Genomic DNA, 230686 nt, shown 5'->3' with positions numbered 1-230686 from the left:
GTAGCCTTTTTTCCAGCAGATCCAGAAACAGGATTACAGGTAGAAGTACCCAATCCGGAGATACAATCAAAACAACAACTAACAAAAAGACAAGCTTTGCCAGAAAAATTTGATTTTAATGATGGAGGTTTTGGAACGCCTGTAAGGAATCAGGGGAATGTTGAACTATGTTGGGCCTATTCAGGAGCTGATATATTAACCATTTCATTGAAAAAAAACTTCGGAGTGGATTATATTGTTTCTCCAAACTATTTTAATTATTATTATGCAACGGATGCGTTTACGGACAAAATCAATCCATTCGCACAGGGCAGACGATTGAATGGTAGTGGAAACACAGAGCTATTATTAGAGCAAGCAGCATTAGACAACATGGGAGTGACAGAAGATGTATTGAAAACACCGCAATTCGATTTTCAGATGAAACCTATGTTAAGTCAAAAATTTTTAGCAATAAAAGAGCAACAAATTCCAATGTATGCAGACAAAATATCCGTGCTTCGAGGCGTAAGTTATAGTAAAGGAACAGAAGAAGAGCGTAGGAAGAAAGTAAATGATATAAAATCAATGATTTATGAATATGGTGCAACAACTTTTCATTACGATACCAATTACTCACATAGTTCTGATTATTATAATCAACAAACACATGCTTCATATGTACCGATGGAAGACATCAAACAAGGGTTGGTTCCAAATCGTGGTGGAGAATGGGCAACATCAAATCATAACATTGTGATTGTTGGTTGGGATGATAATTATTCGAAAGAAAACTTTACAAAAAAACCACAAAATAATGGTGCATTTAAGATGAAAGGTTCTTGGGGACCATACAGTCATCTTAAAGGGTATTTCTATATGAGTTATGAGGATGTTTATCTGCAGTCTTCGGTTAATGTAGCTGTCAATACAGAGAAAAAAGAATATGATTTTAATCATAAATATGTGAATGGGCATCAAGGCGATATACTGAATTATTATTTACATTCTAAAGAACTATTTTTGGGTAATGTATTTCAAACTAAAAAAAGTGAAGAAGAGTTAAAAGCAATTTCGTTATACACAAGTCAGAATAATATTAAGTATGAATTATATTATTTGAATCGAGATATAAAGCATGATGAGAAAATTTTTAATTACAAAGATATGACCAAAATAGGCGAAGGTACTAAAGAGTTTGAAGGAGTTGAAACAGTAAAAGTACCGACTCAAAAAATTGCTCCCAATCAAGAATATACAATTATTGTTAAATATATATATCCAGATGATGTTCCTTATTTTCAATTAAGAATGCAGAGAATTAAAGAATCCAATCAAGATGAAACGCCACATTTAGAAAAGGGACGTTCATTTGTTAGCACAGATGGTATGAAGGACGAAATGTACTGGAAGGATATGTCTGGAGGAGATGCAACGGATAATCCTGCCAATGTATGGTTAAATGCCTACACAACCGAGAAAAAAATAGCAATAGAAACTATTCAACTTGACCTGACAGATATAACATTGAATGTAGGTGAAGAAACAACAGTAAACGCAACTATTTCACCAGAAAATGCAACAAATTCCAAAATTATCTGGAAAAGTTCCGATGATTCAATTGCTAGCGTTTCTGATACTGGCGTTATAAAAGCTAAAAAAGCCGGAAATATAACTATTACAGCTGTTTCAGAAGAGGGGCAGAAAACAGCGGAGTGTCAAGTTCGTGTTGGGGATGGAAAAGGAACTTTCGGGACTGTTCCGTGGACATGGAATGATGTAACGCAGACTGTAGAATTCGGTGAAGGTGAATTTCCAGAATCACATTTTAATCATAGTATCCGAACACATATTGAATCTCAAAAGCGGTTGGACGGAAAGAAGATTAAGAAAATAGTGTTCACTAAGCCTGTAAAATTGGGAAAGAACGCCAGCTATCTATTTTCAGAGTTATCTAAATTGGAAAGTATTGAAGGAGGTAACTATCTAAATACAGTGCAAACAACAAATATGAATTCTATGTTTTACAAAGCACAAGAGCTAACTAAGGTAGACGTATCAAATTGGAATACAAGTCAAGTGACCACAATGTCAACTATGTTTTGGGCTACTTATAAATTGAATGAGTTGAATGTATCAAAATGGAATACAAGTCAAGTGCTTACAATGGCTTCTATGTTTGCATTCACTAACGAATTAGAGGTGTTAGACACCTCATCTTGGGATACAGGCAAAGTAACAAGTATGAAATCAATGTTTCATTATGCAAAACAACTAAAGAGTATTGATACATCCGGTTGGAATACAAGTAGTGTAACAGACATGTCAGATATGTTTGAAAAAACAGAGCAATTGAAGAATATAGATGTGTCCAAGTGGGACACAAGCAAAGTGAAAACAATGAGTAGAATGTTTGATTCTTCTGGTATAACTGAAATAGATGTGTCAGAGTGGAATACAAGCAAAGTAACAAATATGTACAGGCTATTTGGAGATACATCGCTTAAAAAATTAGATTTATCCAGTTGGGAAATGGCTGCAGTAAGAGATACAGATAGAATATTTCCAAAGTATCTTGAAGAATTAACTTTAGCGAAAGAATTTCGCTTTAAAGGCGACACAGGATTGACTGAAAATACCAAAGCACCATATTCAGGACGTTGGATTCACAAAAATGAGGGTACGAGTCCCGCTGTAATCCAATCAACAACAAAAGAATTTACTCAAAACTATGATGGTTCATATAGTGGTACTTATATACGTGAAAAAGACAGTGCGACTTTTTGGACTGTGCCATGGACATGGGATGATGTAACGCAGACTGTAGAATTTGGTTCAGGAGAGTTTCCAGAAACAAATGCTAAGTATAACATCCGAACACATATTGAATCTCAAAAGCGGTTGGATGGAAAAAAAATTAAGAAAATAGTGTTCACCAAGCCTGTAAAATTGGGAAAGAACGCCAGCTATCTATTTTCAGAGTTATCTAAATTGGAAAGTATTGAAGGAGGTAACTATCTAAATACAGTGCAAACAACAAATATGAATTCTATGTTTTACAAAGCACAAGAGCTAACTAAGGTAAACGTATCAAATTGGAATACAAGTCAAGTGACCACAATGTCAACTATGTTTTGGGCTACTTATAAATTGAATGAGTTGAATGTATCAAAATGGAATACAAGTCAAGTGCTTACAATGGCTTCTATGTTTGCATTCACTAACGAATTAGAGGTGTTAGACACCTCATCTTGGGATACAGGCAAAGTAACGAGTATGAAATCAATGTTTCATTATGCAAAACAACTAAAGAGTATTGATACATCCGGTTGGAATACAAGTAGTGTAACAGACATGTCAGATATGTTTGAAAAAACAGAGCAATTGAAGAATATAGATGTGTCCAAGTGGGACACAAGCAAAGTGAAAACAATGAGTAGAATGTTTGATTCTTCTGGTATAACTGAAATAGATGTGTCAGAGTGGAATACAAGCAAAGTAACAAATATGTACAGGCTATTTGGAGATACATCGCTTAAAAAATTAGATTTATCCAGTTGGGAAATGGCTGCAGTAAGAGATACAGATAGAATATTTCCAAAGTATCTTGAAGAATTAACTTTAGCGAAAGAGTTTCGCTTTAAAGGTGATACAGGATTGACTGAAAATACCAAAGCACCATACTCTGGACGTTGGATTCAACCAAACGAAGGAACAACTCCTGTTATAACCTATGCCACAACAGCAGAATTTACCCAAAACTACGATGGCTCACAACCTGGAACATACGTTAGAGAACAAACCAAGTAATATCTTAACTAAAATTGATTAGTAATTATTGACTAAGAAACAACTTTCCTGTAAAGTATACCTGTATGGAATCATACCGTCTTTTACTTGGTTGTGCGAATCACCAACGCATTACTCAGTAAGAAGATGACTATTAAAGAAGAGGTGAAAAACATGGCAATGTCAAAAGAAAAGAAAAACGAAATCATTAGCGAATACGCTCGTCATGAAGGAGATACTGGTTCACCAGAAGTACAGATCGCTGTATTAACTGCTGATATCAATCACTTGAATGAGCACGCTCGCGTTCACAAAAAAGATCACCATTCTTACCGTGGACTAATGAAAAAAATTGGACACCGTCGTAACTTGTTAGCTTACTTACGTAAAACTGACATCCAACGTTACCGCGAATTGATCCAACGTTTAGGATTACGTCGTTAATCAAACAAGGAAAAGCGAGATTCTTCACGAACCTCGCTTTTTAGCTTATTTAAAAGCGGAGGTTCAGTATCCTTAAAATACTAAAAATAACCCTCTTTGGAAAGTTTGAATGAATCTACTAACCAAATAAAAGGACTCAATTCGTTTGAATCTTTTCATTTGTTTAGTAGCAAGTCTAACTTCTCCAAAGAATCAAAGGAGAAACAAGTAGATGACAGAGAAAAAAGTGTTTAAAACAACTTGGGGCGGACGCCCTTTACAAGTTGAAATCGGCCAATTGGCTAAACAAGCAAATGGTGCAGTATTAGTACGTTATGGCGATACAGTAGTACTAAGTGCGGCAGTTGCATCAAAAGATGCGAGAGACTTTGACTTCTTTCCATTAACAGTGAACTATGAAGAAAAAATGTACTCTGTAGGGAAGATTCCAGGCGGATTTATTAAACGTGAAGGTCGCCCAAGCGAACGTGCAACCTTAACTGCTCGTTTAATCGACCGTCCAATCCGTCCAATGTTTGCGGAAGGATTCCGTAATGAAGTGCAAATCACAAATACAGTAATGAGTGTTGAACAAGATTGTACTCCAGAAATGGCGGCAATGTTTGGTTCATCTCTAGCATTAGCAATTTCAGATATTCCGTTTGACGGACCGATCGCAGGTGTTGATGTTGGTCGTGTTGATGGTGAATACGTATTGAACCCAACTGTGGAACAAGCTGAAAAAACAGATATCGAATTAACTGTTGCTGGAACGAAAAAAGCAATCAACATGGTTGAAAGTGGTGCCAAAGAAGTATCAGAAGAAGATATGCTTGGTGCGTTACTTTTCGGTTTTGATGCTATCAAAGAATTAGTTGCTTTCCAAGAAGAAATCGTTGCCGCTGTAGGTAAAGAAAAAATGGAAATCAAATTATTGCAAGTCGATGCTGATTTGAAAAAAGAAATCTTCGCAGCGTACTATGCTTCAATGAAAGAAGCCGTTATGACCGAAGAAAAACTTGCTCGTGAAGTGAACATCGATGCCATTAAAGATCAATTAAAAGAAGCCTATGCTGAAAAATTTGCTGGTCATGAAGACGAAGCGCAAGTAGCAAAAGAAGTAAAACAAATTGCTGAAGACTTAGAAAAAGACGTGGTTCGTGAATTGATCACGATCGATAAAATCCGCCCTGATGGCCGTAAATTAGACGAAATCCGTCCATTGGCATCAGAAGTTGGTATTTTACCACGCGTTCATGGTTCTGGTTTATTCACTCGCGGACAAACACAAGCATTATCAGTTGTGACTTTGGCACCGCTTGGCGAACACCAAATCATTGATGGACTAGGCGTTGAAGATAGCAAACGTTTCATTCATCATTATAACTTCCCGCAATTCTCTGTTGGTTCAACAGGTCGTGCAGGCTCTCCTGGTCGTCGTGAAATCGGTCATGGTGCCTTAGGTGAACGTGCAATGGCACAAGTTATTCCAAGTGAAGCGGATTTCCCTTACATGATCCGTGTAGTATCAGAAGTTTTAGAATCAAATGGTTCTTCTTCACAAGCAAGTATCTGTGCGGGTATCTTAGCATTGATGGATGCTGGTGTACCAATCAAATCACCAGTTGCCGGAATTGCGATGGGACTTGTCAGTGATGGCGAAAACTACACGATTTTAACAGATATTCAAGGGTTAGAAGATCACCTAGGCGACATGGACTTTAAAGTCGCTGGGACAAAAGACGGTATCACAGCACTACAAATGGATATCAAAATCCAAGGGATCACAGAACAAATCCTGACAGAAGCATTGACTCAAGCGAAAAAAGCTCGTATGGAAATTCTTGCGGAATTAACATCAACATTGGCTGAACCTCGCACAGAGTTGAGCAAATACGCACCTAAGATCGAAATGATCCAAATCGCTCCTGCTAAAATCAAAGATGTTATTGGTAAAGGTGGAGAAACCATCAATGGCATTATCGATGAAACAGGCGTGAAGATTGATATCGACCAAGACGGTAACGTAAGTATTGCTTCTGCTGATGCAGATATGATCAAAAAAGCCATCAAGATCATCGAAGAGTTAACAAAAGAAGTTGAAGTTGGGCAAGTTTACCTTGGTAAAGTTGTACGTATCGAAAAATTCGGCGCATTCGTTAACTTGATCAAAGGGAAAGACGGTCTAGTTCATATTTCTCAATTAGCGAATGAACGTGTAAATAACGTTGAAGATGTTGTGAAACTTGGCGATGAAGTACTTGTAAAAGTTATGGAAATCGACAAACAAGGTCGTGTGAACGTGTCTCGTAAAGCATTATTGACTGAAGAAAACAAAGAAAAATAAATAGATAGAATAAGGCAGAGCAAGGTGTTTAACCTACTCTGCTTTTTTTATGTTCAGGGTAGAGAATCGGTCAAAGCTTCCTCTGTAGAAAGAGACACCGTTTGATTCCAACTGACCTCATGTAGTTGTTTTTCAGCACTGGTTAGTAAAAGGTCGAACTCTTTGTTAAATGTCTGAAAAAGCTTTGAACAGGCATAGTATTGTTTGACGACCTGTTTTTTATTGATTGGTGTATTTGGATTGCTGAAATAGTTTTCCAATGTTGTTAACGGTTCTTGCCAAGAAGCTAGGCGTTCTAACGTGTCACGAAGGTCGATAATTTCTTGGTAGGGAACAGCTTTGATACAATGGGCGGAATTTTTCATAAGTAATTTCTCCTTTTTTCTAATAATTTTACTTGTTGATTTTTAAATGAGAAAAAGAAAAAACGATAGAGATTGCCGTCTCTATCGTAGCTCTGATCACAAGGCTGTAGCAGGATTCTTTCGTCCATTTAGAAAAATTTCAAAAACTGTCTAGAAATTCTTACAAAAATTAGGTACAATAAAGAAGCTAGTGCTACGGTTCTAGTAATTGGGCAACTTGGATAGATAGGTTGTGCTGTCTATTCAGGGCTTCATTCACAGGTTGGTGCCAGTGAATGAAGTGCCTATTTTTTTATTCTTTTTCTCAAATTTTATAGGATAACAATAAAAAAACGACTACAGTATCTACCTGTAATCGTCTACAATAGGTAAGACAAAAAAACATTATTTTTATTCTTTTCGTTCTTAATAGTGAAGCTCAGTAGTCTTCTAGTATACGAAAAAATCTAAAAATAAGAGGGTGTCTTACGCTATTGGCAAACTAATTAAACAGGTTGTGATGCTTAATCAAGGCTTCACTGGTTCGGTTGGTAGCCGTACCAAGAAGTGCCAATGTATTATTTATTTTCATGTTAATTATTTCTATCCTATGTCACTCATTATACCTAAAGAAACATCCGTTCGCAATAACAATTCTTACATTCCTCGATTAAATAACTTCAAAAACAGCTCCCTTATATATAAAGAAAAATAACAGAAAAAAATTTTGAACAACGCGGATTCCTTATTCTTAAAAATGACAATACTATACAAATGATCTATTTATTCTTGATTTTATAGAAAAACATAAGTCTATTTGTTATGATTATATTATCAAATGAATGTAATGAGGTATTTTATGGGAAAAGCTTCTGGAGAAATCAATAGTAATAAACAGGTTGCGTACCAGTATGCGACGGATATTTTTTTAGCGATGGATTTATTGAAAGATGCAAGTGCGGTTCAAGAGGATCATCAAACAACCGTTGCGGGTAATACAAATGCAAAAGAAGCCATTAAGCTGGCAAAAAGTACGGCAACAGATATCGCCAATGTAGTAGGACGAGCATCCAACAATTTGAAAAGCGTAGCGAATGAATTTGAAGCGGCAGATGCGACGATTCGGCAATTGATGCAGTCTTCAATGATTGCCAGTGCTGATAAAAATCGCAGCTCAAAACCAACCTTACCATTTACTGATGGCCCTTTTGGAGGGAAGTAAATGACTGAAATCGAATTAGAAATGACCACTAGAAATGTGCGTCAATTAGAAGAAAATCAACAAGAAAATGAAAATCAGCAACGCGGTATGGAACAAGCAATGGAGTTATATCATGAGCATTTTCAACGTTCCAATGATCTCTATAGTGGAATTAACGATACCTTTTACCGCAACGATTTCGCTCCAGTATTCCAACAAATGCAGGACGAAATCCATCATGAACGGCGCCAATTATTCGATCAGTTAGAAGATGAGCTGGAAGAATTAAAGCAAGAAAACCGAGCATTGGACGATCAGCTGTCAGAGGAACAATATAAACGGCAGCAATTGTTAAATAAAGCGGACGAGGAGGAAATCAACAATGAGCAGTATTGATATGTACCTCTCGTCGGCTAATTCCCAAGCAACAGGTGTTAGTGCTTTAAGCAACAAACACCATAACGGCTATAACCAGTTAGAAACAAGTCTCCAACAATTCGCTGGAGATTCGGTCTTAAAAAGTGATTCTTATGATTCAGCGAAAGCTTTTTACTCGGCCGTCTTGATTCCCTTAGCTCAAGGTGGGATACTGTTAACAGATGCAGTGGAAGAAGCCTGTAAAAAGTTTCCAGAACAATACACCTCAGAGGTTGATAGCAGCGATCTTAAATCTGAGGAATTAGAAAAGGAAATCGAAGAGCTAGAAAATAATATAACTCGGGTTCAAGACTTGCAGCGGGAGTTACTGCATTTCCCAGTCCCTCCACCAGTCAAACAACTGTTAATGAATCAAAATCGGCAATCCGTGACTCGAGACCAAGAAGCCAAACGAAAGCTAGAGGAGAAACTCCAAAAGCTACAAGCTTTTCACGCCAGTTCTCCAACCATTTTTTCTGAAATCAACGCTTTAAAAACAACGATCGACCAAGGAATAGCTCAAGCCGATCAATCATGGAATGCGAGTACAGGGCAATTTACGATACCAAGTGGAAAAAATATGGATTGGGCGAATACGATCAAGAACAGCTGGGCAACACGAGACAAACGATTGATGGAAAAACAGTTAAAAGAGTACCAAATCTATGCGGTGATTTATAGTGATAAAGATGGGAATCCTAAGATCATTTGGAAAGTAACGAAAGATGGAGAAGGTGTTAAAAATCCAAAAATCTATCAATATTTAAAGGCGAATGGCAAAGACTTACCAGCGGACTTGTTTGAATTTATGTCTCAGCATGATTGGGATGATAAGGTAAAGGCCGCCTTTCGCAAAGGAAAAGATTTACAAATCGGTGACAAGTACCATCCTGCTTTAGGAGCGCTAGTGGCATCAGGGCAATATCTTGAAGATGCTTATAAATTTTTAACAGAAGATGAGTTAGGACAGGCGTTGCAGATGTTAGGGTTTAACCTTGCTTCTTATCGGATAGCGACGGCTAAAGGGACGAAGACGGTTGAGAATAGGAATGGTAATGGGGCTAATATACCTAATCCAGATGTTGGAGTTGTACAGTCAAGAATTAATGTGGCAAATGGGAGAACTAGATTTACTCCAAAAAGACCTTCAACAGGGAAACCAGTATCAGCAGGATTTGAACATGTATATGATGGTCACTTTAATAGACCAATTGCAAATAGTCGTTCTATTTTTTCAATAACTACTGATAAATTAAAACAGATTTTGCAATCACCTAATGCTGTTAAGTCCACCGTGATTGATATGTCTGGAGGACAGTATAAGAGAATTGTGGATACAGGTGAAGTAATTGGAAATACCGCTTTAAAATTTGGTGGTAAACCTACTAGATGGATTGAAATAATTACTGACCGAGCTGGAAATTTAATAACTACTTATCCAGTTCCAAAACCTTAAAATTATTATTGTGGAGGCAATTATGAGAGAAGAGATAATTAGTGAAAATTTATTAAAAGATTACTATCAAATTTTTAGTAATCCTCAAACGTTAAAGGACTTTTTTAGCTATTATGAGGCATTAGTACGCTTTGTAAAAAAGCATCCTGTAGAATTTACTGACGAAGTAAAAGACGAATGGGGTTTGAATGAACTTCTGGATATCAATATAAATGAATATATAGTTGCTAACCCAGATATTTGCTTAGATATGGAAGCAAAGCGTTTAGTAAGAGACTATGAAAGTATAGATACTTTAGCAATGTCTATCAGAGACACTTTGTGGGATATGGTCACAATATATTCTGGAAAAGATTGCCCGATAACACCTAATGATGAGTTACGCTATATTAAGATAAAATATGCGGATGATTCAGAGCGACTGCTGCTAGAATGTGCTGGTTGTGGATGGACAGAAGATGTTGAAGGTAATGAATACGAAGGGCCTTTTGGTCGAGTGTTTCCAGTTAATAAAGATGACCTAGAAAAATATATTGATTTGTAGTATAAGATAAATAACGAGCACAGAGCATGACTGAAAATAGTTTTGTTCTATGCTCATTATTTATATAAAATTAGCTATTCATACCAATTTTTCAACAAGTATTTAAATGCGAATGGGCAAGACTTGTAAATAGGTGACAAGTACCACAAATGAAAGAAAAAATACTTTGGGGTCAAAGAAAGAATCCAAAGAAAAATGAAATAATTGGGGGGCATTCTCCAGATATTAATAATAGTCATCCTAATTATGCAACGGAAATTATTAAAAGAAACCCTGATGGTACCATGGATATAAAATATACTACCCAATTTCCTGATGGAAAACTTGCTAAAATAAAAAATAGCACAATTTTTCCAGAAGTATGGACGGATACAAAAATTTTAGATAGTATAAAAAATATTGGGAATTCTTCTTCAATAAGTGTTAGAGGTAGAGATGGTGCAACACTTCATAGACAAATTGTTGACGGTGTAGAAATAGATGTAATTAAGTTGGGAGATAATATTATTAGTGGTTATCCAACTGGGAAAGTAAATGCGCCATTACCAGGAGGTTTTTCTAAATAGAGGGGGAAAATGATGTATACAGAAGTAGATAAAATTTTGTCAGAAGATAGTTCAGATAATTATTTCTATGATGATGAATTTATGTATGTACAAGAATTAATAAGTAAATTTACAGAGGATGATTGGAAGTATCTAGTCCAAAATTTAAAGAATAAAGAAGATAAATACAAAATTAGGCTGGCCTATTGTATAGATGAAGACACGGGTATGAATGGCTTCAATTTATTATTAGAATTACTTGATGAAAATGATGAAGTGGCTGAATATGCTATAGATTCATTGCGCTCGTTTGATGAAGAGCCTTATAAAAAAATGATTGTATCTGATAAGGAAATAATTGATAAAGCAGAAAATTTATTAAAAAGCGCAAGTTTGCCAGTAAAACGGATTTTAGAAGCATTTTTACAACAAAATAAATAAAAAAGGTACTTCACTATCTGATTGGCGTCGGATAGTAAAGCCTTGACTAGTAAGAATGCACTCGATAATCAAGTTGCCAATAAATGAAACAGTATTAGTGAGATTTGCTTGCTGATGCTGTTTTTACATTTATTCTATCACAATCATTCTGTCTTTGTTCCTCAACAAATCTATGATGAGGCGATTCCTATGATTCAAGGAACTTCAAATGCATTTAAGTCTACAGATACTATGAAAAATGGTGCGAAATATGAATTTCAATTATCTGATGGTCAGAAAGCTATTATTAGATGGCATGAGCCAGATCCTGTTGCAGCAGCCAAGTTTCCAAATTCAGCATCAGGTTCAAGATGGACTGCTCAAATTAAGATAGGAAATAAACAAGTAACTGTTGAGGGACTATGGACAAAAAAACAAAACTTAAATGAAGTTCATGTTCCAGTTCAAGGGAGGTAATAGAATGGAAAAAGTCATGAAAAAAGAAGATTATTCTGAAATGCCATGGATGTCTGCAGATAAATTGTATTTATTATTTGAACAAGCTATCGTAGACTTTAAAAATAAAAAATTAACCAAGAAAGAATTTTTTGATATTTTAGACGAATTGATGATGAGACAAGGAGATACTTACGAAAATTTAAAAGAACCTTTAAGAAGTGAACTAGATAATGTTTTGTGTAGCTTATGGAATACTGAAAATTATGATGATGTAGATATAATAACATCATTACTAATAAATTTAGGATTGAAAAAGACTTATAATAAAATGAAAGAATCTATTAAAGACAATACAAATATATCTTCAGAAATACTTGAAGAAATAGAAGATACCATTGAAGAGGTAGGGGATAATATAGAAGACCCTTACCATGATTACATGAAAAAAACAACAGAACAAGACCCTGAATAATCAATGAAATAAAAAGGTACTTCACTATCTGATTGGCGTCGGATAGTAAAGCCTTGACTAGTAAGAATGCACTCGATAATCAAGTTGCCAATAAATGAAACAGTATTAGTGAGATTTGCTTGCTGATGCTGTTTTTAGTTTTATTTTACCATATTCGTTCCTTAACAAATCTATGATGAGGTATTCCTGTGATTCAGCGAAAGCTTTTTACTCGGCAGTCTTGATTCCCTTAGCTCAAGGTGGGATACTGTTAACAGATGCAATTGAAACAGGTTTTACAATCTTCTAATACTGTAAAGTCACCAGTTATAGAAATATCGGGTGGGCAATACAAAAGGTATGAAGGAACTGCAGGTCCTCAAATAATAAAGGATAGCCTTGGTAACAGAGTAGGTGCTTTACCTGCCGGGGGGAATCAAGTATACATTCCGGAGGTAGATAAAAGTTGGTTCGAAAAATAAATTGTGATTGCAGTGAGAGAACTGGAACAGAAATAACATCAATCGCTTATTTTAAGGAAATAAAATTATTTTTCTTAAAGCAAACTAAAAATAAAATATTTATATCAAAGAAAGTCACTCGTCCATATTACAGTGGGGTAGGACAAAATGAAGTTATAGAATGGTATGCTGATAAGTGGTATGTTTGTAATTGCTGTTGTACTCTGTGGGAAGTGAATTATCCAGATTTTCCTGCACAAGGTTTTGTTAGAAAATATTCTGATGGAAAATATTATGCGAAAGATGAGAATGAATTATGAATATAATGGTTGGAAATTTACCAATGAAGGAGATGGAATGGTATTTTATCATCCTGGAGACGGAATACATGGAGGTTCCTATTATGGCTTTTCAACAGGCGATACTGGTAAAGTGAAAATTGTTGGGGAAGATTATATAGATTTCTCAAACGATAAAGCAACAATCATAATATTGGGTGGTGAATGATATTTGAAGAAATTAACTTTAGGTGGAAAATTTTATTGGTTCATAGCTACTCTAGAGAAAAGCGGTATGTTTATTTTGGAATTATCTAATGAAGAAATAGAAACATTCATATTTGAAGATTTAATAGTTGGTGTTACCTCTTTTTTCAGTAAAAATAATTTAATTGAATTGAAAGAGAATGGACTAATTGATGAGGATGTTGAAAAAAAAGCTTATCTTCTTAGGGAAAAAGTGCTAAATCTTGATAATACAAATTTATGGAATATTAATAGTGTGAGACAAAGTTCTGAGTGGCTAGATATATTTAGATTATCTGATGAGTTGAAGAATAAGCTTCATGAAAGATGGTCAGATGAAGAAATAGAATACTTGAAAACAATATAAAACGGCACTTTATCATATGACTGGTAATTAAGTTGCTAATCATTGAAACAGTATTAGTGAGACGAAACAGTATTAGTGCGACTTGCTCACTGATGCTGTTTTTGTTTTAATTCACCATCTTCGTTCCTTACAAAAATTATGATGTAATGATCCCGACGTTTCAGCTGCCTTTCGAAATGGCAAAGACTTACAAATCGGTGACAAGTACCATCCCGCTCTAGGGGCGTTAGTGTCAGCAAGGCAGTATCTTGAAGATAGTTATAAATTTATGACAGAAGTTCAAGGGAGAGTGTGGCGTGAGGCAGATGTAGGCTTAATCGGAGATATGTCACGAGCGAAGTCACCTAGAACGTTTAAATGATGGTTTGATATATATCAACAAATCACTAAAAAACAATGCATTTTATTGGTAATATTAGAAATTGTAGGAGTGGAAATAATATGCGCGATTCGATAAAAAAGGAAGTTACGATAGATTTAAAAAAAGTAACAACAAAAAAAGAGTTACAAATTTTATTAAAAAAAAAGCTTGATTTTCCTGATTATTATGGAGAAAATTGGGATGCTTTTTGGGATACTATAACTGGTTTAGTTGAATTACCAGAGAAAATAATACTTGAACATTGGTTAGAGTTGGAAAATTTTATTCCAGACGAAGCAACTTTATTAAAAGAGATGCTTTATAACTTTAATAGAAAATACCCTATGATGAAAATTGAAATAGAGTATAAATAGTAAAGTGCTTGCTAAAAAGGCTCAAGGAACAAGTCGAAGTGCTAGCTATTTCTTGAATTTCTCGGGCACTCACAAAAGACAGTCTATTTTAAATTTGAAACGAAATAAGCACGTTTAACTACAACATGAATTGCTTATTCACACAGTGATTTCAACCATATAGAAACTTTATTTAATAAAATTAAGTAAAGACGTACCACAGCTCTTTTGTTTGCCTTTAATTAGTGGTAAAATTATTGCTATCAGTCTAAAGATTATTCGGGGTGTCGATGTGAAAAAATTTAATCCAAATAAAAATATAATTATCACGTTGGTCATAGTGATCATCGTAGTTACCATTATTAGTTTAACTGCGGCTCACAGAGCGAACGACGGGAAAACCAATCTAGGTCAATCGGCAGTCAATGATAGTGTAGGCTTTGTTGACAAGGTGATCTCATTTCCAGCTAGAATGATTGGGAGTGGCGTATCGTCAATCAGCTCTCTTTTCAATACCTACGATGAGAATGAACGATTAAAAGAAAGAATTGATGGGTATGGTGAATTATCCATCCAAAATGACAATTTGAAAAAAGAAAATGAAACATTGAAAAAAGAATTAGCGTTGAATGAAACGTTAGGCAATTATGAGAAAGTAACAGCAACAGTCGTTTCACGCTCGCCAGATATGTGGCAAGATTTATTGATTGTTGATCGTGGATCTAATGATGGGATCGAACCAAACATGGCTGTTTTAGCGCAAAAAGGGTTGATTGGTCGGGTTATCGAAGTGAATGCGACATCATCCAAAGTTGAACTATTAACATCTAAAAACCAAAATTCGAATCATTTCCCAGTTCAAATCAACTCTGAAAAAGGGGATTCATATGGACTTTTGAAGAATTATGATGACAAAGAAAATACGCTGATTGTGAGTCAATTGGTTGGTGATATGGATATCAAAGAGGGCGACATTGTTCAAACATCTGGGTTAGGACAAAATTCTCCAGCGAATTTACCTGTAGGGGTGGTTCAAAAAGTCAAACCAGATAGTTACGGGTTAGATCGAGAAGTTTATGTTAAACCGTATGCAGAAATGTATAATATACCTGTTGTGACAATCATCAAAAGATTAGCTGGAGCGGGGGAGTAAGATGCAAATAATCCGAAAAGAAAATGTAAAGTACTATGCGCCAGTAGTTTTCTTTTTATTAATGCTGATCGATGGTCAATTGACACAGGGAGCGTTAAATTTAACAGATAATGTTTATTTTGCAAATGCGCACTTTATGTTGTTAGCATTTTTGATGGCAGTCCCTACCCTGTCAAAACGTTATTTGTTGATTGCAGCAATAGTCTTGGGGCTGATTTGTGACAGTTACTATATTGGAATCATTGGAATTTATACCGTTGCTTTAACAGCAACGGTTATGATGATGTACCGATTTCAGCGAGTAGTTCACACCAATTTGCTTACTGCGTTTTTTGGAATGGTTATTTTTGTAACGACGTATGAATTGATTGCAGTGGGACTACAAATTATTTTTCACCTATCAAATGTGGCTCCTTTATTATTTATCACGAAGGTTTTAGGCCCAACATTGCTTTTTAATATGTTGATATTTGTTATTTTTTCTTATCCATTAAAAAGATTATTCGGCAATGAATAGTCTTTTTTTCTTTTTTAGCACCACGTAATACAGCCTGGTGTCATTATTTAAAAATAATCTTATTTAAATCTCTAAAAATCACTGGTGTTATTTAAATGGGATTCATGAAACAATTTTGTAATATCCTTTTTATCTGTATGTCATACTGCTATGTTACAATAATCACGTTGTTAATTTAGACTAAGACAGAAATGATACCTATAACTCATATATATAGTAAATGCTGGAGGATTAAAACGTGAAAAAAAGTATATTATCAGCATTAATGGTTTGTTCAATTACGCTCACTTCAGTTGCCTTGCCTATGGCTGCAGTTGCGGATGACTATGATACAAAGATTGAACAACAAGATGAAATCATTAATGGACTAAAAACAAAAGAATCAGAAGCGGCAACGAAATTAGCTGCAATCGAATCGGATATGCTGACTACAGCAACAAAAATCGATGAATTAACGGCTAAGAAAAAGACACTTAAAAACGAAATAACAAAATTATATAGTGAAATCTCTGACTTAAATGTTCGTATTCAAAAAAGAGAAGTTCAAATGCGTAATCAAGCGCGCGATGTTCAAGTCAGTGGAACAAGCACTAATTATTTAGATGTCATCGTTAACTCTGAATCGATCTCAGATGCAATCAGCCGAGTTCAAGGAATCACAACATTAGTGAATGCCAATAATGAACTATTAGAACAACAAACATCTGATAAAGAAGACGTAGAGAAAAAGTCTGAAACAGTAGAAACACAGATTTCAGTTTTAGAAACGTCTACCAAAGATTTAAAAAGTAAGCAAGATACTTTAAATAATTTAAAGCTTGAACAAGAAATTGCTAAAAATGATTTGGAAGCACAACGTTCAACAGAAGAAAGTAAAAAATCTGAATTTGTTGCACAAAAAGCTGCCGCTCAAAAGAAATTAGAACAAGAACAAGCAAAACAAGCGAAACAAGCAGAAGATCAAAGAAAAGCAGAAGCTGCAGCTGCAGTAAAATTAGCTGAAGCACAAGCTGCAAATCCTGGTCTAGCTCAAACAAATCTTGTAGAAGAAAACGGCACAACGAGCACAACACCGGAAGCGCCAAAAGCAGTAGAGACACCTAGTGGTAATAACACTAGCGGCGGTAGCAGTATCGGTACTGGTGGCGTTTCAGCTGCGAAGAAAAAGGCAGCACAAATTGCGTTGAATGCTGTCGGTCAAACAAACCCAACTGGTTGGGGTCAAAGTGGTGAATGTATTGTTGCTGTACAAAATTGGTTAAATGCAGCAGGAGTAAGATTTACACCAGGTGGACCTCATAGTGGATACACTCAGTCAGGCGCAGTACAAGTTTCTTGGTCTGATGTTCAAGTTGGCGATGTTGTCCAATACGAAAATGCACTTAGTCCAGATGCTTGGCTAGACGGAGTTCATACAGTCTTAGTTGTTGGTGTCAAAGGTAGTTCAGTTCAAATTGTTGAATCAAATAATCCGGCTGGTTCTGGATATGTTTCAACAACTACTGGTTGGACACCAAGTCCATATGCGGCAAACTTCAGAGCAGTTGTATGGCGTTTTCCAGGATAATCTAAGTTGAAAAATCAAATCCCTAACGGCAAAATCTCAATGAAATTGCTGTTAGGGATTGTTTGTACTATAGCAAATGTTGACGTATGGAGATAAAACTAGTACGAAGTTTAAATTTAGTTGATTTTCATAAAGGAAAAACCTGTGAAAAGACCGTTATATCAGCCGTCATACTTGTCTTTCAAAAATGAAATACTTCTGTAACATTTTCTTTATCTGTATGACATGTGACTATGATACAATGATTTCGTTGTTAATAAAAGAATGTAAATTACTCAAAAGATGAATATATTATAAGTGAAAAAACCGGAGGAATGAATAGTGAAGAAAAGTGTATTACCATTACTAATGATTTGCTCATTAGCCCTTACGTCTGTAGCATTACCAACAATGGCCTCAGCAGATGAAGTGGACTCAAAAATTCAACAAAAAGACCAAACAATTTCTGGATTGAAATCTCAAGAAGCGGACGCTCAAAGTCAAGTGGCTGCAGTACAAAGCCAAGTTGCTTCTATTAATGAAAAAGCTGAAACATTATTAGCTGAACAAAGTAAATTAAGATCAACATCTACTGATTTAGAAAAAGAAATCAAACAACTTAAAAAACGTATCGAAAAACGTGAAGTAGCGATTCAAAACCAAGCGCGTGACGTACAAGTTAATGGTAACAGCACAAGCTACATGGATGCATTATTGAATGCTAAATCAGTTTCAGATGCTATTACTCGTGTAACAGCAATGTCTACGATTGTAAATGCAAATAATGATTTAGTAAAACAACAACAAGAAGACAAAAAATCAGTTGAATCTAAAAAAGCTGAAAACGAAGAAAAATTAAAAGAATTACAAGATAATCAAGTAGAACTTGAAGCTCAAAAAGGTGATCTTGTTAAAGCAGAAGCTGATTTGAACGTATTACAAACAACATTAGCTGCTGAAAGAGCAACTGCTGAAGATCAAAAAGCTGGCTTAGTTAAAGAAAAAGAAGCGGCAATTGCTGAACAAGCTCGTATTGCTGAACAAGAAAAAGTAGTAGCTGCGAATGCTAAAAAAGCAGCTGAAGAAGCTGCAGCTGCTAAAGCTACAAAACCAAGCACTACACCTGCTTCATCTTCAACTACTGAAGAATCAACAACTGAAACTTCAACAAATAATAACAATAACACTGATAACAATAATACAGGTGTGACACCTCCAACGAACAATGAGGGTAGTGGAACAGTTGAGCCAACTCCTCAACCAGAACCAACACCACCTGCACCAGAACCAGAAACACCAGTTTTACCACCATCAACTGGCGGTTCTGCAATCTCTATTGCAGCAGCTCAAGTTGGTAAACCATATGTATGGGGTTCTAAAGGTCCAAACAGCTTTGACTGTTCAGGTTTAGTGTATTATGCATTTATGAACTCAACTGGCCGTAATGTCGGTGGATACACAGTAGCACAAGAAAGTGCTGGTACTCGTATCTCTGTAGCGGAAGCTCAAGCAGGAGATTTATATTTCTGGGGTAGCCCAGGTGCTTCTTACCACGTAGCGATTGCTACAGGTGGCGGCGGTTATATCCACGCTGGGAACGAAAGTACAGGCGTTGAATACAGCAATGTTGGTTCATTTACACCAAGTTTCGCTGTACGTATGTAATCAAATTTAGTTCAACTATTTAAGAATCAGACAATTGTCTGATTCTTTTTTTTTCGCAAAATAAAGAGCAGTTTCAACAAATTACTTGTTAAAACTGCACTAGATTAGTCAATATAAGCTTCGGTTAATTCCATAAATTCATTTACATCTTTGATTACTTGGTCAATTCCAGCTTGCCAAAAATCTGGTTTTGTTAAATCAACGCCAAGATGTTTTTGAGCCAAGTCTTCTGACGTCATTGAGGCAGTATCTCGAAGCAATGCAATGTATTGATCTTCAAAATCACTCCCTTGTTTATTCGCATATGCGTAAATTCCCATACTGAATAAATAGCCAAAGGTATAAGGGAAATTATAAAATGGAACATCATCAATAAAGAAATGTAATTTGCTCGCCCAAAAATGTGGATGATACGTTCCTAAGCTATCTTGGTAACTTTCTTTTTGAGCTTCAAGCATTAATTCTGTTATTTCATCCTCGCTTAACAAGCCGTTTTGACGTGCTTCATAAAAACTATTTTCAAAAATAAAACGGGAATGAATATTCATAAACATTGCAATTGCATTTTGCATCTTAGTATCTAACAGGTTGATTTTTTCTTCAGGCGTTTCTGCTTTTTTCAATGTTGCATCAGCTACGATCAGTTCTGCGAATGTACTTGCTGTTTCTGCGACATTCATTGCATATTCACGGTCAAGGGCAGGAAGATCCCACATCACACTACTATGGAAAGCATGACCTAATTCGTGCGCTAACGTTGCAACTTCGTTGATTGAATTGCCAAAAGTCATAAAAATTCTAGATTCTTTCGTTTCAGGAAGTTCGGTACAGTAGCCACCAGGCCGTTTATCAGGACGATCTTCCGCTTCAATCCAACTATTTTCGAAGGCACCTTTAGCGAAAGTTGCCATTTTAGGGCTGAATTTTTCAAAGTTTTCCAAAATAAATTCAGCTGCTTCATCAAAACTGTAGGATTTCTCTTGCAAATCGCCTAATATGATCGGAGCATCTTGATCTTGCCAATCCATCTTTTCTTTTCCAAATAACTGTGCTTTACGTGTTAGAAAATCGATGAAAGGTTGTTTGTTCTTTTGAATGGTCGCCCACATCACATCTAACGTTTCTTTTTTCATTCGGTTGTAATTTAACGGTTTTTCTAAGAAATCAGTGACACCATGTAGCTTGTATTCACTTAAACGGAAGCCATCTAAATGATTTAACGTATCTGCTAATAATGGTGCTTTTTCACTCCATGCTTTTTCCCATTCAGAGAATAGCGCCGCACGAATTTTCGGATCGGGGTCACTCATCATTCTGTTGAACGCTTGACCAGCAGATAAAAAGGTTGTCTGACCATCTTCGTTAAATGGAATTAAAATGCTGGCAACGATAGTGTCGTAATGACTACTCCAAGCATTTAGTCCATCTAAAGATAATGTATTGATAATATTTTCTTCTTTTTCAGATAGTAATTGCTGTCCATCACGACGAATCTCATTTAAACGAAAGGCTATGGATTCAAAAGCGGGTAATGTGGTTAGGGATTGCCAATGTGTATCAGAAATTTCTGTCAATTTTTTGGTGAAAATTGTTTCAGCTAACTGAATTGCTGGTAAGAGAGAAAATAAATCCCCAGATAAAATTTTAGCTTTTTTATCTTTCGTATCAGCAGAAGATAATGCAGTAATAAAGCTGCTACATTGAGAAAAACCATCTGAAATCGTTGCTTGTATGGCCAAAATTTGTTGTAATTCTTGATAATCAGTATCCTTTTCAGGTGACCATTGTTCAATCAGTTGATGATAGTTAGCGCTTTGTTCTTGTAATGTTGTTAATCGTTGTTCCAGTTCTACTGAATGGCTACCTCCAGGGAAGATGCTATCTAGATCCCAAATGAGTGAGTAAGTCATATATGATTCCTTCTTTCTTATATTCATTTCTTCTAGTATATCACAAGAAAAAAAGAATGAGTGATTGTTTATTTTGTCTAAAAAGGCTACTATAGTAAATGAAATGAGGTGACGAATTGAAGAAGCAATTAAAAAATAGTAATTTTTACATATTTTTGGCATTTTTGATCATGGCTATTTTATTTTATAGTTCTTCTCAAACATATGAACAACAATCCCAAGTGGGCTTATTAGATAACTTGCTGGGTAACCATCCATTTGAAGATCAACTAAAGGGAATTTCGTTCAATTACGCTGGAAGTGAAGTAAGTATTCAAGCGAAAGGATATGCGAAATTTATAGAATTTTTTATTCGCAAAGGGGCGCATTTTGGCACATACTTTTTATTAGGTGGTAGCTGGTTTATTGGACTGAATATGAAAGTTAAACAACCTTTGCTGATAGGTGTTGTTGCTTGGCTAGCTGCGACCGGTTATGCTGGATTGGATGAATACCATCAAATGCTGACTGGCGGTCGCACACCGCTGTTTCAGGACGTAATGCTTGATTCTATAGGAGCACTGACAGCGGTTTTGATCTGTCTGTTTGTGATCGGTATAAAAAAATTGAGAAAAAAATAGATCACAGTAGATTAGTTCCAATTACATCAAATGAGGTGAATAAAAACAAGACATGGAATATTTCTAGTCTTGTTTTTATTTTTTGCCCAAATATAGGTCTCAAGCTGGATGTAATATGTACAAGAAAAAACTACTATAGAAAAGTGGTATAAAAACGAGTGGAAGCGAAGTGGACCGAATGAAACATTTTTGCCAATCAATAGTAGGCGTACTAATTTTTGTGGCACTATGTGCTGTAGCGCTTAGAGTGTATACCTACAATAATACTTCCACCACAGCTGGTTTGATCGATCAACTAAATCCACTAGTAAAAACAGCAACACTTTATACAAAAACAACTGAAAAGTATGAATATAAGTTCCCTGATGCGACGAGTAAAATTGAGAATTTTGTTTACCTTCAAACGTGTTATACAGGCGATGGAAAAAAGCGGAAAATAGAATATATATCATTTGGCAAACAAATGAAGCCAGACAAATTTCTTAAACTAGAAACGAAAGGACAAAGCGTTTTAAAATGGGAAGAAATCGATAAAGAAGAATTACCGGAAAAGATTCGGCATTTATTGTAGTAAAATGAAAAAGCCCCCTATATAATGACAATAAGGGGTGGAAATAATGGAGTATTTGACGATTAAAAAAAGTAATACAAGAGATACTGCAACACTAGCAGGTTTAGGAATGTTAGCTTATCGCATTTTTCCGGATTCTGAATGTATTAACATTCAATTACTAAGTGGCGCACAAGAAGAAAGTACGATTCCATTTAAAGACGGAGAAAGATTCCGATTGCGAAATAGTGAACTTTGTTTGATTATTGTTGATTAAACAAAATAAGAACGTGGTTGAGACCGAAGTGGTTATTTTTTTAGGAGTTATTTTTTAACTTGATGCCTTAGGGGTGGGATGGACTCATGGAGTCATTTCCACCCTTATTCTCGTTTTCCTTTAATCAAGAGTAAAGCTTGCAACTATTTAGAAGCATAGTAAAATAGAAAGTAAGGAAACTTGACAGGCTGGTCTTTCGGAAGAAATAAAAATAAATTGAGGCAAAAAGTTGCCGCGTTTAATTTTTCCAATTCTTCTGACAAGGCTAAATAAGCGTGCTACGCTATTTAAAATAGGAGGAGAAATAATGGCAGGTCATAGTAAATGGAAAAATATTCAGGGTAGAAAAAATGCGCAAGATGCAAAACGCGGGAAAATATTTCAAAAGCTATCAAGAGAAATTTATATGGCAGCTAAAGCAGGTGGCGCAGATCCAGCAACAAATGCAGCATTAAGACTAGTTATGGATAAGGCAAAGGCAGCTAATATGCCAAATGACAATATTGATCGCGCAATCAAAAAGGCCAGTAGTGCAGGTGAAAATGAGCATTATGATGAGATTACTTATGAAGGATATGGCCCAGCTGGCGTTGCCATTTTAGTCTATGCATTAACGGATAATCGAAATCGAACAGGAACGAATGTCCGAGTAGCCTTTACTAGAAATGGTGGTTCTTTAGGTGAAACAGGGTCGGTTAGTTATATGTTTGATCGTAAAGGATATATCGCAATTGAGCGTTCAGGATTATCTGTAGATGAGGATACGATGTTTGAAAATGTACTTGAAGCAGGAGCGGAAGATCTCGAAACATCAGAAGAAGCATTTGAAATCTACACAGCACCAGAAGAGTTTACAACAGTTAGAGATGTGTTGGAAAAAGAGGGATATACTTTAGCGCAAGCGGAGTTAACAATGGTTCCTCAAACATTGGTAGAATTGGAACAAGACCAACAAGAACAGCTACAAATCTTGATCGACAAACTAGAAGAAGATGATGATGTATCAGAGGTTTTCACATCAGCAGATATGTGATTGTTTAAAAATATTGAAAATGATGACATAAAGATGCCATCATTTCTATGCTAATTTGTAGTCATTACTTAAAAGGGAGTCGAATAAAAGAAATGACAAATAAAAATGTGGCAATTACTTTTGAACGTTATCCTGAACGTTTTCAAAAGCCTTTATTGGAACTTAGAGCACTGATTTTTGAAACAGCTGCAAGTATAAGTGCAGTAGGAGAACTAGAAGAAAGTCTGAAATGGAGCCAACCTTCGTATGCTACAAAAGCTAGTAAGAGTGGTAGTCCAATCCGAATCGATCGTTTTGGTGATGAGAAGATTGCACTATACTTTCACTGCCAAACAACCTTAGTAGAAGAGTTTAGAGCATTATTTAGTGAGGTAGTTGAATTTTCTAAGAATCGAGCAATTGTACTCGATCCTGATAAAGAACTCCCCAAAAAAGAACTGGCTTTTTGTATTGAACAAGCCTTGACTTATCATAAAAGATAACAAAAAACTATGCCGTTCACAGAAATTTGTGTAGGGTATAGTTTTTTTGCTAAATCGTATTCTATTGGTAATTATTCTCGAACTTATTATATCGATGTAAAATGGTGTCAAATAAGACTTTCTATATCTTTAAGCACTTCTAACAGCATTATATCGACCGCAATATGTGGGGGATTTTTATTTTTATATTCACCAGGTTAAGTATCTTATGCTAGACAAACGAGAACTGACATCTGTACAACATATCTAGGTAATGATAACGAGATATTTAAAAACCGTGCATCTTAACAAGCATATATGACCAACATAATATTCTTACTCACTTCATCTTGTGGGCGGAAAATTTGAATCTGCTATCTTTGGTCATTATGACAGTCGGAAAATTTGCTGTTAAAAATTCTGATAGCTTTGTTCGTGAGTTCTTCCTAAAATGATTAAAATCCATTGCTAAAAATAATCTCCATCCGTCCCTATGTTTATTATCGGAATGTGGTTTTTATATGAATCAGATAATTATATTAGATAGTGATGCTGTAGGGATGGTTAGCGATATTGGATAGGCTCGTTGGGAGTTCGAGAGTTTAGAAAATACTGCAGATTTGTGTAAGATATTGGTTTATGTGCAGATATTGAGGATAGGATTGCAAGGTTAGTTGGATATAGTTTATAATAAGATAAATAAAAAGAACTAGAGGTGGAGCGAGTATGAGCTTTCATTTTTCTAAACAAATTCCCAAACTAAAAAAATTATTGTTTGAGATGAGACGGTTAGAAATCACTATAGGGAGCTTCGAACACAACTATAATAATATTGAATCGTCCGTTATATTTGATACGAGATCAACCGATTCTTGGAAATTAGTATTCATTAAAAAGATAAAAGGTACTATCTTAGATTTACCACTTGAGAAAGGATTCCGATTCACTATTAACAGTGATGAAAAATATTGGGAGTTTATCAATTATTTCAATGTTGGTGGACGACGTGGAGAATTTAGTTTAAACGATTTTATCACTGATTTATGCAGGCAAGTTCCACTAAAATATGTAATTACAGATAACTCCAGAAAAGTAATTTTAAAATATGATAATTTAGACAGTAAAAGTGAGGGGATTTATCCTATTCGTATTGTAAATTGGCCTAAAATTCATGCTAAGAACCCTGCCTTGCCAAGTGACAAATTCCATAGATCACCTGAAAATTTGGCAAAAACAAAAGAGCTCTATCCCGATATTTATAAAGCTACAAAGTCTTACGATATCACTATAGTGTATGGAAACGATCCTAATAACAAAACGAACAGTATCATTGCGGATCCTATCCATAGTTGTGATAGGGTTTTATAGCACAAAAATCCTGACCAGTTAGGATTAAAGTAGGTGCTAAATATGAGTCTAAACATCTCGTGAACATTCTCCCTAATTGCTTTCATAATTCTTTCATTTCAATTAAAAACTTTTGACTATAGTAATAAATTACGATATGATTAATTTAATCAAAGAATCCGGGTGCTTTGCGCCTTTATATCTCACTTATAAAGTGAGATTTTTCTTTATAATTTAGGAGTAAGATATGGAAGACAAACCGTTCAAAACACTCGACGATCAAATTCAACTTTTAAAGTCTAGAAATATGCGATTTCGAAATGAGGAAAATGCTAAATATGTTCTGATTAATAACTCGTATTACGGAGGGCAATTTTTCGAGGATATGCTAGCCATCTATGATTTTGATAAATCTCTTGCTTCCATTTTATATAAATACATTATGACGATCGAGACAACATTTAAAACATCTTTAAGTTATTATATATCCCATGATCTTGGGTCAATGCAAAATCAATATCTGGATAAGACTAAATATTCCAATGGTTATAGAATTTCTACTGGCAATTTTTCTGGATCCTTTTCAATTGAAAAGACCTTTTTTGAGATAAATCAAAAAATTAAGGATACTAATATCACCTCCATTAGGCACTACACAGAAAATCATAAGAATGTTCCACCATGGATCGTTATGCCAACGCTAAGTCTAGGTGTAATTTACGAGTGGTATAGGCTGGTTAGACCGCCAATAAAAACAAATGTAGCTAATACCTTCTTGTATTCAGATAGGGATGAAACCCTAAATAAAGAAATTTTTCAGCAATCATTAAAGACAATACATCTATATCGAAATATAGTTGCACATGGCTCTAGACTAATTATGCACGAAATGCCTATAGAAAAAAGATTACGACCGAATCTAATTAAACAATATGCTAAATCAAATATTATAAATAACGATATGTGTATGATCGATCATATAGAATTTTTGCTCTATTTTCAGCTGTGTGCATACTTCTTTCAAATCGATCAACAATTAAGAAAAACTTTATCAATGAGTTACGATATTTATTTGAACAACTAAAAAGAGAGAATGAACCATTATACGAGATTTTACTATTTCGCGTCTACCTCCCTAAAAATTTTATTGAGTTATTGCAACAATATTAAATTTAAGATGGACTCAGAAAATGAAAAAAATACAACTTTAGAAGCAAATGATAAAGAAATGATTAAAAAGTATCAAAAATTTTTTAATTGGAAAATGCTTAGAAAATGAAAGTCCAAGCGCAGATATAATTAAAGCTCTAAGCAAATTTAAATAATCAACAAGCCTCAAGTTAACTATCACTGCTTTATGTACAAGCCCACCTAGATAATAAGGAGGGCTATTTTTATTTACTTGCATTTCTATGACCTTTGAATAAAGGTATAAGGAATAACCATCGTTTTTTCTTGTTCTTCTAAAAGTAAGTGAAAGGCGGCTTCCCCGCACTGATCTAAATGATGGTCTATAGTTGAAAAACCAAGCAGTCGGCTAGACAATAAATTTTCTTCTCCAATGATTTTTACCTGATCTTGGTTAAGGGATTGTAAGATGCCAGCTGCCACGTCATCACCATTCGTTACAATTGTATCAAGTTCTTTTATGGTTGAAAAATGAAGACCAGCAGCGATTCCATCTTCAAAAGACCGACAATTTCTAACAAGCATTTTATCTGACAATCCACCAAGTATTCTTTGATAAGAATCGATAACCAAAGCAGTACTAGCACTAACCGTTTCAGCTCGCCCAACGGTCAAACCAATTTTTGAATAGCCTTGTTCTTTCAAACTAGTGAATAGATCGATATAGGATTCTTCACGTTTGATCGACACACAAGAGATTGGAAACTCACCAGTGTCTTCACAGCATACAATCGGTGCATACTTTAAGTAACGAGTAATCAATTCAAAAGAAACTTTCTTTGATGTGATGATCATGCCATCCCAAGCCTTCGCAGCGAGCCCATCCAAATATCTTTTTTCTACTTTAGGATCATAATTAGTCGGTAGTAATGTCACTTTATATCCGTCGTGAAAGGCAGCATTTAAAATGCCACTGACGATTTTTTCAGAATAAGGATGATTGGCATATGGAATCATGACGGCAATATGCTTTGATTTTCCACTGCTTAAATCACGTGCTTTCGCATTTGGTATATAGTCAAGTTCATGCATGATCTCTAGTATTTTAGCGCGTTTTTCTTCAGAGACATAAGGATGATTATTTAAAACACGAGAAACCGTTGCAACTGAGTAACCAGATAACTTGGCAATATCACGAATATTTGCCATAAATGGGCTCCTTCCAAAACTAGTGACTAACGCTGATAGGACGCAAAACATTACTTAAAAAAGGCATCAAGTGATTACCGTAGTCAATAAAATGATAATGATCTTCCTCGTAATCAAAACAGATAAACTCAAGCTCCCCTTCTTCTCCAAACGTTAATCCTGTTATTTCAGCCAATTCTACTGCTTTATCGATTGGTTTGCAATAGTTATTCAAACTTCGGATGATAAGGACTCCGCTTTCCGTTGATAAAGAAACAAAGTAATAATCAAGTCCTAAACAATCCGTTAATTCAAGCATACCGTTCATCATAAAGTGATTCCTCCTGTCTTTTTTTTACTATAAAGTATGAAACGCGTATCAGGTCAAGAGGAATTGATTCACTTACTATAAAGGGGTGACGATAATTCGTTGTTGGAGACTATCGATATCTGCTTGTTTCATTTCAGGGAACCAGTTTAGGACATTAGCTGTTGAATAGCTGATAGCTTTCTTCAATACATCGATATCTTTTAGTTGTCCTAATGTCAGGTATTTGACTAATCCACCTAAAAAGAAATCACCACAAGCAATTGGATTTTTTGCTTGAACAGGCGGGATGTAAAGATGATAAATCTGTTGGTTTAACTTAGCAATAACCCCTTTAGCACCAAGAGTGATGATAAAATAAGGGATCGGAGCAGCGAATTCTGACTTTAAAAAACACATATAATCTTCTAATCCATCAAACGTTTGATCCGGGACTAAATCGCTTAATTCCTCATCGTTGATTTTGATTACATCAGGATGTCCTTTATAGGCTTCCACCAAAGCAGTTCCACTAGTATCAACGAAAAAGTGGGTATTCTTCCCTTGTAATTGCGTTTGGATCTGCGCAATATAGTCATCAGGCATCCCCTTCATGAGAGAACCCGAAAAAACAACAGTATCATTTGGTTGAATAGCATGCACTAGTTGTTCTGTAAAAGTAGTTAATAATGAACGATCAAGAACGAAACCACTTTCGTAGATAGGATAAATCCCATTATTTTTTGTATCCACCAAAATTGTGCAAACGCGTGTGTTTACCGCTACCTGTGTGATGTGTAGTTTGATGGCTTTTTTTGCGGCTAACTCTTGTAAATAGTCACCATTTCTTCCACCTAAAATAGTGTGGATACAGTAATCTGGTGTAGTCTCTTCAAAATCTAAGGCATAGGCTACATTAAAACTTTTTCCTCCTGCGAATTCACGTAGATCATACGGTCGATTTGGGACAGGGGAAGAAAAATTTTCGAGTAAAAGTGTTCGATCGATTGCAGGATTTGGGCAAATCAAATGAATCATTTAGAACAGCTCCTTAAATTGAATTGATAGGGAAACATTAAGCGGTTTCATCTCTTTGTTGGGAAGTGACACATAAAAGAAACCAAAAACCTAGAGGTCAGGATGGTTCTAACATGTGCCAGTCATCACATTTTATAGGTTGAAAATTCTATTTTATAGTAGTCCCATTTTTTATAACTTTCGACATATTCTGCCACTGTTCCATCTTGTAACGTTGTCTTTTTCATCTGGAATACAACAGGTTCTGATTCGGTGCTAGATAAAAGTTTTGCTACCTTTTTTGGAGTCGGGAATAGAATTTCATTTGTTTCAGTTGCATGTTCATCATACATGTGAATACCAAATTCTGTTTTAAAACGCTCGTAAATAGAATCATAGTAGCTCAATTCTGTGACGTCATGATTGATGAATTGGTTAGGCATAAAAGTGAAATGCAAAATAAATGCAATAGCATCAACTTTACGAATTCGGGTGATTTTTCGGTATGTTTGATCAGGTTGTAAATTTAGTTCTTTTACTATTCTTGGATCAGATTCTTCTACAATGCTAATAACCTCAACGGTTTCGGTTTTACCAGCAAAAATCTCTATATCCGTAAATTCAACGAGTTTTCGTTTTCTTGAACGAGACACATATGTTCCTTTTCCTTGATAACGTACCAAGTAGCCTTCTGATGCCAATTCTTGAATGGCTCGAATCACAGTGATGGAGCTTGCATTATATAATTTGATCAGCTCATTTTCGCTATAAAAACGATCACCGTGTTCAAATTCACCAGATTTTATTTTATTTAATAAATCATTTTTAATTTGTTGATATTTTGGAATTTTCATCGTACACCTCCATTTTTCTCTTACTTAATATAATAAGTTAAATCAAGAAAAATAGCCATGATTTTTCCTGATACAGAATAAAAAAGATATTGATTGACAAAACATACGGAAAGAAGTTAATATGTTAATATATTAACTGAAAGCGTTTTAAAGGAGAGGTAGAAATGCATACGTTTGAAGTAAAAGAAGATTTTCTATTAGATGGTCACCCTTTTAAAATAATGTCAGGTGCCATTCATTATTTTAGAATCAGACCGCAAGAGTGGTATCACTCGCTTTATAATTTGAAAGCGTTAGGATTTAATACCGTCGAAACATATATCCCTTGGAATTTACACGAACAAGAAGAAGGGAAATTTGATTTTACAGCACAACTAGATATTCAAGAATTTGTACGTTTAGCACAAAAATTAGGCTTATTCGTTATTTTACGTCCCTCACCATATATTTGTGCAGAATGGGAATTTGGTGGAATGCCCGCCTGGTTATTGAATGATCGTGATATGAGGATTCGTTCTAGTGATCCACTATTTATTGAAAAAGTTGCTAATTATTATGAGGTACTATTTAAAGAAATTGGCCCATTGCAAATAGATCAAGGCGGACCTGTCATCATGATGCAGCTTGAAAACGAATATGGATCGTATGGTGAGGACAAAGACTATTTATTGGCTTTGCATGATTTGATGATAAAAAACCAAGTCAAAGTACCGCTGTTCACTTCTGATGGTGCCTGGGAAGAGGCGCAAAGAGCGGGAGCACTTTTAGAAAAAGACATTTTAAGTACAGGTAATTTTGGCTCAAAAGCAAAGCAGAATTTTAAGCAACTGAAAAATTTTCATCAGCAGCATGGAAAGAATTGGCCATTAATGTGTATGGAGTTTTGGGATGGGTGGTTCAATCGTTGGAACGAGGAAATTGTGAAACGAGATCCAGAAGAATTGGCAGAAGCTGTTGGTGAAGTTTTAGAAATTGGAAGTATCAACTTATATATGTTCCATGGTGGGACAAATTTTGGTTTCATGAATGGGTGTTCAGCAAGAGGGGACAAAGATTTACCTCAGATAACATCCTATGATTACGATGCTTTATTGGATGAACAAGGAAATCCCACAGAGAAGTTTTTCTCTGTTCAAAGAAAGGTTCATGACTTATTTCCTGATATAGAACAATCGGAACCGTTAAGAAAGTCTGTTTTGGAGCCAAAAGTTGCCGATTTAAAAGAAAAAGTCAGCTTGTTTTCTATTGTAGAATCAGTGTCACAGCACACCCCAAGCAAATATCCTGAAAATATGGAGAAACTAAATCAACATTATGGCTACTTACTTTACAGCACGAAAATTCCAAGCCATCCAGATGAAGAATTTATCAGAGTGATTGATGCAAGTGATCGTGTTCATGTTTTCTTGAATCAAACGAAAATAGCGACACAATATCGAGAAGAAATTGGAGAAAAGATCTTTTGTAAACCAAGTAAAGAGCAAAATCAGTTGGATATTCTCGTTGAGAATATGGGGCGGGTGAATTACGGTCATAAATTGTTAGCAGATACACAACGAAAAGGGATTCGTAGCGGCGTCATGTCGGATTTACATTTTATTTGTGAATGGGATCAATACAGTATCGATTTTTCCAAATTGGATCACATTGACTATAAGCAAGCATGGATTGAGGGAACACCTGCATTTTATCGCTATGAATTAGTTGTTGAAAAAACTGGAGATACATTTATCGATTTACAAAAATTTGGGAAAGGAGTGGTGATTGTCAATGGATTCAACTTAGGTAGATTCTGGAATTGTGGACCGACACAATCGTTGTATGTACCAGCCTCCATCTTAAACACTGGAATCAATGAAATTATCGTGTTTGAAACAGAAGGAGAATGGTCATCAGAACTAGCATTTGAGAAACAACCAAAATATAAAAAAATGTAGAAAGGATAGTGAAGAAAATGAGTATTATTGCAGTAAGAATTGACGGGAGATTGATTCATGGACAGGTAGCTAACCTTTGGACAACTAAATTGGATATCAGTCGTATTATGGTTGTGGATGATGAAGTCGCAGAAAATGCAATTGAAAAAAGTGGATTAAAATTGGCAACGCCAGCTGGTGTAAAATTAAGTGTTTTACCTGTAGAAAAAGCGGCAGCAAATATTTTAGCTGGAAAATATGATTCACAAAGAGTATTGATCATTGCGAGAAAACCAGATCGGTTATTGAAACTAGTGGCATTAGGTGTTCCAATCAAAGAAATAAATGTTGGGAATATGTCTCAAAGCGAACACTCAAAAGCAATTACGAAATCGATCAATGTACTAGAAGAAGACATTGAGGTTTTTAAACAATTAGATAGTGCAAATGTAAAATTAGTATCCCAAATGGTACCAAGTGATAAGGCTGAAGACTTTATGGGGCTATTAAAATAAAAAATCCGCGATACTTTAACATCATCTAACGTTTAAATTAGGAGGAATAACAATGGCAATTCAATGGTGGCAGATTCTATTATTAACGCTTTATGCAGGGTATCAAATCTTGGATGAATTACAGATTTATTCAGCATTTAGCCAACCAGTTTTTGCTGGTTTGGTGACAGGGTTCATTATGGGCGATGTAACAGCTGGTCTGATTATTGGTGGTAGTATGCAATTGACGATTTTAGGTGTAGGGACATTTGGTGGCGCTTCCAGAATCGATGCAAATTCAGGAACAGTATTAGCTACAGCTTTTTCGGTGGGGTTAGGAATGAATCCAGAGCAAGCCATTGCAGCGATTGCGGTACCAGTTGCTAGTTTGATGATTCAAATGGATATTCTTGGTCGTTTTACGAATACATTTTTTGCTCATAGAATCGATAGCAATATTGAAGCAATGAATTATAAAGGGATTGAGCGCAACTTCTTACTTGGTGCCTTACCTTGGGCGCTCTCAAGAGCATTGCCAGTCTTTTTCGCTCTTAGTTTTGGTGGTGGATTTGTCGATAATGTCGTAGGGTATTTGAATACAGATTTGAAATGGTTGGGTGATGGATTATCAGTTGCAGGAGCTGTTTTGCCTGCTGTCGGTTTTGCAATTTTATTAAGATATTTACCAGTAAAAAAACATTTAACGTATTTGATTTTAGGCTTTGTGCTTACGGCTTTATTGACCACTGTTTTTGGTAATATTCAATTATTAGGTGGGGCAGTTGCGGGTGTGGCAAAAGATTTTGCACCAATGTTTACTAATTTACCAATGCTTGCGATTGCCTTAATTGGTTTTGCCTTAGCGTTAAACGAATATAAACGGTCAGTTGCACTCCCTGTTGTTGTAAAAGATCATTCACAAGATACAAATGAAGGAGAGATCGAAGATGACGAAATCTGAGTATAAATTAACCAAAAAGGACTTTAATCAAATCAATAAAAGAAGTTTATTTACATTCCAATTAGGTTGGAACTATGAAAGAATGCAAGGATCTGGTTATCTATATACGATTTTACCTCAATTAAGAAAAATGTATGGTGATGATACACCTGAATTAAAAGAAATGATGCGGACACATGCACAATTTTTTAATACAAGTAACTTTTTAAATACGATCATTACAGGAATCGATTTGGCAATTGAAGAAAAAGAAGGGATTTCGGCAAAGGATTCCGTTGCTGGTATCAAAGTAGGCTTGATGGGACCATTTGCGGCAATCGGGGACTCGATTTTTGGGGCATTAGTACCAACGATTTTCGGTGCATTAGCGGCTAATATGGCAGTCAATGGTAATCCTATAGGAGCGTTTATTTGGATGGCAGCTCAGATTGCAATCATGATATTTAGATGGAAACAACTAGAGTTTGCTTATAAAGAGGGAATTTCGTTAGTAACGACCATGCAAAGTAGATTGACCGCAATGACAAATGCAGCCACATTGATGGGTGTATTCATGGTTGGAGCGCTTGTTGCGACGATGATCAATGTCCATTTTGCTTGGGCTCCTTCAATTGGAGATTTAACGATCAATGTACAAAATAACGTAGATATGATCATGCCGCGTTTATTGCCGGCTGCAATCGTTGGTGGCGTGTACTGGTTACTGGGCAAAAAAAATATCACGTCAACTAGAGCAATCTTTATCGTATTGATTATTTCAGTTGCGTTATCTGCTTTAGGTATTATTTCAAAATAGTTGGGAGGCGCTAGGTTTGGAAAATTTAGTATTAGTTAGTCATGGGCATTTTTGTACGGAATTAAAAAATAGTGCGGAGATGATTATGGGACCGCAAGACAATATTTACACAGTTCCTTTATTAGCTGAAGAAGGCGAAAAAGAATTTTTAGACAAATTTGAAACGATTACACATTCGTTGGACCATTTTATTGTCTTTTCAGACTTATTGGGTGGGACACCATGTAATATACTATCAAAAAAAATATTGAATGGTGAATCCTTTGAATTGTATGCAGGTATGAATTTGCCGATGGTTATTAGTTTTGTCAACGCCAATTTAATAGAAAGTCAAAGTGATTTCGTGACCGAAGCCAAAGAAAATACAGTCAAAGTCAATGAGCGATTGGCCAATGACGTCTTTGATGAAGAAGATGAATAGATAGGAGTTTGAACTATAATGGAATTATTTAAAGAAACACCAGAAGTACTCGAAAAAATAGGTGCTCGGATTACAACGCAGGAAATAAAACAACAGCCTAGTTTATGGCAAGAAGCCTTTGATAACTATAAAAACCAGCAACAAGCAATAACTCAGTTTATTGCATCGATCGTAGAAGCAGAAAAAGGTAAAAAAATTCGCGTGATCTTTACAGGAGCAGGCACATCGGCATATGTGGGTGATTCAATCATGCCCTATCTAAATCATAAAGGGAATCAAGCAAACTTTATTTTTGAAAGTATTGCAACGACGAGTATCGTTTCCAACCCATATGATTATTTACAAAAAGAAGTTCCTACACTTTTAGTGTCCTTTGCTCGAAGTGGCAATTCACCAGAATCAGTCGCAACGGTAAAATTAGCTAAACAGCTAGTAGATAACTTGTACCAAGTCACGATTACCTGTGCAAAAGATGGACAATTGGCGCAAGAAGCGGTGGACGATACAAGCAATTTATTACTGCTGATGCCTGAAAAATCGAATGATTTAGGCTTTGCTATGACGGGTAGTTTTACTTGTATGTTGTTAAGTGCACTGTTGATTTTTGATACAAGTAGTTTGGCAGAAAAAACCATAGTTGTCCAAAAAGCGGTTCAAATGGGGGAAGAGGCGATTGCAAGAGAGGCAGAAATACAAACTTTTCTTACTGGATCGCTAGAACGAATTGTGTATCTTGGTTCGGGGAGTTTAGCGGGTCTCACTAGAGAGGCGCAGTTAAAAGTTCTCGAATTAACTGCTGGAAAAATGGCCACTATTTTTGATTCGTCAGTAGGATTTAGACACGGGCCCAAATCGTTTATAAATGATAAAACACTGGTCGTTGTATTTGTTGCGAATGATCCGTATACACGAAAATATGATTTGGATATCGCAGAAGAAATCAACGCTGATCATATTGCAAAAGCAGTTGTTACGTTGGATGTTGAAGGGAAAGAGAATTTTAGTGGCACTCGTTTCACGTATTCTGGAGGGGATGATTTACCAGAAGCCTACCTAGTACTACCGTATATCTTATTTGCTCAAACGATAGCGATCCATAGCTCACTCAATGTTCATAACACACCAGATACACCGTCTGAAACTGGAACGGTCAATCGTGTTGTAAAAGGCATGAAAATTTACGACTATCAGGATCAAAAATAAACAAAAGAGGAGAAACAAATGTTAAAAATTACAGCTGCTAAAAAAGCTGCCATGGATCGCTTATCAACGAAAGATGGCTTCATTGAAGCTTTGGCAATCGATCAACGTGGCGCTTTAAGGAAAATGATCAAAGCATTAGGCACGGAACCAACTGAACAACACATCATTTCATTTAAAAGGATGGTTTCAAAAGAGCTGACACCATTTGCTTCTGCTATTTTATTAGATCCAGAATACGGTATTCCAGCAGCCGAAGTGAGAGATGGAGAGGCTGGTTTATTATTGGCTTATGAGAAAACAGGCTATGATGCTACAACACCAGGTCGATTACCAGATCTCTTAGCGGATTGGTCTGCTGTAGGGTTAAAAGAAAAAGGGGCAGATGCAGTTAAGTTTTTACTTTATTACGATGTAGATGAAGCACCAGAAATTAACCATTTAAAGCATGTGTTTGTTGAACGCCTAGGAAGCGAATGTTTTGGTGAGGATATCCCATTTTATTTAGAATTAGTTTCATATGATACGCAGCTGACAGACCCAATGTCTAGCGAATATGCCAAAATCAAACCAGAAAAAGTAATCAAGATGATGAAAGAATTTTCTAAACCTGAATATAAAGTGGATGTTTTAAAAGTAGAGGTGCCTGTAAATATGAACTATGTGGAAGGCTTTGGTACACAACAGGTGGTATATTCCAGAGCACAGGCGCTAGATTATTTTAAACAGCAAAGTGAAGCGACCCATCTGCCGTTTATATTTCTAAGTGCTGGCGTTACAGCCCAACTGTTTCAAGAGACCTTGGAATTTGCTAAAGAAGCAGGTTCTACGTTTAACGGCGTATTATGCGGACGTGCCACCTGGAAGGATGGGGTAGCACCTTTTGTTGAACATGGAGAAAAAGCAGGAAGTCAATGGTTACGTACGTACGGAAAAGAGCACATTCAACAATTAAATCAAGTAGTCGAACGAACGGCAAGCTCTTGGCATGATAAGGTGGAAGTTGTGACAGTAACAAGTATTCAGTAATTGAAAACGAAGGATGAAACGAGTTCCAAAGGTCAGAATAGACAGTGTCATAGAACATTTTATTTCTAAAAAAATGATAGCGCATTTAAAAAGAGATGGAGAGTGACAGTGGAATGAAGAAAAAGTGGACAACATCTATCAGTATGTTGGCATTAATGACGTGTGCGGTAATAGTCGTCCCGTTAACTGTTCAAGCTGAAACAGAAAATGGAAACAGTGGTCAAGAACAACTACAAGCTACAACAGAACCTACAGCGATGGACAACTATTGGCAGACAAGCTTTCAAGATGGACAGTTAGGCAATTGGCAAGATTTAGTTGGTGGAACAAACAGGACCTTGAAAAACAATGCATTGGATGTTTCTCGAAAAACAGAAGCGGGCAATAATGCGGTAGCTATCAATTTAGATTCACCACAAAAAGCAGATGGAGAAATAGAAACAGCATTCAAATTTAATTCAGGAGAAGGACGTACAGGTGTAATCATTAGAGGTGCATCAAAAGATAGTTGGGTTTTTGTAGGCTATAATGTCAATGGTAAATGGCTTGTTGAAAGTCCGATATCTTGGAACGACGGCATTTCAGGACCTAATTTGGCAGCTGATACGACTTATGTTTTGAAGGTTCGTTATGTTGGAACAAAGATCACGATTTGGCTAAATGGTACACAGTTTTATGACGGAGAACCAGTCTTGGCAAATGGGAGTAAAATACCGACAACATCAGGACGCATTGGTGTTAGAACTTGGTATGATCAAAAAACAGTCAGCTATCAATACTTTAAAAACGGCGACAAGGACACCTTACCAGAAATAATCCCCGAAATTATTGAGTTAGCACCAGTCAAAGTTTTTACAAAAATAGGTGTAACACCGTCACTCCCACCAACAGTCAAAGCTAGCTACAATACTGGTAATCAAAAAGAAGAGAAAGTGACATGGGATAGTATCCCACCTGCATCTTATGAAAAAGTCGGTAGCTTTGATGTTCTAGGCACCGTTGCTGGAACAACGCTAAAAGCAAAAGCAACAGTGACGGTTATAGATGATGGAAGTAATGAAGAGGGTGATGAAATTTCATCAACGGATATTACCGCTATCTTAGATCCAACTTTTCCAAGGGTGATTCGCTATGAAAATCCAAACGATAAAAAGAGTATGTTTAAAGGCCAACACGAAAAAATCAACCAAGTCTTGATTGATGGGAAATCGTATGAAGCAACTGCTGTGAAAGAGGCAACGGCGAAGAATAAAGCAACGTATCACGTGACAGTTCCAACAGTAGGCTTGACGTTTAACGTTCATTTCACTGTTTCTGATGGACAAGAAGTGTCTATGAAAATAGTAGATATTAAAGAGGGCATGACGAAAATCCATACCCTTGCAATAGCCAACCAAGGATTGCTTTCTGTAAATAGTACGGATGCTGGGGCTGCATTTGCAGGAGTAGTCATGAATACTGGCACTAATGCTAATAATGGCAATAAAAATGGCGACACTTTCCAGAACTTAATGACCACAAACGAAGTGGGCACTAAACAATATATGTACGGATTTTTAAATACAGATACCTACGCTGCTAGTTTTTGGACGAATGCCTACGGAGATAAAACAGTAGACAACAGCGATAATAACCGTATCTATAAGCAAACGAAAGAGACCGAATCAGGTTATGTTACATCATTATGGAGTGGGGCTTGGACCTATCGCCCATTCGACGCACCAGATACTTATTTGACAGGTGAAATACCAGAAGTAAAAATCAAATTTGCAAAAGACCTAAATGATGATGGAAAAGTCGATTGGCAAGATGCTGCAATCAATTATCGGGCAATCATGAATAATCCCGTTGGAGCAGAAAAAGTACCTGAACTAGTCAATCAACGAATTCCGTTCAATTTTGCTAGTCAGGCAACCAATCCATTTTCAGTAACGTTAGACGAATCAAAACGTGTTTACAATCTGACAGACGGTTTAGGTCAAATGAATCTATTAAAAGGGTATCAAAATGAAGGGCATGATTCAGCTCACCCAGATTACGGAGCTGTTGGTAAACGACAGGGTGGTGAGAAAGAACTGAATGAACTGATCGAGGAAGGGCATAAACTGAATGCTATATTCGGTGTACACGTTAATGATACTGAGTCTTATCCAGAAGCAAAATCATTTAGTGAAGACTTAGTCGACCCAACAAAACGAGGTTGGGACTGGCTCGATCCGTCATATTTCATTAAACAACGACCGGATACAATTAGTGGAAATCGCTTGGAACGTTTTAAAGAATTGAAGCAAAATGTACCGAATCTCGATTACATTTATGTAGACGTTTGGGGAAACCAAGGAGAAGCGGGTTGGCTAAGTCGCCAATTAAGCAAAGAAATCAGTGGACTAGGATGGATCACGGCGAATGAATTTCCTAATGCATTAGAATATGACTCCATTTGGAATCACTGGTCAGCTGAAAAAGCATACGGCGGAACATCGATGAAAGGGTTCAACAGTAATATCGTCCGTTTTATTCGCAACCATCAAAAAGATACATGGATCATTTCTGATAATCCATTATTAGGCGGAGCAGAGTTTGAAGCATATGAAGGTTGGGTTGGCAAAACCAATTTCAATTCATATATAGAAAAAACCTTTGCGATCAATGTTCCAACAAAATTTTTACAGCACTATCAAATCACGAACTGGGATACAACCACTGCGGGTGATGGTCAGCTATACGGTACCATCAAACTAGCAAAGGATACTGAAAAAGTAGTTGTAACGAAAACTAGTGCCGATGCTGAAAAACGTATAACCTTAAATGGCGTTGACGTATTAAAAGGCAGCACCTATTTATTACCATGGACAGTCAATGATCAACTTAAACTATATCATTGGAATGAAAGGGGAGGGACAACAACCTGGGTGGTGCCAGATACGCTACAAAAGAAAACAAACTTACATGTATACGAATTAACAGATCAAGGCAGAAAAGACAAAGGTGCAGCTAGTATTGCTGGAGACAAGGTCACGATTCAAGCAGAAGCCAAAACACCATATGTCATTGCCGAACCAACTACTACTGAACCAATTAAATTTGGTACGGGAACAGGAGTGAAAGATCCTGGCTTTAATGAAAAAGATACCTTAGCGAAAAACTGGCAAGTTATCGAGGGAGATGCAGCAGTCATCAAAGACCCGAATGGAGACTACGTTTTAAATGCAGGCAAACAAGCAATGACTATCAAACAAGAACTGACAGTACCAAAAACAGGCAAATACAGTCTTTACGTTAATACAGAAACCCATGATAGAAAAGCAAGCATTTTACTAGATGTCGACGGGAAAACCTATTCAAAAGAATACACAAATTCTGTTGTTCAAAACTACATTCAAGCCGATATTAATCATACAAGTAACAAGTATCCGCAGTACATGCAAAATGCCAGACTAGATTTTATGGTGCCTGAAAATGCTAAAAAAGTGACACTTACCTTAGCAACAGAAGCAGGGACGAACAAAACAAAATTTGATGATATCCGCATTATTGAACGCCAAACAGACGTTTCAAACCTAACAAATGACGTCATCATTAAACAAGATTTTGAAGATACCCAAGCATTAGGTCTATTCCCATTTGTTAAAGGACCAGCAGGTGGTGTGGAAGATCCAAGAGTCCACTTATCAGAGAAAAACGAGCCCTATACTCAATATGGGTGGAATGACAATAAAGTATCCGATGTACTATCAGGAAATTGGTCTTTAAAAGCGCATAAACAAGGAACAGGTTTGATGCTTCAAACAACTCCTCAAAATGTGAAATTTGAAGCAGGTAAAAAATATACCGTGCGTTTTGACTATCAAACAGACGGGAAAGACGTTTTCTCTGCTGGAGCAGTAACAGGTGAATTTAAATCACTTCCAGATCTTAAAAAAGCAGGGTCGATCGTACCAACATCAGCAGATGGAAAAACAAGGAAATACGAGGCTGAAATTATCGGTGATGCTTCAGGAAATACAACGTTTGGTATTTATACAACTGGAGGCGCATATGATTTAGTGATTGATAACTTTACAGTGACAGCGCAAAAGACAAAGTAAGAATAAAGGTCGATGAGCTTAGCAGATGAGTGAGGAATCCTCTCATCGCTAAGCTCTTTTTAAAAGGAGTATAGAAAGTCCTCTCTTTTGTCTTTATAAATGCCAGAGCGTATACTCAAAGTAAGAGAGGTTTTCCCTCAAAAAAGAGTAAAGGAGTCATCACTATGATCAAAATCAGTCAAGCAAAAATGGACGCCCTCAATCGCTTATCCAATGAAAAAGGGTTGATCGAAGCATTGGCAATCGACCAACGTGGATCATTGAAAAAGATGATCGCCACAGCTAGCACAATGGCTACAGGAGAAGAAATCGTTGATTTTAAGAAAGTTGCCTCAGAAGAATTAACCCCCTATGCATCAGCAATTTTACTTGATCCAGAATACGGATTGCCAGCAACGAAAGTACGTGACAAAAATTGTGGTTTATTGTTGGCATATGAAAAGACAGGCTATGATACCTCAACACCTGGTAGAATGCCAGATTTATTGGAGAAGTGGTCGGTAGCACGGTTGAAAGAAGCAGGAGCGGATGCTATCAAATTTTTACTTTATTATGATCCGGATGAACCAGCTGCGATCAATCAGTTGAAACATATCTTTGTGGAACGCTTAGGTAGTGAATGTTTAGGTGAAGATATACCGCTTTTTGTAGAGATCGTAACCTACGATACTGAAATTACAGATGCCAGCTCAGCCGCATTTGCTAGAGTTAAACCACATAAAGTGTTGGAATCAATGGTCGAGTTTTCTAAAGCACACTATCATATCGATGTATTAAAGATGGAAGTACCTGTCAATATGAATTATGTAGAAGGTTTTGCTGAAAATGAAGTAGTATATAGTAAAAAAGAAGCCTTAGGCTATTTTAAAAAACAAAGTGAATTAACAGAACTACCCTTTATTTTTCTTAGTGCAGGAGTTTCGACGAAGCTATTCCAAGAAACATTGGAATTTGCAAAAGAAGCAGGCTCTGAATTTAGTGGGGTTCTATGTGGTCGTGCAACATGGCGTGATGGCGTTAAACCGTTTGCTGCCAAAGGGGAAGCAGCAGGTCGTGATTGGTTTGCGACACAAGGAAAAGAAAATATTGACACCTTGAATGAAATCGTTGATCGTTGTGGGACATCATGGCGTTTAAAAGTTGAAGTTAAATAGAGAATAAAAAAACGTCTGGAATAAGTCGCATTATGATTTATTTTCAGGCGTTTTTAGTAAAAGAAGCATTAAAAAATAAAGAGAAAATAAAAATTTTTTCTATGTATTGCGGATGAACTTTCATTAAACTATAATCTAATGAGTGGCTTATTAGTAAAAAAATAAGCAATCCGTTAGAGAGGGTTCTGTACAATGAAAATAGGTATTCCAAAAGAAATAAAAAATGGTGAAAATCGTGTAGCATTACCAGCTGCGGGGGTTTTAGATCTTATTAAACACGGACACCAAGTCTTCGTTGAAACAAATGCTGGACTAGGCGCTTCGATCCATGATGAAGAATACATGGCAGTGGGGGCGACAATTGTAGCGACAGCTGAAGAAGCGTGGGCGCAAGAATTAGTATTAAAAGTAAAAGAGCCATTAAAAGAAGAGTATCCGTATTTACGGGAAGACTTGACGTTATTTACGTACTTACATTTGGCGGCAAACAAACCATTGGCTGAAGAACTAATGAAACGCAAAACGAATACCATTGCGTATGAAAGCGTTCAATTATCGAATGGAGAATTGCCATTATTAGCACCAATGAGCGAAATTGCTGGACGATTAGCAGCGCAGATTGGCGCTCAATTTTTAGAAAAAGTTCCTGAAGGAAAAGGGATTTTACTAGGCGGCGTGCCCGGTGTGAAAAAAGGCAAAGTAACGATCATCGGTGGTGGCATCTCTGGTTGTAATGCCGCTAAAATCGCACTAGGATTGGGTGCAGATGTGACGATTTTAGATGTGAACATCAAGAAATTACAAGAAATTGATAACCAGTTTAATGGTGCAGTAAAAACACTGGTTTCAAATCACTTCAATATTCAAGAAGAAGTAAGACATGCTGATTTAGTAATTGGCGCTGTGCTGATTCCAGGCCATAAGGCACCCGTTTTGGTAACAAAAGAGATGGTTGCGTCAATGCCAGAACATTCTGTGATCATTGATATTGCCATTGATCAAGGTGGAATCTTTGAAACCATCGATGTAGTGACGACACATGACCTTCCAACGTATATAAAACATGGTGTGATTCATTATGCCGTAGCAAATATGCCGGGAGCAGTGCCTCAAACAGCTACATTTGCGTTGGCCAATGCGACATTGCAGTATGTAGTGGAGTTAGCGAATAAAGGCTTTGAACAAGCAATAGAACAAAATCCAGCATTATTATCAGGGGTCAACACCTTGAATGGCGCGATGACCAATCAGGCTGTTGCGACTGATTTAGCTTTACCTTATTTTTCAGTTCAATCCGTTCTATAAATAGTTGAAATCAATAGGAGGCGACGCACACTTATGACGAAAAAAGAATCTTTACAGTTAATTGAACGTTTATCAAATGCATCTGGTGTTTCTGGATTTGAAGACGATGTTGTAGCGATTGCGAAAGAATTTTCAGAACCATTTGCCAAAGTCGATGAAGACCATATTCGTAACGTCTATATGAAAGTTGGGGAACACAAAGCAGACAAACCTACGATCGTATTTGATGCACACAGCGATGAAGTTGGATTTATTGTTCAAGCCATCAAACCCAATGGAACATTGCGTTTTTTACCATTAGGTGGCTGGGTGTCAAATACGGTACCTGCACATCGAGTACGAATCAAAACGGCGAATGGAAGTGAAATTCCTGGTATCATTGCGAGCAAACCACCACACTTCATGACAGATGCGGAACGTAAAGAAGTCCAAACCATCGATGATATGGTAATTGATGTAGGGTGCACAAGTGCAAAAGAGGTTGTTGAAAAACTGAATATTGCTATCGGCGATCCTGTCATTCCAGATGTTACTTTTGAGTATCTTGAAGCAACCGATGTGATGATGGGGAAAGCTTTTGACTGTCGTATCGGTTGTGCTTGTTTGCTGGAAACACTGAAAGAATTATCTGAAAAAGATTCAGAGTTCAATTTGATCGGTACAATGACGGCTCAAGAAGAGGTCGGAGAACGTGGTGCAACAGTGGCAATGAACAACCTTCAACCAGATCTTGCGATTGTATTTGAAGGTTGTCCAGCAGATGATACCTTTTCAGAAGAATATATGATCCAATCCGGATTGAAACGTGGACCAATGCTTAGAAACTTTGATGTTTCAATGATCACTAACCCGCGCTTCCAGCGCTTTGCTAAAGAAACGGCAGAAAAATATGGACTACCAATGCAAAGTTCAGTTCGAAAAGGTGGCGGAACAAACGGAGCAATCATTAATTTGACGAACAAAGGCGTACCTGCCATTGTAATCGGCGTTCCAGTTCGTTATGCACATACACATTATGGGTATGTTGCATATGAAGACTACCAGGCAGCGAAGAAATTAGCGGTGGCTATCGTGAGTGATTTAACAGTAGAGACAATCGAAAGCTTTTAAAGACAGAAAATTAGGGGGAACAAAAAAATGAACATGAAAAAATGGGCATTAACAACTGTTGCGGCAGGTTTATTAGTCGTATCACTTGCGGCATGTGGTTCAGGAAGTAAGAAAGATGAGACAAGTGGCGATAACAAGCAAGTGTTAACAGTTATTGAAAGTGCGGAACTTCCAACGATGGACATTGCACAAGCGACAGATGTGGTTAGTTTTTCAGCAATTAGCCAAGTAATGGAAGGCTTGTATGAATTTGCTGATGACAGTACTTCAGCACCAGCGATTGCAAAAGAAGTTGTAACACCTACAAATGATGGAAAAACATACACAATCAACTTACGTGACGATGCAAAATGGAGCAATGGCGATCCTGTAACAGCAAAAGATTTTGTTTACTCATGGAAACGTACAGTTGATCCGAAAACAGGTTCAGAATATGCGTATTTATTTGATGGCTTTGAAAACTACAAAGCGATTTCTAAAGGCGAAAAACCAGCAGCAGATTTAGGGGTCAAAGCAGTAGACGATTATACATTAGAAATCAACTTAGAATACCCAATTCCATATTTATCTTCGCTTTTAGCAAAACCAACATTTTATCCATTGAACGAAAAATTTGTTGAAGAAAAAGGCAAAGAATATGGAACAAACAGTGACAATATGATTTATAATGGCGCCTTCACTCTATCTGATTGGGATGGAACAAGTATTACATGGAAATATCTAAAAAATGACCACTATAGAGCAGCAGACAAAGTAAAATTAGACGAAGTCAATGTTCAAGTAAGTAAAGAAATCGGTACAAATGTGAATTTATTCAAAGCGGGTGATACAGATATCGCACCAATCAAAGGTGAATATGTGGATCAAGAATTAGACAATCCAGAATTAGTAAAACGTATCTATCCATCCACTTCATATTTACAATACAACACAGAAAATAAAGTATTTGCGAATAAAAACGCTCGAAATGCGATCACAAAACTGATCAATTCAGATCAAATCGCTAAAAATATTTTAAAAGATGGCTCAATGGCTATTGAAGCTTTTGTACCAAAAGGAATTGCGAATCAAGAAACAGGAAAAGATTTTGCTGAAGAAGCAGGCGCTTTGATGAAAACAGATATTGAAGGCGGGAAAAAACTATGGGAAGATGCCAAAAAAGAATTAGGGATCGACTCAGCTGAAGTGACATTATTAACATCAGATATTGATACAGCGAAAAAAATGGCAGAATATATCCAAGGATTATTAACTGAAAATCTAAAAGGTCTAAAAGTGACAATCTCAAGTGTGCCATTTAAAAACCGTTTAGACCAAATGAGCAAAGGTGACTTTGATGTTGTTTTAGCTGGTTGGGCAGCAACGTATGCTGATCCGTATGATTTCTTACAATTGTTTAGAACAAATGGCGAACAAAACTACGGTAAGTTCAGTAATGAAGAATTCGACAAATTGCTAACAGAATCAGCAACAACGTATGCTACAGAAAACGAAAAACGTTGGAATACATTATTAGATGCTCAAAAAGTATTGATGGATAATTCACCAGTTACACCACTTTATCAAGCATCAGAAGCATTCCTAGTGAATGATCGTGTAGAAGGTTTGGTTTACCGTGCAATTGGCGCTCCTTATTATAAGAATGTGTCTTTAAAATAAAGAAGTAGATAAATGTTGAAAAGCTAGCGTAAGGCTGCTTTTCAACATTTTTTTATTCGTACAGCAATTCAAACAAATCAAAATAAAAAGATGCATTCTCCGAAAGAAAGCTTTATACTAGGACATAATGATATATTTTCTGGAGGAGAAAGATGAATAACAACGATATATTGATTCGTTTGCGCTATGCATTAGATATTAAAGATACAGACATGATCAAAATTTTTAACTTAGGTGGTTTAGTCATCACAAGAGATGAGCTACGGGTGCTACTAACAAAGCAAAATGAAGAAGATGAACTTCCACGGGATGCAGTTTGTGATAATAAAACACTAGAATCTTTCTTAAATGGATTGATTACTTATAAGAGAGGCACACCGCCTTTAAAGAATGGTGTTGTACCGAAGCCAACCTTTTTGATTACGAGTCAAAGTAATGTTAATAATGTTTTATTGAAGAAAGTGAAAATTGCGTTAACTTTGACAAGTGATGATATGTTGGATGTATTGAGACTTGCTGGTGTGTATGCTTCTGACAGTGAATTGAGTGCGATTCTTCGAAAAGAAGGACACCGAAATTACAAAGAATGTGGCGATCGTTATGCAAGGAATTTCTTAAAGGGCCTAGCAATTAAGTATCGAGAGTAAGTACTTAAAAATCAAAGGGATAAGATTAGTGTGCTATATGCTAGTTTTATCTCTTTTTGCCTACTGTAGGGATGTTACTAAATAAAAATTGCTATAAGAGGAGACAAATATGAAAAAGATAGAACGAATCGTATCAATTATTGTCTTACTTTTAGACAATGAGATCATTTCAACAGCTGAATTAGCTGAACGATTTGAGGTAAATAAAAGAACCATTTTTAGGGATATTGAAACAATTGAATTAGCAGGGTTCCCAATCATTTCCCATCCAGGTAGAAAGGGTGGCTTTTCTATAATGAACACATTCAAATTACGAACGTATACCTATAGTGGTGAAGAAAAGCAAGATATTCTCAATGCTTTAAACGTAAAAGAAGGCTTATTTGGAATTATTGATCAACAAAATATAATCAAAGAAAAAATTCAGCAGATGCAATCAGGAACAGTCAAAGAGCAACAACCTAAAGCACGTTTTTCATTTGAATCCCCTACATTGCACCGACTAGAGATTGAAAAAGAGACCAAAGAGAAAATGAATGACATCAATCAAGCGTTAAAACAAAATAGAAAATTACAGATTAAGTACATTGATAATAAAGGCACGTATACGCAACGAGTGATTCATCCATATGAAATGATGTTAAAGAACGGTAGCTGGTATATTTATTCCTATTGTGAGTCTCGATCAGCGTATAGAGACTTTAAAGTGACTAGAATTCGTCAAATAATAATAAAAAAAGAGACATTCGTGGCTAAGGATCATTCTAAGCGAAGGGGTATTGAAACAAATACCGAGAAGATTCAACTGCGTTTTAGAAAAGAAGATTTAGGAAAACTATATGACTATTATACTGATAAAGAGATTCAAGTCACAGATTCCTATATAGAAGTCACCTGTTACGCAGATCTGCAAAAAAACATTCTGCCATTTTTAATGATGTTTGGTAATGGTGTGAGAGTCATTGTGCCAAAAAAATTAAAAGAAATGCATAAACAAGAGATCAGACAGCGGACAGAAACGTATAAATGAGTTACTGAATATAATTGAATTCAAAAAAAGGTTCTACAATTTTACTTCTAAAATTGTAGAACCTTTAGGCTTTTATTGTTTTATAAAAATACTGAATTTTTAGGAGTTATCTAAAAAACGAAAGGCAACGTTCAAATCATTTAAGGAATCGTTGCTAGAGTCCAAAGTAGTTCACTAGAAAACGAACCATTTAGCTTAACGGCATTTTCAGGAACTAATAAATGAACGCTACTTGAATCTGTCGTAGGTTCGTTGAAGTGAAACCGCCAAGTTCCGCCCCCTTCACCTTGTTTGGATGTTAAAACAGTTTCAACAGATCCTAGCTCGTGCTCATCAAAAGTTAACGTGAAATCCGAATTTATACCAGAAGGTACTTTTGTGCCATCGCTTATCATTTCTGGGGAAAGATTCGAGATAGAAAAGAGTGCTCCTTCTAAAACGGTATTGTTAGATGTTCTGAATTGCTGACTTTGTTGAACTTGTAAGACCCAATTTCCTGGATTTGCCCTAGTGTCAGTGACTTGAATATAATTGTTTGATTCAGATGAAGACTCAGCCGTAATGAACAGTTCTTTTCGAGAAATTGGATGGGTACCAAATTTAATAGACGGCACTACATCAAGGGACAATTTCCCTTCTTTGGTGTAAACATACTGAACAGATTGGTCGTCTACATTGAATTGCCCTCGGTCATTTATAGGAGATTCGGTTAAAGTGTAGCCTTCAATAGCTTTAGGTTCTGTTGTGTAAGCTTCGCCTATTTTGCCAGTTAAAACATCGGGTTCATAAATGGGGTTGTTCTGTTCATCTACGTAATGCACGATGACCTTGCCGACTAAATCATTAGGGTCTTCATATAGTTTTAAACCTTGATTTGTAACTAAAAAGGATTGAATAGGACCTGTGAATGTATCCTGTTTTTTGCCTTCAACAAAAGTAGTCAAGGCTTTTGTGATGTACAGTTTACTATCTGGATCTAACGAAATGGCCTCTTGATTGATTCTAGTATGTGCGATTTCTATAATATCGCCTACTTCTAGTTCAATAGTTTGATCGTTGACCATTTTTGTGAAGGCGTTAGCCCGTGTATTATTTTTTACTTCTATTTGCGTTGGTGTTTTCTCTTTATTGAAATAAGTGATTTTTAACGTGACTAAAGGCGTTGTCGAAGGGTCAGATCCATTCATTGTATACGGATCAGCTCCTTGTGCAATCAGTTTTTTCTTATCCTTATCGAAGGTCAAAATCGTACCATATCCTCCATGTCTTGGGATGACGATCGTATCTTCAAAATAGTAATTAAACGGAACCGTATACTCACCTACTGCGCCAAATAGAGTATTATTAGCCTGGATAGCGGCTGTTTGACTAAGATAACTGGATAACGTTTGACCTTGTTGAATACTTTCTGTGGGAACCGTTGCGCCAAAAGAAAAGGTGATCTCTCCATTGACAGGATTATCATAATTCTCGATAAAATCATCTGTTGTCAACGTTTTTGCGATGGGAAACTCTGTTGGCTTCCATTGGATAATAGGAGTAAAATCCAATTCCTTCCATCCGTCAGGAGTAATCAAGTAATAATAGGTATCTTTTGTTGTAGTGACCTTTTGACCGTTGATGTAACGAGAGACACGTTTGAAAGATTCACGATGATAGATTTCTACAATATCATTTTGAGCAACTTTAAGAGCATTTAATTTCGCTGCAAAACCAATTCCAGTATCACGACCATAAGCTTCAGCATAGAATTTTTTCTCTTTCATTTTTGCGCTATAAACGGTTACTTTAGGGTAAATAGTGTTCGGAATGTTTTGCAAGATCTGTTTGTGGTTTCCGATAGCGACAAGCTCTTGCGTGCTAGGGTCATAATCTATAGCAGCATAAGAACCGTTCTGCCCCGCCATCACATAAGTATTGTTCGGGACGATTTGGGTTGGCACATTAAACCTATTTTTGATCATCCGCTCATTTTCAAAATAAGCATATCCATCTTGTCTGGTAAAACTCGTCGGATCAGCAAGCTCACTTTTAAGATAGTGAACGGGCGAAACAAGCGGTTCTGAATGAAGATTAGAAAAATATTTTTCTAATGAAAAATGATTCACATCTTTAAAAGGGATTGTTACCAAAGGCGTTGTTGGATCTAAGTCAGCGTAAGGTAATGTGTAAGAGCTATCTGAAATACGATATGTGCCGTCTTGTTCTTCTTGTTCAGTTGCAAGAATATCTTTCCAAATTTCTTTTTCTAAGGCAGGCAAATTGAGATCCGCCAATGTCTGTTTTGTATCCTCATTAACTGGAAAATGCCAAAAATCAAAATAAGGCGTCAAATCTCGATTCGCTATTTTAGAAGCCATAATAATAAAAAATTGTTTTTTCTCATCACTGGTAATCGGCAGTTCGGAAGCAGGTGTAGCACGATATAACTTATTCAGCTCTGGATAAAACTCGTAGCCAAATGCTCTAGGCAAGGTAACGTACATTCCTAATGCGGCAAAATAAAAATCTGTTGGATATTTCGCTATTTCCGAATCCATATTCCATGATGGATCATTTTGCATATTGGTAAAATAGCGAGCAACTTTTGCCCGGTAATTATTGTTTTTGTTGTTCGGACTCATGATGGCATCATAGGGACTGTTGTTGCCAGAAAGATGAGATTGTACATAATCCGAATAAATATTAACAGTTACTTCACTCATATTATCCCAAGTATAAAAAGGGTTCTGATAAGAATGACCAATTTCATGAAATAAGCCCCAATTCGTCATATTCTCTCCAGAATTGAAGACATCTCTATCGCCTGTTGTCGCACTATGCATTCCTAAATAAAAATCAGTACAGTAAAACTTTCCGATCCCATCAGAAGGATTAGCGATATGAATACGTTGCAACGCCTTTTTTGTAATGCCAAGACCAGCAAAATCAAGTCCGGCGGCATTATTTTCAAGATGAATCGCTTGAGTCACATACGTCATAAAACGATCGACTTGTTCCCCTTGAAGAAAAATATCCTTTGCCCGATCCATTCGAATCGTTGCAATGGTATCCTCATTCACGAATTCCATAAACGGTACATCATTAAATGCTTCTAAAGATGCTTTAAAGTCCTCAACAGAAGTTTTTCCTTGGATGAAATAAGGAACATTAATGGTTTTAGATAAACGAACGTGAATAGTTTGTGTTGTGGATGAGTTGATGAAATAAACCATTCCCCCAGTTAAAGGATTGGTGAAGCGATTCTCTCCTTGCTTGAGTTTTACTTTTCCAGAATTGAACTGAAGCTTTCCATCCGTAAGTCCGGCAACATTCGTATAATTTCCCCATTGCCCAACGCGCAATTCCAGATTTTCTGGTGCTTCTTCTACATAAATAATGATTTCCTCGTCTTTTGGTAAAAAAATACCTGTAGATTCAAAAGAAGTATGAGCATTTCTCCGTTGCTCTTTTCCCTGTTCTGTTTTTGCATCTCCCCGAGGAATAATCGTCATCTCCAGTAACTCGGTAGAATCGGCGTAAACGATCGTTGAGAAAAAAACTATGTTAACAAAGAATGTTAGTGCAATTAACTCAAATAAGTGCAGTATTTTAATTTTCAATGAAATAAATCTCCTTACCGTTCTGATGAAAGTGTTACTTGTAATGAACGCTAATATGTATTTTTGGCAATAATACATTATATATTTTTTGATAAAAAATTTCTTTCAAATAAATTACTAAAGGAAGAAGAAAAAGAAAAATAGAATAAAAGAAATATTTAAGGAACAAAATGTTAGAGAAAAAGGTAGAATTCTTTAAAAAAATTCTTCTTTGAAAATTATTTTTTGTGTAAATCAAGAAGGAAATAAAGAGAATAAAAAACGTGCTACGCTCCTTTTTTATAAAATATATATAACTTTTTTCGGAAAAATAAGAATAAATTAAGAACTAAAAATAGCGAGGCCAATTAAAAAAAGAAGGAGTTGGAAATAGCTTCATTGTAGGGTTTGTATTGGTTTTTTTCAAACAAATAGTGATTTGGATAAAGAGGGATTCTTTTTTTTTGTCGAAAAAAAGGACTCAACAAAGTAAATTAGAAAAGAAAATTATTATATTATTAGTGAATGCTATTTCAAAAACTCCTCGATAGGAGGAATAAAAGGAAAAAAAGAAAAATGAGAAACAGTTATGATAATAACGATGTCGAAAATGTTGGAAAAAGAAATCAAAACGATAAAAAGAGGGTGAATAAATGTGCGTATTTTTTTGGACGATGTTTATGATAGACGAATAAGTGTTTTAAGTTATGTAGACAATCAAAGAAAGGAAGTGAGCTTAGCAGAAATTGGGAAAGCCACAAAACTTTCCAAAAAAACAGTCTCAATGATCATTAAACAGTTTGAGCAGGAATTAGATGTTCCAAAAGATCAATTTGAAGTTTATTACATGAATCAGACAACGCAAGGTGTATATGCAAATAATTTAGATATAGTCAGTATTAGTAACAAACATTTAAAACAATCCATTTTATATAAAATGATCAAACATCTATTTTTGATGGATAGAATCGATGCAATTACTTTTTGTGATATAGAATTTATAAGCCCGGCGACATTTTCTCGTCATCGAAGGAAACTTCAGAAAATATTGAATCGATGTGAATTGAGCCTAACTCGAACCAATGAGATAGAAGGGGACGAATTAAGGATCCGAAATTTCTTTTTTCTCTTTTTTTCAAATGCGTTGAATAGTTGGACTTTTGATAAAGAGAGCTATGTAGAGATCAATGATTATCTCAGTAGCAATATAAAAGAATGGGACAAGATGGACAGTATTAAAAAAAGAAAACTCTGTCTAGTGCTTTATATTTGTAACGTTCGTATTAGTCATAAAAAAAATATAGCAAAAAGTGTCTTGTCTACATTAGCAGAACAATTTCAAGAGAGTTTTTATACAAAAGTATTCTTTGACTATTTTCATCTACATAAGAGTAGAACAGAACAACAATCTTGGGATGAAACAAGTGCAGTCTTATTTTTGATTTATAAGGAACGTTTATCCCATGAAGAAGCATTTGATATTGATGAATACCCAAAATTTTTTAATGAAACGAATTTCAAGTTTATAAAGTACAGCAATTTATTAACGGATAGAATAATGACTACTTTTTTTCAAGGGAAGGCGAACGAGTTAGTTTATTGGGAGATACGAAAAGAAATAGACATGATGCACTTATTATTTGAGACTAGTTTTATCGATCCTAGAATGTTCTATTACATTTACGATGAAAAAAGTTTTTATCATGCCGATACAGCAGAGCAAAAAATCCAAATGAGCGTTCAAAATCTTATGACTGAGCTGATCGAAGAAACAGAATATGGGTTATTTTTTAAAACAATCAAAAAATCTGTCAACCAAGAAACAGTGACAGATTATGTATATCTAGTAGTCTATACGATTTTAACGAAATTTCTACAAATGGATTTTCCGAAAATCAAGATTCTGATTCAAAATTCTAAAATATTTGTAGAGCCTATTCTACGTCAGAAAATCAGTTTGATTTTTAGCGATAAAGTTGAATTTGTAGAAAGTCAACGTGAATCACCGGACATTATTGTGACAGATGTTCAACTGCACAAACTAGAGTCAGATGCAAAAGTAATCTTTATTTCATCTTTTTCAAACAGCTTTGATTTTGCTCTGTTACTAGAAGAAATAGAAGAAAAAATTCTAATGTTTTACCATGAACGAACAGTAGTAGTGTGCGATAAGGAAGCTACTACTGCTCTAACTTAGGATTATGAAGAGCATAGATTTTACCACTAATAAATAAAATCAAGGCTTTCCAACTTTCGGGGTCATGTGAATGTTCGAAATGAAAACTCCGGTCATTTGATTGCTCCAATTCAAATGAATCAGAAATAATGATATCTGCTTCATTTGCATCAAAGGTAAAATCTAATGTTGAATCACCAAAAATGATCAGCAAGTTATTCTTAACAAAATCATAGATAAAGTTGTTAGGCGAATGTTGAATAAAAATCAGTAACTTCGCTTCTTTTTCAGCACTTTTTAAAATGGAATGAAAAAATTTAGCCATTAATGAAATAAAACCTGGCTTCATATATTTTTTCAACAAAGGTTCTGTAACCAAAGACTCTTTGACGAATGACCGATAAGAATCTTCGTTTGGAGAAAACCATTTTGCCTTAGACTCAACAGAATCATTGACCAAAAATCGTCTAAAATCTACGCCAACATAACGAATATACAATAAGTTTATTATCAATAAATAATAATTTTTTAGATAATTATCACTTGTGAGTTTGACGTTATAGGCTAGTAATAACTTATTCAAAATCTTTGACGTTAATAACGCGATTGGAAGTTCAGAGTTGATAAAATGTTCCGCGATATTCTTTTTTTCTTCATCTGAATCGATATTGGCCACAAGGAATCTAGATAAAAAACCAAAGAAATACGATTCGCTTTTTACATCGATAGACTCAAAATCAATGTGGTCTAATTTTGAAAATAAAAAAGTAGGCGATTCTTGCTCAAAAAAGCGTAGGTAGTCCATAAATTCTTCTCGCAGAGACAAATGTTCTTTTCTATAGAGGATACGCCAAAACGTAACATTTTGAAAATATCGGATTCTATTTTTTTGTGAAAAAGAGAGTCGTTCATCCTCTACAGCTATTGGAAGCGTCTGATAGGTAAGTGGTGTTTTTTCAAACGGCCATTCCAAGCCTTTAAAAATGATCCAAAATAAGATAAACCCTAAGACGCGAATATTTTTTTCTTCCCCAATTATGTTTGTTTGATAAAGCGTGGGTGCAAAAGAAATCTTTAGATGAAATGGAGATAAAAGATTCTTTACCCGTTTTAAATTTGAATAAACGTGAGACGGACTTAATGAAAGATCTTGGGCCAAAGATTCAACAGAAACATAGTGTCTTCTTAAAAGTGCAGCTAAAATAGAGAATATCTGTGAATTTTTAATATAGTAGAGTCTCATTGAATCAATCACATAGCTAAAGGTTAAAGAATCTGCTAATTCAATCTTGTAAAAAAGTTTTGATTTTCGTATTTTTACTTGTCGCTGCAAAAAGACAGTATTCAAGTCGTCGTTGAGTTTTTGTTTGTAACGATAAAAAGTCTTGCTGGAAATAGTAAATTTTTTCATCATTTCTTTAGTAGTTACACCATTTTGTGCGTAGAGAAGTTCTTTTAGCAATTCAAAGCGAAGTGCTTCATTTTTCTTCATAAAAAGAGATTCCATCCGCCAACACCCCTTATACTAGTCATAGTATTGCTTAAATACATAGCTATAATAGCATAAAGTCTTTTAGGAAGCTTGTAGAGGTGATTAAAAAAACAAATAAAATTTCAATTATTTCTTAACCCTGTACCTGTATTGAAAACAATATAAAACGAAATGATTTATGATAAAACATATAAATAAAATATAAAGACCAACTAACCGGTTTGAAAAGGAGCGAATAGTTTAATGTATAACATAGGAATACTTTATCTAAAAGAGGCAAAAGATAATGTGATGAACCATGAAATTTTAAATCAAAAATATAACATAATTGAACTAACTGAAAATGTAAAAAAAATCGATGAATTGCATGCAGTGATTATTCGAGAGGAAGAGACTTCAGATTTAAGTGTTATTTGTGACTTAATCTTAAAGATAAGAAAGCAATCACAATGTTACATATGGATATCTACAGCGGCAGAATGTTCTGTAGGAAAACTAGTTTATCTCCAGTTAGGTGCAGACCAAGTATTTGAAGCGGATAGAGAATCCAAAGAGATAAGTTTGATCATAGAAAATGCTTTATTAAGAATAGAATATGAGAACAGTCAGCAGCAATCTATTGAAGAGTTTTCTGAGAACAACAATTTGTTCCGTTTGAATTCTAGTAATATCAGTGTTGTGATCGAGGGCGGAAACGAAGTTGTTTTGACCAAACTTGAATATAAAATTGCTGAGTTACTACTAAAGACACCCAATACAGCTGTTGACTACGACACCATTTATCAACAAATCTGGAATGATGACTCATTAGAAAACAAACAATACCGAGTAGCCAATGTTGTCTATCATCTAAGAAGAAAAGTTGAACCGAATATTAAAAAACCAAAATTTATTAAAACCGTTCGATCAAGAGGATATATGTTGAATATTTAGAATTGGGTTGTTATTACTTTTAAACGAAAGAGCATATGTTTAATGACTCTATTTTTTTGTGAAATGGAAAAAAATTAAAGAAATAAGAGGTCATTATATTTATATTTTTAACTACTTATTTATATAAAACATTTTTTCTATCTGCTTTATTTTTCTTTTTATCCATTAATTAAAAATGATTTTTTTGAAAAAGCTGAATCGAAGGGTACATTTTTATAGGTAGAAAATCGGTTGGGTGAAGTTGAAACAGCGATTGTGACAAGTAAATCAACGCTTTTTCTTTCGCTTACTTCTCTGAGCTCTGAAAAAGATGAAAGAACCAAAAAAAGAAATATTATATAATTACGTTGGTTGGTTTTCAAAAAGGATTTAAATAAATTGGAGAATATTGTTTGGTTTTCTTCTTTTTAATTAGTTAAAACATAATTAAAAGTTGAAATAATAAAAGAATAATTTCAGTTGTCTTTATTGAGTATGAATGAACATGACTGGGATGAACTGAAAGAAAGGAGGAAAGTGAATGAAAAAGAAGATTCTTGGTGGGAGTTTTATAATGATTCTCACGTTGGTAAGTTGGAGTTTATTTTCAAGTAATGATGTTATTAAAGCGACAGAAACACAAGAGGACGATAGTGTGGTGTCTACAAGAGGCTCTGAGCAGAAAGTGGAAAAAGAATCTCTTCTAAAACCAGGGGTAAGAGCTGAATGGGGGGCAAAACCAAGTGCACCACTTGCTACTTTTGGACCAACACGACCAGAGTTGTATAAATCTATGGTGCCTGGTGTGGCTGAGAGTTTTCCTAATATGTATTCTTTTCAGCCGAAAATAACTTCTTTAACACAGTTATATAGAAAATATCCAGGAAGAGATGAACAACTTATCAAGCCTGGATCTTGGCCACCATATGATTCTATATGGCAAGACCAGGTTGGATACTATTTGCTCGGTACCCATATGGGAATCAAAAATGGTCGTTGGATTGATCTTAAATTAGAATATGTAGATGTAGGACCTGTGAAATCCACAACGGAAAAAATTTCGGTAGGAACAAATAGGACTCTGACAGCAGGCTTAGGGACAGTCCATCTAGCGTTTGCTGTAGCTAGTTCAGAGAATACTGAGCCTATATTTAGGATGAGTTTTATTGATCACGAGACTGGAGAGCCAATTAAAATGGATTCTGGCCATGTGACCTTTAATGATATTGATTATACCGAATGGATGAAAGTGAAACCTACGGGTAGTGGAAAGTTTGATTATATTTCAGCAAGAAGTGATAATGGCATTTTAACAGACACAGCTAACTTCACTTCTGAACAGGTAACGATGATTTCACCAGAAAATTCAAATGTGTCTGACGATGATTTTACACGTTATTTCACCATAGGGTATAGCAATGTTGATTCTCTTGATATCCAATATTATACAGGTGGTACAGGGATTAATATATCGCAAGTAGAGGTTCCAGAAGCAATGTTTGAGTTAGAAGCGCCCAGTCTTGTTTCAGATGTGGATGGAAACTTAGAGGATGAAGTGATTACAACATCATTGATTCAACCAATACCGTATCGATCATCACTAGGAAACTTATTATCTCTTGCATTTGAAGGGACTATTGATGATAGTCTGACTTTTAGCAGTTCAGATATTCAGATTTATAATCGAGATGATCAGAATATTTCTACAAGTTTTATCACAGTAAAAGATTCTAAGAATCCGCAAAAATTTACAGTCGTAGCTAAGCCAGAGTATACAGCTACCCTAGTTGATAAAACGGAACAGTTACGTGTGGATGTTAAAACGACACTTAATAAAACGAGTAATGCATACAAGAAATATCAGAATAACGCAACTGGACAATTAACGATTCCTTTCCAGATGAAACTAAACTACAGCAATGCTGGCGGAGTTGAGTCTGGTGTAATGAAAGAAGTAACCTCAAATATTGCTTTTGGGCATATCAATTTGAAAAAAGCCACTATACACTACAAAAATGAATCTGGAAAAAGCTTACAAGTTACGCAAACCAAATTGGGATTTTTAAATGATCGTATCGACTTTAGTGCACCAAATATTGAAGGATATAAAGTAAAAAACTCTCCAATCAATGAATGGGTGATTCTATCTAACGCGGAACAGAATGTAGAATATATATACGAAAAAATAACGCCAGAAGTAACCCTTGAACAGACTGTAGATAAAGCTAAGGCACAACCTGGTGAAACGCTACATTATAAGCTTGATATCAATTCAGTTCAAGAATCGTCAAAAGATGTTAGTGAAAGTACAGTATCTGTTGAATATTGGGATGATCTAGGGTCCAAAATCAGGTCAGATAGCACCTATACAATGAAAAAGGGAGCCAATTATGATTTTAGTGAAATACCAGCTATTGAAGGATTTGATAATGCTCTAGCAACCGCCTCTTCTAATGCAAAAGGTACAGTAGCTGATGATAGTATTGTTATTAAAATAAGCGGCTTTAAAGCTACTTTGGACAATCTAGTTCAAAAGAAAGCTCGATATGTGGACGAAAATGATCAACCAATTACAGAAGATGTAACTTATTTAGGAAGAGATAAGTACATACCTAATTATTCAATCAAGGCAAAAGTAATTCCTGGTTATATATTAAGTGATGGACAAGAGAGTTACCCTGTTATCTTTAATTTAACATCACCAGAGGAATATGTATTTAGGTATCGATCATCTAAAAACTACAACTCATTAAAAATTACAGAACTATTAGATACGAAGCTGGAAAATCCAACCCATTTTACATGGAAAACAAAAGATGACGTAGAAATTTCCAATGAATCAATCACGTATGATGAAGCAAGTCGTACAATCACGGCAACTTCGCCAACAGAGGGAATTGCTTTTAATCACGACTCAACGATTGAATTCGATGCGACAGTCGTTTCTACAGCAACAGCAAATGATGTAATCTCGCAAACAGCTAATTTTAAAGCTGGCTATCTTGCAGATGGTGTCATAGACGTTTCGACAAAAATGCCAGCAGATACACTGGTAACACTGGACTCACAAGTCATTGTAAAGTTTATTGACGAGAATGCTGATGTACCAAATATTGCGGAAGAAATCACGTTCACGCAAGAAATTGGCACAACAATCGATTTATCAAAAGAACAATCGGTACAAGATGTGATTGATAGGTTGAAGCAAAAATACGAGCAAATTTTACCAGCCCCTAGTGTTGTTGAATTCAAGCCTGATACAACAACAGCAGAGTTTAAATTTAAAGGACGGTTAACGTATGTTTCTTCACCAGAAGTATTTGATTTTGGACTGAATATTGCTTCTTTCAAAAAACTACGAGTAGATGATCCAACTATCATAGGCATGCCACTTATTGTTTCAGATACTAGAGCTAAATCTCCAGGCTGGTCACTAAAAGTGAAATTGTCAGAAGAGTTGCTAAATGAGGACGGGAAAACCGTACTTAAAAATGCAATTCGCTACAAATCTGGTGAAACTGAGACAATTTTAAGTAACCAGGCATTAACAGTTGTTCAAAAGCTAAATCCTGGAGAATACGATGTTAGCAAGGATTGGAGTGCTGTAGGTGACGGACTTAAGCTAGAAATTGAACCTGGTTCAGTCCATGCTTTAGGGAAGTATAAAGGTGAAATTCTGTTTGAGTTAGGTGAAACACCATGATGATAAGGAAGGATGATAAAGATGAAACGAAATAGTTATAGTAAGGTTATCTTTTCCTTAGTTGTCATAAGTGTCTTTTTCTGGGGGATTCCTTCGATCGTGCAGGCTGAGGATGTCCAAACAAATGGAGAAATCGTCATTGAAAAAGACGAAACGACGCAGACAACAACTTCATCTACGACAGATTCTCCCAAGGTGAAAAAGCCAATAGGGCGACTGCCTTCGACAGGTGATTTAGTAAAAACTAGTTTGTCTATCAGCGGTATTGCCTTACTGGTTGTCATTTTTGTCAGCTACTTTTGGAAACGCAAAAAAAGTACAGCACAAAAAGGAGAGGAGTAAGAGGATGCAGATAAAAAAGAAAACATTAGCGTTACTATTTTTCTCTTTTTTTCTAGGAACACTTACGCCTTCGACTGTTTTAGCTGAAAGTGTAGACGGGGATGTCAATATGGAGTTCTCTGGACGTAAGGATGTAAAGACTGGAGTCAAAGATCCTGAAAATCCAGATAAAACAGTTGATCCAGGAATTGCCAATGGAACACAAGGTCCTTTGAGAATAGATTTTGTACCATACCTAGATTTTGGTAAAGGAAAAGTCGTAAATAAAAAGGTTGTTTTTCCAGTAAATGCGCAACAATTTAAAGGAAGTACAACTTCTAGAGGCCAATTTATACAAGTCTCTGATTATCGACCAAATCCAACTGGCTGGGCGTTACAAATACGTCAAGAAAATCAATTTAAAAGCGCTGAAAATCACATGTTAAAAGGAGCCGTTTTATCTTTCGATAATTCTTGGACTAATTCTAAAACGACTGCTGCACAAGCACCTGATGTTTCAAAAGAAGTCATTCACTTGAATAACATTGGGGAAACCTATGACTTGGCTAAAGCAGAGTTTGGAAAAGGTGGAGGAACTTGGAGCATTGTATTCGGTGCTTCTGGCGAAAATTCAAGTGGTCAAAAAGCCACGTTGGCTCCAAAACTAGACAATCAAGGGAAACCAGTGATTGATCAAAAACTTAAAAAAAATATTTATAGTAATAGTGCTGTAAAGTTAGCTATTCCAGAGGCTGAAGAAATAAAAGCTGGAACCTATTCAACGGTGTTAACTTGGATCATATCCGAGCTACCATAAATAAATTACAAAATATTAGGAGGAAACACAAATGAAATTAACACACAAATTATGCGGCGCTGTATTATTAGCAGCTGTAGGAGTAGCAGTAGCAGTACCAGGAATCACAAAAGCGGATGCAGAAGCGGACAAACAATTTGCCGGCGACATGGATATCCAATTCACTGCAAATAGTGATGACAATACTGACACGTCTAGACCAGACTTAACAGATCCCGATGGTAATAGCGATTCAGACATCATCTCTGGTACGATTACTAGACCACTTCGTCCTGTAATCTTCGGTATTCAAGACGTAACACCTCTAAGCTTTGGTAAACAAGCAATTGTTACTGACGGAAATGACCGTGTATTCTGGGCTAAAAACTATGAAGAACCAAATGGTGTAATGGCAAATAACGTTGCAATTAAAGATGTTCGTAATACATTAGATCACGGTTATACATTAACAGCTAAAATTACATCTCCATTAACAACAATGGTAAAAGATGGCGCTAAAGAAGTTGAACAAAATCTTGCTGGAGCAACATTATATTACAGAAACATTGGTGTTAAAACGAATGTTGCTGAAGCAATTGCCCTACCAGGTTCTGCAGTGGAGGAATTTGCTACAGTACAAGAAGGAACAGAAACAGTTTTTGTAGATAATAAGAAGCCTAAACCAGAAGATGAGGTTTATGAAAAAGGCCAAGGTCAATCATACATCCATTTTGGTAAATTGAATGCAACTGGTGAATTCGCATCAACAAAATCTGTCAGATTAACAATCGGTAAAGAAAAATCTATCTTCCAAGGTGATTACAAAGGCGTAGTTACTTGGGTTATGGCTGAAGCTAAATAAATCTATTGGATTTATAGCGGGTCAGTTAATGACATTGTAATTTAAAATAGAGGTCTACCAGCCCGCTTACTGTGGGTTGGTACCTTATTTTTCTAAAGCTAGGAATAGAAGGAGACATTATGAAATATTATTTTGAACGAAGTATTTTTTTTCTATTATTATACATAACCTGTTTTTTGCTGATTGCACCACAAACAGTACTAGCAGAGGACTCCACTAGTGGGATTGGCTACAGTTACAAGATTATTAAACCAGAAAATCAGGTAGGCAGTGCGGGGTATTTTGATTTGCGGATGAACCCCGGACAAAAGCAAACAGTAGAAGTTGAAATAACGAATATAACGAATAAAGATCTTGCTGTGGATATGGCTATAAACACTGCGAAAACGAATAGTAATGGAGTCATTGAGTATGGTCCTACAAAAATCGAAAATGACCCATCACTGAAACATAATATTAAAGATATTGTTAAAGTACCAAAAACGGTAACGCTCGCTCCAAATGCAACAGAAAAAGTTGCTGTGGAAATTGAGATGCCAGCTGAAAGATTTGAAGGATATGTTGCTGGAGGAATCTATTTACAAAGAGCCGAAACAGAAGCAGAAAAGAAGAAGAATGAAAAAGTAAAAGGTGTAGTAAATAAATATGCGTTTCTTATTGGGATGTTATTAAGTGAATCAGACGTCACGATGAAACCTGAGTTGTCATTTAATAAAATATCTGCTGGATTAACAAATTATCGAAATGCCTTTATGGTTAACTTTTCGAATATTAAAGCGGCTTATGTAGAAGGTATGACAGTAGATGTCCAAATTTTTAAAAAGGGTTCCGAGGAAGTATTGTATGATTCTAAAAAAGAAAACTTACGTATGGCACCAAATTCAATCATGGACTTCCCAGTGAGTTTAAATGGAGAATTACTTGTAGCTGGGGATTATACAGGTCATATTTTGATTACTTCAGGCGATCAAAAATGGGAATGGAATGAAGACTTTACCGTCACAAAAGAAGATGCCGATAAATACAATGCACAAGATGTTTCGCTGATTCAAGAGCGAGGAATAAATTGGAAATTAATTTCGATGATTGTTGGAGCAGTTCTAGCAATATTGTTAATTATTTATTTAGCAGTACGAACGATTTCGAAAAAGAAGAAGATTTCCAAAAAGAAAAAGAAGAGAAAAAAGCAGTAAAAATAACACTTAAGGAGTAGACCGAATATGACCGTTTTAGATTGGCTATTTGTAGGGGGATTGTCTACGGCCCTTCTTTGTCTCGTTATAGGTGTATTTTTTTTCATTTTAATTTTTGGGTTAATGAAACAGTATACAGAGTTAGGGAAAAAGAGACCAAAAAATAAGAAAAAAAAAAAACGTTGGCTGCGCACACGACGTAAACTGAAAAACAAAAAAAATAGTTACATGAAACGAAGCATTACATTACTAATTATCTCAGCGTCATTTGCTAGTGGTGCTGTTTATGCTCGCTATTACCAAATGACAAATTTATCATCTGCTGATGGGAATATAATTGTTCAAAGCTATTTCATTACAGATGAAGTGAAAAAAAGTCTAACGAGTTTACAAAACGGAGCAGACGTGGATAAAACAAGAGAAAAATTATTGGAGCTGTCTTCGTTGTTGGTTTCGTATGGAGGTACACTTCCTGAAAATGGTCTGTCCAAAAAAGGTCAGCAAATGATGAACCGCTATTATGTACAGATACGAGAGTATGGTGTGAACATCTATTCATTAAGTTCAGAACAATTAAGTGAGCCAGAAAGAATTACAGCGTATCTTGAAGACTTAAATCGCATCAAACAAACGCAAAAGAAGATTTTTAAACAATTCAGTGTAAATGAATCAGCATTGAAACAAAAAAAATAACATGCACAAAAGGAGTTTTTTACGTGAGTGTACAACAAACAAATAAGCGGCACTCAACTCCTAAAAATTCAAAAAATAAAGCTAAAAAACTGAAGTCGGCTGTCCATTCTTCTCATCCACCAAAAATGGATGAAAAAAAACGTGCATCGAAGAAACCGATACATCGTGATCAAAAAAGACGGCCGACTAAACAGAATAGCGGTAAAAAAAATACTAAACGTATTCCTAAGAAAAAAACGAATCCACGAATGGGACATTGGCATGATCGCATGAAGCGGACTTTAGTCGAGGTGGGTGTCAGTTTCGTTTTATTAGGAATAGTTTTGTATGCTCTATCTTTTTTTACATTCTCAATGGTTAAAGTTGAGGGCTATTCAATGGTGCCGACACTAAATAATGGTGAATGGATTCTTGTCAATAAACTAGCGAAAATCAGGCGACATAAATTGATTCTTTATAAAGACCCAGAAAGCAAAGAAATGTCTGTACGTCGAATCATTGGTTTACCTGGTGAACGAATATCATACAGAGACGATCAGCTGTATATTAATGATAAAGAGGTTTATGAACGTTATTTAGATGCGGAAGTGAAACGAGCAAAAGAAAGTAACAGTTTGTATACGGCAGATTGGTATTTAGAGACAGACTATATTCCCAAAGGAAAATACATAATTTTAGGTGATAATCGCCCCTATGCAACAGATAGTAGGGAATATGGTTATATTGATGAAAAAGAAATTGTAGGTATTGTAGAGATGAGAGTATTTCCTATACATCAAATCAAACAATTTTAATCTTAGTTGGTCAGAAGGAAGTAAATAATGTCAAAAATAAGAGCATATATACAGAACTACTTAACTAACCGGTCGAAAAAGAATCAAACGAACGAGAATAAAAAAGTCGAAATGAAAAAATCACGAAAGTTATCAAAAGAAATATTGTTTATTTTATGTATGATAATCGGGATATTTTTTCTGATTAAAATTAAAACACATATGGTTAGTGGAGAATCGATGTTGCCAACATTACAAACGAATGACCGCTTATTTATAGCAAAGGGAAAGAGCCCTAATCGTTATTCATTGATTACATTTCAGCCTAGAGAAGAAAAAGAAGAGTCGTATGTCAAAAGAGTAATGGGGATGCCAGGTGATCGCATTTGGTTGGACCACAATACGCTGTATTTGAACTACCAAATGAGTGATACCAATCCAACGCCGCAGAATAATTGGTATCTTTCAGGTGAAGAGTTACCAGATGGCACATTAAAAATACGTATAACTTGGGAAACGGCAGCTAAATTAGAAGGACTATCTTCAATTCCGGAAAATCAATTTTTTGTGTTAGGAGACAATCGGGCTAATTCGACAGATAGCCGACAGCTAGGATTGATCGATTTACAACAAATAGAAGGTGTTGTCCAATATAGGTACTACCCATTCAATCGACTGGGACCAATCGACTAAAATATATCAGGATGTGAATGTAGAAAATGCAGCAGTGGAAATTATTTGTAAAAAAGAATGGTTGGGCTATTGGGTTTAGCTTTTTTATACCGATTATAATTATGGCAGTGAGTTATTTTCGATTAGGAATTTACCCTACTAGTGATCGAACCATGTTGGCTAGTGATGGATTTGGACAGCTGCTTAATTTTTATTCAGGATTTAATAATGTATTACATGGAAAACAATCCTTTTTTTATACATGGACTGGTTCATTAGGACTAAATTTTGTCTCATTGATGAGTTACTACGTAAATAGTATTTTCAGTTTTTTGGTGTTTTTCTTCGATAACTTACATATGCCAGATGGGATGTATATGATCCTTTTAACAAAAATCGGAGCGATGGGTGTAACTTTTTGGGTATATGCTCATAATACGTACCGATTACCGCAATGGACTAAAATAGCTTTGAGTATTTGCTATGCCTTGATGGGCTTTACAATTGCTTATTCGATCATGTTGATGTGGATGGACGCTTTGATTTACTTGCCATTAGTTTTACTAGGAATTCAGCGAGTGATGGATAAGAAGCGCCCTACTCTATTATTTGTAAGTTACCTACTCTTATTTGTATCAAATTACTACATGGCATTTATGGTAGGACTTTTTAGCTTCTTATATTTTGTAATTTGTGTATTGACAGACTGGAAACGATATAAACATTCGATCATCCCATATTTTATTACTTCTTTACTGGCCGGTGGTGCCTCAATGGTGATTATTTTACCTTCAGTAATTGATTTAAAAATGAATGGAGAAAAAACCGATACGATTAGTACTTTTTTTACACACGATCTCGGTATTTGGGATTTTATTGTAAAAAGTATGCCAGGTGTTTATGATACGTCAAAGTATGGTAGTGCTCCCTTTATATATGTCGGACTATTTCCATTATTGTTCTGTATTTTTTATTTTGTTAGTAAGAAGATTCCGTTAAAAAATAAACTGCTCTGTGGTAGCTTACTTCTATTTATGATTGTAAGTGTTTATATTCAGCCATTAAATCTGTTTTGGCAAGGGCTACATTCGCCAAATATGTTTCTATTTCGTTTTAGTTTTCTTTATTCTGCACTTGTTCTTATTTTAGCCGGTAGTGGATTAGAAAAATTTGAGAAAAAAGATTTGAATACACTTGGAAATATTACGCTTACGCTTATAGGTATTTTCTTGTTGGTTGTGAATGTCTCGAACAAGAAAAGATATGGGTATATTACGCAAGAATCTTTGAATTTGACGCTTATTCTTTTAGTGGTTTATCTTTTGATATTTATAGTGAAAGATAAGTTTAAAACATTCGCCAAAATTATTCCAATAGTACTTCTTATTTTTATCGGTGGGGAAGCGTTTTTCAATACGAATCAAACGCTACGCGGAATCGATAAAGAATGGGGATATACGTATAGAGAACGCTACACAACATCCTATAAGGATATTGAAGCTTTGGTGAGTAAGACGAAGAACGATAATGATTCGTTTTATCGACTAGAGAATATGGATGCGATTAGTCGAACCGATAGTTTTAATTACGATTATTCAGGAGTCACCATGTTTTCATCGATTCGTAATCGACATTCATCACAGTATTTGGATCAGTTAGGCTATCGTTCACCAGGAACCAATCTGACTATTATGTACCCGAATAATACTATTTTAATGGATGATCTTATGGGGATTAAATATAATTTGGCTAAAAAAGATCCTAAGAAATATGGGTTTGAAAAAATTGCTACACATGGAGAATACTCACTGTATGAAAATAAAGCAGCGTTACCTCTAGGGATGTTAACAGATAAAGAGATTTATCAAGAAAAGAATAACAACAATCAAACGTCATTGATACAGCACCTTTCAGAAATAAAAGAGCCAATTTTTCAATTTACAGGTTTAAATGAAGTGTCTAGAAAAAATATGCATATTCGTGAATATGGGGATGCTACATATTTTTCAGAAGAAAGTAACAATGATGAAGCTCAAAGCATAACATGGGAAGTCAACATCCCAGAAAAGACTCAAGCTTATCTGAACTTAGATGTAGGATCTTCTCCTGGCGATATGGGTATGGTAGAAGTCAGCGTTCCAGGTCACAAAAGTAGAGGGAGATTGTCAGCAACAGGAGCATATTATAATCTCGGCTACTATGAAAAAGCAAAAAAAGTAAAAGTGACGGCAACCTTTACTGAGCAACCTGTGGTCAAAATGATTAGACCATCCGTATTGATCTTAAAAACAAATGTTTTAAATCAGGCGATACAAAAGATCAAGAATAAAGATGTTTCGTTTGAAGTTAAGGGAAATCACGTCCAAGCGGATATTTCTACAAAAAAAGAACAAGTTATCTTTACAACGATTCCGTATGATCAAGGTTGGCAAGCAAAAATTGACGGTAAAACGGTCAAAGTAGAAGCTGTACAGGAAGCGATGATTGCAATCAAGGTTCCAAAAGGAGATCACAAGGTTCAGTTGACGTACTATCCAAAAGGAATGAAATTAGGAGCAGTATTATTTGTGGTCTGTTTGTTACTGTTTAGTATATATGCCTACTACTGTCGAAAAAAGTATAACGTCAAAGAAAAGGAGAAAAGTGTATGAAAAAACTAAAAAAAATAGCATTATTTTTACCAGTAACTTTGTTTCTTTTAATGGGTTGTACAGGAACGTTAGAAAAGAAAGCGCAGAGTTTTGAAGATCGTGGTGTTTCGTATGAGATGCAGTTGCCAGCTGGCTGGAAAAAAGATAAGGAAGTAAACAGTGAGTATGGACTTCAAACAGCATTTAGTGCTGAGGATAGTAAAAGTAACTCGTACTTATTTATTACAACAACTCCTGTAGATGAAGTCGAACAAAAGGGATTCGGTGAAAAAACCAGAAAAAAAATAAAAGAACGCTATAAGTATAAAAAAGCGAAAGATGTCTACATGAAAGAATATAAAGTGGGCGATTATCCAGTGTGTAAATACACAGTGCACACACAATTTAAAGAAAAATCAGTATGGGCTCATTTTTATTATATATGGACGGAACATGGTTTTGTTCAAATGACCTTTTACTCTGCTGAGGACAATTCCTATAGAAAACGTTCTGAAAAAATAGATGCAGCTGTTGAAACATTTAAAGAAGTCAGTTTTGATGAGACCAAAGCGACAAAATCGCAAGAAGCATTAGAAAAAGAAGAAGGCGACTTAGTTACTATCGAAAATGAAGAGTTGAAAATGGAAATTACAGCAGTTCGGAAACTGGAGGGAGCGGATAAAAAGAACGTATTAGCTATTCGCTACACCTTTACAAATCTTGATGAAAAAGCTGTTAAACCTTCTGTTTGGAAAGAATTCGTGACAGCCAAACAAAACGATGAAGTTCTTTCAGTAGGAAAACTCGCACAAGATAATGCGTTTTTAGATGTTGAAGAACTAGCTGCAACACAGTCAGCATCTGTGGAGAAAGGAGAGAGTCTGGAATCTGTGGTACTGTATGAATTAGTTGATACAAGCACTGTTGAACTAACGTATTTACAAGAGGCCTTTCCTGGTAAAGAACCAACTAGAGTGGTGGTGCCAGAATGAGTAAAAATAAAAAAATCATAGGAATGATAGTCTGTAGTTGTGTACTTATAATTGCTCTTGCAGGTTGTACGAAACCAGAACGTTATGAACAGTTTTCGAAAACAGATCAATCATTGAGCTGGACTAACAAACGGGAAAGATCGTTTGGAGATTCTGATTATTCAAACTTAAAAACAGAAGATGAAGCCTTCGCTCTTTTAAAAGATAAATACCAACTAAGTATTCCAACTTATTATGAGGACACTAAAAAACTTGTGAATCAAATGATTCCAACGAAAAACATTAAAGCAGGAAAAAACAAGTATTCAGTTTTTGCTAGAAATAAAACATTAGAGTTTAAGACGGTATATCCTTTTTATAAAGAGAAAGAATTGGAAGTGTTTGCTGAAGTTAATTTGAACTATGCGTATTCAATTGATCAAAAACAAGCATATTTACAATCTCAAATTATTAAAATAACAATTTCCAAAGTAAAAGGGAAGTTACCTAAGGATAACCTAAGTGAATTAATTCAAGAATTAGGCAAAAATATGAAGCTCCCTGAAAAGACAATAGTAAGTGGCGTAGCAGGATATGAAAAAAGAGTAAATGAAGCGGTAGAGCCTATAACAGAAGACTATTTACCTGTGGTATCTAACTCATCTGGATTGAAAAAAAATGAAGAGTTTCTAAAGGAAATTGCTGTGGTTTATGATCAAGAAGGTACCGTCAGAGAAGTATATGCGGAAATTTCTGAACAAAGAGAATAAACGAAAGAGTTGGGCATAAATCTATCAATTGATAAAGTGAAACACTAGTGTTTTGAAACAGAATCACTAGTGGAGAATAGTATAGAGAATGGGGCAAAACTAGGTTTTAGTTTTACCCCATTTTCTTCAAAAAAGGAGAAAATAATGACTATAATTTTATATGGGCTGCTGTTGTTTTTTTTATTAGTAGGTGGGTACGTTATACAGAAAGAATCGGGAAAGGCGTTATTTGGAAAACATAATAGGTTTAATCAAGTGCTTTTCATTATACTGTGTGTAGGACTTTTGGTTAGGTATTTCAATATAGGGGAACTTCCAGGATTACAGATCGATGAAGCGATGTCTGGATATGACACATGGGCGTTGGCAAATTATGGAACAGATAGCGCCTTGAATTCATGGCCCATTTACCTGATAGGTTACGGTACGGGACCAAATGCATTATATTCGTATCTTTCATTACCTTTTGTAAAAATTATGGGATTAAATTTAATCAGTACACGATTAGCAATGCTTAGTCTGTCATCAATTACGTTATTAGTGGTTATGTGGACCTTACTTAAACTAAAAATTCCCCGTTACTTGTCACTGGCAATTTTTTTTGTTTTAACTATTAGCCCATGGCACATAATGATTAGTCGCTTTGGTTTAGATGCGAATGTTGCCCCTCATTTACTCTTGCTTGCTTTTTGTTTTATTCAACTCGGAATCGAAGCTTTAGGGAAAAGAAAGATGATTTTTTATAGTTTTTCAGTATTTTTATTAGGTTTGACTGCGTATGCTTATATTGCTACTTGGTATTTCTTACCAATTTTTCTAGTGTTGATTTTAATCTATTTTATGAAGAATCATTTAATTGATACAAAACAAATGATTCTATTGATGGCTATTTTAGTCGTAACAATCTTACCAATTTTACTATTTGCATTTATTCAATATTTTGGAGAAGAGAGTATCTCGATTTTTGGAATAACTTTTCCAAAGCTTATAGGAAGCCAAAATACAGGGCAAACAATTTTATTTCAAGAAGATTTTTTATCTGCATTAGTTGAAAATTTAAAACGAATAGTAGTGTTCATTATTTATGGTGGCGATGGATTGATTTTTAGTTCAATACCAGGATTTGGTTTTATTTATAATTTAGCAGGAGTGTTTCTAGTTGGTATTGGTTTAAGAAAAATAAATCAAGAAAACACACATTTTAGTAAGATTACTCTCCTTTGGTTCTGGTCATGTATTCCGTTGATTTTAATAGTAGTGCCAGTTGTTCATCATTGGAATGTGATACTTTTCCCAATGACGATTATTATGGGATACGGTTTATATGCGTTGTACTCTTTTGAAAAAGTAGAAGTATTTCAATCCTCTGTTAGTGTGCTAACAATTCTTTTTGTCCTGTTTTTGTTTAACTACACATCTAAATATAAAGAAGAGCAGCAAGACAGTACGTATATGGCACCAACTACTTTAGGTGACGTGCTAACAGTAGGGAATGAGAAAAAATTAGAAACAATTTACGTTGATAGATCTAGCTTCAAACAATTGAAGAATTGGACATTTATCTTCTTTCGTTTTTATGATCCTATTTCCCCAGAAGCATATCAGGCGACGCGTGATACGCCATACGACAGATTAGAGAATATGACCATTAAGCACTATGGTCGATATGTTTTTTTAGAAGATGGAGAGAAAATTGAGGATACTGAAGGTTCTGTAGGTTATCTAGGGCATAGTGGAACAGATTTAGATGAGTTAGAGGAATTAAAAGATTTTGAGACATATGAAAATAAAGATTTTGTTCTACTGTACAAAGAATGAAATTAGTGGGATTTAGGAGGTGAAAATGAGGATGAAAAGACTAACGATAGTGATTCCTTTTTTTAACGAAGAAATGGTTTTGGAACAGTTATATAACCGTCTTGAGAGATTAACGAAGCAATGTTCTAAGTATCGTTTTGATTTTCTATTTGTAAATGATGGAAGTCAAGATCAAAGTGTACCTATTGTTTTAAAGTTGAAAGAGAAAGATTCAAGAATTGCTCTTTTAGACTTGTCTAGAAATTATGGGAAAGAAACTGCGATGTTAGCAGGCATTGATTATGCCAAAGGAGATGCTTTGGTTATCATCGATGCAGATTTACAACAGCCACCAGAGATGATCAAAGAAATGATTAACTGGTGGGAACAAGGCTACTCAGATGTGTATGCTGTTCGAAAAGAAAGAAGAGGCGAATCTGCTTTAAAAAAATTAACTTCTTCTCTCTACTATAAAATTCTTCAAAAAGCCAGTAATATAAATATTTATCCTCATGCTGGTGATTTCCGACTGTTGGATCGTAAGATGATTAATGCTTTGAAACAGCTAAGAGAGCAAGAACGATATACAAAAGGTTTATATGGCTGGGTTGGATTTAAGAAAAAGGAACTCTTTTATGATGCGGATGAACGGGCCGGTGGTACAACTAAATGGCGAGCCACTACTTTAATGAACTTAGCGATGAATGGGATCACATCCTATACAACTCTTCCTTTAAGAATATCAGCGATGATAGGAGTTGTGGTTTCTTTCGTTGCCTTTATCTATATGATGATCGTTTTGATTCAAACCTTGTTGCTGGGGGCAAGTGTTTCAGGATATCCCTCATTAATGATTGGTATTCTTTTTTTAGGTGGGCTTCAATTGATTTCTTTAGGAATTATTGGAGAATATTTAGGTCGAGTATTTAACGAAACCAAAAATAGACCATTATATTTTGTAAATGAATATTACCAAGGGAATAGTAGCATGAAAGAGGGAGTTGTAAAGAGTTGAAAAGGCATTTTGGAATAGATTTACTTCGAATAGTTTCAATGTTTATGGTCGTCATCCTTCATATATTGGGTATCGAAGGGATATTAGAAAATGTGGAATATGGTAGCGTTAATTATGTTGTTTTTTGGGGACTCGAGACACTCTGCTTTGTAGGAGTAAACTGTTTTGCCTTGATTTCTGGTTATCTTATGATAACAGCTAAATGGCGATTGAAAAAATTAATCTATTTATGGTTTCAAGTCTTGTTTTATTCAGTTTTATTAAGTGTGGGAGCTGAATTGATAATAGGAGTAGAACCGGTAGTACCAATCAATGCACTATTTCCTGTCGCTACCAAAAGTTATTGGTTTTTTACAGCTTATGTAGGTCTATTTTTATTTATTCCACTATTAAACAAAGGGATTCATCAATTAAGCAAGGCAGAGTTAAGGTATGGGGTAGGGATTATTTTTTTGCTAGGCACTATTTCAATTTTCTCAAATAGTGATCCTTTTAACTTGTATAAAGGATATAGTATGATTTGGTTGATTTTTATGTACGTTATTGGTGCGTATATAAAACTCCATGTACAGATTGAAGAATTATCAGCAAAGAAAATAATGCGTCGTTATCTTGGAGTCAATGCATTGTCGATATTACTAATAATAGTGAGTACTTTTAATCCTATTTTAAATGAAAGTAAAGGAGAAAATTGGTTTATTGATTACGTATCACCCTTAATTTTAAGTAGTTCTATTTGCTTATTTCTTCTCTTTCTTAAAATGGAAACAAGCAATAAATTGATATCAAAAGGTGTTTTTTCTTTATCACCCTTTTCATTTGGTGTGTATCTAATTCATACGCATCCAATAGTATTTTATTTCATTTTAAAAAATTATTTTGTTGATTTAGCAGATACTGTTCTAATTGTCGCTCTGATGAAAGTATTTGGTTATGGTATTTTTATTTACTTGGTTTGTACAGCAATTGACTTTTTACGTTCAACGCTATTTAGTTGCGTAAAGCTGGATGTTTTAGTATCTTTTATAGAAAAGAAGATTCAAAGTGCTATTGAAAATCGGTTGAAAACAAAATAGGAGTTAACACATGCAAATCGACAACCTACTACCCATCACAACTAGACAAGAACTACGTGACTGGCTGAAAATGAACAGCACAACTGAAAAATATTGTTGGATCATTGTCAGTGTAAAACCAGAACCCAATAAAATCCAATATTTAGATGCAGTAGAAGAAGCCTTGTGCTTTGGCTGGATCGATGGTATCAAAAAGAAAGTTTCAGAAACACAAACAGCACAACGACTTTCACCAAGAGCGAAAAAAAGCCAGTGGACAGAATTGAATAAAGAACGTGTGCGTCGGCTTGAAAAGTTAGGTTTGATGACAGAACAAGGTAGGAAAGTGTTGCCGAATATGACAGCCGCTTCTTTTAAAATTGACACAATCATCCTAGAACGATTGAAAGAAGAGATGGAAACCTATGAGATTTTCTTAACCTTTCCAGAATTATATCGACGCATTCGTATCGACACAATTCAAAACTACAAGCAGCAACCCAAATTGTTCGAAAAACGGTTAGATAAATTTATTGAGAATACAAAAGCAAATAAAATGTACGGTGCCTGGCATGATGAGGGTCGCCTACTTGAATAAGTACTACGTGTAGCTGAACTAAAAAGTTCAGCTTTTTTGCTTGCCTTGGAGTCCACTCCATGGTTTATGATGAATAGAACGAATGGAAATGAGGATGAGGAAATGACCAAAACATTGTATTTGATGAGACACGGTGAAACACTATTCAATCAACAAAAGAAAATTCAGGGCTGGTGTGACTCTCCGCTTACAGAGAAAGGGATCGGACAAGCTCAGATTGCTGGAAAGTATTTTAAGGATCAGGCCATCGAGTTTGATAATGCTTATGCGTCAACATCTGAACGCGCTAGCGATACCTTAGAGCAGGTAACAGACATGGCGTATGAAAGAGTAAAAGGCTTGAAAGAATGGAATTTTGGTCGCTGTGAGTCTGAAAGTGAGGCATTAAATCCACCATTGCCTTATGGTGATTTCTTTGCAGGATATGGCGGCGAAGAAGAATTTCAATTTAGAGAACGAGTATCTGATACCCTAATGGAAATCATGAAAGAAGCAGGGGAAACAGTTCTAGCGGTATCTCATGGGGCAGCTTGTCGACAATTTATGCGAAACTGGGGACACACAAGTGAAGTCGATCAAAAAGATCGATTGGGAAATTGCTGCATTTTGAAATTTGAATTTGAGCGTGATACATTTAAATTAGTAGAAATCATCAATCACGATTTTTCAAGCTTAGATTGAGTGATTAAAGGAGGCAATTTGAGTGAATAGCAAAGAAGCAGCAGAAATGTTTGGTTTAACAACTGATACGGTTCGTTACTATGAACGTGTGGGGGTTATTCCACCGATTGAGCGAGACAAAAATGGTTATCGGATATATACGACAAGAGATCTTAATTGGATTTATTTGGCAAAAAGTCTGCGTCATGCTGGAGTATCAATAGAATCATTGATTGAATTTGCTACACTTGCTCAACTGGGTGGAGAGGTTCAAAAAGCGCAAAAACAAATTTTGCAGGATCAATTACAAGAGATTGACGAAAAGCTAGCGGAGATGACGAAGACTCGTGAGTTACTCCGCTATAAAATCGACACGTATGACGAACATATTGCCAAGTTTAAATCGGGGGAAGTAACAGCAGAAAATATCGAAGAGTTGTGGAAGATAAATTACAAAAATTGAGAGAAAGCACTTGCTATGAAGTCAACTTCATAGGTTATTGTAATCTTGTCATGAAATAAGAAGGAGGAAATAAACATGCAAACAGTCACATTGAACAATGGAATAAAAATCCCGATTTTAGGTTTTGGTACGTATCAAATCACAGATCCAAAAGAAGCAGAACAAGCGGTGATCGATGCTATCAAAGCAGGATACCGTCATATTGATACAGCGCAATCATATATGAATGAAGAAGCAGTTGGACGTGGCATTGCGGCTTCGGGTGTGCGTCGTGAAGAATTGTTTATTACAACAAAAATTTGGGTGGAAAATGTTTCTTATGACGGTGTCAAAGCCTCGTTTCAACGTTCGCTTGATCGCTTAGGTCTAGAATATGTGGATTTACTTTTGTTACATCAACCATATAATGATGTTTATGGTGCTTGGCGTGCAATGGAAGAATTACAAGAAGTAGGAAAAATACGTGCAATCGGCGTCTCTAATTTTGCCGTGGATCGAGCTGTTGATTTAGCAGAATTTAATAAAGTGATTCCACAGGTCGATCAAATCGAGATCAATCCGTTCAATCAGCAAACAAAAAATATCGAAGCACTAAAGGCAGAAGGAATCACGCCAGAAGCTTGGGCGCCGTTTGCAGAAGGGAAAAATGGGATTTTTACAAATGAAATCCTAAGTAATATTGGTAAAAAGTATAATAAATCAGTAGCGCAAGTTATTGTACGCTGGTTGATTGAACAGGAGGTCATTGTTCTTGCAAAATCAGTAAAACCAGAGCGGATGGCTGAAAATTTAGCTGTGTTTGATTTTGACTTATCTGCAGAAGACAAAGCAGCGATTGCTACTTTAAATGAAGGCGAAAGCCAATTTTTCTCTCATGCTGATCCTGAAATGATTCGCTGGATGGCTAGTAGAAAAATGAATGTATAAACAAACTATATAGCATGTTTGATAGACTGGAACGTCCAAAAAAATTTGTAGATTTTACAAGTTTTTGGACGTTTTTTTTCTTTTAAAAAGCAATAATGGATGAATTCATTTGTTATAATAATGAAGTACAATCTCTTGGAAAGACTGTTAAATCAACGTGATACGTATAGTATCAAGGTAGATTTCTAGTGTGATACAAAAAATAGCTACCGTTTACGATAAGTTATTAAGATAATAAAAAAGAAGGAGGTGATACCATGAATATTGGCGATAAAATCAAAGAACAACGATTAAAAAAAGAACTCACGCAAGCACAATTAAGTGAACTATTAAACGTTTCTCGTTCTACGGTTTCTAGTTGGGAGGTGGGCAGGAATTATCCGGATTTAGAAACGATCATAGCCATTAGTGACCTGTTTGGTATCTCTCTTGATAACTTATTACGGGAGGACACGGAAATGACAAAAGATTTATCCAAAAAAATGAAATGGAATATGTATTACAAGCGCATTTTGATTATTATAGGAATTGTTGTTTTGGTTTATAGCGGATTTAATGGCAAATTAAGATTGGATGAACAGCACTATCTGAAGAATCTAAAGGAACATTCATGGAAGCAAGATGATTACAGAGACTCAGCAAGTTATAGCATAAAAGAAGAAGGGGTATTATATGCAACGTACATCATAAAAAACGGATTTAACCCAATTCCTTTACCAGAGCATGATCCTTGGGTGATTGCTAGAAAAGAAAATCTCGTAGTGAAAGTCAATAAACGGGACAAAAAAACAGTGTATATACTAAAAGACAATGATCCAAAAGTAGAGTATGATGCAGCAGTTGAGGTAGACAGTGATGGCAATATAATAAAGAGTGAATTAAACTGGTCAGATGAAAAAGAGGAATTTTTGAAAGAGTATTTAAAGAAGTATCAAAAGGAATACGTAGAATTGTTAAAACGAACGACAGCCAAAAGGCAAGAAGTTGTGGGTTAAAAAATAGTGATCCTAAAGAAAAAGCCGCACCCGTTGATAGGGATGTGGCTTTTTCTTTAGGATCTGGTTAAACAAACTATTGTTTAGTATTGCGATAAAGAATATCTTCCGTATCTCCACTAGACCAAATTTTGCCAGAAGTTGCATCAAAATCTTCGTTTCCTAATTGAATGCAACGGATACGTTGATTATTGTAGGTTTTATAATAATAATTTAGCGAGTTATTCACCATGACTGTTGTGTATTGGGTATAGTCATAGGCTTGGGTCGTCTTTACGACACCTTTTGGAATATCCACATTTGCAAGAACGTGAAATAAAGACGTGACACCATCTAATTCAGTTTTAATATCTTGCAAGCAATTTTTTAAGAATGTTGCTCTGACAAATCTTGATGGTGGTGTAAAGTCACCAGGAAGGCCAAAAGCGCCAGCACCTTCACCAAAAGGTTTCATAACCATATCTTTTAAGTGAACTTCTGTTTTTTGACTTGGTTGAAGTCCGATGTAATTTCTTAAATTGGTTGTGTGCCATTTATAATCTGGACTGTTGGTCATCACACCAATTGAATTTTCATGAATGTGTAGCGTTTGATCTGTGTACTCAACGACAATACTTTTCCCCGTTGTATCTGTAATGACCCAATGAAGGGGTAACACAATTCCCAAGAAGTCCAAGGCTGTATTTTCAACTTGGGCATTTTTCATTGTACGAACAACCTCTTCAGTTGTTGAGCAGGTAGAAAGTAAAAACGGCACAACATCATGGGGAGCTAAGGTATACTTTTTATCCTCATCTTGACTATTGTAATCAGCATAGCCGGAAAAATAAAGAGCTGCACAAGAGAGGCCTTTTTCATTTAACCCATCTGCAAAAACAAAGTGTTCTTGATCTACTTGTCGAGCCATCCCGACAAAAGCGTAGTCATTTTTGCGATCATAGGCTTCATCATTAACGAATACAAATTTATTTCTTGGAATAAAGGTTGGTTCGCCATCAAGAACAACTGCAAAATCCATTGTTCTAGCTAATAATACATTTTGATCTTTTGTTGTCATCGTAATACTTGTACACATGGACCATCGCTCCCTCATTTTATACAATAAATATTTTGATTAAAAATTATAGATTAGTTTTAATAAAGTGAACTTTATAAAAGTTTAACGTAGTTTAAAATTATAATCAAATAAATCGTATAGGATTTTACATAAGTAAGTTTATAAAAAAGTGTATCAGTCAGGATTGTTTCTCTAAGATAGAAAACTGTATGGTATGGTTTTTGTTCATGTTTTATTAGGCAACATCAATCAACCATATGGATACAACTAGATAAATAGGATGATTTTCTGATGAATTTCTTCGTTGAATAATTTATTAAATATTTTTTTATTTATTCATTTTCCGATAGGGGAAAGAGGGGAGATTATATTTATTTAAACAAAAAAATGTTGAAATCTTATGGATTCGCTATTTTTCTGAAAATTAATATTTTTATTAAAAAAATATTTAATGAAAATATTATAAAATTATTTTTGTATTTTTGTTAGAAAAATGTGTTTAAATATTATTTATATTTGTTATAATATTTAATATATATCCAAAAACTTAATTTTTAAACATGAGTAGTTGGTTATATCTAATTAATTAAAGGAAAGGGGTTTAGGAGTAGATGTTGGTGAACAAAGTTCGTGAATTTGTATTTTGACGGGGTAAATTGTAGAGGACAAGCAACAATTAGTGTTACACCGTTATCGGAAAAAAGAGCGAATAAAGAGTAGTAGTCATATTTAAAACGATGAAGTAGGGCTGTAATTCAGCAATAACAAGGAGTATATATGACTATAGATGGGAGAAGGAAGATGAAAAAAGAAAAAATTTTTAATGTAATAGGTTTAAGTATTTTAAGTTATCTTGTATGTTTTACAGGATTTTTACAAGCAGAGGCCGTACCGGTCAATCCCAACTTAGGGAAAATGACGATAGAGCAACCAGATGGTCAGACGTTTGAAGGGGAACTCAAAGGTGATGAGTATCTAAATTATGTTGTTGCAAATGAAACAGAAGATGTGGTGGTACAAGGATCCGATGGTTATTGGCAGTACGCCCAAATGAAGAAAACGAGAACGGGAATACAAACAAGTGGTCAAAAGTATCTGATTGATAAAAAGCCAAAAGATGCCTTGACTGAAGAAGAGCTAGTGAACTTTGAAGTTCCGCAGCAAAAAGAAAATAGACAACTAAAAACAGGACCACTATCATTAAGCAAAGATCAAAATTTATTAGTGGTTGTCGTTGAGTTTAATAACCAAAAATTGAATCACTCCAGCTATTCTTGGGGAATGAGAGAAGAATCGAGTGTGCAAGATTGGAGCGAAAAAATATTTGGAGACGGAGCTGAAGCAAAAACATTAAAAAATTATTATGCTGAAGCGACACAGAATAGAATCAATCTTTTACCCGCTCAAACGACACAATATGAAGATGCTCCGGGAATAGTTAAAGTTTCTTTTGATGGAGATCATCCCAACACAGATGGCGAAAATAAAATGCCAAGAACTGTAGTTATGGAAAAAATTCTGTATGAAGCGGAAAAATATATTGATATATCTCTTTATGATAAAAACGGAGATGGAAAAATTGATAAAAATGAGTTACATGTAATGTTCATTGTCGCTGGATTTGAAATGTCGAATAGCCTTGCAACGAAGAATGCCATTTGGGGACACAAAAGGCATGGTAACCTCTCTACAAAAGATAACTTAGTTTTTAATAATGGTTATTTTGCAATAGGAGAAAAAATGTTGGTTGGACATGAAGAAAACTATGGTGGTTCAACAATGTTAACTAAAAGAGATGTTGCAATTTCTATAGGGATTATGGCACATGAATTCGGTCATGATTTAGGGTTGCCAGACTTGTATGGAACTCAAACCGAACTTACAGGAGCTGGACTGGGATATCATAGTGTTATGGCAAGTGGATCGTGGGGAGGAAACGGCCGGTGGTATTCAAAAAAACCAATAGATGATTCAGGAGCATTGCCTACTCATTTTGATGCGTATTCTAAAATGCAGTTAGGTTTTCCTGTCGAAACAATCGAAAAAGAGCAAGATGTTGCCACAGTAGACGCGCAAAATGACGCTTTTAAAGTATATAAATTACCTATTTACAAGGATAATATAAAAAATGAAAAAGAGTATTATTTAATTGAAAATAGACAAATTTTTGGGTTTGACGAAGGACGTAGAAAGACCAATGGAAGTGAAGGGATTTCTGTCTACCATATTAATGAAAATTACCGTAATAATTTGAGTATACCAAAATACGGCGAACAACTGGTTACGTTAAAAGAAGCCGATGAATCGATTGTAGGTTACCCTATATTAAGTAAAGGTAGAGGCGAGAAATATAGTTCAAAGAGTTATTTAACAAAGGAAAATGAATTATCGCTATTTAATGTAGAGACAGTTCCTACAAGTAAGACAACAGATGGCGCTAGCCCTAAACTTGATTTATCTGTTGAAGAGAAGAAAGATAACACAGTCAAAATTAGTTTTAAAAACGCTAAAGTAATCTCAGTGACAGGAATTACATTAGAACCAAAAACAGTTGAATTGGAAGAAAAAGGTAGTAAACAATTAACTACAACCGTTACACCAACCGATGCGACAAACAAAACAGTAACATGGAGTAGTAGTAATGAAGCTGTTGCAACAGTAACCGCAGAAGGTAAAGTGGAAGCGATCAAAGCAGGGAAAGCAACGATCACCGCAACAACAGAAGATGGCAAGAAAACTGCGACAAGTGAAGTGACCGTTATTCCAGCTGTAATCGAGGTAACAGGAGTAAGTGTGAATCCAGCTGCTCTTGAACTAGAAGAGAAGACAAGTGGTCAATTAACTGCAACAATTACACCTGCCAATGCGACAAACAAAACAGTAAAATGGGCGAGTTCGGATGAAACAATTGCCAAAGTAACCGCAGAAGGTAAAGTGGAAGCGATCAAAGCAGGGAAAGCAACAATCACCGCAACAACAGAAGATGGCAAGAAAACAGCAACAAGTGAAGTGACAGTTATTCCAGCCGTAATCAAGGTAACAGGAGTAAGTGTGAATCCAGCTGCTCTTGAACTAGAAGAGAAGACAAGTAAAGAATTAACCGCAACAATTACACCTGCCAATGCGACAAACAAAACAGTAAAATGGGCGAGTTCAGATGAAACAATTGCCAAAGTAACCGCAGAAGGTAAAGTAGAAGCAATCAAAGCAGGGAAAGCAACAATCACCGCAACAACAGAAGATGGCAAGAAAACTGCAGCTAGTGAAGTGACCGTTATTCCAGCCGTAATCAAGGTAACAGGAGTAAGTGTGAATCCAGCTGCTCTTGAACTAGAAGAGAAGACAAGTGGTCAATTAACAGCGACAGTCACACCAACCGATGCGACAAACAAAACAGTAACATGGAGTAGCAGTAATGAAGCTGTTGCAACAGTGACTACAGCAGGAAAAGTTGAAGCAATCAAAGCAGGTAAAGCAACAATCACCGCAACAACAGAAGATGGCAAGAAAACAGCGGTAACTGAACTAACAGTTAAAGCAGCCTTTATCGATGTGACGAACGTTACTCTCGATAAAGAACTATTCCTTGAGGTAGATCAACAAACAGAAGCTAAAGCAACCATCACGCCAAGCAATGCGACGAATCAAAATGTTAAGTGGGGAAGTTTGGACACTAGCGTAGCGACTGTAGATCAACAAGGGAAAATTACTGCTAAAACAGTTGGAACAGCCACTATCTTTGTCATAACAGAAGATAGCAATCGCACGGCATTTATGAAAGTCATTGTTGGTGAAAAGGGAAGTAGACCTGAAAGTGCATTACTAATACCAGATTATGGGATGAGCGCTGGGAAAATCAATCAAGTGTCAGAAAAAAAATACCATAAATTTGTGGCAAGCCGTACAGGGAACTATCAAGTAATCGCTGTTCCAGCAAACAGTAATTGGTTCTGTTGGTTAACTGTGACAGATGAGTCTGGAGAAGTACTTCATAATGATTTAGGGGTGCAAAAGAATCAATTGGCTTTAGAGAAAGGCAAGACATACTATATCGAAATTAAATCGTTATTAGGTCAAGGAGAATACCGAATCATCATTCTTTAAAGACTTGTTTTCAAAAATGTAGAAGGTTAATAAAAATAAGTGAGTAGAACATCGCTATAAGCATTATTGTACGAAACTATAAAACAGGCTTGTCTATTACTATGTGTAATTAGTCAAGTTTTAACTAGAACACTTTAGCTGATACAGGCTAGAGTGTTCTTTCTCCGTTATGGGGTGTTCGAATAAATAACAGTCTCCAAAATCTCTTTCTATAAATAACCATCATTATAATTTAATCTAAAATGTATATGATTTGACAGAGAATTAATTATTGTTTAACATCAAAAAAGTTGCCGTTCAAAATGGCGGTAATAGAGAGCTATTGGTCTATATCAATCTCTAGGACAAGGAAGGAACGATAGATAAAAGATGTTAAAAAAATTATCATGGTGTTTAGTAATGCTTGTAGGTTTCTTGGGATTCGTTGGCTTTAGCGAACAGTCATTGGCGGCAGAGTTAAGTAGTGGAGGATTTGTTGATTCGATCCACTTTGATAAAACAGAATTGTCAGCGGGTGAACTTACTTCTATTCGAGTAAACTTCAGTGAAAAATCGGATACAAAGTTAAAAGCTGGCGATACATTAACGTTAACATTGCCAAAAGAACTTGAAGGTCTTGTGGAATCTGAAAGCGTCCCACGTGAAATTAATTTAAATGGGCTGGGAACAGTCCGTGTTTATAAAGAGGAAGTAGTTGCTACGTTTAACGAGAAAGTGAATCAATTGGATCATGTACGTGGTGAATTTACTTTTGGTATACGTGTAACAAATGTTGAGGAAAATAGAGTGAAAGAACTACCAGCCAATCTAGGGACGTCGATCGTCATACCGAATATTGTAGTGAAAGGACATACAGGTGGTGGCGTAGAAGGAAAGAAACCTTTTTTCTATAAGACAGGAGACCTATTAGGGAAGTCAGGTCAAATCCGTTGGTTTTTAAATGCAAATTTGAATAAAAGTGAATTAGGCAATGATATCATTTTGACAGATAAATCAGGTGGAGGCCAGGTGTTAAACAAAGATAGTTTTACCTTTACTATTGATAATTATTTAGGTCGATCAACATTAAGCTTGGAAGAATTTGAAAAGCAACGATACGGTACAGTGGAATTTGGAGCAGATAATGCTTTTGTAATCCGGCTTTATCGTGAAAAGGCACGATTGGCTTCTTTTTCAATCATGTACACAGCGACCATAACAGAAGCAGGGAAAAAGCAAGCCAACTTTACCAATGATTGTCAAATCAACTACCAGCTTTATTATGAACAATCGACAAATGAAACGACATCTTATAAAGTGAAGAATATCTTTTTAGATGGCGATGCCACAGGTGATGAAAATCAACCGATTCATGAGGCAAACGAACAAGAAGAAATAGTTGAAGATGAATCGAATGAAGTAGAAGAAATCGAACCGATCGAACAAGAGCAAGCAAATGAAAGCCAAGAGGAAGAACTAGAAAAGGCAACAGAAGAACAGCCCGAAATCCATGTTGGCGAAGAAACAGAAGTGATTGAAGATGAATCAAACGAAGTAGAAGAAATCGAACCAATCGAACAAGAGCAAGCAAATGAAAGCCAAGAGGAAGCACTAAATAGCGCGAAAGAAGAACAACCTGAAATCCATGTTGGCGAACAAACAGAAGTGATTGAAGATGAATCAAATGAAGTAGAAGAAATCGAACCAATCGAACAAGAGCAAGCAAATGAAAGCCAAGAGGAAGCACTAAATAGAGGGAAAGAAGAACAGCCTGAAATCCATGTTGGCGAAAAAATAGAAGTTATTGAAGATGAATCAAATGAAGTAGAAGAAATCAACCCAATTCAACCAGAGAATCTGGAAGAAACGGAAGTCCCACCGCTAGAACCTGCAATTAATGGTGAAAAAGTTGAAATACATCAAGACCGTCCTGTAAAAGAGGATATTATACCAAGTGGACATGCAGAAGGTGAGAAAACATTGGTAAAAACAGAAAAAAATCAGTCAAAAGCAGATAAAACCCTTTTAAATACGTCCAAACATAATGTTACTCCATCAAAAGGACAGCTGCCTAAAGCAGGTAGTAAAAATAATAATGTCTTTATAGTTGTGGGTTTAGCAGTAATCGGTTTAGCTGTAGGTATTTATGCACTGAATCGTAAAAAAAATAATGACTAAAAAAATAAGATCAACCAATCAATTCGTTTCCATTGATTGGTTGGTCCTATTTTTACGTCGTTCTTTAATGAAGAATAATCAAATTTTTTCATTGAATTTTAGCCGTTGTACATTTAGAAAATGCTGGCCATTGATCGCTGTACAGCCATATAAAGTGGCTTTATCTTCTAGAGGGCTATTACAAATCATAATATCTTTTGAAAAATAACCGTTCATATGAACTTTGACTAGCTCCACCATCTCAGGAATTGCTCGGTAGATCGAGCTGTTGATAATGACGATTTCTGGGTCATAAAGGGTGACAACATTATTGATCCCAATACTTAATAAATAAGTGTTTTTTTCAATCAATATCATTGTTTCAGTATCTTTTTTCAGATAATAGTCACGAATGATTTGAGTATTGACATGTGTTAAGCCTTTTAACTTAGCAAATTCATCATACAATACTTTATTAGAAGCATATTGTTCCAAGCAACCTTGATTTCCACAAGGGCAAGTAGTTCCGCTTGGATAGAGAATCGAATGGCCGATTTCGCCAGCTTTTCCATGCTTTCCAATCTGGAGTTTACCATCTTCCACAATGCCAGCGCCAATACCGCTATGAATACTCAAACTGATTAAACTATCAAAAGTAGAAGAAAAAGTATACTCGCCTAGTGCAGTCAGATTAGCCTCGTTTTCGATATAAACGGGATAAGGGAAAATACTTGAGATTTCTTCATACAAATCCATTGTATCTAAATCATAATACGGCGTGAAAACAACTTTATTTTGATGAATAACACCATGGATGGCGAGTGTAATACCGATAATGCCATGTTTTGTCTCAGGTGCAACTTTTTCAAAGTCTGATACAATCGTGCGAATCAGTCCTACTACATTGGTTGAATCAATTTTCAGTTTTCTTTTTGATTCTGACTTTATTTCATCGCCATCTAAAAATGAAAAAAGTCCTTCAATATAATCGTAGCCAATATCAAATGAAATCGAAAGAGCTGATTTTCCATTAAATTTTAGTAATATTGGTTTGCGACCGCCACTATTTCCAGCATCACCAATTCCTGTTTCAGTGACAAGTTCATCTTCAATCAATTTTTTTGTGATAGAAGAGACTGAGGCTTTGTTTAACCCTGTAACGACAGAGAGTTCAGCTCTTGAAATTGTATGTGATTCAATAATTTTTTCAGAATGATAGCCTCATTTTGTTCCCGAATTGAATATTTACTTGTAATCATATCTTCCCTCCAAATAAGTGTACAATGTTCCTTTGTATGAGTATAATATCGAATCGCTCTCTCTTTTATGTTGAAGCACTAGAAGTCCAAAGTAGTGAAAACAGTTTTAAATCGACGTAATAGACTTCACTATAAGTTAGTTACTTATACGAATCAACTTATGAAATAAGTTGATTTTTTTTGAAAGCGCTCGACATCAGAAAAAGAATGTTTTATTATATTTGTATTTAGTTTAGTGTGCAAACGAATTGAATGCTAGGAGGAAGCACAAATGAACTATTTATTTAAATTTAAAGAGAGGAACAAAACGAAAATTCTGTTTTGTTCCTCTCTTTTTTATTTATAATAGAATTTATTTAAGCAAGAGTCTCACCGTTTGATTCAATCACTTGTTTATACCAATAGAATGATTTTTTTCGGCTTCTTGCTAAAGAGCCATTACCTTCATCGTCACGATCAACGTAAATAAAGCCATAACGCTTACTCATTTCACCTGTCCCAGCACTAATTAAATCAATACAGCCCCAAGGTGTATAGCCAATCAAATCAACACCGTCATCAATGGCTTTTTCCATTTCGATAATATGACGTTTAAAATAATCGATTCGGTAGTCATCGTTGATTGAGCCATCGGTTTCCACTTCATCAAAGGCTCCAAGACCATTTTCTACGACCATCAATGGGACTTCATAACGAGAATAAATTTGATTTAAGGTGTAGCGTAATCCAACTGGGTCGATTTGCCAACCCCAATCACTTGTTTCAAGATACTCGTTTGAGACACCGCCAAATAAGTTTCCGCCTGTTTTATCGTCTCGTTTTTCTAAGTCATCTGTAATACAAGTAGTCATATAGTAGCTAAAAGTATAATAATCTACCGTTCCAGCTTGTAATATTGCTTGATCTTCATCTGTGATGTTTACTTGGATATTATTTTTTTCAAAATAGCGTTTCATAAAATAAGGATACTTGCCTTTTACTTGAACATCTCCGCAGAAAAAGTTGAATTTCTCGTTGATTTGCTGCGTTTTTAAAACATCCTCTGGTCGGCATGTTTTTGGATACATGGTGATATATGCTAACATACATCCGATTTGAAAGTCTGGATTGATTTTGTGACCTGCAATAACGGCACGTGCAGAAGCTAGAAAAACATTGTGTAAGGCCTGATATTGCTCTGTTTCGGTATAGTCTCGATTAAATAAACCACTGATTCGTTTGCCGTGCTCCATTGTTCCAAAATTGATTTCATTGAATGTTAGCCAGTATTTGACTTTATTTTTGTAGCGTTCAAATAGGGTTGTTGCATAATTTTCATAAAAACCGATTGTCCGTTTATCTAAAAAGCCATCATATTTTTTTCCTAAATGAAAAGGCATTTCAAAGTGAGAAATTGTAACAAGTGGTTCGATTCCATATTTCGCTAACTCATCAAAAACATCGTCATAAAATTGTAAACCCGCTTCATTTGGCGCTGTTTCATCTCCATTTGGAAAAATACGAGACCATGCAATCGACATCCGATAGACCTTGAAGCCCATCTCAGCGAACAACGCAATATCTTCTTTATAGTGATGATAGGAATCAATTGCTGTGTGGCTAGGATAGTAATAGTGTTCTGTATCGATCTCTAAATCAAATGTGCGATGAGTATTGGATGTACGACTGCCTGCACGATTGTGATCGCAAATGGAGTCCCCTTTGCCATCTTGATCCCAGGCTCCCTCACACTGATTGGCGGCAGTTGCGCCGCCCCATAAAAAATTCTTTGGAAAACTCATAGATGTATACTCCTTCATAGATAAAATTGATATTGAATAACATGGGTTAGTTCGAGATGATAGCAGTGATAAACGTATCCCCACGCTTGACGGATGTTTCAGAAGTCGGAATCACATCAGCATAATCTGGTGTGTTTGTAATGATGATTGGAACTTGTGTGCTGTAACCCGCTTCTTCGATTGCTTTAATATCAAACGTAACCAGTTTGTCACCCTTTTTGACTTTGGCATTTTGCTCAACGAAAGATTCAAATCCTTCTCCTTCTAATTGGACAGTGTCGATACCAATATGAATCAATAGTTCTGTTCCATTGTCTGAAATCAAGCCAATAGCATGTTTCGTTGGGAAAAGTGTCATAACAGTTCCGTCAAATGGCGCTACGATTTCGCCGTTGGTAGGTTCGACCACAACGCCTTTACCCATGATTCCTTCAGAAAATGCAGCATCTCTTGCTTCGCTTAAAGGCAATACTTTTCCTTCTACAGGAGAGAAAACTTCATCTTTTGTTAGTTTCTTTTTTTGTCCAGTTGCTGCTAATTTTGCTTCTTCTTTTGATAATTGAATCGTTGGTTCATCATCTTTAAATCCTAAAGCCCAAGCTACTGCAAAACCAGCTGCAAGAGCACACACATCCAAAATCATTGCGTAAATCGCAAACGTAACATCACCATCTGGTGAGATGGAACTTGGATAGCGGAATATTCCTAAGCCACCCATTTGATAGCCTTGCATCCCTAATCCCATAGCGATGGCACCAGTAACACCCCCAACAATACAAGATGCCCAGAAAGGTTTTTTTCTAGGTAAAGTGATACCGTAAATAGCTGGTTCAGTTACACCAAAGATACCTGAAATAAAAGCAGGGATCGATAATTCTTTTAATTTGGCATTTTTAGTTTTTAACATGACTGCTAATACTGCACCAGTTTGAGCAAAACTTACACTACCTGATGGTGTTAATAATGATGTTGGATCACCTTGAGATAACGCAATAATGGCAAATGGAATAAGTGCCCAATGTAGACCGAACATAACAAGAATTTGCCAAGAGAAACCAAGAATAGCACCGAATAAAATTGGGCTGAAACTTTGAATAGAAAGTAAGCCATTTCCTAAAGCGTCAGAAACAGTATTCATGATTGGTCCGATAACTAAGAATGTTAATGGAATCGTTACAAGCGCTGTTAAAAATGGAACAATAAACAACTTAATAACGTCAGGAATAACTTTTCTTAATTGCTTTTCTAAAAAGGCAGCAAAAGCCACCGCCGCAATAATCGGCATAACCGTAGAACCATAACCAGCAGGCGGAATAGAGAATGGAATACCAAAGAAATTAAGCCCTCCCGCTTCAGCAAACTGAGCAGTAGCTGCACCTTCTAAAAATCCAGGATAGACTAAACTTGATGCGATTAACATCCCAAGGAAGGGGGAACCGCCAAATTTTTTCATTGCTGTGTAACCAATAAAGATTGGCAAGAATTTGAATAACCCGTCACCCATCGCATTAAAAATAGCTGATGTTGACGACTCTCCAAAGCTAGCCCCTAAAGCGAAAATTAAAATGGCATTAACCCCTTTTAACATACCAGCTGCAGACAGTGGTGCTAAAATCGGTTGGAAAATAGAGGAAATCATATCAACAAATTGGTCAAATAAATTTCCTTTTGGCCCAGACTCAGTCGGAGCTTCTAACACGCCTAAAACAGCATCAACGTCTTTTCTGACATCAGGAACGTGATTACCAATAACAACTTGATATTGTCCACCAGCCTGCATGACTGTCACGACACCATCCATATTTTTTAACACTTCGGTGTTTGCTTTGCTTTCATCTTTCAATTTAAAACGAAGGCGTGTGATACAGTTTGTTAAAGAATTGACATTTTCCTTGCCACCAACTTCTTTTACAATATTTTTTGCTAGTTCTTCATATTTACCCATTTTCGTTCCTCCAAATGTTTAGTTATTTTTTATTCAGAGGTCTCGCCAACTTAATGTCACGATCCAGCGCCTCTCCACAGGCAATCAGTCTCCTACGCTCCTTTTTAGAAAAATAATTTAGATAAAGAGAATTATTCTCCAGCTAACTAGTTTTATCGATGATTCGAGCTAAGTGTATGGTGATATATACTTGTTCATCTTTTGATATCCTGTAGTTTCGTCTATTTTTTAATAATTCAGTAACCTTTTTTGTTGCCTCAAAAGCCTCAGGGTACTGATTCGTGACGAGTAAAAATAGTTCGTTCTCAGTTTTATCTGTAGATTCTTCAACAGGGTTATCTTTGACGACTCTTTCTGCAAAAAATTTTAGATGTGTGAGAAAGCGTTGAAAGTAGATATCATTTTCTGCAAAATTAATTCGTAAGGTATATTTGATAACAGTCAATATTTCCTCAATCAATTGAGTAAGGCTGATCGCATCTTCATGGTGACTGTCAATTTGAGCATTTGTGATATGTAAGGCTAAAAATCCAGCTTCATCATCTGTTAAATCAACATGCATTTGTTGATTGACCAATCGAATTACTTCCCTGGCGATTTTTAATTCGACTGGGAAAAAACGTTTAATATCCCATAATAAAAAATTTTTTACATAAATATTTTTTTTAGAACGTTGGATAGAAGAGTGAAGATGATCAGCAATTGCAATAAAAGATGTCTCATTCAACTCCTTATCTAAAACATTTTTGGCATGGGACATGATTTTATAAGAGATTTCGATGATCTCTTCAGGTATGTCAGCAAGGAGTTGCTCCAGTTGTTCTGATTCAGCTTGATTGTCCAGTTTGAAAATTTTCTCGATTCTTTCTGTATCAACTTTTGAACCAGCCTTCATCTGAAATCCCAAGCCATTGCCCATAAGAATGACTTCTTCATCTTCTTCATTTAGAACAATGACAACATTATTATTCAAAATTTTTAAAATTTCCAAAACGGTCGCCCCTTTTTATCCTGACTAAAGAGATTGAAATAGAAAAAAACCTAAACACAAGCCAATAATGGCGTTGTTTAGGTTTAGCTTAACTTAATAATCACTATCCATTTAACAAAGTAAATATACACTATAAAGAAAGCGCTGTCAATCTGTTTTGAAGAGTTTATTATAAATTATTGGTTTGTAAAGCCTATATTTAGCTTGGATTACAGCTTAATAAGGGAAAATACAATTTGATTCTTTTTCCGAATGCTTGTGATGGAAAAAAGAGAATCCTTTTGATCTATCAAAGAATTCTCAGTGTTTTAAGTTCTTTCTGTCAGTAAATAAAAAAATGATTTCTGCTTATCTAAATCGATCTTATCTTAGTCGATAGCGGTAATCTTCAAATCCTTGAAGAAGGCTTCTGTACCAATATCCACAAAGAAACCAATAGCGCCTCTAGCGTCAGCACCGTGTTTCATATTGTCTACCACTAAGGCAGGTTCTTCATTATCATTTAAATAAAATGTCCCTTTGGCACCATGAATAACTGCTTTTAAACTGATCCATTCATCAAGTCCAATATCAGCTGGTCCTTCAAAATCAGTAATACCAAGATTTCTAAAATAGTCAAAGGTATATTTAGGGTAGGAAAAATATTGAACACCACGATTTTTTCTGATTGGATCATCAATCCGACCATTCGTTGGTCTAACATAAAAGGATTCAAATTGTGTGTCATCTTCATTGATTCGAAAGGCAATACCAATAAAACCACGAGCAAAATCTGGGGCATCTGGTAATAGCCGACTCAACATTTTCACTTCGATTGTTCCATTGTGGAAGGATGAGTGGATAAGTTTAGCATAAGTATTTTCGTCAAATTCCATTAATTTCTCTTTTTTTACCACTCTTAAAACAGGCTCACCATTTAAAGTAGTGTACTCACTCGAGATATTGACTGCCTCGACGGGCGTTGTTTCAAAGTTCATGTTGATTTCCTCCTCAATAGCTGTTTATCATTCTAATGAAAGTATAAATAACTTTTGGGAAAATGTTAAGTAGGCACAAATTTGTACCTATTGATCAAAACTGCTCTTATAAAATTGTCCCCATTGTCTCATAGCTTCAATTACAGGGAGCAAGGTTTCCCCAAGAGGTGTCAATTGATATTCAACGTGAGGCGGCACTTTTTGGAAGTCAATTCGCTCCACGATACCATCTAAAATCATGGAGTTAAGACTCTCCGTCAATACTTTTTGAGATACGCCTGCTAATGAGCGTTTTAGTTCAGAATTTCGTTTTGGTCCTGTTATCAAGTCTCGTATGATCAATGTTTTCCATTTACTACCGATCAATTGAACGGTGGTTGCCACGTCACAAAGCGGCATTTCTTCTTTTTTAATCATGTAACCGTTACTCCTAACATTGAGAATGAGCCAGCTCTTTGAAGGCTCTTGTCTAGCAAAATTGTTACATGTTTACAGTTGAAAATCAACTAGGAATATAAAAAATTGACTATTTTCATTTTATGAACTTTAAAATAGGTTATTGAAATGTTAGCGCTATTATTGTAGACTAAAATAAGTGATATAATTTTTGTCAAATTGTCATGATTTCCATATTAACAGCAGGATAGTAAAAAAATGATGGACTCATAAAAAAAACAGTTTTTAATGTGATATCAAATTGGAAGCGTTAACAACGATTGTGTAGTAGGTTATTTATTTGAATGTATGAAAAAGAAAAGAGGAATAGAACTATGAGCAATGATAACGCAGTATTAGCTAGAAACACAGAACACGCACCACAAAATCCACAATCATCACAAACCGTCGCTTTTTCCCATTACAATAACTTTTCAGCTCAGTTGCCAATCGATCCTATAACTGGACAAGTAATTACCGGTGGTATCAAAGAACAAGCAGATCAATGTTTTAAAAATATCAAAGCCATTATTAAGAGTATCGATCACGTCATGAGTGATATTGTGAGAATCACTCTCTTTGTTAAAGATATCAAAGACCTGGATGCAGTTGATGACGTATACGCATCATTTTTCACAAGCTATCATCCTTCAAGAACGGCGGTTGCAGTCGATGCCTTACCGATGGATGCTTTAGTACAGGTTGAAGCCCTAGTTTCAAATGGTGAAGGTACGATTCCTAACGCACCACAAGCAGGTGATCTAATCAAACTTACAAATAATACACTAGATGCGCCAAGTGACTCACTTTCAACCCAAACAGTCTCATTTTCTCACTACAACAATCTTTCCGCTCAATTACCGATCGATCCTAAAACAGGTAGAGTAATAGCAGGTTGTGTGAAAAAACAAACAAGTCAATGTTTACAAAACATCAAAGCAATTTTAGAAAGTATTGATGTTCCATTTGATGACATCGTGAAAATCACTATTTTTGTTAAAGACCTTTCAAAAATGGATGCTGTAAACAAAGCTTATGCTACATTTTTCCCTGATTCGGCGATTGCTCGTGCAGTAGCGTATGTTCCCGCACGAACGATTGTTGAAGTGGCTGATTTACCGATGGGCGCTGATGTACAAATCGAAGCAGTGGTATCACACGGTGATGGGACACCGCCGCAAGCGATAGAAGATCGTCATGGCTTGATCATCGAAGCGAATAATACGGACAAAGCACCAAAATGTCCGTTTTCGACACAAACAGTGGCATTCTCTCACTATAATAATCTTTCCGCACAATTGCCGCTTGATCCACAAACAAATGCACTGATTACAGGTGGCATCAAAGAGCAAACGGAACAATGTTTAGAACATATCAAAGCAATCATCGAAAGTGTGGATCATGTACTAGCAGATGTAGTAAAAGTAAATATATTTGTGAAAAATATGGCAGATATGGATGCCGTAGATGAAGTTTACGGGAAGTTTTTCCCAGATGGCGTACCTGCTAGAAGAGTAGTTGGTGTGTCTGCGTTGCCGAAAGATGCGTTGATTCAAATTGATGCAATTGTTGGGAATGCGGAAGGAACACCACCGATTGTTTCGTAAAAAATGTAGTGGAAAAAGGAGCAGTGGATCAACTGCTTCTTTTTTTAGGATAAAACCGCAAGAATGGTTGTCAGAAAAGGTATGGTTTGATTGAAGACAAATAGACATTTGATTCGTACGATACTTTTTTAGAACGATTGTTTTAAATTGACATCCGAAAAATGATGTGATATCTTCCATGTATACTTATTTAGAGGAGTGGAAAAGACATGACAAACAACAGACGTTCAGTTACATGCTGTTGTTGTATGGTGCGAAAAAGCAGCATACCAATTTGTCATGCCTATTAATAGTCCATCTAGAAAAGTTAAACGCTTCAGGTCACTTTAGTAAAGAAAAGGTGAACTGTTTATAGTTGACGTTCAAGAGGTACTGATTTAATAGTCAGTAGCTCTTTTTTTGTTCCCTTTTTTTGTTGCAACGGCGCAGTCAGAATCGTTAATAGCGATAGGAGGATGTCATGATAGTTGAGGAAGTACAGGAATTGATTGGACACACACCGATGTTCAAATTTGATGCTGCTCGATTTGGTGGTCAAAAAGGAAGTACGATCTATGCCAAATTAGAGTACCTAAACCCAGGGGGCAGTGTCAAAGATCGGTTAGGGCAACATTTGCTAGCACATGCGTTGCAAGAAGGGAAAATAACTTCAGCAACAACAATCATTGAACCAACAGCTGGAAATACAGGCATTGGTATTGCTTTGGCAGGTTTGAAGGAAGGCATCAAGACTGTATTTGTTGTACCAGAGAAATTTAGTTTAGAAAAACAACAAGTGATGAAAGCATTAGGAGCAGAAATCGTGCTTACACCAACAGCCAAAGGAATCAGAGGGGCAATCGACAAAGCAACACAATTAGCAAAAGAGACCCCAAACAGTTATTTACCGTTACAATTTGAAAATGAAGAAAATCCCAAAGCCTATTACAACACACTTGGACCTGAAATTTTTAATGAGCTTTCAGGACAACTAACAAGCTTCGTTGCTGGAGTCGGCAGTGGGGGAACGTTTGCAGGAGTTGCAGCCTATCTAAGAGATCAAAACCCACAAATTCGTGCGATTGGAGTAGAACCAGAAGGCTCGATTTTAAATGGAGGAACAGCTCACGGACACGAAATTGAAGGGATCGGAGTAGAGTTTATCCCCACGTTCTTTGAGAATGTAACGATTGATAAAATTTATACCATCCGTGACGAAGAAGGGTTCTATTTTACAAGGCTTTTAGCAGAAAAATTTGGGCTACTTGTCGGTAGCTCAAGTGGAGCAGCTTTTGCAGCATCGATTAAAGAAAGCAAGACATTACCCGAAAACAATACAATTGTCACTATTTTTCCAGATTCCGGAGAACGATATCTATCAAAAAACATTTATGGCTAAGACCAAATTCAAGGAGGGAAAACGATGCATTTTCAAACAAAATTAATCCATGGTGGAATCAGTAACGATGAACAAACAGGAGCAGTCAGCGTCCCAATCTATCAAACATCAACCTATAAGCAAAATGGTGTTGGAAACCCTAAACAGTATGAATATTCTCGTTCTGGAAATCCAACCCGATTTGCTTTAGAAGAATTAGTAGCGGAACTTGATGAAGGAGCACAAGGCTTCGCATTTGCTTCTGGTTTAGCAGCTTTGCATACCGTCTTATCCCTTTTTGAAGCAGGAGACCATATACTATTAGGCGATGATGTATACGGCGGCACGTTTCGACTAGTTCAAAAGGTTTTTGAGAAAAATGGACTCACCTATTCATTGGTGAAAATAGATGTTTTAACCTCGATAGAAGAGGCAATCACTGAGAAAACAAAAGCAATTCTCTTTGAGACGCCAACCAATCCATTATTGAAAGTTTCTGACATTCAAGCAATTTCCTCTTTAGCAAACAAGTATCATTTAGTGACGATTGTAGATAATACCTTTATGACGCCCTATTTTCAACGTCCTTTAGCATTAGGAGCCGATATTGTGGTATACAGTGGAACCAAGTATCTTGGTGGACATAGTGATGTTGTATCAGGCTTTGCAGTGACAAATCAAACGGCATTAGCAGAAAAAATCGGCTATTACCAAAATGCAATAGGGGGCGTTCTAGGTCCCCACGATAGTTGGTTAGTTCAAAGAAGTCTTAAAACATTAGCCCTTAGAATGGAAGCTCATCAAAAAAATGCATTACAAATTGCCACATATCTTGAAACCCATCCAGCTGTTTCAGTTGTTTATTATCCTGGATTAAAGAGTCATGCAGGCTTTGAATTAGCCAAAAAACAAATGAGCGGTTTTAGTGGCATGATTTCTTTTGAGCTGAAAGATGAGGCGTTGGTCAATTCGTTTGTGGAAGGTCTAACTATTTTTACGTTAGCAGAAAGCTTGGGTGGGGTTGAAAGCTTGATCGAAGTTCCAGCAGTGATGACACATGCGTCTATTCCAAAGGAAATCAGAGAACAGGCTGGAATTAAAGATGGGTTGATTCGTTTATCTGTAGGGATTGAATACATTGATGATTTGATTAGTGATCTAGAGCAAGCGTTTGAGAAAATTGGATTGTAGACTCAAAATAGGTCAGCATTGATACGTAAACTATAGTTAGATAAGAAATAATGAAATTCTTTATCGTAATCATCCGAAAATAAGTTTATAATAGATGGCAGTATATAAATATCGGAGGGTTCTTACGTGAAAAAACAAGGTTTTGATCCACAAAAGTACATCGAAGAGCAATCAAAATATATCCTTGAAAGAGTTGATCATTACGACAAGCTTTACTTGGAATTTGGTGGGAAATTGATTGGCGATATGCATGCGAAACGCGTTCTGCCAGGATTTGATGCGGACGCTAAAATTAAACTTTTACAAAAATTAAAAGATCAAGCTGAGATTTTGATTTGTGTTTATGCAGGGGATATCGAGCGTAATAAAATTCGTGGTGATTATGGGATCACCTATGATATGGATATTTTGCGCCAAATCGATGAGTTAAGAGAGTATGGCTTAGCCGTCAACAGTGTGGTGATTACCCGCTATAGTGGACAACCTTCTACAAAAATGTTTATCAATAAATTGGAAAGACGAGATATCAAAGTCTATAAACATGCGGCGATCGAAGATTATCCATCCAATCTTGAGAAAATCGTCAGCGAAGAAGGCTTTGGGAAAAATGACTACATTCCAACAACAAAACCAATCGTAGTCGTGACAGCACCTGGTCCTGGCAGTGGGAAATTAGCAACTTGTCTGAATCAACTCTATCATGAAAGCCGTAACGGTAAGACTGCTGGTTATTCAAAATTTGAAACCTTCCCAGTTTGGAATGTTCCGTTGAAACATCCTTTAAATATTGCCTATGAAGCAGCAACTGTTGATTTGAAAGATGTGAATATGATCGATTCATTCCATTTTGATAGATACCAAAAAGTGGCTGTTAATTATAATCGTGATGTCGAGACATTCCCAGTAATCAAACGAATCATTGAAAAAATTACCGGAGAAGAATCCGTTTATCAATCCCCAACAGATATGGGTGTGAACCGTGTTGGTTTTGGGATCATCGATGATGACGTGGTAAAAGAAGCCTCTAAACAAGAAATTATCCGTCGCTGTTTTGCTACAGAATGTGACTTTAAAAAAGGCTTGATCGATGAAGAAACAGTCAATCGCATTAAGCTGATCATGGAAGAAGTCGAGCTGAAAAAAGAAGACCGCAAAGCGGTACTTCCTGCTAGAGAGTATTCAGAGCAATTAAGAGAACAAACCCAAAGCAATGATACACCTGCTGTTATTGCATTTGAGTTAGCAGACGGCCGAATTGTTACAGGGAGAACGAGTAGCTTAATGGATTCATGTTCATCTGCTATTTTGAATTCTATTAAAACGTTAGCCAATATTTCAGATGAAATCTTATTATTGTCTCCTGTGATTCTTGAAACCATCCAAACGATGAAACGCAAAGAGTTACACAGCAAAATTACGGCTTTAAAAGCCAATGAAATTTTGATTGCCTTAGCAATCAGTGCTGTGACAAACCCAACAGCACAGTTAGCGTATGATAAATTATCTGAATTGAATGGTGTCCAAGCACATTCTACAGTGATGTTGAGTAAGAATGATGAGCAAACGTTAAGAGAGTTAGGTTTGGATATTACGAGTGATGCGGTTTATCCGTCTGAGAATTTGTATTATATTTAGGCTGGTTGAATGACAAGTAAAAAAAGATTTTTAAAGTTGATAGCTAACTTTAAAAATCTTTTTTTGATTCACTTGACAGAGACATACTCAAAGAACTGCCTAAAATGATATTCGTTTTGTTCAAACGATACGGACTATAAACCATTGAAACGGTAATTGAGAGAACCTTTTTCAAAGTATGTTTTACAAGTTATTCATTTAGTATTATTTGAATAGTAAATGAACAACTTAGAGTAAGCCCTTCATAAATCTGGTTGAAATAAAACAGGTTTCACCGTTGCTTAATTCAATTTCTCTGTTTGTTTTGTCTATATGTTTGATATTTTTTTTATTTACTACAAATGATTTATGACAACGATAAAAGTTTTCAGCTATTTGCGGAATATCTTTGATGGACCCGTAGTATTCTAGTTGAGAATCATCTAAATGAACGACTAGTTTATGTGGAACTGGTGAAGTTTCAAAAAACATTATATCGTCGTAATCCAACACATGGAGTTTATCACCTACTTTGATTTTTAGGATATTTTTTTTCTCTTGGTTATCATTTTTGTATCTTTTAAATGCGGTGTGTACACATTCTTGCACTCTGCTTCGAATATTTTCGGGATTATCTTTAATAATGTAATCCATGGCCTCTACTTTATAAGTAAAAGTTAGATAGGATAATTCAGCGTGAGTTGTAACAAAAACAATTTTTCCAAAATCATCAATTTCTCGTAATTCAGAAGCCAATGCAATACCTGACATCTCTTGACCTAAATCAACATCTAAAAAATATAAGCCAGTTTCTTTAGGATTTGCTTTGACATAATCTAGTACTTCCGTAGGGTTAGCTGTTGAAAGAACTAGTTCCATATCATATTCTTCGATCATAATGGTTTTCTTTACATAATCCTCGATATTTTGACGTTGTTCTCTTTCATCTTCACAAATAAATACTGATAGCATACTAATTCTCCTTAATCGTTTAGAATTGTGATGGTTTGGCTAAAGCTGGTGTTTTCTATTTTTGTTATTAATGTACTGTTTGAAGAGGAGTTTATTAACTCTTGTAGATTACTTAAACCAAGTCCTCTATCTGGTCCTTTTGTAGAATAGCCTTCTTTTTTTAAGACGTGAAGCTTAGGTAGATCATCTAAACATGTATTTTCAACAACGATATGTATCGAATTTTTATTTTTTATAAAAGCAATAGAGAGTCGTTTATTTTCTATTGTCTCAGTAGCTTCAATAGCATTATCAAGAATTATTCCAAGGGCTCTAATTAACGTAACGCTAGAAATATTAATAAAATCTATAGGTTCAGTCACTTCAATAACAACCTTGATATTTTTTTCTTGTGCTACGGAGGCCTTAGCAGCAATCAGGCTTTTAATATCTTCTAACTTCATTTTAGACAAATCCTTTAAAACAAAATTATTCTGTTGAATTTGTTTGCCTGTAGGTTTGATATTTTCAAAAAAATAATTCTCTAAGTTCGTATAATCTTTTTTTAAAATATATCCTTCTAATGAAGTGAGAATATTCTGATAATCATGTCTGAACTTTCTAATTTCAGAATACTGTTGCTCTAGATTATTCGTATAAGTTCTCATCATTTCAAACTCTAATTTTTGTTGTTCTGTTTCATAATTTCGTCTGATTGACTGTATGTATGAAGCAATGGTGATACCTGAAACAAGTAAGATGATTGCAAAAAATAATAAATTAAGCTCAACGATGTTTTTTTGATTACCAGAGACTAACTCGAAAACGACATTCAAATAAAATACAAACAAAATCGACACTGTGGCGAGCGTGAATGGTTTCCGTCCTTTTTTTGAGGTTAAGAATTGCGCATTACTTTCAAAAAATTTTCTTGTGAGGACAATTATTCCTAAAGCAAAAATAAAGGAAAGTAATAAGTAAAACATGATATCGCTAGTCATTGATTCTAAGATATGGATTTGGAACATCAACGATAATATAAATGTTGCGATATGATCAGCAAGAATATTGACAATCATTACAATGGAAACAGTTGATAACGCATACATCCATTCTTTATTTCTAGTATATACGATACAAAATAGTAGGAGTATATTCGTTAATAAAGCAATATTTCCTAGATACTGCATAACAAATACATTGTTTAACACTAATAATAGAAAAAATAGACTTTCTATCAGAGTTAAACCTTTAGTTTTTGTGAAAATCTTTAGCGTAATAAAAAAGATGATAGCTTGTAAAAGCAAAGTCAACGAATAGATCATAACCAAAGCGCCTCCTAATAATGCTATTATAGCATTTCTTTTGATTTTGGACATCACTTTATAACGAATTATAACCGAATTGCGTGATTTAGCTAACTTATTTTTTTGAGATAGAAGCTGTTGCGGTTTTGATAAAAAAATACTCTGTTAGGATAAAAGATTATAAAGTTGCTTATAGCGACTATACTAATGGTGTGAGGTGAATGAAATGGAACGAATTGAAAGAAAAAATCTCGTGGAGGAATTGTCAGTTGTTTTATTGAGGAGGCTAAAGATTGATAAAACAGATACTATCTACTATTTAAAATGTAAACTAGGACTGGAGTTCTTTTTAGTTAATTTTTATAAACTAGTAATAATTTATATAGTAGCGTGGATTTTAAACATTATTTTCCCAGTATTTGTTTTCCATTTTTTCTTTTTATTTATACGCGGTAACGCTCAAGGAGCACATGCTAGTTCTGATTTTAAATGTGCTATTCTCTCTTTGGTGCTACTAGTTGGCGTCCCTTGGCTGAATTCAATAGGTTTTTTGTTTTCAGAAAAATGGTTGTTTGTTCTCTTTTTGTTAGGTTTTATCATCACATATCTATATGCTCCATCAGATTCAAAGAAGAATCCAATTTATAATCAAACCAAAAGAAAGAAGTTAAGAAAAAAAGCATTGATAGCACAAAGTGTAGTAACCTTAAACTTCATAATACCGTTAACATTACTTTCAATGAATTTAATTATTTTAGGCGCGTTTACAGCATCTGTCTTGTTGCTACCTAAGTTACATGAAGCACTTTAAATTAAAGGAGGACTAAAAAATGATCGGACAATTGTTAGAAAGATTAGGTACCTTGAACATAGAATATTTTTGTATTGGGTTGTGCTATGAGCCAAAGATCCCAAAAGAATTAATGGACGTAGAAGAATAAAATGGTGATATAGCCAAGAGGAAAGGCACAGGTCTGCAAAACCTTGATCACCGGTTCAAATCCGGTTATCACCTTTAAGTTGATAGTAGAAAACAAATTGCTGCTACTTTCAAAATATAAATGACAATTAATAGGAGGAGTAAAAATGATTGGACAAGTATTGGTAAAGTTAGGAATGTTGAATATGGAGAACTTTTGTATTGGGTTGTGTTATGAACCAAAAATCCCAAAAGAATTGATGGACTTAAAAGAATAAAATGGTGATATAGCCAAGAGGAAAGGCGCAGGTCTGCAAAACCTTGATCACCGGTTCAAATCCGGTTATCACCTTGATAAAGCATGGTATTTCCCATGCTTTTTTGCTATCTAAATACAGGAAATTAAGAGGGAGACAGAAGTGTTTAGTACAGTCCTTCAATTCTTGGTACCTTTGATACATAGAGATTGATGAGATCGAAATAACGTGAAGTAGGTACTTTGTAACATCAATTCGTTGCTTCTGCATCTACGGTTCTCGTTTCACTCCGATCCTCGAAGCATGGAGGACCTTTTTCTCCCAGCATTTATCTAGATTCCTTAAGGATGTGGTGTGACTCTGCGAGTCATACCACATCCTTTTTTTGTAGATTTTGGACCAGCCTTCTGCGGTTAAAACAACGTCGTAAATGAAGAGCTACTAGCAGGCGAGTATGTAAAGTGAAGGGAATTCATTCTATAGATAATAGTTTAATGAAATGCCCACTTAACGATTTTGATATCACAACTGTATAAGCCTAGTTACAAAAAAAGCAGTTCTGATAATAATTATCTGTCTTCAGAGTAAACAAAGCATTGTTGCTATGAGGAGATATACTGTAAATGTAGCAAGGATAGTAACGCTCACAAGGAAGAAAAATCATTCTGATATAAAAATCAGCATGGATCTCTTTAATAGTATAACCGTCACGGTTTTGACATCATCACTGCAAAAGAGTAATCGTTAAAAATACAGTTTTGATCAAAGAGGGACATCTCCAGAGTGAAGCAGTATTGTTTATAAAAATGACCGTATACTTAATATGTAGCAAGGAGGTAATGAGTTGAAAAATCAAGAACAGACTATTGATCATGAAAGAAAACGCGTGTTTATCTACGGGACGGATAGATTGCAGAATAGTTAATATTAAAAAAGAGTTCCTAACGCTAAATTCAGTAGAAAAAGGTAAAAGTACTTTTTCTGTTGTTTTACACTATATGAAAATAAGATTATCCAATAGAGTTTATATTCCGATTGGACATCAAGAAAAGAACAATTAGTAAAATAAGGAGGAATGAAAGTATGAAGAAACTTTATGAAGTAAACGAGGAAGTAATGGTTAGACTACCTACTGTTTCTGAAAAAGAAAAGAATACAGATGTTAAAGATCTATTTAACGATCCAGTATTTAGAGAACAGGTTTTGATTTCTAGCAAATCGATTTATGATCAAGCGAAGGAGTATTTAGTCAATGGGAAAACACTATCGAATAAGAAAAAAAGGAATTTAGAGCAGTCGTTATTGAAGTATGCTTTGAGAAGAAATACAAGAACAACTCCATTTGGTCTCTATTCAGCAGTCGGTATAGCAAAAACTTCAACAAATAAAGAAAACTTTACATTTGATGAAAAGAACTTTGAACACGTCGCCAGAGCTGATTTAAGTTGGATCTTCAATGTAATCAAAAAAGAAGAGTTAAATGGATATCAACATTTGGAATTTAAAATCAACCCAGCTGTTTACACAAAAGGAAATCGTGTCTACATGCTATACAATACTGAAACAGCAAGTTCTACTGAGAGTATTCAGCTATCAATGCCATTTAAGTTGTTGATGGATCAAGGTCAAAATCTAGTAGCATTTGAAAATTTATTAGATACGCTTAGACAAGCGTATCCTAAGCAAAATGAAGATAAGTTGAGTTCTTTCTTATATAAATTGATAAAAAACGAATTTCTGATTTCGAATTTAAGGCCGCCGATGACTGTGAGGAATCAGTTGGAGTACTTAATCACTGAGTTGAATAAAAATGCGTATTTTTCTGAACGAGCTATTCAACTGCAAAAAGTTGATGATCAAATTAAACAATACAACAAGATGAAACTTGGAACAGGAGAACAAACCTATTTAACGTTGTATAAAGAAATGAACACTCTTTATCGAAGTACATCACCTCTTCAAGTTGATAGTTTTTTAAACAATGATACGATTTCTATTCCTCAAAACTTAGTTGAGGAAATAAACGAGGCAGTTAGCTTTTTAACATTGTTAGCATCAGAAAATAATCCAGCTTTTGCGCACATACAACTTTATCAAGATGAGTTTTTAGACAAGTATGGATTTAGTCAAGAAGTTCCGCTAACGGATTTATTTGATACGGGTAATGGATTGGGAGCACCATTTTCCTATGATAAGCCTGAAAATGATTTTATTTCCAGAGCGCCTGTGATACCTGATTATAATTTACGCTTGAGAAACTATTTTCTTTCGAAGATAAATGTGGCAGAGAAAAAAGGGGCTGCAATTGATCTTAGCGAAAAGGATGTCAAAAAATTACTAGGCGATTCCCAGTTTGAAGACACTAAATTACTAAAGTCCTTAGAAGCATTCTTTCTATTGAAAAAATCAGGAGAAAAATATCTAGCATATCTCAGCCCAGGGGGAGGATCTCAAGGCGCTGGCAAAACGTTTGGAAGATTTGGTCATCTAAGTAACCATTTTGGGGAAACAATTAAAACGATTCAAGATAAAGAAACAACTAAAAGAAATAAGTATGTGAAAACATGTGAAATCAGCTATGTTCCTAGTAATATTCGCAATGGTAATGTTTCAATAAATCCTCATTTTAAAGAATATGAACTCTCTTTATTTACAAATAATTCTTTGGAAGTGAGTCGAGAGATAACGATTAAAGATATTTTGATTGGTATTGATAACTACGGTTTTTATGCTAGAAATAGAAAAAACGGAGATCTACTTGAATTTCAGGCAACGAATATGCTGAACCCAGGTATTTCACATAATATGTTGCGTTTTTTACATGAGATTTCGATATACAGGAAACGTTCGTGGAGTGAATTCCCTTGGCATAGGATCTATTCTGATTTCGATCATATACCTGAATTAAGATATAAAAGTATCGTTTTGTCACCAGAAAGATGGTTCATTTCGACAGAGAGTCTTATGCCTGAAATGATTAATGATTTTGAGTTATTTAAAAAGAAATTCAGTGAATACAAAGAGGCATTTGCGCTTCCAAACAGGTTCTATTTAACTGACTATGATAATCGTATTCCAATCCATTTTAACAATGATTCTGAACTAGAGATTTTGTTTGCAGAGTACAAAAAAAATTCTAAGGCACAAATGCGGATACAACTGCAAGCCTGTGAAGAAGGAGAGAATGTGTTTGTTGACCAAAACGACGAGAGTTATACTGCTGAGATTGTAGTGCCAATGTTTTCTGTTGAAAAAGAGACGGATGAAACTATTTTACCGAAATCAATTGTAACGAGCGATTTTGAAACAAGCACAAAACTACCTTATGATGACTGGCTCTATTTTAAACTTTATACGACAAGAAAGAAGGAGTTGGATTTAATTACACTTTGTATTAAAGAGTTTTGCTCGAAACTTGAAGAAGAAACAGGAATTCACTATTTCTTTATGAGATATATAGACACACATCCGCATATTCGCTTGCGCTTCAATGCATCAGAAGAGAAACTTCAAAAGTATACAACTCGAATCTTTGACTGGTTAAAAACGTTGTTGTCGCAGGAGATGATCGCTAGGTATACGATCGATTCCTATGAACGAGAAGTAGAACGTTATGGTGGGAAAGAATTGATTTCGTTAGCTGAAAAAGTATTTATGGCGGATAGCAAGGTTGTTGAAAATATTTTATATAGTAATAGGTTGGGAACACTGGACATTCCGTTTGAATTATCAGGAGTATTGACGGTTGTTAACTTTATTGACCAATTGAGTTTGGAAGATTCTGAAATCAAAGCTCTTGTGCATACGTATGAGAAACGTCAAGATAGCAGTTTGTATTTCCGTGAGAATAAAAAGAAAATACTAGATGAATTTAGACGTACGGATAGCCAAATGAAGAAATGGGCGACTTTAAGGAAAGAATCGGTAGAAGATTATTTGGAAGTATACAAACGGATGGATTTTTCTTTAGAAGAAAAGATAAATATTTGTTCTAGTTTTATTCATCTGCATTGTAATCGATTATTTGGTGTTGATCAAAATCAAGAGGCGTTTGTGATGGCTGTTGTAGGTCAAGTGTTTAATTACTTGATCCACACTAGAACAAGGGAGGCAGCTTAATCATGAAGAATCTATATTCCAATACAAAAAAGACTTTAAAACTTATCTATGATTTAGAAAAGAAAAATCTGATTGTTATTTTATTATTGAGTCTGTTAGTGTCAGTTGTACCATTACTTACAACATATTTATCACAAGAACTACTAAATAGTATAGTAGCTCATCAAGTACTTAATCGAGTGATGGTTTTGCTGATTGCGTTTGTTAGCTTTACAGTGGGTAGTGAGATAGTCGGACAAATTTCGGCTATCTTTGAACAAAAGCTGCAGGTGAATTTGGTGTACAAACTAAATAAAATCATTATGAATGCTTGTGGCGACATGAAATTAAAAGATTTTGAAAATTCAGAAACATATAATCAAATTGAACGTATCAATGGTCAAATAGCTTTTAAACCTTCTCAAAGTTTGGATATGACTATTAATTTGATGAAGACAATGATTACGTTGATTGGTTCAATTATTTTCTTATCAATGTGGAGTTGGAAAATGGCACTATTGCTAACATTAGTTCCATTGACTTCCATTTACTATTATATACAGATTGGTAAGCGGGAATTTAATATACAATATCAGCGTATGGAAGATGAACGTGAGTCTTGGTATTTAAATTATATATTAACTCATGATTTTTCATTTAAGGAAGTCAAGTTTTACGATTTGAAAGAGTATATCATAAATAAATTTTCCAGAATAAAAGAAAATTTTATTAAACAGGATATGGATCTCTTATATCAAAAATCGAAATTAAGTATTCTTTTTGAAGTGGGGGTTCAAATTATTGGGGCGATTGTACTATTTGTAGCAATTACCGCTGCTTATTCAGGAACTATTTTGGTCGGAAATGTTGTAAGTATCATCAAAGTAACCTCGATGATCCAATCTAGTTCAAAAGGTGTGATGACGAGTATTTATGCTCTATATAACAATAATCTGTATATGGAAAAACTTTTCGAATTTATAGAAGAATTTGTTCAGATTGAAAATGAAGAAGTCTTGATAACAGATAATGCAGAGATCACAGATATTCATGATATTGAGCTTAAAAAGGTTTCTTATCACTACCCAGAGACACAAAGTTTGGCCTTGAAGAAAGTGGACTTGACGTTACATGCTGGGGAAAGAGTTGCTATTGTAGGACCAAATGGATCAGGAAAATCGACTCTGATTAAAGTCTTGACTAAACTTTATGAAAATTCAGAAGGAGAAATTTTAGTAGATGGAGTGCCGCTAAGGGAAATTGGAGAAACTAAATATAAGCAACAATTGTCGGTGCTTTTTCAAGATTTTGTGAAATATGAATTACCTCTTCAAGAAAATATTGGCTTTGGTGATATTCAAAATATTTCAGATACAGAAATAATGAAAACGTGTATGCGTGAGTTGAATATTGATTTTTTAGATGAAGAAGACTTAAATCAACAATTGGGCATTTGGTTTGAAAATGGAAGGCAGCTTTCCGGTGGACAATGGCAAAAGGTTGCACTTGCGAGATCATTCTTTAAGAAAGCATCCGTATATATATTGGATGAACCTAGTTCTGCTTTAGATCCAATTTCAGAAAAAGAAGTGTTTGATTCTTTTTATGAAAAAACAAAAGGAAAGATTGGAATATTTATTTCGCATAGAATTTTAGCAGCACAAAATGCGGATAAGATTATCGTAATGGATAAAGGAGAAATTGTTGATATAGGTACACATGCACATTTAATGAAGAATTGTCGACTATATCAAGAGATGGAAAGGGCTGAATCATATGAAGAATACTTTGCAGCTTAAAACAAAATTTGATTTAAAAAAATGCGCTGAAAATCATGCGGATCATCACAAAATTGATGAACTCATCAATTCGGAAGAGAACATTGTGATTATCGATGGGACTAAATACTCAAATTGGCACCCGTTAGCATTAAGCCATGGATTTCCTTCTCTGTGTTTATTATTTGGAGAGCTATCTAGTCTTTTTCCAAAAGAATCGTGGGAAGAATACGGTCATAACTATTTACAACAGATTGTTTTATCAATAAAAACGTATGGTATCAAAAATCCATCGATGTTTTCGGGAATTTCTGGAATATTACTTGGAATTGACGGTCTTGATCCCAATCACTTGAAATATCCCAAATTAAAAGGAAACTTGAAAAAAGTTTTATTACGATCCGTAGAGGAAAAACTAAATTTACTTGCAGATAAAGAAGTCGAAATGACGGACTACGATATTATTGAAGGCCTGTCAGGAACAAGTCTCTACTTATTGACACAAGACGATGATGAAAGTTTACACTGGCTCACTAGAATATTAAACTATTTGGTTAGCCTAACAGATGAACGGTTTGGATATCCTAATTTTCATATTAGTTCTCGTAATCAATTTACTGAAGAAGAAGCAAAACTATATCCTGATGGAAATTTTAATTTAGGTATGGCACATGGTGTTGCAGGGATTCTATTAGTTCTGAGTAAAAGTATGCTAAAAGGGATCACTGTGCCAGGGCAAGCTATAGCGATAGAGTATATTGTTGATTTTCTAATAAAAAATAGTATAGTGAAAAATCAAAAAATTATTTGGCCAGCAATGTTGACGTTAGAAAATTATTTAACAAATACTAAAACAGATGTTGTGGAGAATCGTGATGCTTGGTGTTATGGCACGCCAGGAGTTGCAGTTGCATTACTGTATGCAGGAAAAGCATTAGAAAAGGAAGATATTATCGATTTTTCAAGACAATCAATTAGAAGTATTTATTCCAAAGAAGAAGGATTGTTTTCAGCTACTATTTGTCATGGCTATAGCGGATTATTGAATACGTTATTGACGTTTAAAAAGGAACTTGGAACGTCAGATTTTGATGAGTATATCAAAGTGGTTAAAGAAGAGATACTTCGTTTTTATGATGAGAAGAATCATTTTGGCTTTACCAGTATTGAATTTGGAAAGTCAGTAACAGATATTGGTTTATTGGGTGGGAGTTCAGGTGTGCTGCTTACGTTATTAAGGGAGCGATATGGAAATAGAAGTTCTTGGATTGAAGCATTAGGTTATTAGCAGTTTTGAATAAAAAACGAGCTGTTGAGACGTTTTCATTCAAAATGAACGATCCACCTTATAATTAAGGTGTAATAAAAATTAAGAAAAAAGGAGGAAACAGAAATGACACAATTTGATGATTTTGATTTAGACGTAGCGCAAACAACGAACGGGGTAAAACCAGAACCACGGATCACAAGTAAAAGTTTATGTACCCCCGGATGTGTAACAGGAGTATTGATGGGCTGTGCATTAAAAACGATCACATGTAACTGTTCAGTAGGTATTGGGAAAAAATAAAAAATAAGAGGAGGAAGCAGAAATGACACAATTTGATGATTTTGATTTAGACGTAGCGCAAACAACGAACGAGGTAAAACCAGAACCGCGGATCACAAGTAAAAGTTTATGTACCCCCGGATGTGTAACAGGAGTATTGATGGGCTGTGCATTAAAAACGATCACATGTAACTGTTCAGTAGGTATTGGGAAAAAATAAAAAAATAAGAGGAGGAAACAGAAATGACACAATTTGATGATTTTGATTTAGACGTAGCGCAAACAACGAACGGGGTAAAACCAGAACCACGGATCACAAGTAAAAGTTTATGTACCCCCGGATGTGTAACAGGAGTATTGATGGGCTGTGCATTAAAAACGATCACATGTAACTGTTCAGTAGGTATTGGGAAAAAATAAAAAATAAGAGGAGGAAGCAGAAATGACACAATTTGATGATTTTGATTTAGACGTAGCGCAAACAACGAACGAGGTAAAACCAGAACCGCGGATCACAAGTAAAAGTTTATGTACCCCCGGATGTGTAACAGGAGTATTGATGGGCTGTGCATTAAAAACGATCACATGTAACTGTTCAGTAGGTATTGGGAAAAAATAAAAAAATAAGAGGAGGAAACAGAAATGACACAATTTGATGATTTTGATTTAGACGTAGCACAAACAACGAACGGAGTAAAACCAGAACCACGGATCACAAGTAAAAGTTTATGTACCCCCGGATGTGTAACAGGAGTATTGATGGGCTGTGCATTAAAAACGATCACATGTAACTGTTCAGTAGGTATTGGGAAAAAATAAAAAAATAAGAGGAGGAAACAGAAATGACACAATTTGATGATTTTGATTTAGACGTAGCACAAACAACGAACGGAGTAAAACCAGAACCACGGATCACAAGTAAAAGTTTATGTACCCCCGGATGTGTAACAGGAGTATTGATGGGCTGTGCATTAAAAACGATCACATGTAACTGTTCAGTAGGTATTGGGAAAAAATAAAAAATAAGAGGAGGAAGCAGAAATGACACAATTTGATGATTTTGATTTAGATGTAGCACAAACAATAAACGGAGTAAAACCAGAACCAAGAATCACAAGTGTTAGTTTATGTACTATGGGATGTCAAGGAAGTAAACTTCAAACAGTAATCTGTAATTGGGTAAAATAAGCAGAGAACCTAATGTTCAGATGATGAGGTGAGCCAAAATGATGGAGAAGGTATTAAAATATTTTTTCTCGCTAGTAATAGTGATTACTAGTGAGAAAATCTTATAGGAGGTTATCACATGAGTATCGCGCTAGAAGTAGCGAACATAAAGAAAAGCTACAAAAAAAATGTTATTTTAAATGGCGTTTCCCTAAATGTTGAAAAAAATACAATCTATGGACTCTTAGGATTGAATGGTGCTGGAAAATCAACTTTATTGAAAATTATTTCTCAGATTATTTCTTTTGATGAAGGAAGGATTGGTTTTTTAGGAATAGACAGTGATTCCATTGGTTTTTTAATAGAACAGCCGGCTGTGTATGGGAACTTAACCGCTCGTGAAAATTTGAAGGTTCAAACGCTACGGTATAATTTATCTGAGCAAAAAATTTCAGAAGTTTTAGTAACAGTTGGGTTGATCGATGACTCAAAAAAAGTAAAAGATTACTCAGTTGGAATGAAACAACGTTTGGGTATTGCATTAGCTATCTTAAATGATCCTCAATTGCTTATACTAGATGAACCAACAAACGGATTGGACCCTGTAGGCGTAATTGAGTTTAGAGATTTACTTCAGCAGCTAAAAAAAATGGGCATGACGATTATTGTATCAAGTCATAGCTTAACAGAAATCCAGCATGTAGCGGACAAAGTTGGAATTATTAAAAATGGCGTTATTCAATACGAAGAAACGATTGAAAATATAAAGGATTTAGAGAATACATTCTTGAAAGTACTAGCCAATGAGGGAGGTATATAGAATTATGTTTAGATATGTTCAGTCTGAATGGTTAAAAACAAAATCATTAGGGATCATGAGACAAAATTTATTATTCTTGTTTTTTGCTGGAATCATCACAATAGGGTTCTCTTTTACATCGTTGAATAACAATGCTGTTGCAAGTTTATTTAATTGGTTGAGCTTTTTGCTTATCAATCTGTTAATCCCTATTATAGTCCATACTATTTACAACCATGAAAAACGATCAACTGATTTTAAAAATTTGCAAATACCTAAAAATAATAGAAGTTATGAATGGTTTTCAAAAATGCTTGTGATTACATTTTATTATGCTAGCTTTTTAATTTTATTTAGTGGACTGGCAGTGGGTATCAATCAATTATTTCCTTATACTTCAGGAGTTGTTATTTGTTTATCAACAATGCTGATTTTTGTGACAAGTTTGTGGCAAGTTCCATTTGTTTTATTTTTAGAAAGAAAAAGCAATTTTTTAATTACACTAATCATCAATTTTATTTTTGGAACACTTTTGACTGTATTTTTTGGGGATGGTGACCTGTACAAAGTAATTCCGTGGACTTGGCCTAGTAGAGCAATCATGCCAACTCTAAATGTAAGTATTAGCGGTTCAATTATCGATCAGAATGATCCGATGATAGTGAGTACAAATAGTAGTTATTTGGTTATCGCAGCAGTGATATTGGGAATTGTACTGAGCTTGCTTTTTATAGATAGAAAGGGTGTTAAGCATGAAAAAAAGTATCCAACTAATGAGGGCAGAAAATTTTTTACTAAAGCATGATAGTTTATTTAACATAAGTCTTGTATTCCCAACGCTTTTAACGATTCTTATAAATAGTTATTTTTACTACAGAGGTCTTACTTTTTATGAATCATTACGGTATTTTACTGAAGTCTATTTTATGTGTTTACCACTATTTGTTAGTCTTTCAGTCAGTTTTTCGATGAAAGGAGAAGTGGCTATTGACTATCAATATCTATTATCCAACGTTTTCTCTAAGAAGAAAAAGTTAGTGACTAAGTCTGTTGCTATCATTATCAAACTTTTTATATCAGCTTTAATTTCTATTATTCCTTTATTTTTGTTGAATGTAATTCTTGGTGAACTGCAGATTATGGTTTACTTGGTTTTATTGTTATCTATTTTGTTGAGTATTTCAGCTTACGTCCAAATTTTTCTCTTTTCAACGATTTATTTGAACAGCACAGCAACGATTATGTTTGGCGGGTTATCCTTATTGATCACAGCGATTGCCTCAATGATCATTGGCAGTTACTTATTCTTAGCGATTCCTTGGGTTTGGGGGACTAGCTTGGTGGGATTATTATTGCAGGGAGCAAATTTTAAAAGCTTAGCTATTTTAATCGTATTATGTACGGGAGTATGTCTATTTTTAACATATGTCAGTATCACTTTAATAGAAAAAAAAGAATGTTAAAAAGTCGGAAAGGAGGTTTTGTATTATGGTAGCTGTGATGAAGCCGTTAGCGAAAATTGAATTTACTTTTTTAGAAAAACAAAAGGATGTTCAAAATTGGGATAATACTTTTTATGAGTTATTTGCAATGTTTCATGAAATGGAGTCGCAATTCTCTCCACCAAATTCAGATGTGAATGATCGGTTTATTATGTTGACAAGTACCAATATATACGTAAAAAAGTATCAAGAAAAAAAAATTCAAGTGTATCATAATAATAGTGGAAAATATAAAAATGTCGCACAACTTTACTTGTTTTCAGCGTATGAAAGAGAAGAAACTAGCCTACTTATTCAGTTGATCGAAGAGATCCAAATTCACTTAGAAAATAGCGACAAAAAGTATACCATTCAAAATGAGAGACACACGTCTCTAGATTTATTTTCTGACGCAAAACCATATTTATCATTAGAAATTACATAACGTTAATCCAAAAAGACAAGTTCATATATTGTTTTTTGTTGTATAGCTAAGAAATAAAGTAAGAGGGGAGCTCCTCTTGCTAATTGGTTAAAATCCAATTACCATATTTTAAAAATAGTAAGTTAATTTAAAGAGAATTATTGTGAATACAAGGTATGCATGCGGATTGTAGATAAAATTGAATGAAAAGTTCTAGCAAGAAAAAAACTTGTTTGTGCTTTTTTTGTTCAATTTTGTTAATTCAGACGGCTAATAAGGTGTGGGATAGAAGCATTTATTTCCGAAGGAGTTGCTTCTGATCCCACCGTTTATCCGGATATGACTCACAGAGTTATGTCTCAGTCACGTTGTCCTTTCTATAAATTTACGAAAGCATTTTACGAAAGCATTTTACGAAAGCCAAACCCATAGAAACGAACTAATCGCAGCAAGTACACCAGCTACTAATGAAAAGCCCAAAACAATTTTTGTTTTATTCCAGCGATCCCTTTTTTTATCCCGTTTGGCTCTGGCTACTTCAAGGTCTTCCCCGTCTATAAAAGCCACAATTTCACTATAGGTTTGAACATCTCTTTCCTTTTTGATTTTCTCGATTTTTAAAGCCGCAATCATAGAAATTCCCCAAAGAACCAAAGAAATACCCAATCCGTACCAATCCCAAAGTAACATAACAGGACCAATAGATAAAACTGTTAGGACAATAAACACAATCATAACCCAAGAGAGTCGATTCATTTTTTCTGCTTCGATGTGTTGATTGTTTTTCATAATTGCTACATCTCCTTTGACTAATTCATCTAAAGTGACATCAAAAAGAGTGCTTAATGCAATTAAATTATGAATATCAGGATAAGTATGATCGTTCTCCCATTTAGAAATTGTTTGCCGCGTGACATAGATTTTTTCTGCAAGTTCTTCTTGAGAGTAACCATCTCTTTCACGATAAAGTTTTAATTGCTTATTAAAGTTCATTTTGCTGTCTCCTTTGAGTCTAAGATAATATAGAAGAGGGTATTTTGTCTGTCTATTAGAGTGTACTTTACTAGAAATATAGGTGTATACAGGTGTTTACATCGATATAACCATTGATATAACTGGTTTTTCAAAAATAGGATCCAAGCCAAGAAGTAACGGTTCAAAAATAATTATGGCACAGCTTATCAATTAATTACAGCAAAAATAAAGAATTTGAGGCAAGCACGAGTAGCTAATATGATATGCTTATAGTACATAACAAATGGAAATCTAAAGAAAGTGGGGAAGAATATGGCAGATTGGAATACGCTATTTTATGATCAAAAAAACATAGAATTAGCACCTGAACCTGAAGCCGTTAAATTCATAGAACTCTTAGCAAAAGAATTTCCAAATCAGCAAGAGCGACGGGTTTGGGATCTAGGTTGCGGTGGAGGACGTCACAGTTTGGTGATGGGAAAAATGGGCTGTGAGGTTTTTATTAGCGATAATTCTAGTAAAGCAATAGAACTGACTACAAAAAAATTAGAAGAAAATAACATTGACTATTTTGAAGCCTTGACTTCGATGGAAAACTATCCGTGGAGTAAGAAAGAGTTTTTGCATGGTGTTTTTAGTTGGGCGGTACTTCAACATAATACTTTAGATAAAATAATTGAAGCGATTGATTGCATTTACGATTCGCTTATAACAGGTGGCTATTTTTTAGGGACGATCAAATCGACAAAAGCGGATTTGTATGGTAAGGGAGAAGAAATCGAAAAAGATACATTTGTATTAGAGGTGGGAATAGAAGATGGCGTTCCTCACCATTATTTTGACGAAGACGGAATTAAGTGGCTTTTCCCTGATGATAAGTGGGAAATGATGATTCTTGCGGAGCAAGTCGTGAATTATATTGAAAAAGCTGAGGAGTTTTGGTCGTTTAATCCATTTAGATACACTACGTGGTGTGTACTTGTGAAAAAACGGTAGAGAGTTAAGTAGTCATTGATTTCTGCAGTAGTTCTAGGGATTAATTTTTATCCTCATCTTAAATTGCCATCGTTTGTGCAAACCGTTTAAGCATTGATTCTAAAATTAAAAAACGACGAATCATCTATCCGTCGTTTTAGCGTTATGTTCATTCATATAAGCACTATTTAAATCTATTCTTGAGGGTATAACCATAAAAAAGATAATTTATTGCCATCTGGATCTGAGAAATCAACGTATCGAAGGACACCGGGTACATCCTCAATTGCCTCGTCAGCAATTACGCCAAGTGTTTTTAAACGTTCAAATTCTGTGTCTAAATCGTCCACTTCTAAACGTAAACCGTTCTCTGAAACAGTAGTTTTTTCTTCGTAAAGTTGAAGCCAAACCGACCCAATTTGATACTCAATAATGCCTTCAACAGGGGTAATTTTCTCATCACTCATAAGAAGTTTTTCATACCAACTTGCAGCTTCTTCCAAATTACTTACTGGTAAACCTATAGTGACACTCTTTACATTTAAACTCATAACTATTTCCTCCATTCCATCAACTTACGACTAGTGTATCATTTCACGGTCAAATAATATTATTCTAGATTGTGTTCTTTAAACGGGAAATCAAAAGTTTTCCCACATTTACTAATATTGGTGGGTCTTCTGGTATTGGTTCTCTCAGCTTAATCGTGTAATGATTGCCAGAACAGTTTGGAAAAGATAATCTGTCATCTTCTTTCCCCCTCAAGCTATTGCCTAAGTTAAAGTAAGATAGAATATTATTGGAACGGCTTATCCCACAAGCTAATAAGTAATAGTCTCCATTTTGAATATTTTTCAATTTGTTTCCTATTAAATTTTTAGTCGCTAATCCAGATATCGGCAGATGATTCGGTATAAGTGTCCGGAAAAGTCCAATAAATAGGATCCCCATATCAAATCCGTCCGGTACTTCAATCGTTACGGTGCAAAAAGAATGACTCTTTTCTTCAAAATGCGCTATTGACTGATCCTTATCGTTCGTTTCAAAACGTTTCATATCATCAAAAAGGTCATTCATTTCTGTTTTATACGCGCTAGGAGAACTTCCTGTATATTTTTTAAATGTATTCGTGAAACTACCGCTGCTTTCAAAACCTGAACGTTCTTGTAGGTCGAGTACTCGCTTTTCTTCATCAAGTTCAAAGATCGCCTTTTCAACTTTTAAACTAGAGAGAAATTCAGCAACACTGAATCCATTTATCTCTTTAAATTTCCGACTAAAGTGATGTTTATCATAACCAAAGTGAACGGCAATTTCCTCACTGGTCATTTTTCTATTAACAGCTTCTTCTGAAATGAAAGAAAGAATTTCAGGCATTTTTGTTTTCATGTGTGTTCCTCCTTCTCAGAGTGCTATTTTCTAAAAGTCGCAGTAATAAATCAATTATATCAATTACTTAGTTTACACAAAAAGAAAGAGTTTTCCAATCAAATTTAAACTATTCACGGATGAGTAATACTTAACATGTATGCAATAGAATCTTTAACATCATGAATAAAAAATCTAAAACGATAGCTTACCAATCATAGTGTAAGTTTTCGTTTTAGATTTAACTGTTTTTCCTTTATTCTTCATCATTCTGCGGAAGTTTTTCTGTATCGATTATCGTACTCTGAGCATTCAGTTCATCTTCTGATAATCCACTTTTATCAGCTTCTATTTCTACCTCTAATTTTTTCTGAATCCACCAAATGATTAAATCATACAAATCTTTTGTTGGAACCACGACATCTTCAAAATAATCCATTGTTTCATCGCCCCAAAAGTGATCGATAATTGTCGTGGTATCTTTTGTGGTTTCTAAAGTTGTTCGGTTTGTTCCTGTACCTTGAGGTTCCAATTCTCCAGATAATACTTTCTTCAATTGATTAACAATACTATGTTCCCAGTTTAGGTCTGTTGTAATAGTATCATTTATTAAGAATGTTAAGCCCTCATATCTTACATCCATAAATTTTAAATATGCCCGCTTATGTGGTTTTGGGACAGGAATATCAAAATACCTTATTTTATATTGAACCATATTTTTTCCTCCTAAGGTCGGTATACAGGGAATGCTGAGCGAATTAAGCCTGTGTCCCTATCCAGATACATGTGAATTTCAATTCCTTGGTAATAACCTTTATATTCATTTCCATTAACTTGTGTTCGGTTTAAATACGCTTGATTTATTGCATCTACTACCATTTGAGGATGCCAACTTGAAGGGAAGAACGTTGATTCTCCGTTATTTCCACCTTTGGGTATTCCGTTAACAGTCACTTTTCCTGTATAAATTCCGTTTACATCTGGTAGAGTCCCCGTTCCAGGTATCACTTTTCCTGGTGAACCAGGAAAAGATTCTGTATGAAATCCTACAGCGTTGCCACGACGGTTGACTTCTCCTGAATATATATGCTCAATACCTTTTGCATTAGGATCAAAGTATTGCGTATTCCTCAATCCATCAGCATCTAAAACATCAGGAAAACGAATGAAATAATCATTTTTTGGACTATTTTTACCTAAATCAGAAATTCTCATGTTTCTGTTTAATAAAAGTCTTTCTGATGATTCGTTTCACAAAGGTTAGAGTTATGAGTCTGTATTATCACTTGTATCGTTTAGTTCATCAGCAGATAAACCACTATCATTCGCAATCTTTTCTAATCGTGGTTTTTCTTGAATCCACCAAATGATTAAATCTCTTAAATCGGATGTGGAAACTTTTAAAGGTTGTAAAATATCAATATTATCATAAACACCATCAAAGTTATCAGTTAAAAGTGTCTCATTTTTAGCGATGTGCATCATCACTCTTTCCGTGCCGCTTATTAAGGACTCTTGTTTACCAGAAGCAATTTCATTTAGAGATTGTAGCACATGATTGTCTTCTGGAATGGCGCTAACAAAGCTATCATTAAGCAATTCTTCGAGAATATCATATTTAGTCTGACTATCAGAAAAAAGGAAACAGGCTTGGATATTAGGTTTAGGAATGTTTTTAAACTGAATATACTTTATTTTAAATTTCATAAATTTATTTCTCCTTTATTTTAGTAATGGGAATGCTGATATAATTTTTCCGTTGGAGTCGATGTACATTTGTACTGTTATTCCATTGTATGAGCCATTGTAAGTATTTCCTTTAACCAAAGTACGATTTTCATATGCGCCATTGATAGTATTTACAACAAACTGAGGATCCCAATGTTCAGGGAAAAAACTTGATACTCCTTGGTTCCCAGTTTTTGGTACTCCGTTAACAGTAACCTGACCTGTATATACTCCAGAAACCTTTGGTGGTGTCTTGGTACCAGGAACAATTCTACCTGGTGTATTTGGAATAAATTCTGAATGATAACCACCTGCACTTCCTCTACGATTTAAGTTTCCTTGGAAAATATGAGCAAGTGCGTTCTCATTTTGGAAATTGGATGTATTCTTTAAATCACTCAAATCAAATAGGATTGGTGAGTTAAGGAAACGATCATCTTTAGGCGCATTCTTATTAAAATCAGAGATCTTCATATCTCTATTTAAGAGTAAGGCTTTATTCTGATAATCAGGCATATAAAAATCTCTGGCAGCATTTTCCCATGGACCCTTTAGGTTCATGATGTCCATATTCATACCCATTTGTTGTAGATCAATCACTGTACCAGCAGTTCTTGCTTGTATTCGGAGCTTATAACGACTGACACCTGCATCAATCTCTTTTTTATGGGCTTTTTTAAAATTAGTAATCCCTTTAGACCAATTTGATTTGCTATAATCTACCATCGCAAAGCCAACATTTGCACCTAAAAAACTGGCATCACTACCTAACTCAGTGATACCCATTTCAATGTTGGTTAACAATTCATCAATGTAATCAAAATCACTACTATGAGCTGAAACAAATTGCTGAAAATCCTGTAATACCTCAATATCATCCATAATTTTTGTCAAATTAAACTCGTTAAACAATTTTCCGATAATCGGCATCTCTGCTAATTGTGTTAAAATTTTATTATGTTCAGCGGTCAATCGTTGTGCTTCAAAATACAAATCTTGTAAATCTTTCATATCTAGTTTGTCTTTGTTGGTATCTACCTCTGCTGAAAAGGAATTGATGTACTGGCTCAATTGTTGCTCAACAACGCCTAAAACATCAGATAAGGCAGGTGTAACAACGGAATAACCATTTTGAAATTTATTCTTCGCACTATCCCACCCATCACCAGAAAGAGCTGGTTCACTTGAAAATTCGGAAATCCGATGATTTAAACTATACAATTGATTGTACATTTCTTCGTTTGAAGATTCTACTGTTTTTAAGAGTTTATCTAGCTCAGATTTTTTTATTTTAGTCATGAGTTTCAGTCATCGCCCTTTTTCATTCATTGACATGTATTTATATTATTTTTGATAAAAAATAATTCTCTTTTTGTGTTAGACTATTAATGACTAAATAAAAAGGAGTAAATTATGGGGATCAATAGTAGTTTATCGATCGCTGGTGGTGTATCAGCACAAATGAGTAAAGCGGCAAGCGGATTGTCTTCAGTGAATGCGGCAACGTCTTTGGCAGAGCGCACGTCTGTTAGTGGTAACACAAATGCAAAGAATAGCTTAACAAGCGTACATAGCAGAGGACAGCGATTATCTAATGCAATTGCTCGTGACGGGAATAATATTCATTCCGTGGCTAAAGAGTTTGCAGCAATCGATCAAAAGATAAACATCGGTATGACGAACCTCTTTAACGGGGGGACGTTCAAATGAAACAGGTGGATAGAGAAGCAATGATCCAGCTGGAACTCGCACAACTGGATTTAGAGCTAGAAAGCAATCAAAGAGAACTAAGAAAGCTAGCTGAAACTGAATATGACTATGGCGAGATCCAAAATTTAGAACAGCGATTTTACCAGGAACTTATGGAAGCGAATCAAGGGGCAGAAAAGCAACATTACTTTGTTGAGTTGGAAGCTGAATCACGCTCATTACAACAAAAACAACGCCTGCAAGTCGAGGAACGCTCAGAAGAACTTTTGGCAGAAAAGAAGAATCTTGTTGACAAAGAAGACCAACTGTATTTGGAAAGAAAGCAACTGCTTGATCAGGAAGTGGGTGTGGACGAATGGGATTAGATTTTTTTGTTGGCGAGGTTAATGGACAAAGTGCTGCTGCAAAGCAGATGGCCGCTCAGTATGTCCAGTTTAGCGGTGTTCTAAAAGATAGCGTCAGTCATTTTATGAGTGCACCTTTATCCGGTAAAACGTATGATTCGGCGAAGCAGTATTTCTCTGCGGTTTATCCAACCTTAGCCAGTGGATTTATTCTGGTATGTGAAGCACTGATTGAAGCACACAGTAAGTTTCCTGAAGAGTTTCAATCATAAGTAGATACCTGCGATGTAATCGAGGATCAACTGAAGGCAGTGATCGCACAAGGCGAGTTGACCTTACAAAGCATGGCACAACGAATGGATAAAGAGAAAGAACCCAATCAAGGATTGGAACAACGTTATATGCATGTGCAGGCAGCTATTAGAGAAAGTGAAGAAAAGCTTCAGAAGCTCCATGATTTTCATACCAGTTCTCCAGACCTGTTCGCTGATTTTGAAGCACAGCTGGCCAACTTTGATGCTGGACTAGCCGAAGTTGAAAAAGGTGCAGCATGGAATGCTTCTTCCGGAACATTTGATTTAGGACGAGTGAATATGTCTTGGACAAAACCAATCGGACGTGCTTGGGATAAGAGACAGAAGAAGATTGATGCGAAAGTAAAGGATATTGAACTTGAAAATGAGAGAATCGGATACCAGTTTGATGAAGCAGGCAACTTGATTGGTGTATTCATAAACGGCGAGTTTGATCCAAAACGCACACGAGAAATCCAAGGTATGATCCAGTTACAAGATATACAGGGGTTAAGAGGTCTTGGATCAGGGTTTCTTGATCAATGGGCAAATAACAATGGAAAGTCGATTTTAAATGAACTGTTTGGCAATCGTCAAGTCAATCCACATTTATCAAATACAAGCGGCTATGCGAACGGTCAGATGCTAGCAGACCTATTATCACTTGCTCAAGGTGGTGCGGAGTTTGTGGGCGGATTTCTTTGGATGTTTGGTGGGACGGCAGGTAGTGTAGCCGCTTCTCCAGCTACTGGAGGTGCGAGTGCGGCAGCTATACCAGCAATTAATGCAAGTGGTTTAGCTTTATCTGGACATGGTGCAGGAGTATTACAAAGCGCTTGGGGGAGCTTAGGTGTTGGTTATGGTTCTGGAAATTATCCTAACGGAAAATATGAACCTAGTCCAAAGCATGATCCAAAGAGCGGTTGGGGAAGTCCTAATTCAATCCCTACTCAAGAAGTTGGACAAAGACTGTTAGATACGGCATACACCTCTAAAGATAAAAAACAATTATTTAATTTTTGGGATGGTAAATTGGTAAAATTTCAACCGGACACAACCGGAAGTTGGCATGCTTATGATGTAGTGGAAAATATACAGAGAGAGGTTCCGGCAGATGTGCTACGAGCTATGCAAAAAGATGGATTGATAACGAATGCTCAATACAGAAAGTTTTTAAAACGATAAGAATAGAGGGAATAATATGATTATTGGAGATACAGAGAGAGTTGCTTTCGAGTTTAAGATTCAAGAGGATGGTTATGGAGAATTTGATCTGATTATAAACGATAAGAGGATTACTAGCTTCAGTCAAAATGAAACTATATATCCGTTTAAAGGAAGTATCATTGAGTTAGCAGAATGGTTTGAAGAAAGTAAAAACATGTTCTTTGATCCAACTCCTCCTCCGTTTCCAATTCGATTAAGAGGGGATACTATTGCTGAAAAAATTAAATTTTATAGAGATGCTGACTTCATTTTTACTTCAGAAGATGAAGAATTTAATGCATTAGAAAATATAGCTGATTGGATGTACAGTCATTCATGGTTGTCAGCTAGAGGCGGCAGCTTTTTACTACCTGCTAGTTTTTATAGTGAAGATGGTAAATGGTTAGAGATTTCGTGGTCTGCTCACGATGCGTACTCTCAGTATGGAGCAGAGTTTGTACACAAAGAAGGTGTCGCTTATATCGAAAAAGAAATGTTTGAAGAGGTAATTGACGAATTTATTACTGAAGTAAACAAATTCAAATAGGCAAAAGGCATTTTTTAACAAATGTTCCCTTCTGCTTGTAGAATGACGATAAGTTATTCTACAGACAGGAGGGGTTTCGTATGTTCGGAAGGTTTTTGTTTGAACCAGCAAACTCTAAATAGATTGAAAAGATTATCAGGAAAATTGAAGCGAAGAACTAGGAGAGTAAGATCGGAGAAATATTTCCAACGAACACATTTCCTATACTTACCAGCATGTCTGATCACGATAATGAGAGAGGATTTTCTCCGGAAAGAATCGATGCAATCATTGACAACGATATGAAAACAAGAAAATCAAAAGTTGACTCACTTGGAAGGAAAACCTGGGAGTACAAAGATCCAAGAGGTAACAAAGTAGTAACCAATGAAAGGGGAGGTATTGTCTCTGTACATTCTCCTGATCCTGATGGAATATATATACCAAAACCAAAGTAGAAAGTTGGAGTAAAATGACAGACTTTTTTTAAAAAATAGCAGAAGAAATAAACCATGAACACGAAACAGGAATTGAATCCGAGATTAATTCGTTCATTGAATATCAAGGAGAAGATATTAATGACTTTTCTCTAGGTTTTGACAAGGATAGAGAATTCTTTATTCTAAGAATCGAAACAAACGATATGGGACTATTGGAGAAAAAACAGTTATTTAGAAAATTAGTACGCTTTATAGAATTTCCTCATACTACATTTTACACAGTAAAACAAACTGATAAGTCTCTTCACTATCAACTTATTTCATATTCAAAAAAAAATGTAGGGTTTGTTTTGGATGCGGAGTTCTTTTAAAAAATTAATATTTTAGAAAATCCCTCCTGTCTGTAGAATGACGATAAGTTATTCTACAGACAGGAGGGATTTCTTATGTGTGGAAGGTTTTTATTAGATCCAACAAACTCTAAAGAAATCGAAGAGATTATCAGAAAAATTGAAGCGAAGAACCAGGAGGGTAAGACTGGAAAAATGTTTCCAACGAACACAGTCCCGTTACTTGTTGGCACGTCTGATTACGATAATGAGAGAGGATTTACTCCAGAAATAATCGATGCTATTATTGATAATAATACGAAAACAAGAAAATCAAAAATTGATGAATTGGGAAGAAAAACATGGGAATATATTGATTCGAGAGGTAATAAAGTAGTTACGAACGATAGAGGAGGAATTGTCTCAGTTCACTCTTCTGCTCCAAAAGGGAAATATATACCCAAATAGAAAGTAGGAGAAATATGAAAGACTTTTTTAAGAAGATAGCAGATGAAATAAATCACGAGTATGAACCTGGTATAGGCGCTGAAATTAGATCCTTTATTGAATACCAAGAAAAAGATATAAAAGATTCAGATCTGTCATTTGATAGAGAGAATGAGGTCTTCATTCTAAAGATTACCACGAATGAACTTGAAAAAGAGGATATAAAACAATTGTTCATGAAACTTGTCTTTTTTTTAGAGTTTCCTCACGTAACATTTTACACAACAAATCAAACGGATAAATCATTGCAGTATCAACTCATTTCTTATTCAAAAAAGAATATTGGGTTTGTCCTTGAAGTAGAATTCTTTTAGTAAATCAATATTTTAGCAAATCTCACCTCCTACTTATAGAATGATGATAAGTTATTCTATAAGTAGGAGGGATTTCTTATGCGTAGAAGGTTTGTATTAGATCCAACAGGCTCTAAAGAAATTGAAGCGAAGAACCAGAAGGTTGAGACTGAAGAAAGATTTCCAACGAGCGCAGTCCCTTTATTTGTTGGCATGTCGGCTTATGATGTTGACCTTGAAGCAATGGCTTGGGGCTTTCATGGGGTTAAAAAATTTCAATCAATCATAAATGCTCGATAGTAATGCTTAGAGGGATTCCCTCTAGGCTTTTTTTTCTGAAAATGAATCGTCTTAAAACGTAAAAAACAAGTAGTTAGAGAGTCAACTACTTGTTTCAATCTATCGTTAACCAGTCATAGTTATGGCTATTATTGGTTAACTTTAAAGTCCTATTTTGCGGCTAGGATTTTAAATCAAAATGTTTTTGAGTTTCTGTTTGCTTTTAATTTTTTGTGGTTCTTGATCTAATGTTTTTAGTATTCGCTCATGCTCATAAAAGAGTTATGAATTTTACAATTATCATGAAAAATAATTCTAATAATAATAAATGTGATCTTTTGTGATAAAATTGTGTGGTTATTACTTTGCTCAAAAAGGATAAGGAAACAAAGACAGAAGATTGTATTAAATCACCACAGATTTAAATGAACTGTTTGGCAATCGTCAAGTCAATCCACATTTATCAAATACAAGCGGCTATGCGAACGGTCAGATGCTAGCAGACCTATTATCACTTGCTCAAGGTGGTGCGGAGTTTGTGGGCGGATTTCTTTGGATGTTTGGTGGAACGGCAGGTAGTGTAGCCGCTTCTCCAGCTACTGGAGGTGCGAGTACGGCAGCTATACCAGCAATTAATGCAAGTGGTTTAGCTTTATCTGGACATGGTGCAGGAGTATTGACAAGTGCATTTGGAAATCTGCATAATGGAAAGTATCAAGGGAACTCTAACGCAATCACAAATATGAAGGAATTCTTTGAAACAGAATTTGGATCTTCAATTAAAAATAAAGTTTCTAAGACGAAAAAAAAATTATGATGGACAACAAGTTTATAAAGCAGATAGAAAGATATCGGAAAACCTCAGAAAGAATGATCAATTTTATTTAGATGGTCAACATAAAGATCATTTAGAAGTATTTGATAAGCAAGGCAACTTCAGATTTGTTTTAAATCTTGATGGATCTATAAATGGAGCAAAAACAGCGAAAGCTGCTAAGCAAGGAAGGAGAATTCCATGACGACACTATCAAAAGATCTAGAGAAGGTCATTACTGAACTAAAAAGAATCAATGAAGTGCATGATAATAAACTGTTTACACCCTCAAGTTTAGAAGAAGTAGACGAAAATTCAGCTGATTTGGAGTCTGAACTGAATAGGCTTCCTTTAGCATTGGACAAGTTGGAAAAGTATAAAACAAAAGATGCGGAAGAACTTGTAGATCTTTTTATGGAGGTGTATGCTGACTTAACATATATTATAGATAATGTCAGCGAAACAAAAGAATTTTTAGTTAGTAGTTTTTCAAATATGGAAGATGTATACAAAGAAGAGACAGGTAAAAACTTTGGAGAGTAATAGAGAGTTCAAGATCTCAGTGATTTTGTATTAGATTTTTGAGCCAATATTTTAGTAAATCTCTCCTTCATTTATGAGTTATTAGTTGCAACAGAAAAAGAATCGTGAAATCTTTGATACGAAAGGATTTCGCGATTCTTTTTAAATATTCCCACTCTGTAATCATAATAGTTGGTAGAGTATATAATTACTGTTATGAAAGCTTTTTATATCCTTTAGTTTTGCATAAATAGGTTCATTATTATTAGATTGGTCGCTAAATAGTTGCAGATGAAATTATGCATTTAATCAAGTTGATATATAATGATAAAATGATATGTGTTAAGATTAAAATGTATTTTTTTAGTTTTATGATGTTTAAAATATATATATAAGGAGATGTTTATATGGTTTTGGAGAATTATGAAAAGTATGTGCAGGAGTTTCTAGATGAAGATTTTTACTCTGCAACTGATAATGAAAATTACGAATCTGCTATAAAAGAATTTCAACTAAGGTATAGTCCTGAAAAAATCGAGAATATGACGATAGATGAATATATTTACGGAGAAGTAAAAGGCAAGTCAGGATTTTTCTATACACTTACAAGAGATACGGAAATAGTGGGAAGAGTAGGAAATAGACCTGAGTTTGCTGGAGTATATTATAGCAAGGATAAAAAAAAAGTAATAAAAGATCCCAAATCAAAGAAGTATGGAGCAACTGTTGATGAGGTTTTTTCTACATATAAGAGAAGAATGATCGAAATCTATAATGCTGCTATAGCGATGGACGATGAAACGTTGCAAAGCATAGAATTTCCGCCAACATTTAAATATAAGATGGCTGCAATGTATAATCCAGATTCATATTTTACAGTATTTTCAACAAGACATCTTCAAAATTTCTTGGTGGAAATGAAGCAAGATAATTCATATAGAGAAAATTTTAAACACTTTGACTTGATTAAAGAACTGCTAAATGAAAAAGATAATTATTTGTTAACAGAAAAAATGTCAAACCATAAGTACTCTAGACTTCTCTACTATCTATTTGGTAAAGTCAAAGAAGACTGGAGTATTCAAGAATTAGGTGTAGTTAGAAAAGACAAGGGAGAAAAGAAAATCTCGAATTTTGATATTCAACTTCCCGTTGTGAAAGATACAAATAATAATTTAATTAAAGCACCTGAAAAAAATTTCGACTATTCTTCTAATAAAAGAATTTCGCAAAAAGATTTAGAAAATCAATTAAAAGAGCAAAAAGTTAGAGGAGCAATAGCGGAGGAAAAGGTTCTGGAGTATGAAAAAGAAAGGCTGAAAACCATAGGACTTTCTAATAAAATTGAAGATATTAAACAGGTTTCTAAAGAAAATGCAGCAGCTGGTTATGATATTTTGAGCTTTAATGAAGATGGGACAAAAAGATACATTGAAGTTAAGTCAACTAATTCAGAACAAAATACATTCTATCTATCAATTAATGAGCTTAAATTTTCCGAAAAGGATGAATTCAAAGAAGATTATTGGATTTATTTTGTTAGGAAAACGACTAATGAGTTTCTTATTAAAGAAATTAGGAATCCTTTTTTAGATGGAAGGAGAGAATTATTAAATATACAACCAACCGATTTTAAAATTGATATGAAATTCGGATGATAAGTTGATTGAAGCATTTAGAGTGTCTTGTAATTACTTTTCTATAGAAAGTGTAGCACATTCAGATTAGACATACGATAAAGTAGAGTGGAAAAGTGATAATAATTATCAAGAAGTTATTATGACTGAGCATGAAGAAATTGTAGAGTGTTTGTTTTCAAGTAAACCACAGATACCAGAAGATTTCAAAAAAATTTTAAATAATGAATAATATAGCCTGACGTATAATCAAAAAATAAGTAGCCGGTTAGCCAACTACTTGTTTAAATCTATCGTTCATTAGTATGAGTTCGGCTAATACTGATTAACTTTAAAATCCTATTTTGCGTCTAGGATTTTAAATTGTTGGATCGAATGATTTAGTTTATGTAGGTCTTGATAGGTGATTACTTTTATCGAGTGAGCCGTGTGGAACTTCCTTATTATTGTTGATTATAATAGTATAGTAAACAAAAATGTATCATATGAGCATGTTAAAAAAATGAATAAATTTAAAGTAGTTTTTTTAAAAAGCCTTATTGTGATATGATTTATTTGTTATCAAGGAAGGAGAACTGATGAAAAAATTTTGTTTAACAGGGATGTTATTATTGTTGGTAGTAGGTTGTTCAAAAATTGGTAGTAATACTAAAGATTCAAAGGATGAAGTTTCACCAATTGTTTTGAAGTTTCAAGGTATGAAATTGTTTATTAAAAATGAGACCAAAGATATTATTACGATTTTAGAATCAGAGACTGAGTTTTCAATAAAGAAAGATAACAAATGGGAGTCGATTGGTGAGGCTCGCGGTCTTACAATAATAACAACAAATATTTTGAGTGAGGAAGAGACTGAATTGGATTTGACTAATGAACTTTCGCAGCTCAAGGAAAAAGAAGCTAAGGTAACAATCCATTACGAGCTTAACAGTGAGAGCAGAGAAGAAAGTATAGTATATGTCAAATAGGGAAGAAACAGAAAGAAATATATTTTCTGAGAAAGAAAGTAAAACGAAATACGTTGATAAAAACTAGTATAAGTCGAAAAATCAATTGAATAAACTGTATTAATTTTACAAAAAACAATCGTATGAACGTAACTATAAGTTCATACGATTGTTTATCTATTACAGTTTAAAATTGTTAAGGAAATAAATTAATAGTAACGGATAAACAATACAAAGTATTGCTAGCAAAACTAAAAAAAATAAATACTTTTTTGAACAGATTACGGATAAAAGGATAGTTACAATCACGTAAATGATGAGCATTGTAGTATAAATAATTGTACCGCTACCAGAAAAATCATTATAACTGGCTTTTGTTATGACACGTAATAGACCAAATGAAATTAAAAAAGCAAGAATGCCCCAAATTATATTAAAAATAAATCTAAATAGGTTCATAGTTTTACTATCCTTTATATTTTTTAATACATAGGTGGAGACCTATGCAGACCAAGTTCCAACATGGGTAGGTCTTGAGTTAAAGTATGCTGGTACATCATAAGGACTTACGATTAACGGTTGTTTCATACCACCTACTTGAGCGGCAGCAGAAGAATACCAATAAGCTTGCCAAACTATTTTAGAGCAGTAGGTTGGATTCTTAGACCATATATTTGTAGTTATTCCATATGAATAATTTTTTCCTCTATAATTATTTATAGCCCACTGATAAGCTGCTTTGGGTTTGTATTTAGCAGCAGGTCTATAAATTTTAGTCCATTGTCCTTTTTTGCTCATATATTTTTTTGCCCAATCAATAATGGACATGGTAGCAGGCTTGTATCCACCACCTTGTATACTTAGAATAGTTCCATTATTTAGAAAGATGCCGGCATGTCCAGTTAGTCCACCAAATGAAGTCCCATTTGTAATCATAATATCACCAGGTTGTGGATTACCAGCAACTGAGCGTGCATTTGAAACTACAGGATCAGTCGGAGGTGTAGCAGTGGCTAACTCTCTGTACATCTCAAAAGTTACATCAGAACCTAAGTAGCCGCTTTCTAGCAAAGAGGTGTATTGTTCTTTTAACTCAGTTTCCGTTTTTTGAGGGGCTAATGATCGAGTAGAACGTGATATGTCCCGTTCATTTTTTTCAAATTCATCTAACTCTTTTCCAGTTAGTGCATACTGATCCATAACACTACTTAAATCATCAGCATATACTTTTTTTGATGAGGGGAGTAAAAATACAGCTACAAACAACAACAAGATAAATTTTTTCATAAGTAACAACTTCTTATTATTTTGATTAGAAAACAACTATATATGAAATGCTTATTGTCGTCAATTTTTCATCCTATATGAAAAGTAATCAAGATTAAAAATGATGTATAATTTATTTTCGAACTTTCTCAACAGGTTAGTTATCAATAGTTCACATGAAATGAACTATAAAAAAGTAGCGAAAATCGTTGTTATGTGGTTTAGAGGAATTCTCTCTAGCCTTTTTTGAGTTGAAATTAAGTTGTGTTAAATCTTAAAATGCTTTGTGTAAACATCATAAGATATACGCATACATCTGCAGATATTTAATTAAAAAAAGTAGCTATAATAGTCAACTACTTGCTTAGTATCAGTTTGGCTAATACTGATGAACTTTAAAATCTTATTTGCCGCTAGGAGTCTAAATCAAAATGTTTTTCAGTTTTTGTGTTTCTCAACCTAATGTTTTTAGTATTCACTCATACTCGTAGAAGAGGTTGTCCGGAATAGAATGTTTATGGTTTTTGTTTTTAGTGAACTGATTGTTTTGTGGGAAATTATTAGTAGATAAATGTTTTCCGTGCCTTCAATATGATTTATCAAAAAATGATGAGTAGATGAAATAAATTGAAAAGATACCACCCTTCCATTGTGTTATTCTTAAATTACATTATGTTTTTAATGGTTGATTATTTAACTGAAAAATAATTGTCTATCTATGGAGTTTAATTGGGGTAAAACAATGGAATTGTACTAGTATCATCAAATTAAGTAAAGGAGATGTTCACATGTCAGGTAAAATCAGTACCGATGTAGCAACTGTAAATTCGTTAACAAGTAAATTTACAAGCAGTATCTCATCATTGTCATTCAAACCAAAAAAAGCAAGTAGCATGAGCTTTTCCGAAAGTAGCGCTGCTAGTGCAATGAAAAGTAGTGTTTCTTCTCTTAGTACCATCGTCTCAATATTCAAAAGCAACGCATCAAAAGATATTGGAAACTTAGAAAAAATACATCAAGCCATCAAACAGGCTGAAAAAAATGCAGTAAAGTAGGTGCTTTATGGAAGAAAAACAACTACAGGTGAAAATCGAAGAATATGAAGATCGAAAAATAGAGTTAAAGAAAAAAGATACCGAAAGTGATTTTCTACTCAATGATCTACAACGTGTTTACCAACAACAAGCAGCGATATTAGAAGAATTTCTCTATTACAGCAAAGGAACAGAAGCAGAACGTTCAGCTAGGATAGATTTAGAAATGCTAGAAGATGAACGAACAGAAGCATTTCGAACTTTTGATGCGGGCAAAGAAGAGTTAACTGAATTAGTAAGTGAAACAGAACGTAAGAAAATCCAAGCAGAAGACGACCTCCTATGGCTGCAAAAAAAGAAACAAGCACAAAAGGAGGAGGAAGATGCCTAAATTTAGATATACGGAATGGCAAAACGTTGCCAGTGAAGTCCAAACGCTACGTTTAACAGTATTAGATCAACTAAATTCCTTTAAAGAGGCGCAACAAGCGTTTCAAAGTGCAGGGAAATTATCTGGTACAGGGTGGGATTCGACCAAAAGTTATTTTGATGCCTACTCTGAAGTATCAACGACAGTGGGCAATGCCTTAAATACCCTTGATGATGCGATCACCTCTTACTTGAGCGCCTTTACCTCAGAAGTTGGACCAGCAGAAAATGATTTAGATACCGCAAAAATGGAAGGGCTAAAAGCTGAGTTACGTCGTCTACAAGCAGAAAATGATGTGATCATGGAAGCTTTGGCAAAAGCCTTTGAAGATGTGCCATTTGTGAACCAATTTTTTAATAAACAAAGTATGCTAGGAACCGCAAAGAAAATTGAGATTCTCGAAAAATATAGCGCCTTTGAAGCAGCACATGGCAGTGATTTCTCAGATGTCCAAACAGTTATTGCTTCAATTGCCGAAGGATTAGCCTTTCTAGGCAGTGCTGGAAATTTTTCAGGCGGTAAAGATGGTTATAAAACCATTGATTTTAAAAATCAAAAATGGTATAAAGCACTAAAGGACTTTAACAAAGCACAACCGAAAGACCGAATCGATGTGGTCATCAAAGAATTATCGAATGGCGTCGAATATCAGATTTATCGCAATGGAAAATTGGATGTTCAAAAAACAAAAGAGTTACATGAACTGTTTTGTGTGCATAATGTTGAATTGTTTAAAGAGTATGGACCAGAGATTTTTAAAATTCTTACCAATATTGATGATATTGAGATCCTGCTTGCAAAAGATTCAACGACGATGCAACGCTCATCTTCTGGTGTTTTCTTGTTATTAGCTGTATTGCCGATTGATCGAGTGAAGGATATTTTGAAGTCAGCTAAGTTGCTTAGAAATGGCGATTATACGCTGGATGCAGTTAAGTTGACTGTTAAAGAGTGGGAAGCGTTGAAAGAGTTTGAGAAGTCGGCGGATGTTGTGAAGACTGTTGATAGAGGGAAAGATGTTGGGAAAGCTAGTGGGGTTGGAAACCTAAAAAGTCCAGAGCTAGGAAATAAACTTGATTATTTGTTTGGAAAAGCTAAAGGAAATAAGCATAACATTCAAAGATCACAAACTATGCAAAGTGAGTTAAGTAAAATTGGAATTTATGATACACCGAATAGCAGAGAATTCCTAAATAATCATTTAAAAGATGCTATTAATGATTCTTCCAATATTTTAAAAACAGAAACAAGAAGCTATGTGGCTAAAGAGTTACCAGGTCTGCCAACCGTAAATTATACAACAACTGTAAGAGAAAGTTTTTTAAAAGGTCCAAGTGGGGGCGTGAAAATAGAATCTGTTTGGGATGGAGACAGATTACTAACAATAATTGTTAAAGGTGGGAAATAAATGGATTCTTGGGAAATAGAGCATTATGAGTCAGCAATTGAATTAGAGAAAAACTTAGGTAAGAATTCTTTCTTATTTAGTGAAGAAGTGTCTGAAAGTAACAAGTTTATAAAATTTAGTAACAATTTATCTGAGGTAGGATTTATTTATTATGATATTGGTTTGGAACCACAAATAAAATTATTACCTCAATCAAATAAGGTGTTTTTAGGGATAAATAGTATTTTTGCGTGTATAGACTATACTACTAAATCTGTGCTGTTTGAAGAAAAACTACCGTCTTTATTATATGATATATTAATAGATTCTGTTTCAAACTATATTATATATGTTTGTGAGTTAGATATATTTATTTATAAAAATGATGGTTCTTTTTTATGGAAAATGGGATTTAGAGATATAATTGAAGATTATTATTTAGAGGGAAATGATTCTATTAGTATTGAGTGTAGTGACGGAGAAAATATAACATTTTCTTTAGTTTCAGGGAAAGTGAGATGAAAAAGTATTCTATCAGTAGAGGGAGTAAAAGGATAGATATTAACGAATATGGCTAAACTCACACAAAAGCTGCTCGGACAGTTGATTTGCTATTTTAGTAGGATAAACTTATTGAAACGGTCTTAGTGAGTGAAAATCGCTGATGCCGTTTCGTAATATATATTCCAACTAGCTAAGTGAGTAGGAGATAAAAATGAAAAAAGAAGATTTGATAGAATTTCTGAGCTCTACAATAGAGGAAGATGCAATTATTTCAAGACTATATAACTTAATTCATATTGAGTATAAATATGAATTAAAGTTCTTAGATGATTTGGTTCAATATGGAGTTGAGAAACATTACTTTTCTATAGAAAGTGTAGCACATTCAGATGAGACATACGATAAAGTAGAGTGGAAAAGTGATAATAATTATCAAGAAGTTATTATGACTGATCATGAAGAAATTGTAGAATGTCTGTTTTCAAGTAATCCACAGATACCAGAAGATTTCACAAAATTTTTAAATAATGAATAATATAGAAGGAGAATTAAAATAGAACGATACAGGCATACTATATCAGGTGAATATAAAGATTGGTGTGAAATTTACAAAAATGATATTCTCATTCACAGTGGCTCAGTATTGGGAATTGTAAAAAAGGTAAATAATGAAATTCTCTTAAAAGTGAATTATGGTACTAAACAATATTTTTACTCGGTTTTGAAAAGATTTAATGATCTTGTAGTAGCAGTACCCCAAGACTCTGATGTCGTTCAAAGTGAATATAAATATCAACCTATATTATTTGCCCCCCAAGAGTTTCAAACATTTGTTGACTATATTTATTTTGATGAAAAACTATTAGAAAATCTGTCAAAAGTATCTAAAGAGGATGTAATAAATATGTGGTTGTTATCCAATCCCAAGCGCAAAAATTACTCTAATATATCTGAAATGAGGAAAGATGCATTGGATAATATATTATTTTTTTCTGATGATAATTATGACATGACTCATTTAAAAGAAATTATCAATGCTTCAAAATTTTCAATTAATCCAATTTCTAGTGAACATGAATCAATAATAATTTACATGGATAGTGAAGAAGGAGTCTATGAATGGAATTGCTTAATAAAAATAGATAATAAGATATATTTAAAAATAGATAATAAATACTATATAAAGTAACTTTACTATTGAATAAATTCAATTTTCTTGAGCATATACACGTCAAAAAAGTCTAGTGGAAATTCTTCTAGACTTTTTTTAATTAGAAATGGATGCTACTAGATACAAAGAAATTGCTACAGAAAACTAAAGAACTGTAACAACGCACAACCCAAAGACCGAATTGATGTGGTCATCAAAGAATTATCGAATGGCGTCGAATATCAGATTTATCGTAATGGGAAATTGGATGTTCAAAGAACAAAAGAGTTACATGAACTGTTTCGTGTTCATAATGTTGAATTGTTTAAAAAGTATGGACCAGAGATTTTTAAAATCCTTACGAATGTTGATGATATTGAGATCTTGTTTGGGAAAGATTCTATGGCGATGCAGCGGTCATCTTCAGGTGTTTTCTTTTTATTAGCTATATTGCCGATCGATCGAGTGAAAGATATTTTGAAGTCGGCGGATGTTGTTAAGACTGTTGATAAAGGGAAAGATGTAGGGAAAGTTAGTGGAGTGAATGATTTTAAATTTGGCGAAAATGTAAATAATTATTTAAATAATGTAAAAAAAAATCCCGATTTTAGACTAAGGAGACGGAAAATGAACTATGTGATTTTAGAAGACCAAGCTGATAAAAAAATGATTTTAGATGATATATTTTTTGAAATAGCTCACAGAAAGTTAGGAATTGAAAAAGCTCTAAAAAAGTTCTCTCAGCAGGAAGGGGATATTGTCGAAGGTAAGGCAATTTGCTTTAGAGGAGATTTAGATGAGTATGAGTTATCACAATTAGAAATACCTTTAGATGATAAACATATTTTGATTGATGTAGAGGCTGACTATTCAAGCGTAAATCAAAACAGCCAAGCTTATGTTACGTTCAAAGAATTTTACAGCTACTTAGAAACATACCTAAAAAACTATGTACCTTTAGATGATAGAATATATAACTTGCTTTTAGATGTAAAAAAAGGGTTGGAAATCTAAAAAAATCCCTTGTAGCAGTTCAAAACAATATTTATATATTGGGATAATGAAAAAATAAACATGAAGGTAAGTAAATCTATAAAGGAAATTGTTTGGAAAATACGTAAAATTATGTATGATAAAGTTGAAAAAATAATTAATGAATGGGATCCGATTGATTTATTTCCAATGGCTCCCGAAGATGAATATAGTCAAGAAATAAGAAAAATTATGAATGTTTTAAAGAGAAAAGAACGATTATCAGTAGAAAACTTAGCTAGTACATTAAAGACGATTTTTATAGAATCATTTGGCGATGACATATTTTTTAGAGATAACGAACTGGATATTGCTAATAAATTATTAAATCTAGAATAAACTATATAAGCAAATTACTAACTAATAAAAGCTAGCTAAGTTTAGTATACGGATCATTTTCCAGTTTTCTTGAAGTGCAATTAGCTAAATTGTAAACTATTATTGAAAAGGCATTAGTGAGTGAAAACCACTGAGCCTTTTTTGTATAAAATATAAAATGATTCAAGTACTATTAATTATTCAAAAAAACAAGTAGTTAGATAGTCAACTACTTGTTTAAATCTATTGTTCAGGAGTATCAGTTCGGCTAATACTGATGAACTTTAAAATCCCATTTTGCGGCTAGGATCTTAAATCAAAATGTTTTTCAGTTTCTCTTTGGTTTTAAGTTTATGTGTTTCTTGAGCTAATGTTTTTAGTATTCGCTCATGTTCATAGAAGAGGTTATCGGGAATAGAATGATTTTGGGTGTTGTTTTTTAGTGAACTGAATGTTTCGTGCCAGTTCTTTAATAGTTGGATTGAATGATTTAGTTTATGTAGATCTTGATAGGTGATAATTTTTATTGGGTGAGCCATGTTGAACCTCCTAATGATTTCTATTTTTTCATTCGTTGTTTTTGTTCTTAAGTCTATTTTAGAGTTTATGACTCTGAAAGTCAATAGAGTTTATAACTCTATCGTAAAATAATTAAAAAGGAGATAATTCATGGATTATATTAAGAGGATAAGAGCATTACGTGAGGATAACGACTATAAGCAAAGAGAAGTTGCGGCGCTGTTGAATGTTGGACAAAGAACCTATGCTGATTATGAATATGGAAAAACGAGAATACCTCTAGATTCCATGATTGTATTAGCCAAATTTTATGGCGTTGATATGAATTATATTTGTGGAGTTAGTAATGTAAAGAACTCATTTCCTGAAAAATAGTTAGTTTAAGGTTAGATGATAGTTTGTTTTTAGAGTTTATAACTCTAAAATGTAATTGAGTTTATAACTCTAGGATAGAATAATTTAAAAGAGGGATGGCTATGGATTATATTAGGCGAATAAGGTCATTACGTGAGGATAACGATTATACACAGAGAGAAGTTGCGGCGTTGTTAAACGTGGGACAGAGAACTTATGCTGATTATGAATATGGGAAGACGAGAATACCTTTAGAATCTATGATTAAACTTGCCAAATTTTATAATGTTGATATGAATTATATTTGTGGGGTTAGTGATGTGAGAGCAAGTTTTCTAAGTAATAAATAGAAATGAGAAAACTAAAAAAATAATTAAGTAAGAAAGAGAGCGAGTGAATAATCATAAAAAATCACAAGGCTACTTTTCAATTCCATAAATTGTTAAAAATAATATGTTATATTTCGATAGAAGATACATTAAAGTAAATTTAAATATGCGGGGAGACAATATAAAATGTCAGAACAAACCATTCAAAATAATTTATATAGTGAAAACGTTAAAATAGGAGAAAAGTATATTTGTTTGAGTCTAGGAGCTACGACTATTTCAGATCTAATAAAATCAAAGACTATCAAGAGCTATCCAATCTCGAACAACATAAAAAATAAAAAGCCAGATGTATTAATACTTGATAGTAATAGAGAAGTAATTGTGTATCAAGAGCAAAAAATTCCACAAAAATTTAAGTCAGAAAAAGATATACAAAAAGCAATTAATCAAGAAATTTATGTGGCAAAAGAATTAAATGCAAAAATTTTTGTGGTATCTGACGGAGATTCCTTTATTTGGATAAATCCTCAAACTGGCAATCGAATTTTAAATGAGAATGAAGAGGAGATACTTCTCCCTGTTAGTCCTAAAAAAAATGCTGAAGTTCTTGAAAAATTAATATTAGAAATTAGTGAATCTGTGAATGAGCAAAATGATATTATTTTGAAAAAGGAATATATTGATCCTACTGATTTGGCTATAAAAATAAATGGCGTACTAAAAAATCTAACATTTGCTTCATCAAAAATGGCGTTATATACTTTTGTAGAGGTATTCTTATTTAAATACCTTTCAGATATTGAAATATTAAAAGGAGAGAACTCTTTTGATTATATATATCGCTTGTACGGTGTTAACGGCATCCCTCAATATGATGATGCAACAATTCTAGGGAAATATTCTGATGGAGCACGCGAACAAATGAGATATTTATTTCCTGAGGGAGAAGATGGCACTACCATTATCAATGGACAAATTTTCCATGTAGAAAAAAGAGGTGGAGAATATTTTTCACCAGATAATACTGATTTTGTTTTCAAACAAGTAATCTTAGAATTTAAACAGTATGAGAAAAAAGCTGGTCAATTTAAATATATTAGTAAAGATTTCAAATCGAAATTATTTGAAACATTTATGAAAAATAATGATGAGAAATCTGAGATGGGGCAGTTTTTTACTCCGTTAAAAATTGTACAGGGTATGGTATCGATGGTAGATATTAAGCCCAAAATGAAAATTTGTGATCCAGCTAGTGGTGTTGGTAAATTTTTATTAGAAGCGATTGATGATAATTTGGATAATTATTTTAAAGTTGAAAATGGAGAATTTCAATCAAATATATCGTTAACAGGTTATGAAAAAATGATGTCTGATGGTGACGATATTACAGTTATTTTGGCTAAGGCTAACATGTTAATCTACTGTTCAAAGCTATTTCAAAATAATAAGGATAACATCTCAAAAATTGCTGATAAATTACTCAATGGAACTTTTAAAGTATTCACTACAGCGCTAGGGACTCTTGATAAGATTGAAGAAAATAGCTATGATTTGATTTTAGCAAATCCTCCATACTATCAGTCGAAAGTAATGTCTCAAAAAGCTAAAGAAACAGGGCAATATAAACTTGGGGGATTAGGCGTGGAGGCTATATTCTTAGAATGGATTATGAAGTCTCTAAAGCCTGGTGGTGTAGCAAATGTTGTTCTACCTGATGGGATTTTTTCGAATGAATCAAATCGAAAATTAAAGCAATTTTTAATTAAAAATTGTTTTGTAGAAAGCATTATATCCTTACCCGTAGATACTTTTTTTAACACCCCTAAAAAGACTTATATATTAACTATTAGAAAAAAAACAACTGCAGAACTAAAATCTTCTACTATACAAGCATACCCTATATTTGCATATCTATGTAAATCTATCGGGGAAACTTTAGATGTATATCGCTTTGATATTGATGATAATGATTTATCAAATGCGATTGAAAAGTATAATCATTATAGAAAGCTTGATTATACAGAGAGAGAAGAACTAAAAGAACCGTTCAAATCGTATTTTTCGGAAGATGCACATTTGAAACTAATAGATGTCCAAAGTTTCAATCCAGACGAATCATGGATAATTGAAAATTGGTGGTCAGATGATGAAAAAGTTTCTTTAGGATTTGAAGAAGAAGTAATTACTTTAAGTATAAGTGAATATCAAGAAATACTTACAGATACAATTGATATAATCAATAGTTTTAAGGAGGAATTAGAATGGTTAAAAAACAAGTGATTTCTTTAAATGAATTGTTTGATTTCAATTATTCTACAAATTCATCCGAATTTACAAAAAGGTTTATAAATGAACATCCTGGTGAAATTCCAGTTTACGGTGCGTCAAAAAAAGAAGATGAGATTTCATATGGATTTGTTCAAGATAATTTATCTGATGTTAAATATTTCGAGAATTGCCTTACAGTTAGTATAGATGGTTTTGCAGGATATGTTTTTTATAGAAAGCATAAATTTTCTTTATCTGAAAAAGTAAGACCCCTTATTCTTAAAGGAAAATATGAAGGGAAAATAGATTTGTTGTATTTGAAGTATATTTTAGAACCTTTATTTCGAAAACATATTAAAGGTCGTAAAGGGATAAAAGGGAAAAATGAGTATACCAAACTACCATTAGGGACGATAAAAAAATTAACTATTTCAATTCCTTCTGATGAAGATAACGTATTTAATATAAATATACAAAAAGAAATTGCTTCAAAATTTAAGAATATCTCAGAGTATAAAAAGAAAATTGAGAGTAATATTTTAAAACTAGAAAATAATTCCGTTGAATTGGTTAAGAATTTTAACTACGTCTCTATGTCAATAGATGAAATTTTTTGTTTTTCTAAGGGGAAAAATGCAAGTAAATATACAAAAACATATCTTAATAATCCTAAAAATATAGGGATTTATCCATGCTATTCTGGACAGATATATAACAATGGAATTATAGGAATGATGAATTCTTTTGATTTTGATTTTCCAAAAGGTTGTTTAAGGATTGTTACTGTAGGAAACACAGGAAGAACTACAATTGTTTCTGGTAAGTTTAGCTTATCTCAAAATAATTGCATAATTTATTTGAAAAGCGAATATGAAAATCTTATTGATTTAGGCTTTATTAAGTATAGTATTGAAATTGAGTTATCAAAAATTTCAAAAGGTCAGAAACATAAAAGTCTATTAAAAAGTGCAATTTTATCTCTAAAAATTAATATTCCCGTAGATAAATACGGTAAGTTAGATGTAATTGCACAACAAAAAATATCGGAACAATATGAGTTGCTTAATGATTATAAAAATAAAATCAAAGAGGCTTCTTCCTTAATTTCACGAAATTCTGTCACGTATTAAGCTATTCTAAATATTAAACACTTATCCAGATTTAAATTCTGCGTATTTGATTTTGGAATCAGAAAAATATATTCTTGAGTATAAAATCCCTTGTAGAAAAGTAATTTAAAATAAAAAGGCTGGCAAAAATGTAGTGGCTATAGTGATTCCAAAAAGTAAGACTTTTATAGAGTGGATTTTCCACTCTATTTTTTATGCAGTTTTTTGGTTGAATTGTCGAAACTCTAATGGACTTTTTCAGTTAAGTTTTTCTTTGATCTGGTGATGTTTATACTAATAAATGTAGTTCTCAATCGCTTGTCTTAACTTGACTTTGGTAGACTTTTTCGTGATACAATTCTTGCTTTAGGATGCTGAAGAAAAGTTGGCAAGTTATTTGTAAAATGGATATATAGAGTAGTCTCAATACTTATTCTATTGTTTCTTTTTTTTCAGTAATGTGTTTATCAAAATAGTAAAAAGAATAAGATGACAATGTAAGTAGCTCGTAAAATAGTAAATCATTAAATCAGATACATCATTTACTATTTTATGATTTATTGGTTGTGGCAAAAATAAGAACCGTATAACTCTCTATAGTAAAAGAGTTGTACGGTTCTATTAATTATTCCCACTCAACAGTAGCAGGTGGCTTACTCGTAATATCATAAACAATCCGATTCACATGATCCACTTCATTCACGATCCTCACAGAAATCTTCTGCAACACATCCCAAGGAATTCGAGCAAAGTCAGCCGTCATCCCATCAATCGAAGTCACTGCACGAATGCCCACCGTATAATCATACGTACGGCCATCACCCATTACACCAACACTACGGATGCCAGGTAACACAGTAAAGTACTGCCAAATATCACGATCTAAACCAGCATTGGCAATTTCTTCACGTAAAATCGCATCAGAATCACGCACGATTTCTAATTTTTCTTCGGTAATTTCACCAAGCACACGAATCCCTAAACCAGGACCAGGGAATGGTTGGCGCCAAACAAGTGCTTCTGGCATGCCTAATTCGATTCCTAAGGCACGAACTTCATCTTTAAATAAAGTATTCAACGGTTCAATCAATTCAAATTGCATATCTTCAGGCAATCCGCCCACGTTATGGTGAGATTTGATCGTTTGCGCCGTTTCAGTTCCGCTTTCTACGATATCTGTATAAAGGGTACCTTGTGCTAGGAAGTCGATGCCATCAAGTTTTGTCGCTTCATCATCGAAAAGATAAACGAATTCATTCCCAATGATTTTACGTTTTTTCTCTGGATCAGAAACGCCAGCTAATTTATCTAAGAAACGTTCTTTTGCATCTACTTTAATAATGTTTAAGCCGAATTTTCCGCCTAAACTATCCATTACTTGTTCTGCTTCACCTTTGCGCAATAAACCATGATCTACAAAGATACAAGTCAATTGATCGCCGATGGCTTTTTGTAAAAGCACACCAACAACGCTTGAATCCACACCGCCAGAAAGGCCAAGAAGGACTTTTTTATCGCCAACTTGTTCGCGGATTTTGTTGATTTCCATTTCGATGAAGTTGCCCATTGTCCAGTCGCCTTCGCAATGACAAATATCAAACGTAAAGTGACGTAATAAGTCGTTACCATATTCAGAATGACGTACTTCTGGATGGAATTGCACACCGTAAAGGTTGCGGTCTGTATTTTGAACTGCTGCAAACGGACAATCTGCACTAGTTGCCACCGTTTCAAAGCTATCAGGGATGGCAGCGACAAGGTCACCATGACTCATCCAAGCGATTTGTTTTTCAGGTGTTCCTTTAAAAATAGGTGAATCAGGAATCAAAAGTGATAGCTCTGACTTACCATATTCACGGTTGCCAGCAGGCTCGACTTTTCCGCCTAGATTATGCATCATCAGTTGCATACCGTAACAAATCCCTAGAATTGGAATCCCTAATTCATAAATTTCAGGATCGATACTAAACGCATTTTCATCATAAACACTATTTGGGCCACCAGAGAAAATAATTCCCTTTGGTGACATGGCACGGATTTCATCCGCTGTGATTCGGTGGCTCAATAACTCTGAGAACACGCCAAATTCACGAATACGTCGAGTAATCAATTGGTTATATTGACTACCAAAGTCTAAAACAATAATTTTTTCGACAGTTGTCAAATCGGCAACATTGGTCACATTTATTACCCCTATCCATTTAGATTTATCTAATAAAAGGTCAAAAAGAATTTTTGACCTTTTTAGAATCAAATTGAGTGTTGCTTTGAGATCTAGCTCCATGAAGCAATCCACAAGGAAAATAGACAATCTTCATGCGGATTAAACGCTTCATTCCGCTTTTCTTAGTATTTACGCATAAATATCTCATCAATAATATGATTTTCAGTCTTATGAAGTATAATATCCGCTCTGCCTCGAGTTGGCAAGATATATTCCTCTAAGTTTTTCAAATTCACCGTTTTCCAAACTTCCTTAGCCATCGCAAAGGCATCGTCACGGTTTCCGATCGCATATTGATAATAGTAATTATCTGGATCAAGAAAGGCCGTATCGAGTAAGGCGCCAAAACGTTCAAGGTACCATTTTTCGATCAGCTTCGGTTCTGCATCTACAAAGACTGAAAAGTCAAAGAAGTCGCTGACGTAAATCTGCTGATTGGCTGGTAATTGCAAGGTGTTGATTCCTTCAACGATCAGAATATCTGGTTGTTGGATCACTTCATATTCGCCTTCAATAATATCATAGACACTATGAGAATAAAGTGGTGCTTTGATTTCTTCTTGGCTATTTTTGACTTGGTTTAAAAAGTCGATTAACTTTTCCATGTCATAGCTCTCTGGAAATCCTTTCCGATCCATAATGCCCTTTTCTGCCAATACTTTATTCGGATACAAAAAGCCATCCGTCGTAATCAGTTGGACATTGCGGCGTTTAAAGGTTCTGGATAAAATCAGCTGCAACAAGCGAGCGGTGGTACTTTTTCCAACAGCCACACTACCAGCGATCCCGATGATAAAAGGCGGAACAGGTACATATTCATGCAAAAATAGCCCTTTGCTAACAGTTAAAGACTCAAATTCTTTCATATATAAATGAATCAGATGGGTCAGTGGCACGTAAATGTCCTGCACATCCTGCAATGAAATTTGATCATTGAAGCCTTTAATATCTTCTAATTCTTCTTCTGTCAGCGGCGCTTTGCCGTTATGATAGAAGCCCTGCCATTCCTTCCGTGAAATGGGGTAATAATTCATTTTATCGTCCATCGGTTCCTCCACCAAAGCCAACATTTATTTCTGTGCTTATTATAGCATCTTTCATAAAACAACAAAACCCTACTGAGTGGTTAAAGTAGAGTTTTATTGTGTATTCTTATTTATTCATAATCAAAGCACTTGTATCTTCAAAGTCATAACCTGACAAGTCTAGTTTGATAGGTGTATTCGTTTTAGGATCATATTTGGTGAGTTGGTCATCGAACATAAAATAGTAATAACCACTATCCTGAGTGAAAAATGGAGGATTTATATGTTTTTCTTGTTCTAATTTTTCATATTCAGGAAAGTGAATGAACGATTCTGATTGGTCTTTCAGGTTATAAACGGTCCATGTATAGCTTTTTACATATAGCTCATAGTGACGAATGATTAGGTTTTTGTTTGGCTCGTCTACATATATTTCCATCGGATAAGGATAAGTCAAAGTGAGATACGCTTTATTTTTTGTTGCTAGATCATATACAAGTACACGATTTGCTTCTCCAGGTTCACCAGTTGCCCCCATGCCAGCATTGGCTTCTGTAATATACAGTTTATTTTGAAAATGAACCATTCTCATATATGCACTTGTTTCATCACCTAAGTCTGTTTCTTCGATCACTTCAAATTCCTTTGTCATTTTCACCAACATATTTTTACTTGATCCGTCATCAGGGTTAGTATAGCCACATAAAACATAGAGATACTCACCTAGAGGGATCAATTGATTGGTTAGGATACTTTCTTTTTTGCGGAGTTCCTTTTTCAACTGTAGTTTCAAGTTCTTATCATATTTATAAAATTCTGTTCGATCACTAAAACAGGCGGTAGTATAAAAAAATTCTCCGTCTACATTTGAAGTATAGGCATCATTTCCTTCTGCTTTGACAAGATCAATGGCTAAGTCACGACCAATTTTTGCTAAGGAAACGTCAAGTTTGGGATTTTCAGAGGTTTTTGTGTAGTAATGATTATTCATTTCCCAAAAATTATTGCGCCAAAAATTTAGATTTCCATCTGCTCGTTTAAGTTGCTCCACTTTTTCTAGTTTATCATCTTTTTCAAGAAAGGTTGTGATGTTTTTTGAATCAATAATAGCTAGATCGTACTCTTCTGTTTTTAGTGCAGTTGTCTTTTGGCATCCGCCAAGCGCAATTAAAAACAAAAGCGAGGCCAGACCGAGTATTCTTCTTTTATTCATATGTAAGTTTTCCTATCTTATTTCATTTTACTTTATTGTATAACGGAAGAATTACTGATTCAATATGATTATGACAATTAGTCATTTTTTAAGTATATTAGTTAAATTTGAATCCTATGATTGGATAGGAGGAGGGGCGGTTTTATTTTTACTGCTAAAATAATTCTTTGCCTCGGCAAAACAGCCTTTTCAATGGTATGATAAATAAAGAAAACGAGTTGAGAAAGGAAAATACGTAATGAAAAAAATTGTTTTATTTGGAGATAGTATCACAGCAGGATACGGCGAAGAAGCCATCACGCCTATTTTACAAAACTTGATTACAGAAGATCTAGCAGCTCAAAATTATGAAGAGGTGATAATCGTAAATGCTGGCATGCCGGGAGATACCACGCAAGCTGCAATGAACCGTTTGGACAAAGAAGTTGTAGCTGAACAAGCGGATATCGTAACGATCTTTTTCGGCGCGAATGATACGAATAGCGACAATCTAGTGCCGTTAGAAAAATACGCAGAAAACATCGAAACAATGATTACTAAAATCGGCAAAGAAAAAGTGATTTTACTCACACCGCCTTATGTAGATTGCGCTAGAAAACCAACACGTGCTGATGATCGGATTCGTGAATATGTCGAACGAGTAAAAGTGATCGGTGCTAAATATGAGATTCCTGTCATCGATTTATACAAAGCAATGGTGGTTTACCCTGGCACAGATGAATTTTTACAAGCAGACGGACTCCATTTTTCTAAAACGGGTTATGACTTACTCGCTGCCTTGATTGTTCGCGAAATAAAAGGTAGACTGATGACAAAAGAAAATAGTTAGGAAGAAGAAAATGAATAATCATTATTATACAGAAAATCCAGATCTAGCTCATGATTTAGAGCAGTGGTCGTTTGAATTAAGAGGGAAAAAGTTTCAGTTTTTAACCGATAGTGGAGTGTTTTCTCGTAATACGGTGGACTTTGGTTCCCGTGTGTTGATTGATGCTTTTGAGTGGGAAGATCTTCCAGAAGGTAAGTTGCTGGATGTCGGCTGCGGTTATGGCCCAATCGGTTTAACATTGGCTTCATTTAGTGGCAGAACGGTAGAAATGATCGATGTCAATCAGCGAGCAGTCGCTTTAGCACAAGAAAATGCGAAGAAAAATCATGTTGAAAATGTTGATATCCATACATCAAATATCTACGCTGATACCCACGAACAGCAATATGCAGCAATCATTAGCAATCCACCAATCCGAGCTGGGAAAAAAGTGGTGCATGAAATTTTAAGTGACGCACATCCTAGACTAGTTGTCGGCGGAACGTTGACTGTCGTGATTCAAAAGAAACAAGGTGCGCCAAGTGCTGAGAAAAAAATGGCTGAAGTCTTTGGCAATGTAGAAATCGTGACAAAAGACAAAGGCTATTATATTTTGAAAAGTATAAAAGAAGCATAGTGATATTATTAGGTAAATAGACACTCGTAAGCAGTAACGCTTCAACGGGTGTCTATTTTTTTATTAGTTAATATGTGGGGGGACCATCAATATTTCCTTAACTAGAGGGTAACAAATTCATCTGCTTGTTTTTCACAACATCTATATTTTGTATAAGAATATCTATATTTTGTTTATTCTTATTTTGTTTTGAAAGCGCTACAATTCTATTATAGACAATTTGATGAAAGGAGTTGGGGAAGTGAAGAAGAAGTCTAAGAGCTCACTTTTCTTTACAAATGTTTGGCGGTATAAGGCATTGATTTTAATGGCGATTCCAGCAATGCTATGGATGATTTTTTTCTTTTATATTCCAGTATTGACTAATGTTGTAGCGTTTAAAGATTTTCATATTTCGCCAGATGGATTTATCGCTAGTTTGAAAGAAAGTCCTTGGGTTGGTTTAGAGAATTTCAAGTTTTTGTTTTCTTCTAATGATGCCTTTTTGATTACGAAAAATACAGTGTTGTACAACGTGACCTTTATTACTTTAAACCTTGTCATTTCTGTATTTTTTGCAATCGTAATGAGTGAACTACGGAATAAGCGTTTGGTAAAAGTTTATCAAACGATGTCTCTTTTGCCGTACTTTTTATCTTGGGTTATTATTGGGTATTTTGTGTATGCCTTTTTAAGCCCAGACAAAGGGATTTTCAATCAGTGGATTTCAAGTCGTGGAGGAACGCCGATTAATTGGTATAGTGAGCCGAAATTTTGGCCGTTTATCTTAGTCTTTATCGGAACGTGGAAAGGGATTGGCTATAATAGTATCATTTATTTTGCCTCTGTTATGGGAATCGATCCAACTTATTATGAGGCTGCAATGGTAGATGGCGCAAGCAAGTGGCAGCAAATCAAGAATGTCACGATCCCTCAATTATTACCATTGATGACGATCATGACGATTTTAGCTGTAGGGAATATTTTTAGAGCGGATTTCGGTTTGTTCTATAATGTTCCAAGAAATTCTGGTTCCTTGTACCAGGTTACGTCTGTTTTGGATACATATATCTTTAATGGCTTGACCGCTACAGGTGATATTGGGATGACTGCTGCGGCTGGTTTATATCAGTCAACAGTCGGGTTTGTTTTGTTAATGGTTACAAACGGGATCGTACGTCGCTTTGACAATGATTCGGCATTATTCTAAGGAGGAGTGAAAACATTGAAGAAAAAACCAGTTTCAAAAGTAGCAATTCGTTCATTTAATCGACCCGTAAATTTGTTTTTTAATGTATTGATCGCCGTTTTTGCTCTATCCTGTATTTTGCCGTTTTTATTTGTAGTGGCAATCTCGCTTAGTAATGAAACAGCGTTGGCAGCGCATGGTTATAGTTTTTGGCCTCAGGAATTTAGTTTCTTTGGGTATACTTACTTATTTGATCAGATGCAAGAGAAAATTTTTCAAGCATTGTTTGTGACTGTTTTAGTGACAGTGATCGGAACGCTGATCAATAGTACTGCAACATCATTATATGCGTATGCGATTTCCAGATCTAATTTTCCATTTCGTCGTTTTTTCACGTTTTTTTGTTTGATCACGATGTTATTTTCTCCAGGGATGGTCGCAAACTACTTGGTGATGACGAATTTACTTCAATTAAAAGATACGATTTGGGCGTTGATTTTGCCAATGGCAGTCAGTCCGTTTAATATTATTGTGATGCGAACTTTTTTCAAACGTTCAGTATCTGATTCAATTATTGAATCGGCTCGAATCGATGGAGCTTCTGAGATACGTATTTTTATTCAAATCGTGTTGCCGCTAGCAGTACCTGGAATCGCAACGATCAGTTTGTTTGCGGCTTTAGGGTATTGGAATGACTGGTTTAATGCACTCTTATATATTCAAAAAGACAGTTTAGTTCCACTGCAATATTTGTTGATGAAGATTCAAAATAATATTCAATATTTGACCCAAAATGCCGGAGCTAGCAGTCAATTATCTGGTGGGATGGCAGCAATACCGGGAGAATCAGCGCGAATGGCCATCGTGGTTATTTCGACATTGCCGATTGCAATCAGCTATCCGTTTTTCCAAAAATATTTTGTTAAAGGGTTAACGATTGGCGGAGTTAAGGAATAATATATAGAAAATGGAGATGAACAGAAAATGAAGACGTGGAAAAAAGTAGTCGGTTTAAGTACAGCAGTTGTTCTTTTAGGTGCGTTAACAGCATGTGGTGGAGGCAGTAAAGATAAAACTGCTGGTAGTAGCAAAAAAACAGATGAAAATACGTTAATGATGTATCAAATTGGGGATAAACCTGAAAATTATGATGCATTGATGGATGTTGCCAACAAAAGAATAGAAGAAAAAACAGGTGTCAAATTAAATATCCAATACATTGGTTGGGGCGATTACGAGAAAAAAATGAGTGTTATTGTCTCGTCAGGTGAAAACTATGATATTGCCTTTGCAGATAACTATGTGCCGAATGCGCAAAAAGGTGCTTTCGCAGATTTAACAGATTTAGCTCCTAAGTTTGCTAAAGATGCTTACGATCAGTTGGATGAAGCCTATATCAAAGGAAATTTAGTAGATGGGAAGCTATATGCCTTTCCAGTGAATGGCAATGTTTACTCGCAACAAGTGTTAACGTTTAACAAGCAATATTTAGATAAATATAATTTATCGATCGATGATATCAAAACGTATAAAGATGCCGAAAGTGTGTTGAAAACATTCCATGATAAAGAACCAAACATCGCAGCGTTTGCGATTGGGCAAGGGTTCAAAGCACAAGGTGATTTTGATTTCCCAATTGGAAATGGTTATCCATTTGCAGTTGATTTGAATGGTGATACTAAGAAAATCGTTAATCAATATGAAAACAAAGAGTTTATGGATGTCTTAAAAACGATGCATAAGTGGTATCAAGCAGGATATATTCCATCAGATGCAGCAACTAGTAATACAGAATTTCCGTTAGAAGGAAATACATGGTTCATCCGTCAAGAAACACAAGGGCCTTACGATTATGGTGATACGATTTTAAGTAATGCTGCTGGTCAAGAATTAGTTTCTAAAGCATTTACGACACCATTAAAATCAAGTGATCAAGCAAGAATGGCTAACTTTGTTGTGTCAAACACCTCTAAGAATAAAGAAAAAGCTGTAGAAGTTTTAGGGTTGATCAATAGTGATGCAGAATTGTTGAACGGTTTGGTTTGGGGAATTGAAGGCGAAGCTTGGGAAAAAATCCCTGATCAAGACGGTAAAATCAAATTACTAGATGGCTACAAACCAAATACCCATCTACCAGCATGGAATACTGGAAATAACAAAATCTTATACACACAAGACACGATTACAGACGAAATGATCAAAGAGCGTGATGAATCGATCGCTAAAGCAGAAACTTCGCCAATCTTAGGCTTTAACTTCGTGACATCGAATGTAAAAACAGAAATGAGTAACATCGCCAACGTGATGAGTCAATATTTGGATGGTTTAAATACAGGAACTGTTGATCCAGAAGAGACAGTGCCTAAATTAAAAGAAGCACTTGATAATGCTGGTTACGACAAAGTCTTGACTGAAATGCAAAAACAATATGATGCGTTTTTGAAAAAATAATACAGGTATAATGGCTAGAACCAAGTGACTCGATGATCGATCGTTTTTACTTGGTTCTTTTATAAAAAAATAGAATCTTACATAAACTGCGTAGTATTATTTTATGCAGCAGTTTTTTATTTGGAATATTTTCAATAGTTATTTATTATAGGAATAGAAAAGTAGAGAGGAAGAGGAAGATGGTTGGAAAAGCGTTAGAAACGTTATTCATTAAAATTTGGGTCATTGTGAAACTAAATTTATTTTTCTGGTTGTTCAGTTGTTGTGGATTGCTTATAGCAGGGATTGGGCCAGCTTTGAAAACAGTCAATGAACTGTTTATTCGTCATGAATTTGATTACAAAGAAATCACTTTAAAAGAAGGCTGGAGTCTCTTTAAACAGAATTTTAATAGGGGGAATCTCTTATTTTATGCGGCAATTGTAGTCATATTATTACTAGCGTATAATTTATTTTTGTCTGTTCAGATTCAAGGATTGGCGTTTCTGATGATTGATTTTCTTTTAGTTTTTGCCATGATCTATGGCATTGTTACGTATCAATACACGTTATTATTGGACAGCTATTATGAAATCGGTTTAAAAAATTTATTGAAATTAGCATTTATTTCAACGTTATCTAATTTTACGAATCTATTAAAAATAGCAATCGGGATAAGCTTGATTTTATTTGTTACATGGAACTTCAAAGGATTGATCTTGTTTGGTACTGTTTCTATGATTCAAATTTGGAGCTTTACGGCAACGAAATCATGGCGACAAACAATCGACCAACGATTGGAACTTCATGCGTAAAAAGCAACCTTCTTCCTTGAATGAAAAGACGTTATTGAACCGTTTATTAAAAAATTATGCGTTGATTTTAGTTTCATTGATTTTGATTGGTATGGGCAGTATTGGCATGAATACCTACTGGCAATCGATGGGGAGAGGGAAAATCACGGCACAAGAAGCAGTAGACACGATTAGTCGATCAATCAATGATAAAAATTTACAAGGGAAAACAATGTTAAATGGTTTAACGGATAGTCAGGAAAAAATCAATAGTTTAAATCGATATATGGACTCTTCGATTTCAAATTATTTGACTTTTTCTTATGATCAACAATTAGAAACAGGAAACTATTTGTTTCTACCTGGGCAAGTGAATAATTTTTATACGATGTTTGATAACATTGAATCGGTCATCATGGTATTGAACAATTATGACGACTATTATATTTCTACAGTTAACGATAAGAGTGGTAGAAAAATAACGGGCACACCACATCTGAATAACAAGTTTTATTTAGCTTATCCAATTACGAATCCTGTAACTTTAGAAGTATTGGGCAGCTTTTATGTGGAATTTTCACAAAAAGATATTATCGATAGTTTGACGCATTTAACAACCTTTGAAGGATTGTCAGCGTATGTGTTTTCCAGTACAGGCTATCAATTGTTAACGTATACAGAAAAAGATAATGCATTAGATCGGCAATTGATCCAGCACAAGATGAACGAAACCTCTCAATTACCGATCCAAAAATTGGCAGAAAATAATCAATTAGAGCATCTGAAAACGACTAGTGGTTTTGATATTTTAGTAACGGTATCGAAAGAAAAAATTTTAGCATATGTTCTTTTTGAGTTGCGGATTTTGTTGTTGGGTGGTGTAGTGCTGATTTTGATACTGCTGTATTTGCTTTATCGAACGTTTACTAAATATTCTCAGCAAGTTGATATTATCATGGAATCGATGGCGCTTGTCACAGCAGGTGAGTTGAACACAAGGATTAATGAACGGGAAACCCAGTTTGAGCTAAGGGTTCTCTCAAAAGGCATCAATACAATGCTAGACAATATCGAACAATATATAGCGGATATCTATAAACTAGAAATTAAACAGCAAGATGCACATATGAGAGCGTTACAATCTCAAATTAGCCCGCATTTTTTATACAACACATTAGAATATATTCGTATGTATGCGCTAAGTGAAGGGAGTGAAGAGTTAGCAGATGTAGTTTACGCCTTCTCGACATTATTACGAAATAACACAGACCAAGCCAAAACGACAACATTAGAAAAGGAACTAAGTTTTTGTGAAAAATATGTATACTTATATCAAATGAGGTATCCAGATCGAGTAGCGTATCACTTTGAGATTGATGAAAAATTGAAGGGCTTAGTGTTGCCTAAGTTTTCAATTCAACCATTGATTGAAAATTATTTTGTCCATGGTATTGATTTTTCTAGAAATGATAACGCAATTAGTGTGAAAGCACGTTTAACAGATGGACAAGTAAAGATTTTGATCCGTGATAATGGGAAAGGGATCTCTTTGCAAAAGTTAGCATTGATCCAAACTAAATTGAAGAGTCAACAAATCGAATTACATGATTCGATCGGGTTGCAAAATGTGAATGAACGCTTACGGGCGCATTTTGGACCATCATTTCTGATGACAATCACTCAAAATGAAACAAAAGGAATCGCGATTATGCTCACTTTTGATGAGCCTAGCTCTTACAATTAATCATGATTTAAAACTAAGATCAAAGGAGTAATAAAATGAGTTATAACGTTTTACTAGTTGATGATGAGTATATGATCGTGAATGGATTGAAAAAAATTATTTCTTGGGAAGCAGAAGGTTTTGCGATCAAAGGGACAGCACGAAATGCTAAAGAAGCATTAACAATGATGGAAACAGAAGCGATAGATCTAGTGATCACTGATATCACGATGCCGGAAATGACAGGGTTAGAGTTTATTGAAGCGGCTCAAAAAGAGGCTAGAGAGTTTGAGTTTATGATTCTCTCTGGCTATCAAAAATTCGACTTTTTAAAAGGGGGTCTGCAGTTGGGGGCAATCAATTATTTGATGAAACCAGTTGATAAGGTCGAGCTTTTAAAAAGTGTCAAAAAGGCAAGGAAACGTTTAGATGACCGCAATCAGCAAGAAACTAGAAATGGTTTGTATAGTGAAATTTTATTGTCTCAATGGGTGAATGGTGAAATCGACAAGGACAGTTATGAAGAGTTGGACCGATTGGTCAATACGGCAGAGAAATCAGAGTGGACTGTTTTATTGATAGAGGTTAATCGTGAGAAAAAAAACAACGTTATTGACTGGCTGGAAAGCCAGCTGCAATCTTTACTATTTACTAGAAATCTAGGGGATAAAAGTCTGATTGTACATATATTCAGAGGGAGCAAGTATCAATTGAATCAACTGCTAACGGTAAATCCTTTAAAAGCAAACGAAGACGATAGTTGGTTAATAAGTGTCGGCGAGACGGTCGGTGATTGGGAAGATGTACCAGATAGCTATGAAAAAGCAAACCAGACGTTGCAACGCTATAAGTTTTACGAAGCAAGTGGTAGTAATGTGCTATATTCTGTTTTTTCAGATGACTTTGATCTCTCAGCAGATATTATCAATTTTAATAAAACATTGATGGTTGGGGATTTTACTACAATCGAAACAACAATTGCTGAAATCTTTGCAAAGACACAAAAAATTGGTGCCCGCCCAGAAGATGTTCGCCATATTACGTTTATGCTGTTTATGGATATCTATCGTCGCTTTAATCATTTGGATGAAGGCGAGTATCAACAAGTGCTAGATGATATCAATCATTCATCGAATGCTGATGAACTGCACGAGATTCTATCGACTACAGTGACTCAGATCACACGGGAAAAAATAGCATATGATTATTCAGAAAATGTGCAAAAAGTGATCGATAAAATTCGTTCAGAGTATACAAGTGAATTAACGTTGAAATGTGTAGCGCAATCGCTGCATCTGAATGTCATGTATTTGGGGCAGTTGTTTAAGAAAGAAACGAAAAAGAGTTTTTCTCAATATTTAAATCAATATCGTATGAAAAAGGCGCAAAATCTATTGTTATATACAGAGGATAATGTTAATGAAATCGCTGATAAAATTGGATTTAACAACAGTACTTACTTCTCTCAAATTTTTAAAAAAATGAATGATCTAACGCCGAAAGAATTTCGCGAAAAATACAAACATCACTATGATTCGGTTGGAAATGAGTAGAAAAACAGGGTGGGAAGGCTTGTTCCACCCTGTTTTTCACGCTCAATCAAAGAAGGGATTAAATACTAAAAGGTAGTTGCTCTTCTGTGTAACGTCTCGGTCTAGGCACAGTTCCTAAAGTGAAATCAATCGTCCCGCCAGTCATCAGCTCGTCATGTTTAAAGACTAACCGCTCATATAACGAATCATTATAACGAATATGATCCACAAATTGTTGCTGCTCTTGATTCGGGCTAGAGGAAATCGTCAACGTTTCACCATTAGATAAATGAATAACAGCTTTATCGAATAACGGCATCCCGATCATATATTCACCTGAACCTGGGCAAACAGGGTAAAAGCCTAACGAACTAAAGATGTACCAGCTAGCCATACTACCATTATCTTCATCACCAGGAAACCCTGTAGGACCATCATTGAATTCTTGTATCATCAATTGCTTTAATAAAGGTTGGGCAAATTCTGGTTTTCCAAGGTAACTGAACAAATAGGGAAGATGGAAACTTGGCTGATTTGAAATAGCCAACTGACCGAATTCTGTTGCAGCCATTTCACTCATTTCGTGAATTTCAAAACCGTATCCCTCAACATTGAAGCTAGGAGGTTGGTTACATAAATCGATCAATTTCTCTTGGAAATAGTCTGCTCCTCCAAATGCTGCAATCAACCCTTTGAAGTCATGGTAAACAGCAAAACTACTTTGCCAAGCGCTTCCCTCGGCATAATCGCCACCCCATCGATGACTATTGAATGGCTCTTTAAACTTCCCATCCGTCCCTTTTGCCCGCATAAAACCAGTACTAGAATCGAAAATAGATAAATAATTTTTCGCTTGTTTTCTATACTGCTCAGCAGATTCGGTCTTATTCAATACGTTTGCTACTTGGCTGATACAAAAATCGCTGTAACAATAATCTAAAGTATGGTTTACAGATTCGTGATAATTAGCTGGAACATACCCATACGTCAAATAGTCATTGGTTCCTTGTCTACCGTAATTTGGATTTTCGCTTTGAACAGTGGCTCCTTTAGTCATAGCTTCCAACAGTTCAGGCATCAAATCTGGTCGGATATTTTTTGTAGCTGCATCTGCGATTACTGCATCGATCAACGTTCCAGGCATCAAGCCTCGTTCGTCAGGTGAAAGCCATTTTGGCAGATACCCACTTTCACGATAACTGTTTAAGAATCCTTCTAGCATTTCTGCATACTTCTCCTGAGCAATCAATGAATATAGGGGGTAAACAGTTTTATAAGTATCCCAAAAACCATTATTTGTATAAAGAAAACCAGGCTTTATTTCTTTTGCCAATGTATCGTAATGAATAATTTGTCCATCAGAATCTTTTTCGTAAAATGTTTGAGGAAATAAAAATGCGCGATATAAATTGTGATAGAAAGTTGAACGACGTGCTTGATTTTTATCTTGGATATCGATTTTGTTTAGATAGTTGTTCCATTGTTCTTCTGATTTGACAAGGTAATCTTCAGGTTGCCAGTGCGCTTCACGTGATAAATTTAATTTTGCCTGATCCAAACTGATAAACGAGGTACCAAATTGAATGGTTTGTTCTTTACTATTTCCAAACGAAAAAGAGAGACAATCGTTTTCCCCTGTTTGCTCCCAAGGAGTCTCAACTATAATAGGCTCTTGAAAATGCATGGCAAAATAGAAAGAAAATTGGCTATCTTCACAACCTGCGTAGTTTATTATTGAGCCAGAAACTGTATGAGGATCTTCAATCGTCACTTGGTATTTTCCTGGTAATGAAAGTAAGAGACCAGCATCAGGTTGTGTGTAATGTGTTGTTAAAACCCCGCCGTACATACTAGGAATCAAACAAGTCGTAAGTTGATAACGTTGTGCAGTGATTTTTAAGTAATTTGGGTTAAAAGCGCTTTCATCTGGTCGGTAAGAAGACTGCGCATAAAAGACACTCTTCTCCTTTAATTGTCCATTAAAAGGTAGCAAGACGAAGTGGCTAAAATCGCCCATCCATGGACTAGGTTGATGCGTTAAACGAAAGCCTTGGAAAATCTGATCACGGGGATTGAACCACCAACTACCATTCTCTCCGTTTGTTTGAGGAGCAAAATAGTTCATGCCGAAAGGCACACCTGTATAGGGCAAACAATTTCCGTTTGAAAAAGAATATTGGTTATCTGTTCCATGTCTCGTGTCGATTAATGTTGGGTTCATTTATTGATTCTCCTTTGTAGAGTTTCGAATGATTTGTTTTACTGGGACTTGTTGATCTACTGGAATCACAAGATTTTCGATCCATTCTATCAGTAGTGTACCTGCAAGTTTGCCCATTCCTTTAAAGTCTTGTGCAATTGTTGTTAGTGGTGGATCAATCAAGGCTGACGCTTGAATGTTATCGAAACCGACAACAGATAGCTGAGTTGGTATATCAATATTTGTTCGTTTAGCTTGATTGATGAGCGAGATTGCCACTAAGTCGTTCTCGCAAACGACACCTGTAATGGCGTTTTGATTTAAATAGTCAATAGTGTCGGCGGATAAAAAAGCTTGTTTGTCTGTTAAGGCAGTATGAAATGATAAGTTCTTTTTTTTCGTTGCGTGAATATAGCCTAAGTAACGCTGGCGTACCGATTGAGGCAATGTTGGCTCGCCAAAGATATAAGCAATCCGTTGATGGCCTTGATCTACTAAATAATTAGTTGCCATAGCACCACCTGAAAAGTTATCCGATTGAACTGTAGGATAAGGTAGGTCATGAATTTTTTTATCTAATATGATCACGGGAAACTGCTGGATAGACAGCTCGAATAAGGTGTCTAAAAAATCATCTGTATTATGTGCGTAGTAAATCATTCCGTCGAAGTCTTCAATGATATCAGCAGCTTGTTTGTTGATCAAAAATTCTGCAGAAGACATGATAACTTCATAGTGATGCTCGCTTGTGACAGGTGCAAGTCCAGCGTTAAAATTTCCCAAAGAAGAATCGTTTACGAAAGGAATCAAAAACAAGATACGGGCTACTTTTTTCTTTCTAGGTTTTCGTTTTTGAACATAGCTACCTTTTCCTTGAATACGGTAAATCAGTCCTAAATTTTCTAATTCTGTAAGTGCACGCTTAGAGGTGATACGACTGACATCGTAAGTGCTGGATAATTCTTTTTCGGTGGGAAGCTGTGCATTTTCTGGCAATTGACCTGTTTCGATGGCTTGTAATAGATCGTCGATAATTTTTTTATATAATGGTTTTGACATAATTGTTCTCCTAAATGTTAAATGATATATCATTAACGTCAGTTTACCATAGTTGGAAAAAGAGTTCAAATCAAATATGTTAATAAAAACAGTGGACAAAACGCTTTCATTAGCATATACTTTCGTTGTTAAATGATATATCAAATATTAGGAGGTCATTATGACTTATATAGAGGTACCAAATTCAGTTCAAGAGTTTATGAATACTATTACGAAATTATGTGGAGATGAGCATGCTGGTTGGGCAGAAAATTTTAATGCTGCTTTTGCCAATACCTTGACAACAACGGTTAAAAAGCAAAAAGATGGTTCAACATTTTTGCTGACAGGAGATATTCCAGCGATGTGGTTGAGAGATTCGACTGCTCAAGTACGTCCGTACCTAGTTATTGCAAAAGAAGATCCAGAACTGACAGAGATGATTTGCGGATTAGTTCAACGTCAATTTTTCTATATCATGATCGATCCTTACGCGAATGCCTTCAATGAGGAACCGAATCATGCTGGGCATCAAACAGATCATACGGAGATGAATCCCTGGATATGGGAAAGAAAATATGAAATTGATTCGCTTTGTTATCCTGTTCAATTGGCTTATTTGCTCTATAAAAATACCGGTTGTAAGAAGCAATTCGATGAAAATTTTGTAGCAGGTGTGAAAAAGATTTTGACAGTCTTTACAACGGAGCAAGAGCATCAACATTCACCTTATACATTTGAACGTGAGACTACTCGTTTAGAAGATACGCTTCCAAATGAGGGGCGCGGCAGCAAGGTTGGAAAAACAGGGATGACATGGTCAGGTTTTCGTCCGAGTGACGATGCGTGCCGGTATGGCTATTTAGTGCCATCAAATATGTTTGCGGTGGTTTGTTTAGGGTATATCGAAGAGATTTTTACTAGCGTATTATCGGATGCAGAAATAGTAAACCAAGCGGCTGCTTTAAAAAAAGAGATTGATGCTGGAATCCAAAAATATGGGAAAACAGACAACCAACGCGGAGAATCAGTGTATGCATATGAAGTCGATGGTCTAGGAAACGCTAGTATTATGGATGATAGCAACATTCCTAATTTGCTTTCAGCTCCTTATCTAGGCTACACCGTAGTTGAAGATGAGGCCTATCAGAAAACGCGTCAAACGATCCTAAGTAAAGAAAATCCTTACTTTTACGAAGGAAAATATGCTAAAGGGATTGGAAGCTCTCACACGCCAGAAAATTATATCTGGCCGATTGCATTGGCAATGGAGGGGATGACTACAAGTGACAAAGCCGAGAAAGAGCGGATCTTGAATTCTTTAGTAGAAAATGATGGCGGAACACATTTAATGCATGAAGGGTTTGATGTTAACGATCCTAGAAAGTATACTCGCGAGTGGTTTTCTTGGGCAAACATGATGTTTTGCGAGTTAGTGATGGATTATTTTGATATTCGAGTAGAGCGATAGATATGGAGGGGGAAAACATGAAGAAAAAAGTTTATATCATTTCACATTCTCATTGGGATCGTGAGTGGTACATGGCATATGAGCAGCATCATATGCGTTTGATTGAGCTGATGGATGATGTGCTAGAACTAGCAGAAACAGATCCTGATTTTGATAGTTTTCATTTGGATGGGCAAACGATTATTTTAGATGATTATTTACAAGTCAGGCCAGAACAAAAGGTGGCCGTCCAAAAAGCGATTACAGAGGGAAAGTTGAGAATTGGTCCCTTTTATATTCTACAAGATGATTTTCTGATCAGTTCAGAATCTAATGTACGCAACATGTTGATTGGCAAAAAAGAAACTGAAAAATGGGGGCCAGCAGTGAATTTAGGCTATTTCCCAGATACATTTGGTAATATGGGGCAAACGCCTCAAATGATGAAGCAAGCAGGCCTTGATGCTGCAGCTTTTGGAAGAGGGGTAAAACCTGTCGGCTTTAACAATGAAGTGTTGGATGATGAAAATTATACATCTCAATATTCAGAAATGTGGTGGCAAGGGCCAGATGGCAGTACCGTTTTAGGTCTATTGTTTGCTAATTGGTATAGCAATGGGAACGAAATACCCGCTGAAAGAGAAGAAGCCATAACGTTTTGGACGCAAAAATTAGCGGAGGCTGAAACGTTTGCTTCTACGAATCATTTACTAATGATGAACGGGGTGGATCATCAGCCTGTTCAAAAAAATATAACAAAAGCAATTGCTTTAGCCAATGAGCTATTCCCAGAATATGAATTTATTCATTCTAATTTTGATGAATATTTGAAACAGATGCGTGAAGAGTTGCCAGAAGAAGTTGGAACGGTTCATGGAGAATTGACAAGTCAAGAGACAGATGGGTGGTTTACTTTAGCCAATACAGCTTCGGCGAGGGTTTATTTAAAACAATGGAATACAAAAGTACAACGACAACTGGAGAATATCACAGAACCATTGGCGGCGATGGCCTATGATTTAACGAAACAGTATCCTCATGATCAACTGGATTATGCTTGGAAACTGCTGTTGCAAAATCATCCTCATGACAGTATTTGTGGGTGTTCAGTAGATGAAGTTCATCGTGAAATGATTCCAAGATTTGAAAAAGCAAATGAAGTAGGCGTATTTTTAGCCGAAGAAGCATTAGCACATTTAGTAGAATCGATTGACACAAGTGGATTTTCCGGAAAAAGCTATCCATTTATTGTATTCAATACGTCTGGATACGAGAAATCAGACGTTGTAAAAGTTGAAGTGGAAATAGAAAGAAAACCTTTTAAAGAAGGGATTCCGCACGAATTATGGGAAGAGCTTGTTGAGAGCACTACGCCAACTTTTGAAGTGATCGATACGCAAGGAAATATAATTCCAGCGGTAGTGTCAACATCGGAAGTTCGTTTTGGGTATGATTTACCGAAAGATCGCTTCAGAGTTCCTTATATGGCTAAATATGTTGAAGTAGAAATGCAAATTACGGATATGCCCGCTTTTTCATGGAACTCGTTTGCCTTACAAGAAGCGATCCTAAAAGAAAAAGAAGAATCATCCATGATCAAAAATACTGGAAATTATGTTCTTGAAAACAGTCGGTTGACCGCACGGATCAATGAAGATGGCACATTAGAAGTAGTTGATAAGCATTCTGGTAAAACGTATACCGATCTACTAACTATTGAAGACACGGGAGACATTGGAAATGAATATATTTACAAACAGCCAGAAGAGGGTAGTCCGATTCTATCAAGTGGTCATCCAGCAGAAATTTCTGTCATAAAAGATGAACCATTCATTGCACAACTTAAAATAGTCCAACGTTTAATGATCCCAGTAGCAGCAGAAGCATTGTTGGATCAAGAACAAAAGGCAGTGGTGGATTTCCGTTATCGAAAAGCAGGACGTTCGACAACATTAAAAGAACTAGAGATTGAAACGATAGTAACAATGGAAAAAGATGCGACTCGTTTAGCGTTTGAAACAACACTGAATAATCAAATGAAGGATCATCGTTTGCGGATGTTATTTCCAACGGGACTTCAGGCAGAAACTCATGAAGCAGATAGTATTTATGAAGTAGTTACACGACCAAACAAAGTGAGTAAAAGCTGGGAGAATCCAACGAATCCGCAACACCAACATGCATTTGTCAATATCCATGATGAACGATCTGGAATGACTGTTTCTAATTTTGGATTAAATGAATATGAAATTTTACCTGAAACAAATACGATTGCATTGACTCTTTTACGATCTGTTGGAGAGATGGGCGATTGGGGCTATTTTCCAACCCCAGAAGCGCAATGTTTGGGAGACCATTCATTTTTCTATGCCATTGATTTCCATGGGGAAGAAACAACTCGATACGCGACATATAAACGGGCGTATGCTGCGCAAATTCCTTTCAGCGTGAAACAAACAACAAACCATTCAGGGCAATTAAAAGGGAAAGATGCCTATTTGACTGTTACAGGAGAAGCATTTGCTGTGACAGCTGTAAAAAATAGTGGAAATAATCAAGCCTTGGTTGTTAGAGGCTTTAACATGAGCGAGCAAACAGATAAAATCAAGGTGGAAAAAAGCACGAAAGAAGAGCCGTATATGTTGAATTTATTAGAAGAGAAGCAACCAGAAAAAGTTACAGAAACGCTGAACGCTTATGAAATTCGAACAATTGGGTTCGACCGATAAGGAGGATAGATACTTAGATGGATTATTATGGATCGATTGAAGCGGGCGGCACAAAATTTGTTTGTGCCGTTGCAGATGAAACCTTGACTATTATCAAACGAATCAGTTTGCCAACAATGTCACCAGAAGAGACGCTAAAACAGGTTTTTGATTTTTTTGATGAGTATGAATTGAAAGCGATGGGAGTGGGCTCATTCGGGCCAATTGATGTGAATCGTAAATCAAATACGTATGGTTACATTACTTCGACGCCGAAACATGGTTGGAGAAATGTGGACCTTTTAGGCAGATTGAAAGAGCGTTACGATATCCCGATTGCCTGGACAACCGATGTTAATGCGGCTGCATATGGCGAGATGCATCTAGGTGCTGGTAAAGAAACGCAAAGTTGTATCTACTTAACAGTTGGAACGGGTATTGGTGGAGGAGCTGTTGTAAACGGTGCAGTGTTGGAAGTATTTAGTCACCCTGAAATGGGGCATATCACGGTTCAGCGGTACCCAAATGATAAGCTTGAAAGCACATGCCCGTATCATGATAATTGTTTAGAAGGATTAGCTGCAGGTCCAGCATTGGAGAAAAGAACGGGCACCAAAGGACAATCATTACCATCTAATCATGAGGTATGGGAAATAGAAGCTTTTTATTTGGCGCAAGCATTACTGAATTACACATTGGTACTCTCGCCAGAAAAAATTATTTTAGGTGGAGGAGTAATGAAACAGCAACAGCTCTTTCCGTTGATTCGTGAATCATTGAAAGTGCAAGTGGGCGGATATGTTTCATTGCCACCTTTAGAAGAGTATATTGTCGGCTGCGATTTGGGCGATGATAGTGGCACGATAGGATGTTTGTTATTGGCCAAGAAAAAAGAGGGTTGAAATGAAGAGTGGGAAAGTTACACATTTCTCGGATGTACAGGAAATCGCCATTTATCTTGATCCGCTGTTTGAAAAAGAACAAGAAAAGATTGCCTATTTATACGTAAAACTGTTAAATAAACATTGCCGCTTTATAGAGAGTCTTGATGAAGCGGACATTGCGATTACTTTTGCAGAAATTTCAACGACCTCTTTTGTGATAACAGAGATGAAGGCGGTGGTGATCAATGCCGCTAACTCACTTTCAGCTTTTCGTGGTGCAATGTATTTAGCCAAAAAAATTAGAACTGGTGATGAAATCGAATTTGGAACCATTCATGAAGTTATCGCAGAACGCATTGTCATGATCGATATTGGTAGAAAGTATTTTTCTCCTATAGGATTACATCAGATTTTAGAGGAGATGGCATTTAATGGCTGTAATTTTCTACAACTACATTTTTCTGAAGATACAGGTTTTCGGATTGAATCAAGTCGTCATCCACAGCTTGTTTCAGAAAAATTTCTGACAAAAAAAGAAGTAACGGAATTGATTCGTTATGCCGCATATTTGCACATTGAAATTATTCCAGATATCGATACGCCAGGACATATGGCACACGTATTAAAAGACTTTCCGCAATGGCAATTGACTAAAGAACATTCACTTTTACAACTGCAAAAAGTTCCATCTGCTTTGGATATAACGAATGAACATGCAGTGACTTTCGCACTTTCGCTGTATCAGGAGTTTATGGACTTATTTGTAGCTAGTCGTTATTTTCACATTGGAGCCGATGAGTTTGTTGATTTTAATCAATTTGAACAGTATCCGACATTAAGGAACGATGGAATAAGAAAATTTGAAGCATACGTTAACACTGTTGCGACCTTCGTTTCAAGACATGGTTTTATTCCTAGAGTTTGGAATGATGCATTTCTTAGATCTGGTAAAAACACGACGTTAACAAAAGATATAGAGATTACTTATTGGACAAAGTGGCAAAAGGAGATGGCTCCTGTACAACGATTTTTAGACGAAGGGTATTCAGTTGTGAATGTGAATGATAACTATCTGTACTATGTTTTAGGTGAAAATGCAGGATATATTTATCCTACTGCGGAGAAAATCAAAAAAGAGTGGCAACCGACTTTATTTGCTTCAAAGCAGAGAATTTCAATCGACCAATTTGATAAAATCAAAGGGATCTCATTAGCTGTTTGGTGTGACTTGCCAGAAGCCAAAGACGAAAAAGCCATTATCGAAGAGCTAAAAGAACTAATGGAAGGCTTCTCTTTTCATTTTTATGACGTTGTATGATTAATCGCAAATCAAACCTATACTTTTTGATATAAATACTATAGTTTGTCTATTTATACAACGATGAGAAAGCGTTAACATTTTATGTGAGAATGAATAATGCTGAAATTATAAGCAAATGATTAAAGGAGGTTCATTCATTGAAAAGGAAAACGTGGAAAAATGTGTTTTGCTGTTCGGCTGCTTTAGTTGGTTTTGGTGTTGGGACAAATCTGCTCGCTACGACAACGGCGTATGCAGACCCTGCAGAAGTAAGAATCAATCAAGAAAATGAAGTGTTACAATTTGATCAAATCCCAGAATCTACGGCCTTGTTTCCTGAAACTTTGCTAAGTTGGAACCCTAAAAGTGATCCAGATGCACCGTTTAATAGTTCAAAAGTTCCACTAGCCACTCGCGTACAAGGCAAGAAAATGAATGGTGATCAGAGTACAAAGGCTAAAGTATTATCGATTGCGATCGTGAATCGTCACACGAAAGGAACCCCTTCTCAAGGAGGGACAGAGAAGGCTGTTTATAATTTTACGAATTGGCAATACATCGACACCTTAGTTGCTTGGGCAGGTTCATCAGGTGAAGGGATCATTGTTCCGCCAAGCGGGGATGTGACGGATTCGGCACATCGAAATGGAGTACCCGTGGTTGGAACAGTCTTCTTTCCGCCAGAAGCCTATGGGGGCAAAAGTGAATGGGTGGAACAATTTGTGCAAAAAGATCGAAAAGGTCGTTTTCCGATGGCAGATAAGCTTTTAGAAATGTCTTCTGTGTATGGATTTGATGGCTGGTTTATTAATCAAGAAACCAATGTCAATGAACAAACGGCCACTGCAATGAAAGAATTTATGCGCTATTTACAAGAACGTAAACCAAAAAATCAACAAGTTATTTGGTATGATTCTATGGTTCCAAGTGGTGCTGTAGACTGGCAAGGTGCGCTAAATGATAACAATCAAGGCTATCTTCAAGACGGAAAAAAACGTGTCTCAGATAAATTATTTATTGATTTTCGTTGGAGAGAATTAGCTACCTCAAATGCCAAAGCTGTTCAATTGAATAGGGACCCTTACGATCTCTTTGCAGGAATCGATGTTCAGGCGTCTGGCGTCAATACTAGACGGAAACCAAGTAGTATTGTGGGTGAAGATGGGACGCCTCTAGTTTCGTTAGGACTTTATTGCCCAGACTGGACATTAAGAGATGGTGGACAATATGATGTTGATAAATATTGGGAAAATGAAAAACTCCTTTGGATTAATCCACAAGGTGACCCTAGAGCCGTTGAAAGTTCAAAAAATGAATGGCAAGGTGTATCTCGCTACTACGTCGAAAAGACCCCAGTGACAAGTCTGCCATTTGTAACGAACTTTAATGTGGGAAATGGTGATGCCTTTTATAAAAATGGGTCAAAAGTCAAAGAGGGAACGTTTAATAATAGGAGTATTCAAGACGTAATGCCAACATACCGTTGGGTGATTGATAATGAAGAGGGGAACCAATTAGAGGCAGCGATTAGTTATGAAGATGCGTTTAATGGTGGGTCTTCAATCAAGTTATCAGGACAAATGACAGCGGGGAAACAAACGTTCATCAATCTATACGCAACGCAAATAAAAGCCAATGCATCTGACACCGCGTCGATTGTGACGAAAGGCCCTTCTGAAATATCTTTAGGGTTAGAATTAAAAGGAAAAGAACAACCGTTGATCATTCAAGGAACACAACAAACTCTTGAAAACGGCTGGGTCCAAACGAACTATTCATTGAAACCAGCCGCTAACAAAGTAATCACAGCAGTTGGTCTAACAGTGAAGAATCCATCAACAGAATCGACGTCCATTTATTTAGGTCAATTGAGAATGGGAAAAGAAAAAACAGTACCCGTTAGCCCAGTGAAGAAGCTAACATTTACCGGGAAAACGATTGTGGATGACCTTACGGAAAGTATCCGAATGCGTTGGGAAACAAAAGGCAAAAATACTACTTCTTATCGTATTTATCGAGAAGTGGATGGGCAATTGCAATTTGAAGGGGAAACAGCTAATACTTCGTATACGTTACTGAATCAAGAACGAAGAGGAGACACTGCTCGTTATCTAGTAGTACCAATAGATAGTTATGGTCGAGAAGAACAACGGAAAAGCAGTGCTGCGGTTTATACGTTTGAAGCGATGAAAAAACCAGAAATAACAGTCAACGCGAGTAGTACACTCGTGTCAGTGAACGAAACCATTACATTGTCAGCAGACGTATCAAAATCTACAGAGAAGGTCAAGTGGGAAGTGATAGGTGCAACACCACAAACAGCTGAAGGAGAAAAAGTATCATTTTCTTTTGAAAAGTCGGGTGTTTATACTGTGAAAGCGACAGCCATTAATGGATCAGGTGAAACAGAAGTAATCAAAGAAAATTATCTGCATGTTTATGATCAAAACGCAGGAATCAACATAGAAAACTTAGCTGTATTACCAACGACAACTGCTACTCAAGGTTCTGGCTATACAAACGAAAGTGAAAGTTATCGTTTTGCTTTAGATGGAGAGTTAAAAACAAAGTGGTGTGATAATGGAACTGAAAAACCTTGGATGATCGCAGATTTAGGGGCGGTGAAGACAATCTCTGGGTTTGAGCTTTTTCATGCTGGAGCTGGCGGCGAGAGTTCAGATTGGAATACGCGTGACTATGATATTTTGGTGAGTCGAGATGGAAACGATTGGATACCTGTTGTGCAGCATCGAGGAAATACAGAAAATCAGAGTAAAGATGCAATCAGTCTGGTCGAAGCGAGATATGTCAAACTTTCTTTAGAAAAGGCAGAACAAAACGGTAAGACAGCTCGGATTTACGATTGGCAAATTATTGGAGTTGATCAAACAGGGATCATAAAGCCGTAAATAAGTAGTTCGTTAAAAAAAGGCTGGGCTATAACTCTTTGAGTTATGGTCCAACCTTTTTAAAATGGAATTTACAGTACTTGAATCAATAACTACTTACCAAAAGAGCGTGCAAAAGTTCTTTTTCACGGTCAGAAAGAAAAGCGCCATTGACAGCGTTGTGGTTTAATTGCTCCATATCTGCATAGGTAAGGTCATACCATTCATGGAGTTTCATGTATTCATCTGTCAAGGTTGTGTCAGAGACAGTGCGATTATCAGTGTTGATACAAACCTTAATTCCTGCATCAAGAAAAGTTTTAAATGGATAATCCGCCAGTTTAGTAACTGTTTTTGTTTGGAAATTGCTTGTTGGGCACATTTCGATCAAGACATCTTGTTCTTTCAGTAGTGAAAAATACTCAGGCGTATTTTTCACAGCTATCCCATGACCAATTCTTTTGGCACCTAAATGTACGGCATCTGCTACATTTTTCCCGCAGCCACACTCGCCTGCGTGAAGAGTTAATGGAATATTCAATTGATTGACTAAACCAAGCGTTTCTTCAAATGTGTAAGGAGGGAAGTCTATTTCATTTCCAGCAAGATCAAATCCAGCAACGCCAGCAGTTTTGAATTCCTCCGCTAAATGGACAATTTTTTCGATGTCGGCTAAGTCTTCATGTCTCATACCACATAAAAGTGCATTGCTTTTTACGCCAAACTGCTGTTGTCCGTACTCAAGACCAGCTAAAACGGCGGTGATGATTTTCGGCAAAGAAAGGCCTTTTTCAGTATGGAAAGAAGGGGCAAAACGAACCTCGATGTAGCGGATGTTTTCTTCAGCTGCTTGACTAATGATATCGATTGCCGCTGTTTTTAAAGCATCTTCGGTTTGTAAGCAAGATAAAACAAGATCAAAACGTTTTAAGTAATCATTTAGATTTTGACAATCATCTGGAGCGACCAACAAATTTTTTAATTGTTCAGGATCTTCTGGTAAGGAAATACCTTGAGGTTCTGCAATTTTTCGTAAGGTCTCAGGACGGATGGAGCCATCTAAATGGCAGTGCAGTTCTACTTTAGGTAATTTTTTGACTTGTTCGCGGTTCACGATATCATCCTCTCTATTCTTGTGTAGTTTTGAGTCTTATTCGATAAGTATTTTGAAGACTTTAACATGGGAAACTCGCGCTGTCAATATGAGAAATGGTGATTTGGGAAGGATAGTAGTTTTTTCGTACGTTTTACAGTAAAATAGTGCAGTAGAAAGTTAACGTTTCGTTATTGGAGGGATTTTTTTGCTAGGTGTCGGATTATTATTTGTGGCGATCACTTTGATTAGTAATGGGTATTGTGGATTAGTCGGTGTGGACAAGAAATCAACCGGATTGATCAATCTGCTTACAGGAAGTTTGTCGTTTATTATCAATACGATCTACCTAATTAGAGGAGCCTATTATGATGCTGGGACAGGCTATTTGTTTGCATTCACGTATTTAATGGTTGGCTTAATTTATATTTTTGATCTGGATATGCGCATTTATGGAATTTTTGCTTTGTTTGTCGCAGTGAACACAATTCCAGCAGCCTATATTTCTTATGCAGTAGATGGTGACTGGCGTTTTGCACTGATTTGGTTGTCGTGGGGAATGCTATGGCTGACGGGCTTTATTGAATACGTCTTAAAAAAAGAAATAGGCAAGCCAGTTCTGTATTTTGCGATTTTTGAAGGGATCGTTACGTGCTGGATACCTGGTTTGTTGATGCTGACGAATAACTGGTAAAGCAGGAAAGCTGGAACGAAACGTATTTTAGTTAAATAAAAAAGCTGATTAAAGCTCCTTTTTAATTGTGCATATATTTAAATTTTTGGTTAAGCTATTTTATTCTGTAGAATTCTGATAAACTAGAATCATTCGAAATCAATTTTGAAAACGTTGACATGGTTGGTAGGTCTTGTCAGTAAAGGGAGAACAGAGTATGAAATTAACGATTAAAGAAATTGCAGATATGGCTGGAGTATCGGTCACAACAGTATCTCAAATCATTAATAATAAGGGAAGTCGATTTAGTGAGAAAACCAGAAGTAAAGTGTTAGCGGTAGTAGAAGAATATGATTATAAGCCAGATTATTTTGCGTCTAACATTATTACACGTCATTCTCAAACAATCGGTATGGTCGTGCCTGATGTGACGGATTTTTTCTTTGCGAAAGTGATTGAAGGTGTAGAAACCTATTTGAATTCATTAGGCTACATGATATTGTTGTGCAATTCTAAGCATGATGAAGAGAAGGCAGCGCAGTATGTTACGGAATTAGTGCATCGTTCCGTGGATGGAATTATTTTTGCTACACCAAATATTTTGCCGGAGAATCATATTTTGCGAAATAAAAATAAGCGTAAAGTACCTGTGATTTTGGTTGACCGAGGAATCAATCCGCGAGAAAGTGGTCGTTTGATCGTGAAAGAATATGAGGGCGCTTACCAAGCGGTCTGTTCATTGATCGACCAAGGGCATGAACATATTGCTATGTTAAAAGAAAATGAAGGTTACTATCAGCTGACAGAACGAGTAACAGCGTATCAACACGCATTGAAAGATAACGGGATACCCATAAGAGAAGAATATATGAGTAATGGTGATTTGAATTTAGGTGGAGGATACACTGCAGCTAAAAATGTGTTGAAGAATCCAGAGATTACGGCTATTTTTTGCGGGAATGATGAAATGGCGATGGGCGCCTATCAGGCAATTGAAGAGTGTGGCAAAAAAATCCCGGAGGACATTTCTGTTATTGGCTTTGATGGATTAGAAATTTCGGAATATCTAGTGCCAGGGTTAACAACCGTCTATCAACCTAGCTTTGATATTGGTTTCTATGCGGCGCAATTTTTGGTAGAAGCAATCAATGATCCAGAGACAAAAATACCAAATAAAATTTTTGATACGACATTTATTTTAAGAAATAGTACGAAATCGATTGACAAGTTGACGGATTTGATTTAATGTTCGTGTTATAAGCGTTTTCAAAATATGAAAGCGTTAGTAAACTGTTTTACTAAAAGGTTTTAACCTGAATGATTTTAGTGTATAATACATCCTTGGGGATTGATTCGGAGGAAAAAAGCATGAGAATGGTAGATTTGATTGAGAAAAAGCGAGATGGACAAGTCTTAACAGATGAAGAAATTCAATTTATAGTTTCTGGCTACACAAAAGGGGATATTCCCGATTATCAAATGAGTGCATTTTTGATGACTGTTTTTTACAAAGATATGACGGATGAAGAAATTACGACCCTGACATTATCTATGGCTAATTCAGGTGAAATGATCGACCTTTCATCAATTCAAGGAATCAAAGTAGATAAACATTCTACTGGTGGGGTTGGAGATACAACAACCTTGATTTTAGCTCCTCTTGTTGCCAGTGTTGGTGTAAGTGTTGCGAAAATGTCCGGTAGAGGTCTTGGATATACAGGCGGTACGCTTGACAAGTTAGAAGCAATCCCAGGATTTCATGTAGAAATACCTGATGAAGCGTTTATTCGGTTGGTGAACGAAAGTCATGTGGCAGTTATTGGTCAGTCAGGTGATTTAGCGCCAGCAGATAAGAAGTTGTACGCATTGCGTGATGTGACAGCGACAGTCAACTCGATTCCATTGATTGCAAGTTCTATCATGAGTAAGAAGATTGCTGCTGGAGCGGATGCGATTGTATTAGATGTGACGACTGGTGAAGGTGCTTTTATGAAGAATATCGATGAAGCACGCCGCTTAGCTGAAACAATGGTACGAATCGGACGCTTAGCAAACCGTCAAACGATGGCGGTAATTTCAGACATGTCTCAACCGCTTGGTGAAGCAATCGGCAATAGCTTAGAAGTGGTCGAAGCTATCGAGACACTTCAAGGTAAAGGCCCAGAGGATCTAATGGAGATGTGCTATATCTTAGGAAGTCAAATGGTCGTTTTAGCTAAGAAAGCTGATACGTTAGATGAAGCGCGTGCCATGCTAAAAGAAGCATTAGAATCAGGTAAAGCATTAGACAAATTCAGAGAAATGATTCGTAACCAAGGTGGCGACGAAAGTATCGTTGATGATCCAGAGCGGTTATTAACAGCTAAATACCAAATAGAGTTACCAGCAAAAACATCTGGCGTCATTCAAAAACTGGTGGCAAATGAAATCGGTATCGCAGCAATGCTTTTAGGTGCAGGACGTGCAACGAAAGAAGATGAAGTCGATCATGCAGTTGGAATCAAGTTGCACAAAAAAGTCGGTATGCCAGTTAAATCAGGCGAGTCCTTGTTAACGATTTATTCAAATTCAGATTCAATCGAAAACGTAAAAGAACTTTTATATAAAAATATCGAAATCGGCAGTTCTGGAACTGAACCTGAGCTGATTCATGATATAATAACAGCATAAAGGATGTGTAAAAAAATAATGGAATTAAATCAAATGATCGACCACACTATTTTAAAGGCAGATGCAAAGGAAGAGGATGTTTTACGAATCATAGAAGAAGCAAAAAAATATGAATTCTTCTCTGTTTGTATCAATCCTTGCTGGGTTGCATTAGCAAAAGAACACTTAGCAGAAACATCGGTTGATGTCTGTACAGTAATTGGTTTTCCTTTAGGAGCCAACACATCAGAGGTCAAAGCGTACGAAGCCACAGAGGCAATCAATAACGGTGCAACTGAAGTTGACATGGTCATCAATGTAGGTGCTTTGAAATCTAAGCAATACAAAAAAGTGTTGAAAGACATTCAAGCAGTTGTTGAAGCGGCGAAAGGCAAAGCGTTAGTAAAAGTAATTATTGAAACTGCATTACTTACGGATGAAGAAAAAATCAAAGTTTGTGAGTTAGCGAAAGAAGCAGGAGCAGATTTCGTTAAAACATCAACAGGTTTTTCAACAGGTGGCGCAACGGTTGCAGATGTTGCATTAATGCGCAAAACAGTGGGACCAGACATGGGCGTTAAAGCTTCAGGTGGTATTCATAACGAAGCTGAAGCCAAAGCGATGATCGATGCTGGTGCTACACGTATTGGTACAAGTGCTGGAGTTGCTATCATGGAAGGTTCAACTGGAGCAGGCTATTAATCTAAAGAAGAAAGTGGCGGGCAAATGACAGCAAAACAAGAATGGTTAGCTATTGCGGATAATGCGTTGACAAAAGCTTATGTCCCTTACTCTCATTTTCCAGTAGGGGCATGCCTGATTACTAAAGAGGGAAAAACTTATCAAGGCGTTAACATCGAAAATGCTTCATACGGATTGACAAATTGTGCGGAACGAACAGCGATCTTCAAAGCTGTATCAGAAGGGGAACGTGATTTTCAGCATCTAGTGATTGCCGGCAACACACCTGAGCCAATCTCTCCATGCGGTGCATGTCGACAAGTAATGGCTGAATTTTGTGCGCCTGAAATGACAGTCACGTTAGTTGGCGAGCATGGCGTAATGAAAGAAACAACTGTTGGCGCGCTATTACCATATGCCTTTACGGAAAAAGATTTATAAGATCTGGTTACACTACTGTACATGTGGCATTGCAAGATCTAGCTACATGAACCAAACCTCTCAAATAATCGTTATTTTGATGTTGAAAAAAGTTCAAAACGACCGAAGAGAGAGTTGTTTCACTATTATCTTGTTTCATTCAGTCATCCGGCTGTTGAAAATATAAAACTATTTTAGGGGGCTTTACAGAGATGAAAAAAGCAAAATTATTTGGTTTTGGCTTGACTGCACTAGCATTAACAGTTGCACTAGCAGCATGTGGTGGAGGGAAAAAAGATTCAACAGATGGAAAATCAGCAGGTGGGGACGCTGACCATAGCGTTGTTATCGTTACTGATATTGGTGGGGTAGATGACCGTTCATTTAACCAATCAGCTTGGGAAGGATTACAAGCTTGGGGGAAAGAACATGATCTTAAAAAAGGAGCAGATGGTTTTGATTATATTCAATCAAACGATGCTTCAGAATATGTGACAAATATTGATACAGCTGTTTCTAACGGATTTAAAACAGTCTTTGGTATTGGCTACTTATTAGCTGATTCTATTGGTACAGCAGCAGATGCAAACCCAGATACACAATTTGGTATCATTGATAGTGTTATTGAAGGCAAAGACAACGTAGTTTCTGCAACATTTAAAGACCAAGAAGCTTCTTACTTAGCTGGTGTCGCAGCAGCACACACAACAAAAACAAACACTGTAGGATTCATTGGTGGTGAAGAAGGCGCGGTTATCGACCGTTTTGAAGCTGGTTTCCATCAAGGTGTTATTGATACTGCGAAAGAATTGAACAAAGACATTAAAGTTGAAATCGAATATGCTGCTTCATTTGGAGATCCTGCCAAAGGAAAAGCGTTAGCTGCTTCTATGTACCAAAAAGGTGCTGACATTATTTTCCACGCTTCAGGCGGTACAGGACAAGGAGTCTTCCAAGAAGCGAAAGACTTGAATGAAACTGGATCAAAAGACAAAGTTTGGGTTATCGGTGTAGATAGCGACCAAGATAAAGAAGGTAAATACAAAACTAAAGACGGTAAAGAAGATAACTTCACTTTAACATCAACACTTAAAGGTGTAGGTGCTGCAGTACAAGATATTTCTAACCGTGCCTTAGAAGATAAATTCCCTGGCGGCGAACACTTAGTTTACGGTTTGAAAGACGGCGGAGTTGATTTGACAAAAGGCTATTTATCAGACGAAGCACAAAAAGCAGTTGACGCAGCAAAAGAAGAAATTATTGCTGAAAAAATCACTGTTCCAGAAGTACCAAAAGACGTAAAAGAATAGTTTTGAATGCTTAGCGCTGCTGCAGTAGCGGCGCTAAGATTTTATTAAGCCTTTAAAGAAAGAAAACGAATGGTTGAACGACTCATTTTCTTTCTTTAAGAGCCTAAAAGCTACTTTATTTTTTTAGAAGTACCGTATCAAATGGTGCAAGTGTAAGTGATTAAATCGTTAGGATGTGAAAAATGTGGCTCAGGAAAACTTTGTAATTGAGATGCGCAATATCACTAAGCAGTTTGGAACGTTTAAGGCCAATGACAATATCAACTTAACTGTTCGGCCTGGAGAAATTCATGCGTTGCTTGGAGAAAATGGTGCGGGTAAATCTACCTTGATGAATATTTTATCTGGTTTGTTAGAACCGACATCGGGGGAAATCTTTATGAATGGTTCTAAAGTATCGATCAATGGACCGACTGCAGCGAATCGTTTAGGGATAGGGATGGTCCATCAACACTTTATGTTGGTAGATGCTTTTACAGTAACGGAGAATATTATTCTTGGAAGTGAACCAACGAATGTTGGTGTATTGGATCGTAAGAAAGCAACAGCGGAAATCAAACGGGTTTCGGAACAATATGGCTTATCAGTAGATCCAAGTGCCTATATTCGTGACATCTCTGTTGGGGCGCAACAACGTGTAGAAATTTTGAAAACGTTGTACCGTGGAGCAGACGTGTTGATTTTTGACGAACCGACAGCCGTTTTAACCCCACAAGAGATCGATGAGTTGATCGACATTATGCGCGGACTTGTTCAAGAAGGAAAATCAATCATCTTGATCACGCACAAATTGGATGAAATCAAAAAAGTAGCAGATCGCTGTACGGTTATTCGCCGCGGGCAAAGTATTGATACAGTGAACGTTAAAGACGTTTCTTCGCAGCAATTAGCTGATATGATGGTAGGCCGCTCCGTTTCGTTTAAAACAGAAAAGAAAGTAGCCGAGCCTAAAGAAGTAGTTCTTTCAATCAAAGATTTAGTGGTTAAAGAAAGTCGTGGGTTAAACGCTGTTAAAAGTCTTAGTTTAGATGTTCGTGCTGGTGAAGTCGTTGGGATCGCAGGGATTGATGGCAATGGTCAAACAGAATTGATTCAAGCGTTAACTGGTTTGCGTAAGGCAGAAAGTGGCTCAGTTGAACTTAGAGGTGAAGCGATTACGAATAAAAATCCTCGGAAAATCACTGAAGCAGGTGTAGGGCATGTGCCGGAAGACCGCCATAAATATGGTCTGATTTTGGATATGACATTAGCTGAAAATATTGCGTTGCAAACCTACTACCAAAAACCACTAAGTACTAACGGCGTTTTAAATTACAATCAAATCAATTCCTACGCACGTCGTTTAATAGAAGAATACGATGTTCGAACAGTAAATGAATTAGTTCCTGCTAAAGCATTATCAGGTGGAAATCAACAAAAGGCAATTATTGCACGTGAAATCGATCGTGATCCTGATTTGCTGATTGTCTCTCAACCAACTCGTGGGTTAGATGTAGGTGCTATCGAGTATATCCATAAACGATTGATCGAGCAACGAGACAAAGACAAAGCGGTGTTGGTGGTCAGTTTTGAATTAGATGAAATTTTAAATGTTTCTGATCGTATTGCAGTTATTCATGCTGGAAAAATCGTCGGAATCGTTGATCCAAAAGAAACAAGCGAAAATGAGTTAGGATTATTGATGGCTGGATATTCATTGGAAGAAGCCAGAGCAGAATTAAGTCAAGAGGCAGGTGAGGCAGTTGAATAATCGATCAGAAAGAATACGAAATATATTGGTTCCTATTTTATCGGTTTTGATGGGGTTCATTCTTGGTGCAATTATTATGCTGATTTCAGGTCAAGATCCGATTACGGGTTATCAAGCAATGCTGAAAACTGCTTTTCAAAGTCCCAAAAGTATTGGAGAAATTTTTGTGACGGCAGGTCCCTTGATCTTTACAGCATTAGGTTTTGCTGTAGCGAATTCAGCTGGATTCTTTAATATTGGGCTTTCCGGGCAAGCATTATGTGGCTGGGTAACTAGTATTTGGGTCGCACTGGCTATGCCGGATGCACCTCGCATGGTTGTTTTACCGTTGGCAGTACTTGCTGGAGCGTTAGCTGGGGCATTAGCGGCCGCTATTCCAGGACTATTGCGTGCGTTCTTTGGGACGAGTGAAGTAATCGTTACGATCATGTTGAATTATGTTTTCCTTTATACAAGTACTCATATCGTGAACAATGTGATGTCAAAGGATTATATGACAAACAAAGGAGTTACAAAAGTAATCGGCGAAAATGCTAGTTTACGTACAGGCTTCTTAAAAGAATTGAGTAGTGGGTCACGTTTGAATATTGGGATTTTTATGGCACTTATTTTCTTAGTTTTAATTTGGTTCCTTATGAAGAAAACGACATTGGGGTATGAAATTCGTTCAGTTGGGTTGAACCCATTCGCTTCTGAATACGCTGGTATGAGTAGTAGACGAACAATTGTAATGTCTATGGTTATTTCAGGGACATTAGCAGGTCTTGGTGGTGTAGTTCTTGGCCTTGGAACATTTGGTAATTTCTTTGTTCAAGGCTCTTCATTGAGTATTGGTTTCGATGGAATGGCTATTTCTTTACTTGGAGCAGGTAGCTCGGTAGGGATATTCTTATCCGCGATCCTCTTTAGTGTGTTGAAACTTGGTGGGCAAGGAATGCCGCTTCGTGCAGGTGTTCCGATTGAATTAGTAGATGTCGTGATTGCGGCAATCATTTTCTTTGTGGCAATCAGCTATTTAATTCGCTTCCTATTAGCAAAAGCTTCAGGTAGTAAAAAAGAAGTTGCGATTGTTGAAGAGTTAGATGGAAAAACAGACCCCACAAGTCAAGAAGGAGGAAAAATCTAATGGATATTGCATTAATCGCTGTATTGGCGCCGATTATTACACAAACTTTGGTTTATTCTACTCCTTTGGTCTTCACGGCTTTAGGTGGGACTTTTTCTGAGCGTAGTGGGATTGTAAATGTAGGGCTTGAAGGTATTATGGTTATGGGTGCTTTCAGTTCAGTAGTATTTAATTTAACCTTTGCTGAAACGTTTGGGGCAGCAACACCTTGGCTAGCTTGTTTGGTCGGTGGTTTAGTAGGAATGTTGTTTTCACTGCTTCACGCGGTTGCAACAATCAATTTAAGAGCAGATCATATCATCAGCGGAACAGTGGTCAACTTAATGGCACCTGCGCTAGGAATTTTCTTGATCAAGGTAATTTATGGAAAAGGACAAACGGATACGATCACAGAATCATTTGGGTACTTTTCATTTCCGATTTTGAAGGATATTCCGATTTTAGGAGACCTATTCTTCAAGCAAACAACATTGCCAGCTTTTGTGGCGATTTTAGTAGCCATTCTTTCGTGGTTCGTATTATTTAAAACACGCTTTGGGTTACGCCTTCGTTCAGTTGGTGAAAATCCTCAAGCGGCAGATACACTTGGAATCAATGTTTACGTGATGCGTTATGCAGGCGTTTTGATCTCAGGATTTTTAGGCGGCATCGGAGGAGCTGTATTTGCTCAAACGATTGCTGGACGTTTTGCGGTAACAACAATTGCTGGTCAAGGGTTCATCTCGATGGCGGCGATGATTTTTGGTAAATGGAATCCATTGGGTGCAATGGGAGCAGCCTTATTCTTTGGATTTGCTCAAAATATCAGTATTGCGGGGTCAAGTTTACCGATCATTTCATCGATCCCAGCTGTGTACTTACAAGCAGCACCATATGTGTTAACAATTGTCGTTTTAGTTGTTTTCTTAGGAAAAGCATCTGGACCTAAAGCGATTGGGAAAAATTATATCAAATCAAAATAAAGTTAGTTTAAAAGGGTGGGCTATGGGAAATTTTCTGAAGTCGCGCCCTTTTTCTAAATAGTGATTATGTTGGTTTTGCAGGACTGGCTTTCAACGTTTTTTACCAAATACAAAGAAAGAAGGATGGTTATGTTTAAACGTGTACATTTAATAGTGATGGATTCAGTCGGGATTGGGGAAGCGCCTGATGCTGAGAAATTTGGCGATGTTGGTAGTGATACTTTAGGACATATCGCAAAAGAAGCAGGTTTAACAATACCTAATTTAGAAAATCTAGGTCTTGGAACGATTGCGCCTCTTCATAATGTAGAATCAGTGGTTGATCATAAAGGATATGCAACAAAATTAGAAGAAATTTCAGTAGGAAAAGATACGATGACTGGGCATTGGGAAATTATGGGCTTGAATATCCAAAAACCTTTCCGAGTGTTTCCAGATGGCTTTCCGGAAGAATTGTTAAAACAAATCGAAGATTTTTCAGGACGGAAAATAGTTTGTAATAAACCTTATAGTGGTACAGCAGTTATTGATGATTACGGACAACATCAAATGGAAACAGGAGACTTGATCGTATACACATCTGCTGATCCAGTGCTACAAATCGCAGCACACGAAGAAATTATTCCGTTAGAAGAATTATACCGTATTTGTCAGTATGTTCGCGACATTACCAAAGACGAACCTTATATGATCGGGCGTATCATTGCTCGTCCATATCTTGGTGAGCCAGGTAACTTTACGAGAACAAGTAACCGTCATGATTATGCATTAGATCCATTTGGACAAACTGTTCTTGACTCGTTAAAAGATAACGACAAAGAAGTAATTGCTGTTGGAAAAATCAATGATATTTTCAATGGTCAAGGCATTACAGACTCTGTTCGTACGAAAAGCAACATGGACGGAGTAGATCAATTGCTCAACGTAATGAAACGTGATTTTGAAGGATTAAGTTTTACGAACTTAGTGGATTTTGATGCATTATATGGTCACCGTCGTGATGTAGTTGGTTATGCTCACGCTATCGAAGCGTTTGATTTAAGACTTCCTGAAATCATTGATGCTATGGAAGACGATGATTTACTAATGATCACAGCTGATCACGGAAATGACCCAACTTTTCCTGGAACAGATCACACAAGAGAATATGTTCCGTTATTAGTTTATAGTAAAAAAATGACTGGTCAAGGTAGCTTGCCTCAAGGTCATTATGCAGATATTTCAGCGACTATCGCTGAAAACTTCACTGTTCCAAAAACAGAAAATGGCGAAAGCTTTTTAAATAAACTGGTATAGGAGATAAATGATGACAAAATTAGGTGAAATGTTAAAAGAGACAACAGCATTTTTAAAGGAAAAAGGTGTTGGTGAAGTTGATTTTGGGTTAATTTTAGGCTCTGGTTTAGGCGAGTTGGCAGACGAAGTAGAAAATGCAATCGCAATTTCATTTTCAGAAGTTCCACATTTTGCAGTTTCCACAGTTGTTGGACATGCGGGTAAATTAGTTTATGGAACACTTTCTGGAAAAAAAGTCTTAGCAATGCAAGGACGTTTCCATTATTACGAAGGTCATTCAATGCAAAAAGTAACGTATCCAGTTCGCTTGATGGCCGCGATGGGAGCACATTCAATCGTAGTGACAAATGCTGCAGGTGGGGTGAATGAAAACTTCACACCAGGCAATTTGATGTTGATCACAGACCATATCAACTTTACAGGTGATAATCCATTGATTGGGGAAAATGATGAAGCGATGGGACCACGTTTCCCAGATATGAGTCATGCGTATACGCCTGCTTACTTTGAAATTGCTAAAAAAGTGGCAAAAGAGCAAAATGTTCCATTACAAGAAGGTGTTTATATGGGCTATTCTGGTCCGACTTATGAAACACCGGCTGAAATTCGCATGTCTCGTGTGATGGGTGCGGACGCAGTTGGAATGTCCACAGTATCAGAAGTGATCGTTGCTGCGCACAGTGGCTTAAAAGTGTTGGGCATCTCATGTATCACTAATTTGGCTGCTGGTATGCAAAGTAGCTTAAATCATGCAGAAGTTGTTGAAACGACAGAACGTGTTAAAGCCCAATTTAAAGAACTGATCAAGGCAACATTGGCTGAACTATAAAAGAGTTAGTATAAAGGAGAAAAAATATGAGTGTTCATATCGAAGCAAAACCAGGTGAAATCGCAGATAAAATTTTATTACCAGGAGATCCATTACGCGCGAAATATATCGCCGAAACATTTTTAGAAAATCCAGTCTGTTACAACCAAGTAAGAGGAATGTTGGGGTATACAGGGACATATAAAGGTGAGCGTGTTTCAGTTCAAGGAACAGGGATGGGTATGCCTTCTGCAACGATTTATGCCCATGAACTGATCAACTCTTATGACGTGAAAAAATTGATTCGTGTGGGGACTTGCGGATCGATTTCTGAGAAAGTACATGTAAGAGATTTAGTGATTGCACAAGCGGCAGCGACACCGTCGTCAATGATCCGTAATGACTTTCCTAAATATGATTTCCCACAAATCGCTGATTTTGATTTGCTGCTTAAATCATATACGACCGCAAAAGAAAAAGGGTTTGTTACCCATGTAGGGAATGTTTTATCCGATGATGTCTTTTATAAAGACAGCATGGATGGTGTTTTTGAGTTAGGTAAATTAGGTGTGTTAGCTATTGAAATGGAAGCTGCAGCGTTATATTATCTAGCAGCTAAATTTGATGTGCAAGCTTTGGCAATCATGACTGTTAGTGATAGTTTAGTAACGGGTGAAGAAACTACTGCTGAAGAACGTCAAACGACATTTAATGATATGATCGAAGTAGGTTTAGAAACTGCGATCAATAGTTAGTAAAATAATTAGTGAAACAGCTCCTGCTTTTTGACGGAGCTGTTTTTATACTGTAATTCAAGTGATTAGATCCAGAGGGTTGTTTTTCTTGACACTCTTTTTTGATAGATTATCATAGAATAAGAAACCTAAATTGAACGGAGGAAAAAAATTGGATAATTTCAGATTTTATGTACCAACAGATATTCGTTTTGGGAAAGACCGTTTAGCAACAGAGCTAACAGATGTACTGGATGTATATGGAAAAAAAGTTCTTATAGTTTATGGTGGAGGCAGTATTAAGAAAAATGGTTTATATGACCAAGTAATCGATCTGCTCGAAAAAAATCAAAATAAAGTTGTTGAATTGAGCGGTGTAGAGCCTAATCCTCGTATCGAAACAGTTCGTCGTGGTGTATCATTGTGTCGTGAAAATGATATTGATGTTATTTTGGCCGTAGGTGGTGGCTCAACAATCGATTGTGCCAAAGTAGTAGCGGCAGGTTTCTATAGCGAAGAAGACCCATGGGATATTATCGTTGCACGAAAAGGCTATCAAGGTGAAGCATTACCGATCGTCACAATTTTAACATTAGCAGCAACAGGGAGTGAAATGAACGCGGGTGCAGTTATTTCAAATTTAGAATCCAACCAAAAATTAGGTGTTGGTGGACCATCAATGATCCCAAAAGTATCTTTCCTTGACCCTACAAATACCTTTACGGTACCTGCTTATCAAACAGCAGCAGGTTCTGCGGATATATTGAGTCATTTATTTGAAAGTTATTTCAATATAACAGAAGGAACGGATGTACAAGATTTTGTTTCGGAAGGCTTGATGCGCGCTGTAATCAAAAACTGTCCAATCGCGCTTGAAACACCTGAAGATTACGATGCGCGTGCGAATTTGATGTGGTCAAGTAGCTTGGCGTTGAACGGTTTAACAAGAAACGGCAAACATGGTGTTTGGTCTTGTCATGCGATGGAACACGAGTTAAGTGCGTTTTATGACATTACACATGGTATTGGACTGGCTATTTTGACTCCACGTTGGATGGACTATGTTCTTAATGAAAAAACAGTCACGAAATTTGCTCAGTTTGCACATAACGTTTGGGGAATCAACGAGAAAGACCCAATGCATGCAGCGAAAAAAGGGATTCAAGCAACTTATGATTTCTTCAAATCATGTGGAATACCTATGACCCTGCCAGAAGTTGGCATTGAGAAAGACAAATTTGCAGAGATGGCAAAACAAGCAGTGGCGCATAGTACAATCAAAATAGATGCGTTTGTTCCACTAGCTGAATCAGATGTTGAAGCAATCTATCATGCGTGTTTAACTGAATCTAGCTTTGTCTACTAAAAATTAGCACATTGAAAAGGAGAGAAGGCTATGAAACAATTATTTGATGAAACGTATTCCGAAAATCGAACGCTTTGGTATGCTTATTTCAAAAATTTGGAACAAGCAGATTTACTTGAAACGATTACCCAAGTTATCCAAAACGATTTAAAAGACGCTAACGATGTTTTGGCTACAAGCTGGATATTTTACCGTGAAGAGTTGCAAAAAGATGCGTTAGAGGAAGAAGTCAGGTCTTCGATCATGGTGCGTTTGGTGGATGGACAATATCATGTTCAATATAATATGTCAGATTTTGAGTTTGTTACCCAACGAGAGGCAATCGCAAATTGGCTTCAACGTTTGAAAGAACAACTAGAACAATAAATAAAGACTACTGGAATCTACATTCCAGTAGTCTTTCGTTTTTTTATAAGTAGTATTTTTTCGCTACTGTTAAATCATCGTTTAATTCGTAAACAAGCGGTTGACCTGTTGGGATTTCAAGATCCATGATATCTTCATCTGAAATACCTTCGATATGTTTCGCTAGAGCACGTAAAGAGTTACCATGAGCTGCTACTAAAACAGTTTTATTGTCTAATAAAGCAGGTGCAATTTCATCTTGCCAGAAAGGTAACGCACGTTCTAGAGTCACTTTTAAGTTTTCTCCACCTGGAATATCGCGTTGGTCTAACATTGCATAACGACGATCGTTTGCTGCAGAACCTTCATCAGTTGCTTCCATCAATGGAGGTAAAGTATCATAAGAACGACGCCAGATGTGTACTTGGTCATCTCCATATTTTTCAGCAGTTTCTTGTTTGTTCAGACCTTGCAATTTACCATAATGACGTTCGTTTAAGCGCCAAGATTTGATTTGAGGAACCCATAATTGATCTGAGTTTTCTAAAAGCAAGTTACATGTTTTGATAGCACGAGTTAAGACTGAAGTGTACGCTACATCAAATTCAATTCCAGCTTCTTTGATTTTGCGGCCGCCTTCGATTGCTTCTTCAACACCTTGTGGTGCTAAATCTACGTCAGCCCATCCTGTAAATTGGTTTAACGCATTCCATTCACTAAGTCCATGACGAGAAAATACTAATTTTGGCATGTATAGCTCTCCTTTGAGTTGTAGTTTCTGAAACTTTCATTTCCTTTTCTATTGTACACCGTTTTAAAATAGATTTCCATTGTAAATTCGTAAAAAATACCACAAGCAATGCAAATAAGGAGAGAGCGGTTGAAACACCACTCTCTCCTTTGGTACTAATTTTTGTTATCCTGAGAAATTGCTAAAACCTCTTCTTCAGATAAATTGATATATTTGTAGCAAGTCCCGACAGAAACATTGCATTTTGAAGAAATAAATTGTATCGTTTCTTTCTTTTCATGGTATAAGTGTCGGATTTTTTTAACGGTTCGTCCATCTATTTTAGGGCGACCGCCGATTTTTCCCTTTTTGCGCGCATTATTCAATCCGACTAATGTCCGTTCTTTGATTAGATCGCATTCCATCTTTGCAAGCTCATTCATCAGTTTAAAATAAATTTCCCCCACAGGATGTCGCGTATCGATTTCTTCGTCTAGGCTGACTAAGTGGATACCAGATCCTTTAAAAGTCTGTGTCAGTTCAGTCAATTGACGTGTAGATCGCCCTAAACGGTTTAAACGACAGATGACCAGTGTATCACCAGCTGCTAAACTACCAAGGACGGTCTCAAGCTCGGAAATAAGATGTTTGTCATTCGTAACATCAAAAGCTTCGTGATAAATCTCGTCGCAACCGTAATCAGATAATACTTTTATTTGAGCATCTAAGTCATTGTCGGTGATTGTTGTGCGTGCATAACCAATTATTTTCATTGTTCGTCCTTTCTAGTAAAAAAGTAAAATAGGATACTAAAAATGTAGCATATAAACGAATGAAATGATAGGTGTTTTTTTATCTTTTTTTAATGGAATTCTTTGTTTTCAAATCTTATTCAAAGAATTATTTATTTGGCGTGTGAATAGTTTTTGGACCCGTTTCCCCACCGACGATAACAGTGGAAACAATTTGAAGGAATAAACCATGTTCCACAACTCCGACTAATTGATCTAAATAAGCACCTAGAGTAATGGGATCATCGATTTCTTTTAAATGAAGATCAATGATGTAGTGCCCGCCGTCCGTAACGAGAACCTCTCCGTCTGGTGTGGTACGTAATACGGGCGCATAGCCTTTGTCCTCAAATAGCTGAACTAATTGTTGACTGCCATATGGCACCACTTCAACTGGTAACGGGAATTTGCCCAGTTTTTTTACAAGTTTGGACTCATCAACGATCCAAATACATTTTTTTGAATATGTTGCAACGATTTTCTCGAATAACAAAGCAGCACCTCCGCCTTTGATACCCTGGAAATCTTCACTGATTTCATCAGCACCATCAATTGTTAAGTCGACGTAAGGAACGTCATCGATTCCTTTTAATGGGATTCCTAACGCTAAAGCTTGACGCTCAGTTTCTTTTGATGTCGTGACACCAATGATAGAGAGACCTTCTTCTTTTATGCGGCGACCAATTTCATCTACCATAAATTTTGCGGTAGATCCTGTACCTAGACCTACGATCATACCATCTTCTACATATTTTGCTGCTTCGATTCCTGCCATTTGTTTAAGATTCATCTGCGTATATGCCCCTTTCAAATAATCAAAGATATTGTACCGTTAAACGAAAAAAAAAGATAGAATGATTTGTGGAATTAGCGATTTTCTTCTATATAAATATCAACTTAAATAGAGAAGTGAAAAAAATACTCATTTTACTAGAAAAAAGCTGGCAAGTGGTTGACAGACCCATATTATCGTGCTATCCTAGCAAAGGTGCTTTATCTACAGGTCTCTCGTTGGAGACGTGCTGACTGTCTATCGAAGCATATTTGATAATGAGTGCAGAGATTGCATTATTTTTTATCGCTAAAAAAGAACCACCTGGATGTGTGGGACTAGATGCGAAATGAGGAAGGAGGAAACAAGGAATGCCTACAATTAATCAATTAGTACGTAAACCTCGTAAATCAAAGGTGGAGAAATCTAATTCACCAGCGTTGAACAAAGGATATAATAGCTTTAAGAAATCTCAAACGAACGTAAATTCACCACAAAAGCGTGGGGTTTGTACTCGTGTGGGAACTATGACACCTAAAAAACCGAACTCAGCTTTACGTAAATATGCCCGTGTTCGTTTGTCTAACTTAATCGAAGTAACAGCTTATATCCCAGGGATTGGTCACAACTTACAAGAACATAGCGTGGTATTATTACGCGGTGGACGTGTAAAAGACTTACCAGGGGTACGTTATCACATCGTACGTGGTGCGCTTGATACAGCTGGCGTTACAGATCGTAAACAAAGCCGCTCTAAATATGGTACTAAAATGCCTAAAGCAGCTAAATAATTTGACAATCACTAAGGTCTTATATAATAAAGAATTTTCGGAAGGAGGAGTTACGGATGCCACGTAAAGGTCCTGTTACAAAACGCGATGTTTTACCAGATCCAATTTATAACTCAAAATTAGTAACTCGCTTAATCAACCGTGTAATGGTTGATGGAAAACGCGGGATTGCTGCTAATATCATCTATAATTCATTTGATATCATCAAAGAATCTACAGGTAACGATCCATTGGAAGTTTTCGAACAAGCAATGAAAAACGTTATGCCTGTACTAGAAGTAAAAGCTCGCCGTGTTGGGGGTTCTAACTATCAAGTACCAGTTGAAGTTCGTCCAGAACGTCGTACAACTTTAGGTTTACGTTGGGTTGTTAACTATGCTCGCCTACGCGGTGAACATACAATGGAACAACGTCTAGCGAAAGAAATCATGGATGCTGCCAATAACACTGGTGCTTCTGTTAAAAAACGTGAAGACACACACAAAATGGCGGACGCTAACCGTGCGTTTGCACATTATCGTTGGTAAGATCCTCTCTGTATGTAATTTAACTTTACAACAGATAGTCACTTTACAATCGATTTAAATAAAGAGAGGAGATCAACCTAAAATGGCAAGAGAATTTTCGTTAGAAAACACTCGTAATATCGGTATTATGGCTCACGTTGATGCTGGTAAAACAACAACAACAGAGCGTATCTTATACTATACTGGTAAAATCCATAAAATTGGTGAAACGCACGAAGGTGCTTCACAAATGGACTGGATGGAACAAGAACAAGAACGTGGTATTACCATCACATCTGCTGCAACAACTGCAGAATGGAAAGGTTACCGAGTAAATATCATCGATACACCAGGACACGTGGATTTCACTATTGAAGTTCAACGTTCACTACGTGTATTGGATGGTGCTGTTACCGTTCTTGACTCACAATCAGGTGTAGAACCGCAAACTGAAACAGTTTGGCGCCAAGCAACTGACTATAAAGTTCCACGTATTGTTTTCTGTAATAAAATGGATAAAATCGGTGCGGATTTCTTATACTCTGTAAACTCATTACATGATCGTTTACAAGCAAATGCTCATCCAATCCAATTACCAATTGGTTCAGAAGATAACTTTACAGGGATCATCGACTTAATTACGATGAAAGCTGAAATTTATACAAATGACTTAGGTACAGACATCCAAGAAACTGAAATTCCAGAAGAATATATGGATCAAGCAGTTGAATGGCGTGAAAAATTAGTTGAAGCAGTAGCTGAAACTGATGAAGACCTAATGATGAAATATCTTGACGGTGAAGAAATTACTATCGAAGAATTAAAAGCGGGTATCCGCCAAGCAACGATCAACGTTGAATTCTTCCCAGTAATGTGTGGTTCTGCCTTTAAAAATAAAGGTGTTCAAATAATGCTTGATGCAGTACTTGATTACTTACCATCACCACTTGATATTGATGCAATCAAAGGTATCGACGTTAAAACAGACGAAGAAACAACTCGTCCTGCAGATGACGAAGCTCCTTTTGCTTCATTAGCGTTTAAAGTTATGACTGACCCATTCGTAGGTCGTCTAACATTCTTCCGTGTCTATTCTGGTGTCCTAGAAAGTGGTTCATACGTATTGAACGCTTCTAAAGACAAAAAAGAACGTATCGGTCGTATTTTACAAATGCATGCAAATACTCGTAAAGAAATCGATAAAGTCTTCTCAGGCGATATCGCAGCAGCGGTTGGATTGAAAGATACAACAACTGGTGATACTTTATGTGCGATGGATGCGCCAGTTATTCTTGAATCAATCGAGTTCCCAGAACCGGTTATCCAAGTAGCTGTTGAACCTAAATCAAAAGCTGACCAAGATAAAATGGGGATTGCTTTGCAAAAACTTGCAGAAGAAGATCCATCATTCCGCGTTGAAACAAACGTTGAAACTGGTGAAACAGTTATCTCTGGTATGGGCGAATTGCACTTAGACGTATTAGTAGACCGTATGAGACGTGAGTTCAAGGTTGAAGCTAACGTTGGTGCTCCTCAAGTATCATACCGTGAAACTTTCCGTGCGCCTCTAACTCAGGCAGAAGGTAAGTTTGTACGTCAGTCTGGTGGTAAAGGTCAATACGGACATGTCTGGGTTGAATTTACACCAAACGAAGAAGGAAAAGGTTTTGAATTTGAAAATGCCATCGTCGGTGGTGTGGTTCCTCGTGAATACATCCCAGCGGTTGAAAAAGGCTTGGCAGAATCTATGAACAACGGTGTTCTTGCTGGATATCCATTAGTGGATATTAAAGCAAAACTTTACGATGGTTCATACCATGATGTCGATTCAAATGAAACAGCCTTCCGTGTAGCTGCTTCTATGGCACTACGTGCGGCTGCTAAGAAAGCTAATCCAGTTATCTTAGAACCAATGATGAAAGTAACGATCACTGTACCAGAAGATTACTTAGGTGATATCATGGGACACGTTACAAGTCGTCGTGGACGTGTTGAAGGTATGGAAGCACACGGTAACTCACAAATCGTTAACGCGATGGTGCCTCTAGCTGAAATGTTCGGCTACGCTACAACATTACGTTCAGCAACACAAGGTCGCGGTACGTTTATGATGGTCTTTGACCACTATGAAGATGTACCAAAATCTGTACAAGAAGAAATTATCAAGAAAAATGGCGGAAACAACGCATAATAGTTAAGAAATTTGCGCAAGCTTATTTATGACTAGGATTTTCTGTGGATTTCGGTTAAACTAATTAAAGATGATCAGGTAGCTGTAAAACTATCTATCAAATAAAATAAAATTCATATATTTTAGGAGGAACATTTAAAATGGCTAAAGAAAAATTTGACCGTTCTAAACCCCATGTAAACATTGGTACTATTGGACACGTTGACCATGGTAAAACTACATTAACTGCTGCAATCGCAACTGTGTTAGCTAAACACGGTGGCGGTGAAGCTCAAAACTATGCTGATATCGATAACGCTCCAGAAGAAAAAGAACGTGGTATCACAATCAACACTTCTCACATCGAGTATGAAACTGATGCTCGTCACTACGCACACGTGGATTGCCCAGGACACGCGGATTACGTTAAAAACATGATCACTGGTGCTGCACAAATGGATGGAGCTATCTTAGTAGTATCTGCTGCTGATGGTCCTATGCCTCAAACTCGTGAGCACATCTTGTTATCACGTAACGTTGGTGTACCATACATCGTTGTTTTCTTAAACAAAATGGATATGGTAGATGACGAAGAATTATTAGAATTAGTAGAAATGGAAGTTCGTGATTTATTATCTGAATATGACTTCCCAGGTGACGACACTCCTGTTATCGCTGGTTCTGCTTTGAAAGCATTAGAAGGCGACGCTTCATACGAAGAAAAAATCATGGAATTAATGGCTGCAGTTGATGAGTATATCCCAACTCCAACTCGTGATACTGACAAACCATTCATGATGCCAGTCGAAGACGTATTCTCAATCACTGGACGTGGTACAGTTGCTACTGGCCGTGTTGAACGTGGAGAAGTTCGCGTTGGTGACGAAATCGAAATCGTTGGTATTAAAGAAGATACAGCTAAAACAACAGTTACTGGTGTTGAAATGTTCCGTAAATTGTTAGACTACGCTGAAGCTGGCGATAACATCGGTGCTTTATTACGTGGTGTTGCACGTGAAGATATCGAACGTGGACAAGTATTGGCAAAACCTGCTTCAATCACTCCACACACAAAATTTAAAGCTGAAGTTTATGTTTTATCAAAAGAAGAAGGCGGACGTCACACTCCATTCTTCACAAACTACCGTCCTCAGTTCTACTTCCGTACAACTGACGTAACTGGTGTAGTTGAATTACCAGAAGGCGTTGAAATGGTAATGCCTGGTGATAACGTTGCAATGGACGTTGAATTAATCCACCCAATCGCTATCGAAGACGGAACTCGTTTCTCTATTCGTGAAGGCGGACGTACTGTTGGTTCAGGCGTTGTTTCTGAAATTACTAAATAATTGCAGATTAATATAAAGTAACAAAACCGACTTAAAACATCGGCGTACTCGGACGTAAGTCGAAGGGATTTCCCTTCGGCTTTTTTTTTGTTTCGGATAGTTTATACATAAAATGAGATTCAAAGGTAGATTGTTTTTTTTTTTTTGAAAAATATATTGACATATATCGAGGTTCGATATAATATAGTAATACGATATATCGAACCTCGATATACAATTGAGAGGGATGAGCTGCTAATGGAAGATAAACTGAAAAGAATTTACATACCAATGACCGAAACGGGTTTCTATATTTTATTTGCTCTTAAAGAAGAACGTCATGGTTATAACATCATCCAATATGTAAAAGAGTTAACGAATCAAGAAATTATTATTAGTGCAGGAACAATGTATGGAAGCCTTGGTAAGATGGAAAAAGACGGTTTGATTCAAGTGGTGAAAGAAGAAGATAGGCGAAAAAGTTATTTGATTACATCGTTGGGGGAAGAAGTACTCAATCATGAAATCAATAGAATTAAAAGGTTGTATAAAAATAGTATTGGGGAGAGACTAGATGAAAACTAAAAAAATAAGGAAAAGGTTTGAGTTGGCTGATTATTTAGAGGAAGAAAAATTTTTACAAGTGCAACATAAAAAAGGCTGGAGAATGGTAAATTTGAAGTTAGGATTTAGTACCTATATTTTTGAAGAGTGTGAACCAGATGATTATGCATATCAACTAGATTTCAAACAACAAGAAAAAGATCTTGAAGAGTATCTACAACTCTTTGAAGATTGTGGCTGGGAGCACTTTTATAAATTGGGCAACTGGTATTATTTTAGGAAGAAAAAATCTGAAATACCAGAAGAAAATGTGATTTTTAATGATGCTCCAACGCGCGCTGAAATGGCGAAAAAAGTTGTAAGGTTTCAAGGGATGATTTCTTTCATTGCGTTGTTTCCGTTGTTTTATATAGTTCCCATATTGCTGAATAGAGGGGAAGGGAGAAGCAATGCTCTGCTTGCTTTGTTATCAATCTATGGTGTGATAATGATTGTTTTGACTGGGAGTCAGTTAAGAAATTTTTGGAAGCTCAATCAGATCATCAAGAGAGAAGAGCAGATATAAAGAGCCAGGATCGTTATCTTTTTACTCCTGCTGTTTCCTCATGTTTAAAGACCGAAACAAAACTGATTATTGGTTTTGTTTCGGTCTTTTTATATTTTAGAGTTCGCCTGTTAAAAATTGTGCTTCGCCAAAACCAAAGCTCCAATCAGCATCATTATTAATTATGAATGAAATAAGTAAGTTTTCAGGTGTAATGCCGCACAGCTCATCTAACTGTTGCGCCAGTAGTCGATAAAATTTTTCTTTTTGAGCGGTTGTTCGTTCCCGGCTAATAACGGTTAGTGAAATCATCTTAGCAGGATCTCTTTTAAACCCTAATCCTGTATCTTCCATCACCATTTCAAAGGGCTTGTGCTGTGTAACGATTTGATATCTATCACCTGTTGGGACGTCAAAGGAAGCTAGGACTACGGAATGGGCGACATCGAGTATCGTTTGTATTTCTTCTTTGCTGTGACCTTCGACTAAATCGAATTTTAATAGTGGCAAGTTGAGTCCTCCTTTTCTTCATGTTTAGTTGCTATATAAAAGATCGACTGAATGTGACTCGCAAAACTCTACATACTTTTCGGGGATCTCTCTTGTTGTGACAATTCCTTTAATGCTTTCTAAAGGAGAATAGGTAAGCAAAGTAGAATGGTCGAATTTTGAACGATCTGCGAGTAGGTAAATGTCTTTGGTTCTTTGAACGATCATTTTTTTAATCCGATATTCCATCAAATCTGAATTGGTCAAACCACTTGTAATTGAGACACCAGTTGCCGCCATAAAGGCCTTGTTTATATTGTATCTTGTTACAACGGCTTCATCCTCAATTCCCACAAAAGAACGTGTTTTCCTTTTGTAGCTATTCCCAATAAGAATAAGTTGGACGTTTTTCATTGCAGCCGCAAGATTGATAATATCAAGATTGTTTGTTAATAAGGTAAATGGCAATTCTGGATCAATGTGATTTAAAATTTGACTAGTGGTTGTTCCAGAATCAATGTAGATTAAATCGTCTTCTTCGATCAATGCGGCAGCTCTTTTACCAATCTGTTCCTTCTCCTTTTGATTATGAATAGTCCGATTTTCAAAAGAAACTAAGCTATTCTCTACATAAACAACCCCGCCGTATACTTTCTTCAAGGTTCCTCTTTTTTCCAATTCATTGATATCGCGACGAATCGTATTTTTAGAGACATTGAAAACACGGCATAGTTCATCAAGCGAAATACTGCCTTGTTGTTGTATGTAATTTTCAATTTGCTGAATTCGTTGTAATTTCATCTATCTGTGGCCTTTCCACTTCGTGTAATTAGGTTTACTATAACATATGACCTGAATGTAATCAACATGTAACCAAATTTATGTGGATTTTACTCTGTATTTTTCAAGTTACGTTCTTCTGAAATAGAAACTTTAGCAAAAAGTAATCAAAAAAAGGAATATTTTACCAAAAATAGGTTGACTATCGGAAATTGGAATTGTACAATGTAATCAAAAGTTAACCAAATATTATCATGATATGACCATCGCGTTGATTTTTAATAGAAAACAAGGAGGACGATATAGATGGTAGCGGTACGAAAGTTAAAAAATTATATTGGTGGAAAATGGGTAGTCAGTCGTACAGAAGAATACGAAACAGTTTTTAATCCAGCTACGAAAGAAGAATTGTGTGAAGTGCCACTTTCTACGAAAGAAGATTTGGAAGAAGCAGTCATAGTTGCTAACGGGGCTTTCGAAACCTGGAAAGAAATGGCTGTTCCGAGACGTGCGAGAATTCTATTCAATTATCAGCAACTCCTAATCAAACATAAAGCAGAATTGGCTCGTTTGATTACATTAGAGAATGGAAAAAATCTAAACGAAGCTTTAGGAGAAGTTCAACGAGGAATTGAAAATGTAGAATTTGCGGCTGGAACGCCAACGTTGATGATGGGGGATTCATTAGCTTCGATTGCAACGGATGTAGAAGTTGCCAACTATCGTTACCCAATTGGAGTTGTTGCGGGAATCTCACCCTTTAACTTTCCGATGATGGTTCCTTGTTGGATGTTTCCAATGGCGATTTCTTGTGGGAACAGTTTTGTTTTGAAACCATCGGAAAGAACGCCTTTATTGACTGAACGGTTGGCTGAATTGTTTACAGAAGCTGGCTTGCCTGCTGGTGTTTTTAATATTGTTTATGGTGCACATGATGTTGTTAATGGGATTTTAGAACATCCAGAAGTGAAAGCGATTTCCTTTGTTGGGTCGAAACCTGTCGGCGAGTATGTGTACACTGAAGGTAGTAAACATTTGAAGCGTGTGCAAGCATTGACAGGTGCGAAAAATCATTCAATTGTTTTAAAAGATGCAGACTTGGATGATGCTGTAACCAATATTGTGTCAGCAGCTTTTGGTTCTGCAGGTGAGCGTTGTATGGCGTGTGCGGTAGTAACTGTTGAAAATGAAATAGCAGATGCATTTATCGATAAATTACAAGAAAAAGCATCTGGTATCAAAGTAGGGAATGGCTTAGACGATGGTGTCTTTTTAGGACCAGTCATTCGAGCAGAAAATCAAAAAAGAACACTCGCTTATATTGAAAAAGGGATCGAAGAAGGAGCACGTTTGATTGCGGATGGTAGGGAAAATAGTCCAGATAATGGTTATTTTGTCGGTCCAACTATTTTTGATGGTGTGACAACAGATATGACGATCTGGCGGGATGAAATTTTTGCCCCAGTATTATCGATCATTAGAGTAGAAAACTTGAAAGAAGCAATTAGGACAGCTAATCAGTCTGAATTTGCAAATGGTGCTTGTCTTTTCACGAATAATGCCTCAGCGATTCGTTACTTTAGAGAACAAATTGATGCAGGCATGCTAGGCATCAATTTGGGTGTACCAGCACCTATGGCATTCTTTCCTTTTTCTGGTTGGAAGTCTTCCTTTTATGGCACACTTCATGCGAATGGCAAAGATAGCGTAGAGTTTTATACGCGTAAAAAAGTAGTGACAGCACGGTATCCTAAAGCGAATATTTAATGTGAAAGAAGGAGTAAGGATGGCTCATTTAAATTATAAACCTGTCACGCAAAAGTTATCTAAAGGCGTTACATTGCTTCAGCATATCAATAAAGAAAATACAGCGCTACAGTACATTGAATTAAAAGTAATCAAAATGACTAGTGGAGCTGTATTTCAAGAAAAATTAGGGAAGCAAGAAGTATGTATCGTTGCCCTGACAGGGAAAATCACTGTAACAGATGGAGAACAAACCTTTGAAAAAATCGGCACACGAGAAAATGTCTTTGAGAAAATCCCGACTGACAGTGTTTATATCTCAATAGAACAGACGTTTGAAATCACAGCGATATCTGAAGCGACGGTAATTCTTTGTTACTCACCCTCTGAAAAGAAAAAAGCAACCGCTCTGATCAAGGCGTCGGACAACACCATTGAACAACGAGGGAAATATCAGAATAAACGGTTAGTTCATAATATTTTACCAGACACTAGTCCAATTGCAGATCTTTTGTTAGTTGTGGAAGTGTTCACTGATGGTGGTAACTGGTCTAGTTACCCACCGCATAAGCACGATCAAGATAACTTACCGTTGGAATCTAAATTAGAAAAAACCTATTATCATGAAATGAATCCAAGGCAAGGTTTTGTGTTTCAGCGAGTGTATACAGATGATCGTTTACTTGATGAAACAATGACTGTGGAAAATGGAGATGTGGTTGTTGTTCCTAAAGGCTATCATCCAGTAGGAGTGCCGGATGGTTATGACTCATACTACTTGAACGTAATGGCTGGCCCAACTAGAAAATGGCAGTTTCACAACGATCCTGACCACGAATGGATTTTAACTAGAGAATAGAAGGAGTGATGAGGATGACGAAAAAATTTGATATGATCGCCCTTGGTCGAGCATGCATTGATTTGAATGCAGTGGAGTATGATCGACCGATGGAAGAGACGATGACCTTTAAAAAATATGTAGGTGGTTCACCAGCAAATATCGCAATTGGCAGTGCAAAGTTAGGTGTAAAAGTTGGTTTTATTGGGAAAATTTCAGATGACCAGCATGGACGTTTCATCAAAGAATACATGAGCAAAGCTGGAATCGATACGAGCCAAATGTTCACTGATCAAAAAGGGCACAAAGCAGGATTAGCTTTTACGGAAATCAAAAGTCCAGAAGAATGTAGTATTTTGATGTATCGAGATCAAGTGGCAGACCTGTACCTAGCACCAGAAGAAATCGATGAAGACTATATCAAACAAACAGATCTTTTGTTAGTATCTGGAACGGCTCTTGCACAAAGTCCTTCTAGAGAGGCGGTACTTAAAGCGATTGCTTATGCTAGAAACAATCAGGTGAAAGTTGCATTTGAACTAGATTATCGTCCTTATACATGGCAATCACCAGAAGATGTTTCCGTTTATTATTCAATTGTTGCCGAAAATGCTGACATTGTAATCGGTACAAGAGATGAATATGATGAAATGGAAGGCGAAAAAGGTGGAACCAATCAAGCTACCATAGACTATCTATTTCAGCATCAACCAGAGCTAATCGTAATTAAGCATGGTGTAAAAGGTTCCTATGCCTATACCAAAAAGGGGGAAACCTATCAAGCAGGTTCTTATAAGACACAGGTGTTGAAAACGTTTGGTGCAGGCGACTCTTATGCAGCAGCCTTTTTATATGCACTGAATACAGGGAAAGACATTGAAACTGCATTAAAATATGGTAGCGCATCGGCAGCTATTGTTGTTAGTAAGCATAGCTCATCAGAAGCGATGCCGACAGCTAAAGAAATCGAGCAATTAATTGCAGAACAATCTTGATAAAAATAAGGTGGGGAAGTAATGGTTAAAAAAATTCGATTAACCACAGCACAAGCACTGATTAAATTTTTGAATCAACAATATATACAAGTGGATGGTGAAGAATTTCCTTATGTTGAAGGGATTTTCAATGTCTTTGGTCACGGCAACGTTTTAGGAATCGGTCAAGCGCTTGAAGAAAATCCAGGCCATTTGAAAGTGATCCAAGGTAAGAATGAACAAGGGATGACGCATACGGCAGTGGCGTATAGTCGGCAGAAACTAAGACAGAAAATTTTTGCTGTTACAGCATCAGCTGGTCCAGGCTCGGCCAATATGGTCACTGCGGCGGCAACAGCGTTTGCCAATAACATTCCAGTACTGATCTTACCAGCAGATACATTTGCTACACGGCAGCCGGATCCAGTTTTACAGCAATTAGAACACGAAACAAGTGCAGCAATCACGACGAATGATGCATTTAAAGCAGTTTCCAGATATTGGGATCGTATTCAACGACCAGAACAGCTGATGAGTAGTCTGTTGAGAGCGTTTGAAGTCATGACCAATCCGGCGACGTGCGGCCCAGCAACGATTTGTATTGCACAAGACACAGAGGCTGAAGCATATGATTACGATGAAGACTTCTTTAAAAAAAGAGTCCATTATATTGATCGGCAAGTTCCGACAGAACGGGAACTAAAGGGGGCAACAAAGAGAATCGCAGCAAGTAAGAAACCAGTGATCATCGTTGGAGGGGGAGCAAAGTATTCCGAAGCGCGTGAAGCTTTGATTCGTTTATCTTTACAATGTGGGATTCCGTTAGTTGAAACACCTGCGGGAAAATCCACTGTAGAAGCAGATTTTAAGAATAACTTAGGTGGTACTGGCGTTCTAGGGACATTAGCAGCCAACAAAGCAATTCGACAAGCTGATTTGATTATTGGGATTGGAACGAGGTATACAGATTTTACAACTTCTTCTAAAACTGCGTTTGATTATGAACAAGCAAAATTTTTGAACATCAATGTCAACCGCATGCAGGCCTATAAGTTTGATGCTTTCCAGCTTGTTGGTGACGCAAGAGAGACGTTAGAGAGACTGATACCAATGTTGGCAGAATATCAGACAGCATTTGGTGGAAGTATTCAACAGCTGAAAGAAGAGTGGCTGGTTGAAAGAAGTCGTCTAGGAGAGATTTCTTTTTCAAGGGAAAACTTTTCACCAGAGATCAAAGAGCAATTCACTCAAGAAATTCTAAATGAGTATGCGGATGTGTTACAGACTGAACTGACCCAAACCAGTGCATTTCTTACAATCAATCATACTGTAGCTAAGGAAAGTATTGTCATTGCATCAGCTGGATCCTTACCTGGCGATATGCAGCGTTTATGGAATCCACTCGTGCCAAATACCTACCATCTGGAATATGGTTATTCTTGTATGGGCTATGAAATCAGTGGTGCTTTAGGGGTGAAGTTGGCCAGTCCAACACAAGAAGTGTACGCCATGGTAGGTGATGGTAGTTTCTTGATGCTTCACTCAGAACTGATTACAGCGCTACAATATGGGGAAAAAATCAATATTCTATTATTTGATAATTCTGGATTTGGCTGCATCAATAATTTACAAATGGGAAATGGTAGCGGTAGCTATAAGTGTGAGTTTAGAGATCAAAATGATCAAATCATGAATATCGATTATGCAAAAGTTGCGGAAGGCTACGGTGCTATAGCTTATCGTGCTAATACGAAAGAAGAGCTTATTGCTGCGCTGGAAGATGCTAAAAAACAAGAAAAATCTACGCTAATCGAAATGAAGGTTTTGCCGAAAACGATGTCAGACGGCTATGATAGCTGGTGGCATGTTGGAGTTGCTGAGATTTCAAAAAGTCCAGCAGTCCAGGCGGCTTATGAGGGAAGCCGAGAAATGCTGAAAAGAGCTAAAGAGTATTAGTGATACAAGCCCGCTTTTTTTATAGAAGCGGGCAAATAGTTGAATGCTTTTGAAAGCGCATACGATTCGGCGGAGTTAGGAGAACTGTCCAGTAGGTTTGTAAAAAAGAAAATGGAGGCAAAATAATGGATTTAAAAGTTGGCGTCATTGGAACAGGTGCAATCGGAATCGAACATATCAAACGAATCAATGAAAAAGTACAAGGAGCTTATGTTACTGCAGTTTCTGATATCAATGTGGAACAAGCAAAAAGTTTAGCGAATCAGATCAGCGCTGTTTTCTTTGAAACAGGAGAAGAACTGATTGCTTCAACCGAGGTGGATATTGTTGTAGTCACGTCTTGGGATCCAACCCATGAAAAATATGTATTAGAAGCAATCAAACATGGAAAATACGTTTTCTGTGAAAAGCCTCTAGCTACAGATAGCGCCGGCTGTAAACGAATCGTTGATGCTGAAATTGAAGCTGGAAAAAAATTAGTTCAAGTTGGTTTTATGAGAAGATACGATCGCGGTTATATCGAGTTGAAAGAAGCGATCGAAACTAAAAAATTTGGTGAACCGTTGATGCTTCATTGTGCCCATAGAAATCCGACTGCGGATGAAAATTACCTAACGCCAATGGCAATCATCAATACAGGAATCCATGAAATTGATGCGCTGCGTTGGTTACTTCAAGAAGATTACGTTTCAGCTCAGATGATTTTGCCTAAACAAACAAGTTTTACACATGAAAAATTACATGATCCGCAAATGCTGATTTTAGAGACCGCATCTGGAATTCATATTGATTTAGAGATTTTCGTTAATTGTCAGTTTGGCTATGATATCAAATGTGATGTTGTCTGTGAAACGGGTGAGGTTGGGCTAGAAGATCCAGCATACACTCATGTGAAGGCGAAAGGTAAAAACTATACTAAAGTCGCGCCGGATTGGCAAACTCGTTTTGTTGAAGCATATGACTATGAGTTTGAGTTGTGGATCCGTTCAATTCAAACTGGCAATCTAACAGGACCGACTGCTTGGGATGGTTATGTTGCAGCGGTTACGATGGATGCCTGTGGTAAAGCTAGAGATACTGGCGAGCGAACATTGATTCAATTACCAGAATGTCCAGCATTATATAAATGAAGCAAGAGGCTGGAACCTAACTCTATGAGTCGTAGCTTAGCTTCAAAGAATCTCACTAAGCGGTGAGGGTAGAAACGCCTATTATTTAGCTGAAAGAGCTAATCTTTCGGGAAAAAGTGAAAAATGAATAGGACAAAACAGTACAGTCGTTTTTTCTTTTTCCTATCAAGCTTGAACGAGCAGTTACGCTGGGGGATCCAGTTGTGTGAGTTCGCTAAACTTTTATACGAGGAGGATATATGGAATGGAAAACATCAAAGTTGGAATTGTCGGTTTAGGTCGCTTAGGGAAAGTTCACGCTAAAAATTTAGCTGAGAATGTTCAGGGATGCCAATTAATTGCTGCTTGCAGCTTTGCTCAAGAGGAATTAGATTATGCTGTTACGGAATTAGGTGTACAAGAAACATACAAAAACTACGAGGAAATGGTAAAAAGTCCAACGATCGATGCAGTTTTTATTGTTTCGCCGTCTGGTTTTCATTGTGAGCAAATTCAATTGGCAATGAAACATGGTAAACATGTCTTCAGTGAAAAACCGATTGGCTTGGATTTAGCTGAAATACAAGAAACTGAGCGAGTGATCCAAAGTCGGCCGGATCAGATATTTATGCTAGGATTTATGCGTCGCTATGATGATTCATATCGCTATGCTAAACGGTTAGTAGATTCAGGTGAATTAGGAGAGCTGACTCTGATACGGTGTTATAGCATTGATCCTAGTTCAGGTATGGAAAGTTTTGTGAAGTTTGCTGGTGCTAGCGATAGTGGCGGGATTTTCATGGATATGTCGATTCATGATATTGATTTAGTCCGCTGGTTTACAAAGAAAGAAGTAAGCAAAGTTTGGGCGATAGGCAAAAATGCGGCTTACCCTGAATTAGATAAAGTAGGGGAATTGGAAACAGGAGCAGCGATGATGCAGTTGGAAAATCAAGCGATGGCGATCTTAGTCGCAGGCCGAAATTGTCATCACGGATATCATGTAGAAACAGAGCTGATTGGAACCAAAGGAATGCTCAGAGTAGCGGCAGCACCAGAGAAAAATTTAGTCACGATAATGGATGAAACAGGCGTTGTACGAGCTTGTTCACAAGACTTTCCAGAAAGATTTCGTGAAGCATTCGTCAATGAAGCGAAAGAGTTTATTGCTTGCATAAAAGAGAAACGTCAGCCACAAGTTTCAGCTTATGATGGATTGCAGTCGACAAAAGTAGCATTAGCATGTAGAAAATCGTTTGAAACAAGTGAATTGATTGAAATTGACAATGGATAAGCAACATTACTTAGAAAGGGGAGAAAAAAATGAATGAGTCAAAAATTCGTTTAGGGATTGCACCGATCGCCTGGACAAATGATGATATGCCGGAGTTAGGTAAAGAAAATACATTTGAGCAGTGCATTAGTGAAATGGCTTTATCAGGATTTGTGGGAACTGAGATTGGGAACAAGTATCCAAAAAATCCAGAGATATTACGGCCTTATCTTGATATTCGAGGGTTGTCGGTAGCAAGCGCCTGGTTTAGTGCCTTTTTAACAACGAAGCCTTATGAGGAGACAGAACAAGCTTTTATTGAACATATGAATTTTCTGAACGCTATGGGGGCTAAAGTAATCGTTGTTTCGGAACAAGGTCATAGTATTCAAGGACAGATGGAGCTGGCTATTTTTAAAGAGAAACCTGTATTTTCAGAATCAGATTGGCAAGCATTGGCAACGGGTTTGGAGCGTTTAGGCGATTTGGCAAATGCTAAGGGGATGGCTATTGTTTATCATCATCATATGGGAACCGGTGTGCAGACGACTGAAGAAATCAATCGTTTGATGGAACTGACTGATCCTAAGAAAGTTTCTTTACTGTTTGATACTGGGCACTTAGTTTTCTCTGGTGAAGATCCAATTGAGATTTATCAAAAATATCAAGACCGTATCAAGCACATCCATTTTAAAGACATTCGAGAGGATGTAGCAAAACAAGTAAGTGCTACGGATCAAAGCTTTTTAAATGCAGTTAAAGCCGGTGTGTTTACTGTTCCAGGAGACGGAATGATCGATTTTGCGCCTATTTGGGAAGCGATCAAGACTAGTGGGTATGAAGGCTGGATCGTGGTTGAAGCAGAACAAGATCCAGCGAAGGCGAATCCTTTTGAATATGCCGTGAAAGCGAGAAATTATATTCGTAAAATCACGAGTATTTAAAATCCAAAAAAGGAGCGGAATTCTATGAATCTATTTTCACTTATTAGTTTTGTTGTAATCGTAGCGTGTGTCTGGATTTTTGCGTACAGTCGTGCTAAAGGTGTGGATACTTCTGGCTCAGAAGGATTCTTTATGGGTGGTAGAAGCCTGACTGCTTTGCCAATCGCAGGTTCCATTATCATGACCAACTTATCGACAGAACAAATCGTTGGTCAAAATGGGCAAAGCTATCATGCGGGTATGGAAGTTATGGCGTGGGAAGTAACAGCTGCGATAGCAATCGTTGCATTGGCTGTTGTCTTTTTGCCAAAATATTTTAAGTATGGCATCAATACCGTCTCAGATTTTATTGAAATTCGCTATGATACAGTGACCAAGCGGATTATTTCGATTTTATTTATTGTAACATACATGATTTCTTTTTTACCTGTTGTTTTATATTCAGGTTCACTTGTTTTTAATAAAATTTTCCATATAGATGAACTGCTAGGTGTTCGGCCGATTGTCGCAATTATTTTGGTTGCGTTGATCATCGGTGTGATCGGTATTCTCTATTTATTGATCGGCGGCTTATCATTGAGCGCCAATAGTGATACAGTTTATGGCGTTGGGTTGCTGATTTGCGGTCTGTTGATTCCGATTCTAGGTGTGATGAAATTGGGCGAGGGCAACTTTATTGGTGGAATCGATTATATTGTGGACCATACACCATGGCTTTTGAATTCTGTTGGTGCAATCGATTCAGCGATTGTGCCGTGGCCAACGTTGATCACAGGGATGTTGTTTAACAATTTGTATTTTTGGTGTACTAATCAAATGATCGTACAAAAAGCGTTGTCAGGGAGAAATTTAGCAGAAGCGCAAAAAGGGACATTTATCGTAGGTCTTTTCAAAGTGTTTGGGGCATTGTTCTTAGTCTTTCCAGGAATCGTTGCACGCAATATCTTTGGAGATGCATTGATGAATAATCCTGATAATGCCTATCCATATCTTGTGACGGAAGTGTTGCCGCAAGCTTTGTTTGGTGTATTTGCCGCTGTGATTTTTGGGGCGATCTTGTCATCCTTTGCCGGAGCCCTAAATGCGACAGCAACTCTGTTTTCGCTAGATTTCTACAAACCTGTACTTAATAAGCAAGCAGATGATAAGCAAATAGCTCGAGCTGGGAAAATTGTTACTATAGTAGTAGGGGTGATCTCTGTGATTGTGGCACCATTCATTTCCTTCGCTCCAGCGGGATTATATCAATTTGTGCAAGAATTCAATGGATTATATAATATGCCGTTGCTAGTGATTATATTGTTTGCCTTTTATTCTAAAAAAGCTACCGCTATTGCAGCGAAATCGACAATTGCTATCCATATTGTTTTGTATGCATTATCAAAAGTCTTTTTGAAAGACATTCATTTCTTGTATGTGCTAAGTCTGCTATTTTTCTTAGACGTTTTAATCATGCTGCTTATTTCTAAGTGGAAGCCAGATGGAAATTTTGTGTTGGAGTCATTTGACACGAAAGTAGATATTAAACCTTGGCGTTACACAAAAGTTGTTTCTGTTGTGTTAGTTGTCATCGTCATTTTGACGTATGTTGCATTTTCTCCGATAGGTTTAGCAAGCTTGCAATAAGGTGAAAATAAGATGTTCAGGAAAAGTATGTATCGATTAACAGGAGGTCTAATATGGAAAAAAACATTTTGATTATTTGTGAGGCTGGAATCAGCGCCTCATTATTGGTTTCAAAAATTCTTGAATCACTTAGAGAAAAAGAGTTAGAATACGCAATCGATTATGCACCTGTCAGTCGTGTTCAGGAGAAACTAGCATTTAAAAATTACGATGTATTGCTTTTAACCCCTCAAGTTGCACGGTATGAGGATAAAATACAAACAATCGTTGATCAGGAAAAATGTACATCTAAAATCATCTTTATAAAACCGGAAGATTTTCAGTATATGAATGTGGAGCGAATGATTAGTCAACTGTAAATATAAAGGGATAGGACGAAACGAAACATGTTTTGTCTTATTTTTTTCTCGTGAAATATAGCATATTTGTTAGAGGTACGTTAGCATATAATTCATTTTTTCTTCTATTATAAAGTTTTTAAATTGTTCATTGGATTCATTGTGAATAAAGAAATAAAAATTCAAGAAAATGCTTGCAGCAAAAAAAAATCTTTTTTCTGAAAAAAACCTTGCTATTACTATGTTTCTGTAATATAATTACAAAGGTGCTGTTTACAGAAGTGTAATAAGCATTGGTAAATCAAGCTTTTGATCTACCGGCTAAGAAACGAGAGGTTGCGACACGCCCGGACGCTTTGCCACGAACGAGCGTGACGGAAAAATTTTCGTGGAGCTATGTCTACTTTCAAAATAGGCGAAGGAGGGAACAAGATGGCAAAACAAAAAATTCGTATCCGTTTAAAAGCGTATGAACACCGTATTTTAGATCAATCAGCGGATAAAATTGTGGAAACAGCAAAAAGAACTGGAGCTGACGTGTCAGGACCAATTCCATTACCAACAGAACGCTCGCTTTACACAGTTATTCGTGCGACTCATAAATACAAAGATTCACGCGAACAATTCGAAATGCGTACGCACAAACGTCTAATCGACATTGTGAACCCAACACCAAAAACAGTTGATGCTTTAATGAAGCTTGACTTACCATCTGGTGTGAATATTGAAATCAAACTATAAAATCAAGATGATGGAGGTGTACTCATGACCAAAGGAATCTTAGGAAAAAAAGTGGGAATGACACAAATCTTTACTGAGTCTGGTGAATTAATTCCAGTAACAGTAGTTGAAGCTACGCCAAACGTAGTTTTACAAGTAAAAACTGTTGAGACTGACGGATACGAAGCTATCCAAATCGGTTACCAAGACAAACGTGAAGTATTAGCGAACAAACCTGCGAAAGGTCATGTTGCAAAAGCAAACACGGCTCCTAAGCGCTTCATTAAGGAATTCAAAAATGTTGAGCTAGGAGAATATGAAGTAGGTAAAGAAATTAAGGTAGATGTTTTCCAAGCAGGAGACATTATTGATGTTACAGGAACTTCGAAAGGTAAAGGATTCCAAGGCGTTATCAAACGTCACGGACAAAGCCGCGGACCAATGAGTCACGGATCTCGTTACCACCGTCGTCCTGGGTCAATGGGTCCAGTTGCACCTAACCGTGTATTTAAAAATAAAAAACTTGCCGGCCGTATGGGTGGTAACCGCGTAACAATTCAAAACCTTGAAATTGTTAAAGTGGACGCTGAAAGAAATGTAATCATGATCAAAGGTAACATTCCTGGAGCGAAAAAATCATTAATCACAATCAAATCAGCTGTGAAAGCTAAATAAGCGTAGGGAAAGGAGGAACTAAGGAATGCCGAATGTAGCATTATTTAAACAAGATGGAACTCAAAATGGTGAAATCACTTTAAACGAAGAGATTTTCGGAATCGAACCAAATGAAACTGTTGTCTACGATGCAATCATCATGCAACGTGCTTCATTAAGACAAGGTACACACTCAGTAAAACACCGCGGAGAAGTTCGTGGCGGCGGCCGTAAACCATGGCGTCAAAAAGGAACTGGTCGTGCTCGTCAAGGTTCAATTCGTTCACCACAATGGCGTGGAGGTGGCGTAGTCTTCGGACCAACACCGCGTTCTTACAGCTACAAACTTCCTAAAAAAGTTCGTCGTTTAGCAATGAAATCTGTATTGTCAGATAAAGTTGCTGAAAACAACTTGGTAGCAGTTGAAGCGTTAGGCTTTGATGCACCAAAAACAAAAGAATTCAAACAAGTTTTAACTAACTTATCTATTGATGCGAAAGTATTAGTTGTTTTAGAAACAGGAAATGATTTTGCAGCATTGTCTGCACGTAATCTACCAAACGTTTCTGTAGTAACTTCTGATAACGTAAGTGTTTTAGATATCGTTTCTAATACTAAAGTATTGGCAACACAAACTGCTCTTACTCAAATTGAGGAGGTGCTTGCATAATGAACTTACTAGACGTAATCAAACGCCCAGTGATCACTGAAAAATCCATGCTTGCTATGGACGAAAAGAAATACACTTTCGAAGTGGACACTCGCGCAAACAAAACTTTAGTAAAACAAGCTGTTGTAGCAGCATTTGATGTTAAAGTTAAAAACGTAAACATCATTAACGTGCGCCCTAAATTTAAACGTATGGGTAAACATGCTGGTTACACAAAAAAACGTCGCAAAGCTGTTGTGACATTAACAGATGATTCAAAAGAAATTCAAATTTTCGATGCTGCTGAATAAGCAGTCCATGTTAACTATTAAATGGGAGGGAAAAAGACGTGGCGATTAAAAAGTATAAACCTACCACAAATGGCCGTCGTAATATGACAGCATCTGATTTTGCTGAAATCACGACATCAACACCTGAAAAATCGTTGTTGGCGCCATTAAAAAACCATGCCGGTCGTAACAACAACGGTCGTATTACAGTTCGTCATCAAGGTGGCGGTCACAAACGTCAATACCGTATGATCGACTTCAAACGTAATAAAGATAACGTTGTAGCGGTTGTCAAAACTATCGAGTATGATCCAAACCGTTCTGCTAACATCGCGTTAGTACATTACGAAGATGGAATCAAAGCATACATTCTAGCACCAAAAGGATTGGAAGTAGGCATGCGCCTTGTTTCCGGTACTGAAGCAGATATTAAAGTAGGGAACGCATTACCATTGGAAAATATTCCAGTAGGTACTGTTGTCCACAACATTGAAATGAAACCTGGTAAAGGCGGTCAATTGATCCGTTCTGCTGGAACAAGTGCTCAAGTACTTGGTAAAGAAGGCAAATACGTATTAATCCGTTTGAACTCTGGTGAAGTTCGTATGATCTTAGCAACTTGCCGTGCAACTATCGGTTCTGTTGGTAACGAACAACACGAATTAATCAACATTGGTAAAGCAGGCCGCTCTCGTTGGATGCGTAAACGCCCGACAGTTCGTGGTAGCGTAATGAACCCGAACGATCACCCACACGGTGGTGGTGAAGGTAAACAACCGATCGGACGTAAAGCTCCAGTATCACCTTGGGGTCAACCAGCTATCGGCTTGAAAACTCGTAATAAAAAAGCTAAATCAGACAAACTTATCGTTCGTCGTCGTACTAAATAATTTTTTTGACCATGTGTCGTACATTTTGAGAGGAGGTTCACCATGGGTCGTAGTTTGAAAAAAGGACCTTTCGCTGATGAGCATTTAATGAAAAAAGTAGAAGCTCAACAAGGTGCCGAAAAGAAGAAAGTAATTAAAACTTGGTCTCGCCGTTCTACAATTTTTCCAACATTCGTTGGATTTACAATTGCCGTATATGATGGACGTAAACACGTTCCTGTATACATCCAAGAAGACATGGTAGGACATAAATTAGGTGAATTTGCACCAACTAGAACTTATCGTGGCCACGGAGCCGACGATAAGAAAACTAGACGTTAATTTTGAGGGGAGGAAATGCAAATGTCAGAACAAATTACATCAGCTAAGGCAACTGCTAAAACAGTTCGCACTTCACCTCGTAAAGCCCGTTTAGTAATCGATCTTATCAGAGGTAAAAGCGTTGCGGATGCAATTTCTATCTTGAAATTCATGCCAAACAAATCTGCTGGAATCATTGAAAAAGTTTTAATGTCAGCAGTTGCTAACGCAGAAAATAACTTTGACTTAGACGTTGAAAACTTAGTAGTATCTGAAGCATTTGTCAACGAAGGACCAACAATGAAACGCTTCCGTCCTCGTGCAAAAGGTTCAGCATCACCAATCAATAAACGTACAAGTCATCTTACAGTAGTCGTATCAGAAAAATAATCTGTTTTTAAACAGACGTCACTTAATAAGAGGAGGAGCCTAGTACAAAGGTTATTAAGGGAACAACGTTCCTTTCAGTCACCTTGTACTGTGCCACATCAGTTCTGCGAAGCAGTCACTGTGTGTTACAGCAATGGCTACCGGACCTCATGATGAAACCTATTTATTTTAATGAATAGGTGTCAAAAGATAAGAGGAGGGACAATCAGTGGGTCAAAAAGTACATCCAATTGGAATGCGTGTAGGCATCATCCGCGACTGGGATGCAAAATGGTATGCTGAAAAAGAGTATGCTGAGTTCTTACACGAAGATTTAAGAATCCGTAAATTTATCGCGACAAAACTTGCTGATGCCGCTGTGTCTACAATTGAGATCGAGCGCGCTGCAAATCGTGTAAACATTTCAATCCACACAGCTAAACCAGGTATGGTTATCGGTAAAGGCGGATCTGAAGTCGAAAACCTAAGAAAATCATTAAATTCATTAACTGGTAAAAGAGTTCATATCAACATCATTGAAATCAAAAAACCAGATTTAGATGCAAAATTAGTAGGCGAAGGAATTGCACGTCAATTAGAAAACCGTGTTGCTTTCCGTCGTGCTCAAAAACAAGCGATCCAACGCACTATGCGTTCAGGCGCTAAAGGTATCAAAACACAAGTATCAGGTCGTTTAAACGGTGCTGATATCGCTCGTTCAGAAGGTTACTCTGAAGGTACAGTTCCACTTCACACTTTGCGTGCTGATATTGATTACGCATGGGAAGAAGCAGACACAACTTACGGAAAATTAGGAGTTAAAGTGTGGATTTACCGTGGAGAAATTCTTCCAACGAAAAAAAACACTGAGAAAGGAGGGAAATAATCATGTTAGTACCTAAACGTGTAAAACACCGTCGTGAATTTAGAGGTAAAATGCGTGGTGAAGCCAAAGGCGGAAAAGAAGTAGCATTTGGTGAATGGGGTTTACAAGCAACTGAATCTCACTGGATTACTAACCGTCAAATCGAAGCTGCCCGTATTGCTATGACTCGTTATATGAAACGTGGCGGGAAAGTATGGATTAAAATTTTCCCTCACAAATCATATACAAGTAAAGCAATTGGTGTTCGTATGGGTAAAGGTAAAGGGGCTCCTGAAGGCTGGGTTTCACCAGTTAAACGTGGCAAGATCATGTTTGAAATCGCAGGCGTACCTGAAGAAGTAGCTCGTGAAGCACTTCGCCTTGCATCCCACAAATTACCGGTGAAAACCAAAATTGTAAAACGTGAGGAAATGGGTGGTGAATCGAATGAAGGTTAAAGAAATCAGAGAATTAACCACTGCCGAAATGCTTGAAAAAGAAAAGCAATTCAAAGAAGAATTATTTAATCTTAGATTCCAACTAGCAACAGGTCAATTAGAAAACACTGCACGTATTAAAGAAGTACGTCAATCGATTGCACGCATCAAAACAGTATTGCGTGAACAAGCTAACTAATAGTGGAAGGAGGCCAAACGCGTATGACTGAAGAAAGAAATCAACGCAAAGTTTACCAAGGTCGTGTTGTTTCAGACAAGATGGATAAAACTATCACTGTTGTCGTAGAAACAAAGAAAAACCATCCTATTTATGGTAAACGTATGAAATATTCTAAGAAATACAAAGCTCATGATGAAAACAACACTGCAAAAGTTGGAGACATCGTAAGAATCATGGAAACTCGTCCATTATCAGCTACAAAACGTTTCCGTTTACTAGAGGTAGTCGAAGAAGCAGTTGTCATCTAATAAAAACGAGATTTTCCTATATAGATTGAAACATAAAATCTGAAAGGGGGATACACATCGTGATCCAACAAGAAAGCCGATTAAAAGTCGCAGATAACTCAGGTGCTCGTGAAATCTTAACGATTAAAGTACTAGGTGGTTCTGGACGTAAAACTGCTAATATTGGTGACGTGATTGTTGCTACGGTTAAACAAGCAACGCCAGGTGGGGTTGTCAAAAAAGGTGAAGTCGTAAAAGCCGTTATCGTTCGTACTAAATCAGGAGCTCGTCGTACAGACGGTTCATACATTAAATTTGATGAAAATGCTGCTGTAATTATTCGTGATGATAAGAGCCCGCGTGGAACTCGTATCTTCGGTCCTGTTGCACGTGAATTACGTGAAAACAACTTCATGAAGATCGTTTCTCTAGCACCAGAAGTATTATAATCAGGACACGTATCAAAGGAGGTGCGAAACAGTAATGTTTGTTAAAAAAGGCGATAAAGTGAAAATTATCACTGGTAAAGACAAAAATAAAGAAGGCGTTGTATTAGCAGCGTTTCCTAAAAAAGACAAAGTCATCGTTGAAGGTGTTAACATCATGAAAAAACACCAAAAACCAAATCAAGCAGCGCCGCAAGGCGGAATCCTAGAAGTCGAAGCGCCGATTCATGTTTCTAATGTAATGGTGATTGACGGAACAGGTGTAGCTGGTCGTGTAGGTTACAAAGAAGTCGATGGAAAAAAAGTCCGTGTTTCTAAAAAAACCGGTGAAGTCTTAGATAAATAGATTAAAAGGAAGGAGGGGCTTACTAAATGAACCGCCTGAAAGAAAAATATATTAAAGAAATTACTCCATCATTAGTGGAAAAATTTAATTATAGTTCAGTTATGCAAACACCAAAAGTTGATAAGATCGTTATTAACATGGGTGTGGGTGACGCTGTTTCAAACGCAAAAAATTTAGATAAAGCAGTTGAAGAATTAGCATTGATCACAGGTCAAAAACCATTGATCACAAAAGCTAAAAAATCAATCGCTGGTTTCCGTTTACGTGAAGGTATGCCAATCGGTGCGAAAGTTACTTTACGCGGAGAAAGAATGTACGAATTTTTAGATAAATTAGTATCTGTTTCTTTACCTCGTGTACGTGACTTCCACGGAGTAAGCAAAAAAGCTTTTGACGGACGTGGTAACTATACTTTAGGTGTTAAAGAACAATTAATCTTCCCAGAAGTTGATTATGATTTAGTAGATAAAGTACGCGGTATGGACATCGTTATTGTAACAACAGCAAACACAGATGAAGAATCTCGTGAATTGTTGACACAATTAGGTATGCCATTCCAAAAATAATAAAAGGAGGCGAACTACGTGGCTAAAAAATCAATGATTGCTAAAAACAAACGCCCTGCAAAACATTCAACACAAGCGTATACTCGTTGTGAACGTTGCGGACGTCCACATTCAGTTTATCGTAAATTTCATCTTTGCCGTATTTGCTTCCGCGAACTTGCCTATAAAGGTCAAATTCCCGGCGTGAAGAAAGCTAGCTGGTAAACAAGTAAACTCGCATAAAGGAGGTAAATAGTTCAATGGTCATGACAGATCCAATTGCAGATTTTCTAACGCGCATTCGTAATGCAAACATGGTTAAACATGAAAGCTTAGAAGTGCCTGCGTCAAAAATCAAACGTGATATCGCTGAAATCTTGAAACGTGAAGGTTTTGTACGCGATGTAGAATATATCGAAGATGACAAACAAGGCGTGATTCGTGTTTTCCTTAAATACGGTAAAAACGAAGAACGTGTTATCACAAACTTAAAACGTATTTCTAAACCAGGTTTACGTGCTTATGTCAAATCTGACGAAGTACCTAAAGTATTGAATGGTCTAGGAATCGCGATTATCTCTACTTCTGAAGGTGTTGTAACTGATAAAGAAGCAAGAGCTAAAAACATCGGCGGCGAAGTAATCGCCTACGTATGGTAATTTAAAAAAACACACAAGGAGGTGTCTCTAAGTGAGCCGTATTGGTAATAAAATCGTTGTACTTCCTGCTGGCGTTGAAGTCAAACAAGAAGGAAACAACATTACTGTAAAAGGACCTAAAGGTGAATTAACACGTGAATTTTCTGCTGATATCACAATGAATATCGAAGGAAACGAAGTAACTTTCACTCGTCCAAATGATAGCAAAGACATGAAAACAATTCACGGAACAACTCGTGCGAACTTCAACAACATGGTTGTTGGTGTAAGTACAGGCTTTGAAAAAGCTCTTGAACTTATCGGGGTTGGGTACCGTGCCCAAATGCAAGGGACTACATTAGTTCTTAACGTTGGGTATTCTCATCCAGTAGAAATTACACCACCAGCTGGTGTAACTGTAGAAGTACCTTCGAATACACAAGTAGTTGTAAAAGGCGCTAACAAAGAACACGTTGGTGAATTAGCAGCGAATATTCGTGGTACTCGTCCTCCAGAACCTTATAAAGGCAAAGGAATCCGTTATGTTGGCGAATTCGTACGTCGTAAAGAAGGTAAAACTGGTAAATAATAGCAGCTTGAGAGTTATTTTTCAATTCAGTTTGAAAAATAACGATCCGTTGTCTATCGCAGCTTAATAGCTAGCAAATATAAAGAGGTGACAATTGTGATTACAAAACCAGATAAAAACAAAACACGCCAAAAGAGACATCGTCGTGTACGTAACAAAATCTCTGGTACTGCTGAGTGCCCACGCTTGAACGTATTCCGTTCTAACAAAAACATCTACGCGCAAATTATTGATGACGTAGCGGGTGTAACGCTAGCAAGTGCCTCTGCCTTAGATAAAGAAATTTCAGGTGGAAACAAAACAGAAACAGCCGCAGCTGTTGGTAAATTAATCGCTGAACGTGCCGCTGAAAAAGGCGTTAAAGTAGTAGTCTTTGACCGTGGTGGATACCTTTACCATGGCCGCGTGCAAGCTTTAGCTGAAGCAGCGCGTGAAAATGGACTAGAATTTTAGGAGAAGGAGGAACACCATTCATGGTTTATATTGATCCAAAACACTTGGAATTAGAAGACCGCGTGGTTTCTATCAACCGTGTAACGAAAGTTGTTAAAGGTGGACGTCGTCTACGCTTTGCAGCATTAGTTGTTGTGGGAGATAAAAACGGTCACGTTGGCTTTGGGACTGGTAAAGCACAAGAAGTGCCAGAAGCAATCCGTAAAGCAATCGAAGACGCGAAGAAAAACTTAGTGGAAGTACCTATGGTTGGTTCTAGTATCCCTCACGAAGTGATTGGGGTATTCGGTGGTGGCCGTATCCTTATGAAACCTGCAGTAGAAGGTTCTGGGGTAGCCGCTGGTGGACCAGTTCGTGCCGTATTGGAATTAGCTGGTGTAGCAGATATTACATCAAAATCATTAGGTTCAAACACTCCAATCAACGTTGTTCGCGCAACAGTTGAAGGGTTAAAACAATTAAAACGTGCCGAAGAAGTGGCAGCACTTCGTGGTAAATCTGTAGAAGAAATTTTAGGATAAGGAGGACATAAGAATGGCTGAATTAAAAGTTACATTAAAACGCAGCATCATCGGACGTCCTCAAAACCAAAAAGATACAGTTAAAGCATTAGGTTTAGGAAAAGTAAACAGCTCTGTTGTCAAACCTGATAATGTTGCCATTAAAGGTATGATCAACACTGTGTCTCATTTAGTGGACGTTGAAGAAGTTTAATTTACAATAGTACATTGTTAAGGAGGTGCCAAACCAATGAAACTTCATGAATTGAAACCTGCTGAAGGTTCACGCCAAGTACGTAACCGTGTTGGACGTGGTACTTCATCTGGTAATGGTAAAACATCTGGCCGTGGACAAAAAGGGCAAAAAGCTCGTTCAGGCGGTGGTGTAAGACTAGGATTTGAAGGGGGTCAAACTCCATTATTCCGTCGTTTACCAAAACGTGGCTTCACGAACATCAACCGTAAAGATTATGCAGTCATCAACTTAGATGTCTTAAATCGTTTCGAAGATGGAACTGAAGTAACACCTGTAGGATTGATCGAAGCTGGAATCGTTAAAAACGAAAAAGCTGGAATCAAAGTTCTTGCTAACGGTGAATTAACAACTAAAAAATTAACTGTGAAAGCAGCTAAATTCTCTAAAGCAGCAGAAGAAGCAATTGTTGCAGCTGGTGGATCAATCGAGGTGATCTAATGTTTAAACTATTAAAAGACGCTTTTAAAGTCAAAGACATTAGATCAAAAATTTTGTTTACTGTATTCATTCTTTTTGTATTTCGTTTAGGTGCGCATATAACTGTACCTGGCGTAAATGCAAAAGGTTTGCAAGACTTGAGCAATTTACCATTTTTAAATATGTTGAATATGGTCAGCGGTAGTGCAATGCAAAATTTCTCCATCTTCTCGATGGGGGTTTCGCCTTACATTACAGCATCGATCATTATCCAACTGTTACAAATGGATATCATTCCCAAGTTCGTAGAATGGTCGAAGCAAGGTGAAGTTGGACGTAAGAAATTGAATCAAGCAACAAGATATCTAACGATTGTCTTGGGTATTGCTCAGTCAATGGGGATTACTGCTGGATTTCAAAGTTTAAGTCAAACAGGGATCGTAAAAAATCCTAATATCAACACTTTTGTGATGATTGCTGTGATTTTAACAGGTGGAACAATGTTTGTTACATGGTTAGGAGAGCAAATTACTGAAAAGGGAATCGGAAATGGTGTGTCAATGATCATCTTCGCCGGGATTATTTCCCGCGTACCAGAAGGGATCAAAGAAATCATTGATGATTACTTTATCAATATTGAATCTTCTAGAATTTGGCAATCTGTTATCTTTATCGTGATATTGATTATTGCAATATTGGCTGTTGTTACATTAGTAACCTTTTTCCAGCAGGCAGAACGAAAAATTCCAATCCAATATACAAAACGCGTTTCTGGTGCACCAACAAGTAGTTATTTACCGTTAAAAGTAAATGCTGCGGGTGTTATCCCAGTTATCTTTGCAAGTTCGTTGATTGCTACGCCGAACGCTGTTTTACAAGCCTTCTCTAAGAATTATTCTGGTGAAGGTTGGTATGATATAATGACACAAATTTTTAGTTACAATACCGTTCCAGGTGCTATTATATACACTGTGCTGATCGTTGCTTTTACATTCTTCTATGCATTTGTTCAAGTTAACCCTGAGAAATTAGCGGAAAACTTACAAAAACAAGGAAGTTATATTCCAAGTGTACGACCAGGTAAAGGGACAGAAGAATATATTTCTGGAATGTTAATGAGACTAAGTGTTGTCGGTTCTATTTTCCTAGGTTTAGTTGCATTACTACCAATTATTGCACAAATGATTTGGAAGTTACCGCAATCTATCGGTTTAGGAGGAACAAGCTTACTGATTGTAATAGGTGTTGCTTTAGAAACAGCGAAACAGTTAGAAGGTTTAATGTTGAAACGTCAATATGTTGGCTTTATCAATAAGTAAGAGTCGTGTGTTGAGGATCATCCTCAGCACATATACGGCGGGACAGAAGCAAGCTCCTTCGGAAATAATCTGAAGTTCACTAAAATTTTTAATTTTTGTGAATTCCCTCTTATTTCTCGGAGCTAGACACTTCCGTCGCGACCTTAACTCTCGCTAGGCTAGCTTCAAAAGCCAGCCTTTAAAATTAGGAGGAAATGAAATGAACCTCATTTTAATGGGATTGCCTGGAGCAGGCAAAGGAACTCAAGCAGAACAGATTGTGGATACTTATGGTATTCCTCATATTTCTACAGGAGATATGTTCCGTGCTGCAATGAAAAACGAAACTGCTCTTGGCTTAGAAGCGAAATCTTATATCGATAAAGGTGCTTTGGTTCCAGATGATGTAACAAATGGAATTGTCAAAGAACGTTTGGCAGAACCTGATACTGATAAAGGATTTTTATTAGATGGTTTTCCACGTACTTTGGATCAAGCAGAAGCATTAGATAAAATGTTAACAGAGTTAAACAAAAAAATTGATGCTGTCATCGACATCCATGTTGAAGAAGAAATTTTGGTTGAACGTTTAGCTGGTCGGTTTATCTGCCGATCATGTGGAGCAACCTACCATAAGATCTTCAATCCTCCTACTGTAGAAGGCACATGTGATCGTTGCGGCGGACATGAATTTTATCAAAGAGAAGATGATAAGCCCGAAACGGTCAAAAACCGTCTGGCTGTCAACATCAAAAGCAGTGCACCAATTTTAGACTTTTATAAGGCTAAAAATGTATTGCACACAATAGATGGGAATCGCGAAATCGATACTGTTTTTTCTGAAGTGAAAGAAATCATTGAAAAAAAATAGCTATCTGATTAGCCGCAAGCTTACCATTTGTGTTTGATTCAGATTCTCTTGCCAAATAGAATAGTTTATGATAGAATATATCAGTCCGACTTCTACCTTTTTGTGGAAGCTTAATTGAAAATTCTAGGTGGGAGCTGAAGTTTCCGCCATTTTATCGTGTGAAAATGCGAAACAAGTACAAGGAGGTACTGTGCGTGGCTAAAGAAGATATGATTGAAGTCGAAGGTACAGTCGTCGAAACTTTGCCGAATGCAATGTTTAAAGTTGAACTAGAAAATGGACACCAAGTTCTTGCTACTGTTTCCGGTAAGATCCGTATGCATTATATTCGAATTTTACCTGGGGATAAAGTGACTGTAGAGTTATCTCCATATGATTTAACTCGTGGTCGAATCACTTATCGCTTTAAATAATTGTACTCCGTAAAATTCAGGGAGGTATTATCATGAAAGTAAGACCATCAGTAAAACCAATGTGTGAACATTGTAAAGTAATTCGCCGTAAAGGACGTGTTATGGTCATTTGCCCAGCAAATCCAAAACATAAACAACGTCAAGGATAATAGGAGGTGTAACGTAGAATGGCTCGTATTGCAGGAGTAGACATCCCTCGTGATAAACGTGTAGTAATTTCCCTTACTTATATTTTTGGTATTGGTAACACTACTGCTAAGAAAGTTTTAGCAAACGTTGGCGTATCTGAAGATATTCGCGTTCGTGACTTAACAAACGAACAAACAGATGCTATCCGTGCGGAAATTGATAAGTTAAAAATTGAAGGTGATCTTCGTCGTGAAGTGAACTTGAACATCAAACGCTTGATGGAAATCGGTTCATACCGTGGAATCCGTCACCGTCGTGGATTACCAACTCGTGGACAAAACACGAAAAACAATGCACGTACTCGTAAAGGCCCAGCTCGTACTGTAGCAGGCAAGAAAAAATAATTCCTAAGTGAAGGAGGTTAGATCCTCATGGCAGCAAAAAAAGTTAGTCGTAAACGCCGTGTGAAAAAGAATATAGAAACTGGGATTGCACATATCCATTCTACATTCAATAATACAATTGTAATGATCACTGACAGTCATGGTAATGCATTAGCATGGTCATCTGCAGGTTCATTAGGTTTTAAAGGAAGCAAAAAATCAACACCGTTTGCAGCTCAAATGGCCGCAGAAGCTGCAACTAAAGCAGCACAAGAACACGGACTTAAAACTGTTGATGTAACAGTTAAAGGACCTGGTTCTGGACGTGAAGCAGCGATTCGTTCATTGCAAGCAACAGGTTTAGAAGTGACTGCAATTCGTGACGTGACTCCAGTTCCTCATAATGGATGCCGCCCTCCAAAACGCCGTCGTGTTTAATGAGTGCCACTCATTCTGAGTTTGAATTAAGAACGTCATTGAACAAGACACTTTTCGTTTTGAAAGGGGTATAGATAAGAATGATTGAATTTGAAAAACCAAGAATCGAAAAAATTGATGAAAATAGAGATTATGGCAAGTTCGTCGTTGAACCACTGGAAAGAGGTTACGGGACTACTTTAGGCAATTCTCTACGTCGTATTTTATTGTCTTCTTTACCGGGAGCGGCTATTACCAATATTCAAATCGATGGTGTGTTACATGAATTTTCTACAATTAAAGGTGTACGAGAAGACGTAACTCAAATTATTTTGAATATTAAAGGTTTAGCATTAAAGCTTTATGCAGAAGAAGAAAAAACCCTTGAGATCGATATTACAGGACCTGCTACAGTAACTGCTGGCGATATTATCGTCGACAGCGATGTTGAGATCTTGAATAAAGATTTAATTATCTGTAGTGTCTCTGAAGGAGCTACTTTCCATGCTCGCTTAACAGTGAAACCTGGTCGTGGCTATGTTCAAGCAGACGAAAACAAAAAGGAAGATATGCCGATTGGTGTTCTCCCTGTTGACTCCATCTATACACCAGTTCGTCGTGTCAACTACCAAGTAGAAAACACTCGTGTTGGTCGTCGTGATGATTTCGACAAATTAACAATGGAAATATGGACTGATGGTTCAATCATTCCTCAAGAAGCCCTTAGCTTAGCTGCTAAGATTATGACGGAGCATTTAGACATCTTTGTTAACCTTACTGATGAAGCGAAAAACGCTGAAATCATGGTTGAAAAAGAAGAAACACAAAAAGAAAAAATGCTAGAAATGACCATCGAAGAACTAGACTTGTCTGTTCGTTCATACAACTGTTTAAAACGTGCAGGTATTAACACTGTACAAGAACTTACAAATAAATCTGAACCAGAAATGATCAAAGTACGTAATTTAGGTCGTAAATCTCTTGAAGAGGTTAAACTAAAACTACATGATTTAGGTTTAGGCTTACGTAAAGACGATTAATACTTTTTACGAAGGAGGAAAACCAACGTGGGTTATCGTAAATTAGGACGCACATCAAGCCAACGTAAGGCAATGTTGCGTGACTTAACTACTGATTTAATTATCAATGAACGTATCGTTACGACTGAAGCTCGTGCGAAAGAAATTCGTTCGACTACAGAAAAAATGATTACTTTAGGCAAACGTGGAGATCTTCATGCACGTCGTCAAGCAGCTACTTATGTACGTAATGAAGTTGCTAGTGTTCGTGAAGAAAACGAAGCAGTTGTTGTTGAATCAGCTTTACAAAAACTATTCAACGATCTTGCACCTCGTTACGCTGAACGCCAAGGTGGTTACACTCGTATCTTGAAGACAGAACCAAGACGCGGAGATGCAGCACCAATGGTAATTATCGAATTTGTTAAATAATCAAACTATACCGTCACTTTATAGATGATTCTTTTAGAGTGTTATGATGTTGGAGGCGACTCCTAGTCTAGCTCAACGCTTTCCCTGTCAGACTTGGTTTGGCAGGGAAGCACTCATCATAGTATAAGGTGTATTTTTTTGTCCTAAGAATATTTTCTTAGGACTTTTTGTGTTGGAAAAGAATAGTTCTTAATTTTTGTTATGTTATTGATTCTGAGTGTAATTTTTAGTATACTTTTATTAGTCGGAATTTTCTGACAAAAAAAGGAGTTTTAAGGGGGAGTTATTGTGGCACAAATGACAGCTTTCACATTACTGATGGCGATTCTGTCCATTGGAGATATTGTATCAAATAAAACAAAAGCTTGGATTTCTTCTGTTTTCGTTTGTGCAGTACTCTTTGTTATAGGGTATTGGACATTTTTTCCAGAAAATATTGTTGAGATTGCGGGAATTCCACCAGTTGTTGCGACGTTGCTAATGTACCTTTTGATTACTAATATGGGGACGTTATTGTCAATCAAAGAATTAGCTAATCAATGGAAAACGATTGTAATCACACTTTCGGGTATTATAGGTATTGTTGTATTATTATTGACGGTGGGGTCGATCGTTTTTGATTTAAAGACGGTTCTCGTTGCAGTTCCACCACTGGTTGGCGGTGTTGTCTCATCGTTGATTATGTCTGAAGCAGCTCAAACAGCTGGGCTGACATCTTTATCTGTATTAGCAATTTTGATTTATGTGATGCAGGGATTTGCTGGGTATCCTTTAACATCTATCATGTTGAAAAAAGAAGGTAAACGTATGCTGGAAAAATACCGTAGTGGAGAATGGACACCAGTTCATGAGCAAGAAACCCAAACTACTACGACGGACAATGACGTTCCTAGATTATTTAAAAAGATCCCTAAAAAGTACCATACGGATTTTTCACGAATATTTCGTTTAGCGATTGTAGCTTTGATTGCGTATTATGTTTCAGTTTGGTGCGCACCGGTTGTATCGATCAGTCCCTTTGTATTATGTTTATTTTTTGGAGTGCTAGCTTCTTCGATTGGATTTTTAGAAAAGCAACCATTGAAGAAAGCAAACAGTTTTGGTTTTGCTATATTAGGATTGATGCTTTTTATTTTTGATGGATTAAAGAAAGCAACACCTGAAATGCTAGAAGAACTCTTTTTACCAATGGTTGGTATTATAGTAATTGGTGTTATCGGTATGTACATTTTTTCTGGGATTGTAGGGAGACTGCTAGGTGTTAGTAAAGAAATGGCGTTTGCAGTATCACTCACAGCTCTGTATGGCTTCCCAGCAGATTACATTATTACCAATGAAGTGATCCAATCCTTGACGGAAGATGAAAAGGAAAAAGAAGCACTCACCAGCCATATGATGCCACCAATGTTGGTTGCAGGATTTATTACTGTTACAATCGTATCGGTGATACTTGCAGGAATTTTTTCAAGTATTTTATTGAGTTTATAGAAATGAGGGAATAGCATGAAAGAATTAAAAGAATTGATTCAAAAGTATAAAGGAGAAATGATTGAGTTTCGAAGAGACTTACATCAACATCCTGAGTTACAATTTGAAGAATTCAGAACAACTGAAAAAGTTGCTGAAGTATTAGACAAAATAGGGATTCCCTATCGAAAGACAGAACCTACTGGAATCATTGCAGAACTTGTAGGTGAGAAGCCAGGCAAAACAGTTGCTTTACGTGCAGATATGGATGCCTTACCTGTTCAAGAATTAACAGAAGACATTGCTTATAAGTCCTTAGAAGATGGGAAAATGCATGCGTGCGGTCATGATGCTCACACCGCGATGTTGTTGACAGCAGCGAAAGCATTAAAGGAAGTTCAATCGCAATTAAAAGGAACAGTTCGATTTATTTTTCAGCCATCAGAAGAAAATGCACAAGGTGCAAAAGCGATGGTTGCGCAAGGGGCAGTGGAAGGTGTGGATGATGTTTTTGGTATTCACATCTGGTCGCAAATGCTTTCAGGAACTGCTTCTTGTGTTGTAGGATCTTCATTTGCTTCAGCCGATATCTTTTCAATTGACTTTAAAGGACGCGGTGGTCATGGTGCTATGCCGGATGCGTGTGTGGATGCAGCGTTGATCGCCTCCTCGTTCGTTATGAACGTGCAAACGGTTGTTTCTAGAGAGACGAATCCGTTAGACCCAGTGGTAGTCACAGTTGGAAAAATGGATGTTGGTACCCGTTTTAATGTTATTGCAGAAAATGCTCGCCTAGAAGGGACTGTACGCTGTTTTAGTATCGAAACACGTAATAGAGTAGAGAACGCTCTAAAACGTTATGCTGAGCAAACTGCGGCCATGTATGGTGGGACTGCTACTGTAATCTATGAGTATGGAACGGTACCAGTAATCAATGATGAAGAAGATGCGTTGTTTGCTCAAGAGATTATCAAGGAAAGTTTTGGTGAGAAGGCCCTTATTCAAGAACCACCCACTACTGGAGGAGAAGACTTTAGTTATTTCACCGAAAATACGTCTGGCTGTTTTGCTTTAGTAGGATGTGGCAATCCGAAAAAAGATACACAGTGGGCGCATCATCATGGTCGTTTTAATGTGGATGAAGATGCAATGGAAATTGGAGCAGAGTTGTATGCGCAATATGCATATGAGTATTTAAATAAATAGAATGGCACAGTCATAACGATGCTGTTAAAAGATGGGAAGAACCTGATAGGTAGTTCTTCCCATCTTTTTTATTTACGGCAACGAAACCAATTTATCGGCTACTAAAAAAACTTTCTGTCTTGACAGATATGAATTCACATATCGGGGCTTATTTTGTTATAATAGAGATTAGTGTGAATATAAGAAGTGATGATTGAAAAAACACTGATTTTTTGTTAGTGTTAGTAAGACTAAATAATTGAGGGAGTACGCGATGCAACCGATAATTGAATTAAAAAATATCGATTTTAACTATCAACCTGAAGATGCTTCTCCCGCTTTGAAAGATGTATCTTTTTCCATCCAACAAGGTGAGTGGATTGCAATTATTGGCCATAATGGGTCAGGGAAATCAACATTAGCTAAAACAATCAATGGATTACTATTACCTGCTTCTGGGAGCATTTCAGTTGGTGGGAAAGAATTGAACGAAACCAATGTTTGGGATATCCGCAAGATGGTGGGAATGGTGTTCCAAAACCCGGATAACCAGTTTGTCGGCTCAACAGTAGAAGATGATGTCGCATTTGGTTTGGAGAATCAAGGTATTCCGCGCGAAGAAATGCTTGTGCGAGTCAAAGATGCCTTAGAGAAAGTACGTATGGATTCATTTGCTACACGTGAACCAGCACGTTTATCTGGCGGACAAAAACAGCGTGTAGCGATTGCGGGCGTTGTTGCTTTACGTCCTGATATCATCATTTTAGATGAAGCAACAAGTATGCTTGATCCAGAAGGCCGAGAAGAAGTAATCACAACGATCAAAAAAATCAAAGAGGAAAGCAATTTGACTGTGATTTCAATTACTCATGATATTGATGAAGCAGCGAATGCTAATCGAATTTTGGTAATGAAACAAGGGGAACTTGTCGGTGAAGGAACGCCAGAGAAAATTTTCTCTGCTGGAACAGAATTGATTCAAATGGGCTTAGATCTTCCTTTCCCAGAAAAACTAAAAATTGCGTTGAAACAACGTGGCGTTGATGTGCCAAACGAATATTTGACTGAAGAAAGGATGGTGGATTGGTTATGGACATCCGTTTTGAACAAGTAGATTTTACGTACCAACCCAATACACCCTTTGAACAACGGGCATTATTCGATTTGAATTTAAAGATAAAGAATGGCTCTTATACAGCGATTGTCGGGCATACAGGTAGCGGGAAATCGACGTTGTTGCAACATTTGAATGCGCTGGTAAAACCTACAAAAGGAACAGTTACCATAGGTGATCGAACAATCGTTCCAGAAACAAATAATAAAAATTTGAAACCTATCCGAAAGAAAGTTGGGATCGTATTTCAGTTTCCAGAAGCACAATTATTTGAAGAAACGGTAGCAAAAGATATTGCGTTTGGTCCCAAAAATTTTGGTGTCTCAACGGAAGATGCCGAAAAGTTAGCAGCTGAGATGCTTGACTTAGTTGGGTTGGATGGGAGTTATCTAGAACGATCACCATTTGAATTGTCAGGTGGTCAAATGCGTCGTGTGGCGATTGCTGGTGTTTTGGCAATGGAACCAGAAGTATTAGTTTTAGATGAACCAACAGCAGGACTTGACCCACAAGGGCGTAAAGAGATGATGGAAATGTTTCAGCGTTTGCATGAAGTACGCGGCATGACCATTGTTTTAGTAACTCATTTAATGGATGATGTTGCGAATTACGCAGATCATGTAATCGTATTAGAGCAAGGGCAAATTGTGAAGTCGGGTACACCACAAGATGTTTTTCACGATCTTGAATGGTTGAAAGAAAAGCAATTAGGTGTTCCTACGGCGGCTTCGTTTGCAGAGAAATTGATAGCAAAAGGAATTACATTTGAGCAACTACCATTGACTGCCGAAACATTGGCTGAGGATTTAATAAAAGGGTTAAAAAAGGCAGGTGAAGACCTGTGATGAACAAATTGATATTTGGACGTTATATACCAGGAAATTCGTTTATTCACACGATGGATCCACGAGCAAAGTTGATTGCTAGCTTTTATTTTATTGGGATCATCTTTTTAGCGAATAATTGGCAAACATACGCTATATTAGCTATTTTTACATTATTTGCGATTTTTCTATCAAAGGTAAATATTCGTTTCTTTATTCGTGGGATCAAACCACTGATTTGGCTAATTTTATTTACAGTTGCATTGCAGATGTTGTTTACGCAAGGTGGCGAAGTTTACTTTAAGTGGGGGATTTTTACGATTACTGAATTTGGTGTGATCAACGGTTTGTTTATTTTCTGCCGTTTTGTATTGATCATTTTTATGTCTACACTATTGACATTGACAACCCCGCCTCTTGATTTATCAGATGCAATCGAATATTTGTTGCGTCCATTAAAAGTAATTCGTTTTCCTGTTCATGAAGTGTCACTGATGTTGTCGATTGCGTTGCGTTTTGTTCCAACTTTGATGGATGAAACAGAAAAAATCATGAATGCACAACGTGCTCGTGGTGTCGATTTTGGTGAAGGAAATTTGGTTCAAAAAATGAAAGCTGTTGTGCCATTATTGATTCCGTTGTTTGTCAGCAGCTTTAATCGAGCAGAAGATTTAGCTACGGCTATGGAAGCTCGAGGATACCAAGGTGGAGATGGTCGGACAAAATATCGAGTTCTACATTGGCACATGAACGATACTGTAGTGATGATGGCGTTTGCCGCTTTAACTGCAGCGTTAGTTTTTTTAAGAAGTTAGAAGTAAAGGTGGAAAAGAAATGCCGCGCTATAAAGCAATCATTGCGTATGATGGAACGAAGTTTAATGGATTTCAAGTTCAGCCGAATGGACGAACCGTTCAAGAAGAGGTTGAAAAAACATTAAGAAAAATGAACAATGGTAAAACGATTACGATTTTTGGTTCTGGTCGTACAGATGCAGGCGTTCACGCTGTGGGGCAAGTGATTCATTTTGATTATCCACACGCACGTGACTTGGAGAAAATGCGCTACGCATTAGATACACAAACACCAGAAGATATCGGCGTAAAAAGTGTAGAAATCGTTTCAGATGAGTTTCATGCTCGTTATCATGTTGTAGAAAAGATGTATCAATTTAGAGTAGATATTGGGAAACCAAGAAGCCCTTTTAAACGATTCTATGCTAGCTATTTTCCTTATGAAGTTGATACGGAGAAAATCCAGCGAGCATTGAATGATTTAATAGGAACGCATGATTTTACTTCATTTTGTGCTTCTGGAACCGAGATAGAAGATAAAGTTCGCACGATTCATGAAGCGAGTTTAGCTGTCAATGAAGCAGGCGATGAATTGATTTTTACGTTTCGTGGGGATGGTTTTTTATATAAGATGATCCGCATTCTAGTGGGAACACTACTTAAAATCGGGAATGGTCGGATGGATGAACACGCAATACCTGAAATTATTGCAGCAAAAGATCGTAATTTGGCAGGTCCGACAGCCCATCCAGAAGGATTATATCTAGTTGAAGTAAAATATGAATAATCAAAAAAAGTTCTTAGCTAATGAAAAGCTAAGAACTTTTTTCGATAGCAGTATTCCCCAAACCGAGGTGTGGGCAATAGTTATTCCTGAATAATATTTTTCTTTTCAAAAAGCTGTTGCAATGTTCGGTATAAATCAGTTAGCTCTTCTTCACCATAAGATAGATCCCAAAAATAAAGCGGAAGGTCTGGGTATTTTTTTCTTGGTAATAAAGAGGAACTAATAACTAAATCATATTGGTCATTTAAGGCTTCTTGATAAGGTGCAGCGTCGATAAAACCTAAATCAGTTAAAAACTGATAGATTCTTCTAACTAAAAGAAAATTATGTTCAAAAGCAACACCGACCGTTAGATGTTCAGAATGTTTTGGTTTGGCATAAACAGGAAGTAAAACACCTTTGAATGCTTTGACTAACGGATTTTTGATCGTGTAGATAAATCTGTATTCTTTTTCCTTCGATTTTTCATCGAAAAAGGATTGTATCCGTGTTTCAAGCTGTTCATCTGCTTTTTTCTTTTTACGTGGTAATTCCACTAAATTTTGAAGATTAGGAAAAGGTTGGCGCAAGACAAAAAAAGTAAAAGCAATATTAAGTAAATTCCCGATGATCATTGATTTGTCTAAAATTTCGGGCTCTTTTTTAAAAATATTTACTTTGGCATAGGCTAAAAATTCTTGCACTAACTCATATACAAGATTAGGTCGAGTTGAAAAATCATGAATTGTTTGATACAGCGAAGGATCATCTTCTAATGTATAAAAAGGTGCATAGTGAGCTAGGAAAAAAATAAAACTACTTTCCCCTTTACTATGTTTAGCTGGTAAAGCATGTACGGGTCCAAGCTCTTTGTTTAAACGCTCAAAATCATAATATGGGTTATCTTGCATTAAAAAGTCATAGCGAAAATCATAAGGAACAAAAAACTTTTTACGCGTACGACAAAGGAAGATTGCTGCAAAATAAGTTAATTCTTTTGCGCCTAAATAGGTTCTAGATAATGGGAAGTATTCAGAAAATGCCATAGCAAGTTTTTCTGCATCTTCAATAGCAATCTCTTTAAAAGGCCAGACAGTTCCTCTTGTTCCTAACCATAGAGCGTCAAAGAGAGCGACTCTGACAGAACGTTCATCACCAGTTAAGTTTGCTTCAGTATATGTAAAGCGCAAATTGTATTGTTTTACGTGTGCTTTTAACGGTAACATCTTTCTTGAAACAGTAGAGCGACTAACATAATTTCGTTCACAAAAGTCATCAATACTAGGATAATCATGGTTTATGAAATAAAGAATAAATTGGAAAGGAACCGATTTTTTTAATAGAAAATAGCGATATTCATCAATTGTTACTAGCAATTGAGTACTGTCTATTTTTCCAGCTTTTTTTAAAATCGATGGATGTTTAGGCATTATTTTGGCTAAGTCATTATTGATTTCATTTACGATAATAAATGTCTGTTGGTAATTCAAAGATAATTTATCAGATACTCGGGTAATTGGAATATCTGGTTGATTGAGTTGAGTGATTCGTTTGAAAAGTCTAAATTTTGTGAGCATTCCCGAATCCATCATCAATTCTTCGTATAGCATGTGATCACTTCCTTGTTCCCTATTCTACTGTACTTTATAGCGACTTGTCAGCTAAGACGATAACCAATCTACAGTTAGTGACAGATCTTTAACAAAAAGATAGTCTTTTCGATTGAATGAACAAACGACGAAATGAAATGAACATTATTTCTCATTTTGAGAAGAAAAACTAGCAAGATGATAGATAAGAATTTGATGTATGTATAATGAAAAAAAGATGAGCCTGGGACATAACTTAAAAAAGTTATGTCCCAGGCTCTTAGTATCCGAATAAACAGTGGTCGCAGAAGCAACCTCATCGAAACTATTCATTTGAAGTAGTATTTGTATTTAATTTAGTCCAAATTAATCCGATAATAAACCCTATTATAGCTGGTATCACCCATCCCATTCCAATTGTGAACAATGGTAGATAATTCTCAGCAGTAGCTAAAATAGAGGCGATGAACGAATTAGATTTAATGAAATCAGGCATATTATTCAACGCATCCAGTAATGCCGCAAATAGTGTTACGTATGTTGTCATACGATAAACCTCTTTACGATGATTGAACAAAGGACTGATGATCACTAAAAGGATCAACGTCATTGCTAAGGGATAAATAAACATCAAAACTGGAATAGAGAATTGAATGATATTTGTTAACCCAACATTGGCAAATAAACAAGGCAAGATACTTGCTCCAGCAATGTAAAATGAATAAGATCTTTTTGGAAACAGCTCACTAAATGTTTCAGAGCAAGCAGTGATAAGACCAATTGCCGTTTTTAAACAAGCAAGAATAACAATAAATGCAAGTAAAATACTGCCTAAATTTCCTAAATAATGCTGAGCAATTTGAGCTAAAGCAATCCCACCATTTTCGCTAATAGGAAATTTCCCTAAACTCATTGTCCCCATAAAAGATAAAAGGGTATAAATGATGCCCATTAAAATAATACTAACTGCCCCGGATTTTATGGTATCTTTTGCGATATCATTGGGTTTTTCTACACCCATCCCTCGAATCGTTGACACGATGATGATACCAAATGCTAAAGAAGCTAGCGCATCTAAGGTATTATAGCCCATAGTAAAACCTTTGATAAATGGGTTTTCTGTATACGTAGCAACAACAGGTGCAGAAGCTACAGGGCCCAAAGGATTAAGAAAAGCAAAAAGAATTAAAATTGCGAGTAAAAATAGAAATAATGGATTTAAGAATTTTCCTACATAGCCCAATAATTTCGAAGGCTTACGAGAAAATGCCCACGCGATAAAAAAGAATAATACTGAAAAAATAGCTAAAACTAGTTTTTGCTGATCATTAGGGATAAAAGGTGCTAAACCAATTTCAAAAGACGTTGTGGCTAATCGCGGTAATGCGAAAAATGGACCAATCGTCATATACAATAACACCGTAAATCCAACAGCATAACGTCGATTCACTCGGGTGGCTAAATCAAAAACACCATTACTTTTGGAGATACCGATTGCAATTACACCTAGAAAGGGTAACCCGATACCAGTAATCAAAAAGCCAATATTTGCTAAGATTATATTTGCACCCGCTTCTTGCCCCATATGGACAGGAAAAATCAGGTTTCCTGCTCCAAAAAATAACCCAAATAGCATGGAACCTACATAAAGATAATCCCGCCACGATAATTTTTTTGTCACACATCAACACTCCTTACATGTTATCCTTAACTAAAGTAACAGAATAAGAAGAGGACGGCAAGCAAATTTTCAGAAAGAAAAGCTGATTTTCAAAAAAGATCTTGGTCAGTCTGTAAAATAAGCAAATTGATAATCATCACAGAATGCACCATTAATAAAGAATTCATCTTTAAACAATGCTTCTTGGATGAATCCATTTTTTTCATAAAACTGAATGGCCTTAGTATTAGTACCCATAACCCGCAAAGAAATCTTATGAATATCCTCTTGAATGGCGACTTCTTTTAAATAATCGAGTAATTGTCGCCCAATCCCTAATGATTGACTATTCGGATGAACCCCAATACCAATCATCCATTGTTTTTTATGAGAGAGCAAGGGTGTGGGATGATGAACATCAACAAATCCATGAACCTGATCCTTTTCTGCAGCAATAAAAATCTTTCGGCCCGCGATCTTTTCCTTATATTCGTCCACAGAGTCATAGTAGTGAAGCACAGGCGAATTTTCATTTGTCCAAATTGTATTTTCTATCTCGAGTAATGCAGGAAAATCATTTTCTTCAATTGCTCGAATCTCTATTTTTTTCTCCATTAAGATCCTTCTTTCTAGTTTTCCATATCGTTGAAACGCTCTGTTAATTTCTGCTTATGAGAGGTTAAAATGTCTTCAAAACGAATATCATATTTATCTGCTAAAATAAAGAGGTTATCTAGGACATCTCCAAGTTCCTCTGTTAAATCTTGTATTAAAATTTCTGTTGCTTTTTCTTCTTCATCTGGTCGATCCCGTCCGATTTCTAACGCACGGATAGCACGAGCAACTTCACCTGTTTCTTCTGATAAAAACCCTACCCGAATAAAGGAATCAAGCTGATACCATCCTCTTTTTTTATAAAAATCACTGATCCATTGTTGATACTGTTGAAGATCCATGTAATTCCCTCCAGTCTATTTTACTATGGTAGCATAGAGAATCAAAAAAATAAAAGTGATGTTGATCTTAGTCATTTTTTTACAGAGCAAAGTTTGTTTATTTGTAGTATCATAATCAAGTATAAGGCATAGACAAAAAATGGAGGGTAAAACAAATGACCACATTTTATTTTGTTAGACATGGAAAAACAGAACTAAATTTAAGTTTGAGATTTCAAGGAGGAGAGATTGATTCTCCACTCCTTCCAATTGGGATTGAACAAGCGATTCAAGCAGGACGCTATCTCTGTGATACGTCATTTGATGCAGCTCTTGTCAGTACTCAAAAAAGAGCGATGGATACAGCCAACTATATACTAAAAGAAAATAATTTTTTAAATGGGCTAACAGTGCGCTATTATGATAATCTAAGAGAAATTAGATTTGGCAAACGAGAAGGCGCTGAAATCGATCACAAAGATGAACAGACAAATTATCTAAGGGAACGTCCAGATCTATATGATCCCTCTTCATTTGATGGGGAGACAATTGATTCCTTAGTTGCTCGAGCAACTCAAATAATAGAGATGATCAGTAATGAGTACCCAGATGGACAAATACTGATTGTGGCTCACGGCGTGTTGTTGATTACGTTGATCAATTCATTAATAGGGAAAGACAAAGCGAAATGGCGTGAAGGTGGTCCTTTGGCTAATACAAGTATTACGATTTTAGAGAAAGAAAATCATGCAACGCATTATACACTGAAATCGTTTAACGATATATCGTATCAATCACAAAATGAGGAAGCATAATAGAATAAAAAAATTGAATTAATATAGGTGGATGTTATGAAAAAAATAGCAGTTTATTGTGGCGCAAGTGTAGGCACAAAACCAATTTATCAAGAACGAACAAAAGAATTGGGTGAATGGATGGGTACCCACAAGTATGATCTTGTATATGGTGGAGGTAATGTTGGATTGATGGGTGTTTTAGCAGACACGGTTCTAGCAAATGGGGGAAAAGCAATCGGGGTTATGCCCACATTTTTATTAGAACGTGAGCTGGCGCATCAAGAAATTACCGAAATGCATATTGTAAACGATATGCATGAACGTAAACGAAAGATGATTGATTTAGCTGATTGTTATATAGCCTTGCCTGGCGGTCCTGGAACGTTAGAAGAGATATCGGAAGTCGTTTCATGGGGAAGAGTAGGCGAGCACCAAAACCCTTGTATCTTTTTTAATGTAGACGGATATTACGATTTGTTAGCTGATTTTTTTGATAAAATGGTTTTAGATGGTTTTTTAACAAAAAAAGACAGAGAAAACATTTTTTTCTCTGAGTCACTGGATGACATCCAAATGGTTATCGATACTTTTACACCATCAGAAATTAGACAATATAAATAATGTGACGTTAACACTCAATGTGAAAAAATCGACATGAAGGCGATTGAATAAAAACAGCACAATGCGCTTTGGGCATTGTGCTGTTTTTTAAGTCTAATCAATTGAGTTTAAATAACTTGTCTATATCGATTTTTGCCTAAGCTTTAGTTAAAATTCGGTGTAAGAATTCTTTTGTACGCTCTTCTTTTGGATGAACAAAGATATCGTCCGATGTACCTTCTTCAGCGATCACGCCTTTGTCCATAAAAATCACACGATCAGAAACTTCTTTAGCAAATTCCATTTCATGAGTTACGATGATCATTGTAAGACCTGTATGAGCTAAATCCTTCATTGTTTTTAGCACTTCGCCGACCATTTCAGGGTCAAGCGCTGAAGTTGGCTCGTCAAACAGCATAACATCGGGATTCATCGATAAGGCACGAGCAATTGCCACACGCTGTTTTTGACCACCGGAAAGTTGTGCTGGTTTAGCATCAACGAATCGTTCCATACCAACTTTTTCGAGGTTCTCTAGGGCAATTTTTTGAGCTTCATCTTTTCCACGTTTCAAGACTGTGAGCTGTCCAGTAGTACAATTTTCTAAAACGTTCATATTATTAAATAGGTTGAACGATTGAAATACCATTCCTAAATGAGTGCGATATTTTGGTAAGTTATATCCACGTTCTAAGACGTTTTCACCGTTGTAGATGATTTTGCCACCAGTTGGTTTTTCTAGTAAGTTGATGCAACGTAAAAGGGTTGATTTACCGGAGCCAGAAGAACCGATGATTGTTACAACTTCTCCTTTATTTACCGTCACATTGATATCTTTTAAGACTTCGTTTTCACCGAAGCTTTTTCTTAAATGTTCGACTTCAATAATTTGGTTCATCTTTATTTCCTCCTATTTGTCTTTCAAGGTTAGTCAGGAAAGCTAAATCCTTAGCTTTCTTTTAGATTTTCTGCTTCTTCTAATTTTACATAAGCTGAAGGTCCATCCATTTTCTTCTCAACAATACGTAAAACACGTGTAATCGCATAAGTCATGATTAAATACATGATCCCAACAATAGTAAATGTTTGGAAGAATTGGAAGTTTGCGCCAGATGCAGAGTTACCTTGGAAGAATAAGTCAGCTACGCCGATAACACTCAATACAGCAGTATCTTTGATATTGATAACAAACTCGTTTCCTGTAGCAGGTAAGATATTACGCAATACTTGAGGCACAACGACTTTACGCATTGTTTGACCATGTGTCATTCCAATTGCTTGAGCCGCTTCAAATTGTCCTTGATCCACTGCAAAAATTCCGCCGCGGACGATTTCAGACATGTAGGCACCTGTGTTGATTGAAACGATAAACAAGGCCGCTACTGTTCGATCTAAAGAAATACCAAACGCTAAGGCTAAACCATAGAAGATAACCATTGCTTGAACCATCATAGGAGTACCACGAAAGACTTCGATATAAATAGAAAGCAGTCCATTACCTAATTTTTGGAAGAAACGTTTTGCTTTATTTTCAGATTCAGGAATTGTTCGAACAACACCAATCAATAATCCTAAAGATGTTCCAACAACTGTTCCGACTAAAGCGATAAATAAGGTTAGACCTGCACCACGTAAAAACATCCCGCCATATTGATCCCAGATAGTTTTAAAATCAGCTAAAACGCCTGTTTTTTCACTATCACTTGTTTCTGCAGCAGGTTGATCTTTCACTGCTTGATCCATGATTTTTGTTCGTTCTTCTGAAGAAATCCCAGATAAAATTTGATTGACTTTGCTGATTTGTGGATCAGCTTTACGCATACCAACCGCAATCTGCACATCTTCGGCATTTGTCTGGAAACCATTCTCTTTTGAAAACTCTAACATTGCTAAGTCTTTATTAACGCCAGTTGCAGTTACGCCTTCCGGACGTTCACTAACATAACCATCGATCATACCAGAAGCTAATGCTGTTCTCATGGCTGAAAAATTATCCATTGCTTGTTGTTTGTTCACACCAGGAATTTGATCGATCACACTGTAATGGAAAGTATTTAACTGTGCTGTTACTTTAGCACCAGATAAATCTTTCAAATTTTTAGCTTCTGCGAAATTCCCTTTTTTCTGAACGACGACGACTAATTGTGATTCGTAATAAGGATCAGTAAAATCAATTTCTTTACGACGTTCTGCGGTAGGACTCATCCCAGCGATAATGGCATCGATTTTTCCTGATTGTAGAGCAGGAGCCAAGCCGTCCCATTTAGTTTGCACGATAACGAGTTTTTTATCCAAGCCATCTGCAATTTTTTTAGCGATTTGTACATCATATCCTCCAGCATAAGAGGAATTGCCTTGAATTGGCACCGCACTGTGGGCATCTGTTTTTTGTGACCAGTTAAATGGAGCATAGCCTGCTTCCATCCCGACACGGAATTCACCGTTCGTTTCTGCTTGACTGAATACTGGAGTAAAGAAGATGCTTAAAATGATTGCAAATAATAAGCCAAGTGAAAATGATTTCTTGTTCATGTTTTTCTTCCTTTCTGTTTAACCACTTAATTTGTTCTACTATCATTTAGTTTAAAGAGTTTTGAAGAATAGGTCGAACCTATTCTTCTATACGTAAAAAAACAACCATACAAAAATGCATGGTTGCCTACTATCGTCAGGTACTCTCAACAAAAACATAGCGCAACTTAGCATCACTACTAAGACAGTCCGTAAGTTGTTCGCTTACGTCCCAACACACAACAGGGAGGCTGTTATGCATTTCGGCGATTTCTCCTAGACTTGATTCACTGTGTCCTCTCACTCCACAAGCTTAATAAAAATCGCAACCTCTACCTCAAATTTGAGGTACTATTAAATTATTAGATTCAAGTACACAGTGTACGTTATTTACCCATAAAAGTCAATATTCGACATAGGCAGATTGAGTATTTTCTAATGTAAAGGATAAAAAAACGACTAACCCAAAGTTTAACCAAATTGTTGAAATAGAAACAAAAAATCATTATACTAAAATAAATGACTCAATGATGATAGGAGATAGCCTATGAATAAAAAAGAACAGACAACAACGGAGTTTAGGGGACTGTTTAACAAATTAGCATGGTTGAACAAGCAAAAAATGGAGGAAGCACTTAAAGAATATAAACCTTCGGAAGTTCATTGTATCGAATCAATTGGGAAATCTGTCGATCCAAATGTGACGAAACTTGCGGAATCTTTATATATGACAAGAGGAGCTATCAGTAAAATAACTAAAAAGCTCATCAAAAAAGACGTGATTGAAAGCTACCAAAAACCAAAAAATAAAAAAGAGATTTATTTTAAATTGACTGAACAAGGAAAAAAAGTGTTCACTATCCATGAAAAGCTTCATGAAGAATTTCGTGAACGTGACAAAGTGGTTTTTGAGCATGTTACGGAAGCACAATTCGATGATATGCTTAGGTTTATAGAAAAATATAGTCAACATTTGGATGAAGAGATGAAGAAACAAGGAATAGATATTCCATCAGAATAAAACAGAGTCAGGGCATGGTTGAGACAGAAGAAGTTACTTCTGCGTGATCGTATATTCGGGCTCTATGAGGCAGTGATGTAACCCAAAAGGGACATCACTGTTTTTTTGTTGACAAAGAAACAAAATAGAGTTAAAGTGTTTATGTTTCTTAGGAAACTAAAAACAATCAAGGAGAATAAAAAATGTCAACATTAAAAACACAACATAAATCAACTATAGAGCCAACAACGGATAAGCATGCATTAATCTTTGGATTGATTTCCGTATTTCTGATTGGAATAGGCTTTAGTATCATAACGCCAGTCATTCCTTTTTTAGTCGAACCGTATGTTGTTCATCCGAACAATCAAGCAATTATTGTGACACTTTTGATTTCAGTCTATGCTGTCTGCATGTTTTTTTCTGCTCCGATTCTTGGCGCATTGAGTGATAGGTTTGGACGGCGACCATTACTATTGTTTAGTTT

General features: G+C 36.2%; 233 protein-coding genes, 2 tRNA genes and 1 riboswitch (2 of these 236 cut by a window edge). Of the genes, 193 read left to right on the top strand and 42 right to left on the bottom strand.

The window, feature by feature from the left end:
* The 3 genes from I586_RS11995 to pnp form a co-directional block, all read left to right on the top strand.
* Positions 1-3789, top strand: partial view of a BspA family leucine-rich repeat surface protein gene (locus tag I586_RS11995; protein WP_016249981.1) — the 3' portion only. Its footprint begins 81 nt before the window's first position; the window shows 3789 of its 3870 coding nt (coding positions 82-3870); its start codon lies beyond the left edge, outside the window; its stop codon occupies positions 3787-3789.
* Between the two features lie 153 nt (positions 3790-3942).
* Positions 3943-4212 carry a 30S ribosomal protein S15 gene (gene rpsO, locus I586_RS11990; protein ID WP_010761818.1) on the top strand — a complete coding sequence of 90 codons (270 nt, stop codon included), beginning with the start codon at positions 3943-3945 and terminating at the stop codon, positions 4210-4212.
* Positions 4213-4423: 211 nt separating this feature from the next.
* Positions 4424-6538 (top strand): polyribonucleotide nucleotidyltransferase, encoded by a 2115-nt coding sequence (pnp, locus tag I586_RS11985; protein WP_010766402.1) that lies wholly within the window; start codon positions 4424-4426, stop codon positions 6536-6538.
* Positions 6539-6591: 53 nt separating this feature from the next.
* On the opposite strand, the gene I586_RS11980 is transcribed toward pnp, so the two are convergent.
* Positions 6592-6903, bottom strand: coding sequence for a hypothetical protein (locus I586_RS11980; protein WP_010766401.1), 312 nt, complete (start codon positions 6901-6903; stop codon positions 6592-6594).
* Between the two features lie 838 nt (positions 6904-7741).
* Between I586_RS11980 and I586_RS11975 the strand changes: the two genes are divergently transcribed.
* From I586_RS11975 to I586_RS11895, 16 genes are all read left to right on the top strand, one after another.
* Positions 7742-8104, top strand: coding sequence for a TIGR04197 family type VII secretion effector (locus I586_RS11975; RefSeq protein ID WP_010766400.1), 363 nt, complete (start codon positions 7742-7744; stop codon positions 8102-8104).
* The gene (locus I586_RS11970) at positions 8105-8479 is read left to right on the top strand and encodes a DUF3958 family protein (RefSeq protein ID WP_010766399.1); all 375 of its coding nucleotides are present in this window, start codon (positions 8105-8107) and stop codon (positions 8477-8479) included.
* On the top strand, positions 8466-9956 hold the full coding sequence (locus I586_RS16970) for a hypothetical protein (protein WP_010766398.1): 1491 nt from the start codon (positions 8466-8468) through the stop codon (positions 9954-9956). Before I586_RS11970 ends, I586_RS16970 begins: the two co-directional genes overlap by 14 nt.
* Before the next feature lie 22 nt (positions 9957-9978).
* Complete coding sequence (locus I586_RS11960) at positions 9979-10500, top strand: hypothetical protein (protein ID WP_010766397.1); 522 nt, start codon at positions 9979-9981, stop codon at positions 10498-10500.
* Positions 10501-10649: 149 nt separating this feature from the next.
* Positions 10650-11066, top strand: a complete 417-nt coding sequence (locus I586_RS11955; RefSeq protein ID WP_010766396.1) for an EndoU domain-containing protein — start codon at positions 10650-10652, stop codon at positions 11064-11066.
* A gap of 12 nt (positions 11067-11078) precedes the next feature.
* Positions 11079-11486, top strand: a complete 408-nt coding sequence (locus tag I586_RS11950) for a hypothetical protein (protein WP_034702426.1) — start codon at positions 11079-11081, stop codon at positions 11484-11486.
* Positions 11487-11675: 189 nt separating this feature from the next.
* Positions 11676-11942 (top strand): hypothetical protein, encoded by a 267-nt coding sequence (locus tag I586_RS11945; protein ID WP_139242753.1) that lies wholly within the window; start codon positions 11676-11678, stop codon positions 11940-11942.
* Positions 11943-11946: 4 nt separating this feature from the next.
* On the top strand, positions 11947-12396 hold the full coding sequence (locus I586_RS11940) for a hypothetical protein (protein WP_010766393.1): 450 nt from the start codon (positions 11947-11949) through the stop codon (positions 12394-12396).
* A gap of 445 nt (positions 12397-12841) precedes the next feature.
* Positions 12842-13156: a hypothetical protein gene (locus I586_RS11930; RefSeq protein WP_010766391.1), complete on the top strand. Its 315-nt coding sequence runs from the start codon at positions 12842-12844 to the stop codon at positions 13154-13156.
* On the top strand, positions 13146-13343 hold the full coding sequence (locus I586_RS11925; protein WP_139242719.1) for a hypothetical protein: 198 nt from the start codon (positions 13146-13148) through the stop codon (positions 13341-13343). The genes I586_RS11930 and I586_RS11925 overlap by 11 nt, the downstream gene beginning before the upstream one ends.
* Before the next feature lie 3 nt (positions 13344-13346).
* A complete protein-coding gene (locus I586_RS11920; RefSeq protein ID WP_010766389.1) occupies positions 13347-13727 on the top strand; it encodes a hypothetical protein in 381 nt (126 codons plus the stop codon).
* 441 nt (positions 13728-14168) lie between these two features.
* Positions 14169-14462 carry a barstar family protein gene (locus tag I586_RS11915; RefSeq protein WP_010766388.1) on the top strand — a complete coding sequence of 98 codons (294 nt, stop codon included), beginning with the start codon at positions 14169-14171 and terminating at the stop codon, positions 14460-14462.
* 271 nt (positions 14463-14733) lie between these two features.
* On the top strand, positions 14734-15594 hold the full coding sequence (gene mreC, locus I586_RS11910; protein WP_034702423.1) for a rod shape-determining protein MreC: 861 nt from the start codon (positions 14734-14736) through the stop codon (positions 15592-15594).
* Between the two features lie 7 nt (positions 15595-15601).
* Positions 15602-16111 (top strand): rod shape-determining protein MreD, encoded by a 510-nt coding sequence (mreD, locus tag I586_RS11905; RefSeq protein ID WP_034702521.1) that lies wholly within the window; start codon positions 15602-15604, stop codon positions 16109-16111.
* Between the two features lie 238 nt (positions 16112-16349).
* Positions 16350-17678: a coiled-coil domain-containing protein gene (locus tag I586_RS11900; protein WP_010766385.1), complete on the top strand. Its 1329-nt coding sequence runs from the start codon at positions 16350-16352 to the stop codon at positions 17676-17678.
* A gap of 321 nt (positions 17679-17999) precedes the next feature.
* Positions 18000-19322 carry a coiled-coil domain-containing protein gene (locus I586_RS11895; protein WP_010766384.1) on the top strand — a complete coding sequence of 441 codons (1323 nt, stop codon included), beginning with the start codon at positions 18000-18002 and terminating at the stop codon, positions 19320-19322.
* A gap of 104 nt (positions 19323-19426) precedes the next feature.
* Here the strand turns inward: I586_RS11895 and I586_RS11890 are convergent, their stop codons facing one another.
* Entirely contained in the window at positions 19427-21232 is a 1806-nt protein-coding gene (locus I586_RS11890; RefSeq protein WP_010766383.1) for a M3 family oligoendopeptidase, read from the bottom strand.
* A gap of 116 nt (positions 21233-21348) precedes the next feature.
* Between I586_RS11890 and I586_RS11885 the strand changes: the two genes are divergently transcribed.
* The 7 genes from I586_RS11885 (at position 21349) to I586_RS11855 (ending at position 26604) form a co-directional block, all read left to right on the top strand.
* Positions 21349-21852, top strand: a complete 504-nt coding sequence (locus I586_RS11885; RefSeq protein ID WP_010766382.1) for a VanZ family protein — start codon at positions 21349-21351, stop codon at positions 21850-21852.
* Between the two features lie 178 nt (positions 21853-22030).
* Positions 22031-22423, top strand: a complete 393-nt coding sequence (locus tag I586_RS11880) for a YxeA family protein (RefSeq protein ID WP_010766381.1) — start codon at positions 22031-22033, stop codon at positions 22421-22423.
* Positions 22424-22469: 46 nt separating this feature from the next.
* Positions 22470-22679 (top strand): hypothetical protein, encoded by a 210-nt coding sequence (locus I586_RS11875; RefSeq protein WP_010766380.1) that lies wholly within the window; start codon positions 22470-22472, stop codon positions 22677-22679.
* 307 nt (positions 22680-22986) lie between these two features.
* The gene (locus I586_RS11870; protein ID WP_010766379.1) at positions 22987-23712 is read left to right on the top strand and encodes a YebC/PmpR family DNA-binding transcriptional regulator; all 726 of its coding nucleotides are present in this window, start codon (positions 22987-22989) and stop codon (positions 23710-23712) included.
* 92 nt (positions 23713-23804) lie between these two features.
* On the top strand, positions 23805-24194 hold the full coding sequence (locus I586_RS11865) for a DUF1801 domain-containing protein (protein WP_010766378.1): 390 nt from the start codon (positions 23805-23807) through the stop codon (positions 24192-24194).
* A 705-nt stretch (positions 24195-24899) separates the two neighbouring features.
* Complete coding sequence (locus I586_RS11860) at positions 24900-25541, top strand: DUF6037 family protein (RefSeq protein WP_010766377.1); 642 nt, start codon at positions 24900-24902, stop codon at positions 25539-25541.
* A gap of 226 nt (positions 25542-25767) precedes the next feature.
* Entirely contained in the window at positions 25768-26604 is an 837-nt protein-coding gene (locus I586_RS11855) for an Abi family protein (RefSeq protein WP_010766376.1), read from the top strand.
* Positions 26605-26930: 326 nt separating this feature from the next.
* Here I586_RS11855 and I586_RS11850 read toward each other — a convergent pair whose 3' ends face one another.
* From I586_RS11850 to I586_RS11835, 4 genes are all read right to left on the bottom strand, one after another.
* The gene (locus I586_RS11850; RefSeq protein ID WP_010766375.1) at positions 26931-27857 is read right to left on the bottom strand and encodes a LacI family DNA-binding transcriptional regulator; all 927 of its coding nucleotides are present in this window, start codon (positions 27855-27857) and stop codon (positions 26931-26933) included.
* A gap of 19 nt (positions 27858-27876) precedes the next feature.
* Entirely contained in the window at positions 27877-28167 is a 291-nt protein-coding gene (locus I586_RS11845; protein WP_010766374.1) for a hypothetical protein, read from the bottom strand.
* A 75-nt stretch (positions 28168-28242) separates the two neighbouring features.
* The gene (locus I586_RS11840) at positions 28243-29181 is read right to left on the bottom strand and encodes a 1-phosphofructokinase family hexose kinase (RefSeq protein ID WP_010766373.1); all 939 of its coding nucleotides are present in this window, start codon (positions 29179-29181) and stop codon (positions 28243-28245) included.
* Positions 29182-29306: 125 nt separating this feature from the next.
* Positions 29307-30014 (bottom strand): GntR family transcriptional regulator, encoded by a 708-nt coding sequence (locus I586_RS11835; protein WP_010766372.1) that lies wholly within the window; start codon positions 30012-30014, stop codon positions 29307-29309.
* A 164-nt stretch (positions 30015-30178) separates the two neighbouring features.
* On the opposite strand from I586_RS11835, the gene I586_RS11830 reads away from it, so the two are divergent.
* The 14 genes from I586_RS11830 (at position 30179) to I586_RS11765 (ending at position 47824) form a co-directional block, all read left to right on the top strand.
* On the top strand, positions 30179-31951 hold the full coding sequence (locus I586_RS11830; protein WP_010766371.1) for a glycoside hydrolase family 35 protein: 1773 nt from the start codon (positions 30179-30181) through the stop codon (positions 31949-31951).
* A 17-nt stretch (positions 31952-31968) separates the two neighbouring features.
* Positions 31969-32445, top strand: a complete 477-nt coding sequence (locus I586_RS11825; protein WP_010766370.1) for a PTS sugar transporter subunit IIB — start codon at positions 31969-31971, stop codon at positions 32443-32445.
* Positions 32446-32497: 52 nt separating this feature from the next.
* Positions 32498-33385: a PTS mannose/fructose/sorbose/N-acetylgalactosamine transporter subunit IIC gene (locus I586_RS11820; protein ID WP_010766369.1), complete on the top strand. Its 888-nt coding sequence runs from the start codon at positions 32498-32500 to the stop codon at positions 33383-33385.
* Positions 33372-34181: a PTS system mannose/fructose/sorbose family transporter subunit IID gene (locus I586_RS11815; protein ID WP_010766368.1), complete on the top strand. Its 810-nt coding sequence runs from the start codon at positions 33372-33374 to the stop codon at positions 34179-34181. The genes I586_RS11820 and I586_RS11815 overlap by 14 nt, the downstream gene beginning before the upstream one ends.
* A gap of 16 nt (positions 34182-34197) precedes the next feature.
* Positions 34198-34602 (top strand): PTS sugar transporter subunit IIA, encoded by a 405-nt coding sequence (locus tag I586_RS11810; protein ID WP_010766367.1) that lies wholly within the window; start codon positions 34198-34200, stop codon positions 34600-34602.
* An 18-nt stretch (positions 34603-34620) separates the two neighbouring features.
* Positions 34621-35805 (top strand): SIS domain-containing protein, encoded by a 1185-nt coding sequence (locus I586_RS11805; protein ID WP_010766366.1) that lies wholly within the window; start codon positions 34621-34623, stop codon positions 35803-35805.
* An 18-nt stretch (positions 35806-35823) separates the two neighbouring features.
* Positions 35824-36831 carry a tagatose-bisphosphate aldolase gene (gene lacD / locus I586_RS11800; protein WP_010766365.1) on the top strand — a complete coding sequence of 336 codons (1008 nt, stop codon included), beginning with the start codon at positions 35824-35826 and terminating at the stop codon, positions 36829-36831.
* Between the two features lie 113 nt (positions 36832-36944).
* A complete protein-coding gene (locus I586_RS11795) occupies positions 36945-40919 on the top strand; it encodes an endo-alpha-N-acetylgalactosaminidase family protein (protein ID WP_010766364.1) in 3975 nt (1324 codons plus the stop codon).
* Between the two features lie 164 nt (positions 40920-41083).
* Complete coding sequence (lacD, locus tag I586_RS11790) at positions 41084-42073, top strand: tagatose-bisphosphate aldolase (protein WP_010766363.1); 990 nt, start codon at positions 41084-41086, stop codon at positions 42071-42073.
* 192 nt (positions 42074-42265) lie between these two features.
* Positions 42266-43378: an alanine dehydrogenase gene (ald, locus tag I586_RS11785; protein WP_010766362.1), complete on the top strand. Its 1113-nt coding sequence runs from the start codon at positions 42266-42268 to the stop codon at positions 43376-43378.
* 33 nt (positions 43379-43411) lie between these two features.
* Entirely contained in the window at positions 43412-44488 is a 1077-nt protein-coding gene (locus tag I586_RS11780; protein ID WP_010766361.1) for a M42 family metallopeptidase, read from the top strand.
* 27 nt (positions 44489-44515) lie between these two features.
* Positions 44516-46147, top strand: a complete 1632-nt coding sequence (locus I586_RS11775; RefSeq protein WP_010766360.1) for a peptide ABC transporter substrate-binding protein — start codon at positions 44516-44518, stop codon at positions 46145-46147.
* 152 nt (positions 46148-46299) lie between these two features.
* The gene (locus I586_RS11770; RefSeq protein WP_010766359.1) at positions 46300-46794 is read left to right on the top strand and encodes a YehS family protein; all 495 of its coding nucleotides are present in this window, start codon (positions 46300-46302) and stop codon (positions 46792-46794) included.
* A 109-nt stretch (positions 46795-46903) separates the two neighbouring features.
* Positions 46904-47824: a helix-turn-helix transcriptional regulator gene (locus I586_RS11765; RefSeq protein WP_010766358.1), complete on the top strand. Its 921-nt coding sequence runs from the start codon at positions 46904-46906 to the stop codon at positions 47822-47824.
* Between the two features lie 140 nt (positions 47825-47964).
* Here the strand turns inward: I586_RS11765 and I586_RS11760 are convergent, their stop codons facing one another.
* Positions 47965-51426 (bottom strand): M60 family metallopeptidase, encoded by a 3462-nt coding sequence (locus I586_RS11760; protein WP_010766357.1) that lies wholly within the window; start codon positions 51424-51426, stop codon positions 47965-47967.
* 634 nt (positions 51427-52060) lie between these two features.
* Between I586_RS11760 and I586_RS11755 the strand changes: the two genes are divergently transcribed.
* Entirely contained in the window at positions 52061-53602 is a 1542-nt protein-coding gene (locus tag I586_RS11755; protein ID WP_010766356.1) for a helix-turn-helix domain-containing protein, read from the top strand.
* On the opposite strand, the gene I586_RS11750 is transcribed toward I586_RS11755, so the two are convergent.
* A complete protein-coding gene (locus I586_RS11750) occupies positions 53586-55073 on the bottom strand; it encodes a helix-turn-helix domain-containing protein (RefSeq protein WP_010766355.1) in 1488 nt (495 codons plus the stop codon). The genes I586_RS11755 and I586_RS11750 overlap by 17 nt on opposite strands.
* Before the next feature lie 243 nt (positions 55074-55316).
* Here I586_RS11750 and I586_RS11745 point away from each other — a divergent pair, with 243 nt between their 5' ends.
* The 20 genes from I586_RS11745 to I586_RS11650 all read left to right on the top strand — a co-directional run bounded on the left by I586_RS11745 (position 55317) and on the right by I586_RS11650 (position 76879).
* A complete protein-coding gene (locus tag I586_RS11745) occupies positions 55317-56006 on the top strand; it encodes a DNA-binding response regulator (protein WP_010766354.1) in 690 nt (229 codons plus the stop codon).
* 520 nt (positions 56007-56526) lie between these two features.
* Positions 56527-59688, top strand: coding sequence for a MucBP domain-containing protein (locus tag I586_RS11740; RefSeq protein WP_010766353.1), 3162 nt, complete (start codon positions 56527-56529; stop codon positions 59686-59688).
* Between the two features lie 21 nt (positions 59689-59709).
* Positions 59710-60030: an LPXTG cell wall anchor domain-containing protein gene (locus I586_RS11735; protein WP_010766352.1), complete on the top strand. Its 321-nt coding sequence runs from the start codon at positions 59710-59712 to the stop codon at positions 60028-60030.
* Between the two features lie 4 nt (positions 60031-60034).
* Complete coding sequence (locus tag I586_RS11730) at positions 60035-60826, top strand: WxL domain-containing protein (RefSeq protein ID WP_010766351.1); 792 nt, start codon at positions 60035-60037, stop codon at positions 60824-60826.
* A gap of 31 nt (positions 60827-60857) precedes the next feature.
* Complete coding sequence (locus I586_RS11725) at positions 60858-61667, top strand: WxL domain-containing protein (protein WP_010766350.1); 810 nt, start codon at positions 60858-60860, stop codon at positions 61665-61667.
* Positions 61668-61786: 119 nt separating this feature from the next.
* On the top strand, positions 61787-62860 hold the full coding sequence (locus I586_RS11720) for a WxLIP family cell surface protein (protein WP_010766349.1): 1074 nt from the start codon (positions 61787-61789) through the stop codon (positions 62858-62860).
* Between the two features lie 27 nt (positions 62861-62887).
* The gene (locus tag I586_RS11715) at positions 62888-63553 is read left to right on the top strand and encodes a YccF domain-containing protein (RefSeq protein WP_010766348.1); all 666 of its coding nucleotides are present in this window, start codon (positions 62888-62890) and stop codon (positions 63551-63553) included.
* Between the two features lie 23 nt (positions 63554-63576).
* Positions 63577-64347 (top strand): signal peptidase I, encoded by a 771-nt coding sequence (lepB, locus tag I586_RS11710; protein WP_010766347.1) that lies wholly within the window; start codon positions 63577-63579, stop codon positions 64345-64347.
* 27 nt (positions 64348-64374) lie between these two features.
* Positions 64375-65019 carry a signal peptidase I gene (lepB, locus tag I586_RS11705; protein ID WP_010766346.1) on the top strand — a complete coding sequence of 215 codons (645 nt, stop codon included), beginning with the start codon at positions 64375-64377 and terminating at the stop codon, positions 65017-65019.
* Between the two features lie 26 nt (positions 65020-65045).
* On the top strand, positions 65046-67649 hold the full coding sequence (locus I586_RS11700) for a YfhO family protein (RefSeq protein ID WP_010766345.1): 2604 nt from the start codon (positions 65046-65048) through the stop codon (positions 67647-67649).
* Positions 67646-68620, top strand: coding sequence for a DUF5067 domain-containing protein (locus I586_RS11695; protein ID WP_010766344.1), 975 nt, complete (start codon positions 67646-67648; stop codon positions 68618-68620). The genes I586_RS11700 and I586_RS11695 overlap by 4 nt, the downstream gene beginning before the upstream one ends.
* Entirely contained in the window at positions 68617-69369 is a 753-nt protein-coding gene (locus I586_RS11690; RefSeq protein WP_010766343.1) for a hypothetical protein, read from the top strand. The genes I586_RS11695 and I586_RS11690 overlap by 4 nt, the downstream gene beginning before the upstream one ends.
* Positions 69370-69513: 144 nt before the next feature.
* Complete coding sequence (locus I586_RS11685; RefSeq protein ID WP_010766342.1) at positions 69514-71187, top strand: hypothetical protein; 1674 nt, start codon at positions 69514-69516, stop codon at positions 71185-71187.
* Between the two features lie 31 nt (positions 71188-71218).
* The gene (locus I586_RS11680) at positions 71219-72181 is read left to right on the top strand and encodes a glycosyltransferase family 2 protein (protein ID WP_034702416.1); all 963 of its coding nucleotides are present in this window, start codon (positions 71219-71221) and stop codon (positions 72179-72181) included.
* Positions 72178-73257 (top strand): acyltransferase, encoded by a 1080-nt coding sequence (locus I586_RS11675; RefSeq protein WP_010766340.1) that lies wholly within the window; start codon positions 72178-72180, stop codon positions 73255-73257. Before I586_RS11680 ends, I586_RS11675 begins: the two co-directional genes overlap by 4 nt.
* Positions 73258-73267: 10 nt before the next feature.
* The gene (locus I586_RS11670) at positions 73268-73834 is read left to right on the top strand and encodes a YdeI/OmpD-associated family protein (RefSeq protein ID WP_010766339.1); all 567 of its coding nucleotides are present in this window, start codon (positions 73268-73270) and stop codon (positions 73832-73834) included.
* Positions 73835-73936: 102 nt separating this feature from the next.
* Entirely contained in the window at positions 73937-74515 is a 579-nt protein-coding gene (locus I586_RS11665) for a histidine phosphatase family protein (RefSeq protein WP_010766338.1), read from the top strand.
* A gap of 22 nt (positions 74516-74537) precedes the next feature.
* Positions 74538-74957, top strand: a complete 420-nt coding sequence (locus I586_RS11660; RefSeq protein WP_010766337.1) for a MerR family transcriptional regulator — start codon at positions 74538-74540, stop codon at positions 74955-74957.
* Between the two features lie 75 nt (positions 74958-75032).
* On the top strand, positions 75033-75884 hold the full coding sequence (locus I586_RS11655) for an aldo/keto reductase (RefSeq protein WP_010766336.1): 852 nt from the start codon (positions 75033-75035) through the stop codon (positions 75882-75884).
* A 257-nt stretch (positions 75885-76141) separates the two neighbouring features.
* The gene (locus tag I586_RS11650; protein ID WP_010766335.1) at positions 76142-76879 is read left to right on the top strand and encodes a helix-turn-helix domain-containing protein; all 738 of its coding nucleotides are present in this window, start codon (positions 76142-76144) and stop codon (positions 76877-76879) included.
* Positions 76880-76955: 76 nt separating this feature from the next.
* Here I586_RS11650 and I586_RS11645 read toward each other — a convergent pair whose 3' ends face one another.
* Entirely contained in the window at positions 76956-77954 is a 999-nt protein-coding gene (locus I586_RS11645; RefSeq protein ID WP_010766334.1) for a linear amide C-N hydrolase, read from the bottom strand.
* 783 nt (positions 77955-78737) lie between these two features.
* On the opposite strand from I586_RS11645, the gene I586_RS16965 reads away from it, so the two are divergent.
* Both I586_RS16965 and I586_RS11630 read left to right on the top strand, forming a co-directional pair.
* Positions 78738-82040, top strand: a complete 3303-nt coding sequence (locus I586_RS16965) for an Ig-like domain-containing protein (protein ID WP_010766333.1) — start codon at positions 78738-78740, stop codon at positions 82038-82040.
* A gap of 369 nt (positions 82041-82409) precedes the next feature.
* The gene (locus tag I586_RS11630; RefSeq protein WP_016249980.1) at positions 82410-84197 is read left to right on the top strand and encodes a collagen binding domain-containing protein; all 1788 of its coding nucleotides are present in this window, start codon (positions 82410-82412) and stop codon (positions 84195-84197) included.
* A gap of 78 nt (positions 84198-84275) precedes the next feature.
* Here the strand turns inward: I586_RS11630 and I586_RS11625 are convergent, their stop codons facing one another.
* From I586_RS11625 to I586_RS11600, 6 genes are all read right to left on the bottom strand, one after another.
* Positions 84276-85292 (bottom strand): ROK family protein, encoded by a 1017-nt coding sequence (locus I586_RS11625; RefSeq protein WP_010766331.1) that lies wholly within the window; start codon positions 85290-85292, stop codon positions 84276-84278.
* Positions 85293-85791: 499 nt separating this feature from the next.
* Complete coding sequence (locus tag I586_RS11620; RefSeq protein ID WP_010766330.1) at positions 85792-87216, bottom strand: glycoside hydrolase family 1 protein; 1425 nt, start codon at positions 87214-87216, stop codon at positions 85792-85794.
* Between the two features lie 46 nt (positions 87217-87262).
* Positions 87263-89161, bottom strand: coding sequence for a beta-glucoside-specific PTS transporter subunit IIABC (locus I586_RS11615; protein WP_010766329.1), 1899 nt, complete (start codon positions 89159-89161; stop codon positions 87263-87265).
* Positions 89162-89303: 142 nt separating this feature from the next.
* Positions 89304-90152 (bottom strand): BglG family transcription antiterminator LicT, encoded by an 849-nt coding sequence (licT, locus tag I586_RS11610; RefSeq protein ID WP_010766328.1) that lies wholly within the window; start codon positions 90150-90152, stop codon positions 89304-89306.
* A gap of 368 nt (positions 90153-90520) precedes the next feature.
* Positions 90521-91129: a hypothetical protein gene (locus I586_RS11605; RefSeq protein ID WP_010766327.1), complete on the bottom strand. Its 609-nt coding sequence runs from the start codon at positions 91127-91129 to the stop codon at positions 90521-90523.
* Positions 91130-91216: 87 nt separating this feature from the next.
* Positions 91217-91546, bottom strand: a complete 330-nt coding sequence (locus I586_RS11600) for a winged helix-turn-helix transcriptional regulator (protein ID WP_010766326.1) — start codon at positions 91544-91546, stop codon at positions 91217-91219.
* 353 nt (positions 91547-91899) lie between these two features.
* Between I586_RS11600 and I586_RS11595 the strand changes: the two genes are divergently transcribed.
* The 4 genes from I586_RS11595 (at position 91900) to I586_RS11580 (ending at position 97354) form a co-directional block, all read left to right on the top strand.
* Entirely contained in the window at positions 91900-93171 is a 1272-nt protein-coding gene (locus tag I586_RS11595; protein WP_010766325.1) for a RidA family protein, read from the top strand.
* Between the two features lie 460 nt (positions 93172-93631).
* Positions 93632-94549, top strand: coding sequence for a PLP-dependent cysteine synthase family protein (locus I586_RS11590; RefSeq protein ID WP_010766324.1), 918 nt, complete (start codon positions 93632-93634; stop codon positions 94547-94549).
* A gap of 24 nt (positions 94550-94573) precedes the next feature.
* The gene (locus I586_RS11585) at positions 94574-95719 is read left to right on the top strand and encodes a cystathionine gamma-synthase (RefSeq protein WP_010766323.1); all 1146 of its coding nucleotides are present in this window, start codon (positions 94574-94576) and stop codon (positions 95717-95719) included.
* 126 nt (positions 95720-95845) lie between these two features.
* On the top strand, positions 95846-97354 hold the full coding sequence (locus I586_RS11580) for a DUF1846 domain-containing protein (RefSeq protein ID WP_010766322.1): 1509 nt from the start codon (positions 95846-95848) through the stop codon (positions 97352-97354).
* 228 nt (positions 97355-97582) lie between these two features.
* On the opposite strand, the gene I586_RS11575 is transcribed toward I586_RS11580, so the two are convergent.
* Positions 97583-98305, bottom strand: a complete 723-nt coding sequence (locus I586_RS11575; RefSeq protein ID WP_010766321.1) for a LytR/AlgR family response regulator transcription factor — start codon at positions 98303-98305, stop codon at positions 97583-97585.
* 11 nt (positions 98306-98316) lie between these two features.
* Positions 98317-99609 (bottom strand): sensor histidine kinase, encoded by a 1293-nt coding sequence (locus tag I586_RS11570; protein ID WP_010766320.1) that lies wholly within the window; start codon positions 99607-99609, stop codon positions 98317-98319.
* Between the two features lie 208 nt (positions 99610-99817).
* Here I586_RS11570 and I586_RS11565 point away from each other — a divergent pair, with 208 nt between their 5' ends.
* The 19 genes from I586_RS11565 to I586_RS11490 all read left to right on the top strand — a co-directional run bounded on the left by I586_RS11565 (position 99818) and on the right by I586_RS11490 (position 112084).
* Positions 99818-100402 (top strand): accessory gene regulator B family protein, encoded by a 585-nt coding sequence (locus tag I586_RS11565; protein WP_010766319.1) that lies wholly within the window; start codon positions 99818-99820, stop codon positions 100400-100402.
* Between the two features lie 19 nt (positions 100403-100421).
* Entirely contained in the window at positions 100422-100532 is a 111-nt protein-coding gene (locus tag I586_RS17180) for a cyclic lactone autoinducer peptide (RefSeq protein ID WP_010766318.1), read from the top strand.
* A 3-nt stretch (positions 100533-100535) separates the two neighbouring features.
* Positions 100536-100606: transfer RNA gene (locus tag I586_RS11560), tRNA-Cys, on the top strand.
* A gap of 71 nt (positions 100607-100677) precedes the next feature.
* Entirely contained in the window at positions 100678-100788 is a 111-nt protein-coding gene (locus tag I586_RS17175; RefSeq protein ID WP_010766317.1) for a cyclic lactone autoinducer peptide, read from the top strand.
* Positions 100789-100791: 3 nt separating this feature from the next.
* Positions 100792-100862: transfer RNA gene (locus I586_RS11555), tRNA-Cys, on the top strand.
* A 988-nt stretch (positions 100863-101850) separates the two neighbouring features.
* Positions 101851-104886: a lantibiotic dehydratase gene (locus tag I586_RS11550; protein WP_010766316.1), complete on the top strand. Its 3036-nt coding sequence runs from the start codon at positions 101851-101853 to the stop codon at positions 104884-104886.
* Positions 104887-104888: 2 nt separating this feature from the next.
* Positions 104889-106664: an ABC transporter ATP-binding protein gene (locus I586_RS11545; protein ID WP_010766315.1), complete on the top strand. Its 1776-nt coding sequence runs from the start codon at positions 104889-104891 to the stop codon at positions 106662-106664.
* A complete protein-coding gene (locus I586_RS11540) occupies positions 106642-107931 on the top strand; it encodes a lanthionine synthetase C family protein (protein ID WP_010766314.1) in 1290 nt (429 codons plus the stop codon). The genes I586_RS11545 and I586_RS11540 overlap by 23 nt, the downstream gene beginning before the upstream one ends.
* Before the next feature lie 105 nt (positions 107932-108036).
* Positions 108037-108213 (top strand): gallidermin/nisin family lantibiotic, encoded by a 177-nt coding sequence (locus tag I586_RS11535; protein ID WP_016249978.1) that lies wholly within the window; start codon positions 108037-108039, stop codon positions 108211-108213.
* A gap of 22 nt (positions 108214-108235) precedes the next feature.
* Positions 108236-108412: a gallidermin/nisin family lantibiotic gene (locus tag I586_RS11530; protein ID WP_016249979.1), complete on the top strand. Its 177-nt coding sequence runs from the start codon at positions 108236-108238 to the stop codon at positions 108410-108412.
* Positions 108413-108435: 23 nt separating this feature from the next.
* On the top strand, positions 108436-108612 hold the full coding sequence (locus I586_RS11525; protein WP_016249978.1) for a gallidermin/nisin family lantibiotic: 177 nt from the start codon (positions 108436-108438) through the stop codon (positions 108610-108612).
* Between the two features lie 22 nt (positions 108613-108634).
* Complete coding sequence (locus tag I586_RS11520) at positions 108635-108811, top strand: gallidermin/nisin family lantibiotic (RefSeq protein ID WP_016249979.1); 177 nt, start codon at positions 108635-108637, stop codon at positions 108809-108811.
* A gap of 23 nt (positions 108812-108834) precedes the next feature.
* Positions 108835-109011 carry a gallidermin/nisin family lantibiotic gene (locus tag I586_RS11515; protein ID WP_016249978.1) on the top strand — a complete coding sequence of 59 codons (177 nt, stop codon included), beginning with the start codon at positions 108835-108837 and terminating at the stop codon, positions 109009-109011.
* A gap of 23 nt (positions 109012-109034) precedes the next feature.
* Complete coding sequence (locus I586_RS11510) at positions 109035-109211, top strand: gallidermin/nisin family lantibiotic (RefSeq protein ID WP_016249978.1); 177 nt, start codon at positions 109035-109037, stop codon at positions 109209-109211.
* A gap of 22 nt (positions 109212-109233) precedes the next feature.
* Positions 109234-109380, top strand: a complete 147-nt coding sequence (locus I586_RS17170; protein ID WP_016249977.1) for a gallidermin/nisin family lantibiotic — start codon at positions 109234-109236, stop codon at positions 109378-109380.
* A 118-nt stretch (positions 109381-109498) separates the two neighbouring features.
* Positions 109499-110179, top strand: a complete 681-nt coding sequence (locus I586_RS11505) for an ATP-binding cassette domain-containing protein (RefSeq protein WP_010766312.1) — start codon at positions 109499-109501, stop codon at positions 110177-110179.
* Between the two features lie 4 nt (positions 110180-110183).
* On the top strand, positions 110184-110963 hold the full coding sequence (locus I586_RS11500; protein WP_010766311.1) for a lantibiotic immunity ABC transporter MutE/EpiE family permease subunit: 780 nt from the start codon (positions 110184-110186) through the stop codon (positions 110961-110963).
* Between the two features lie 121 nt (positions 110964-111084).
* Positions 111085-111621, top strand: a complete 537-nt coding sequence (locus tag I586_RS11495) for an ABC-2 family transporter permease (RefSeq protein ID WP_034702414.1) — start codon at positions 111085-111087, stop codon at positions 111619-111621.
* 25 nt (positions 111622-111646) lie between these two features.
* Positions 111647-112084, top strand: a complete 438-nt coding sequence (locus I586_RS11490; protein WP_010766309.1) for a hypothetical protein — start codon at positions 111647-111649, stop codon at positions 112082-112084.
* A gap of 390 nt (positions 112085-112474) precedes the next feature.
* On the opposite strand, the gene I586_RS11485 is transcribed toward I586_RS11490, so the two are convergent.
* Complete coding sequence (locus I586_RS11485; protein ID WP_010766308.1) at positions 112475-113056, bottom strand: helix-turn-helix domain-containing protein; 582 nt, start codon at positions 113054-113056, stop codon at positions 112475-112477.
* A 294-nt stretch (positions 113057-113350) separates the two neighbouring features.
* Between I586_RS11485 and I586_RS11480 the strand changes: the two genes are divergently transcribed.
* Positions 113351-114034, top strand: a complete 684-nt coding sequence (locus I586_RS11480; RefSeq protein WP_010766307.1) for a class I SAM-dependent methyltransferase — start codon at positions 113351-113353, stop codon at positions 114032-114034.
* Between the two features lie 173 nt (positions 114035-114207).
* Here I586_RS11480 and I586_RS11475 read toward each other — a convergent pair whose 3' ends face one another.
* From I586_RS11475 to I586_RS11450, 6 genes are all read right to left on the bottom strand, one after another.
* The gene (locus tag I586_RS11475) at positions 114208-114564 is read right to left on the bottom strand and encodes a VOC family protein (RefSeq protein WP_010766306.1); all 357 of its coding nucleotides are present in this window, start codon (positions 114562-114564) and stop codon (positions 114208-114210) included.
* A 64-nt stretch (positions 114565-114628) separates the two neighbouring features.
* Positions 114629-115402, bottom strand: coding sequence for a helix-turn-helix domain-containing protein (locus I586_RS11470; RefSeq protein WP_010766305.1), 774 nt, complete (start codon positions 115400-115402; stop codon positions 114629-114631).
* Between the two features lie 235 nt (positions 115403-115637).
* Entirely contained in the window at positions 115638-116096 is a 459-nt protein-coding gene (locus I586_RS11465) for a hypothetical protein (RefSeq protein ID WP_010766304.1), read from the bottom strand.
* An 11-nt stretch (positions 116097-116107) separates the two neighbouring features.
* Entirely contained in the window at positions 116108-116596 is a 489-nt protein-coding gene (locus tag I586_RS11460) for an EndoU domain-containing protein (RefSeq protein ID WP_010766303.1), read from the bottom strand.
* A gap of 51 nt (positions 116597-116647) precedes the next feature.
* Positions 116648-117088 carry a hypothetical protein gene (locus I586_RS11455; RefSeq protein ID WP_010766302.1) on the bottom strand — a complete coding sequence of 147 codons (441 nt, stop codon included), beginning with the start codon at positions 117086-117088 and terminating at the stop codon, positions 116648-116650.
* Positions 117089-117103: 15 nt separating this feature from the next.
* Positions 117104-118408 (bottom strand): EndoU domain-containing protein, encoded by a 1305-nt coding sequence (locus I586_RS11450; RefSeq protein WP_010766301.1) that lies wholly within the window; start codon positions 118406-118408, stop codon positions 117104-117106.
* A gap of 114 nt (positions 118409-118522) precedes the next feature.
* Here I586_RS11450 and I586_RS11445 point away from each other — a divergent pair, with 114 nt between their 5' ends.
* The 13 genes from I586_RS11445 to I586_RS11380 all read left to right on the top strand — a co-directional run bounded on the left by I586_RS11445 (position 118523) and on the right by I586_RS11380 (position 126977).
* Complete coding sequence (locus I586_RS11445; RefSeq protein WP_010766300.1) at positions 118523-118819, top strand: TIGR04197 family type VII secretion effector; 297 nt, start codon at positions 118523-118525, stop codon at positions 118817-118819.
* Complete coding sequence (locus I586_RS11440; protein ID WP_010766299.1) at positions 118816-119184, top strand: DUF3958 family protein; 369 nt, start codon at positions 118816-118818, stop codon at positions 119182-119184. Before I586_RS11445 ends, I586_RS11440 begins: the two co-directional genes overlap by 4 nt.
* Positions 119175-119435, top strand: coding sequence for an LXG domain-containing protein (locus tag I586_RS17410; protein WP_010766298.1), 261 nt, complete (start codon positions 119175-119177; stop codon positions 119433-119435). Before I586_RS11440 ends, I586_RS17410 begins: the two co-directional genes overlap by 10 nt.
* A gap of 39 nt (positions 119436-119474) precedes the next feature.
* A complete protein-coding gene (locus I586_RS17405) occupies positions 119475-120641 on the top strand; it encodes a hypothetical protein (protein WP_010766297.1) in 1167 nt (388 codons plus the stop codon).
* A 16-nt stretch (positions 120642-120657) separates the two neighbouring features.
* Positions 120658-121209: a hypothetical protein gene (locus I586_RS11425; RefSeq protein ID WP_010766296.1), complete on the top strand. Its 552-nt coding sequence runs from the start codon at positions 120658-120660 to the stop codon at positions 121207-121209.
* 865 nt (positions 121210-122074) lie between these two features.
* On the top strand, positions 122075-122425 hold the full coding sequence (locus I586_RS11415; protein WP_010766295.1) for a hypothetical protein: 351 nt from the start codon (positions 122075-122077) through the stop codon (positions 122423-122425).
* 14 nt (positions 122426-122439) lie between these two features.
* Complete coding sequence (locus I586_RS11410; RefSeq protein WP_010766294.1) at positions 122440-122778, top strand: hypothetical protein; 339 nt, start codon at positions 122440-122442, stop codon at positions 122776-122778.
* A gap of 78 nt (positions 122779-122856) precedes the next feature.
* Positions 122857-123057 (top strand): hypothetical protein, encoded by a 201-nt coding sequence (locus tag I586_RS11405; protein WP_010766293.1) that lies wholly within the window; start codon positions 122857-122859, stop codon positions 123055-123057.
* Between the two features lie 472 nt (positions 123058-123529).
* Positions 123530-123853 (top strand): hypothetical protein, encoded by a 324-nt coding sequence (locus tag I586_RS11400; RefSeq protein ID WP_010766292.1) that lies wholly within the window; start codon positions 123530-123532, stop codon positions 123851-123853.
* On the top strand, positions 123792-124055 hold the full coding sequence (locus I586_RS17485; RefSeq protein WP_010766291.1) for a hypothetical protein: 264 nt from the start codon (positions 123792-123794) through the stop codon (positions 124053-124055). The genes I586_RS11400 and I586_RS17485 overlap by 62 nt, the downstream gene beginning before the upstream one ends.
* Positions 124052-124393, top strand: coding sequence for a hypothetical protein (locus I586_RS11390; protein WP_010766290.1), 342 nt, complete (start codon positions 124052-124054; stop codon positions 124391-124393). The genes I586_RS17485 and I586_RS11390 overlap by 4 nt, the downstream gene beginning before the upstream one ends.
* A 386-nt stretch (positions 124394-124779) precedes the next feature.
* Positions 124780-126030, top strand: coding sequence for a protein NO VEIN domain-containing protein (locus I586_RS11385; RefSeq protein WP_010766289.1), 1251 nt, complete (start codon positions 124780-124782; stop codon positions 126028-126030).
* 557 nt (positions 126031-126587) lie between these two features.
* On the top strand, positions 126588-126977 hold the full coding sequence (locus I586_RS11380; protein ID WP_010766288.1) for a hypothetical protein: 390 nt from the start codon (positions 126588-126590) through the stop codon (positions 126975-126977).
* Positions 126978-127457: 480 nt separating this feature from the next.
* Here the strand turns inward: I586_RS11380 and I586_RS11375 are convergent, their stop codons facing one another.
* Positions 127458-128243, bottom strand: a complete 786-nt coding sequence (locus I586_RS11375) for a C40 family peptidase (RefSeq protein ID WP_010766286.1) — start codon at positions 128241-128243, stop codon at positions 127458-127460.
* Positions 128244-129010: 767 nt separating this feature from the next.
* Here I586_RS11375 and I586_RS11370 point away from each other — a divergent pair.
* The 12 genes from I586_RS11370 (at position 129011) to I586_RS11310 (ending at position 138680) form a co-directional block, all read left to right on the top strand.
* Positions 129011-129277, top strand: coding sequence for a DUF3130 family protein (locus I586_RS11370; RefSeq protein ID WP_010766285.1), 267 nt, complete (start codon positions 129011-129013; stop codon positions 129275-129277).
* Between the two features lie 7 nt (positions 129278-129284).
* Entirely contained in the window at positions 129285-129647 is a 363-nt protein-coding gene (locus I586_RS11365) for a hypothetical protein (RefSeq protein ID WP_010766284.1), read from the top strand.
* Positions 129640-131094: a T7SS effector LXG polymorphic toxin gene (locus I586_RS11360; protein WP_010766283.1), complete on the top strand. Its 1455-nt coding sequence runs from the start codon at positions 129640-129642 to the stop codon at positions 131092-131094. Before I586_RS11365 ends, I586_RS11360 begins: the two co-directional genes overlap by 8 nt.
* Positions 131095-131595 carry a hypothetical protein gene (locus I586_RS11355; protein ID WP_010766282.1) on the top strand — a complete coding sequence of 167 codons (501 nt, stop codon included), beginning with the start codon at positions 131095-131097 and terminating at the stop codon, positions 131593-131595.
* 193 nt (positions 131596-131788) lie between these two features.
* Complete coding sequence (locus I586_RS11350; protein ID WP_010766281.1) at positions 131789-132112, top strand: hypothetical protein; 324 nt, start codon at positions 131789-131791, stop codon at positions 132110-132112.
* 108 nt (positions 132113-132220) lie between these two features.
* The gene (locus I586_RS17155; RefSeq protein WP_211272686.1) at positions 132221-132766 is read left to right on the top strand and encodes a hypothetical protein; all 546 of its coding nucleotides are present in this window, start codon (positions 132221-132223) and stop codon (positions 132764-132766) included.
* A 168-nt stretch (positions 132767-132934) separates the two neighbouring features.
* Complete coding sequence (locus I586_RS17400; RefSeq protein ID WP_010766279.1) at positions 132935-133741, top strand: hypothetical protein; 807 nt, start codon at positions 132935-132937, stop codon at positions 133739-133741.
* 60 nt (positions 133742-133801) lie between these two features.
* Positions 133802-134098, top strand: a complete 297-nt coding sequence (locus I586_RS11335) for a DUF1871 family protein (protein WP_208597459.1) — start codon at positions 133802-133804, stop codon at positions 134096-134098.
* 648 nt (positions 134099-134746) lie between these two features.
* A complete protein-coding gene (locus I586_RS11325) occupies positions 134747-134971 on the top strand; it encodes a helix-turn-helix domain-containing protein (protein WP_010766276.1) in 225 nt (74 codons plus the stop codon).
* Positions 134972-135066: 95 nt separating this feature from the next.
* Positions 135067-135300 (top strand): helix-turn-helix domain-containing protein, encoded by a 234-nt coding sequence (locus tag I586_RS11320; protein WP_341830612.1) that lies wholly within the window; start codon positions 135067-135069, stop codon positions 135298-135300.
* 165 nt (positions 135301-135465) lie between these two features.
* Entirely contained in the window at positions 135466-137562 is a 2097-nt protein-coding gene (locus I586_RS11315) for an HsdM family class I SAM-dependent methyltransferase (protein WP_010766274.1), read from the top strand.
* Positions 137544-138680, top strand: coding sequence for a restriction endonuclease subunit S (locus I586_RS11310; protein WP_010766273.1), 1137 nt, complete (start codon positions 137544-137546; stop codon positions 138678-138680). The genes I586_RS11315 and I586_RS11310 overlap by 19 nt, the downstream gene beginning before the upstream one ends.
* A gap of 604 nt (positions 138681-139284) precedes the next feature.
* Here the strand turns inward: I586_RS11310 and guaA are convergent.
* From guaA to I586_RS11295, 3 genes are all read right to left on the bottom strand, one after another.
* Positions 139285-140841, bottom strand: coding sequence for a glutamine-hydrolyzing GMP synthase (gene guaA, locus I586_RS11305; RefSeq protein ID WP_034702405.1), 1557 nt, complete (start codon positions 140839-140841; stop codon positions 139285-139287).
* Positions 140842-141005: 164 nt separating this feature from the next.
* Positions 141006-141929, bottom strand: coding sequence for a type I pantothenate kinase (gene coaA / locus I586_RS11300; RefSeq protein ID WP_010766271.1), 924 nt, complete (start codon positions 141927-141929; stop codon positions 141006-141008).
* A gap of 106 nt (positions 141930-142035) precedes the next feature.
* Complete coding sequence (locus tag I586_RS11295) at positions 142036-143121, bottom strand: hypothetical protein (RefSeq protein WP_010766270.1); 1086 nt, start codon at positions 143119-143121, stop codon at positions 142036-142038.
* A 238-nt stretch (positions 143122-143359) separates the two neighbouring features.
* On the opposite strand from I586_RS11295, the gene I586_RS11290 reads away from it, so the two are divergent.
* From I586_RS11290 to I586_RS11255, 8 genes are all read left to right on the top strand, one after another.
* A complete protein-coding gene (locus I586_RS11290) occupies positions 143360-143950 on the top strand; it encodes a GDSL-type esterase/lipase family protein (RefSeq protein ID WP_010766269.1) in 591 nt (196 codons plus the stop codon).
* 10 nt (positions 143951-143960) lie between these two features.
* Complete coding sequence (locus I586_RS11285) at positions 143961-144566, top strand: class I SAM-dependent methyltransferase (RefSeq protein WP_010766268.1); 606 nt, start codon at positions 143961-143963, stop codon at positions 144564-144566.
* A gap of 223 nt (positions 144567-144789) precedes the next feature.
* The gene (locus I586_RS11280; protein WP_425250068.1) at positions 144790-145755 is read left to right on the top strand and encodes an ABC transporter permease; all 966 of its coding nucleotides are present in this window, start codon (positions 144790-144792) and stop codon (positions 145753-145755) included.
* A 15-nt stretch (positions 145756-145770) separates the two neighbouring features.
* Complete coding sequence (locus I586_RS11275; protein WP_010766266.1) at positions 145771-146691, top strand: carbohydrate ABC transporter permease; 921 nt, start codon at positions 145771-145773, stop codon at positions 146689-146691.
* A gap of 27 nt (positions 146692-146718) precedes the next feature.
* Positions 146719-148185 carry an ABC transporter substrate-binding protein gene (locus I586_RS11270; protein ID WP_010766265.1) on the top strand — a complete coding sequence of 489 codons (1467 nt, stop codon included), beginning with the start codon at positions 146719-146721 and terminating at the stop codon, positions 148183-148185.
* Between the two features lie 179 nt (positions 148186-148364).
* The gene (locus I586_RS11265; RefSeq protein ID WP_010766264.1) at positions 148365-148979 is read left to right on the top strand and encodes a YesL family protein; all 615 of its coding nucleotides are present in this window, start codon (positions 148365-148367) and stop codon (positions 148977-148979) included.
* Positions 148972-150702, top strand: a complete 1731-nt coding sequence (locus I586_RS11260) for a sensor histidine kinase (RefSeq protein ID WP_010766263.1) — start codon at positions 148972-148974, stop codon at positions 150700-150702. The genes I586_RS11265 and I586_RS11260 overlap by 8 nt, the downstream gene beginning before the upstream one ends.
* Positions 150703-150737: 35 nt before the next feature.
* The gene (locus I586_RS11255) at positions 150738-152234 is read left to right on the top strand and encodes a response regulator transcription factor (protein ID WP_010766262.1); all 1497 of its coding nucleotides are present in this window, start codon (positions 150738-150740) and stop codon (positions 152232-152234) included.
* 58 nt (positions 152235-152292) lie between these two features.
* Here I586_RS11255 and I586_RS11250 read toward each other — a convergent pair whose 3' ends face one another.
* Positions 152293-154434 (bottom strand): GH92 family glycosyl hydrolase, encoded by a 2142-nt coding sequence (locus I586_RS11250; protein ID WP_010766261.1) that lies wholly within the window; start codon positions 154432-154434, stop codon positions 152293-152295.
* The gene (locus I586_RS11245) at positions 154435-155472 is read right to left on the bottom strand and encodes a GntR family transcriptional regulator (RefSeq protein WP_010766260.1); all 1038 of its coding nucleotides are present in this window, start codon (positions 155470-155472) and stop codon (positions 154435-154437) included.
* A 160-nt stretch (positions 155473-155632) separates the two neighbouring features.
* On the opposite strand from I586_RS11245, the gene I586_RS11240 reads away from it, so the two are divergent.
* From I586_RS11240 to I586_RS11220, 5 genes are all read left to right on the top strand, one after another.
* Positions 155633-156922, top strand: coding sequence for a glycoside hydrolase family 125 protein (locus I586_RS11240; protein ID WP_010766259.1), 1290 nt, complete (start codon positions 155633-155635; stop codon positions 156920-156922).
* Between the two features lie 17 nt (positions 156923-156939).
* On the top strand, positions 156940-159630 hold the full coding sequence (locus tag I586_RS11235; protein WP_010766258.1) for an alpha-mannosidase: 2691 nt from the start codon (positions 156940-156942) through the stop codon (positions 159628-159630).
* 17 nt (positions 159631-159647) lie between these two features.
* Positions 159648-160511, top strand: coding sequence for an ROK family protein (locus I586_RS11230; protein WP_010766257.1), 864 nt, complete (start codon positions 159648-159650; stop codon positions 160509-160511).
* A gap of 1 nt (position 160512) precedes the next feature.
* Complete coding sequence (locus tag I586_RS11225; protein WP_010766256.1) at positions 160513-161811, top strand: family 20 glycosylhydrolase; 1299 nt, start codon at positions 160513-160515, stop codon at positions 161809-161811.
* Positions 161812-161951: 140 nt separating this feature from the next.
* Positions 161952-164702 carry an endo-beta-N-acetylglucosaminidase gene (locus I586_RS11220; RefSeq protein WP_010766255.1) on the top strand — a complete coding sequence of 917 codons (2751 nt, stop codon included), beginning with the start codon at positions 161952-161954 and terminating at the stop codon, positions 164700-164702.
* A gap of 85 nt (positions 164703-164787) precedes the next feature.
* On the opposite strand, the gene add is transcribed toward I586_RS11220, so the two are convergent.
* Positions 164788-165795, bottom strand: a complete 1008-nt coding sequence (gene add, locus I586_RS11215; protein WP_010766254.1) for an adenosine deaminase — start codon at positions 165793-165795, stop codon at positions 164788-164790.
* A 187-nt stretch (positions 165796-165982) separates the two neighbouring features.
* Here add and I586_RS11210 point away from each other — a divergent pair, with 187 nt between their 5' ends.
* The 14 genes from I586_RS11210 to I586_RS11145 all read left to right on the top strand — a co-directional run bounded on the left by I586_RS11210 (position 165983) and on the right by I586_RS11145 (position 179915).
* Entirely contained in the window at positions 165983-166468 is a 486-nt protein-coding gene (locus I586_RS11210) for an AmiS/UreI family transporter (RefSeq protein ID WP_010766253.1), read from the top strand.
* 196 nt (positions 166469-166664) lie between these two features.
* The gene (locus I586_RS11205) at positions 166665-167693 is read left to right on the top strand and encodes a LacI family DNA-binding transcriptional regulator (RefSeq protein ID WP_010766252.1); all 1029 of its coding nucleotides are present in this window, start codon (positions 166665-166667) and stop codon (positions 167691-167693) included.
* Positions 167694-167815: 122 nt separating this feature from the next.
* Positions 167816-169117: a pyrimidine-nucleoside phosphorylase gene (locus tag I586_RS11200; protein WP_010766251.1), complete on the top strand. Its 1302-nt coding sequence runs from the start codon at positions 167816-167818 to the stop codon at positions 169115-169117.
* 18 nt (positions 169118-169135) lie between these two features.
* A complete protein-coding gene (deoC, locus tag I586_RS11195) occupies positions 169136-169798 on the top strand; it encodes a deoxyribose-phosphate aldolase (protein ID WP_034702399.1) in 663 nt (220 codons plus the stop codon).
* Positions 169799-169822: 24 nt separating this feature from the next.
* On the top strand, positions 169823-170218 hold the full coding sequence (locus I586_RS11190) for a cytidine deaminase (protein ID WP_010766249.1): 396 nt from the start codon (positions 169823-169825) through the stop codon (positions 170216-170218).
* A gap of 191 nt (positions 170219-170409) precedes the next feature.
* Positions 170410-171507, top strand: coding sequence for a BMP family lipoprotein (locus I586_RS11185; RefSeq protein WP_010766248.1), 1098 nt, complete (start codon positions 170410-170412; stop codon positions 171505-171507).
* A gap of 184 nt (positions 171508-171691) precedes the next feature.
* Positions 171692-173257 (top strand): ABC transporter ATP-binding protein, encoded by a 1566-nt coding sequence (locus I586_RS11180; protein WP_010766247.1) that lies wholly within the window; start codon positions 171692-171694, stop codon positions 173255-173257.
* A complete protein-coding gene (locus I586_RS11175; protein ID WP_010766246.1) occupies positions 173250-174383 on the top strand; it encodes an ABC transporter permease in 1134 nt (377 codons plus the stop codon). The genes I586_RS11180 and I586_RS11175 overlap by 8 nt, the downstream gene beginning before the upstream one ends.
* Positions 174383-175345 carry an ABC transporter permease gene (locus I586_RS11170; protein ID WP_010766245.1) on the top strand — a complete coding sequence of 321 codons (963 nt, stop codon included), beginning with the start codon at positions 174383-174385 and terminating at the stop codon, positions 175343-175345. The genes I586_RS11175 and I586_RS11170 overlap by 1 nt, the downstream gene beginning before the upstream one ends.
* A gap of 129 nt (positions 175346-175474) precedes the next feature.
* The gene (gene deoB, locus I586_RS11165) at positions 175475-176641 is read left to right on the top strand and encodes a phosphopentomutase (protein ID WP_010766244.1); all 1167 of its coding nucleotides are present in this window, start codon (positions 175475-175477) and stop codon (positions 176639-176641) included.
* Between the two features lie 10 nt (positions 176642-176651).
* The gene (locus I586_RS11160) at positions 176652-177470 is read left to right on the top strand and encodes a purine-nucleoside phosphorylase (RefSeq protein WP_010766243.1); all 819 of its coding nucleotides are present in this window, start codon (positions 176652-176654) and stop codon (positions 177468-177470) included.
* Positions 177471-177496: 26 nt separating this feature from the next.
* Positions 177497-178204, top strand: coding sequence for a purine-nucleoside phosphorylase (deoD, locus tag I586_RS11155; RefSeq protein WP_010766242.1), 708 nt, complete (start codon positions 177497-177499; stop codon positions 178202-178204).
* Between the two features lie 151 nt (positions 178205-178355).
* Positions 178356-179549 (top strand): iron-containing alcohol dehydrogenase, encoded by a 1194-nt coding sequence (locus I586_RS11150; RefSeq protein ID WP_010766241.1) that lies wholly within the window; start codon positions 178356-178358, stop codon positions 179547-179549.
* A 30-nt stretch (positions 179550-179579) separates the two neighbouring features.
* Complete coding sequence (locus tag I586_RS11145) at positions 179580-179915, top strand: hypothetical protein (RefSeq protein ID WP_010766240.1); 336 nt, start codon at positions 179580-179582, stop codon at positions 179913-179915.
* A gap of 43 nt (positions 179916-179958) precedes the next feature.
* On the opposite strand, the gene gpmA is transcribed toward I586_RS11145, so the two are convergent.
* The 3 genes from gpmA to rpiA form a co-directional block, all read right to left on the bottom strand.
* Positions 179959-180645 (bottom strand): 2,3-diphosphoglycerate-dependent phosphoglycerate mutase, encoded by a 687-nt coding sequence (gpmA, locus tag I586_RS11140; RefSeq protein WP_010766239.1) that lies wholly within the window; start codon positions 180643-180645, stop codon positions 179959-179961.
* A gap of 155 nt (positions 180646-180800) precedes the next feature.
* Positions 180801-181397 carry a recombinase family protein gene (locus tag I586_RS11135; RefSeq protein ID WP_010766238.1) on the bottom strand — a complete coding sequence of 199 codons (597 nt, stop codon included), beginning with the start codon at positions 181395-181397 and terminating at the stop codon, positions 180801-180803.
* A 127-nt stretch (positions 181398-181524) separates the two neighbouring features.
* On the bottom strand, positions 181525-182205 hold the full coding sequence (rpiA, locus tag I586_RS11130) for a ribose-5-phosphate isomerase RpiA (protein ID WP_010766237.1): 681 nt from the start codon (positions 182203-182205) through the stop codon (positions 181525-181527).
* Positions 182206-182558: 353 nt separating this feature from the next.
* Here rpiA and rpsL point away from each other — a divergent pair, with 353 nt between their 5' ends.
* From rpsL to I586_RS11100, 6 genes are all read left to right on the top strand, one after another.
* Complete coding sequence (gene rpsL / locus I586_RS11125; protein ID WP_010761696.1) at positions 182559-182978, top strand: 30S ribosomal protein S12; 420 nt, start codon at positions 182559-182561, stop codon at positions 182976-182978.
* Positions 182979-183034: 56 nt separating this feature from the next.
* Positions 183035-183505, top strand: coding sequence for a 30S ribosomal protein S7 (gene rpsG / locus I586_RS11120; RefSeq protein WP_010761695.1), 471 nt, complete (start codon positions 183035-183037; stop codon positions 183503-183505).
* A gap of 82 nt (positions 183506-183587) precedes the next feature.
* Positions 183588-185675 carry an elongation factor G gene (gene fusA, locus I586_RS11115; protein ID WP_010766236.1) on the top strand — a complete coding sequence of 696 codons (2088 nt, stop codon included), beginning with the start codon at positions 183588-183590 and terminating at the stop codon, positions 185673-185675.
* 140 nt (positions 185676-185815) lie between these two features.
* Positions 185816-187003, top strand: a complete 1188-nt coding sequence (gene tuf / locus I586_RS11110; protein WP_010761693.1) for an elongation factor Tu — start codon at positions 185816-185818, stop codon at positions 187001-187003.
* Positions 187004-187240: 237 nt separating this feature from the next.
* A complete protein-coding gene (locus I586_RS11105) occupies positions 187241-187567 on the top strand; it encodes a PadR family transcriptional regulator (protein ID WP_010766235.1) in 327 nt (108 codons plus the stop codon).
* Positions 187557-188111, top strand: coding sequence for a DUF2812 domain-containing protein (locus I586_RS11100; protein ID WP_010766234.1), 555 nt, complete (start codon positions 187557-187559; stop codon positions 188109-188111). Before I586_RS11105 ends, I586_RS11100 begins: the two co-directional genes overlap by 11 nt.
* A gap of 96 nt (positions 188112-188207) precedes the next feature.
* On the opposite strand, the gene I586_RS11095 is transcribed toward I586_RS11100, so the two are convergent.
* Together I586_RS11095 and I586_RS11090 are read right to left on the bottom strand one after the other, a co-directional pair.
* Positions 188208-188600 carry a tautomerase family protein gene (locus I586_RS11095; protein ID WP_010766233.1) on the bottom strand — a complete coding sequence of 131 codons (393 nt, stop codon included), beginning with the start codon at positions 188598-188600 and terminating at the stop codon, positions 188208-188210.
* 24 nt (positions 188601-188624) lie between these two features.
* A complete protein-coding gene (locus I586_RS11090; protein ID WP_010766232.1) occupies positions 188625-189380 on the bottom strand; it encodes a DeoR/GlpR family DNA-binding transcription regulator in 756 nt (251 codons plus the stop codon).
* 285 nt (positions 189381-189665) lie between these two features.
* Here I586_RS11090 and iolA point away from each other — a divergent pair, with 285 nt between their 5' ends.
* The 44 genes from iolA (at position 189666) to truA (ending at position 221128) form a co-directional block, all read left to right on the top strand.
* Positions 189666-191126, top strand: a complete 1461-nt coding sequence (iolA, locus tag I586_RS11085; protein WP_010766231.1) for a methylmalonate-semialdehyde dehydrogenase — start codon at positions 189666-189668, stop codon at positions 191124-191126.
* 19 nt (positions 191127-191145) lie between these two features.
* Positions 191146-191964 carry a 5-deoxy-glucuronate isomerase gene (gene iolB / locus I586_RS11080; protein ID WP_010766230.1) on the top strand — a complete coding sequence of 273 codons (819 nt, stop codon included), beginning with the start codon at positions 191146-191148 and terminating at the stop codon, positions 191962-191964.
* 14 nt (positions 191965-191978) lie between these two features.
* On the top strand, positions 191979-192938 hold the full coding sequence (gene iolC, locus I586_RS11075) for a 5-dehydro-2-deoxygluconokinase (protein WP_010766229.1): 960 nt from the start codon (positions 191979-191981) through the stop codon (positions 192936-192938).
* A 21-nt stretch (positions 192939-192959) separates the two neighbouring features.
* Positions 192960-194873, top strand: a complete 1914-nt coding sequence (gene iolD / locus I586_RS11070) for a 3D-(3,5/4)-trihydroxycyclohexane-1,2-dione acylhydrolase (decyclizing) (RefSeq protein WP_010766228.1) — start codon at positions 192960-192962, stop codon at positions 194871-194873.
* Between the two features lie 125 nt (positions 194874-194998).
* A complete protein-coding gene (locus I586_RS11065; protein ID WP_010766227.1) occupies positions 194999-196003 on the top strand; it encodes a Gfo/Idh/MocA family protein in 1005 nt (334 codons plus the stop codon).
* Between the two features lie 244 nt (positions 196004-196247).
* Positions 196248-197276 (top strand): inositol 2-dehydrogenase, encoded by a 1029-nt coding sequence (iolG, locus tag I586_RS11060; RefSeq protein ID WP_010766226.1) that lies wholly within the window; start codon positions 196248-196250, stop codon positions 197274-197276.
* Positions 197277-197305: 29 nt separating this feature from the next.
* The gene (iolE, locus tag I586_RS11055) at positions 197306-198199 is read left to right on the top strand and encodes a myo-inosose-2 dehydratase (RefSeq protein ID WP_010766225.1); all 894 of its coding nucleotides are present in this window, start codon (positions 197306-197308) and stop codon (positions 198197-198199) included.
* 24 nt (positions 198200-198223) lie between these two features.
* The gene (locus I586_RS11050; RefSeq protein ID WP_010766224.1) at positions 198224-199825 is read left to right on the top strand and encodes a solute:sodium symporter family transporter; all 1602 of its coding nucleotides are present in this window, start codon (positions 198224-198226) and stop codon (positions 199823-199825) included.
* 53 nt (positions 199826-199878) lie between these two features.
* Positions 199879-200184 carry a PTS sugar transporter subunit IIB gene (locus I586_RS11045; RefSeq protein ID WP_010766223.1) on the top strand — a complete coding sequence of 102 codons (306 nt, stop codon included), beginning with the start codon at positions 199879-199881 and terminating at the stop codon, positions 200182-200184.
* Positions 200185-200595: 411 nt separating this feature from the next.
* Complete coding sequence (rpsJ, locus tag I586_RS11040; protein ID WP_002389727.1) at positions 200596-200904, top strand: 30S ribosomal protein S10; 309 nt, start codon at positions 200596-200598, stop codon at positions 200902-200904.
* Between the two features lie 24 nt (positions 200905-200928).
* Complete coding sequence (rplC, locus tag I586_RS11035; protein WP_010766222.1) at positions 200929-201558, top strand: 50S ribosomal protein L3; 630 nt, start codon at positions 200929-200931, stop codon at positions 201556-201558.
* 25 nt (positions 201559-201583) lie between these two features.
* Complete coding sequence (gene rplD, locus I586_RS11030; protein ID WP_010761689.1) at positions 201584-202207, top strand: 50S ribosomal protein L4; 624 nt, start codon at positions 201584-201586, stop codon at positions 202205-202207.
* Positions 202207-202497 carry a 50S ribosomal protein L23 gene (rplW, locus tag I586_RS11025; RefSeq protein WP_010761688.1) on the top strand — a complete coding sequence of 97 codons (291 nt, stop codon included), beginning with the start codon at positions 202207-202209 and terminating at the stop codon, positions 202495-202497. The genes rplD and rplW overlap by 1 nt, the downstream gene beginning before the upstream one ends.
* Before the next feature lie 38 nt (positions 202498-202535).
* Entirely contained in the window at positions 202536-203366 is an 831-nt protein-coding gene (gene rplB / locus I586_RS11020) for a 50S ribosomal protein L2 (protein WP_010761687.1), read from the top strand.
* A gap of 42 nt (positions 203367-203408) precedes the next feature.
* Complete coding sequence (rpsS, locus tag I586_RS11015) at positions 203409-203687, top strand: 30S ribosomal protein S19 (protein ID WP_010761686.1); 279 nt, start codon at positions 203409-203411, stop codon at positions 203685-203687.
* Between the two features lie 21 nt (positions 203688-203708).
* Positions 203709-204056: a 50S ribosomal protein L22 gene (gene rplV, locus I586_RS11010; RefSeq protein ID WP_010761685.1), complete on the top strand. Its 348-nt coding sequence runs from the start codon at positions 203709-203711 to the stop codon at positions 204054-204056.
* A gap of 208 nt (positions 204057-204264) precedes the next feature.
* A complete protein-coding gene (gene rpsC, locus I586_RS11005; RefSeq protein ID WP_010766221.1) occupies positions 204265-204921 on the top strand; it encodes a 30S ribosomal protein S3 in 657 nt (218 codons plus the stop codon).
* Between the two features lie 2 nt (positions 204922-204923).
* The gene (gene rplP / locus I586_RS11000; protein WP_002356208.1) at positions 204924-205358 is read left to right on the top strand and encodes a 50S ribosomal protein L16; all 435 of its coding nucleotides are present in this window, start codon (positions 204924-204926) and stop codon (positions 205356-205358) included.
* A complete protein-coding gene (gene rpmC, locus I586_RS10995) occupies positions 205348-205536 on the top strand; it encodes a 50S ribosomal protein L29 (RefSeq protein ID WP_010766220.1) in 189 nt (62 codons plus the stop codon). Before rplP ends, rpmC begins: the two co-directional genes overlap by 11 nt.
* A gap of 23 nt (positions 205537-205559) precedes the next feature.
* Positions 205560-205826 carry a 30S ribosomal protein S17 gene (gene rpsQ / locus I586_RS10990; protein ID WP_010766219.1) on the top strand — a complete coding sequence of 89 codons (267 nt, stop codon included), beginning with the start codon at positions 205560-205562 and terminating at the stop codon, positions 205824-205826.
* Positions 205827-205885: 59 nt separating this feature from the next.
* Entirely contained in the window at positions 205886-206254 is a 369-nt protein-coding gene (gene rplN, locus I586_RS10985; protein WP_010766218.1) for a 50S ribosomal protein L14, read from the top strand.
* Positions 206255-206288: 34 nt separating this feature from the next.
* Entirely contained in the window at positions 206289-206597 is a 309-nt protein-coding gene (gene rplX, locus I586_RS10980) for a 50S ribosomal protein L24 (RefSeq protein WP_010761679.1), read from the top strand.
* Positions 206598-206623: 26 nt separating this feature from the next.
* On the top strand, positions 206624-207163 hold the full coding sequence (gene rplE, locus I586_RS10975) for a 50S ribosomal protein L5 (protein WP_010766217.1): 540 nt from the start codon (positions 206624-206626) through the stop codon (positions 207161-207163).
* An 18-nt stretch (positions 207164-207181) separates the two neighbouring features.
* A complete protein-coding gene (locus I586_RS10970) occupies positions 207182-207367 on the top strand; it encodes a type Z 30S ribosomal protein S14 (protein WP_002356214.1) in 186 nt (61 codons plus the stop codon).
* A 35-nt stretch (positions 207368-207402) separates the two neighbouring features.
* Positions 207403-207801 (top strand): 30S ribosomal protein S8, encoded by a 399-nt coding sequence (rpsH, locus tag I586_RS10965; RefSeq protein WP_010761677.1) that lies wholly within the window; start codon positions 207403-207405, stop codon positions 207799-207801.
* Between the two features lie 31 nt (positions 207802-207832).
* Positions 207833-208369 carry a 50S ribosomal protein L6 gene (gene rplF, locus I586_RS10960; protein ID WP_010766216.1) on the top strand — a complete coding sequence of 179 codons (537 nt, stop codon included), beginning with the start codon at positions 207833-207835 and terminating at the stop codon, positions 208367-208369.
* A gap of 96 nt (positions 208370-208465) precedes the next feature.
* The gene (gene rplR / locus I586_RS10955) at positions 208466-208822 is read left to right on the top strand and encodes a 50S ribosomal protein L18 (protein WP_010761675.1); all 357 of its coding nucleotides are present in this window, start codon (positions 208466-208468) and stop codon (positions 208820-208822) included.
* A 20-nt stretch (positions 208823-208842) separates the two neighbouring features.
* Complete coding sequence (gene rpsE, locus I586_RS10950) at positions 208843-209343, top strand: 30S ribosomal protein S5 (protein ID WP_010761674.1); 501 nt, start codon at positions 208843-208845, stop codon at positions 209341-209343.
* Between the two features lie 13 nt (positions 209344-209356).
* A complete protein-coding gene (gene rpmD / locus I586_RS10945) occupies positions 209357-209536 on the top strand; it encodes a 50S ribosomal protein L30 (protein ID WP_010766215.1) in 180 nt (59 codons plus the stop codon).
* 36 nt (positions 209537-209572) lie between these two features.
* Positions 209573-210016 (top strand): 50S ribosomal protein L15, encoded by a 444-nt coding sequence (rplO, locus tag I586_RS10940; protein WP_010766214.1) that lies wholly within the window; start codon positions 209573-209575, stop codon positions 210014-210016.
* Positions 210016-211314: a preprotein translocase subunit SecY gene (secY, locus tag I586_RS10935; protein ID WP_010766213.1), complete on the top strand. Its 1299-nt coding sequence runs from the start codon at positions 210016-210018 to the stop codon at positions 211312-211314. Before rplO ends, secY begins: the two co-directional genes overlap by 1 nt.
* A 199-nt stretch (positions 211315-211513) precedes the next feature.
* Positions 211514-212164, top strand: coding sequence for an adenylate kinase (locus I586_RS10930; RefSeq protein WP_010766212.1), 651 nt, complete (start codon positions 211514-211516; stop codon positions 212162-212164).
* A 194-nt stretch (positions 212165-212358) separates the two neighbouring features.
* Complete coding sequence (gene infA, locus I586_RS10925; RefSeq protein ID WP_002356224.1) at positions 212359-212577, top strand: translation initiation factor IF-1; 219 nt, start codon at positions 212359-212361, stop codon at positions 212575-212577.
* 32 nt (positions 212578-212609) lie between these two features.
* Positions 212610-212726, top strand: coding sequence for a 50S ribosomal protein L36 (rpmJ, locus tag I586_RS10920; protein WP_002288710.1), 117 nt, complete (start codon positions 212610-212612; stop codon positions 212724-212726).
* An 18-nt stretch (positions 212727-212744) separates the two neighbouring features.
* A complete protein-coding gene (gene rpsM / locus I586_RS10915) occupies positions 212745-213110 on the top strand; it encodes a 30S ribosomal protein S13 (RefSeq protein WP_010766211.1) in 366 nt (121 codons plus the stop codon).
* Positions 213111-213137: 27 nt separating this feature from the next.
* The gene (gene rpsK / locus I586_RS10910) at positions 213138-213527 is read left to right on the top strand and encodes a 30S ribosomal protein S11 (protein WP_010761668.1); all 390 of its coding nucleotides are present in this window, start codon (positions 213138-213140) and stop codon (positions 213525-213527) included.
* An 80-nt stretch (positions 213528-213607) separates the two neighbouring features.
* A complete protein-coding gene (locus tag I586_RS10905; protein ID WP_010761667.1) occupies positions 213608-214546 on the top strand; it encodes a DNA-directed RNA polymerase subunit alpha in 939 nt (312 codons plus the stop codon).
* A gap of 27 nt (positions 214547-214573) precedes the next feature.
* Positions 214574-214957: a 50S ribosomal protein L17 gene (gene rplQ / locus I586_RS10900; protein ID WP_010766210.1), complete on the top strand. Its 384-nt coding sequence runs from the start codon at positions 214574-214576 to the stop codon at positions 214955-214957.
* A 288-nt stretch (positions 214958-215245) separates the two neighbouring features.
* Positions 215246-216445, top strand: a complete 1200-nt coding sequence (locus I586_RS10895; protein WP_010766209.1) for a hypothetical protein — start codon at positions 215246-215248, stop codon at positions 216443-216445.
* A gap of 15 nt (positions 216446-216460) precedes the next feature.
* Entirely contained in the window at positions 216461-217630 is a 1170-nt protein-coding gene (locus I586_RS10890; RefSeq protein ID WP_010766208.1) for a M20 family metallopeptidase, read from the top strand.
* A gap of 253 nt (positions 217631-217883) precedes the next feature.
* Entirely contained in the window at positions 217884-218723 is an 840-nt protein-coding gene (locus tag I586_RS10885) for an energy-coupling factor ABC transporter ATP-binding protein (RefSeq protein ID WP_010766207.1), read from the top strand.
* Complete coding sequence (locus I586_RS10880; protein ID WP_010766206.1) at positions 218699-219568, top strand: energy-coupling factor ABC transporter ATP-binding protein; 870 nt, start codon at positions 218699-218701, stop codon at positions 219566-219568. The genes I586_RS10885 and I586_RS10880 overlap by 25 nt, the downstream gene beginning before the upstream one ends.
* Entirely contained in the window at positions 219565-220362 is a 798-nt protein-coding gene (locus I586_RS10875; RefSeq protein ID WP_034702371.1) for an energy-coupling factor transporter transmembrane component T family protein, read from the top strand. The genes I586_RS10880 and I586_RS10875 overlap by 4 nt, the downstream gene beginning before the upstream one ends.
* Before the next feature lie 19 nt (positions 220363-220381).
* The gene (truA, locus tag I586_RS10870; protein ID WP_010766204.1) at positions 220382-221128 is read left to right on the top strand and encodes a tRNA pseudouridine(38-40) synthase TruA; all 747 of its coding nucleotides are present in this window, start codon (positions 220382-220384) and stop codon (positions 221126-221128) included.
* Between the two features lie 80 nt (positions 221129-221208).
* Here the strand turns inward: truA and I586_RS10865 are convergent, their stop codons facing one another.
* The 4 genes from I586_RS10865 to I586_RS10850 form a co-directional block, all read right to left on the bottom strand.
* Positions 221209-222717 carry a helix-turn-helix domain-containing protein gene (locus I586_RS10865; RefSeq protein WP_010766203.1) on the bottom strand — a complete coding sequence of 503 codons (1509 nt, stop codon included), beginning with the start codon at positions 222715-222717 and terminating at the stop codon, positions 221209-221211.
* Positions 222718-223021: 304 nt separating this feature from the next.
* Positions 223022-224377, bottom strand: coding sequence for a branched-chain amino acid transport system II carrier protein (gene brnQ, locus I586_RS10860; protein WP_010766202.1), 1356 nt, complete (start codon positions 224375-224377; stop codon positions 223022-223024).
* Positions 224378-224482: 105 nt separating this feature from the next.
* A complete protein-coding gene (locus tag I586_RS10855; protein ID WP_010766201.1) occupies positions 224483-224971 on the bottom strand; it encodes a GNAT family N-acetyltransferase in 489 nt (162 codons plus the stop codon).
* A 14-nt stretch (positions 224972-224985) separates the two neighbouring features.
* On the bottom strand, positions 224986-225312 hold the full coding sequence (locus I586_RS10850) for a MazG nucleotide pyrophosphohydrolase domain-containing protein (protein ID WP_010766200.1): 327 nt from the start codon (positions 225310-225312) through the stop codon (positions 224986-224988).
* Positions 225313-225467: 155 nt separating this feature from the next.
* Between I586_RS10850 and I586_RS10845 the strand changes: the two genes are divergently transcribed.
* Both I586_RS10845 and I586_RS10840 read left to right on the top strand, forming a co-directional pair.
* The gene (locus tag I586_RS10845) at positions 225468-226106 is read left to right on the top strand and encodes a histidine phosphatase family protein (protein ID WP_010766199.1); all 639 of its coding nucleotides are present in this window, start codon (positions 225468-225470) and stop codon (positions 226104-226106) included.
* Positions 226107-226142: 36 nt separating this feature from the next.
* On the top strand, positions 226143-226709 hold the full coding sequence (locus I586_RS10840; RefSeq protein ID WP_010766198.1) for an LOG family protein: 567 nt from the start codon (positions 226143-226145) through the stop codon (positions 226707-226709).
* Positions 226710-226845: 136 nt separating this feature from the next.
* On the opposite strand, the gene I586_RS10835 is transcribed toward I586_RS10840, so the two are convergent.
* Positions 226846-227586, bottom strand: a complete 741-nt coding sequence (locus tag I586_RS10835) for an amino acid ABC transporter ATP-binding protein (protein WP_010766197.1) — start codon at positions 227584-227586, stop codon at positions 226846-226848.
* Between the two features lie 50 nt (positions 227587-227636).
* Positions 227637-229220, bottom strand: a complete 1584-nt coding sequence (locus I586_RS10830) for an ABC transporter permease subunit (RefSeq protein ID WP_010766196.1) — start codon at positions 229218-229220, stop codon at positions 227637-227639.
* A gap of 150 nt (positions 229221-229370) precedes the next feature.
* A riboswitch (Lysine riboswitch) is annotated at positions 229371-229542 on the bottom strand.
* A gap of 204 nt (positions 229543-229746) precedes the next feature.
* Between I586_RS10830 and I586_RS10825 the strand changes: the two genes are divergently transcribed.
* Both I586_RS10825 and I586_RS10820 read left to right on the top strand, forming a co-directional pair.
* Positions 229747-230220 (top strand): MarR family winged helix-turn-helix transcriptional regulator, encoded by a 474-nt coding sequence (locus I586_RS10825; protein ID WP_010766195.1) that lies wholly within the window; start codon positions 229747-229749, stop codon positions 230218-230220.
* Positions 230221-230402: 182 nt separating this feature from the next.
* Positions 230403-230686 carry the beginning of an MFS transporter gene (locus I586_RS10820; protein ID WP_010766194.1) on the top strand. It continues 946 nt past the right edge of the window, so 284 of the gene's 1230 nt are visible here — the first part of the coding sequence; it begins with the start codon at positions 230403-230405; its stop codon lies off the right edge, out of view.

The organism is Enterococcus moraviensis ATCC BAA-383 (assembly GCF_000407445.1).
Taxonomy (GTDB): domain Bacteria; phylum Bacillota; class Bacilli; order Lactobacillales; family Enterococcaceae; genus Enterococcus_L; species Enterococcus_L moraviensis.
This window is presented reverse-complemented; position numbering and strand designations above follow the sequence as displayed.

Excerpts from the sequence above, each read along its gene's own strand:
- rpsO (WP_010761818.1), top strand. The coding sequence starts at position 3,943 with ATGGCAATGTCAAAAGAAAAGAAAAACGAAATCATTAGCGAATACGCT.
- pnp (WP_010766402.1), top strand. The coding sequence starts at position 4,424 with ATGACAGAGAAAAAAGTGTTTAAAACAACTTGGGGCGGACGCCCTTTA.
- I586_RS11980 (WP_010766401.1), bottom strand. The coding sequence starts at position 6,903 with ATGAAAAATTCCGCCCATTGTATCAAAGCTGTTCCCTACCAAGAAATT.
- I586_RS11975 (WP_010766400.1), top strand. The coding sequence starts at position 7,742 with ATGGGAAAAGCTTCTGGAGAAATCAATAGTAATAAACAGGTTGCGTAC.
- I586_RS11970 (WP_010766399.1), top strand. The coding sequence starts at position 8,105 with ATGACTGAAATCGAATTAGAAATGACCACTAGAAATGTGCGTCAATTA.
- I586_RS16970 (WP_010766398.1), top strand. The coding sequence starts at position 8,466 with ATGAGCAGTATTGATATGTACCTCTCGTCGGCTAATTCCCAAGCAACA.
- I586_RS11960 (WP_010766397.1), top strand. The coding sequence starts at position 9,979 with ATGAGAGAAGAGATAATTAGTGAAAATTTATTAAAAGATTACTATCAA.
- I586_RS11955 (WP_010766396.1), top strand. The coding sequence starts at position 10,650 with ATGAAAGAAAAAATACTTTGGGGTCAAAGAAAGAATCCAAAGAAAAAT.
- I586_RS11950 (WP_034702426.1), top strand. The coding sequence starts at position 11,079 with ATGTATACAGAAGTAGATAAAATTTTGTCAGAAGATAGTTCAGATAAT.
- I586_RS11945 (WP_139242753.1), top strand. The coding sequence starts at position 11,676 with ATGATTCAAGGAACTTCAAATGCATTTAAGTCTACAGATACTATGAAA.
- I586_RS11940 (WP_010766393.1), top strand. The coding sequence starts at position 11,947 with ATGGAAAAAGTCATGAAAAAAGAAGATTATTCTGAAATGCCATGGATG.
- I586_RS11925 (WP_139242719.1), top strand. The coding sequence starts at position 13,146 with ATGAATTATGAATATAATGGTTGGAAATTTACCAATGAAGGAGATGGA.
- I586_RS11915 (WP_010766388.1), top strand. The coding sequence starts at position 14,169 with ATGCGCGATTCGATAAAAAAGGAAGTTACGATAGATTTAAAAAAAGTA.
- I586_RS11890 (WP_010766383.1), bottom strand. The coding sequence starts at position 21,232 with ATGACTTACTCACTCATTTGGGATCTAGATAGCATCTTCCCTGGAGGT.
- I586_RS11880 (WP_010766381.1), top strand. The coding sequence starts at position 22,031 with ATGAAACATTTTTGCCAATCAATAGTAGGCGTACTAATTTTTGTGGCA.
- I586_RS11875 (WP_010766380.1), top strand. The coding sequence starts at position 22,470 with ATGGAGTATTTGACGATTAAAAAAAGTAATACAAGAGATACTGCAACA.
- I586_RS11870 (WP_010766379.1), top strand. The coding sequence starts at position 22,987 with ATGGCAGGTCATAGTAAATGGAAAAATATTCAGGGTAGAAAAAATGCG.
- I586_RS11865 (WP_010766378.1), top strand. The coding sequence starts at position 23,805 with ATGACAAATAAAAATGTGGCAATTACTTTTGAACGTTATCCTGAACGT.
- I586_RS11860 (WP_010766377.1), top strand. The coding sequence starts at position 24,900 with ATGAGCTTTCATTTTTCTAAACAAATTCCCAAACTAAAAAAATTATTG.
- I586_RS11855 (WP_010766376.1), top strand. The coding sequence starts at position 25,768 with ATGGAAGACAAACCGTTCAAAACACTCGACGATCAAATTCAACTTTTA.
- I586_RS11850 (WP_010766375.1), bottom strand. The coding sequence starts at position 27,857 with ATGGCAAATATTCGTGATATTGCCAAGTTATCTGGTTACTCAGTTGCA.
- I586_RS11845 (WP_010766374.1), bottom strand. The coding sequence starts at position 28,167 with ATGATGAACGGTATGCTTGAATTAACGGATTGTTTAGGACTTGATTAT.
- I586_RS11840 (WP_010766373.1), bottom strand. The coding sequence starts at position 29,181 with ATGATTCATTTGATTTGCCCAAATCCTGCAATCGATCGAACACTTTTA.
- I586_RS11835 (WP_010766372.1), bottom strand. The coding sequence starts at position 30,014 with ATGAAAATTCCAAAATATCAACAAATTAAAAATGATTTATTAAATAAA.
- I586_RS11830 (WP_010766371.1), top strand. The coding sequence starts at position 30,179 with ATGCATACGTTTGAAGTAAAAGAAGATTTTCTATTAGATGGTCACCCT.
- I586_RS11825 (WP_010766370.1), top strand. The coding sequence starts at position 31,969 with ATGAGTATTATTGCAGTAAGAATTGACGGGAGATTGATTCATGGACAG.
- I586_RS11820 (WP_010766369.1), top strand. The coding sequence starts at position 32,498 with ATGGCAATTCAATGGTGGCAGATTCTATTATTAACGCTTTATGCAGGG.
- I586_RS11815 (WP_010766368.1), top strand. The coding sequence starts at position 33,372 with ATGACGAAATCTGAGTATAAATTAACCAAAAAGGACTTTAATCAAATC.
- I586_RS11805 (WP_010766366.1), top strand. The coding sequence starts at position 34,621 with ATGGAATTATTTAAAGAAACACCAGAAGTACTCGAAAAAATAGGTGCT.
- lacD (WP_010766365.1), top strand. The coding sequence starts at position 35,824 with ATGTTAAAAATTACAGCTGCTAAAAAAGCTGCCATGGATCGCTTATCA.
- I586_RS11795 (WP_010766364.1), top strand. The coding sequence starts at position 36,945 with ATGAAGAAAAAGTGGACAACATCTATCAGTATGTTGGCATTAATGACG.
- lacD (WP_010766363.1), top strand. The coding sequence starts at position 41,084 with ATGATCAAAATCAGTCAAGCAAAAATGGACGCCCTCAATCGCTTATCC.
- ald (WP_010766362.1), top strand. The coding sequence starts at position 42,266 with ATGAAAATAGGTATTCCAAAAGAAATAAAAAATGGTGAAAATCGTGTA.
- I586_RS11780 (WP_010766361.1), top strand. The coding sequence starts at position 43,412 with ATGACGAAAAAAGAATCTTTACAGTTAATTGAACGTTTATCAAATGCA.
- I586_RS11775 (WP_010766360.1), top strand. The coding sequence starts at position 44,516 with ATGAACATGAAAAAATGGGCATTAACAACTGTTGCGGCAGGTTTATTA.
- I586_RS11770 (WP_010766359.1), top strand. The coding sequence starts at position 46,300 with ATGAATAACAACGATATATTGATTCGTTTGCGCTATGCATTAGATATT.
- I586_RS11765 (WP_010766358.1), top strand. The coding sequence starts at position 46,904 with ATGAAAAAGATAGAACGAATCGTATCAATTATTGTCTTACTTTTAGAC.
- I586_RS11750 (WP_010766355.1), bottom strand. The coding sequence starts at position 55,073 with ATGAAGAAAAATGAAGCACTTCGCTTTGAATTGCTAAAAGAACTTCTC.
- I586_RS11745 (WP_010766354.1), top strand. The coding sequence starts at position 55,317 with ATGTATAACATAGGAATACTTTATCTAAAAGAGGCAAAAGATAATGTG.
- I586_RS11740 (WP_010766353.1), top strand. The coding sequence starts at position 56,527 with ATGAAAAAGAAGATTCTTGGTGGGAGTTTTATAATGATTCTCACGTTG.
- I586_RS11735 (WP_010766352.1), top strand. The coding sequence starts at position 59,710 with ATGAAACGAAATAGTTATAGTAAGGTTATCTTTTCCTTAGTTGTCATA.
- I586_RS11730 (WP_010766351.1), top strand. The coding sequence starts at position 60,035 with ATGCAGATAAAAAAGAAAACATTAGCGTTACTATTTTTCTCTTTTTTT.
- I586_RS11725 (WP_010766350.1), top strand. The coding sequence starts at position 60,858 with ATGAAATTAACACACAAATTATGCGGCGCTGTATTATTAGCAGCTGTA.
- I586_RS11720 (WP_010766349.1), top strand. The coding sequence starts at position 61,787 with ATGAAATATTATTTTGAACGAAGTATTTTTTTTCTATTATTATACATA.
- I586_RS11715 (WP_010766348.1), top strand. The coding sequence starts at position 62,888 with ATGACCGTTTTAGATTGGCTATTTGTAGGGGGATTGTCTACGGCCCTT.
- lepB (WP_010766346.1), top strand. The coding sequence starts at position 64,375 with ATGTCAAAAATAAGAGCATATATACAGAACTACTTAACTAACCGGTCG.
- I586_RS11700 (WP_010766345.1), top strand. The coding sequence starts at position 65,046 with ATGCAGCAGTGGAAATTATTTGTAAAAAAGAATGGTTGGGCTATTGGG.
- I586_RS11695 (WP_010766344.1), top strand. The coding sequence starts at position 67,646 with ATGAAAAAACTAAAAAAAATAGCATTATTTTTACCAGTAACTTTGTTT.
- I586_RS11690 (WP_010766343.1), top strand. The coding sequence starts at position 68,617 with ATGAGTAAAAATAAAAAAATCATAGGAATGATAGTCTGTAGTTGTGTA.
- I586_RS11685 (WP_010766342.1), top strand. The coding sequence starts at position 69,514 with ATGACTATAATTTTATATGGGCTGCTGTTGTTTTTTTTATTAGTAGGT.
- I586_RS11680 (WP_034702416.1), top strand. The coding sequence starts at position 71,219 with ATGAAAAGACTAACGATAGTGATTCCTTTTTTTAACGAAGAAATGGTT.
- I586_RS11670 (WP_010766339.1), top strand. The coding sequence starts at position 73,268 with ATGCAAATCGACAACCTACTACCCATCACAACTAGACAAGAACTACGT.
- I586_RS11665 (WP_010766338.1), top strand. The coding sequence starts at position 73,937 with ATGACCAAAACATTGTATTTGATGAGACACGGTGAAACACTATTCAAT.
- I586_RS11655 (WP_010766336.1), top strand. The coding sequence starts at position 75,033 with ATGCAAACAGTCACATTGAACAATGGAATAAAAATCCCGATTTTAGGT.
- I586_RS11650 (WP_010766335.1), top strand. The coding sequence starts at position 76,142 with ATGAATATTGGCGATAAAATCAAAGAACAACGATTAAAAAAAGAACTC.
- I586_RS11645 (WP_010766334.1), bottom strand. The coding sequence starts at position 77,954 with ATGTGTACAAGTATTACGATGACAACAAAAGATCAAAATGTATTATTA.
- I586_RS16965 (WP_010766333.1), top strand. The coding sequence starts at position 78,738 with ATGAAAAAAGAAAAAATTTTTAATGTAATAGGTTTAAGTATTTTAAGT.
- I586_RS11630 (WP_016249980.1), top strand. The coding sequence starts at position 82,410 with ATGTTAAAAAAATTATCATGGTGTTTAGTAATGCTTGTAGGTTTCTTG.
- I586_RS11620 (WP_010766330.1), bottom strand. The coding sequence starts at position 87,216 with ATGAGTTTTCCAAAGAATTTTTTATGGGGCGGCGCAACTGCCGCCAAT.
- I586_RS11615 (WP_010766329.1), bottom strand. The coding sequence starts at position 89,161 with ATGGGTAAATATGAAGAACTAGCAAAAAATATTGTAAAAGAAGTTGGT.
- I586_RS11605 (WP_010766327.1), bottom strand. The coding sequence starts at position 91,129 with ATGAACTTTGAAACAACGCCCGTCGAGGCAGTCAATATCTCGAGTGAG.
- I586_RS11600 (WP_010766326.1), bottom strand. The coding sequence starts at position 91,546 with ATGATTAAAAAAGAAGAAATGCCGCTTTGTGACGTGGCAACCACCGTT.
- I586_RS11595 (WP_010766325.1), top strand. The coding sequence starts at position 91,900 with ATGAGCAATGATAACGCAGTATTAGCTAGAAACACAGAACACGCACCA.
- I586_RS11590 (WP_010766324.1), top strand. The coding sequence starts at position 93,632 with ATGATAGTTGAGGAAGTACAGGAATTGATTGGACACACACCGATGTTC.
- I586_RS11585 (WP_010766323.1), top strand. The coding sequence starts at position 94,574 with ATGCATTTTCAAACAAAATTAATCCATGGTGGAATCAGTAACGATGAA.
- I586_RS11575 (WP_010766321.1), bottom strand. The coding sequence starts at position 98,305 with ATGCTATCAGTATTTATTTGTGAAGATGAAAGAGAACAACGTCAAAAT.
- I586_RS11570 (WP_010766320.1), bottom strand. The coding sequence starts at position 99,609 with ATGATCTATTCGTTGACTTTGCTTTTACAAGCTATCATCTTTTTTATT.
- I586_RS11565 (WP_010766319.1), top strand. The coding sequence starts at position 99,818 with ATGGAACGAATTGAAAGAAAAAATCTCGTGGAGGAATTGTCAGTTGTT.
- I586_RS17180 (WP_010766318.1), top strand. The coding sequence starts at position 100,422 with ATGATCGGACAATTGTTAGAAAGATTAGGTACCTTGAACATAGAATAT.
- I586_RS17175 (WP_010766317.1), top strand. The coding sequence starts at position 100,678 with ATGATTGGACAAGTATTGGTAAAGTTAGGAATGTTGAATATGGAGAAC.
- I586_RS11550 (WP_010766316.1), top strand. The coding sequence starts at position 101,851 with ATGAAGAAACTTTATGAAGTAAACGAGGAAGTAATGGTTAGACTACCT.
- I586_RS11545 (WP_010766315.1), top strand. The coding sequence starts at position 104,889 with ATGAAGAATCTATATTCCAATACAAAAAAGACTTTAAAACTTATCTAT.
- I586_RS11540 (WP_010766314.1), top strand. The coding sequence starts at position 106,642 with ATGAAGAATACTTTGCAGCTTAAAACAAAATTTGATTTAAAAAAATGC.
- I586_RS11535 (WP_016249978.1), top strand. The coding sequence starts at position 108,037 with ATGACACAATTTGATGATTTTGATTTAGACGTAGCGCAAACAACGAAC.
- I586_RS11530 (WP_016249979.1), top strand. The coding sequence starts at position 108,236 with ATGACACAATTTGATGATTTTGATTTAGACGTAGCGCAAACAACGAAC.
- I586_RS11525 (WP_016249978.1), top strand. The coding sequence starts at position 108,436 with ATGACACAATTTGATGATTTTGATTTAGACGTAGCGCAAACAACGAAC.
- I586_RS11520 (WP_016249979.1), top strand. The coding sequence starts at position 108,635 with ATGACACAATTTGATGATTTTGATTTAGACGTAGCGCAAACAACGAAC.
- I586_RS11515 (WP_016249978.1), top strand. The coding sequence starts at position 108,835 with ATGACACAATTTGATGATTTTGATTTAGACGTAGCACAAACAACGAAC.
- I586_RS11510 (WP_016249978.1), top strand. The coding sequence starts at position 109,035 with ATGACACAATTTGATGATTTTGATTTAGACGTAGCACAAACAACGAAC.
- I586_RS17170 (WP_016249977.1), top strand. The coding sequence starts at position 109,234 with ATGACACAATTTGATGATTTTGATTTAGATGTAGCACAAACAATAAAC.
- I586_RS11505 (WP_010766312.1), top strand. The coding sequence starts at position 109,499 with ATGAGTATCGCGCTAGAAGTAGCGAACATAAAGAAAAGCTACAAAAAA.
- I586_RS11500 (WP_010766311.1), top strand. The coding sequence starts at position 110,184 with ATGTTTAGATATGTTCAGTCTGAATGGTTAAAAACAAAATCATTAGGG.
- I586_RS11495 (WP_034702414.1), top strand. The coding sequence starts at position 111,085 with ATGTGTTTACCACTATTTGTTAGTCTTTCAGTCAGTTTTTCGATGAAA.
- I586_RS11490 (WP_010766309.1), top strand. The coding sequence starts at position 111,647 with ATGGTAGCTGTGATGAAGCCGTTAGCGAAAATTGAATTTACTTTTTTA.
- I586_RS11485 (WP_010766308.1), bottom strand. The coding sequence starts at position 113,056 with ATGAACTTTAATAAGCAATTAAAACTTTATCGTGAAAGAGATGGTTAC.
- I586_RS11480 (WP_010766307.1), top strand. The coding sequence starts at position 113,351 with ATGGCAGATTGGAATACGCTATTTTATGATCAAAAAAACATAGAATTA.
- I586_RS11475 (WP_010766306.1), bottom strand. The coding sequence starts at position 114,564 with ATGAGTTTAAATGTAAAGAGTGTCACTATAGGTTTACCAGTAAGTAAT.
- I586_RS11470 (WP_010766305.1), bottom strand. The coding sequence starts at position 115,402 with ATGAAAACAAAAATGCCTGAAATTCTTTCTTTCATTTCAGAAGAAGCT.
- I586_RS11465 (WP_010766304.1), bottom strand. The coding sequence starts at position 116,096 with ATGGTTCAATATAAAATAAGGTATTTTGATATTCCTGTCCCAAAACCA.
- I586_RS11460 (WP_010766303.1), bottom strand. The coding sequence starts at position 116,596 with ATGAGAATTTCTGATTTAGGTAAAAATAGTCCAAAAAATGATTATTTC.
- I586_RS11455 (WP_010766302.1), bottom strand. The coding sequence starts at position 117,088 with ATGAAATTTAAAATAAAGTATATTCAGTTTAAAAACATTCCTAAACCT.
- I586_RS11450 (WP_010766301.1), bottom strand. The coding sequence starts at position 118,408 with ATGACTAAAATAAAAAAATCTGAGCTAGATAAACTCTTAAAAACAGTA.
- I586_RS11445 (WP_010766300.1), top strand. The coding sequence starts at position 118,523 with ATGGGGATCAATAGTAGTTTATCGATCGCTGGTGGTGTATCAGCACAA.
- I586_RS11440 (WP_010766299.1), top strand. The coding sequence starts at position 118,816 with ATGAAACAGGTGGATAGAGAAGCAATGATCCAGCTGGAACTCGCACAA.
- I586_RS17410 (WP_010766298.1), top strand. The coding sequence starts at position 119,175 with ATGGGATTAGATTTTTTTGTTGGCGAGGTTAATGGACAAAGTGCTGCT.
- I586_RS11425 (WP_010766296.1), top strand. The coding sequence starts at position 120,658 with ATGATTATTGGAGATACAGAGAGAGTTGCTTTCGAGTTTAAGATTCAA.
- I586_RS11415 (WP_010766295.1), top strand. The coding sequence starts at position 122,075 with ATGTGTGGAAGGTTTTTATTAGATCCAACAAACTCTAAAGAAATCGAA.
- I586_RS11410 (WP_010766294.1), top strand. The coding sequence starts at position 122,440 with ATGAAAGACTTTTTTAAGAAGATAGCAGATGAAATAAATCACGAGTAT.
- I586_RS11405 (WP_010766293.1), top strand. The coding sequence starts at position 122,857 with ATGCGTAGAAGGTTTGTATTAGATCCAACAGGCTCTAAAGAAATTGAA.
- I586_RS11400 (WP_010766292.1), top strand. The coding sequence starts at position 123,530 with ATGCTAGCAGACCTATTATCACTTGCTCAAGGTGGTGCGGAGTTTGTG.
- I586_RS11390 (WP_010766290.1), top strand. The coding sequence starts at position 124,052 with ATGACGACACTATCAAAAGATCTAGAGAAGGTCATTACTGAACTAAAA.
- I586_RS11385 (WP_010766289.1), top strand. The coding sequence starts at position 124,780 with ATGGTTTTGGAGAATTATGAAAAGTATGTGCAGGAGTTTCTAGATGAA.
- I586_RS11380 (WP_010766288.1), top strand. The coding sequence starts at position 126,588 with ATGAAAAAATTTTGTTTAACAGGGATGTTATTATTGTTGGTAGTAGGT.
- I586_RS11375 (WP_010766286.1), bottom strand. The coding sequence starts at position 128,243 with ATGAAAAAATTTATCTTGTTGTTGTTTGTAGCTGTATTTTTACTCCCC.
- I586_RS11370 (WP_010766285.1), top strand. The coding sequence starts at position 129,011 with ATGTCAGGTAAAATCAGTACCGATGTAGCAACTGTAAATTCGTTAACA.
- I586_RS11365 (WP_010766284.1), top strand. The coding sequence starts at position 129,285 with ATGGAAGAAAAACAACTACAGGTGAAAATCGAAGAATATGAAGATCGA.
- I586_RS11360 (WP_010766283.1), top strand. The coding sequence starts at position 129,640 with ATGCCTAAATTTAGATATACGGAATGGCAAAACGTTGCCAGTGAAGTC.
- I586_RS11355 (WP_010766282.1), top strand. The coding sequence starts at position 131,095 with ATGGATTCTTGGGAAATAGAGCATTATGAGTCAGCAATTGAATTAGAG.
- I586_RS11350 (WP_010766281.1), top strand. The coding sequence starts at position 131,789 with ATGAAAAAAGAAGATTTGATAGAATTTCTGAGCTCTACAATAGAGGAA.
- I586_RS11335 (WP_208597459.1), top strand. The coding sequence starts at position 133,802 with ATGAAGGTAAGTAAATCTATAAAGGAAATTGTTTGGAAAATACGTAAA.
- I586_RS11325 (WP_010766276.1), top strand. The coding sequence starts at position 134,747 with ATGGATTATATTAAGAGGATAAGAGCATTACGTGAGGATAACGACTAT.
- I586_RS11320 (WP_341830612.1), top strand. The coding sequence starts at position 135,067 with ATGGCTATGGATTATATTAGGCGAATAAGGTCATTACGTGAGGATAAC.
- I586_RS11315 (WP_010766274.1), top strand. The coding sequence starts at position 135,466 with ATGTCAGAACAAACCATTCAAAATAATTTATATAGTGAAAACGTTAAA.
- I586_RS11310 (WP_010766273.1), top strand. The coding sequence starts at position 137,544 with ATGGTTAAAAAACAAGTGATTTCTTTAAATGAATTGTTTGATTTCAAT.
- coaA (WP_010766271.1), bottom strand. The coding sequence starts at position 141,929 with ATGGACGATAAAATGAATTATTACCCCATTTCACGGAAGGAATGGCAG.
- I586_RS11295 (WP_010766270.1), bottom strand. The coding sequence starts at position 143,121 with ATGAATAAAAGAAGAATACTCGGTCTGGCCTCGCTTTTGTTTTTAATT.
- I586_RS11290 (WP_010766269.1), top strand. The coding sequence starts at position 143,360 with ATGAAAAAAATTGTTTTATTTGGAGATAGTATCACAGCAGGATACGGC.
- I586_RS11285 (WP_010766268.1), top strand. The coding sequence starts at position 143,961 with ATGAATAATCATTATTATACAGAAAATCCAGATCTAGCTCATGATTTA.
- I586_RS11280 (WP_425250068.1), top strand. The coding sequence starts at position 144,790 with ATGAAAGGAGTTGGGGAAGTGAAGAAGAAGTCTAAGAGCTCACTTTTC.
- I586_RS11270 (WP_010766265.1), top strand. The coding sequence starts at position 146,719 with ATGAAGACGTGGAAAAAAGTAGTCGGTTTAAGTACAGCAGTTGTTCTT.
- I586_RS11265 (WP_010766264.1), top strand. The coding sequence starts at position 148,365 with ATGGTTGGAAAAGCGTTAGAAACGTTATTCATTAAAATTTGGGTCATT.
- I586_RS11260 (WP_010766263.1), top strand. The coding sequence starts at position 148,972 with ATGCGTAAAAAGCAACCTTCTTCCTTGAATGAAAAGACGTTATTGAAC.
- I586_RS11255 (WP_010766262.1), top strand. The coding sequence starts at position 150,738 with ATGAGTTATAACGTTTTACTAGTTGATGATGAGTATATGATCGTGAAT.
- I586_RS11250 (WP_010766261.1), bottom strand. The coding sequence starts at position 154,434 with ATGAACCCAACATTAATCGACACGAGACATGGAACAGATAACCAATAT.
- I586_RS11245 (WP_010766260.1), bottom strand. The coding sequence starts at position 155,472 with ATGTCAAAACCATTATATAAAAAAATTATCGACGATCTATTACAAGCC.
- I586_RS11240 (WP_010766259.1), top strand. The coding sequence starts at position 155,633 with ATGACTTATATAGAGGTACCAAATTCAGTTCAAGAGTTTATGAATACT.
- I586_RS11235 (WP_010766258.1), top strand. The coding sequence starts at position 156,940 with ATGAAGAAAAAAGTTTATATCATTTCACATTCTCATTGGGATCGTGAG.
- I586_RS11230 (WP_010766257.1), top strand. The coding sequence starts at position 159,648 with ATGGATTATTATGGATCGATTGAAGCGGGCGGCACAAAATTTGTTTGT.
- I586_RS11225 (WP_010766256.1), top strand. The coding sequence starts at position 160,513 with ATGAAGAGTGGGAAAGTTACACATTTCTCGGATGTACAGGAAATCGCC.
- I586_RS11205 (WP_010766252.1), top strand. The coding sequence starts at position 166,665 with ATGAAATTAACGATTAAAGAAATTGCAGATATGGCTGGAGTATCGGTC.
- I586_RS11200 (WP_010766251.1), top strand. The coding sequence starts at position 167,816 with ATGAGAATGGTAGATTTGATTGAGAAAAAGCGAGATGGACAAGTCTTA.
- deoC (WP_034702399.1), top strand. The coding sequence starts at position 169,136 with ATGGAATTAAATCAAATGATCGACCACACTATTTTAAAGGCAGATGCA.
- I586_RS11190 (WP_010766249.1), top strand. The coding sequence starts at position 169,823 with ATGACAGCAAAACAAGAATGGTTAGCTATTGCGGATAATGCGTTGACA.
- I586_RS11185 (WP_010766248.1), top strand. The coding sequence starts at position 170,410 with ATGAAAAAAGCAAAATTATTTGGTTTTGGCTTGACTGCACTAGCATTA.
- I586_RS11170 (WP_010766245.1), top strand. The coding sequence starts at position 174,383 with ATGGATATTGCATTAATCGCTGTATTGGCGCCGATTATTACACAAACT.
- deoB (WP_010766244.1), top strand. The coding sequence starts at position 175,475 with ATGTTTAAACGTGTACATTTAATAGTGATGGATTCAGTCGGGATTGGG.
- I586_RS11160 (WP_010766243.1), top strand. The coding sequence starts at position 176,652 with ATGACAAAATTAGGTGAAATGTTAAAAGAGACAACAGCATTTTTAAAG.
- deoD (WP_010766242.1), top strand. The coding sequence starts at position 177,497 with ATGAGTGTTCATATCGAAGCAAAACCAGGTGAAATCGCAGATAAAATT.
- I586_RS11145 (WP_010766240.1), top strand. The coding sequence starts at position 179,580 with ATGAAACAATTATTTGATGAAACGTATTCCGAAAATCGAACGCTTTGG.
- gpmA (WP_010766239.1), bottom strand. The coding sequence starts at position 180,645 with ATGCCAAAATTAGTATTTTCTCGTCATGGACTTAGTGAATGGAATGCG.
- I586_RS11135 (WP_010766238.1), bottom strand. The coding sequence starts at position 181,397 with ATGAAAATAATTGGTTATGCACGCACAACAATCACCGACAATGACTTA.
- rpiA (WP_010766237.1), bottom strand. The coding sequence starts at position 182,205 with ATGAATCTTAAACAAATGGCAGGAATCGAAGCAGCAAAATATGTAGAA.
- rpsL (WP_010761696.1), top strand. The coding sequence starts at position 182,559 with ATGCCTACAATTAATCAATTAGTACGTAAACCTCGTAAATCAAAGGTG.
- rpsG (WP_010761695.1), top strand. The coding sequence starts at position 183,035 with ATGCCACGTAAAGGTCCTGTTACAAAACGCGATGTTTTACCAGATCCA.
- fusA (WP_010766236.1), top strand. The coding sequence starts at position 183,588 with ATGGCAAGAGAATTTTCGTTAGAAAACACTCGTAATATCGGTATTATG.
- tuf (WP_010761693.1), top strand. The coding sequence starts at position 185,816 with ATGGCTAAAGAAAAATTTGACCGTTCTAAACCCCATGTAAACATTGGT.
- I586_RS11105 (WP_010766235.1), top strand. The coding sequence starts at position 187,241 with ATGGAAGATAAACTGAAAAGAATTTACATACCAATGACCGAAACGGGT.
- I586_RS11100 (WP_010766234.1), top strand. The coding sequence starts at position 187,557 with ATGAAAACTAAAAAAATAAGGAAAAGGTTTGAGTTGGCTGATTATTTA.
- I586_RS11090 (WP_010766232.1), bottom strand. The coding sequence starts at position 189,380 with ATGAAATTACAACGAATTCAGCAAATTGAAAATTACATACAACAACAA.
- iolA (WP_010766231.1), top strand. The coding sequence starts at position 189,666 with ATGGTAGCGGTACGAAAGTTAAAAAATTATATTGGTGGAAAATGGGTA.
- iolB (WP_010766230.1), top strand. The coding sequence starts at position 191,146 with ATGGCTCATTTAAATTATAAACCTGTCACGCAAAAGTTATCTAAAGGC.
- iolC (WP_010766229.1), top strand. The coding sequence starts at position 191,979 with ATGACGAAAAAATTTGATATGATCGCCCTTGGTCGAGCATGCATTGAT.
- iolD (WP_010766228.1), top strand. The coding sequence starts at position 192,960 with ATGGTTAAAAAAATTCGATTAACCACAGCACAAGCACTGATTAAATTT.
- I586_RS11065 (WP_010766227.1), top strand. The coding sequence starts at position 194,999 with ATGGATTTAAAAGTTGGCGTCATTGGAACAGGTGCAATCGGAATCGAA.
- iolG (WP_010766226.1), top strand. The coding sequence starts at position 196,248 with ATGGAAAACATCAAAGTTGGAATTGTCGGTTTAGGTCGCTTAGGGAAA.
- iolE (WP_010766225.1), top strand. The coding sequence starts at position 197,306 with ATGAATGAGTCAAAAATTCGTTTAGGGATTGCACCGATCGCCTGGACA.
- I586_RS11050 (WP_010766224.1), top strand. The coding sequence starts at position 198,224 with ATGAATCTATTTTCACTTATTAGTTTTGTTGTAATCGTAGCGTGTGTC.
- I586_RS11045 (WP_010766223.1), top strand. The coding sequence starts at position 199,879 with ATGGAAAAAAACATTTTGATTATTTGTGAGGCTGGAATCAGCGCCTCA.
- rpsJ (WP_002389727.1), top strand. The coding sequence starts at position 200,596 with ATGGCAAAACAAAAAATTCGTATCCGTTTAAAAGCGTATGAACACCGT.
- rplC (WP_010766222.1), top strand. The coding sequence starts at position 200,929 with ATGACCAAAGGAATCTTAGGAAAAAAAGTGGGAATGACACAAATCTTT.
- rplD (WP_010761689.1), top strand. The coding sequence starts at position 201,584 with ATGCCGAATGTAGCATTATTTAAACAAGATGGAACTCAAAATGGTGAA.
- rplW (WP_010761688.1), top strand. The coding sequence starts at position 202,207 with ATGAACTTACTAGACGTAATCAAACGCCCAGTGATCACTGAAAAATCC.
- rpsS (WP_010761686.1), top strand. The coding sequence starts at position 203,409 with ATGGGTCGTAGTTTGAAAAAAGGACCTTTCGCTGATGAGCATTTAATG.
- rplV (WP_010761685.1), top strand. The coding sequence starts at position 203,709 with ATGTCAGAACAAATTACATCAGCTAAGGCAACTGCTAAAACAGTTCGC.
- rplP (WP_002356208.1), top strand. The coding sequence starts at position 204,924 with ATGTTAGTACCTAAACGTGTAAAACACCGTCGTGAATTTAGAGGTAAA.
- rpmC (WP_010766220.1), top strand. The coding sequence starts at position 205,348 with ATGAAGGTTAAAGAAATCAGAGAATTAACCACTGCCGAAATGCTTGAA.
- rpsQ (WP_010766219.1), top strand. The coding sequence starts at position 205,560 with ATGACTGAAGAAAGAAATCAACGCAAAGTTTACCAAGGTCGTGTTGTT.
- rplX (WP_010761679.1), top strand. The coding sequence starts at position 206,289 with ATGTTTGTTAAAAAAGGCGATAAAGTGAAAATTATCACTGGTAAAGAC.
- rplE (WP_010766217.1), top strand. The coding sequence starts at position 206,624 with ATGAACCGCCTGAAAGAAAAATATATTAAAGAAATTACTCCATCATTA.
- rpsH (WP_010761677.1), top strand. The coding sequence starts at position 207,403 with ATGGTCATGACAGATCCAATTGCAGATTTTCTAACGCGCATTCGTAAT.
- rpsE (WP_010761674.1), top strand. The coding sequence starts at position 208,843 with ATGGTTTATATTGATCCAAAACACTTGGAATTAGAAGACCGCGTGGTT.
- rpmD (WP_010766215.1), top strand. The coding sequence starts at position 209,357 with ATGGCTGAATTAAAAGTTACATTAAAACGCAGCATCATCGGACGTCCT.
- rplO (WP_010766214.1), top strand. The coding sequence starts at position 209,573 with ATGAAACTTCATGAATTGAAACCTGCTGAAGGTTCACGCCAAGTACGT.
- secY (WP_010766213.1), top strand. The coding sequence starts at position 210,016 with ATGTTTAAACTATTAAAAGACGCTTTTAAAGTCAAAGACATTAGATCA.
- I586_RS10930 (WP_010766212.1), top strand. The coding sequence starts at position 211,514 with ATGAACCTCATTTTAATGGGATTGCCTGGAGCAGGCAAAGGAACTCAA.
- rpmJ (WP_002288710.1), top strand. The coding sequence starts at position 212,610 with ATGAAAGTAAGACCATCAGTAAAACCAATGTGTGAACATTGTAAAGTA.
- rpsM (WP_010766211.1), top strand. The coding sequence starts at position 212,745 with ATGGCTCGTATTGCAGGAGTAGACATCCCTCGTGATAAACGTGTAGTA.
- rpsK (WP_010761668.1), top strand. The coding sequence starts at position 213,138 with ATGGCAGCAAAAAAAGTTAGTCGTAAACGCCGTGTGAAAAAGAATATA.
- I586_RS10905 (WP_010761667.1), top strand. The coding sequence starts at position 213,608 with ATGATTGAATTTGAAAAACCAAGAATCGAAAAAATTGATGAAAATAGA.
- I586_RS10890 (WP_010766208.1), top strand. The coding sequence starts at position 216,461 with ATGAAAGAATTAAAAGAATTGATTCAAAAGTATAAAGGAGAAATGATT.
- I586_RS10885 (WP_010766207.1), top strand. The coding sequence starts at position 217,884 with ATGCAACCGATAATTGAATTAAAAAATATCGATTTTAACTATCAACCT.
- I586_RS10880 (WP_010766206.1), top strand. The coding sequence starts at position 218,699 with ATGGACATCCGTTTTGAACAAGTAGATTTTACGTACCAACCCAATACA.
- truA (WP_010766204.1), top strand. The coding sequence starts at position 220,382 with ATGCCGCGCTATAAAGCAATCATTGCGTATGATGGAACGAAGTTTAAT.
- I586_RS10865 (WP_010766203.1), bottom strand. The coding sequence starts at position 222,717 with ATGCTATACGAAGAATTGATGATGGATTCGGGAATGCTCACAAAATTT.
- I586_RS10855 (WP_010766201.1), bottom strand. The coding sequence starts at position 224,971 with ATGGAGAAAAAAATAGAGATTCGAGCAATTGAAGAAAATGATTTTCCT.
- I586_RS10850 (WP_010766200.1), bottom strand. The coding sequence starts at position 225,312 with ATGGATCTTCAACAGTATCAACAATGGATCAGTGATTTTTATAAAAAA.
- I586_RS10845 (WP_010766199.1), top strand. The coding sequence starts at position 225,468 with ATGACCACATTTTATTTTGTTAGACATGGAAAAACAGAACTAAATTTA.
- I586_RS10840 (WP_010766198.1), top strand. The coding sequence starts at position 226,143 with ATGAAAAAAATAGCAGTTTATTGTGGCGCAAGTGTAGGCACAAAACCA.
- I586_RS10835 (WP_010766197.1), bottom strand. The coding sequence starts at position 227,586 with ATGAACCAAATTATTGAAGTCGAACATTTAAGAAAAAGCTTCGGTGAA.
- I586_RS10830 (WP_010766196.1), bottom strand. The coding sequence starts at position 229,220 with ATGAACAAGAAATCATTTTCACTTGGCTTATTATTTGCAATCATTTTA.
- I586_RS10825 (WP_010766195.1), top strand. The coding sequence starts at position 229,747 with ATGAATAAAAAAGAACAGACAACAACGGAGTTTAGGGGACTGTTTAAC.